Raw genomic sequence first — 230,686 nt, 5'->3', positions numbered from 1 at the left:
CGGCGCGCTTGATGCTCGGGACGAGGAGCGAGCGCGTGCCGTCCTTCTTCGGGACGTCGATCGCGATGCCCAGGCCGACGTGCGCGGGCTCGACGACGAAGGGCTTGCCGTCGCGCTCCTCGTAGAAGACGTTCTGACTCGGGAAGTCCTTCAGCGCCTGGACCATCGCCCAGCCGATCAGGTGCGTGAAGGAGATCTTGCCGCCGCGCGCCCGGCGCAGGTGGTTGTTGATCACGATCCGGTTGTCGATCATGAGCTTCGCCGGGATCGTCCGCACGCTCGTCGCGGTCGGGACGGTGAGCGAGGCGTCCATGTTCGACGCGAGGGTCTTCGCCATGCCGCGGAGCGGGGTGGCCACGTCCTCGTGGGTCTCGTCGTGGTCGTCGGCGGCGTCGTTCGCCTCGGCCGGGATCGGCTGCGGCGACGGCTGCTTCGACGTGGTCTTCGCCTGGATCGGGCCGCCGGGCTGCTGCGCCGCGGCCGCGGGCTGCGCGGCGGACCGGGGCTGCGCGGCCGTCTCGGGCTGCGGGACCGCCTGCTGCTGCGCAGGTGCCGGGGAGTTGCCGCCGGCTGCGGCGCCCTGCGACCGGTGGTAGCTCTCGAGGACGGGCCACCAGGACTTGTCCACCGACTCCTTGTCGGCGACGAACTGCTCGTACAGCTCGTCGACGAGCCATTCGTTCGCCCCGAATTCGCCCGCGGTCTCGTCCGTACCCGTCAGATGGCTCGACACAGCCGATCGCCCACTCTCCGTCGATAGATGCTCGTGTGTGTCGTGCGGGGCAACCCTGCTCCGCACTGCCCGCCAGCCTAGCCGTTCCGTCATGACCGTCCGGTGCGAGGCGGGGGCGGGTCGCGCCTCCCGGCACCCCGCGCGTGTCGGGGCTGCGCACGCCCGTCGGACCGGGGATCCCGCGCCCCTGCGGAGCCGTACAGTGGACTCCATGAGGTTCTACGAGACGCGGCCGACCCACGACCTGACCTACTCCGACGTCTTCCTCGTCCCGAGCCGTTCCGGCGTGACGAGCCGCTTCGACGTGGACCTCTCGACGAACGACGGCACCGGCGCGACCATCCCGATCGTCAGCGCGAACATGAACTCGGTGACCGGCCCCCGGCTGGCCGCCACGCTCGCCCGACGCGGCGGGCTCGGGGTGCTGCCGCAGGACATGCACCTGCAGGACCTCGACGCCGCGATCCGGTGGGTCAAGGACCAGCCGGTCGACTTCGACACCCCCTACGACCTCGGCGCCGACACGACCGTGGCCGAGGCCCTCGAGCAGCTCCTGCCGGTCGCGGGCCGCGGGGTCGTCGTGCGGGACGCGTCGGGGGAGTACCTCGGCTGCGTGCCCGCCGGTCGCCTCGCCACCGCGGGTCCGGACGCCACGCTCGGCGACCTGCTGCACGGGGCCTCCACCGCGATCGACGCCGACGACGCCGGTTCGCCCCGCCACGTGTACGACGTGCTGTCCGCCGCCGAGGTCGACTTCGCCCCGGTCGTCCGGCACGGCCGGGTCGTCGGCACGACCAGCCGGACGAGCGCGATCCGCTCCGACATCTACGCGCCCGCCGTGGACGGCGACGGTCGCCTCCGGGTCGCAGCCGCGGTCGGCATCAACGGCGACGTCGCCGCCAAGGCGAAGGCCCTCGCGGCCGCCGGCGTCGACGTGCTCGTCCTCGACACCGCGCACGGACACCAGGAGGGCATGCTCCGCGCGCTCCGGACCGTCTCCTCGCTCGGCCTCGGCCTGCCGATCGTCGCCGGCAACGTCGTCACCGCGGACGCCGTGGCCCACCTCGTCGACGCCGGCGCGAGCATCATCAAGGTCGGTGTCGGCCCCGGCGCGATGTGCACCACGCGCATGATGACCGCCGTCGGCCGACCGCAGTTCTCCGCCGTGCTCGAGACCGCCGCGGCCGCGCGCTCGCTCGGCGCGCACGTCTGGGCCGACGGCGGCGTCCGCTACCCGCGGGACGTGGCACTGGCGCTGGCCGCCGGGGCCTCGGCCGTCATGATCGGCTCGTGGTTCGCCGGCACGCTCGAGGCACCGGGCGTGCTGCGCCGCGACGCCGCGGGCAAGGCGTACAAGGAGAGCTGGGGCATGGCGTCGGCGAAGGCCGTGCGGGAGCGCTTCGAGCGGCTCGACCCGTACGAGCGCGCGCGCAAGGCACTCTTCGCCGAGGGCATCTCGTCGTCGACGATCTACCTCGACCCCGAGCGCCCGAGCGTCGAGGACCTGCTCGACATGATCACCACGGGCATCCGCAGTTCGGCGACGTACGCGGGGGCGTCGTCCCTCGCCGAGTTCTCCGAGCGGGCACTGGTCGGGATCCAGTCCGCTGCGGGCTACGAGGAGGGCAAGCCGCTGCCCGTCAGCTGGTAGCGCCGGGTCGCGCGACGCGACCCCACGGCGGACGGGAGGCACGGTGCCAGCTGGCACCGTGCCTCCCGTCCGTTCGTGGCCCGGACCGACCGACGTCGGGTCAGCGCCGTCGGGTGGCGTCCTGGACCTCGCCGACCAGCTCCTCGAGGATGTCCTCGAGGAACAGCACGCCGAGCGTCCGCCCGTCCGCGTCGAACGCGCGCGCCACGTGCCGCCCGGCGGCCCGCATGGTCGCGAGGGCGTCCTCGAGGTCCATCTCCGTGTACAGCGAGATGAGCTGCCGGATGCGCTTCGGCGGCACCGGGTCGTCGAACTCGTCCGGGCGCAGGTCGATGACGTCCTTGACGTGTACGTAGCCGGTCGGGTCGCCGTCGTCGCCGACGAGCACGTAGCGGGAGAAGCCGCGCTGCGCCACGGAGCGCTCGACGTCCGCCGGGGTGGCGTCGTCGGGCAGCGTGACGAGCTCGGACATCGGCACCGCGACGTCCTTGACCTTCTTCTCGGTGAACTCGAACGCCATCGCGAGCTTGCCGTCGTCGGTGAGCGTGCCCTCGCGGCGGGACTGCTCGACGATGGTCTGGACCTCTTCCACGGTGAAGGCGCTCACGGCCTCGTCCTTCGGCTCGACCTTGAACAGGCGCAGGACGGCGTTCGCGACCTCGTTCAGGCCGACGACGACCCAGTGCAGGGCGTGCCCGATGTACCAGAGCGTCGGGACGAGCACGAGGGCGGCGCGGTCGGGCATCGAGAACGAGATGTTCTTCGGCACCATCTCGCCGAACACCACGTGCAGGAACGAGACGAGCAGCAGCGTGAACACGAACGCGACGATGCCGATCACCTCGACGCTCCACCCGGTCAGGCCGAGCGGGACCTCGAGCAGGTGGTGGATCGCCGGTTCGGACACGTTGAGGATGAGCAGCGAGCAGACCGTGATGCCGAGCTGGGTGGTGGCGAGCATGCGGGTCGCGTGCTCCATCGCCCAGAGGGTCATCTGCGCGGCCTTCGAGCCGGCCTCGGCGCGTGGTTCGATCTGCGACCGCCGCGCGGAGATCACGGCGAACTCCGCGGCGACGAAGTAGGCGTTGCCGAGCAGCAGCACGACGAGCCAGAAGATGCCCCACCAGTCGGAACTGCTCGAGGCGGACTCGCCGGCGGCCAGGACGACCCCGCTCGACACTGCGGCGCTCATCGGGTGCCCTCCTTCGTGGCCGGGATGATGATGCCGGTGGCGGGGCGCTGCGTGGTCGCGGTGCTGCCGGTCGGCGTCGGGTCGGGGTGGATCGGGGTCCAGCGGATGCGGTCGATGCGGCGGCCGTCCAGGCGTTCGACGCGGAAGACGCCGTCCTCGATCGCGACCTCGTCACCGACGACCGGCAGGCGGCCGAGCGTCGACATGAGGAACCCGCCGACGGTCTCGTACGGACCGTCCTCGGGGACGCGCACGCCGGCGCGGTCCTCGAGCTCGTCCGGCCGGAGGAGCCCCGGGAAGGTCAGCCACCCGCGGGAGCGGACGACGTCGATCCGGGCGCGGTCGTGCTCGTCGGACACCTCGCCGACGATCTCCTCGACGAGGTCCTCGAGCGTGACGACCCCGGCGGTGCCGCCGTACTCGTCGACGACGATGACCATCTGGTAGCCGCGGCTCCGGACCTCGGCGAGCAGGGTGTCGCCGGGCATGGTCTCCGGGACGCGTTCGGCCTCGGTCATGAGCGCGCCGACGGGGACCTCGGCGCGCTTCTCGCGCGGGACCGCGACGGCCTGCTTGACGTGCACGAGCCCGACGACGTCGTCCGCGTCCTCCTCGATCACGGGGAAGCGGCTGAAGCCGGTGCGGCGCGCCAGCGCGATGACGTCCTCGGCGGACTCCGACACCCGGATCGTGGACAGGCGCGGACGCGGGGTCATCACGTCGCTCGCGCTGAGCTCGGAGAACGCGATGGTGCGCTGCAGGAGCGTCGCGGTGTCCTGTTCGAGCGAGCCCTCGGACGCGGACCGGCGGAGGAGCGAGCTGAGCTCCTCGGCGCTCCGGGCACCCGACAGCTCCTCCTGCGGCTCGATGCCCATCGACCGGAGCACGGCGTTCGCGGTGCCGTTCAGCACGGCGACCGCGGGCTTGAACACCGTCGTGAAGGCGACCTGCAGGGGCACCACGAGCTTCGCGGTCTGCAGCGGCAGGGCCAGCGCGAAGTTCTTCGGGACGAGCTCGCCGAGGATCATCGACAGCAGGGTCGCGATCACCAGGGCGACGATCGACCCGACGGTCTCGACGATCGCCTCGGGCAGGTCGAGTGCGAGGAACGGCGCCTCGAGCAGGGTCGCGATCGAGGGCTCGAGCAGGTAGCCGGTAAGCAGGGTGGTCAGCGTGATGCCGAGCTGCGCGCTCGACAGGTGTGTCGAGGTGACCTTGAGCGCGCCGATGACCGGCCCGAGGCCGGACTCGCCGCGGTCCCGACGTGCCTCGACCTCGGCGCGGTCGAGGTTCACGAGGGCGAACTCGGACGCCACGAACACACCCGTGCCGAGCGTCAGCAGGATGCCGCCGATCAGCATGACGACGTCGATCGGGCTCATTCTTCACCTCCCGCAGGGCGCGAGGGAGTGCTGCTCACCGAGTGAGCGGCGGATGAGTGAGGCGAGGAGGCGTTCGGAGGATCGTCCACAGTGAGGGTCATCGTACTGCGCCGGGGCGTCGGAAGCCGAGAGGACGTACAGGTCCAGGTGGCCTACGCCGTCACCCGGGCGCGGTGGTACTGCTGCGGTTCGTAGTCGACGTGCACGCCGAGCTCGACCGCAGCGCGGAGCGGGAAGGCCGGGTCGCGGAGGAACTCGCGCCCCACCATGACCACGTCGGCCTGTCCGGTCGCGACGACCTGCTCGGCCTGGAACGCGTCGGAGATCATGCCGACCGCGATCGTCCGGACGCCCGCGTCACGCTTCAGTGCTGCCGCGAAGGGCACCTGGTAGCCGGGGCCCACCGGGATCGGGGCACTCGCGACGTTGCCGCCGGTCGACACGTCGGCCAGGTCGGCACCGTGCTCGGCCGCCCAGCGCGCGACCTGCGTGGTCTCGTCCAGGGTCAGTCCGCCGTCGACCCAGTCGGTGGCCGAGAAGCGGACGACGACCGGGAAGCCCTCGCCGACCTCGGCGCGCACCGCGTCGAGCACCTCGAGGAGCGCACGGGCCCGGTTCTCGAGCGACCCGCCGTAGGCGTCCGTGCGGCGGTTCGACAGTGGCGAGAGGAACTGGTGGAGCAGGTAGCCGTGCGCGGCGTGCAGCTCGACGAGGTCGAAGCCCGCGTCGACGGCCCGACGGGCGGCGGCCGCGAAGGCGAGCGCGACGACCCGGATGTCCTCGGGTTCGAGCTCGCGCGGCGCGGCGTACCCGTCGAAGGCCACGGCCGAGGGCGCGACGGTGCTCCACCCGCCCTGGTCGACCGGCACCGAGCCGTGCGTGTCCTCCCACGGGCGGAACGTCGACGCCTTGCGCCCGGCGTGCGCGAGTTGGATGCCGGCCGCGGCGCCCTGCTCGTGCAGGAAGTCGACGATCGGCCGGAACGCGTCCCGCTGCTCGTCGTTCCACAGCCCGAGGTCCTGGGGGCTGATCCGACCCTCGGGGACGACGCCCGTCGCCTCGACCACGACCGCACCGGCACCGCCCTTGGCGAACCCGCCGAGGTGCACGAGGTGCCACGGGGTCGGGACGCCGTCCTGCCGCTCGACCGAGTACTGGCACATCGGGGAGACCCAGATGCGGTTGCGGACGGTCAGGTCGCGGACGGTGATCGGGTCGAACAGGGCGTGGGTCACGCGGAGGCTCCTTCTGCGGACGCCGCCAGGTCCTGCAGGAAGGCCCGCAGCCCGGCCGGCGACGTGTAGTGGTGGCCGACCGCCCCGATCGCGTCCGCGCCGGCGGCGTTCTCGGCCCTGTTGTCGACGAACACCATCTGCTCCGGCGTGATTCCCAGCCGGTCGCACGTCGTGCGGTAGACGGACGGGTCGGGCTTCAGGACGTGCTCCTCGGCGCTGACGACGACGGTCTCGAAGAGCGACCCCATCGGGGACCGGCGGTAGGGGTCGCCGAAGTCGAAGCCGGCGTTCGACAGGAGCGCGAGCCGGGTGCCGGCGTCGTGCAGCTCCTCGACGATCGCGAGGGTCTCCGGCTCGACCGCGAACCACCCGGTGAAGTCGATCGCCCAGAAGCCGTGCACCTCGGTGACGCTCCAGGACCGGCCCGTCCGGGCGCCGATCGCGCGCCAGTACTCCAGCACGGACAGGTCGCCGCGGTCCAGGTCGTGCCGGAGCTCCTGGTAGACGGGCAGCAGCTCGTCCGCGGGCACGCCGGTGGCCTGCACGAGGGCGTCCCACGCGCCGTGCGGCGTCCTGCTGATCACCTCGCCGTAGTCGAAGACCACCACGCGACCGGGCAGGAACAGGCTCATGCGCCCCACCGTAACGTGGGGACGATGAACGACTTCGTGCCCGTCACCCCGTCCGACGCCGCCGCCTGGACCACCGCGCCGACCGGCGAGTCGACGAAGTACCGCCGCGGGGTGCTCGGCGTCGCGACGGGGTCGGCGGCGTACCCGGGTGCCGCGGTGCTCGGTGTCGACGCAGCCGTGCACACAGGGGTCGGCATGGTCCGGTACGTCGGCCCCGACCGGGCGACCGACCACGTCCTGTCCCGCCGACCCGAGGCCGTCGCCGGCGTCGGACGCGTCCAGGCGTGGCTCGTCGGTTCCGGCATCTCGGCGTCCTCGCTCGACGACCTCGACGACACGACGGCCGAGGCGTTCCGGCACGCCTCGGACGACGGCGTGCCGGTCGTCGTCGACGCCGGGGCGATCCCGCTCGTCGACCTCGGGCCACTCGCGGTGCTCACGCCACACGCGGGCGAACTCGCGAAGCTGCTGCGCGTCGACCGTGAGGCGGTCGAGGCGGACCCGCGCGGTTCGGCCCTCCGTGCCGCCGAGCGGACCGGGAGCGTCGTCCTGCTGAAGGGCGCGGACACGCACGTCGTCACGCCCGACGGGTCGGTGCGCCTGGTCGCATCGTCCGCCACGCCGTGGCTCGCGGCGGCCGGCGCGGGGGACGTCCTCGGCGGCGTGCTCGGCGCCCTCGTCGCGACCCGCGCCGGCAGCGCGGCGGTCGGTCCGGAGGAGCTCGCGCACCTCGCCGCGGCCGCCGCGGTGGTCCACGGCACGGCCGCGCGCCGTGCCTCGGGGGGCGGTCCGTTCCCGATGACCGCGCTCGTCACGACCCTGTCGGGCGTCGTCCGCGACCTCGTGACCACCGGCGACGCGACCGCCTGAGCGACGGGACGCACCGGTCCGCGCAGCGGCCGTCCGTCGGACGTGTCGACCACCGGACGGGAGGCACGCCCCGCGTCCGGTGGCGCGCCTCCCGTCCGGTGTGCACCGGCACCGAGACCGGGCCGCGCCGACGTCCGTCCAGCGGACCGTGCCGACGGGCGCTGCGCGGGTTGCCGCACGTGCGTCGGGAAGCCGCAGCGATCCCGCCACCGGGTCGCGGGGACGTCGAGGTGACCGTCCGGTCGGCGTAGACACGTCGCGAGGGACGTGCGCCGGACCACCCGACCCGGCGGCCGCCCCGGAAAGCGATGCTCCACCATGTCCCGAACCCGATCGACGAAGATCCTCCGAGCGGCGATCGTCCTGACCGCCGCGGCCCTCGCGGCGCTCACCGTGTCCGCGGTGTCGAGCGCCGACGCGCGGCCGCAGCCGCACCCCGACGGCACCGCCGTCGTCAGCGGTGCCACACCGACGGCCTCGGCGACACCCGCCGCGCCGCCCACCGGTGACGGCCCACCCACGTTCGCCGAGGACTTCGACACACCGGCGGCGGCCGGCGGCGCGTTCGCGACGACGTACGCGGGGTCGTGGCAGCCGTACCCGGACGGCATGGGTGGCAAGTACTGGTCCGGACCGACCGTCAGCGCGCACGACGGGTACATGGACGTGGCGATGGACGGGAAGCGCGGTGCCGCGGGGACGTTCGGCACGCCGGACGGGGCGTGGGCGCACACCGGCGGGGTGTTCAGCGTCCGGGCGCGGGCGATCGGCGGCGACGGCAACGGTGCGGCCTTCATGCTCTGGCCGACGTCGGACCGGTGGTCCGACGGCGAGGTCGACTTCCCGGAGGGGAACTTCGCCGGACCCGTCGGCGCGTTCGTGCACTCGACGGTCCCCGGGCAGGAGCGCCAGGCGGCCGGACTGCACACCGACGCGTCCTGGCGGGACTGGCACACGTACACGACCGTGTGGGAGCCCGGCCGGACCGTGCGGTTCTACGTGGACGCGCAGCTCGTCTTCGAGGCGCACGACCACGTGCCGACGACCCCGCACCGGTACATGTTCCAGATCGGGGACTGGGGTGCGCCCGGGCACCTCGAGATCGACTGGGTGCGGACCTGGACCGACTGAGGGCGGTCAGCGGGCGGGGCTCGCGTGCACCAGGAACTCGACGGCGCCGCGCGGCTCGACCCGGACGAACCCCAGGTCGGGCGCCTGCACGCCGTAGTCCGCGAACGTCACGGGCACGCTGCCGGACACCTGCACGCCGTTGCCGTCCAGGCCGATCTGCAGCGTCGCCGTGACCGAGCGCGTCACCCCGTGCAGCGTCAGCTCGCCGGGGGCGTCGACGGTCGTGGTGGCGGAGCCGCTCGGGACGGCGTCCGCGATCGGCTCCCCGAGGGTGAAGGTCGCGGTGGGGAAGGCCGCCACGTCGAGGGCGGAGTCGCGGAAGTACGAGTCGCGTTGCGCGGAGTCCGTCGCGATGTCGGCGACACGGACCGTGACGGTCGCTGCCGTGATCGCGGTCCCGGCGACCGTCGCCTCGCCACTGACGCTGTCGGTCCGGCCGGTGACCGTGACGTCCGAGCCGTTCAGCACCTCGTGCACGCGGTAGCCGGCCTCGGAGTCGCCACCGACGGTCCAGCGACCTGCGAGGTCCGCCGGGTCCAGGGTCGACGGCGCGCGGCTGGCGGCGACCGTGGGGGTCGCCGAGGCCTTCGCGTCCTCGCGTGACGAGTACGCCCTGGTGGCCGCGACGACACCGACGGCGAGGACCGAGGCGACGACCACCACCACGACGACCCAGACGACGGGGTTGCGGGTCGGACGCCGGCGGGGTGGGACTGCGGTCACGGCGCCACCGTGGCACGTCCCGCTCAGGGGAGCCTGGACGACGCCCCGCTACGCTCGACCGGTGCAGGTACGGTTCCGATGGGTCGAGGCGGCCCTGTTCGTCGCAGCATTCGTGCTCGTGCACGCGTTCCTGTGGTGGGCGAACACGTCCCTGCCGAACCTGCCGCTCGGGGACGTCACCCGCACGTACCGCGAGTGGATCGAGGCGGGCCACCGGGACCACTACTGGGTCGGTGTCGACTCGGACTGGGTCTACCCGGTGTTCGCGATCGTGCCCATGGCCGCCGCCGCGCTCGGTGGCGCCGCGTCGATCGGTACCGGGTGGCTGCTGCTCATGACCGTGCTCGACGCCGCCGCGGTCGCCGTCCTCTGGCGGTTCCGTGCGCTCGGGGTGCGCGTCGTGTGGTGGTGGCTGCTGTTCCTGCTGGCCCTCGGTCCGATCGCCCTCGGCCGCATCGACGCCGTCGCGACGGCCCTCGCCCTGGTCGGGGTGGCCTTTGTCGCGACCCGGCCCGCCGTCGCCTCGGCGGTGTTCACCGTCGCCGCGTGGACGAAGGTCTGGCCGGCCGCGCTCGTCGGGGTCCTGCTGCTGCTGCGCCGAGGGCACCGGCGGGGCGTGCTCACGGGGGCGCTGGTCGTGACGGTGCTGATCGTCCTGGTCGACGTGCTGTACGGGGGAGCGGCGCACCTGCTGTCCTTCGTCTCGCAGCAGAGCGGCCGGGCGCTGCAGATCGAGGCCCCGCTCGCGACGCCGTTCATGTGGGCGGCGGCGGCCGGCGTCCCCGGGGCCGCGGTCTACTACGACACCGGGATCCTGACCTTCGAGGTGTCCGGGGCCGGGACGCACGCGGCCGCCGCGCTCTCCACGCCGCTGATGGCCGTCACCGTGCTCGCCGGGGTCGTCCTCGCGCTGGTCGCGGTCCGTCGCGGTGCCCGCCGTGCCGAGGTCGCCCCGCTGCTGGCGCTCGTGCTGGTCGCCGCGCTCATCGCGACGAACAAGGTCGGCTCCCCGCAGTACGTCGGGTGGTTCGCGGTCCCCGTCGTGTGGGGGCTCGTCGCCGGGCGTGCCAGTGCCCGGCGGTTCGTGCCGGTCGCGGTCGCCCTGCTCGTGACGGCCGTGCTCACCCAGGTCTTCTACCCGACGTTCTACGACCAGGTGCTCCTGGTGCGGCCCTGGGTGCTCGTGGTGCTGACGATCCGGAACCTGCTCGAGGTCGGGGTGCTCGTCTGGGGGCTCGTCCTGCTGGCTCGCTCGCCGTCCGGACAGTCCGCGCGGACCGGGGCGCTCCCGTCCGACGGTGGCGTGCCCGTCGGGGTCGAGCGGGGCAGGATGGACGCATGATCGTCGCGTTCTCCGTCGCCCCGTCCGGTGGTCCCGCAGCGTCCTCGGACGGCTCCGTGCACGACGCGGTCGCGGCCGCGGTGCGGATCGTCCGCGAGTCCGGCCTGCCGAACCGCACCTCGTCGATGTTCACCGAGCTCGAGGGGGAGTGGGACGAGGTGATGGACGTCGTCAAGCGGGCGACCGAGGCCGTCGCCGCGTACGGCACGCGGGTGTCGCTCGTGCTGAAGGCCGACATCCGGCCGGGCCGTACCGGTGAGATCGACGGCAAGCTCGAACGGCTCGAAGCAGCGCTCGGCGACTGAGACGAGGGGACTGCCGGCGGCTGGTCGGCCGCTACGGGTACATACGCCCCGTGTTCTGGTCGCGCTCTGCCTGCCGGAGCGCCTCGGCGATCTCCGGATCGGAGCCGTCGAAGGCCCGTGACCGCGAGCCGAAGTCGGTCACGTGGTGCATCCACAGCCAGAGACCGAACAGCGCGATGAGCACGACCACGGTCCCGATCCACCACCACATGACCGTCACGCTACCGCCGCGGCCGACACGCCGCCACGGTCCCCGGGATGTCGGTGGCCGGGTGTCTCATGGGTGTCGTCGAGCCGCGCCCGCGGCCGGACCGACGACCACGAGGAGCGCGTGATGACCCACGACGGCTGGTGCCCTGACTGCGACCTGCAGACGGTCGTGGTCGACGCGGACGAGCAGGGCGAGAACGGCTGGGCGACCTGCGTCGAGTGCGGCGCGGGCTGGGTGCACCGGGACGAGTTGCCCGAGTCGGCGCCGTCGGCCGCGTCTCACGTGGAGCGCCGCGCGGCCTGAGGGCTGTTCCGCAGACGACCTCCCGCTGGTCGCTCGGGCGTCTGGTCGAATCGATTCGGAACGCCGCTTCCGCTGACCCGTTGGAGCGTTCTACACTGCTGGGACGGGCTGCATCGCAGGCTCGTCCCGTTCGCCGCCGAACCCGCACCGGCCCCGACCGCCGTCGGCCGGTCCTCGGTCGGCGCCGCGCTGCGCCGGACCGGGACCCCAGACCTCGGCAGGCCCCCGCCCCACGTCACGAGAACAGGTCGCATGACGCTCACCACCCCGACGAGCCGCGCGCTCGCCCTCATCGCCCTCGCCATGGGCGGCTTCGCGATCGGTTCGACCGAGTTCGTCGCGATGGGGCTGCTGCCGAACATCGCCGAGGCGCTGCTGCCGCAGCAGTACGCCGTCTCGCCGGACGCCGGGGTCGCGCACGCCGGGTGGCTCGTCAGCGCCTACGCCCTGGGGGTCGTCGTCGGCGCCCCGACGATCGCGGCGATCTCCGCGACCTTCCCGCGCAAGGGCCTGATCCTCGTCCTGCTCGTGGGCTTCGTCGTCGCGACGGTCGCGAGTGCGGTCCTGCCGAGCTTCGGCCTGGTCCTCGTGGCACGCTTCGTCGCGGGTCTGCCGCACGGCGCGTACTTCGGCATCGCCTCCATCGTGGCCGGCGACATCATGGGACCCGGCAAGCGGGGCAAGGGCATCGCGATGGTCATGCTCGGCCTGTCCATCGCGAACGTCGTCGGTGTGCCCGCGATCACCTGGGTCGGGCAGAACGCCGGTTGGCGGATCGCGTACGGGGTCGTGTCGGTCCTGTTCGCGCTGACGTTCCTGGCGGTCGCCGCCTTCGTCCCGCGCAGCCCCCGCGACGAGCACGCGACCATCGGCCGCGAGCTGCGGGCGTTCCGCTCCCCGCAGGTGTGGATCGTGATGGGCCTCGGTGCCGTCGGGTTCGGTGGGTTCTTCGCCGTGTACTCGTACATCTCGCCGCTCGTCCAGAACGTCACGGGGCTGCCCGAGTCGGCGGTGCCGCTCGTCCTGGTGGTCGTCGGCCTCGGCATGGTCGTCGGTGGTGTCCTCGGCGGGCACCTGGCGGACCGGAGCGTCAAGCGGACCATCTACTTCGGCATGCTCGCCCTCGTCGGTGCCCTGCTCGTCACGGTCTTCACGGCGCAGTGGACGTGGGGCGTGTTCCTCGGTGCGTTCCTGCTCGGCGCGACCTCGTCGGCGATCCCCCCGGCGGTGCAGTCGCGACTCATGGACGTGGCCGGTGACGCCCGCACGATCGCGGCGGCGCTCAACCACTCCGCGTTCAACATCGGCAACTCGCTCGGTGCGGCCCTCGGCGGCGCGGTGATCGCGGCCGGCTTCGGGTTCCTCGCGCCGGCGTGGCTCGGCATCGTCCTCGCCCTGCTCGGCCTGGTCGTCACCGCGGTGAGCTACGGCGTCGAGCGGCGGACCGTCCGGCGTGCGGGGCTGCGCACGACGTCCCCGTCGACGGGTCCGATCACGGCACCGGTCCCGACCGTCTGAGTCGTTCCGTCCGTCCGGCGGGCGCGGCTGCCCGGCGGTCCTGGCCGTCCGATGAGTGAGCAGAAGCCGTCGGGTCCGTCGGTCGGACCCAACGGCTTCTGCTCACTCGACAGCGCCCAGGTGTCGACAGCGCACGGGTGTCGACAGCGCACGGGTGTCGACAGCACACGAGTGTCGACAGCGACCGGAGGACGGACGGGAGGCACGTGGCGGCGTCGCCACGTGCCTCCCGTCCGGTTGCTGGGTGCGGCAGTCCGCCGGACCGCGAGCGGTCCCTACAGCCCGACCGGGCTGCCGTCCTGCACGATGATGCCGTCGGTGATCGCCCGCTTCCGCAGCGCGACCTTCGTGCCGACGTCGAAGCCGGCGACGCGGTACTTCTCGCGGATGCGCTTGAGGTAGCTCTTCGCGGTCTCCTCCGAGATGCCGAGCTGGTACGCGACGCTCTTGACCGGCTCGCCGCCGCCGTACAGCGCCATGACGCGACGCTCCTGGGCGCTGAGCTTCGGGACGCCGCCGACGTCGCCGCTGTTGATCGCGAGGTCGAGCTCGGCGGAGACGTACTGCTCGCCGCGCTGCGCGGCACGGATCGCCTCGACGATCATGTCCGCGTCCTCGCTCTTGACGAGGTAGCCGAGGGCGCCGGCGCCGAGGGCCTCGCGGACGACGTTCGGCTCCGAGTACGTGCTCATCACGACGGTCTTGACGCCGGCGGTCTTGAGCGTGGAGATCTTCAACGAAACCGGGATGGAGTCCTTGAGGTCGAGGTCCAGCAGGACGACGTCGACGGGGAACGCCGGGTTCGTCAGGAGCTCGGGCCAGGTCGTGACCGCGGCGACGAGCGTGATGTCGTCGGCGGCGCTGCGGATCCACTCCGTGAGTGCGCCGAGGAGCATCTTGTGGTCGTCGACGAGTGCGAGTCGGATCGGTTCCTCTGGAGTCGCCATCAGGCGTCCTTTCTCGGGGGCGTGCCTGCCGATCCTAGGGGGAGCGATCGGTCGTGGCGGGCAGGTGGGCCAGGGTGTCCGGGACTCCGGCCGCTGGGTGCGTTCGTGGGGCGGGTCGCTCGGCGCGCGGTGCGGCCGGGCTACATCGACGGGTGCCGGTCGACGACGCAGTGGGCGACGACGGTGAGCACCCCGTCGCGGACCGAGTCGGTGTACGGACCGATGCGCTGCAGGGCACTCCACGCGGTGGGGCCGAGGCGACGCCGGGGGACCCCGCGGGACTCGAAGACGATCGGCACGTCCATGCGTTCGTCGGAGACCGGGTGGCCGGCGGAGCCGATCGGCCCGAGGGTCACGGAGACGACCGGGACGCCGGGCTGGCTCGTCCGGCCGTCGCCGACCATCTGCCAGAGCGCCTGCAGGAGCCCGTCGCGCTGCGCGGGGGTGAGGTGCCCCGCGAGGCCCTGCGGGTCGGCGACGCTGACCGAGCGACCGAGGTGGTCGGACTCCGTGATGGCGTGGTAGAGCCAGGTCTCGCGGCGGCCCTCGATGAGGTGCAGGCGGAGCTCGGTGGCGAGCGACGCGGCGACCGAGGCGGAGGCATCGGACAGGGGGAGCGGGTCGGACCCGTTCGCGACGGCGTCGAGGAGTTTCTCGGCGGCCAGGTCGAGCCGGGCGAGCTCGTCGGAGGCGAGCATGCCGACGGCGAACTGCGGCGCCTGCACGTTGCTCTGTACGAGCACGCGGTCGAGCTCGCGCTGCACGAGCTGGCGGAACCGGTGCACGACGAACAGGGCGATGGACGGCGGGACCACGACGATCGCGAGCATCGACACCAGGCCGGGCATGGTGTCCGGGGTGATCGGCGTCGACGTCACCGCCATCGCGACGAAGGCCGCACCGAGCACCACGATCGCGGTCCCGACCTCCTTCGCGGGGCGCAGCGAGGCGATCGGGAGCAGGGCGAACCCGGCGGCGACCGACGCGCTCGCGGTCCGGGCGAGGTCGTGCTCGGGGAAGATCCCGACGAAGTCGAGCGTCACCACGCACGCGAGCACGACGCAGATCAGCGCGAAGGCGGTGCCGGTCAGGCGTTCGCCGTAGGTCATCAGGCTCAGGCAGACGCACACGGCGGCGACGAGGTAGAGCGCCCACGCGGCGGCCGGGAGCCACGGGTTCGACAGCCCCGGAGCGTGCACGAGGAAGAGCGCGATGCCGGCGACGGCCTGGATCGCGGCGAGCACCGCGGCGCCGAGGCCGAGGTAGCCGGTGCCGAGGGACGCCCCGGGCTTCGCGGCTTGGCGGAGCGAGCGCGCGCCGGTGGAGGTGGACGGCAGCCCTCGGGCCTGTCGCCGGTCGGTCCCGCGGTAGCGCTCCCGGGCCTCGCGGCGGGTGCGGGGTGCGGCCGTCGCGGTCTCGCCGGGCAGGCCGCGGCTGATGGTGTCCTCCGGCAGGCGGCTCACCGCGGTGCCTCCAGCACGACGGTGGTCCCGGAGCCGGGCGCCGAGAAGAGCTTGGCGTCACCGCCGACCTCGCGCAGACGGTTCACGACGCTCTCCTTGAAGCCGAGTCGTTCGGCGCCGACGGCGTCGAGGTCGAAGCCCACACCGGAGTCCGTCACCATCGCGCGGACGGTCTCCTGGTCGTGGACGATCGTCACGTGCGCCTCGCCGACACCCGCGTGCCGTCGGACGTTCTCCAGGCACTCGCCGAGCGCGAGCAGGAACGCGTCGAGCACGTGCGAGGGGAGCAGGACCTGGCCGGTGCCGTGCCAGCTGACCTCGAGCCCCATCCGGCCGAAGCGCTGCTTGACGGACTCGAGGGTCTGCCCGAGCGGCGACTCCTCCTGCCGGGTGAGTGAGTAGTCGCCGGACTGCTGCGGCTGCGGGGTCGCACCGAGCCGGAGGTGGCGGAGGAGACGGGCGTCCTCGGCGGCCTGCTCGCGCATGGCCTGCTCGGAGACCCCGCGGCCGGAGTGCGCCAGGAGCGTGAGGGTCGCGAGCACGGTGTCGTGCAGGAGCCGGGCACCCTGCCGACGCTGGGCCTCGGTCTCGCTCGCCTGGCGTTCGGCGCGGTGCGCGGTCCCGATGCTCTGGATGCGTCGGGCGACCCGGGGGATGCTCCGGGCGATCCACACGGTGATCACGGCGATGAGGATCCACCCGAGGGCTGTCCCGACCGCGGCGGCGGACAGCACGCTGCCGGACGCCCACACGACCGCCACGAGCGCGGCGGCGCCGCTGCCGATCGTCAGGGCGAGACCGGGGCGGGAACCGCGCTGCGCCATGAGTGGTGCGGAGAGCGAACCGGCGGCCAGGGGGACGACGGCGGCAGCGACCACGGGGCGCTGGTCGGGCGTCGTGCCGAGGAGCAGGAGGGCGAGTGCGCCGAGCCCGGAGACGGATGCGAGGGTGCTCCACCACGGGGAGCCGTTCGCACCGAAGGCCAGGAACGCGGCGATGAGCACGGCGATGCACGCGAGCGCGCCGAGGAGGGGCATGATCGGCACGGACGTCGAGCTGACGATGCCCACGACCGACACCAGGGCGCACGTGACACCCACGACACGGGTCGTCGACCGCAGCAAGCGGTCGCGTTCCTGTGCGATGAAGTCCATCGGTGTCCTGGTGGTGACGTCAGCACCGCTCCGGTGGTTCCGGGGGCGGTGCTGGTGCGGCGGTACGGGTGTGCTGGTGACCGTCCGTCCGGGAGTCCGGACGGTCGTGCGCTCGGCGGGAGACCGGGTCCGTCGTCATCATTCCACGGGCGGCACCCGTTGTGGGGTGTCCGGCACGCCGGAGACGTCGGGATGGCGACGGGATCGTTACCCCGGGCCGCGCTGCGCGGACGCAGACGGGCGTCGCTCAGTCGAGCAGGCGGCGCAGGTGGGCCCCCACGGCCTCGTGCTCGATGAGGAACCCGTCGTGCCCGAACTCGCTCTCGATCACCGCCGCCCGGTCGCCGTCGAGGGCGTCGGGCACCCCGGCCGCGATCCGGTGCTGGTCCTCGGCCGGGAACAGCCGGTCGCTCGACACCCCGACCACGAGCGTCCGCGCCCGCACCGTGCCGAGCGCTGCGGCGACCCCGCCACGACCGGCCCCGACGTCGTGCGAGTCCATCGCGTGCGTCAGCGTCACGTACGAGGCCGCGTCGAACCGCCGGGTGAACTTGTTGCCGTGGAAGTCGAGGTAGCTCTCCACGCTGAAGCGGCCGTCGTCGCCGAGCGGTGAGACGTCGCTCTGCCAGGACCGGGCGAACCGGCCGTTCAGTTCGTCGGGCGCGCGGTAGGTCATGAGTGCCATCCGCCGAGCCAGGGCGAGCCCGCGGTGGGGCCCCTCGCCCGGGTCGGCGTCGTGGTAGTCGCCGTCCGCGAAGGCCGGGTCCATCTGGATCGCCGTGCGCTGCAGCGAGTTCGCGGCGATCTGGTCTGCGGTGGTCTGTGCGGTCGTGGCGAGCAGCGCGAGGCGCTCGACCCGCTCCGGGTGGGCGATCGCGAACTCGAGCGCGTGCATGCCGCCCATCGACCCGCCGACGACGGCCGCGAAGCGCTCGATGCCGAGCCGGTCGGCGAGCTGCGCCTGTACGGCGACCTGGTCGCGGACGGTGACGAAGGGGAAGCGACCGCCCCACTCGCGGCCGTCCGGCGCGACCGAGGACGGCCCCGTCGTGCCCTGGCACCCGCCGAGCATGTTCGGCGCGACGACGAACCACCGGTCGGTGTCGATCGCCCGACCGGGTCCGACGACGTCACCCCACCAGCCGGCCGTGCGGTGCCCGGGTCCCGGGGGACCGGCGACGTGCGAGTCCCCGGTCAGCGCGTGGAACACCAGCACGGCGTTGTCGCGGGCGGCGTTCGGCGTCCCCCAGGTCTCGTAGGCCACGCGCACGGCCGGCAGGCGGCCACCACGCACCCACTGCTCGCCGAGCGACTCGAAGCGGCGGGCACCGGGGTGGTCGCCCGGGCGCCAGGCCCCGGTGACGGGCGGCTTGCCGAGGGTGCCCAGTTCTGCGCCGGGCACGAGGGTGGACGGGACGGAGTCCTCGGGGGTCGTCTGCCAGTCCATCGTGGGTCCAGTCTGCCGGGAGGCGCGGCGCACCGCCGCCGTGTTACGTCACGCCCGGCGTGTGGCCGGGCCCGGCGGCGTGTGGCCAGGCGCGCGGGCGGCGACGACGCCGGGCCCGCGCGCCCGGCCCGCGCGCCCGGCCCGCGCGCTACGCGCGCTGGCCCTCCTGGGCGACGGCCCGCGCCGCCGCGAGCCCCGCCTCGAGGTCGGCCCGCAGGTCCTCGACGTTCTCGATGCCGACCGACAGCCGCACGAGTCCCGGGGTGACCCCGGTCGTCAGCTGCTGCTCGGGCGTGAGCTGCGAGTGCGTCGTCGAGGCCGGGTGGATCACGAGGGAGCGCACGTCCCCGATGTTCGCCAGGTGCGAGAAGAGCTGCAGGTGGTCGACGAACGCCTTCCCCGCGGGCACGCCGCCCTTCAGCTCGAAGGACAGCACCGCCCCGACGCCGCGCGGCGCGTACTTGGTCGCCGCCGCGTACCAGGGCGAGGTCGGCAGTCCCGCGTAGGACACCGACGCGACGTCCGGGTGCCGGTCGAGCCACTCGGCGATCTCCTGCGCGTTCGACACGTGCCGCTCGATGCGGAGCGACAGCGTCTCGATGCCCTGCAGCAGCGCGAACGCGGTGTCCGGGGAGTTCGACGCACCGAGGTCGCGGAGCAGCTGCACCCGGGCCTTCACGACGTACGCGAGCTCGTTGCCCACGGCCTGCGCGAACACGGCGCCGTGGTAGGACGGGTCGGGGCTGTTGAACTCCGGGAAGCGCTCCGCGTGGTCCGACCAGGCGAACCGGCCGCCGTCGACGATCACGCCGCCGATCACCGTGCCGTGGCCGCCGAGGAACTTCGTCGCCGAGTGCACCACGATGTCCGCGCCGTGCTCGAACGGACGGATCAGGTACGGCGTCGCGATGGTGTTGTCGACGATCAGGGGCACGCCGGCCTCGTGCGCGACGTCGGACACCTTCGTGATGTCGAGCACGTTGATGCGCGGGTTGCCGATGGTCTCCGCGAAGAACAGCTTCGTGTTCGGCCGGACCGCGCGGCGCCACTCCTCGGCGTCGTCCTGGTCCTCGACGAAGGTGGTCTCGATGCCGAGCTTCGCGAGCGTGTACTTGAACAGGTTGTACGTGCCGCCGTAGATCGACGACGACGACACGATGTGGTCGCCGGCACCCGCGATGTTGAGCACCGCGTACGTCTCCGCCGCCTGCCCCGAGGACACGAGCAGTGCCCCGGTGCCGCCCTCGAGCGCGGCGATCCGCTGCTCGACGACGTCGTTCGTCGGGTTCATGATCCGCGAGTAGATGTTGCCCGGCTGCGCGAGCGCGAACAGGTCGCGGGCGTGGTCCGAGTTCTCGAACACGTACGACGTCGTCTTGTAGATCGGCGTCGCACGGGCACCCGTGGTCGGGTCGGGCTGCGCGCCGGCGTGGACCTGCGTCGTCTCGAACCGCCAGGCGGCGGCGTCGTTCGTGCTCATCGGTGCTCCTGTCGGGTGCGGTGGTCGTCGGGTCGCCCTGCGCGTCGGACGGGAGGCCCGTGGCTGCGCTGCGTCGACCGTCACGGTACGCAGGTGGCCGGGCGGGCACCAGCAGGGCCGCCACCGGGCGTAACGGACGGGGCGGACCTAGGCCGTGCCTCCAGGCCGTCGGGGTGCCGGTCCCGGGGTCGCGACGTCCCTGCGGAACAACCAGTCCACCTTCGGCTCGAGGAGCCAGCGCATCGCGCGGCGCACGAAGGGCTGCGCCAGGAAGAGGCTGACCGCGCAGGCGACCGCGACCATGAGCAGCACGTACGGCCAGGCGGAGTGCTCGCCGGCCAGGACCCCGGACTCGCGGATCGGGTACAGGACGAACGTGTGGAGCAGGTAGACGGACATCGTCGCCGCGCCGAACCGGGTGATCCACACGGTCCGGCGCGGCACGAGCAGCAGGAACGACGCCGTCAGCACGCCGGCGAGCAGGACCAGACCGAGCCGGACACCGCCCGCCCACCAGGCGTCCTCACCGAGCCCGGCGTACGAGTCGTCGTAGAAGAACCAGTGGTGCAGGTCGAACTCGGCGAACTGCGGGATGAACAGCAGGCAGGCGGCCGCCCACGCCGCGAACACCACGCCGGCCGCGATGCGCACGCGCACCACGGTGCGGCGGGACGCCTCGTACCAGCGGTCGAACAGCCCCCACTGCTTCAGCTGCCAGCCGACCAGGAAGAACGGCAGCAGGCTGATCGCCCGACCGAGCGAGAACGTCGAGTCGACGTTGTCCGAGTACCCGACCCCGACGCTGAGCACCACCGCCCAGAACAGCGGCCACCGCAGGATCGCCAGGTACGGCAGCACGAGCCGGAAGATCCCGAGCGCCAGGAGGAACCAGAGCGTCCACGTGGGCTGCGTCGGGTTGAACTCCTTGCCGCCCTCGACGACCGCCTGCACCACGGTCCAGATCGTCTGCATCACGATGTACGGCACGACGATGTCGGTGAACGTCCGCCGCATCCGCTGCGCGGTCGGGGTGTCCGCCGACGAGAAGTAGCCGCTGATCACGCCGAACGCGGGCATGTGGAACGCGTAGATGAACGTGTAGAGCGCGAGGGCGTGCTCGCTGCCGGCCGTCTGGCGCTGGACGGCGTGCCCGATCACCACGAGGGTCACGGCGACGAAGCGTGCGGTGTCCCACATCGGGATGCGACGAGGGACGCGGCCGGGCTCGAGCGGGGTGGTCGGGGCGGTCGGCGCGGCGTCCTTGCTCGTGCGTGGTCCGGTGTCCCTGCTCGTGCGCGGTCCGGCGTCCCTGCTCATGCCCGGTCACGGTACCGGATCGTCGTCGGTACGGTGGTGCGGTCCGCTCCCGTCCCTTCCGTCGGAGGTCCCATGTCCCGTCTCGCCGTCGTCACCGGAGCCAGCTCGGGCATCGGTGCCGCCACCGTCCGGCTGTTCCGCTCGAGGGGCTGGGACGTCCTGGCCGTCGCCCGACGCGAGGACCGGCTCCGGGCGCTCGCCGAGGAGACCGGCACCGACTGGCTCGTCGCGGACGTCACGGACGCGGACGCGGTCGCGGCGCTCGCCGCACGGGTGGCCGAGGCCGGCGGTGCCGACGTGCTCGTGAACAACGCCGGTGGCGCCCTCGGCTCGGCGAGCGTCGAGGAGTCCGACGTCGACGACTGGCGCGTCATGTTCGAGGTGAACGTGATCGGCACGAAGCGCGTCACCGCCGCACTGCTGCCGCAGCTCCGCCGTCGGGCCGCGACCGCCGGGGTCGCCGACGTCGTCACCGTGACGAGCACGGCCGGGCACGTGGCGTACGAGAACGGTGGTGGCTACAACGCCGCGAAGTTCGCCGAGCACGCCCTGGTCGGCGCGCTCCGCCTCGAGCTGAACGGGGAGCCGCTGCGGGTGGTCGAGATCGCCCCCGGGCTGGTGAAGACCGACGAGTTCGCCCTCACGCGCTTCCGGGGCGACCGCGAGAAGGCCGACGCGGTGTACGCCGACGTGCCGGAGCCGCTCGTGGCCGAGGACGTCGCCGAGGCGATCGTGCACGCGGTCGAGCTGCCGGCGCACGTCAACCTGGACCTGGTGACCGTGCGGCCCGTCGCGCAGTCGGCGCAGCACAAGCTGGCGCGGGGGCCGCTCACCCCGCGGAGCTGACGCGGGCGGGAGCCGCGCCGGGGCCGAGCTGTGTCCGTGTCCGTGTCCGGACGCGCGCGGGTCCTGGTGACGGGTCGCGGTGGACGGGGCAGTGCCGCTACCGTGGTCGGATGCCGATCAGCAGCGAACCCGGGGCAGCCGCGCAGGCACCCTCGACCGTGACCGTCACGAGCGGGCCCGAGGTGCTCGGGTGGCTCGAGTTCGGGGACGCGGCCCGGCTGCTCGCCAAGGACGTGCTGTCCTCCGGCTTCGAGCCCGAGGTCGTCGTCGCGGTCGCCCGCGGCGGGCTGATCATCGCCGGTGCCGTCGCCTACGCGCTCGGCACCAAGGAGTGCGGCTCGATCAACGTCGAGTTCTACACCGACGTCGAGCAGCGCCTGGACGAGCCCGTCATCCTGTCGCCGGCCCTCGACGCGCCGAGCCTGGCGGGCAAGCGTGTGCTCGTGGTCGACGACGTCTCCGACTCCGGCCGCACCCTGCGCCTGGTCGTCGACATCATCCGGAACGCCGGCGCCGACGTCCGCAGCGCGTGCCTGTACTCGAAGCCCGGCACGGTGCTCGAGCCCGACCACGTCTGGCGTCGCGTCGACGGCTGGATCACGTTCCCGTGGAGCGCCCTCGCCCCGGTGACGGCCGAGTCGTGAGCATCCACCTCGTCGGCGGCGGCCCGGTCGTCGCCTCGGATGCCGTCGCGCCGTTCCTGGCCGAGGCCACCGCGCGCGCTGCTGCCGTCGGCCGGACCGTGCCGCGCATCGGGCTCCTCTCCGTCTCCCGGCAGGACGGCACATCGCCCTCGTCGGCGGCCGACATCGCCGAGGCCCTCGGGGGTGCCCGGCAGGCCGAGGTCCTGGTGACCGAGGTCGCCCCCGGCACGGTCTTCGCCACCTCGGTCCTCAGCGACGTCGACGCGCTCGTGATCGGCGGCGGTGTGACCCCGCACTACCTCGACGCGATCGCCCCGCTCGTCGACCAGATCCGGCTGCTCGTGTCCGACGGCCTGCCCTACCTCGGCTACTCGGCGGGCGCGATGGTCGCCGCCGACCGCGCACTCGTCGGCGGCTGGCGCATCGGCGGCGTCGAGGTCTGCCCGGAGGAAGCGTCCGAGGGGCTGGACGAGGTCGAGCTCCGCGAGGGACTCGGGCTCGTCGACCTGACCATCGACGTGCACGCCGTCCAGGCCGGCACGCTGGCGCGACTGATCGCCGCCGCCGAGGCGGAGTTCGTCACCGCCGGGCTCGCGATCGACGAGGACACGGCGCTCGTCGTCGGCGAGGGCGCCCTCGAGGTCCGCGGCACCGGCAGCGTCTGGCGCGTCGTCGCCGGGGACGAGTCGGTCTCCGTCGCGACCATGGGCGCCTAGGCACCGGTCGTGCAGCCGCGGCCCCTCGCCGAGCTCGTCGACCCCGGGTGGGCCGAGGCCCTCGCGCCCGTCGAGGCCGACGTGCACCGGATGGGGGACTGGCTCCGCGACGAGGTCGCCGCCGGGCGCCCCTACCTGCCCGCCGGTGACGTCGTCCTGCGTGCGTTCACGCAGCCCTTCGACGACGTGAAGGTGCTCGTCGTCGGACAGGACCCGTACCCGACGCCGGGGCACCCGATCGGGCTGTCCTTCGCGGTCGATCAGAACGTCCGGCCCGTTCCGCGGAGTCTGGCGAACGTCTACCGCGAGCTCCGCGACGACCTCGGCGTGACGCCGCCGGAGCACGGCGACCTGCGTGCGTGGTCGGAGCAGGGCGTGCTGCTGCTCAACCGCGTGCTGACGGTCGGGTCCGGCGCCGCCGGGAGCCACCGCGGCAAGGGCTGGGAGGCCGTCACCGACCAGGCCGTCCGCGCGCTCGTCGCCCGGGAGACCCCGCTCGTCGCCGTGCTCTGGGGTGCCCAGGCCGCATCCGTCCGACCGCTCCTCGGCGACACCCCGGTCGTGGCGTCGGCGCACCCGTCGCCGCTCAGCGCCTCCCGCGGGTTCTTCGGCAGCCGTCCGTTCTCGCAGGTGAACGCCCTGCTCGAGCAGCAGGGCGCGACCCCGGTCGACTGGTCCCTGCCCGCCTGACGCGCCGGCACGTCGGCCGAGTCTCGGCGTGGGCGACACGACTCGGGTCGCAGCGCCCGGGACTCGTCGCCCAGCGCAAGACTCGGCAGCGCCCGCCGTCGTGGCAGCGCCTGACGGCCCGGCCGCGCCCGCACTAGGCTCGGGACGTGCTCGAGGAGGAATACCAGCGTCGCCGCGTGCTGCCGCGCCACCTGCGCGCGCCCGTGCCCGCCGAGGCCGCGTTCACGTACACGATCCGCGCCGCCGAACCCGGGGACCTGCCCGACGTCCGCGAGATCCACACGCACTACGTCCGGAACTCCTCCGTCACGTTCGACCCGTCGGCGTTCACGTTCGCGAAGTGGAAGCAGCGGTACGACGAGGTCCGTCGCCGCGGCCTGCCGTTCCTGGTCGCCGAGAACCCGTCCGGGCAGGTGCTCGGCTACGCCCTCGTCGACCCGTGGAACCCGCGCGACCGGTCGAACCACGTCGTCGAGGACTCGATCTACCTCGGCGCCGCCGCCGGTGGGAAGGGCCTCGGCCGCGCCCTCATGGAGGCCCTGCTCGAGGAGTGCCGCTCCGCCGGCGTCCGCGAGGTCATCGCCGTCATCGCCGACCGCCAGGCCGAGGCGTCGATCCGCCTGCACGAGCGCCTGGGCTTCGAGGAGGTCGGCCGCATGGGCAAGGTCGGCTTCAAGTACGACCGCTGGCTCGGCACCGTCACGATGCGGCTGCGCCTCCGCGGCCCCCGCCTCTTCGCGCGCGGCCGGCGCTGACGCGGCCCCGGGCCGGAGGGGAGGCGCGTGGCGGGGTCCGCACGATCCTCCCGTCCGCCCTTCCCCCGGTCGCGCGCGACGGCTGGTCGTTCCGGGCGTACCCGGTGCTCCGGAGCACCAGGGACCCCCGGTTCTGCCGAGTACCAGTGCGCCGCGCGCCGGTCAGGGGGCTGGCGCCTCGGCGATGAACTCGTCCCGCGTGACGCGGAGGAGCGCCGTCGCGGCGGCGGACGCGGCGTCCGCGTCGCCTGCCGCGACCGCGCGCCCGACCGCCACGTGGCGGGCGGCGGCGTCGTGGGTCCAGCGGGTGATGGTGTCGCGCGACTCGGAGGTGCGGGTGCGGAGCAGGGCCTCGACGGTGCCGGCGAAGTGGGCGAAGACCGCGTTGCCGGACGCCGCGAGGAGGGCGCGGTGGAAGCGGACGTCGGCCTCCAGGTAGGCGCGGGAGTCGTCGCGGTCGCAGGCGGCGGCCATGTCGGTCGCGGCGGCGAGGACGGCGGCGGTGCTGTCGGTGCTCGTCGTGTTCGTGGCGGCGAGGGTGGCGGCGACGGGTTCGACGCCGAGCCGGAGCTCGAGGAGTTCCCGCTGCTGCGCGAAGTACGCGGGGGAGGCGCCGCGCCACCGGATGACGGTCGGGGCGAGGAGTTCCCAGGAGGACGTGGGCCGGACGAGCGTGCCGACCCGCTGGCGGGGTTCGACGAGCCCGAGGGACTGCAGGACGCGGAGGGCCTCGCGGACGACGGACCGCGACACGCCGTACTCCTCGGCGACGGCCTCGGGGCGGACGACCGTACCCGGACGGAGCAGCCCGTCGACGATCTGCTGCCCGAGCGTCTCGAGCACCTGGGCGTGGAGCCCGCGGGCGGTGGTCATCGTTCCTCCGTGCTGGTGGTGCTGGTGGTGCTGGTCGTGCAGGTCCTGCCGGACGTGTCGGACGTGCGGTCGTGCTGGTCGTGCGTTGCCGGTAGCGGCCCGTCCGGCTGGGTCCGTCCTGTTCATCGAAGCGGCAGACTGCCGGGCAGGGCGCGCGGCGCGCGGCGCTTCGTCGTATGATCTGATTAATCAGATTATTGGACCGGACCACCGCGTGTCCGGTCGCGCCCCGCGCGGACCGCCGGCCGACGACCCGGCCGACCGGTCACGGGCGGTGCACACACGAAGGCGACGGGGCCGCGAGGCGGCGGCCCAGGAAGGGGCACAGATGCCTCACGCACCCACGTCCGGAACGCTGCACGGACTCACCGTCCTGGCGGCCGAGGGCGGCAGCACACCGACCGTCGACCCGTCGGGGCCGGTCGGACAGCTCGTCGCGGCGGCGGTGGTCGGCATCGTCGTCATCATCGTCCTCATCACGTGGCTCAAGGTCCACCCGTTCATCGCGCTCGTGATCGGAGCGCTCGGTGTCGGGATCGGTGCCGGGCTCGCCCCGGACAAGGCCGTGACGAGCTTCGGCAACGGCTTCGGCGCGACGATGACGAGCGTCGGCATCCTCGTCGGCCTCGGGGCGATGTTCGGCCGCATGCTCGTCGACTCCGGCGCTGCCGACCGGGTCGTCGACACCCTCGTGCGACGGTCATCGAAGGCCGCGCTGCCGTGGACGATGGCCCTGATCGGGGCGCTCATCGGACTGCCGATGTTCTTCGAGGTGGGCCTCGTGCTCCTCATCCCGATCATCGTCCTCGTCGCGAAGCGCAGCGGCGTCCCGATCATGAAGATCGCGGTCCCGGCCCTCGTCGGCCTGTCGACCATGCACGCCTTCGTGCCGCCGCACCCCGGACCGCTCGTCGCCGTGTCGACGGTCGGCGCGAACCTCGGCACCACCCTGGCCTTCGGCATCGTGCTCGCGATCCCCGTCATCGTCCTCGCCGGTCCGGTCTTCGCCCGCTTCGCGGCGCGCTGGGTCGACATCCCCGCGCCCGACATGTTCTCGTCGCGTGGTGCGGCCGCGTCGACCGGCTCCGGTCCGGCGGACCCTGCGCAGGCCGGACGGGAGGCACGGCGCGGCCCCGCCACGCAGGACACCGCGTCCCTGCCGAACGGCAAGAGCGACTTCACCCGCGTGATCAGCGAGCCGCGGAGCCCGTCCTTCACGGTCGCCCTGGTCGGCATCCTGCTGCCGGTGGTGCTCATGCTCGCCCAGGCCGTCCGCGAGGCCGTCGCCCCCGACGCCGCCGGCGGCTGGGTGTCGCTGCTCGACTTCCTCGGGTCGCCGGTGATCGCGATCGGCATCGCCGCCGTCTTCGCGATGGTGTTCTTCGCCATCGGTGGCGGCATGGACCGGGCCGCGGTCGCGAAGTCCCTCGAGGACGCGCTGCCCCCGATCGCCGGTGTGCTGCTCATCGTCGGTGCCGGCGGCGGCTTCAAGCAGGTGCTCATCGACACGGGGATCGGCGGGGTGATCGCGGACGCCGTGCAGGAGTCCGGCATCTCGGTGCTGCTCGTGGCGTGGGTGGTGTCCGCCCTCGTGCGCGTCGCCACCGGGTCGGCGACGGTCGCGACCGTGACGGCCGCCGGGATCATGGCGCCGATCGCCGAGGGGCTGTCGACGCCGGAGACGTCGCTGCTCGTCCTCGCCATCGGTGCGGGGTCGGTGTTCCTGTCGCACGTGAACGACGCCGGGTTCTGGCTCGTGAAGGGCTACCTCGGCACGACCGTGGGGCAGACGTTCAAGACGTGGACCGTGCTCGAGTGCCTCATCTCGGTGCTCGGCCTGGGCGGCGTGCTCCTCGCGGGGGTGTTCCTGTGACCGCCGAGGCCGGAGTCGACGCGCGCGTCCTCGTCGTGATGGGCGTCTCCGGGTCCGGGAAGTCCACGGTCGCGGCCATGGTCGCCCGGCGACTGGGGTGGGACTTCGCCGAGGGCGACGAGATGCACCCGCAGGCGAACGTCGACAAGATGCAGGCCGGCACCCCGCTCACCGACGAGGACCGCTGGCCCTGGCTCGACGTCGTCGCCGGGTGGATCCGGACGCACCTGGACGACGGACGCCCGGGCGTGGTGACCTGCTCCGCGCTGAAGCGCTCCTACCGCGACGTGCTCCGCGCCCCCGGGGTCGTCTTCGTGCACGTCGCGGGCGACGGCGCGCTCATCGCCGACCGGATGTCCGCGCGGTCTGGGCACTTCATGCCGACGTCGCTGCTGGCGTCGCAGCTGGCCACGCTCGAGCTGCCGCAGCCGGACGAGGCGCACGTGACGATCGCCGCGGACCGGACGCCCGAGGAGGAGAGCGCCGAGGTGCTCGAGCGGCTCGGGTTGTCGCCGAACGCCTGAGGCATCGGACGACGTCCGCGGTCAGGTGAACTGGATCGCGGTGCCGACCGGCAGCTGCGCGAGGGTCTTCGTCATCTCGGCGGAGATCCGGACGCAGCCGTGCGAGCTGCCGGTCGGGTCCGGGTAGTAGTGCAGCGCGGTCAGGGCCGCGTTGCCGCCGTACTGGGGGATCCGCGACGAGTGCGCCCCGGTCAGGATGATCGGGTTGCCCTGCGTGTACGTCACGCGGGCGTCGACGTACGCGGCCTCGACGTACGTCGCCGTCGCGGTGGGGGTCGGGTCGTCGGGCGTGCCGAGCCGGGCGGCCTCGGTCGCGCTGACCGCCCCGTCCCGGCCCACGACCGAGACCGTCGACGCGGCGACGTCCACCTGGATCATCCGGTCCGCGGACGTGAGCGTGAAGTCGGCGGCGCGCGCCCAGGCGAAGGTGGCGCTCGGCGCCGTCGGGTCACCGCCGTCGCCGGGGGTGCGGTTCCGCGCCGGGGTGGAGACGAGGACCATGCCGCCGTCCTGCCCGGGGCTCCGGCCCCAGACGGCCGTGGCCGCCGGGGTGTCGATCGTCGAGACCGTGGACGCGAGCGTCGCGATCGGGGCTGCCGACGCCGACGGCTCGGCGTAGAGCGCGACGAGTGCAGCGTTCGGCACGGCGATCGTCCACTGGTTCTCGGGGTGGACGTGCGTGCCGTCGAGGAGCTGCGGGACGACCGCGTCGTGGAAGGCCAGGGGCAGGGCGGCGAGCTGCTCGGCCGACGGTGCCGCCGGGACCGCGGCGAGGGGCGTGGCGCTCGGCGTCGGCGACGGGGTCGGCGAGACCGAGCGCGGCGCTGCCGCGCGGGTGGCCGCCGGTTCGGGCGCCGACCCCGCCGCGACGACCCCGACGACGGTGCCCGCGACGGCGACCACCCCGACGGCTGCGAGTGCGATGCCCCAGGTCCTGCGCTGCATGGTGTCCTCCCCGGCACCAGTCCACCAGATCCGGGCCGGGAGGGCACGCCGCTCGGCGCGGCGCGCCCCCTCGACGGCGGGTCAGCCCTTCGACACCATCACCCAGCTGAGCTGGATGCCGTACTTCGTCGCGGGCGAGACCCGGAGGTCGACGACGCCGTCCTTGCCGACGGTCACCTCGGCCGACAGCGTCCGGAAGGTGCCGTCGATCGGCTGCGCGGTCGCGACGGTCTTCCCGTTGACCGACACCGCGGCAGCGCGACCGGGCGCGCTCTTGGTCCACGGGTCCCAGAAGCCGACGTCGACGCGCTGCTTGCCGGACTTCAGACCGGTGAGCACGTACTCCAGGTCGGTCGCGTCGGCCTGCCAGCGGACGGTGCTCGTGATCGTCCCGCCCGAGGTGCCGTTCGTCCCGCCCGTGGTGCCGAGGTAGCCCCAGTGGTCGCCGGTCGACGGGTCGGCCCCGAAGCGCTGGTCGTCGACGGAGTTGAGCAGCCGGTCGCCGCGCTGCCGCAGGAACGCGAGGTCCGCGGTGTGGTCGGCGGTGCCCTGGCCGCCGGCGTCGACGAAGTAGGACAGCTTCGCGGGGAGCACCGTCACGGTGCGGGTGAAGGTCCGGCCGTCGTCGAGCGTGCCGGTCACGGTCCGCTCACCGGCCGTGGCGAGTGCGTCCGCTGCCCACGTGACGCGGTGCGACCGGGTCGTGGACCCCTCGCGGACCTGCACGGTGCGCGGGAGTGCCTTCGTGCTCGACGAGAGCGTGGCCTGCCCGGGGACCGCCGTGGTGACGGTCCAGGGCGTGGACGGGTGCAGGTCGTCGAGCGTCCAGCTGGTCGTGTCGCACGAGAACGACATCGCGCCGCCCTCGCCGAAGGTCACCGGGAGCCAGACCGACGGCGCGGTCCGCAGGTCGGTGGCGTTGTTCCACCGGTCGCCGAGGTACACGACCCGACCGTCGCCGAGGTTGAGCAGCGACGTGCTCTGCGAGTTGCACGTGGTGTCGGCGTTCGTGCCGGTGGCCGGGTTGCCGTGCGCCGTCCAGGTCCCGAGCAGGTCCGTCGCGGTGGCGTACGCGGCCGCGTTCGGGGCCCACCCGGTCGCGCCGGAGGTCACGAGGTAGTACGTCCCGCCGACCTTGGTGAGGGCCGGGGCCTCCCGCTGCCCGCCGATCCAGGGCTGCGGTCGGCGGAAGTCGACGCCCTCGACGGCCGTGGCAGGGTCCGCCGACAGGTTCGTGTAGTCGGCGTCGAGCTTCGAGATGTAGAGGGTCAGGTTCTCCTCGCTGGCGTAGACGATGTACGCGGTGCCGTCGTCGTCCACGAAGAGGTTCATGTCACGGGCCATGCCCGGGTCGCTCGGGTGCTGGTTGGTGGGGTCGCTCGCGGGGACCCGGTCGAGCCGGTACGAGTCGACGTAGCGGAACGGTCCCGTGGGGGAGTCGGCGACGGCGACCCCGGCGGTGGCCTTGGCGTACTGGGCGTCGGAGGTGGCCGTGGGGCCGTCGGCGTGCACCCACATGACCCACTTGCCGGTCTTCGCGTTGTGGATCACCTTCGGCCGCTCGAGGATCGCACCCGGACGGGTCGCGCTCTCCGCCGTGACGCCGAGGTCGCGGTAGACGGCGTCCTGCTGCGCCTGGTCGTACCCGCCGTACAGCGCGGCGAAGTACGGGTCGGCGAAGTCGGCGCGGCTCGTCATCGTGCGGAGGGCGAGGCCCTCGTCGTGCCAGTCGTACAGGTCGCGCGACGAGTAGACGTGCACGCCCGGGGTGTCGCTGTACCCGTTCGTGCGGTCCTCGCCGTACCAGTAGTAGATCGGCTTCCCGTCGGTGTCCTGCGCGGTGACGACCTGGCCGCCGTGCCCCTGGATCGGCTGCCCCTGGTCGTCGTTCCACGGTTGTCCCGGGTGGAAGGCCGGCGCTGCTGTCGTCGCTGCCGCGGCCGGCGCTGGAGCGGCGAGGGCCGGCGCACCGCCCAGTCCGCCGACGGCCAGCGCTGCCGCGATCGCCCAGGCGAATGTGCGTCGCCCGTTCCCCTGTCGTGTTGCTCGGATCCCCATCGATCCCGCCTCCTCGGCTGTCGTCGTCGACCCCTGTGTCGACCCGGTGCTGACGGCTGTGTCAACGTCAACATCCTGGAGGGGTCGGCGCGGGCAGCGCAAGGGTGCCGTCCCGTTGCCGCACCCGGATCAGCGCTCGGTGACCCGCCCGTCCTCGACCCGCCACTGCCGGTCGAGCCGGACCGTGTCGAGCATCCGGCGGTCGTGCGTGACGAGCAGGAGGGTGCCGTCGTAGCCCTCGAGTGCCTGCTCGAGCTGCTCGATGGCCGGCAGGTCGAGGTGGTTCGTCGGCTCGTCGAGCACGAGGACGTTCACCCCGCGGGCCTGCAGCAGCGCCAGCCCGGCGCGGGTCCGCTCCCCGGGGGAGAGCTGCGCCGCCGGTCGACCGACGTGGTCGGCCTTCAGCCCGAACTTCGCGAGCAGGGTCCGGACGTCGGCCGTGGTCATCTCCGGGACGAGGGTCTCGAACGCCACGGCGAGGGGCTCGTTGCCCGTGAAGGCCGCTCGGGCCTGGTCGACCTCGCCGACCGCGACGCTCGACCCCGTCGAGGCGTTCCCCGAGGTCGGCTCGATCCGCCCGAGCAGCGCCGCGAGGAGCGTCGACTTGCCGGCGCCGTTCGGTCCGGTGATGCCGATGCGGTCCCCGCCGGAGACCTGCAGCGAGACGGGCCCGAGGGTGAACCCGCCGCGCTCGTAACGGGCGTCGGACAGCGTCGCGACGACGGCGGACGACCGCGGGGCGCTCCCGATCGTGAACGCGAGCTGCCACTCCTTGCGCGGCTCCTCGACCTCGTCCAGGCGTGCGATCCGGGACTCCATCTGCCGGACCTTCTGCGCCTGCTTCTCGCTCGACTCGCTCGCGGCCTTCCGACGGATCTTGTCGTTGTCCGGGTTCTTCTTCATCGCGTTCCGGACGCCCTGGCTCGACCACTCCCGCTGGGTGCGGGCGCGGGACACCAGGTCGGCCTTCGTCGCCGCGTACTCGTCGTACGCGTCGCGCTTGTGCTGCCGGGCGATCTCGCGCTCCTCGAGGAACGAGTCGTACCCGCCGCCGAACAGCCGGTGCGACGACTGTGCGAGGTCGAGTTCGAGCACCGCGGTGACCGAGCGAGCGAGGAACTCGCGGTCGTGGCTGACCAGGACGGCACCGCCGCGGAGGCCCCGGACGAACTGCTCGAGCCGTTCGAGGCCGTCCAGGTCGAGGTCGTTCGTCGGCTCGTCGAGGAGCACCACGTCGAAGCGGGAGAGCAGCAGTGCCGCCAGTCCGACGCGCGCTGCCTGCCCGCCGGACAACGCGGTCATCGGGGAGTCCGGGCCGACCCCGGCGTCCTCGGCGCCCACGTCGAGCCCGAGCTCGGCGAGGACGACGGGCAGGCGCTCGTCCAGGTCCGCGGCGCCCGCGGCGAGCCAGTGCTCGAGCGCCGCGCTGTAGCGGTCCGCGGCGGCGTCGTCGGCGTCCGGCGCGCCGAGGGCCTCGGCGGCGGTGTCCATCGCCGCGGTGGCCTGGGCGCACCCGGTCCGACGGGCCACGTACGCGGCGACCGTCTCACCGGGGACGCGCTCGTGCTCCTGGGGCAGCCACCCGACGAACGCGTCGGGTGGGTTCGTCGACACGGTGCCGGCGAGTGGCTCGTCGACACCCGCGAGCAGCCGCAGGAGCGTCGACTTCCCGGCGCCGTTCACCCCGACGAGCCCGATCACGTCACCAGGGGCCACCGTGAGGTCGAGGCCCTCGAAGAGCGTGCGTGCGGCGTGGCCGCCGGCGAGGTCCTTGGCGACGAGCGTGGCGGTCATCCGGACATGGTCCCACGGACGCGCGCCGCGTCCGCGACGCACCCCCCACCGGACGGGAGGCACGGGTCGGCCCCGCCCCGCGCCTCCTGGCCGTCAGGCGGTCCCGCCCGTAGCGTGGGGTGGTGCGCCACCTGATCCGCCTCGACGACTGGACCCTCGACGACGCCGCGGCCGTCTTCGCCCTCGCCGGCGGGTACGCGCGCGGTGCGGGGCCGGCCCTGCGGGGCGCGGCAGCGATGTTCTTCCCGCCGACGAGCCTGCGCACCCGGGCTTCGTTCGAACGCGGCGCGGCCCTCGCCGGGATGCAGCCCGTCGTGTTCCCGCCGGAGTCGTTGGACAAGGACGAGGCGCTCGAGGACGTCGCGGGGTACCTCGCGCAGTTCGTGGACGTGCTCGTCGTGCGGCACCCGAGGCTCGCGGTGCTCGAGGCACTCGCCGCGACGGACGCCGTCCCGGTCGTGAACGCGTTGACGGCCGAGAACCACCCGTGCGAGGTGCTCGGCGACCTCTGGGCACTCACCGGCGGGTCCGGTGTCGAAGCGCTCCGCGTCCGGTTCGTCGGTGGTGACGGGAACATCGCGCGGGCGTGGGCCGAGGCGTCCCGACTGTTCGGGTTCGACCTCGTGCAGTGCTGCCCGTCCCAGCTGGCGAGCCCGGGCACCGCGTGGACGGACGACCTCCGCGCTGCCGTCGCCGACGCGGACGTGGTCGTCACCGACGGTCCCGGAGCGCAGGCCGAGGCCCTGGCCCCGTACCGGATCACCGCCGAGGTCCTGTCGTGGGCGCCGTCGGGCGTGCGGTTCGCACCGTGCCCGCCGTTCGTCCGCGGGCGGGAGCTCGACGCGGACGCGCTGACCACCGGAGCCTTCGTCGGGTACGGGGCGAAGCGGGCCCTGCTCCCGGTGCAGCAGGCGGTCCTGGCGTACTGCACCGGCTGAGGCCCGAGCCTGCCGTCTCCCCGACCGCGTCTCGCGAGCTGTCTGGGCAAGCATTCCTGCCCATCGCGCGTGACATGGGATGCCGATCCGCGCGTGGGGTGCCGGAAGGAACGGCCTCCTACGAGCGATTCGGCCTCCGACGAGCGGATCGGCCTCCGACGCGTGGATCGGCCTCCGACGCGTGGATCGGCGGCAGCCCGCGCTACCCCTCGGGGACCGCCACGACCCGGTTCTGGTACGCCCAGACCACGGCCTGCAGGCGCGACCGGACCCCGAGCTTCGGGAGCATCCGCGCCAGGTGCGACTTGACGGTGGAGACCTCGACGACCAGAGCCGCCGCGATCTCCTCGTTCGACATCCCCTGCGCCAGGAGCAGCAGCACGTCGCGCTCGCGGGCGGTCAGGACCTCGCTGGCGCGGTCCCCGGTCACGGGCTGCAGGCTCCGCCGGGACACGAACTCCCGCAGGACCCGCCGGGTCAGGGACTGGTCGATGGTGCCGTTGCCCGCCGCGACCTGCCGGACGGCGCCGACGATCACGTCGGGCTCGGCGTCCTTGAGCAGGAACCCCGACGCGCCGGCCTCGAGCGCCCCGAACACCAGGTCGTCGAGGTCGAACGTCGTCAGCACCAACACCGGCACGGCGGGGTCCGCGTCCGGGGCGCAGAGCTCCCGGGCGACCTCGATCCCGTTCCGCACCGGCATCCGGATGTCGAGCACCGCCACGTCCGGCCGCGTCGACCGCGCGAGGGCGAGCGCCTCGCCGCCGTCGGCCGCGACCGCCACCACGTCGACGTCCGGCTCGGCGGCGAGCAGCGCGGACACGCCGGCGCGGACGAGTGGCTGGTCGTCCGCCACGAGCACCCGGATCACGACGCCGCCTCGGGCTGCTCGCGGCCCAGCTCGAGGGTCACGACCCAGCCGCCGCCGTCGGTCGGACCGGCCTGGAGGCGCGCCCCCACCAGGTCCGCCCGCTCACGCATGCCACGCAGTCCGTTCCCACCCGCTGCCGTGCTCCCGGACGACGGTGCGGTGGGCGCCGAGTTCTCGACACGGACGCGGAGGCGCTCGTCGTCGCGGTCGTCGACGGTCACCGTGACCATCGACCCGGCCGCGTTCGACAGGGCCTCCTGCACCGTGCGGTACGCGGCGAGCTGCGCGAGCGGTCCGACGCCGTCCGCCAGGGGACGAGCGCCCGGCAGCACCTCGAGCCGGACGTCCGACCGGAGCCGCGCGCGTTCGACCAGGTCGACGACGCCGGCCACGGTCTCGACCGTGCGTTCGGCGGGGGAGTCGTCGCGCAGGAGCCCGACGAGGCGGCGCAGGTCCTCGAGCACGGCGGTGCTCTGCTCCCGCACCTGCCGCACCCCCTCGTGCGCGGCGGGCGGGTCGACGTCGATCTGCCGGTCGATGACGGCCGACATGAGAGCGATCCCGGACAGGTGGTGCGCGGCGATGTCGTGCAGCTCCCGGGCCATCGCGGCACGCTCGCGGGACACCGCGGCCTCGACCCGGGCGTCCTGCTCGCGGACCGACGCCGAGGCCTCGGCGGCACGGGCGTCCGCCTCCGCCGAGCGGGCGTCGGCCTCGGCGACCCGGGCGGCGCGGACCTCGCGGCGGGAGCGGACGACGAGCGCGACGACCAGGGGGAGCCCGACCGCGCCGAGGGCCTGCAGGACGCCCTGCCCCGACGCGTCGAGCAGCGCCCGGACGACCTGCCCGCCGCGGAACGCTCCGCTGACGATCGCCCAGTGCCACCCCGTCCCGACGGCGACGAGCAGGGCGGTGCCGACGAGCGCGGGCCAGGTCCGGACCAGGGGCGCGCGGAGAGCGACGACGACCACGGCGACCAGGACCGGGAGCGCCGTCAGCCCGAACAGGTCGACGACCGCCGGGACGGCCACGGCGATCGGTACCGGGACCGCGGCGACCGCGACGAGCACCGTCCGGGGGAGCCGACGCACGGCCAGGAGCGCGCCGGACTGCACGAGCAGCCCGAGTGCCAGGAGCGACCACGGCAGGCTGCCCACCGCGGGGGCGATGACGGGCGCTGCGAGGGTGTCCGGGTCGGCGGCGTCCAGCGGGGGGAGGCCGAACAGCAGGCCGAGCGCGACGACCGCGGTGCCGAGCGCGACCAGCACCTCGGTGCGGCCGACGCGGGACTCAGCGGGTGCCATCGTCCGATCCTACGAGGACGGCGTGCGCCGACGTCGTGGCGGAGGGCGTGCCTCCCGGCCGGTCACCGTGAGCACGTGGGTAGCCGAGCCGCCCGCGGGTGGCGACCAGCAGGACGACCGCCGCGACCGTGGAGACGATCGCGAGTCCGTGCATCATCGTGCCCGCGGTCATCCCCGGGTACATGTCCGCCCACAGCGTCGAGATGGTGTTGTTCACGCCGACGTGCAGGAGCAGCGCGACCGGCAGGCTCTCGCCGGTGCGGTTGAAGACCCAGGTCATCACGACGTTGAAGGTGATCGTGAAGAGCGCGAACACGAGCGGTTCCGACCAGTGCGCGTCCGGCCACCCGCCCCAGTCGGACAGGTACAGCGGCATGTGCCAGAGCGCCCACAGCGGACCGAGCACCGCGACGGCACCGAGGGGACCGAACTGCTCCTGCAGCCGGGGCAGGGCGAAGTCGCGCCAGCCGGGCTCCTCGGACAGACCGGTGGTGAACAGCTGCACGACCAGTCCCGGCACGAGCGCGACGAGCGCCAGCGCCGTGGGGGCCTGCACCCGAACGCCGGAGAACGGCAGCCCGGTCAGGACCACCAGCAGCGGGACACCGACGAGCGCCAGCGCGTACCAGCGCCACGGGACCCGCCAGCGCCACAGCCGCCCGACCCAGCGCCGGAGACCCGTGCGCCCGTCGGCGAGGGCCGTGACGAGGAATGCGCTGCCGAGCGGACCGAGGAGCGCCCCGGGGAGGATGCCGGTGAACTGCGCCGTGCCGAGGAACTCCGGGAAGTGGACGTCCCAGACGCCGAGCCCGTGCGGGCTGAGGATGTACGGGATCCAGGCGAGCCAGCTCAAGCCGAGCGCCAGGACCGCGAAGGTCGCGATGGGGTGTCGCGCCGCGAGGTTCGTCCGGGGTGCGTGCTTCCCCGTGTTCGTGTGTTCGTCGGTCTTCGTGTGTGGAGGCATGGCTTCGACGCTAGGAATCCGCCGTCCCCGCGCCGACCGGCGGAGGGACGCACCACCGGGAGTTCCTCCGAAGGGTGCAAGCCGGAGCCGACCCGGGCGAGGGTGCGTAGCGTCGGGGCATGACCACCACCGTCCTCGTCGCGGGCGCCACCGGCGACCTCGGCACGCGCATCGTCCACGCCCTGCTCGACGACCGGTCCCCTGTCGGTGGCACGGGTGCCGACCGGGGACCCGTGCTCGTCCGGGCGCTCAGCCGGTCGGGCGGCGCGTCCGGGTCGACCGGTGCCGCGAGTGCCTTCGGGGCGCCGGACCGCGTGCGCCTCGTCTCCGCCGCCTACGACGACCACGACGCACTCGTCCGCGCCCTCGACGGGGTCGACGTCGTCGTCTCCGCGGTGAGCGGGACCCGCACGGTCATCGTCGACGCCCAGACCGCACTGCTCCGCGCCGCCGTCGACGCCGGGGTGCCGCGGTTCGTGCCGTCCGACTACTCCGCCGACTACCGCTCGATCACCCCGGGCACCAACCGCAACTTCGAGCTCCGCCGCGAGTTCGCCGCCGTGCTCGACGCCGCACCGGTCCGCGCGACCTCGGTGCTGAACGGCGCCTTCACCGACATGCTCACCGGCCAGGCACCCATGATCCTGTTCGACCGCCGCCGGGTGCTGTACTGGTCCTCCGCCGACCAGGTGCTCGACTTCACCACGAAGGACGACACCGCGCGGGTGACGGCGCTCGCCGCACTCGATCCGGACGCCCCGCGGGTCGTCGAGGTCGCCGGCGACCGGGTGACCGCCCGGAGCGTCGCGGCCACGCTCTCGCAGCTCACCGGCACGCACTTCCGCACGCAGTGGGCGGGCACCGCGAGCACGCTGTCGGCCATGGCGCGGATCGGCCGACGCGTCTCGAGTGCCCCGGACGACGAGCCGTTCCCCGCCTGGCAGGGGATGCAGTACTTCGTCAGCATGTTCGGCGGCGAGGCCACCCTCCACCACGTCCGGAACGACCGCTACGGCCCGCACCGCTGGACCACTGTCCGGGACGTGCTCGCCGCACACCTGGCCGCGGACACCGCCGCCTAGGCTCAGGGACCGTGTTCGAACTCCACCACCTCACCGCGCAGGAACTCTGGGACTGGATCCGACGGGGCGAGACCACCGCGCTCGAGGTCACCGAGCACTACCTCGACCGCATCGCACGGCTCGACCCGGAGCTCGGCGCGTTCGTCACCGTGACCGCGGACGAGGCCAGGAGCAGTGCCGCGCAGCTCGGGACCATCGCGCAGCCCGGGACCGACGTGCCGACCTCCCGACCGCTCTGGGGACTCCCGCACGGCGACAAGGACCTGTACGACCGCGCCGGCGTCGTCACCCGCAGCGGATCCGTCGCCCTGCCCGCCGCACCCGCAGCCGCCGACCACCCGCTCGTCGCAGCGCTCGCCGCGGCCGGCACCGTGAGCCTCGGCAAGACGACGACGCCCGAGTTCGGGATGTCGTCGTCCTCCGAGACCCGACTCGGCACCACCGTCAACCCCTGGGACACTTCCCGGGCTCCCGGTGGGTCGTCGAGCGGTGCCGCGGTCGCGGTCGCGGCGGGACTGCTCCCGGCGGCCGTGGGGACCGACGGCGGGGGATCGGTACGCATCCCCGCGGCGGCGACCGGGCTCGTCGGACTCAAGCCGAGCCGGGGCCGGGTGCCGTCCATGCCCGGACGGTCGGGCCTCGGCGGCCTGAGCGTCGCCGGGCCGATCACCCGGAACGTCGCGGACGCCGGCATGTTCCTCGACGCCCTCGTCCGGCCGACGGGGCTCGACGAACCGACGCCGTACGCGCTCGTCACGCCCGACGTCGGCGACGGCCCCTTCACCGCCGCGGCGGTCCGGGGCGAGGGGCGCTTCGTCGTCGGGCTGCTCGACGGCTCCCCGTGGGACGACACCGTCGACGTGGTGGTCGACCCCGCCGCCCGCGAGGCCGTGGCCACCGCCGTCCGGGTGCTCGGCGAGGTCGGGCACGGGGTCGAGGACGTCGCGATGCCCCGACTGCCCTACGCCGACGCCTTCAGGGTGGCCTGGGAGTCGAGCGCCGCCGGGCTGCCCCGGGTGCCCGGCATCGACCTGACGGCGCTGACCCCGCTCGTCGGGTGGCTCGTCGAGCGCGGCAGGCGGCTCACCGCGACGCAGGTGCTCGACGCCATGACGGCCCTCGACGCGTTCTCCGTGGCGCTGATCCGGGCGTTCGACCGGTTCGATGCCGTGCTCACCCCGACGTTGGCGCTGCCGCCACGACCCCTCGGCTGGTACGGCGACGACCCGGACGAGGACTTCCGCCGCCAGTGCGCGTACTCCCCGTGGACCTCGATGGTGAACGTCGCCGGACTGCCCGCGATCACGCTGCCCGTCGGGGTCACCGGTGCGGGCCACCCGGACGGCGAGGGTCTGCCGATGGGCGTGCAGCTGATCGGCCGACCCGGCGAAGAGCGCACGTTGCTCGCGCTCGGGGCACAGCTCGAGCGACGTCTGCGGTGGCAGCGGCGGCACCCCGCGTGCTGGTGAGGCGCGCCCGCCCGCCCGCACGGCCTACGGCAGCGTCGGCGCCGCCGCCACCAGCGCCCGCGTGACGTCGTGCTGCGGGTCGTCCAGCAGCGCGACCGGGCCGTGCTCGACGATCCGCCCCTCGGACAGCACCGCCACGGTGTCGCACAGCCGCTGCACCACGCCGATGTCGTGCGACACGAGGACGAGCGTCAACCCGAGGTCGTCCGCGAGCGAGCGGAACAGGTGGATCACGCGCGCGCGGACCACCACGTCGAGGGCGCTCATCGGCTCGTCCCCGAACAGGATCCGCGGCTCGTGCACCACCGCACGGGCGATCGCGATCCGCTGCCGCTGCCCGCCGGAGAACTCGTGCGGGTACCGGTCCACGGCGTCCGCCGGCAGGTCGACCCGCTCGAGGACCCGCCGCACCAGCTCCCGGTGGTCGCCGGGGACCCGCAGTGCCCGGAGGGGCTCGGCGATGATCGCGCCCACGCGCATCCGCGGGTCGAGCGACGCGTAGGGGTCCTGGAACACGACCCCCGTCTCGCGACGGAACCACCGCATCGCGGCAGCGGAGGCGGACGCGACCACTGGACGACCGGAGGCGGTCACGGTGCCGGCGGAAGGCGCCTCCAGGCCGGCGAGCAGCCGCACCAGGGTGGACTTGCCGGACCCGGACTCGCCGACGATCCCGAGCCGGGCGCCGGGAGCGACCGTCAGGTCGATCCCGTCGACGGCGGTGCGGACCGGGCCGGGCTCGAACGGCCCGCGGCGGGGGAGCCGGTACGTGCGGTGCAGCCCGGTCCCGGCCAGGACCGGGAGCGAGCCGGAGCCGGGCAGGGCGTCCGGCTGCGGCGAGGTGGAGGGCGTGGTCACGGGGTCCTCCTGGCGGTGGCGCGGGCGGCCTCGACGAGCGCGGTCGTGGCGGGGTGCTGCGGTGCTGCGAGCAGGGTGCGGACCTGCCCCTGCTCGACGACGCGCCCCTCGTGCAGCACGACGGCGGTGTCGGCGATGCGCGCGAGCACGGCGAGGTCGTGCGTCACGAACAGCATCCCGGTGCCGCGTGCCGAGGACAGCCGCTCGAACAGTTCGAGGATCCGGGCCTCGGTCGTGACGTCGAGCGCCGTGGTCGGCTCGTCGGCGATCAGGTAGGCGGGCGACCCGGCCATCGCCATCGCGATGCAGATCCGCTGCCGCTGCCCGCCGGACAGCTGGTGCGGGTACTGCCGCAGGAGCGACGCCGGGTCCGGCAGACCCACCGCGTCGGCCAGTGCGACGGCGGCGGTCCGCGCGGCACGACGGTCCAGGCCGCGGTGCAGCCGGAGGGGCTCCGCGACCTGCGCGCCGACCCGTCGGAGCGGGTCGAGCGCCGTGCCCGGTTCCTGGAACACCATGCCCAGGTCCGCGCCGCGGTGCTTCGCCCGCTCGCGGTCGGGCAGGCCGACGAGCTCCCGCCCGTCCAGGCGGATGCTGCCGGTCACGTGCGCACCGGTGGGCTCCAGCCCCATCAGGGCGAGCGAGGTCATCGACTTCCCGGATCCGGACGCGCCGATCACGCCGACGCGACGGCCGGGAGGCACGGTGAACGACACACGGTCCAGGACCGTCCGCCCCGCGATGCGCACCGAGAGACCCGAGACCTCGAGTCCGGCGCGCGGGTCCGGCCCGCGGTCGGGTCCGGTCGGGCCCTGCTCGTGCGCGTCGGGCCCGTGCGTGTGTGCGTCGGGCCCGCGGTCGTGTGCGTCCGTCACGCGGTCACCCCCGGGGTCGTCGGCGAGGTCGTGGTCGGGTCGGACGCCCGGTCACCCGTCGTCAGCCGCGGGTCGGTCGCGTCCCGCACCGCGTCGCCGAGCAGCGAGAGCGCGGCGACCACGAGGGCGATCGCGGCTCCCGGCCACGCGGCGCTCCACGGGTGGACGCCCACGTAGGTCTGCAGGTCGGCGAGCATGCTGCCCCACGACGCGGTGTCCGAGCCGGCGCCGTAGCCCAGGTACGACAACCCGGCCTCGGCCAGGACGGCGGTCGCCATCGCGAGCGAGAGCTGCACGGTGAACAGCGGCGCCGCGTTCGGCACGAGGTGCCGGGTGAGCACCCCGAGCGGTCCCACGCCGGACGCCCGTGCCGCGACGACGTAGTCGCTGCGCGCGATCCGGCGGATCTCGCCGCGGGCCACGCGGGCGATCGTCACGCCGAAGGACAGCCCGACGCTCACGACCACGACGCCGAGTGAACCGCCGAACACCGCGGTGAGCAGCATCGCCGTCAACAGCGTGGGGAACGCCACGAGGATGTCGAGCAGGACGGCCGTGCCCTCGCGGACCCACCGGGCGGTGAGCGAGCCGACCGCCGTGAGCACGATGCCGACGACGCTCGCGATGACCCCGGACCCCACGGCGACGAGCACCGTCGTCCGCGTGCCGGCGAGGAGGTAGCTCGCGATGTCCCGTCCGGAGGCGTCGGTGCCGAACCAGTGCGCCGCGCTCGGTCCGGACCACTGCCGGAACGGGTCGGTGCGGAAGGGGTCCTGCGGCGTCCACACGAGGGACACGGCGGCCAGGACCACGAGCAGGCCGAGGACCACGACGGCGAACACCCCGGTCGGCCGGGCGACGAGTCGGCGGATCACTCGTGCACCTCGCGTTGCCGGGGGTCGAGCACGCGGTGCAGCACGTCGACCGCGAAGCCGACGAGCAGGACGAGCCCGGTGAGCACGAGGAGCTCGGACTGCACCTTCGTGACGTCCCGCCGGCCGACGTCGGTGACGAGCATCCGGCCGACTCCGGGCAGCGAGAACAGCTGCTCGACGACGACGGCCCCGACGAGCAGCCCGGCGATCTGCACGCCGAGCACCGCGAGCACGGTGAGCGCCACGGACGGCAGCCCGTGCCGCACGAGCGCCTGCGTCCGGGTGAGCCCGATCGCGGCGGCCGTGCGGACGTGGTCGGCGTCGAGCACCCCGAGCGTGGCGGAGCGCGTGAAGCGCAGGATCACGGCGCCCTCGACCGCGCCGATCGTGAGCGCGGGGAGCACGAGCGCCGAGAACGCCCGCCCGGGCTCGCCCCAGCCGTCGAGCGGGAAGCCCTGCGGCGGGAGCCAGCGGAGCGTCACGGCGAACAGCGCGATGAGCAGCAGCCCCGCCCAGACGATCGGGATCGCGGCGACGGCCTGGGCGACGAACGCGATCACGGCACCGCCCGCGCGGCGCCGCAGCACCGCGGCGAGCACCCCGAGCGGCACGCCGAGCACGAGGGCCGCGGCGAGCGACATCCCGGCGAGGGGCAGCGTGACCGCGAGCTTCTGGGTCAGCTCGGGGGCGACCTGGCCCCCGGTGACGAGCGAGCGGCCGAGGTCGCCGTGCAGCAGCCCGCCGATCCAGTCGACGTACTGCACCACGACCGGCCGGTCCAGGCCGAGCTGCTGCCGGAGCTGCTCGACCTGCGCCGGGGACGCCTGCGTGCCGGCGACGACCTGCGCGACGTCGCCGGGGAGCACCCGGAGCACGGCGAACACGATGATGCTCGCCACGAGCAGACCGACGACGAGCAGCAGCAGTCGCCCGACGAGGAACCGGGTCACGAGCCCGATGCTCCGGGCCCGGCAGCGGCGACCCCGGTCACCGCACCGCCAGCTGCGCCAGGTCCAGGCGGGAGTTCGTGCCGTCGAACGGCACGCCCGTCACGCCCTTGCGGACCGCGGTGATCGACGTCGCCGTGTAGAGCCACTCGCCGGCGGCGTCCTCGCTGACGATCCGGGCCGCCTGTTCGAGCGCCTTCGTCTTGTCGGCCTGGACGGTCGCCGCGACGGACTGCGCGTACAGGGCCTGCACCTCGGGGTTGTCGTACCCGAAGTAGTAGTCCGGGTTCGCCCAGTTGCCGAAGTCCCGCGACTCGACGTGGTTGACCATCGACAGGTCGAAGTCGTGCTTCTCGAACACCTGCGACAGCCACGTAGCGAAGTCGACGCGCTGGACGCTCAGCGTGATGCCGACGTCCGCGAGCTGCGACTTCAGCACGTCGCCGATCGTCGCCGCGTAGATGTTCGGGTAGGTCAGGGTGAGCTTCAGGTCCTTCGCCCCGGCCTCGGCGAGCAGCTGCTTCGCGGCCGCGGGGTCGTACGCGTCGACGTCGGTCAGGTCCTGGTAGCCCGGGTCGAGCTCCGGGATCGGCCCGCCCTGCGGCACCCCGGTCCCACCGATCGCCTTGATGAGCGCCTTCGGGTCGATCGCCTGCCGGATCGCCTTGCGGACCTTGACGTCGGTGAAGGGCGCCTTGCGGTCGTTGAACGCGAGCGTGTACTTGTCGGTCGTCTTGCCGGTGTGCAGCGAGATGTCGGCGTTGCCCTCGAGCTGGCTCTTCAGCGTGCCGTCGACCGAGGTCTGCACGTCCAGGTCGCCTGCGGCCATCGCGTTCACGGCCGCGGACCCGTCGGTGATGTACCGGAACTCGACCTTGGCGACCTTCGCCTTCGTGCCCCAGTAGTCGGCGTTCCGGGCGAAGACGAGCGCATCGCCCTGCTTCCAGCTCGACACCTCGTACGGGCCGGTGCCGTTCGCGGAGTCCGACAGGTCGTTCTTCGCGGCCTGCTCGAGCACGAGTCCCGCGCGGCCGGTCAGGTTCCAGAGCAGGTCGGAGTCCGGCTTCGACAGCGTCAGGACGACCTGGTCCGACGACGGCGACGCGATCGACCGGACGTTCGCGAGCTGCGCGGAGTCGACGTAGGACGCGTTGTCCTTGACCTGCTGGAGCGACCACACGACGTCGGCCGCGGTGACCGGCTTGCCGTCCTGGAACGTCGTCCCGTCGCGGAGCGTGAACGTGTAGGTGAGTCCGTCCGCCGAGACCTCGTGCTTCGACGCGAGCACGTCGTGGATCGCGCCGCTGCCGTCCGCCGCCCGGCCGACGAGCCCCTGGTACACGTTGTCGATGAGCACCTGGTCGAGTGCGGCACCGGACTGCGTGCGGATGTCCAGGCTGGTCGGTTCGAGGACGAGCCCGATCCGGACGGTCGCGTCGGCGCCGCCCTGTTCGTTCGACGATCCCGAGCACGCGGTCAGGGCGAGGGCCGAGACGACCGCGACGGCCGTGCTGGCGAGGGCGACGCGTGCTGCACGTCGACCCAGGCGGGGGAGGAGCGGACTCATGGGTTGTGGGTTCCTTCCGGGCGCGTGGGAGCGACGGTCGTCGCGTCGCGCTCGCAAGAGGCTACCGACCAACCGGACCGTCGGGGGACGGTTTCTCCACGGGGTGCAACAATCCGTGGTCCTCAGCCCATGCCCGGATCGCCGTGGCCAGTTCGAGGGGTGCCTGGTTCTGCACCGCGTGCCGGGCCGTGACCGTCACGACCCGGGCGTCGGGCAGGCGCTCGACGAACCCGGTGTGCAGTTTCGGGGAGACGTAGCCGCGGTCCCCCCGGACGAGCAGCAGTGGGACGTCCAGCGCCTCGAGGTCCGGCCATGCGTCCGCGAAGCGGCCCACCGAGGCGGTCCGGCCGGCGGGCAGGTGCGGGAAGTGGTGCCGCCGCACGAGCCGCCCGTCCGCGCCGAGCCGGGTGGTGTGCCGCGCCTCGCGGAGCAGCACCTGCCGGTCGTCGCCGACCCGGGCCTCGACGGCGCGGTCGACCACCTCGTCGAGGGACGCGAACGGCTCCTCGTCCTCGAGCGCCCGCGCGATGCGGTCGACGGCCCGCTGCGCGAAGTCCGGCGACATGTCGACGAGCACGAGACCGGTCACCCGCTCCGGTGCGAGCGACGCCAGCCGCGCGGCGAGGATCGCCCCGAGCGAGTGCCCGACGACGATCCCCGGCGGCACGTCGAGCGCGTCGAGCGCCGCGAGCACCTGCGGGGCGGTGACCGCGGCGCCGTAGTCCGCGTCGTCGCGCCAGCTCGACCGGCCGTGTCCCGGCAGGTCGAGGGCGACCGCCGGCTCGCCGACGGCGAGCGCGGTCTGGTCGAAGCTGTGCGCGTCGATGCCGAGCCCGTGCAGGTAGGTGATCCGTGCCTCCCGGCCGTCCGCCGTGTCCCACCGGATCGCGGCGGTCTCGCGTCCGTCGTCGCCGCGGACCACCTGCCTGGAGGCGCGGAGCGGCTCCGTCACGCCGCTCGCGGCGGCGAGCGCGGCCAGGTCCGAGAATTCGTCGTCGGGTTCGTGCACGGGGACGATCCTCGCACCGTCCGGGGTACCCCGTTCCACCCTGGAACGGTTAGGTGAGGCATGCCATACTTGCGTTCGTGGCTGCCCGGTACCGCGTCTTCTCCGTCCGCGTGACGGCCGTGTCCGCGCTGACCCCCTCGTTCGTCCGGGTGACGCTGTCCGGAGACGCCCTCGCGGAGTTCTCCGCGGTGGGGCTCGACCAGCGGATCAAGATCGTGCTGCCGATCCCGGGCCACGGCTTCACCGACCTGCCCGACGGCGACGACTGGTACGGCGCCTGGCGCGCGCTGCCGGACGCCGTGCGGAACCCGCTGCGCACCTACACGGTCCGCTCGTTCCGGCCGGACGCCCGCGAGCTCGACATCGACTTCGTCGCGCACGGCGACACCGGTCCCGCGTCCCGCTGGGTCTCGGGCTGCCGCGTCGGCGACGAGCTCCGCATCGTCGGTCCGGCGGTCCCGTCCTCGCCGGCCGAGCTCCCGAGCGGTGCCGCCGAGTTCGCCCCGGGGCGCGCCGACCGCATCCTGCTCGCCGGCGACGAGACCGCGGCGCCGGCGATCTGCGCCATCCTCGAGGCCCTCGACGTCACGGCCGTCGGCCACGTCTTCATCGAGGTCCCGACCGACGCCGACCGCCTGCCGGTGTCCGCGCCCGCCGGGGTCGAGGTCCGCTGGATCGCCCGGAACGGCGCCTCGCACGGCGAGCGCATGACCCACCAGGTGCACGCCTGGGCGTCGGACGTCGTCGGCGGCCGACGCGCTGCGGCCGCGGGCGCGCCCACGGTCGAATTCGCTGAGGTCGACGCTGTTCTCGACAACGACGAGCAGGTGCTCTGGGACGTCCCCGCCGCCGCCGAGGAGCGCCCCGTCTACGCGTGGATCGCGGGGGAGGCCGGCTGTGTCAAGGAGCTCCGGCGCCACCTCGTCCGCGGCGTCGGCATCGCCCGGGAGCAGGTCGCGTTCATGGGCTACTGGCGGCACGGCAGGGCCGAGCACTGAACACCTCCGCCCTCTCGGCGCCCGTCTCCGCCGCGCTCCCGACGACGGCGCTCGGTGCCCGCGGCCTGACGCTCGCGTACGAGGACCGCGTCGTGGTGGACGCCCTCGACGTCGACGTGCCGGACGGCGAGCTCACGGTCGTCGTCGGCCCGAACGCGTGCGGCAAGTCGACGCTCCTCAAGGCGTTCGCCCGGACCCTGACGCCCCGCGCTGGCACGGTGTACCTCGACGGTGCGCCGATCACGTCCTACCGCCCGAAGGCCGTCGCGCGCCGGGTCGGCATGCTCCCGCAGACGCCGATCGCCCCCGAGGGCATCACCGTCCGCGACCTCGTCTCCCGCGGCCGGTTCCCGCACCAGGACCTGCTGCACCCGTCGTCGGGCTCCGACCGCACCGCCGTCCAGGCCGCGCTCGAGCAGACCGACACCGTGACGCTCGCCGACCGCAGCGTCGGGGAGCTCTCCGGCGGCCAGCGGCAGCGCGTCTGGATCGCGATGGTGCTCGCGCAGGAGACCGACATCGTCCTGCTCGACGAGCCGACCACGTTCCTCGACATCGCACACCAGTACGACGTGCTCGAACTGGCCTCGGCGCTGCACGCGGCCGGGCGCACGGTCGTCGCGGTGCTCCACGACCTCAACCAGGCGGCGCGGTACGCCACGCACCTCGTCGCGATGCGGGCGGGGTCGATCGTCGCGCAGGGGCGTCCGGCCGACGTCCTGACCGCCGAGCTCGTCGAGGACGTCTTCGGCCTGCCGTGCGTGGTCGTCCCGGACCCCGAGACGGGCACGCCCCTGGTCGTCCCGCGCCGCCGCGCCGCCTGACGCGCGCGCTCTGTCCTCGCCCGCGCCCGGGCACCCGCGAGAGGGCACCCGCGAGTGGGCAGGACACGCCGCTCACGTCCGCTCGGCGGTCACAATCCGTCGCCCGAGCGCGCCGAACGTGCCAGATCTGGCACGCTCGGCGTGCGTCGGCGTCAGCGGACGTAGCCGCCGTCCTCGAGGCCGGCCTCGACCTCGAAGCGGTTGCGCAGGGGATCGCGGCCCGCGAGGGCGTAGAGCAGCGGCATGGCCATGCCGTAGCGACGCCACTGCGCGACGTGCACACGCTCGTGCCGGAGCACGCGGTCGCCGTCGTTGTCGCGCGTCAGGTAGACCGATCCCACGCAGGTCCCACCGCGGCGGAAGACCCACCGGGGCAGGCCGCTGCAGACCACCAGCCCGTCGACGACCCGGATCCTGCCGGTCGACAGCGGCACGCCGATCGCGAGACCGACGGCCGTGGCGAACAGCCAGCCGGCCCGCGACACGGGGGAGTCGAGGAGCGGGTTCCGCACCGCTACTCCGGGCGGCCGTAGGTCTCGAGCAGGCGCAGCCAGATCTCGTTCATGGTCGGGTAGGCCGGGACGGCGTGCCAGAGACGGTCGACCGGGACCTCGCCGACGACGGCGACCGTCGCTGCGTGGAGCATCTCGGCGACGTCCTGACCGACGAAGGTCACGCCGACGACGACCCCGCGGTCCTCGTCGACGACCATCTTCGCGCGTCCGGTGTACCCGTCGGCCTGCAGGGCGGAACCGGCGACGGCGCCCAGGTCGTACTCGACGGCGCGGACGGTCAGGCCCTGCCTGCGCGCGGCGTCCTCGGTCAGGCCGACGCTCGCGACCTCCGGATCGGTGAAGGTCACCTGCGGCACCGAGGCGTGGTCGGCCGTCGCGACGTGCGCGCCCCACGGCTCGGTGTGCACCGGACGGCCCTGGTGGCGTGCGGCGATCGCCTCGCCCGCGGCGCGCGCCTGGTACTTGCCCTGGTGGGTCAGGAGTGCGCGGTGGTTGACGTCACCGACGGCGTAGAGCCAGTCGGTGCCCTGCACGAGCATCGTGTCGTCGACCTGCAGCCAGTCGCCGGGGGTGAGCCCGACGGTCTCGAGGCCGAGTTCGGCGGTGTGCGGCGACCGGCCGGTGGCGGCGAGCACCTCGCTCGTCACCAGGGTCGTGCCGTCGTCGAGGGTCGTCGTGACCAGGCCGTGCTCGTCCCGGTCGACACGGGTCGGGTTGACGCCCGTGCGGACGTCGATGCCGAGCTCCCGCATGGCGTCCGCGACGAGCTCGCCCGCGAAGGGCTCCATGCCGCCGAGCAGGCCGTGCCGGGCGACGAGGGTGACCTTCGCGCCGAGGGACGCCCAGGCGGTTGCGAGCTCGGAGCCGGCGACCCCGCCGCCGATCACGAGCAGGCTCTCGGGGACGTGCTGGGCGCTGGTGCCCTCGCGGGTGCCCCAGGGCTTCGCCTCGGCCAGGCCGGGGACGTCGGGGAGCTGGTGCAGCGACCCGGTCACGACGGCGACGGCGGCACGGGCGGTGTGGGTCTCGCCGGCGACCTCGACGGTCTTCTCGCCGGTGATGCGCGCGTGGCCGCGGATGAGCGCGATGTCGGCGGACTCGAGCCACGCGACCTGTCCGTCGTCCTTCCAGTCCGAGGTGAACGAGTTGCGACGGGCGAGCACCTTCGCAGCGTCGAGGTCACCCGACACGGCCTGGGCGGCGCCCTCCAGTCGCTTCGCCGCCGCGACCGCGTGCCCGCTGCGCAGGAGCGCCTTCGAGGGCATGCACGCCCAGTACGAGCACTCGCCGCCGACCAGCTCGGCCTCGACCACGGCGACCGAGAGGCCGCGCTTGTGGGCGTAGTCCGCCACGTTCTCGCCGACTGCGCCGGCGCCGATCACGATGAGGTCGTAGTCCGTCATGAGCCCGAGCGTACGCAGGCCGCCGGAGGGGCGCCCGAGTGCGATGGGTACCGGTCCGGAGGGCGCATCGGGGTGGGGCGATCGGCAGCCGACGCGCGGAACGGCCTGCTATGCGCGGGACGCCGTGGTGAGGGCGCCGACCGCGCGCAGGATCACGCCGAGGTCGTCGACGGCCCGCTCGGGGTCGACCGGGGCGAACCCCGTCAGCGCCGCACCGACGAGACGACGGCCCCGGGTCGCCGCCTGGATCTGCGCGACGAGTGCCGCTGCGTCGAGTCCGAACGGCACGGGTTCGAGCAGCCCGTCGACCTCGGACGGGTCCAGGACGTCGAGGTCGACCTGCACGAACACCGCGTCGGCTCCGGTCGCGGTGACGGCGGTGTCGAGGGCGTCCGGGGTCGCGGCGTCCACGTCGAGGTGCGTGATCCCGATCCGGTCGAGCGCGGCGAGCTCGGCGTCCTCGGTGCCGCGGATGCCCGCGACGACGACGGCCGCGGGGTCGACGACGGGCAGGTCCGGGAACAGGTCGTCCGGCCGGTCGACGAGCAGCCGGAGCACCGCGGTCTCCGCGGCGACGGGCTGGGCGCGGTTCAGTGCGCGGTACCCGCTCGACCCGGCGATCCGGACGAAGGCCGTGCCGGGACGCACGAGCACCGTTGCCCCGAGCATGCTCGAGCCGTCGCCGCCGACGACGAGCACGGGTTCGCTCGCGACCCCGACCTCCTCTGCGACGCGCTCGGCGACCGAGCGGACCGAGGTGTAGCGCGCGACGGCGGTCTCGAGTCGGTCGCCCGCGCCCGTGGGCACGTCGACGACGGTGGTGGCGGCACGGGGGAGATCGGCTGCGACGGCCTGGGCGCCGTCGCCGAGGCGCATCGCCCGCGACGACGCCGAACCCTGCCACTGCCCGACGACGAGGAACTGCATCGTCTCAGTCTGTCAGCACGGCCCGGCGCCGTCCGCACCAGCGTGTCGGGTCAGATCGTCGACGACCCGCCGTTCTTCAGTGCGGCGAGTCGCGCCTCGACCTCGGCGTCCCGACCGACGTCCTCGAGGCTCTCGAACTGCGCGTCCAGGCTCGACGACTGGAGCTCCTGCTGTCCGAGGACCTTCGCCTCCTCGCGGCGGACCTTCTCCTCGAAGCGGTTGAGGTCGCTCGTCGGGTCGGTGATGTCGATGTTGCCGATGGCGTCGTTCACCTTCGACTGTGCCTCGGCGGTCTTCTGGCGGGCGACCAGCGAGTCGCGCTTGGACTTGAGCTGCTCGAGCTTCTGCTCCATGCCGGCGAGACCGGACTTGAGCTTCTCGACCTGCTCGTTCTGGGTGGCGAGCGGGCCCTCGTTGTCCTTGACCTCTTGTTCGGCGGCGATCTGCTTGCCGATGGCGATCTTCGCGAGGTTGTCGAACTTGTCCGCCTCGGCCGTCTTGCCCTCGGCGCGGTACTTGTCCGCGGCCGACGAGGCGTTCGCGGCCTTCTGCCCCCACTCGGAGGCGGCGCGCTTGTCCTCCTCGTGGTCCTGCTCGAGCAGGCGGAGGTTGCCGATCGTCTGCGCGATCGCGGTCTTGGCGTCCGCGATGTTGTTCGTGTAGTCGCGGACGAGCTGGTCCAGCATCTTCTGCGGGTCCTCGGCGTCGTCGATGATCTGGTTCACGTTCGCGCGGATGAGCGCGGAGATCCGGCCGAAGATGGTCTGCTTTGCCATGTGCGTTGCCTTTCCTGGGAGGTCCGTCGGTGGTCTGACTGGTGATCTGGATGGGCGGTCCGGCGGTCTGCCGGGGGAGGTCTCGATGGGCGGGCGGTGGGGAGTCCCGGAGGTCAGAAGCGGCCGCCGCCGGAGAACCCGCCGCCTCCGCCGCCCCCGCCACCGCCGAAGCCGCCGCCCCCGCCGCCGAAGCCCCCGCCCCCGAAGCCGCCGCCCCCGAACGACCCGCCTCCGAAGCTGCCCCCGCGTCCGCCGAGCAGGCCGCCGAGCACGAGGCCGGTGACCAGCCCGCCGAGCTGCGCGCCGTTCCCGCCGCTGCCCTGCCCCGGCCACCCGCCCATGTCGTCGTTCGCCGCGTCCATCGCAGCCGCGGCGTACTGCTCCGCCGACCGCGCCGCCTGCACCGCACGTGCGGGGTCGGTGGTGGCGAAGTCGATCGCGTCGTCGAGCGCCCGCTCGGCCTCGGACAGCCGTGTCCGCGCGGTGGTGCCGACGGCGCCGCGTCGCACGGAGATGAAGTCACGCGCCTGGCTGATCCGCGTCCGCGCGTCCCGTAGGGCGTCGTCGAGCGCACGCCGGGCCCGCTCGCGCTGCTCCTGCTGGCCGCGGGCGGTGGCCAACGCGGCGTCGATGGCCGTGTTCGCCTTCGTCAGGCCGTCGACCGCCGCGATCGGGTCCCGCGGGTCGACCCCCTGCCGGAGCACCGCGTCGGCCTGCGTCGCCGCTGCGGCGAGGGCCGGGTCGCCCGATCGCATCGCGCGCGCCGCGGCGACGTCGCCCTCGAGGTCCGCGCGCATCGCCTGCGCGCGGGCGGCGGCCTCGGCGAAGGTCGTCTCCGCGGCGGTCGCACTGCCGGTCAGCTGCTGCACCTGCGCCAGGGCGTGCTGCGCGTCCCGCACGGCGATGACGGCCTCGCCCTTGTCACCGGCGGCGATCGCGGCCGTGGCGGCCCGGGACCGCTCGGTCGCGTAGTCGAGGACCTGCTGCGCCTGGTCGACGTTGTCCGACACCGAGGCCAGCGTCCGGCCGGCGTACGCACCGCGCACCCGGTCGAGCGCCGTCCGCGCGGCGGCGAGGTCCGCGGGAGCGGCGGCCACCGCGGAGTCGAGCGCCCGTGCCGCGTCCTCGACCCCGTCCTCGAGCGCGCGGAGGCGGTCGAAGGCCTCGGTCTGCTGGTCGATCGCCGCGTGCGCCTGTTCGCAGATCGCGATGATCTGGTTCGCCCACTCGGCGCGCTGCTGTGGGGTGTCGGGGACCTCGTCGTCGAGCTGCTGCTGGTACGCGAAGGCCTGGCGGACGGATCGCTTCGCGGCGTCGACGGCCTCGGCGAAGGGCTTCGCGGCGTCGTCGCCGAACTGCGCGGCGGCGAACCCGACCTCTTGCTCGGCGGTCTTGAGCTCGTCGTCGATGGTGACGAGGGCACCGCCCGCGGCCCGCTCGAGTCCCGCGAGCGACTCCTGCTGCGCTCGCGCGGCTGCTGCCGTCCGGCGCTTGTTCCGTGCTCGGACGACGAGCAGCAGGACGAGCAGGCCGACCACGACGACGGCGAGCGCGACCCACAGCCAGGTCAGGTCCGGCGGCGCCTGGCTGGCGACCAGACCTTCCGCGAGCGCGACCGCCGCGCCCGACCAGTTCCCGTCCCGCAGCTGGGGGACCGCGTCCTGCTGGTAGGCGTCCTCGACGTCCGTCGAGGACAGCACGCCCTCGGTCGTCTGCTGGATGTCCGCGATCCGGTCGTCGACCGCGACCGACAGCACGATGCTGTCCGAGCCGATCTGGTTCCGCTGGATGACCGCATCGCCCCAGGCGGTGTGGTCGGTCGGGTCCGTGAAGGTGGGGACGTAGACGACGTAGAGCTGCGTCCGCGTCTTGTCGTACAGGTCCTGGATCGCCCGCTCGACCTGCGTCCGCTGCCCGCTCGACAGCGCGCCGGCGTCGTCGACCACGTACGCTCCGGCGAGGTCCACCGGCTCGGTGGCGTCCGCGGCGGTCTCGGGAACGAGCACGGGGCCGACGACGAGGCCGACGGCCACCAGTGCCGCGCCGAGCCGCGAGCGGAGGCGTCGGCGCCGCCGTTGTCCCCCGACGGAGTCCGCTCCGTGTGACGCCGTCGTCGCACTCGTCCGGGCGTGGACCGCTCGCATCCGTCCTCCATCCGTCGTCGGTGTGCCCTGCGACGCACCCCGTGACCGCGCCGAGCAGGCTGCCGTCGCCCCGATGCTATCCACGCTCCTTCGCGGACGGACAGACTTCGGGAGAACCTCGCCGGACGCGCAACCTGGGGAGGGTTTGTCCCCCGGGCGGGGTATGCTGGCGGCCACTGTTCGACGACGAACGGAAGGGGAGCACGATGGAGCGCACGACGAGCACAGAGGTCGTCCCACTGGAGGACGGCTACCACCGCGTCTCGACGCCGGCGAGCGGCGTGATCGGCTTCGTCCGGGAGCAGGACGGCCGCTACGAGGTCCTGCGCGGCCGCGTCCGGCAGGCAACCCGGTCCGAGGGCGCCTACAGCACCATGAACGTCGCGCTCATCGCGCTCACGCACGCCTGATCCGCCCTCCCGTCGCGGGTAGGCTCACCGCGTGGTCGCCCGGTCCCGCAACGACGTCAGGTGCGGTGCCGTCGCCGTGACGGTGCACGTCGTCGCCGCGGACGCGGACACCGCTGGTGTCGGCCGGGAGGCACTGGTCACCGCCGGCGCGTCCGCTGCGGGTGTCGAGCCGGTCACCGTACGCACCGGCCGGTCCTGTCCGACGTGCGGCGCATCCGACCACGGGCGCCCCTGGGCGGAGGCCGCCGGTACGGCCGTCCCGGTGAGCCTCGCGCGCACGACCGGCATCGTCGCCGTGGCCGCGCTGCAGGGGACCGCGCGGTCGACGAGGACGACCCTGCCGACCGTCGGCGTCGACGTGGAGCGGGTCTCGCGCGTCGCCGCCGCCCCGCTCGACGCGTCCGGCCCGCGGGAGTCCGGCCGGCTCCGCACGGTGCAGGACCGCGCCGCCGCGTGGGCCGTCACCGAGGCGGTGCTCAAGCGCGACGGCCGCGGGCTCCGCGTCGACCCCGCCCGGGTCGAGGTCGACCTGCGCCGTGGTCGGGCACGGCTCGACGGCCGCTGGCAGCCGGTGACGGTGACCTGGCTCGACGCGGACCTCGTGCTCGCGGTCGCGGCGGGCGGCCTGCCGGTCACGGTCACCGCCCCGCGGGACGTCCCGTTCAGCGCCGGGGGAGCGTGAGGACCTCGGCACCGTCCTCGGTGATCGCAATCGTGTGCTCGGTGTGTGCCGTCCGGGACCCCGTCGCGCTCCGCAGCGTCCAGCCGTCCGGGTCGGTGGCGAGTTCGTCGGTGTCCGCCATCACCCAGGGCTCCAGTGCGAGGAGGAGCCCCGGCCGGAGCGTGTACCCGCGCCCTGGTCGACCGGTGTTCGACACGTGCGGGTCCTGGTGCATGGTCGACCCGATGCCGTGACCGCCGAACTCGGTGTTCACGGGGTACCCGGCGTCGGCGAGCACGGTCCCGATCGCGTGGGACAGGTCACCGGTCCGAGCGCCGGGGCGGGCGGCCGCGATCCCGGCGGCCAGGGCGCGCTCGGTCGCCGCGATGAGCGCCGTGTCCGCGGGGTCGGGCGTGCCCACGACGAAGCTGATGGCCGCGTCGGCGGCGATCCCGTCGAGGGACACTGCCAGGTCGAGCGTGAGCAGGTCGCCGTCCACCAGCGCTCGGTCGTGGGGCAGCCCGTGCAGGACCGCGTCGTTCACGGCGGTGCACACGTGGTGGCCGAACGGCCCGCGGCCGAACGACGGGGCGTAGTCGACGTAGCAGGAGTCGGCGCCCGCGTCCTCGATCAGCGTCCGGGCCCACGCGTCGATCTCGAGCAGGTTCGTGCCCACTCCGGTGCGCTCGCGGAGGGTCTGCAGGACGGTGCCGACGAGGGCGCCCGTGCGGCGGGCCCGGTCGACCTCGGCGGGGCTCAGGATCTCGATCACGCGTCGAGGCTACCGGTACAGTTCGGCCGGTACAACAGTACCGGTACTACCATCACGTCCATGGTCCGTCTCCCGCTCAGTCCCGAGGAGCTCGAGCGTGGGCGTCGGCTCGGGGCACTGCTGCGCCGGGCCCGTGCCGAGCGCTCGATGCTCGACGTCGCCCTGGCCGCCGGCATCTCGCCCGAGACCCTCCGGAAGATCGAGACCGGCAGGATCGCGACCCCGGCGTTCGCCACGATCGCGGCCGTCGCCGGAGAGGTCGGACTCTCGCTCGACGCGCTCTGGACGGACGTGCACGCGCCGGACCGCGCGGCCTCGTAGCGCTCCGTCGGCGCCGCTCAGACCGGACGGACGACCGGCAGCGCCGGCACCCCGGGCTCGTCGACCCACGGCCCGGTGACCCGTCGCACCGCGTGGACGGACAGTCCCGCCGCGTCCGCGAGCGCGCCGAGCACGTCCTCGGGGACCACGTTGCTGTGCCGGTACCGGTCGGTGAGCGACCGCAACCCGGTGAAGAACGCCTCGTCGCCGACGGTCCGTCGGACGGCGTGCAGGGCGAGGGCACCGCGCTTGTAGACCCGGTCGTCGAACATGTCCTGCGCGCCCGGCGACGCGACGACGAGGTCCTGCGGGCCGGCGACCAGCGCCTGTCGGTGCTGCGCCGCGAGCGCGTCCGCCGAGTCGCCGCCGCGGTGCTCGGACCACAGCCACTCCGCGTAGCAGGCGAAGCCCTCGTGCAGCCAGATGTCCTGCCAGCGGCCGACGGTGAGTGAGTTCCCGAACCACTGGTGCGCGAGCTCGTGCGCGATGAGCCGGTCGGTGCCGTGCTCGCCGTCGACGTGGTTCCGGCCGAACACCGCGAGCCCGTGCGCCTCGAGCGGGATCTCGAGCTCGTCGTCCGTCACCACGATCCCGTAGGACGAGAACGGGTACGGGCCGAACCGGTCGGCGTAGAGCGCGAGCATCTCGGGCACCTGCCCGAAGTCCGTCCGGACCGCGGACGTCAGGTCCGCCGGGTGGTGCACGGTCACCGGTGGGACGGCACCGCGGAGCCGTGTCGAGCGGTAGCGCCCGATCTGCACGGTCGCCAGGTACGTGGCCATCGGCTCGGTCACCGCGTAGGTCCAGGTCGTGCCGGCGCGCGCCTGCTCGCGGCCGAGCAGGTCCCCGTTCGCGACGACGTCGTACCCGGTCTCGGCGGTGATCTCGAAGCGGTAGGTGGCCTTGTCGTCCGGGCGGTCGTTGCACGGGAACCAGCTCGGGGCGCCGGTCGGCTGCGCGGCGACGATGACGCCGTCGGTCAGCTCCTCCCACCCGATCTGGCCCCAGGGGCTGCGGAGCGGACGCGGTGCGCCGCGGTAGCGCAGGTGCAGCGTGAACTCGGCACCCGCGGCGATCGGCTCGGCGGGGGTGACCGTCAGCTTGTGGGTCGACGCGGCGACCTTCGCCGCCCGGACGCCGTCGACGTCAGCACGGTCGACCCGCAGCCCGTGCAGGTCGAGCACGACTCGGTCCAGGGCGACGAGCGCCCGCGCGGTGATCGTCGCCGTCGCGTCGAGCCGGTTGGTCGCGACGCGGTAGCCGAGGCGCAGGTCGTGGTGCAGGGCGCTCCACCGACGGTCGCCGCTGTGCGGGGTGTACGGGTCGGCGTCGGGGTTCGGCTTCACGGTGCCGTCGAGTCTGCCACGCCCGGGTCCTCGCCGCGGTCCACCGGCGGTGCGGTCGTCCACGGAGCGATGGGGTTGCCCGACCAGTGCGTGCCGCCGGGGACCTGCTCGCCGCGCATCACGAGCGACGCCGGGCCGACGGTCGCACCGGGGCCGATGCCCGCCGCCGGCAGGACGACGCTGTGCGGACCGAGGGTCGCGCCGGCGTCCAGGCGGACCGCGTCGAGCTGCATGACCCGGTCGTGGAACAGGTGGGTCTGCACGACGGTCCCGCGCGCGACGGACGCGCCGGCGCCGATCTCGACGAGGTCGGCCTCCGGCAGCCAGTACGTCTCGATCCAGGTGCCGCGGCCGATCCGGGCACCGAGGCTCCGGAGCCACGCGGCGAGGGCCGGCGTCCCCGTGGCCTGCTCGGCGAACCACGGTCGGGCGACGGTCTCGACGAACGTGTCCTGCACCTCGTTGCGCCACACGAACGACGACCACAGCGGTCGTTCCCTGGCGTCGATCCGCCCGACGAAGACCCACTTCGCGGCCGTCGACACCGTGGCGGCGACGGCGCCCGCGACGATGAGGACCGGACCGGCGAGCAGGACCGTCCACCCGAGCCCGATCGAGGACCACAGCGCGAGCAGCGCCCCGGTGACGCCGAGGGCGATCGCGGAGGACACCATCGGCGCCACGAGTCGGAGCAGTTCCCAGAGCCCCCGCGCGACCTTCAGGCGGCGCGGCGGACGGAAGGTGCGCTCCTCGTCGAACTCGGTCGTCGCCCGGCGGAGTCGGACCGGCGGCGATCCGAGCCACGACGAGCCGCGCTTGGCCTTCTTCGGCACGGCGGACAGCACCGCGACCAGGGCCTCGCGGGGGACCGAGCGGCCGGCCCCGGTCATGCCGGAGTTGCCGAGGAACGCGCGCCGCCCGACCTTCGACCGCCCGATCCGGACGTACCCGCCGCCGAGCTCGTACGTCGCGACCATGGTGTCGTCGGCGAGGAACGCCCCCGACGCGATCTGCGTGAGCGCGGGGATGAGCAGCACGGTCGAGATCTCGGTGTCCCGCCCGACCCTCGCCCCGAGCACCCGGAGCCACAGCGGCGTGACGAGCGAGGCGTACAGGGGGAACAGCAGGGTCCGTGCGGCGTCGAGCACCCGTTCCGTGCACCACGCCTGCCACCCGGGCCGGGACCGCACCGGGTACCGGCCCTCGCGGAGGCCGATGCCGAGCAGCCGGACGGCGGCGACCACGAGCCCGGCGTACACGGCACCCGCGACGAGCGTGGCGAGCGGGACGGCCGCCAGGCCGTGCAGCACGGCGGACCCGATCGTGTCCGCCCGCCCGACCAGGGCCGCGGCGACCAGTACGCCGGCCGCGACGCCGACGACGGGCAGCCCCGCGACGACGACGGAGCCGACCCCGTACGCGACGAGCCAGCGCCTGCGGGACGGTGGTCGTGCCTCCCGACCGTGCCGAGCCGAGCCGACGCGTTCCGCCGGCGAACCCGCCCAGCGCTCCCCGTCGGGGACCCGGCCGGAGACGGCGGAGCCGGCCTCCACCTCGGCTCCCGCGCCGACGTGCGCGCCCGGCAGCAACGTGGACCGGCTGTGCACGACCGCGTCGGCGTCGACCCGGACCCGGCCGAGACGGAACACGTCGCCGTCGACCCAGTGCCCGGCGAGGTCGACCTCGGGTTCGATCGACGCCCGTTTGCCGATCGTGAGCATGCCGGTCACCGGCGGGAGCGTGTGCAGGTCGACGCCCTGACCGATCCGGGCGCCGAGCGCGCGGGCGTAGTAGCTGATCCACGGCGCGCCGGACGTCGAGGGGCCGTCGACGGCCTCGGCGATGCGCTCCGCGAGCCAGACGCGCACGTGCACCGAGCCGCCGCGGGGGTGGTCGCCCGGGCGGACGCCGAGCAGGACGAGCCGGGCGAGCACGACCGTGAGCGCCATCTTGCCCACGGGGGTGACGAACAGCGCGAGCGCGAGCACGAGGGCCCACCAGGGCAGCGACGGCAGGGCGGGGAACGCCGTCGCGTGCAGGACGCTCGACGCGAGGGCGGTCCAGGTCGTGACCCGCAGCCCGCGGAGGACCTGCACCGGCAGGCCGAGCACCGTCAGCAGCAGCCCGGTCGCCGGCGGGACCGGACGGACGGGGCGCCGGGCGGCGGCGACCGGCCCGGCGTCGTCGAGCGCCTCGGCCAGCGCGCCGATCCGCGGGTGGTCGTACACGTCGGCGACGGTCGTCGTCGGGAAACGTTCGCGGATGGCCGAGACGAGCTGCGCCGCGGTCAGCGAGCCGCCGCCGTGCGCGAAGAAGTCGTCGTCGACGCTCGTCACCGGGACGCCGAGGATCGCCGCCCACCGCTCGGCGATCCACGCGACGGTGTCCGGCAGCAGGGCGGTGTCGGTGGCGCCGGGGAGCGGCCAGGGGAGCGCAGCGCGGTCGACCTTGCCCGAGGTGCGGGTCGGCAGGGCGTCGACGACGGCGAGGAGCGGCACGAGGGCGGCGGGCAGCTCCTGCCGGAGGCGCTCGTTCGCGGCGGCGGTGTCGATCGTCGCGCCGGCGACCGGGGCGACGTACCCGACGAGCACCTGGTTCCCGGCGGGGGTGCGCTGCACGACGGCGGCACCGCCCGCGACGCCGTCCAGGCCCTGCAGCGCGGCGTCCACCTCGCCGAGCTCGATCCGGCGACCGCCGAGCTTGACCTGGTCGTCGGCGCGGCCCTGGAACACCAGGCCCTCGGGCTCGTACCGCACGAGGTCCCCGCTCCGGTACGCCCGGTCCCACCCGAGCTCCGGGAAGGGTGCGTACTTCTCGGCGTCCTTCGCCGGGTCGAGGTACCGGCCGAGTCCGACGCCCCCGATGACGAGCTCGCCGACGCCGCCGGGGGCGACGCGCTGCCCGTGCTCGTCGACGACGGCGAGGTCCCAGCCGTCCAGCGGCAGGCCGATCCGGACGGGCTGGCTGCCGTCCATCAGGGACCCGCACGCGACGACGGTGGCCTCGGTCGGGCCGTAGGTGTTCCACAGCTCGCGGTCCCGGGACGCGATGCGGGCGGCGAGCTCGGGCGGGCAGGCCTCGCCGCCGAAGATGACGAGCCGGACCTGCTCGAGGGCGTCGTCGGGCCAGAGCGCCGCGAGGGTCGGCACGGTCGAGACGATCGTGATCGTGTGCGCGATGAGCCACGGCCCGAGGTCGACCCCGGTCCGGACGAGCGACCGCGGCGCGGGGACCAGGCACGCCCCGTGGCCCCACGCGAGCCACATCTCCTCGCAGGACGCGTCGAACGCGACGCTCAGCCCGGCGAGGACCCGGTCGCCCGGACCGATCGGGGCGTCCTGCAGGAACATCCGTGACTCGGCGTCGACGAACGCGGCCGCGGAGCGGTGGGTCACGGCGACGCCCTTGGGGACACCGGTCGAGCCGGAGGTGAAGATGATCCAGGCGTCGTCGTCGACCGTCGGCGCCGCCGCACGTGCGACGGGGTCGACGACCGGCGCGGGGTCGGCGTCGGGCGCGCCGGAGGTCCGCAGGACGCCACCCGCGCCGATCACACCGACGACCCCGGCCTCGCCGAACACGAGCGCCGCCCGCTCCTCGGGGTCGTCGGCGTCGACGGGGACGTACGCGGCACCGGCGGCGAGCACGGCGAGGATCGACACGTACAGGTCCCGGCCGCCGGACGGGATGCGGATGCCGACGCGGTCGCCGCGGCGCACCCCGCGCGTGGCGAGGTCGTCGGCCTGCGCGGCGACGAGGTCGAGCAGGGTCGCGTAGTCGACGGTCCCGGCCGGGTCCTCGAGCGCGAGGGCGTCCGGGGTCGCGGCCGCGGTCGCCCGCAGGACGTCGAGCAGGGTGCGCGGGTCGGGCGCGTGCGTGCCGCGGGCGAGGGGTGCCTGGGTGTCCGTGGTGCCGGTGCTCATCGGCGCGGATCATAGTGACGCCGGGTGTCGCGCCGGCAAACCAAGACGCCGACCGTGCTCTGAGTGGAGGAGAGCGCCGGAACAAGAAGAGCCCCGGCGGTGAGGCCGGGGCTTCTGACTGTGCTGCGTTTCCTGTGCCCCCAGGAGGATTCGAACCTCCGCCCCTGCCTCCGGAGGGCAGTGCTCTATCCCCTGAGCTATGGGGGCTCGTGGGCGAGATCAACCGTAGCAGGTCTGCGCACCGCACCAGGACAGCGCGTGTCGCGTCGCACCGGACGGGAGGCACGGTGTGGGTCCGCCCCGCGCCTCCCGTCCGCTGCCGGGTCGCGTCGGAGGCGGGCCGGCGGCCGGGCGTGCCGTCGCGTCAGCCGGCCGGCGTTGCCGAGGCACTCGGCTCGAGTGCCTCGTGCACGGCGTCGACGACGGGCTGCGCGCCGCCGGGCTCGGTGAACAGGGTCGACTCGGTGGTGATCCAGTACGGATCGGGGAATGCGTCCGCACGCCCGACGCCGTCGGTCAGGGCGAAGTAGCCCTCGACGCGGTAGGTCGGCACCGAGCCGCCGCGCTCGTACAGGGCGTCCTTCAGTGTCGTGAGCGACTTCTCAGGCAGGTGGGCGACGGCGAGCGTCACCGTGGTGGCGGGGTCGTCGGTCGCGACGAAGCGGCACACGCGACCGCGCTGACGCTCGATGGTGGCCGCCGGTGTGCCCTTCGCGGGCGTCCAGGACGTGTCCTGCGTGAACGTCTTCCCGTACACCTGCAGCGCCGACGCGGGGAGCAGGTCGGTGCAGCCCTGGGTCACGCGCTGCCCGATCGGTCCGGCGCTCGCGCTGGCGCTGGGGGAGCCGCCGCCGGACCCGCCCGTGCACGCCGTGAGGGCGAGGGACGCGGTCACGCTGAGGACGGCGACGGTGATCGCCCGGGCACGGCTGCGGGTGGTCATCCGGACATGATGATGCACGCGACCAGACGCGGGCCAGGAGCCGCCTGGACGTCCCGGTAGGATCGACCCTCGTGACTCCTGCCGAACTCTCCGCCGCGTACCTGTCGATCCTGACCGGGATCGTCGAGCGACGAGGTGCGTCCGACACCGTGACCGTCGGGGAGTCGCACGTCGCGCTCGAACGGCCGAAGAACCGCGCACACGGCGACTGGGCCTCGAACGCGGCGATGCAGCTCGCGAAGCGCCTCGGCACGAACCCGCGCGAGCTCGCGACCGAGATCGCGGGCGAGCTGTCCGAGCTGGACGGTGTCGCGTCGGTCGACGTCGCCGGACCCGGCTTCATCAACATCACGCTCGAGGCGGCGGCCGCGGGGGAGATCGCCCGCACGATCGTCGACGGGGGTTCGTCCTTCGGGCACGGCGACCTGTACGACGGCGTCCGCATCGACCTCGAGTTCGTGTCCGCCAACCCGACCGGCCCGATCCACATGGGCGGCGTCCGCTGGGCCGCGGTCGGCGACAGCCTGGCGCGCGTGTTCGCCGCGCAGGGCGGCCTCGTCACCCGCGAGTACTACTTCAACGACCACGGCGCGCAGATCGACCGCTTCGCCCGGTCCCTCGTCGCGTCCGCGCTCGGGGAGCCCACGCCCGAGGACGGCTACGGCGGCGCCTACATCAGCGAGATCGCCGCCCGCGTGCTGTCGACGTACGACGGCGACGTGCGCGACCTGCCCCGCGACGAGGCGCAGGAGCTGTTCCGCCGCGAGGGCGTCGACTTCATGTTCGCCGACATCAAGCAGTCGCTGCACGACTTCGGCGTCGACTTCGACGTGTACTTCCACGAGAACTCGCTGCACGAGTCGAAGGCCGTCGAGCGCGCCATCGAGCGCCTGCAGTCGCTCGGGATGATGTACGAGGCCGAGGGGGCGCTCTGGCTCCGCACGACCGACTTCGGCGACGACCGGGACCGCGTCGTCATCAAGTCCGACGGCGACCCCGCGTACATCGCCGGTGACCTGGCGTACTACCTCGACAAGCGCGAGCGGGGGTTCGAGCGGAACCTCATCATGCTCGGCGCGGACCACCACGGCTACGTCGGTCGGATGATGGCGATGTGCGCGGCGTTCGGCGACCAGCCGGGTACGAACCTCGAGATCCTCATCGGCCAGATGGTCAACCTGCTCAAGGACGGCCAGCCGTTCCGGATGTCGAAGCGCAACGGCACGATCGTGACGATGGAGGACCTCGTCGACGCCGTCGGTGTGGACGCCGGCCGGTACGCCCTCGTGCGGTTCGCCAGCGACACCGCGATCGACATCGACCTCGACCTGCTCACCAAGCGGACGAACGACAACCCGGTCTTCTACGTGCAGTACGCCCACGCCCGCACGCAGTCGGTGGCGCGCAACGCCGCCGCCTCCGGGGTGGACCGCTCGGCGTTCGACGCCTCGCTGCTCACCCACGACACCGAGGGTGCACTCCTCGGTGCCCTCGCGGAGTACCCGCGGGTCGTCCGGCAGGCCGCGGAACTGCGCGAGCCGCACCGCATCGCGCGGTACATCGAGCAGCTCGCGGGGCTGTACCACCGCTGGTACGACGCCTGCCGCGTGACCCCGCTCGGCGACGAGGCCGTGACCGACCTGCACCGCACCCGCCTCTGGCTGAACGACGCCACCGGCCAGGTCGTCCGCAACGGCCTGGGGCTGCTCGGCGTCTCCGCTCCCGAGCGCATGTAGCGCGGCCCCGCCCGGATCGAACCACGGAACCGACGTCGAACCAGCCCTCGCGGCTGGTTCGACGTCGGTTTCCTGGTTCGACACGCGCCCGCCCCCGCCCGCCCGCCCCCGGCCAGCCGCCCGCCCGCCGCAGCCGACGCGCCGGGCCGCACCCGTGCCTCCAGGCCGGCTGCCGGGGGACCCTGGCAGGGTGGGACGCATGTCCGTCGCCCTCGCACCCGCCCGGAAGCGCCGGCGCTGGCCGATCGTCCTCGTCGTGCTCCTCGTCGTGCTGGCCGCGCTCGCGGTCGTCGCCGAGTTCGTCCTGCGCGGCGTGGTGGACCGCACGATCGCCGACCAGGTCGAGCAGGCCCTGCCCGACGGCACGACCGGCGAGGTCACTGCCCACGCCGAGGGCATCGTCCTGCCGCAGCTGATCGCCGGGACGCTCGACCGGGTGGACATCTCGTCGGACCGGATCACGGTCGACGGCGTCCCGCTCGCGGCGGACGTCACCGTGCACGACGTCCCGGTCGACGGGAAGGGCGACGTCCGGGACGTCGACGGGCACGTGACGCTCGCCGCCTCGAGCGTGAAGGACCTGGCGAAGTACAGCCCGCTGTTCGACCGGCTCCGGCTCGTCGACGGCGGGGTCGAGCTCTCCGGCTCCACCGCGGTGCTCGGCTACGACATCTCGTACGCGGCCACCGGTGACGTCGTGGCGCAGCCCGACGGCCGCGGCGTGACGATCACGCCGCAGACGGTCCGGATCACGAACTCGGCGCTTGGGCTCAAGGTGGACTCCATCCCCGGCGTGACCGACGTGCCCGTGACGGTCTGCACGGCGCAGTTCCTGCCGGAGCAGCTGCGGGTCCGCTCGCTCGACATCACCGGGTCGGACGCGACGGTGCGGGTCACGGCCGACCGGCTGCCGCTCACGGAGCAGGGACTGCAGACCGTGGGGACCTGCAGCAGCTGACGGCGCGGGCGCGCGTGTCGGCGCGCCGCGGCCCGTAACAGCGGACTGGAGGCTCGTCCCGGCTCGCTAGGATCGGGTCCCGTGAGCGAGAACCCCCTTGCCCCGCCGCGGCTGCGGGTCCCCGACGACGCCTCCGCGCTGAGCGCGCGCATCTGGCCCGCGTCCGCGACGCGGACCGACGACGGCTCGCTCGCGATCGGCGGCGTCGCCGCCGCCGACCTGGTCGCGCAGTACGGCACGCCGCTCTACGTCGTCGACGAGCGCGACGTGCAGTCCCGTGCCGTCCGCGTGCGCACCGCGTTCGACGACGCCTTCGGCCGGATCGGTACCCGGGCGCACGTCTACTACGCCGCGAAGGCGTTCCTCACGACCCAGGTCGCCGCGTGGATGGCCGAGGCCGACCTCCGCGTCGACGTCTGCACGGGCGGGGAGCTCGCGGTCGCACTGGCCGGCGGTGTCGACCCAGCACGCCTGGGCTTCCACGGCAACGACAAGTCCGACGCCGAGATCGCCCGCGCGGTCGAGGTCGGCCTCGGCACGATCGTGCTCGACAGCCACGAGGAGATCGGCCGCGTTGCCCGTGCCGCGGCGGTCGCCGGGACCGTGCAGCGCGTCCGCATCCGGATCAACAGCGGCGTCCACGCGTCGACGCACGAGTACCTGGCGACCGCGCGCGAGGACCAGAAGTTCGGCATCCCGCTGACCGAGGCCGTCCAGGCCGCCGCAGCCGTGCGCGCGGAGCCGAGCCTGGCGTTCGTCGGTCTGCACTCGCACATCGGCTCGCAGATCTTCGACGAGTCGGGCTTCCGCGAGGCCGCCCGCCGTCTGATGGACGTGCACGCCGAGCTCGTGCAGTCCGGTCCGGTGCCGGAGCTGAACCTCGGCGGCGGTTGGGGGATCGACTACACCGAGGCGGACGAGGCGTTCGCCCCGGAGGACGTCGCCGAGGCACTCGCCACCATCGTCGCCGAGGCCTGCGCCGAGCGCGACATCCCGGTGCCGGAGATCGCGGTCGAGCCCGGCCGCTACATCGTCGGCCCGGCGGGCGTCACGCTCTACCGCGTCGGCACGATCAAGCCGGTCGCGCTCGAGACCGAGGACGGCGCGACCGCCACGCGCACGTACGTGTCGGTCGACGGCGGCATGAGCGACAACGCCCGTCCCGCGCTGTACGGCGCCGACTACACCGCCCGGCTCGCCCGTACCTCGGACGCCCCGGCCGTCCTGACGCGCGTCGTCGGCAAGCACTGCGAGTCGGGCGACATCGTCGTGCACGACGAGTACCTGCCCGGCGACGTGCACCGAGGCGACCTGCTCGCCGTCGCGGCCACCGGTGCCTACTGCTGGGCGCTGTCGAGCAACTACAACCACGTCGGCCGCCCGCCGGTCGTCGCGGTGGCGGACGGCACTGCCCGTACCCTGGTCCGGGGCGAGTCGATCGACGACCTCCTCGCCCGCGACACCGGGGTCGTCCCCGCGCCCGCAGCCGGCGCGGCCGGATGACCCGAGAACGACAGGACCCGCACCAGATGATCGAATACCGCAACGTCCGCGTCGCGCTGCTCGGAGCCGGCTCGGTCGGCTCCCAGGTGGCCCGGCTGCTCCTGGAGCACGGCGACGAGCTCGCCTCCCGTGCCGGCGCCGGCCTCGAGCTCGTGGGCATCGCGGTCCGCGACACCGACGCGCCTCGGGACGTGGACCTGCCGAAGGAGCTCTTCACGACGGACGCGGCGTCGCTCATCCTCGGCGCGGACATCGTCGTCGAGCTCATCGGCGGCATCGAGCCCGCGCGCACGCTCGTCCTGCAGGCGCTGCAGTCCGGCGCCGACGTCGTCACGGGCAACAAGGCGCTCCTCGCGACGCATGGCCCGGAGCTCTTCGCCGTGGCGGAGCAGGTCGGCGCGCAGCTCTACTACGAGGCCGCGGTCGCCGGGGCGATCCCGATCATCCGTCCGCTGCACGACTCGCTCGCGGGCGACCGCATCGAGCGGATCATGGGCATCGTCAACGGCACGACGAACTTCATCCTCGACCTGATGGACCGCGAGGGCGCGACGTTCGAGGACGCCCTGGCCACGGCGACCGAGCTCGGGTACGCCGAGGCCGACCCGACCGCCGACGTCGAGGGCTACGACGCAGCGCAGAAGGCCGCCATCCTCGCGTCGCTCGCGTTCCACACCTCGGTCCCACTCGCCGCCGTGCACCGCGAGGGCATCACCTCGGTCACGATCGAGCAGGTCCGGGCCGCGCGGAAGGCCGGCTACGTCGTGAAGATCCTCGCGACGGCCGAGCGCCTCACCGACGCGCAGGGCGTCGAGGGCGTGAGCGCCCGGGTGTACCCGGCGCTCGTCCCGGAGTCGCACCCCCTGGCGAGCGTGCACGGCGCGAAGAACGCCGTGTTCGTCGAGGCCGAGGCGGCCGGCGACCTCATGTTCTACGGCGCGGGTGCCGGCGGCGTCGAGACGGCGTCCGCGGTGCTCGGCGACCTGGTGTCCGCCGCCCGTCGCCACGTCATCGGCGGCCCCGGGATCGCCGAGTCGACGCAGTCGGCGCTGCCGGTCTTCCCGATCGGCTCGGTGAGCACGCGCTACCAGATCACGCTGCACGTCGCGGACGCCCCCGGAGTGCTCTCCACCGTCGCCGGCGTCCTCGCCGACCACGGCGTCAGCGTCGAGACCGTCGAGCAGACCGCCGCCACCGACCCGGGCGACGGCACGGCCGGCACCGCGAACCTCGTGATCGGCACGCACCTCGCCCGCGAGTCCGCCCTGGCCGACACGGTCCGGGCCCTCCGCGGCGAGGACGTCGTCGTCGAGGTCACGAGCGTGCTCCGAGTCGTCGGCGCCTGACGATCACCCCACCGCCCCCGACTGCAACACACCGAACAAGGAGAGCCTGATGGCCCACCAGTGGCAGGGAGTCCTGCGCGAGTACGCCGACCGTCTCGACGTGACCGAGACGACGCCGGTCGTCACCCTCGGCGAGGGCGGGACCCCGCTCATCCCGGCTCGTCGCCTGTCGGAGCGCACCGGCGCCGAGGTCTACGTGAAGTACGAGGGCATGAACCCGACCGGCTCCTTCAAGGACCGTGGCATGACGATGGCGATCTCGAAGGCCGTCGAGCACGGTGCGAAGGCCGTCATCTGCGCCTCGACCGGCAACACGAGCGCGTCGGCCGCCGCCTACGCCACGCACGCGGGGATCACCGCTGCGGTGCTCGTGCCCGAGGGCAAGATCGCCATGGGCAAGCTCAGCCAGGCCGTCGCGCACGACGGCCAGCTGCTGCAGGTGCAGGGCAACTTCGACGACTGCCTCGACATCGCGCGCGACCTCGCTGCGAACTACCCGGTGCACCTCGTCAACTCGGTCAACAACGACCGCATCGAGGGGCAGAAGACCGCCGCGTTCGAGGTCGTCGACGTCCTCGGTGACGCGCCGGACTTCCACTTCCTGCCCGTCGGCAACGCCGGCAACTACACGGCGTACTCCCGCGGCTACCGCGAGGACGTCGCGGCCGGCCGGTCGACGAAGATGCCGCGCATGTTCGGCTTCCAGGCCGCCGGATCCGCCCCGATCGTCCGCGGCGAGGTCGTCCCGAACCCGGACACCATCGCGTCGGCGATCCGCATCGGCAACCCGGCCTCGTGGCAGTACGCGCTCGAGGCCCGGGACGAGACCGACGGCTACTTCGGTGCGATCACCGACGAGGCGATCCTCGTCGCGCACCGCATCCTGTCCGCCGAGGTCGGCGTCTTCGTCGAGCCCGCGTCCGCGATCGGCGTGGCCGGACTGCTCGAGCGTGCCGACGCCGGCATCGTGCCCAAGGGTGCGAAGGTCGTCATCACGGTGACCGGACACGGCCTCAAGGACCCGCAGTGGGCCCTCCGCACGCCGGACGGCGGCGAGGTCGCCCCGACGAGCGTCCCGGTCGACACGAAGTCGGTCGCCGACGTGCTCGGACTGGTCGGCTCCGCGTGAGCGTCGACCGCTCGTCCGGACCGGGGGAGGGCATGACCGCCCGCAACGCTGTACCGGCCGGACGGGCGGTGCGTGTGCGCGTCCCGGCGACCTCTGCGAACCTCGGCCCGGGGTTCGACTCCCTGGGGCTCGCGCTGTCGCTCTACGACGAGGTCGTCGTCCGGGTCCGTCCGGAGCCGGGCGCGACCGTCACGGTCGAGGGCGTCGGTGCCGGCGAGGTCGCGACGGACGACTCGAACCTGGTCGTCCGGGCCGTCCGCCGCGGCCTCGAGCACGCCGGAGTGGCCCAGCCCGGGCTCGAGCTGCACGCCGTCAACGCGATCGCGCACGGGCGCGGCATGGGTTCGTCCGCCGCGGCGATCGTCGCCGGGCTGATGGCCGCCCGCGGACTCCTCGAGGGGATCGTCGACCTCGACGCATCGACCCTGCTGTCGCTCGCCACCGAGATGGAGGGGCACCCCGACAACGTCGCCCCGGCCCTCTTCGGCGGTCTGACGATCGCGTGGATGACGCCAGAGGGCCCCGCGTACAAGCGGCTGCTCGTCCACCGCGGTGTCTCGCCGGTGGTCTTCGTGCCGACCTCGACGCTGTCGACGAAGCTCGCGCGGTCCCTGCAACCCGCGAGCGTGCCGCACGAGGACGCCGCGTTCAACGTGTCGCGCTCCGCCCTGCTCGTCGCCGCGCTCATCCAGAGCCCCGAGCTGCTGCTCGCCGCGACCGAGGACCGCCTGCACCAGTCGTACCGGGCGAGCGCGATGCCCGAGACGGACGCGCTCATCGGTCTCCTCCGGCAGCAGGGCCTCGCCGCGGTCGTCTCCGGCGCGGGACCGAGCCTGCTCGTCCTGGGCAGCGACCCGGCGCAGCGCCTGACGGCCGCGGACCTGGTGGCGCGACACGCGCAGTCCGACTGGCGGGCCCTCATGCTGGCCGTGGACCTGGGTGGTGCTACAGTGGTGCCGCACTCGGCGCTCGAAGCCGATCCCGCGTAGGCGCAAGGACTGCTCCTCACCAGCGCAGGGTCCGGTGCGCGGGGGCACTCTCTTTCTGATCACCGAATCCCGGTCCGTCGTCTGAACGACGGTCGACGCGCACCCATGCGCCGGGACGGTGGAAACTCTCCGCGTTCTGCGGTTCGAAAGGAAACACCGACTTGACGAACGTCAACGACTCCACTCCGGTGGAGATCCCCAGCGACCTGCGCGCCCTCCGGCTCCCGGAGCTCCAGCGGATCGCCTCCTCGCTCGGCATCACCGGGCTCTCCAAGCTCCGCAAGGGCGACCTCATCGCCTCGATCGAGGACAAGCGTCCCGCCGACGCCGCCCCCGCCGAGACCCCCGCGGTCGAGACCCCCGCGGTCGAGACCCCCGCGGTCGAGACCCCCGCGGTCGAGACCCCCGCGGTCGAGACCCCCGCGGCAGCCGAGCCGACCGAGGCCCCCGCCGCCGAGCAGCCCGCCCGTGGCCGTCGCTCGCGCCGTGCCTCGTCCGGCGGCACGGTCAGCGCCGCGCCGACCTCGGCCGCCGAGCACACCAACCACGGCCACACCGGCACCGAGGACCTGCTCGCGGGCCTCGACCAGGTGCGCGCGGAGAAGGACGCGCAGGAGGCCGCCCAGGCCGGACAGCGCCGTGGCCGTGGCCGCGGTCCCGCCGCCGAGGCGCCGACGGTCGACGCCGCCGACCAGCCGGCCGATGCCGGTCAGCAGCCGGCCGACGCCGGTCAGCAGCAGGCCGACCAGGGTCGGTCGCAGGACGACCAGGGCCAGCAGGACCAGGGTCAGGGCCAGGACGACCAGCAGGGCGAGGGCGGCTCGCGCCGCGGACGCCGCAGCCGGGGTCGGGGTCGTGGCCGCGGGCAGAACGGCGAGAACGGCGAGCAGCAGTCCGGCGAGCAGAACGGCCAGCAGAAGCAGGCCGGTCAGCAGCACGCCAAGCAGGACGAGCAGCAGGCCGACGCCGACCAGGACGACCGCCAGCAGCAGAACGGCCAGAACGGCCAGCAGAAGCAGAACGGCCGCCAGAACCAGAACGGCCAGCAGAAGCAGAACGGCCAGCAGCAGAACGGCCCGCAGCAGAACGGCCAGCAGGACGACGCCGAGGGCGGCCGCGGCCGTCGTCAGCGGGACCGCAAGCGCGGCCGTGGCGCCCAGAACGACGAGTTCGAGCCGGAGATCACCGAGGACGACGTCCTCATCCCGATCGCCGGCATCCTCGACGTCCTCGACAACTACGCCTTCGTGCGCACCACGGGCTACCTGCCCGGCCCGAGCGACGTCTACGTCTCGCTCGGCCAGGTGAAGAAGTACCACCTGCGCAAGGGCGACGCGGTCGTCGGCGCGATCAAGCAGCCGCGGGACAACGAGCAGCAGGGCCGCCAGAAGTACAACGCCCTGGTCAAGGTCGACTCGATCAACGGGCAGACCACGGACGAGGCAGCGGCTCGCAAGGACTTCTCCGACCTGACCCCGCTGTACCCGAACGAGCGCCTGCGCCTCGAGACCGAGCCGCAGAAGCTGTCCACGCGGATCATCGACCTCGTGTCGCCGATCGGCAAGGGCCAGCGCGGGCTCATCGTGTCCCCGCCCAAGGCCGGCAAGACCGTCGTGCTGCAGGCCATCGCCAACGCGATCGCGAAGAACAACCCCGAGGCGCACCTCATGGTCGTCCTGGTGGACGAGCGTCCCGAAGAGGTCACCGACATGCAGCGCTCGGTGAAGGGCGAGGTCATCGCCTCGACCTTCGACCGACCGGCCGAGGACCACACCACGGTCGCCGAGCTCGCCATCGAGCGTGCGAAGCGTCTCGTCGAGCTCGGTCACGACGTCGTCGTGCTGCTCGACTCGATCACCCGCCTGGGCCGCGCCTACAACCTGGCGACCCCGGCCTCCGGTCGCGTACTCTCCGGCGGCGTCGACTCCGCAGCGCTCTACCCGCCGAAGCGATTCTTCGGCGCCGCGCGCAACATCGAGGACGGCGGCTCGCTGACCATCCTCGCGACCGCGCTCGTCGAGACCGGCTCGAAGATGGACGAGGTGATCTTCGAGGAGTTCAAGGGCACCGGCAACATGGAGCTCCGCCTGAACCGCCACCTGGCCGACAAGCGGATCTTCCCGGCCGTCGACGTCAACGCCTCCGGGACCCGTCGCGAGGAGCAGCTGCTCTCCGCCGACGAGGTCAAGATCACGTGGCGCCTGCGTCGAGCCCTCGCCGGGCTCGACCCGCAGCAGGCGCTCGAGATCGTGCTGCGGAACCTCAAGGAGACGCAGTCCAACGTCGAGTTCCTCGTCCAGGTGCAGAAGTCGGTCCCGACGACCGGCGGGCGCCACGACGGCCACCAGGAGTAAGGCGTGTTCGAGTCGGTGGCGGGGCTGCTGGCGGAACACGAGGACCTGACGCAGCAGCTGTCGGACCCCGCGCTCCACGCCGATGCCGCCCGGGCGAAGAAGGTGAACCGGCGCTACGCCGAGCTGAGCCAGATCAAGGCCGCGTACGAGTCCTGGCAGGCGGCGGGGGACGACCTCGCCGCCGCCCAGGAGCTCGCCCGCGAGGACGAGGCGTTCGCGGACGAGGTCCCCGGGCTGCAGGAGCAGCTGGCGGAGCGCCAGGAGCGCCTCCGCCGGCTCCTCATCCCGCGCGACCCGGACGACGGGCGCGACGTGATCATGGAGATCAAGGGCGGTGAGGGCGGCGAGGAGTCGGCGCTCTTCGCCGCGGACCTGCTCCGGATGTACTCGCACTACGCCGAGGCGAAGGGCTGGAAGGTCGAGCTCCTCGAGCGCACCGAGTCCGACCTCGGCGGCTACAAGGACGTCCAGGTCGCGATCAAGTCGAACGCGACCGACCCCTCGCAGGGGGTCTGGGCACACCTGAAGTACGAGGGCGGCGTGCACCGCGTACAGCGCGTGCCGGCCACCGAGTCGCAGGGCCGCATCCACACCTCGACCACCGGCGTGCTGGTGTTCCCCGAGGTCGACGAGCCCGAAGAGGTCCAGATCAACCAGAACGACCTCAAGATCGACGTGTACCGGTCGTCCGGCCCCGGCGGGCAGTCCGTCAACACGACGGACTCCGCGGTCCGCATCACGCACCTGCCCACGGGCATCACGGTCGCGATGCAGAACGAGAAGTCGCAGCTGCAGAACCGCGAGGCCGGCATGCGCGTCCTCCGCGCCCGCATCCTCGCCCGCCAGCAGGAGGAGCTCGATGCCATCGCCTCGGACGCGCGCAAGTCGCAGATCCGCGGCATGGACCGCTCGGAGCGCATCCGCACGTACAACTTCCCGGAGAACCGGATCGCGGACCACCGCACCGGCTACAAGGCGTACGACCTGGACCGCGTGATGAACGGGGCGCTCGAGCCCGTCATCCAGTCCGCCATCTCGGCGGACGAAGAGGCCCGCCTGGCCGCCATCGGCGACCAGGACGGCCAGTAGCGGCCTGGAGGATCGGATCACCTCCGACGGTCAGCCGACGTTCACCGCGGATCGCCTCCTCGACGAGGCGACCGCGGCGCTCGTCGCGCACGGGGTCCCGTCCGCGCGTGTGGACGCCGAACTCCTGCTCGCCTGGGCGACCGACACGTCGCGAGGCGCGGTCCAGGCACGCGCGATGACCGGGGGAGCGATCGCTGCCGACCACGTCGACCGCTTCCGGCACGCGGTCGCGCGGCGCACCACCCGCGAGCCGCTCCAGCACATCACCGGCGAGGCGCACTTCCGCGCGCTGACCCTGGCCGTCGGACCCGGCGTGTTCGTGCCGCGACCGGAGACCGAGGGGGTCGTGCAGTTCGGGATCGACGCCCTGCGCGCCGCCGCGGTCCCGGAGCCCGTCGCCGTCGACCTCGGGTCGGGGAGCGGGGCGATCGCGATCGCGATGGACACCGAGGTGCCGAACGCGGTCGTGTACGCGGTGGAGCGCTCGCCCGAGGCGCTCCCGTGGACCCGGCGCAACGTCGACGCCCACGGCGGGACCGTCCGGCTCGTCGAGGGCGACCTCGCTGATGCCCTCCCGGAGCTCGACGGCACGGTGTCGGTCGTCGTCTCGAACCCGCCGTACGTGCCCGACGACATGGTGCCGGTCGACCCCGAGGTCCGCGACCACGACCCGGCGCTCGCGCTGTACGGGGGAGCGGACGGCCTCGACGCCGTCCGGGCCCTCACAGAGACGGCCTGGCGCCTGCTCGTGCCGGGTGGTCTCCTCGTGATCGAGCACGCGGAGCAGCAGGGCGCCGGTGTGCGCGAGGTCCTCGCGCGCCGGGGGTTCCGGTCCCCGGAGACGCACGTCGACCTCACCGGGCGCGACCGCACGACCACCGCGACCCGCTAGACGGACCCGAGCCGCGCCTCCAGGCTGTCGTCGGTCATCGCGACGAAGGCGCGGACCGCGTCGCGGAGGTCCGTGTGCTCCTCGACGAGCACCGCGTGGATGCCCACCGACCGTGCCGCCTCGACGTTGACCGGCATGTCGTCCGCGAAGAACGTGCGCTCGGCGGGGACACCGTGGTGCGCGAGCGCCCGCTCGAAGACCTCGGGCTCGGGCTTCCTGGCCCCGAAGTTGCTCGTCGTGTCCAGGTGCTCGCCGAAGAGCGGCGGAAGCGACGGTACCCAGCGGCCGATCCACCGCCCGGCGAGCGGTCCGTTGTTCGTGAGGAGTCCGACGCGCCCGTGCTCGGCGGCGATCCGGACCGCCTCGACCCGGTCCGGGAGCTCCGTCATGGCCGCGCCGCGGATCCGCGCCCAGTCGGCCTCGGGCACGTCGGTGCCCATCGCGTCGGCGAACGCGGCCAGGTAGTCGTCGCCGTCGGCGTAGTGGCCGGCCTCGGCGCGGGCCTCGTTCCCGCAGTCCCACCAGCGGCGGCGGAGCTCCGCGAAGTCGTGTCCGGTGAACTCGGCGAGGGCGGCCATCCGGACCCGCCAGTCGTACCGGACGAGGACCTCGTCCATGTCGAAGAGGAACAGGAGGCGGGGCGCGTCGGTCTCGTTCACGATGCCACCCATTGTGTCGCACTATCATCGTCGAGTCATGGCCTCCCGATACGACTGCACCGACCCCGACGGGCTCCTGACCGGGATGCGGCTCGCACGTGCCGCGCTCGGGCGCGGAGAGCTCGTCGTCGTCCCCACCGACACCGTCTACGGCCTGGCGGCGGACGCGTTCAGCGCGAGCGCCGTCCAGCGCCTCCTCGACGCGAAAGGCCGCACGCGGCAGTCGCCGCCGCCGGTGCTCATCCCGGGGCCGCCGACGCTCGAGGCGCTGGCCACCGAGATCCCGCAGCAGGTCCGTGACCTCGTCGACGAGTTCTGGCCCGGCGGCCTCACCGTGATCCTGCGCGCGCAGCCCTCGCTCGACTGGGACCTGGGGGAGACGCGGGGGACCGTCGCGCTCCGGATGCCCGACTCGCGGATCGCCCTCGAGCTCCTGCAGGAGGTCGGACCGCTCGCAGTCTCCTCCGCGAACTCCACGGGCGACCCCGCAGCGATGGACGTCGACCGGGCCGAGGCGATGCTCGGCGACAGCGTGTCGGTGTACCTGGACGGCGGCCCGATCGCCGTGCGGGACGGCGTCGCGGCGTCCACCGGATCGACCATCGTCGACGCGACCGGGCTGTCCACCGGGGGGAAGGTGACCATCGTGCGGCACGGCGTCATCCCCGACGACGAGATCGCCCGGGTCGTCGGAGCCGACCTGCTCACGTGAAGTACTACCTGCTCGCCGGCGCGATCGCCGCGGTCGTGAGCTTCTGCATGAGCTGGATCGTGTGGAAGCTCGGCCTGCGGTACGGCTGGTACCCGAAGGTCCGGGAGCGCGACGTGCACCGCACGCCGACCCCGCGGCTCGGCGGGATCGCGATGTACATCGGCGTCATCGTGGCGATGCTCGCCGCGTGGTTCCTGTTCCCGTCCATCGCGGGGACCGACTACTTCCGCCTGGTGTTCAGCGAACCGGGGCGCGTGCTCGCGGTGCTCGGCGGGGCGACGATCATCGTCGTGCTCGGCGTCGCCGACGACATCTGGGACCTGGACTGGATGACCAAGCTGGCCGGGCAGATCATCGCCGCGGGCATCCTCGCGTGGCAGGGCGTGGCGATCGTCTCGCTGCCGATCGGCAACACGCTCGGCGTCGGCTCGTCGTACATGAGCCTGATCTTCACGGTGCTCGCGGTCGTGCTCGTGATGAACGCCGTGAACTTCATCGACGGGCTGGACGGCCTGGTCGCCGGCGTCGCGATCATCGCCGGCGGCGTGTTCTTCCTGTACACGTTCTTCATCAACCGCGTGGTCGTCCAGACGGAGTTCTTCTTCAACCTGCCGTCGCTGCTCACGGCGGTGCTCGTCGGGGCGTGCTTCGGCTTCCTCATCCTGAACTGGCACCCCGCGAAGCTCTTCATGGGGGACGCGGGCGCGCTCCTCGTCGGCTTCCTGATGGCCACGAGCGCGGTGTCGGTGACGGGCAACATCGACCCGGCGGCGGTGCAGACGCGCCAGGCCCTGCTCCCGGCGTTCATCCCGATCCTGCTGCCGTTCGCGATCCTGATCGTGCCGATCCTCGACTTCGGCCTGGCCGTCACCAGGCGCCTGAGCGCGGGGAAGTCGCCGTTCTCGGCCGACCGGAAGCACCTGCACCACCGGCTGCTCGACATGGGGCACTCGCACTTCCACGCGGTGCTCATCTTCTACGCGTGGACCGCGACCGTCGCGTTCGGGTGCCTGCTGTTCCTGTTCGTGGACTGGTACTGGGTGCTGACCTTCGTCGCCGTCGGGTTCACCGTGTGCGCCGTCGCCACGTTCGCCCCGCTCGGCCGGAAGCGCGCCGAGTTCGCCGCGCAGGCCGCCACGCGGTCGTCCCCCGTGGTGGACGCCCGCCTCGACCCCCTCGACCGCGCCGCCAACGACCGATCGATCCCTGGAGACCCCTCGTGACCGCACCGAACGCCCTCGACCACGTCCGGCCGGTCTTCCGCCGCATCCTCCTCTGGGCGGGCCTGCTCGCCGTCGCGCTGGCGGTCGTCGGCGGCGTCGTCGGGCTCGTCGTGAGCGGTACGCCCGGCCTGGTCGGGGGACTGCTCGGCGCGGTGCTCAGCGTGGCGTTCCTCGGGCTCACGGCGCTGTCGGTGCTCGTCGCCCTGCGGGTGTCGAAGGGGCAGATGATCTCCGGTGCCTTCTTCGGCATCGTGATGGGCACCTGGATCCTGAAGTTCATCCTGTTCCTCGTGGTGCTCATCGCGCTGCGTGACCGGGCGTGGGTGGACTTCCCGGTGCTCGCGGTCGTGATCATCGTCGGCGTCGTCGGATCCCTCGTGATCGACGTCGTCGCGGTCGCCAAGGCGCGCATCCCGATCGGCGTCAGCCTGCCCGGTGACGGCTCCGCTCCTGGGAACGACACCCCCCGCTCCTGAGAGCCCGGGAAGCCTCTCGCACCTGATAGGCTTCTCGAAGTCCGCGTCCGGAGCCTCGCTCGGAGCGGACGAGCCTCCACACAGTCCACCATCGCGTGCCATGACGTGCGCGCGCCGACACAGGAGACAGCGCTGCTATCCCACGCTCTTCCCCTGTCCCTCACCGCTGCGGCCAACACCGTGGCGGCGGGGAGCAGCAAGGCCGCCGAATTCCATGGTCCGTCGATCAACGAGTTCTTCCCGGACCCGATCTTCTTCGCCGGGACCCCGATCGAGATGGACCGCATCGTCCTCATCCGCTTGTTCGCGGTGGCCGTGCTGCTCGTCTTCGCGTTCGTCGGGACGCGCGCGCTGAAGCTCGTCCCGAACCGGGGCCAGGCCTTCATCGAGTACGCGTTCGACGTCGTCCGTCGCAACACCTTCGACAACCTGGGTGAGAAGGACGGCAAGCGCTTCCTGCCGCTCCTCGCCACGGTCTTCTTCGGTGTGCTCTTCATGAACCTGACGGGTCTCATCCCGTTCATGAACATCGCCGGGACCAGCCGCATCGCGATGCCGATGATCCTCGCGATCGTCGCCTACGTCGCCTTCATCTACGCCGGTCTCCGCAAGCACCCGGGCACGTTCCTGCGCAACGCGCTCTTCCCGCCCGGGGTGCCGTGGCCGCTGTACATCATCGTGACGCCGATCGAGATCGTCTCGACGTTCGTGCTCCGTCCGGTGACGCTCACCCTGCGACTGCTCATGAACATGGTCGTCGGCCACCTCCTCCTGGTGCTGTTCTTCTCGGCGACCTGGTTCTTCTTCTTCGACGCCGACAGCCTCTTCAAGCTGTTCGGCATCGGGACCCTGGCGTTCGGCATCGCGTTCAGCTTCTTCGAGATCCTCGTCGCGCTGCTGCAGGCGTACGTCTTCATGCTGCTGACCGCTGTGTACATCCAGCTCGCGCTGGCTGACGAGCACTGACCTACTGACCCCCTACGGCACGACATCCGTCGGGCCGCACTCGAAAGGAAAACACGTGGACGCAACGACCGTTCTCGCGGCAATCAACGGCAACATCGCGACGGTTGGCTACGGCCTCGCCGCGATCGGTCCGGCCATCGGCGTGGGCATCGTCGTCGGCAAGACGATCGAGTCCGTCGCTCGCCAGCCTGAGCTCCAGGGCCGTCTGACGACCCTCATGTACATCGGTATCGCCTTCACGGAGGCCCTGGCCTTCATCGGTATCGCGACGTACTTCATCTTCACCAACTAAGGCTTCTCGATGCAGACTGCACTCATCATCGCGGCGGAGGAGACCCACAATCCGCTGATCCCGCCGGTGTACGACATCGTGTGGTCCGCGGTGGCCTTCGTCATCATCTTCATCGTGATGTGGCGCGTCGTGACGCCGCGCATCACGAAGATGCTCGATGAGCGCACCGAGGCCATCGAGGGTGGCATCAAGAAGGCGGAAGCCGCTCAGGAGCAGGCCGCGGCCGCGCTCGAGGAGTACAACAAGCAGCTCGCCGACGCGCGTGCCGAAGCCTCGCGGATCCGCGAGCAGGCCCGTGCCGACGCGACCGCGATCGGCAACGAGGTCCGCGAGCAGGCACAGGCGGATGCGGCACGCATCACCGCCAACGCCCAGGCGCAGATCGAGGCCGAGCGGCAGAGCGCGCTCCAGTCGCTGCGGAGCGAGGTGGGCACCCTCGCCCTCGACCTCGCCTCCGGTGTGATCGGCGAGTCGCTCCGCGACGACGCGAAGTCGGCCGCGGTCGTGGACCGCTTCCTCGCCGACCTCGAGGCATCGCAGGGCCAGTCGGCCGGGGAGCGCTGAGCATGCGCAGCGCCACCAGGGAAGCACTCACGTCGACGAGGGCGGTGCTCGCCGACCTCGGCGGGTCGGTCGACCTCGGCGCGGGTGTCGAGATCCTCGCCTCCGGGCGTGCGATCGCCGGTGCGCCCCAGCTGCTCGGACTGCTCTCGGACCCGACGGCGGACGTCGTCGGCAAGAAGGTCCTCATCGACCGCGTCTTCGCCGGCCAGTCCGACGCGACGCGTGCGGTCCTGACCGCCGTGGCCGGCTCGCGCTGGTCCTCGCAGCAGGACCTGCTCGCCGGCATCGAGGACGCGGGCATCCGCGCCGTCGCGGCCACCGCGTCGTCGGACACCTCGATCGAGGCCGAGCTGTTCGCGTTCGAGACCGCCGTCCGTTCGGACGCGTCGCTCGAGCTCGCACTCGGCACGAAGCTCGGCAGCCCGGCGGAGAAGGCCGCGCTCGTCGAGCGTCTGATCGGGTCGAAGGCCTCGGCGCAGACGACCGCGATCGTCGCCCACCTCGTGCAGCAGCCGCGTGGCCGCCGCATCGGTGAGCTCGTCCGCGACGCCTCGCGCATCGTGGCCGACCAGGCGGGCAAGCTCGTCGCGACGGTCATCACCGCGACCCCGCTCTCGGACGGCCAGGCGGCTCGCGTCGCCCGGGGTCTCGCCGAGCGGTACGGCAAGGACATCAGCGTCAACCACGTCGTCGACCCCGCGGTCGTCGGCGGGGTCCGCGTGCAGGTCGGTGGCGACGTCATCGACGGCACGGTGTCCACGCGCTTGTCGGAGCTCCGGCTCCAGCTCGCCGGCTGAGCGTACGGTCGAAGCCGCCCCACCCAAGTCCACAACGGGAACTGCCGAGTCAGGCAGCGTCACCCTCTCGGAGCCGAAGGGCCCCGGAAACCAACAAGGAAAATCCCATGGCAGACATCACCATCAGCCCCGATGAGATCCGTGATGCCCTGAAGGACTTCGTCTCGAACTACGAGCCGACGAAGGCCTCCACGGCCGAGGTCGGGCACGTCACCGACGCGGGCGACGGCATCGCGCACGTCGAGGGCCTCCCCGGCGTCATGGCGAACGAGCTCATCCGCTTCGAGGACGGGACCCTGGGTCTCGCGCAGAACCTCGACGAGGACGAGATCGGCGCCATCGTGCTCGGCGAGTTCGCCGGCATCGAGGAGGGCCAGGAGGTCACCCGCACGGGTGAGGTCCTGTCCGCCCCCGTCGGCGACGGCTTCCTCGGTCGCGTGGTCGACCCGCTCGGCAACCCGATCGACGGTCTCGGCGAGATCCAGGCCGAGGGCCGTCGTGCCCTTGAGCTCCAGGCCCCTGGAGTCATGTCCCGCAAGTCGGTCCACGAGCCGCTCCAGACCGGCATCAAGGCGATCGACGCCATGATCCCGGTCGGCCGCGGTCAGCGTCAGCTGATCATCGGCGACCGCCAGACCGGCAAGACGGCGATCGCGATCGACACGATCATCAACCAGAAGGCCAACTGGGAGTCCGGCGACGTCGAGAAGCAGGTCCGCTGCATCTACGTCGCGATCGGTCAGAAGGGCTCCACGATCGCCTCCGTCAAGGGTGCGCTCGAGGACGCCGGCGCGATGGAGTACACCACCATCGTCGCCGCTCCGGCCTCCGACCCGGCCGGCTTCAAGTACCTCGCCCCCTACACCGGTTCGGCCATCGGCCAGCACTGGATGTACGGCGGCAAGCACGTCCTGATCATCTTCGACGACCTGTCGAAGCAGGCCGAGGCCTACCGCGCCGTGTCCCTCCTCCTCCGTCGTCCGCCGGGCCGCGAGGCCTACCCGGGTGACGTCTTCTACCTGCACTCCCGTCTGCTGGAGCGTTGCGCGAAGCTGTCCGACGACCTCGGCGCCGGCTCGATGACGGGTCTCCCGATCATCGAGACCAAGGCGAACGACGTCTCGGCGTACATCCCGACCAACGTGATCTCGATCACCGACGGCCAGATCTTCCTGCAGTCGGACCTGTTCAACGCGAACCAGCGTCCGGCCGTCGACGTGGGCATCTCGGTTTCGCGCGTCGGTGGTGACGCCCAGGTGAAGTCGATCAAGAAGGTCTCCGGCACGCTCAAGCTCGAGCTCGCGCAGTACCGCTCGCTCGAGGCGTTCGCGATGTTCGCGTCCGACCTCGACCAGGCGTCGCGTCGTCAGCTCGACCGCGGTGCGCGTCTGACCGAGCTCCTCAAGCAGCCGCAGTACTCGCCGTACCCGGTCGAGGAGCAGGTCGTCTCGATCTGGGCCGGCACGAACGGCAAGCTCGACGAGGTGCCCGTCTCCGACGTGCTCCGCTTCGAGTCGGAGCTGCTCGAGCACCTCCGCCGCAACTCGGACGTCCTGACGACGCTCCGCGAGACCAACCAGCTCAGCGACGACACTGTCGCCGCGATGGACCGCGAGATCGACGCCTTCAAGAAGGGCTTCCAGACGAGCGACGGCAAGACGCTCGGCTCGGAGCAGTTCGACGCGGCGCAGGCCGAGGACGTCGACCAGGAGCAGATCGTCAAGGGTCGTCGCTAGATGGCGGCACAGGTCCGGGTCTACCGACAGCGAATCAAGTCGGCGAAGACCACGAAGAAGGTCACTCGCGCGATGGAGCTGATCTCGGCGTCGCGGATCCAGAAGGCACAGGCGCGCATGGCCGCGTCCGGCCCGTACTCGCGGGCCGTGACGCGTGCCGTGTCGGCCGTGGCGACGTTCTCGAACGTCGACCACGTGCTGACCACCGAGCCCGAGTCCTCGACCCGTGCGGCGGTCGTCCTGTTCACCTCCGACCGCGGCCTCAACGGCGCGTTCAGCTCCAACGTCCTCAAGCAGGGCGAGGAGCTCGCCTCCCTGCTCCGCAGCGAGGGCAAGGACGTGGTGTTCTACCTCGTCGGTCGCAAGGCCGTCGGGTACTTCACGTTCCGTGAGCGTGCGTCGGAGCGTCAGTGGATCGGCGGCACCGACCAGCCGGAGTTCTCGACGGCGAAGGAGATCGGCGACGCGGTCGTGTCGAAGTTCCTCCAGGACACGGCGGAGGGCGGTGTGGACGAGATCCACATCGTGTTCAACCGCTTCCTGAGCCTCGCCACGCAGGAGCCCCAGGTCGTGCGTCTGCTGCCGCTCGAGGTCGTCGAGGGGGTCGAGGCGCCGTCGAACGACGAGCCGCTCCCGCTCTACGAGTTCGAGCCGGACGCCGACGCGGTGCTCGACGCGCTGCTCCCGGTCTACATCGAGAGCCGCATCTTCAACGCCATGCTGCAGTCGGCCGCTTCCGAGCACGCCGCCCGCCAGAAGGCCATGAAGTCCGCGAGCGACAACGCCGACTCGCTCATCAACGAGTTCACCCGGCTCGCGAACAACGCGCGTCAGGCCGAGATCACCCAGCAGATCTCCGAGATCGTCGGCGGCGCCGACGCCCTCTCGTCGAAGAAGAAGTAGTCCGCGGACGCCCGCGGACAGACACCACCCCTCAGGAAGGCACACGCCATGACCGACACCGCCACCACCGCGGTCGAGACGTCGTCGGCGCCCGGTGTCGGACGGATCGCCCGTGTCACGGGTCCCGTCGTCGACATCGAGTTCCCGCACGACGCCATCCCCGACATCTACAACCTCCTGCACACGACCGTCACCATCGGTGACGACTCGCAGGAGATCGGCCTCGAGGTCGCGCAGCACCTCGGCGACGACCTGGTCCGCGCCATCTCGCTGAAGCCGACCGACGGTCTCGTCCGCGGTCAGGAGGTCCGTGACTCGGGCGCCCCGATCTCGGTCCCCGTCGGCGACGTCACCAAGGGCAAGGTCTTCGACGTGCTGGGCAACGTGCTCAACACCGACGAGGCGCTCGAGGTCACCGAGCGTTGGCCGATCCACCGCAAGGCCCCGGCCTTCGACCAGCTCGAGTCGAAGACCACCATGTTCGAGACCGGCATCAAGTCGATCGACCTCCTCACGCCGTACGTGCAGGGTGGCAAGATCGGCCTCTTCGGTGGTGCGGGCGTCGGCAAGACGGTCCTCATCCAGGAGATGATCCAGCGCGTCGCGCAGGACCACGGTGGTGTCTCGGTGTTCGCCGGTGTCGGTGAGCGCACCCGTGAGGGCAACGACCTCATCGGCGAGATGGAAGAGGCCGGTGTCTTCGACAAGACCGCCCTCGTGTTCGGCCAGATGGACGAGCCGCCGGGAACGCGCCTGCGCGTGGCCCTGTCGGCGCTGACGATGGCGGAGTACTTCCGCGACGTCCAGAAGCAGGACGTGCTCCTCTTCATCGACAACATCTTCCGCTTCACGCAGGCCGGTTCCGAGGTCTCCACGCTGCTCGGTCGCATGCCGTCCGCGGTGGGCTACCAGCCGAACCTCGCCGACGAGATGGGCGTGCTCCAGGAGCGCATCACCTCGACGCGTGGTCACTCGATCACCTCGCTGCAGGCGATCTACGTGCCGGCCGACGACTACACCGACCCGGCGCCGGCGACCACGTTCGCGCACCTCGACGCGACGACCGAGCTCTCGCGTGAGATCGCGTCGCAGGGCCTGTACCCGGCTATCGACCCGCTGACCTCGACGTCGCGGATCATGGACCCCCGGTACCTGGGCGCGGACCACTACGAGACCGCGACGCGTGTCAAGCAGATCCTCCAGAAGAACAAGGAACTGCAGGAGATCATCGCGATCCTCGGTGTCGACGAGCTCTCCGAAGAGGACAAGATCACGGTCGAGCGCGCTCGTCGGATCCAGCAGTTCCTCTCGCAGAACACGTACATGGCGAAGAAGTTCACGGGTGTCGAGGGCTCGACCGTCCCGCTGAAGGACACCATCGAGTCGTTCCGCGCGATCGCCGACGGCGAGTTCGACCACGTCGCGACCCAGGCCTTCTTCAACGTCGGTGGCATCAACGACGTCGAAGAGAAGTGGGCGCAGATCCAGAAGGAGAACCGCTGACATGGCGGCACTCACCGTGAGCGTCGTCTCGGCCGACCGCGAGGTCTGGTCGGGCGACGCCACCATGGTCGTGGCTCGGACGTCCGAGGGCCAGATCGGCATCCTCGCGGGGCACGAGCCGCTGCTCGCCACCCTCGCGCAGGGGCAGGTCCGCATCACCCGAGCCGACGGCTCGACGGTGACGGCGGACGCCGAGGACGGCTTCCTGTCGGTCGAGCACGACACGGTCACGATCGTGGCGCGCCAGGCCGCGCTGGCGTCCTGACCGGACTGACCGTCCTCCTCCCGCCTTCGGAGACGAAGCGGGAGGGCGGGGACCCGGACCGCACGCTCGACCTGCGTGCGCTGTCCTTCCCGGAACTGGCCGACGAACGGGCCGCGGTGATCACCGCGGCCCGTTCCGTCAGTTCCGAGGAGTCCACGGCACGGACGGCCCTGAAGCTCGGCCCGAAGTCGATCGCCGAGCGGCTCCGCAACCTCGAGCTCGACACCGCGGCGACCCTGCCGGCGATCGAGCGGTACACCGGGGTGCTCTACGACCCGCTCGCCGCCGACGCGGCCGACGACGCCACCCGACGCTGGTGGGCGGACCACGTCGTGGTGCAGTCCGCGATGTTCGGTCCGATCGGTGCCGGCGACCACATCCCCGCCTACCGGTTGTCGCACGACTCGCGCCTCGGCCCGCTCCGGCTCGCCCGGCACTGGCCGGAGGCGTCGTCCCGCGCGATCGGCAGCCGCGGCGCCGGGCTCGTGCTCGACCTGCGGTCCGAGGGGTACCGCGCGCTCGGTCCCGTGCCCGGAGCGGTCGCTCCGCGCGTGGTGAGCGTCGACGCCGGCGGACGACGGAAGGCGTTGAACCACTGGAACAAGACCGCGAAGGGTCGGCTCGTCGCGCTCCTCGGTCGGACGGGGGCGCAGGTCGCGTCGGTCGACGACCTCGCCGCGTGGGCTCGTGCGAACGGCGTGACGTTCGACCGCACGGCCGACGGCTGGGACCTCGTCGCCGAGAGCCTGGAACCCGCTTCGGTCTGATCCTCCACAGGAGCGCTCCGGCGGCTGTCCGTCCACAGACGGGCCGCGGACGTCGGCCTGGAGGCGCGTGGCGCGTCACGATCTCGTGCATGACCTCGTCGACGAACACCCACCCGTCCACCTTCGTGCGCTGGCCACGCGAGATCGCGGCCGCCGTCACCCTCCGCGCGGCCTGCGCCGCGCTCGTCGCCCCGGAGCACCCGGAGGATGTGCTCGACCCTCGCCGCGCCGTCGTCGTCACGACGGCCTGCGGGGCGCTCGCCACGCGCTTCGCGCTGGTCGCGTTCATCGCGGCGCGCGACACCCCGGCGCCGCGCTCGGTGCGGTCGTTCGACCCGTTCCGCGACCCGACCCCGCCGGCGCTCACCGGGACGGGCCCGGCTCCGGACCGCGTCCGGGTGCGGGTAGCGGGGGACCGCTGCGCCTCTGCGTGGCGCCGCTGGCGGGCGGAGCGACCCGGCGGGGTGGACGACGCGATCGGGGCTGCCGGCGCCCTGGCCCTCGCCGCGTGGTGCTCGTGGGCACTCGGGTCGCCCGCACGGGCGCTCGTGCGCGCACAACACGCGCTCGACACCTGGGCCGACGATCCCCTCGCGGCGCTCGTGGCGCGCTCGGTCCGCGCCGGCAACGGGCCGAACTGGTCGACGGACCACACGGGGCGGACCGGATCGTCTACGGTGGGATGACGATGCAGCGACAGTGGACGGACGAGGACGACCTCGACGACACGGTGATCCGACCCGGGCGGACCGGCGCGGACCCGGCGGTCGCTCCGGACGACGACACCGTCATCCGACCCCGGGCCGATGAGCCCGGATCGCACGGCTCGTTCGGTGCTCCCGACGACGACACGGTCATCCGGGTCGCCGGGCCGGGCGCGCCGGCGGGCGCGAGCCGGTCCGACGGGGCAGCGACGATCCTCCCGGCCGATCCCGCACCGGTCCGTCGACTGCCGTCGATCCGTGTGGCCGGTCGTGTCGTCCGGCTCGACCACCCGGTCGTGGTCGGCCGACGGCCGACCCTGCCCCGGGTGGTGCGCGGTCCGACTCCCGAGCTCGTGGCCGTGCCGTCGCCGAGTGGGCAGGTGTCGTCCTCGCACGTGCTCGTGCACGCCGACGGCGAGGCCGCGGTGCTCGAGGACCTCCGTTCGACCAACGGCACCGTCGTCCGTCCCGCGGGAGCCGCGCCGTTCCGGATGCCGTCGGGTGCCTCGATCGTCGTGCTGACGGGTACGCTCATCGAGATCGGTGACGGCAACGTGATCGAGGTCCTGTCGCCGCACCTCCGCGTCGGACCCGCGGACGGCATCCCACCGCTCCCGCCGACCCCGTTGCCGCCGATCCCGTCCGCGCCGACCCCGTGACGCCGCCGGTGTGCCCGACGCCGCCCGTTCCCCTGACGACCAGAGAGCGACCCTGAAACCGTGACCGAACTCGGCCGAGCAGCCACCGAGCACGCCATCGACGTCCCCGGCGCCGCCGGCACGACCCTCACGCTCTCGTGGGGCGCCGCCACCGACGTCGGGCGCCGTCGGGACCACAACGAGGACAGCTACGTCGTCGGTGCACCGTTCTTCGTCGTCGCCGACGGGATGGGCGGGCACCTCGCGGGGGACCGGGCGAGCGACGCGGTCGTCCGCCGACTCGACCAGGTCGCCGACGGTCCGTTCACGACACGGCAGCAGATCCAGCGCGCGCTCCTGCTCGCGACCGCGGACATCGAGCGGGCGGCCGGCGGCAATGCGCTCGGTGCCGGCACGACCGTGACGGGTGTCGCGCTGGTCGCGTCGCACGGACTCCCGGCCGCGCTCGTGTTCAACGTGGGCGACTCACGCACCTACCGGATCGAGGACGGCACCCTGCGTCGGGTGACCGTCGACCACTCGGTCGTCCAGGAGATGGTCGACGCGGGGCTCCTGCGCGCCGAGGACGCCGAGCAGCACCCGGACAGCAACGTCATCACGCGCGCCGTCGGGTTCGGCGAGCCGCCGGAGCCGGACTGGTGGACGCTGCCGCTGCGCGCCGGCGACCGCTACATCGTCTGCTCCGACGGGCTGACCAAGGAGCTCGGGGACGTCGGCATCGGTCGGATCGCGGCCCGCGTTCCCGCCGCGCAGGACCTCGCCGAGCGTCTCGTCGGGGACGCCGTCGTCGCGGGTGGGCGGGACAACGTCACCGTCGTCGTGCTGCAGGTCGACGCGGCGCCCGCCGATCCGGACGTCGAGGACACGCTGCCCCGCCACTGACTGCGAGCAGCGGCCACCGGCATCGATCGCTGACGCCGCACTCCGCTGCGGTGACCCCCGAAGTGGGGGCGTGGGTCCGTGCTGGGGGGCGGCAGCGGGCCCGGGGCGTCGGTGCCTCGTCCGTAGGATGTCAGGGCCGAGACGACACAGCCGGCCGTCCGGCCGGGGAGAGGGAGGACGACCATGGCGCGACGCCTGCCGTCCACCCCGCCCGTGATCGCCGGCTCCACGCCCGTGCACGTCCTGGGCAGCGGCGGCTTCGCCGACGTGTTCCTCTACGAACAGGACATGCCGCGCCGCCAGGTCGCCGTGAAGGTGCTGCTCGACGAGGTCGTCGACGACCGGGTGCGGCAGATGTTCCAGGCCGAGGCGAACCTCATGGCCCGGCTCAGCACCCACCCGTCGATCCTCACCGTGTTCCAGGCGAGCGTCGCGTCCGACGGGCGGCCGTACCTCGTGATGGAGCTGTGCTCCTCGTCCCTCAGCGAGCGCTACCGCCGCGAAGCGATCCCCGTGTCCGAGGTCCTGTCGATCGGGGTCAGGATCGGGTCGGCCCTCGAGACCGCGCACCGCGAAGGCGTGCTCCACCGCGACATCAAGCCGTCGAACATCCTCCGGACGGCCTACGGCAACCCGGTCCTGTCCGACTTCGGCATCGCGGCAAGCATCGGGAGCGCCGACCCGGACGAACCGGTCGGGATGTCGATCCCGTGGTCCGCGCCGGAGGTCCTGGCCGACGAGTCGCGCGGGTCGATCCAGTCCGAGGTCTACTCCCTCGCCGCCACCGTGTACTCGCTGCTCGCCGGCCGCAGTCCGTTCGAGGTGCGCGGCGGGAAGAACGGCGCGGCCGACCTGATGGCGCGCATCGACAAGGGCGGGGTCAAGCCGACCGGCCGCGCCGACGCGCCGCCGTCGCTCGAGCGGCTGCTCGCCACCGCGATGTCGCGGAAGCCCGCCGCGCGTCCGGCGACCGTGATGGAGTTCGTCCGCGGACTGCAGCAGGTGGAGGCCGAACTCGGCATCCCGCAGACGCCAGCAGACGTCGCGGTCGAGGCATGGGCCGCTGCGACGCCCACGCTCGACGCCGACCACACGGTCGTCCGGGAGCTCCGGCCCGCGGGCCGGTCCTCGGTCCGCCGTCGGACCCGTCGGGCGCTCCAGGGCGGGGCAGCGACCGGGGCTGAGAGCATCGGCACCCTGCACCGCACCTGCTCAGCCACCCGCGCCCGGCGACGTGACCGATCGACGCTCGTCTGGGCCACCGCACTGTCCGCCGTGGTCGTGGCGGCCCTCGCCGTGGTCGCGGTGCTCGTCGTCACCCGACTGGGCACGGGGTCGATCCCGGTGGTGCAGGACGTGCGGGCCGAGGCCGGCGCGGACGCGGTGTCGTTCAGCTGGGCCGACCCCGGACTCCGCGCCGGCGACACCTACGTCATCACCTCCGGCGGGGCCTCGAGCCAGCAGACCGGCACGACCTTCGTGGTGTCCGGGACCTCCGGTACCGAGGAGTGCATCACCGTCGCGGTCAACCGCGACGGCAAGACCGGTGCGGCCAGTGCGCAGCAGTGCGGGACCGTCGGGGGCGCCGGGTGATCCGCGCCTTCCTCGCGAAGCACCGGTCCGCCGTGGTCGGCGTCGGTGCCTCGGTCGTCGTCGCCGCCGTGGTCGCGACCGCCGCGGTGGTCTCGACGGGCTACCACACGCAGCGCGTGGACCTCGGGGACGGCACGGTCTGGGTCCCGTCGGCCGAGTACGGCGCGGTCGGCCGGGCGAACACCGGCGTGCTCGAGCTCAACACCGCGGTCGAGACGGCCAGCGACGACCTGTCCGTCCTGCAGCGCGGTCGCCAGGTGTACAGCGTCGACGGCACGAAGGGCACGGTCGCGAAGGTCGACGTGGCCTCGGCGACGGTCGGCGACCCGGTCACGCTGCCGGCGGGAGCGCCGCAGGTGTTCTTCGCCGGGGACACCGCCGTCGTGGGGAACGGCGACACCGGCGAGCTCTGGGCCACACCCGCGTCGGAGCTCGGCGACTTCGACGCTGCCGCCAAGGCCGACCTCACGCTCGGCGCGGACGCGGTGTTCGACGCGTCCGACTCGCACGTCGCGGTGTACTCGCCGCGCACCGGTCGGGCGTCCCTCGTCGACGTCGGGACCGGTCTGACCGTGGACCGTCGGTGGGACGTCCGGTTCGACCGCGACCACGACTTCCAGGTGGCGTCCTTCGGCGACCACGTCGCCGTGCTCGACCGCACCAGCGGCGCGCTGTCGGTGGACGGCGACACCGTCGACCTGGGGGACCGCGTCGGCAGCGCACCGGCGCTGCAGCACTCCGTCGACGACGCTGCCGACGTCGTCGTCGCGGGGACGGCGGGCATGGTCCGCGTCGGCGCCTCCGGCCAGGTCGAGCAGACCGCGCTCCAGGTCTCCGGCCGCGCCGCACGGCCGACGGTCGTCGGGTCGTGCACGTACGCCGCGTGGACCGGCGGACAGGCGCTCGACACGTGCGACGGCCGCGCGCTCCAGCGGCTCAGCGACACCGACGGCGCGAGCGACCTGCAGATCGTGCACAACGGCGACACCGTCGTCGCGAACGACCCGCGCAGCGGGCGTTCGTGGGCGATCGACCGCAGCGGTCAGCTGATCGACAACTGGGCCGACCTCGTCAAGCGGGACGACGAGCAGCGGCAGGAGCAGGTGTCGTCCGACGACCCGGAGGTCGACAAGGACCAGAAGCCGCCGGTGGCGGTCGACGACGACCTGGGCGCGCGTCCGGGACGCACCACGAGCCTCCCGGTCCTGCTCAACGACTACGACCCGAACGGCGACCCGCTCGTGATCAGCGAGGTCGGCACGATCGACGCGGGCGTCGGGACGGTGCGCATCGTCGGCGACGGGCAACGGCTGCAGATCACGCTCGCCGCGGGTGCCAGCGGCACCGTCTCGTTCCCCTACACGATCACCGACGGCAACGGCGGGACGGCGTCCGCGACGGTCCGCGTCAGCATCCGGCCGGAGTCCGAGAACGAACCGCCGCGACAGGTGCGCGACACCACGGCGGACGTCGTCCGCGGCGGCCACGTCGTCACGAACGTGCTCGCCGACTGGGTCGACCCCGACGGCGACCCGGTGTACCTGAAGTCGGCGTCCGCCGAGGGCGACCAGGTGTCCACCACGCCGGACGGGCTGCTCGACTTCCGCAACCAGAGCGGCCGGACCGGCGACCGGACCGTGCAGATCGTCGTGAGCGACGGCCGCGCCGACGGCCGCGGCGCGGTGACGGTGCACGTCGCGGACCCCGGTCAGGTGCCGCTCTTCGCCGACCCGTTCGCGGTCACCGGGTACGCGGGCAAGTCCTTCGAGGTGCAGCCGCTCCGGCACGTCCGCGGCGGGAACGGCACGGTCACGCTGACCAGCGTGTCGTCGTCGGCCGGCCTGACGGTCACGCCGGCCTACGACGCCGGGACGTTCCGGGTCGTCGGGGCGTCGGCCGGGGACCACCAGCTCGAGTACACGGTCACGGACGGCACGAAGACGACGAGCGGCGTCGTGCGCGTGACGGTCGCGGCGCCGCCGGACGCCTCGACCGCGCCGATCACCACCCCGAAGACGGTGTTCGTGAACACGTTGTCGACGAAGGACACCGACGTCACCGCGACCGACATCGACCCGGCCGGCGGCGTGCTCATGGTGACGGCGCTCGACGCCCCGGACCGGTCCAGCGGCGTCCAGGCGAGCGTCCTCGACCAGCACACCGTCCGGGTCACGCTGACGGCCCCGCTCGACGGACCGGTCACCTTCGGCTACACCGAGTCGAACGGCCTCGCCACCGCGACCGGCACCGTCACCGTGGTCGAGATCCCGAAGCCCGACCGCATCCAGCCGCCCGTGGCCCAGGCGGACACGGCGACCGTGCGCGTCGGGGACGTCGCCGAGATCGACGTCCTCGCCAACGACACGCAGCCAGAGGGCGAGCCGCTCACGCTGCAGCCCGAACTCGTGCAGAACGTGCCCGGCAACGGTGGCCTGCTGTTCGTGTCGGGGGACCGGTTGCGGTACCTCGCTCCCGAGACCCCGGGCAACTACACCGCGGTGTACCGCGTCGCCGGGCCTGACGGCCAGTACGCCGACGCCACCGTGTCGATCTCGGTCCGCGAGCGCGACGCGGCGACGAACAACCCGCCCGTGCCCCGGACGGTGACCGCCCGCGTCGTCGCCGGGCAGTCCGTGCGGGTGTCGATCCCGTTGAACGGCATCGACCCGGACGGTGACTCCGTGCAGCTCGTCGGTGTCGCGGACAACCCGGAGAAGGGGTCCGTCAGCGACGTGTCCTCCGACGCGCTGACCTACGAGGCCGGCGACTACTCGGCGGGCACCGACGAGTTCACCTACACGGTCGTCGACGCCCTCGGCGCCCGTGCGACCGGGACCGTCCGGGTCGGCATCTCGCCGCGGGCGGAGCAGGCCTCGAACCCGGTGGCGCAGGCCGACCACGTCACGATCCGCCCCGGCGGCAGCGTCACGGTCCGGGTGCTGCAGAACGACTCCGACCCCGAGGGCGGCGCGCTCCGGGTCACCGCGGCCGAGCCCACGGCGAGCGGGGTCGCCGCGAAGGTGCTCCGCGGGACCGAGGTGCGCGTCACCCCGCCGCGCTCCGCCGACCGCGGTGACTTCGCGGTGCTGTACACCGTCGCGAACGACACCGGCGGCTCGAGCACGGCGTTCCTCACCGTGACCGTCGACCCGGACGCCCAGCCGCTCCGGCCCGAGGTCGAGGACACCACGCTCGACCTGCAGGACATCCTGCACCGGCAGAGCGTGACCGTGGACGTGCTCCGGAACGTCTTCTTCGCCGAGGGATCGACCTCCCGCCTGCGGGTGGGCGTGGTCGACGGGTACGGCGACACCGCGCAGACCACCCCAGACCGGCGGATCACCGTCCGCCTGACCGACGCGTCACAGGTGATCCCGTTCTCGGTCACGCGCTCGGACCACCCCGACGTGGTGTCCTACGGCTTCATCCACGTCCCCGGGTTCGACGACGCCCTGCCCCAGGTCGACCGGAGCGCCGGCGTGGTCACCGTGAAGAGCGAGGCGACCGTCCGGATCCCGCTCGAGAAGTACGTCGTGACGGCGAACGGCCGGACCGCGCGGCTCACCGACCGCGCGACGGTCAAGGCCACGCACGCGAACGGCGACGACCTGGTCGTGGACCGCTCGACGCTCCAGTTCACGTCGTCGAAGCTCTACTACGGCAACGCCTCGATCTCCTTCGAGGTCACCGACGGCTCGAGCGCGAACGGGGGCAAGGGACGCGTCGCGACGCTCGTCCTGCCGATCAAGGTGACCCCGCGGGCGAACCAACCCCCGGCGTTCACGGGTTCGACGGTCGACATGCAACCGGGTGACACCCGGACGATCGACCTCACGAAGCTCACCGACTACCCGTACCCCGCCGACCTCCCCGAGCTGCGCTACAGCGTGGTGAGCCGACCGGGGTCCGGGACGACCGCGACGATCGACGGGCAGCAGCTCCGCATCTCGGTCGCCGACACGGCGCCGAAGGACACGACGGCGTCGATCGGCATCGGCGTCGCGGACGCGGCGAACGCCGGACGCGCCGGCAGCGTGACGGTCGACGTCGTCGGCTCCACCCGGCCGCTCGTGCAACCGGGGGCCGACCGGGCAGTGACGAAGCGCGGTGCGACGACGACAATCGACGTCCTGTCGAACGACCAACCGACGAACCCGTTCCCGGACGAGGCGCTCCGCGTCGTCGCGATCCGTGGTCTCGGCGGCGGTCTGCCCGCCGGAGTCTCGGTGACGCCGAGCAGCGACCGCTCGCGACTCCAGGTGTCCGTCGCGGACAGTGCGCAGCCGGTCGACGCGCACCTGCAGTACCAGGTCGCCGACGCGACGAACGACCCCGACCGGTACGTCTGGGGCGACGTGACGATCTCGGTCCAGGACGTCCCGGACGCACCCGGCGCCCCGAGCCGCACCGGGTCGAACCAGGGCGGACAGGTCACCCTCGCGTGGTCCACCCCGCAGGCGAACAACTCGCCGATCACCGGGTACCGCGTGCAGGGCACCAACGGGGTCGCGAAGGACTGCGGCACGTCGACCGTCTGCACCGTGACCGGTCTCGACCCGTCCGCTTCGTACCGCTTCACCGTCGTCGCGACGAACGCGATCGGGGACTCCGTCGCGTCGGCGTCCTCGGCGCCGATCAGTGCGGACTTCGTGCCGGCCGCGCCGAAGGGCCTCGCGGTGACGGCGAGCCAGGGCACGCCGAACCAGCTCGACGTGCGGTGGGATGCGGTGCCCGCACCGAACGGCGGCACCCCGGTGTCGAACTACGTCGTGACGATCTCGGGCCCCGGCCTCACGACGACCCGCAGCACGGGGACGTCGACGTCGACCTCGTTCTCGGGCGCGCAGAGCGGGCAGTCGTACGACGTGCAGGTCTCGGCGAGGAACGCCGCGGACCGTGACGGTTCGGTCGTGGAGTGGAACCAGGCGCGGGCGTCCGGGACCGCGGTGGGCGTCCCCACCGCCGTGTCGGTCGGGACCCCCAACGCCGACGCTTCGTCCGGTCGGACCGTGGTGAGCGTCGACTACTCGAAGGCCGACGGGCAGGGTGCTCCGATCCAGGGGTACGCACTCGTCCGCGCGAACGGTCAGGTCGGCTGCGGCCCGGTGACCGGCGGGACGCAGGTCGACAGTACCGGCCCGGGCGGCGGCACCCTCCGGGACGGCAGCGTGCCCGACGGTGCGACCGCGAGCTGGGTCGTGGTGGCGACCAACAGCTACGGGTTCTGCAGCGTCAGCAGCCCGACCCAGGCGGTGACCAGCTACAGCACGCCCGGCGCGGCGAACGATCCCGCGGTCTCCGTGACGAAGACCGCGGACGGTGTCTACCAGGTGGTGGTCGACCCGCGCGGCGTCCAGTCCGGGACCGCGGACCACTACCGCGTGCGGTACAACGGCGGCGACTGGCAGGACGCTCCGTCCGGCCCGACAGCGGCGCTCGGCTACGGCACGGCCGTGCAGGTCGCCGTGCAGGGGTGCCGGGGGCCGGGCAACTCCTACTGCGGCCCGGCATCAGGCGCGTCCGACCCCGTGACACCGGTCCTCACGAGACCGACCGTCGCCCAGCCGGTCGAAGGCAGCGCACTCTCGGTGCAGGCGCCGTCGAACGGTGCGCTGGTGCCGGCGTACACGGTGGCCTTCAACGGTCGGACCACCGACGCCGACGGGAACGCCTACACGATCTCCTCGGTCGTCCCGAAGGCGCCGCTGTCACCGGTCATCACCACGACGGTCCGCATCACGGTCTCCGTCGGCGGGCAGAGCGACACCTACGACTACACAGCCGACGCGGCGACCGATCCCTCCACACCCACGGCCGGGTGACCCCGGGCCGAGCCCCGCTCCCCGTACGCTGCTGACACCGCATCCCCGAGAACGAGGACCCTCCCGCATGAGCATGACCCCCGAGCAGGCCACCTGGTTCGCCGACGTCGCCGGCCGCATCGTGACCAACGTCGAGCAGGTGCTCCTCGGGAAGACGTTCGTGATCCGTCTGGCCGTCACCGCGATGCTCAGCGAGGGACACCTGCTGCTCGAGGACGTCCCGGGCACGGGCAAGACCAGCCTCGCCCGCGCGATGGCGCAGAGCGTGCAAGGGTCGACGAACCGCATCCAGTTCACGCCGGACCTGCTCCCGGGTGACATCACCGGCATCAGCGTCTACGACCAGCGGTCCCAGGAGTTCGACTTCCACCGCGGCCCGGTGTTCGCGAACATCGTGCTCGCCGACGAGATCAACCGTGCCAGCCCGAAGACCCAGTCCGCCCTGCTCGAGGCGATGGAGGAGTCCGCAGTCACGGTCGACGGCGTGAACCACCGCCTCGCCGCACCCTTCATGGTCATCGCGACGCAGAACCCCGTCGAGCAGGCCGGCACCTACCGCCTGCCCGAGGCGCAGCTCGACCGCTTCCTCATGAAGACCTCGATCGGGTACCCGGACCACGCCGCGACGGTCCGGATCCTCGAGACCTCGTCCGCGCCGTCGGCCTCGGTGCCGCTCGCCGCCGTCGTGCCGGCCGCGACGATCACCGAGATGGCCGCCATCGCCCGGACGGTGCACGTCGACCCGACGATCGCAGACTACGTGGCGCGGTTGGTCGACGCCACGCGCTCCGCGAACGAGGTCCGCCTCGGTGTGAGCGTGCGCGGTGCCATGGGCCTCGTCCGTGCGTCGCGCGTCCTCGCCGCGCTCAACGGCCGCCACTACGTCACCCCCGACGACGTCAAGGCACTCGCCGTCCCGGTACTCGCGCACCGGCTGGTCCTCGACGCCGAAGCCGAGTTCGACGGGGTCAGCACGACGAGCGTCGTCGCGCAGCTCCTCGTCGAGACGCCGCCGCCGAGCGACCGGGCGGTCTCGTGAACGATCGTCGGTCCGTCGCGACGCGCTCACGGCGCGCCGCGACCCGGTCGCGTCGGGGCGCCACCGTCACGGAGCGCACCGGGACGGTCGCCGGGCTGACGAACGTCCGGACCCGCCTGGTCGGCGACCGGGAGGGGGTCGCCGCCGACGCGGTCGTCGGGCTCGCGAAGGGCTGGTCCACGGCTTGGAGGCTCGTCCGCCGCGGGTGGGCAGAGGTCGCCTCGGTGGTCACCGGCCTGGGATGGGCGGTCGCCGCCGTCACGCTGGTCGCGTTCGTCGTCGGGTACCGGTCCGGGCTGCGCGAGGTGGTCGTGGTCGGGTGGGCGGGGACCGTCCTGGTCCTCGTCGCGGCCGTCGCCCTCGTCGGTCGCTCGCGCCTGCTCATCCGGATGCGCCTGCCACAGCACCGCGTCGCCGTGGGGGACGAGGCCGGTGTCGTGGTCACGGCCGAGAACCCGGCGCGCCTGCCGTCGGTGCCCGCCACGGTCGAGGTCCCGGTCGGTCCGGGGCTGGTAGACGTCGCGATCCCGGGCATCGCGCCGCGGGGCACGTTCGAGCAGCGCGTCCCGGTCCCGACGGTCCGACGCGGTGTGCTCGACGTCGGACCCGTCACGGGCGTGCGTGCCGACCCCGTCGGGCTGGTCCGGCGCGAGGTCGTGTGGACCGCCCGCGAGCAGGTCATCGTCCACCCGCGCACGATCGCGATCCCCTCGACGAGCACCGGTCTGGTCCGGGACCTCGAGGGACAGGCGACCACCGACCTCTCGCCGGCGGACATCGCCTTCCACGCGATCCGCGAGTACATGCCCGGTGACGACCCCCGGACCATCCACTGGAAGTCGACGGCGAAGTCGGGCGCCCTGATGGTCCGGCAGTTCGAGGACACGCGCCGGTCCCACCTCGTCGTCGCCCTCGGTGTCGGACGCGGGGAGTTCGCGGACGACGACGAGTTCGAGCTCGCCGTGAGCGCCGCTGCGTCGCTCGGCACCCGGGCCGTCCGGGACGGCAGGGAGGTCTCCGTCGTCGTCTCCGCGCGGACCCCGGAGTACGCCAAGCGCGCCGTCTACGCCGTCCAGCCACTGCCCACGGTGACGCCCACCCGACTGCTCGACGCCTTCGCGACGGTCGGGCTCGCCGACTCGTGCCTGCCCGTGGCCGAGGTGTCGCGCATCGTGGGGGTCGAGACCACCGGGATCTCCGTCGCGTTCCTCGTGGTCGGCTCCACGGTCGGCCTGCCCGCCCTCCGACTCGCGGCGACGCGCTTCCCGGTCGGTGTCGAGGTGGTCGCCGTGATCTGCGAGCCGGAGGCCCAGCCACGGTTCCTCCGCGTCGCCGGTCTGACCGTCGTGACGATCGGCTACCTCGACGACCTCCGGACCGCGCTGCACCGGCAGGCGGCGGCCGCGTGAGCGCCGTGACCAGAACCCGGGCCGACGCACGGCGTGCAGCCCGGCGTCGGGACGCGCGTCGCGAACCGCTGCGCCTGGTCGGCGGCACGCTCGTGGTCTGGCTCCTGCTCGCGGTCGGCAGCGTGTCGTGGTGGCCGGTCTACCGCGACGGGTCCATGGTCGCCGCTGCCGTCACCGCGGTGGTCGCCGGCTCGGCGGTCGCCCTCGCGGGCGCGGCGCTCCGCCTGCCGGCCCTCGTCGTCGGCGTCGCCACCGCCGCGGCCTTCGCCGTGACGGGCGTCCCCGCCGCCGTGCCGTCCGAGGCGGCAGGTCTGCTGCCGACCGGACCCGGTCTGGTGGACCTCGCGGCCGGTGTCGCACTCGACTGGAAGCGCCTGGTGACCATCAGCCTGCCGGTCGGGTCCTACGAGTCGCTGCTCGTCCCCTTCTTCGTCACGCTCCTCGTCGCGACGGTGACGGCCGTGAGCGTGGCGACCCGTGCCTCCCGTCCGGAACTCGCGAGCATCCCGGCTCTCGTCCTCTTCGCCGCCGGCGTCGTCGTCGGTCCGACGCGACTCGACGTGTCCGTGGCGAGTGCGGTCCTGCTCGGCGGGATCGCACTCCTCTGGGCGCTGACGGTGCGGTACGTCCGTCGCGCCGCGGCCGTGTCGCGCACCGTCGGGGCGCGGGTGCCGGTCTGGCGTTCGGTGCTCCGACCCGCGCTCGTCGGGACCGGCACGATCGTCGCGGCCGGGGTCGTGGCGACCGGACTCGGACTCGTCGTGCCACCGGCCGCGGACCGGACGGTCGCCCGCAGCGACGTCGTGAAGCCCTTCGACCCACGGGACCACGTGAGTCCGCTGAGCGGGTTCCGCGCGTACGAGGAGTCCGGCGCCGCCGATGCACCACAGCTGACGGTGACGGGTCTGCCCGCGGGCGGGTTCGTCCGGATCGCGACCCTCGACACGTACGACGGGGTCGTGTACCGCGTCGGCGGCGACGACGGGGCGTCGGCGTCCGGCACCTTCGAGCGCGTGCCGACGAGTGTCGACGTGCGGGGCGTGTCCGGCTCCGACGTCCGCGTCGACGTGCGGGTCGACGGGTACCGCGGCGTGTGGCTGCCGACCGTCGGCGATCTCCGTTCGGTGACGTTCCAGGGCAGCGACGCGGGCTCCGAACGCGGTGCGTTCTTCTACAACCGCACCACCAGCACGGGAGCGGTGGTGAGCGGGGTGGGTGACCGCACCCGCTACCAGCTCGACGCCGTCGTCCCGGACCAGCCGACGGACGCCCAGCTCGCCGACGCCCGACCGGGCACCGCCTCCGTCCCGACGCCGTCCGGCGTGCCGGACGCGGTCCGCGAGCGGGTCGAGGCGACGACCGCCGACGCGGGCTCCGACGGCGCGAAGCTCCTGGCTGCGGTGCTGGACCTCAAGCGGACGGGCTACGTGAGCCACGGCGTCGGCGACGACCGCGCCAGCCGCTCGGGTCACGGGGCGGACCGCATCCAGGAACTCCTGACGTCCCCGCTCATGATCGGCGACCAGGAGCAGTACGCCGTCACGGCCGCCCTGATGGCGCGCGAGCTCGGTTTCCCGGCACGGGTGGTGATGGGCTTCACCGCCGGGGGAGACGCCGGTGGGGACGCCGCGGAGACGGCGGGCGGCTCCGGCGGGACCACCACGTTCCGCGGTTCCGACGTCACCGCCCGGATCGAGGTCGACACCGCGCAGTACGGGTGGGTGATGCTCGACCCGAACCCGGTCGTGCGCGAGATCCCCGAGGAGCAGGACCAGACGCCGCAGCCGGTCACGCGTCCGGAGACCGTCGTCCCGCCGCCGCCGGTCGAGCAGCAGGACCAGGACCGGCAGGCGCCGCCGCAGAGCGACCGGAGCACCCCGCCGGTGCAGCCGCTCTGGTTGCAGGTGTTGCTCGCTGCCCTGCCGTGGGTGCTCGGCGTCCTCGCGCTGGCGGCCCTCGTGCTCCTGCCGTTCGCCGTCGTCGTCCTGCTCAAGCGCCTGCGACGGCGTCGGCGGCGCCGAGCCCCGACCCCGCGCGGGCGGATCGTCGGCGCCTGGGACGAGTACCGCGACGCCCTCGTCGACCGAGGGCACGACGTCACCCGCGCAGCCACGCGCAAGGAGGCCGTCGTCGGTGCACCGGGCGAGGGCGGAACGGGCCTCGCTGCGCTGGCGGACCGCGCGGTCTTCGGGCCGGACGACCCGGACGACCGCATCGCGAGCCGGATGTGGTCGGCGACCGAGGAAGCGGTCCGGAGCCTCCGCACCGGGCGGAACCGACGGCAACGGTGGCGTGCGGCGGTGTCCGTCCGGTCCCTGCGGACGGGCAGCAGCCCCCGAACGGGGTCCCGACGTGTCCTGTCGGCCAGCCGGTGGCACCGCGGTCGTCCGGGCACGCGTGACTACGATGGGCCGGAGGCCGGCGAGCGTCGTGGACGGCCGAGTGAGGACCAACAACCGTGATCAGATGCGAACACTGCGGGTCGATGCTCCCCGAGGGGGCGATCTTCTGCGGTGAGTGCGGGCGATCGGTGAACGTCGCGGCGAACCGTCGTCCCGCGCCGGCAGCCCGGAACGACCAGACGACACCGCCGCCGCTGCAGCAGCCGGATCCGCAGGGCCGTCGCCCCGACCCGGCCACCGAGGCGTGGTTGCCCGAGGCGACCCTGGACCCCGCGACCCGGGCCTGGCTGACCGGCTCGGACCCGAACCCGCCCGCCGCCCCCGCCGCGCCGCACGGCGTCGAGCCGCGTGGCGCCGATCCGCGCGGGGCCGATCCGCGTGGTGCACGGACGCACGCGCACGGTGCGGTCTCCGGCGTGCACGTCCCCGCGACGGGCGCTCCGACCACGCAGCCGGAGCCGCCCCTCGACCCGGAGCAGTACCCGTCGACCTCGGTGCCGGACGGTGCCGACGCCGAGTGGACGCGCCCCGCGGCTCCCCGTGAGCGAGCGGCCGAGCAGACCGACCCGGTCGACGTGCCCGAGCCGCCCGCCGCCCCGGTCTGGCAGCCGCCGACGCAGTCGACCCCCGTCGCGCCCTCTCGTCCGTCGTGGTGGGTCGGCCGCCCGCCGGCCGCTGAGGAGACCTCGACCGACGTCACCGACGTCACCGACGCCGAGCGGACCGACACCGCCGCCGCCCAGGACGTGTCGCGACCCCAGGAGAACGACACCGCCGTCGTCGAGCCCCTCGTCGACCGGCGCCCCTCGCGCCCGACACCGCTCGTGACCCCCGGGAGCGGACCCGCTACCTGTCACGTCTGCGGACACACGCTCGAGCCCGACGACATCTTCTGCGCCGAATGCGGAGCCGTGCGTCCCGCGGTGACCGCAGCGTTCACCGGGCCCGTCGTCCCGCTGCCGATCGCCCGCCCGGACTGGGCTGCCGACGACCAGGCGCTCGTCGCAGCCGACGCGGTGGACGACGGCGACCAGGACGGTCGCGACGACGACGCGATCGCCGCTGACGCTGATGCGAGCGACGCAGGCGCCGCGGACGAGCACGGTGTGGACGGGGACGACGCGACCGAGCACGGCACGGACACGAACGCGCACGCGGACGAGCACGCCGCCGACGTGATTGCGCCCAGCGCGGACGAGCACGACACCGGTGCAGGCACGTTCGGCGGAGCGCCCGGGGCCGTCGGTGCCGCGCCGCTCCCACCGGTACCCGGTTCGCCGACGGTACCGTCCGCCCCCGTGGCCGAGTGGACCGCGCCGCCCGTCACGGACGTCGCCTCCCCGGCCTCGAGCGCCCCCATCGCCGCACCGCTCCCGCCTGTTCCGGGGACGACCGGACCGGTCTTGCCGCCCACCGGCTCGGCGACGGCTCCGTCGAGCGCGGATGACCTGGACGAGGACGTCGAAGCGACCCGGATCGTCACGAAGGACACCGGCCGGGATCCCTTCGTCCTGCACTGCAGCACCGGGGAACGCGTCGAGGTGCACGGCACCGGGCTGCTCGGACGCCTGCCGCGGCCGCAGCCGGGGGAGCGGTTCGACGACCTCGTGACCGTCCACGACCCGGGAAAGTCCGTGTCGAAGACGCACCTCGAGCTCGGCCGGGACGGCGACGACCTCTGGGTCTCCGACCGGTTCTCCGGCAACGGCACGGTCATCCGGCACATCGACGGCTCCATCCGCCGCTGCGAGCCGGGGCGACGCTACCGCGTGGAGCGCGGGGCCCGGGTGGACATCGGTGAGCAGTTCTTCCTGGTGCAGTGACGGTGCGCTGTTCCTCCTCCACAACGGAGGAACAGCGCATCGCCCTCCACAGGACGGGTAGCTCCCGCCTTCGGCAGGTCCGCGCTCTGCTGGACTGATCGGCGTGTCCCTCCTCGTCGCTCGAACCGCCCTCGTCGGCACCGCCGTGCTGCTCGGGCTCGCCGCGGTGCTCCTCGCGCTCGACGGTCCCGCGCGGGCCGTCCTGTTCGGGGCGGCATGCTGCTGCGCCCTGCTCGACCGTGCATCGAGCCGGTCGCTACCGACGACGTCGGACGAACCGGAACCGGAGTCGACCCGGACACGCCCCCTGCCGGGAACCAGCGACGACCCTCCCGCCCGCCAGGCGCAGTCCCGCCGGTCCGACCTGCTCCTCGGGCACGACGACGACGGCGAGCCGATCGGTCACGAACTCGGCACACCTGGGCGTCCGACGCACCTCGTGGTGGTCGGCACCGGCGCCCTCGCACTCGCGGTGTTCGTCGAACTCGCGGACCTGCTCCGTGCGACCGCGACCACGACCGCGACCGGGACCGCGACGGCAGGCTTCGGGGGTGCCGTCCGGACGGCTCTCGCCGATGACCTCGTCGACGCTCGGCCGCCGGTCGCCGCGCTCGACGGCGCGCCGGCAGGCGTGTCCCTCCCCGCGGGGACGGCGGTGGCCGTCCTGTCCGATGCGGACGAGCGCATCCGGACGACGATCGTGCTCGTCCCGAGCGAGCGGATGCAGCCTCGGGCGTGGGACACCGTCGTCGAGGTCACCCGCTACGGATGCTCGGTGCGACGGGCGCAGGACCACCGTTCACGCGCGCTCGACCCCGCGTTGCCGTCGCTGTGACGGCGTCGAGCTCAGCGCAGGCCGGCGCCGACCCGCAACGCGCCGACGGGCACTCCGCCGCCGAGCACCTGCTCGCCCGTCGCACGCAGGACGTCCGCGACGCCCTCGGCGTCGACGAGCCCGTTCCGCTGCAGGAGCGTCAGCGCCGCGAGGGTCCCGGCGCGCTGGGAACCGTCGAGCGTCTTCACGGCGACGGCCGCGCCACCGGGCAGACCCATGACCATGACGCCCTCGGCTCCGAACTTCGCGAGGACCTGCAGGCGCTCGATCGTGACGGTGTTGGCCCGCCCGACGCCGTCGATCGCCCAGGGGTGGTCCAGGACCGCGTCGACGAGCGCGGCGGAGTCGGCGTCCGCTCGTGCGACGACCCCCGCGAAGCCGCGGGCGAGACCGGTCAGGGTCAGGGGGAACACCGGGGCGCCGCACCCGTCCGTGCCGACCAGGTCGACCGTCTCCCGGGTGAACTCCTCGACGGTGTCACGGACGCGCTGCTGCAGCGGGTGGGCCGTGTCCAGGTAGGTGGCCTCGTCCCAGCCGTTCACCCGGCAGGCGGCGAGCATGCCCGCGTGCTTCCCCGAGCAGTTCATCGCCAGGCGCCGGGGCTCTGCCATCGTGCGGGCCGTCGCCCGGTCGAACGGCATGTCCGGCGGGCAGCCCAGGTCGGCCTCGGTGTGGTCGAAGGACTCGAGCATGTGCAGGGCGAGCGCCTGGTGCGGGGCCGTGCCGGCGTGGCTCGCCGTGGTGAGCACGAGTTCCTCGTCGCTGAAGGACGCCCCGGCTCGGCGGATCGCGAGCGCCTGGAACGGCTTCATCGTCGACCGGGGGTAGATGCTCGCCGTCACGTCGCCGACCGCGTCGAGCACCCGACCGTCGGCACCGACGACGACACCGGCACCCACGTGCCGGCTCTCGTCGAAGCCGTTGCGGTCGAGCACCGCGAGCTCGACGGAACCGTCGGCGGTGAGAGGATGGCGATCAGTGCGGACATCGGTGCTCACCGTCATGCCGCCAGCGTACCGACACCGACGAAGGGCCACCGTGAGCGACCACTCCTACGAGGTCTCCGTCATTTGGACCGGCAACCGCGGCACCGGGACGAGCGGCTACCGCGACTACGGCCGCGACCACGACGTCACCGCCGCGGGAAAGCCGTCCATCCCGGGATCGGCCGACCCGACGTTCCGTGGCGACGCGGACCGGTGGAACCCCGAGGAGATGCTGCTCGGCGCCCTCGCGCAGTGCCACATGATGAGCTACCTGTACGTCGCCGTGCAGCAGGGCTTCACCGTCCTCGACTACACCGACACCGCGACGGCGTCGCTCGACGTCCATCGTGACGGCACCGGCGAGGTCACCGCCGTCCACCTGCACCCGGTGGTCACGATCGCCGAACCGGACCGCGTCGCCGACGCCGACGCGGCGCACGCCCGCGCGAACGAACTCTGCTTCATCGCCCGCTCCGTGGCGTTCCCCGTCCACCACGCGCCGGTCACCAAGGTCCGTACGGCACACTAGGTCCCCGTGAAGCGTCTTCGCCTGCTCCCGATCGCCCTGGTCCCTGCCGTCGTGCTGGGACTCGCCGCCTGCTCCGGTTCGGGGTCGGGTGACGCGTCGGCCTCGCCGAGCGCGTCCTCGAGCGCGTCGGCCACGCCGATCTCCGCCTGCCCGAAGCCGGGTTCGGCGTCGAAGAGCATCGAGGTCAGCGGTGCGTTCGGCGGCAAGGAGGCCCCGACGGTCACGTTCGACAAGGGCATCAGCGCGAAGACGCCGCAGGCCTCCACGGTCGTGCAGGGCGACGGCGCCGCGCTCAAGGACGGCGAGTTCGCGCAGGTCTCCTACGCCGTGTACCAGGCGAAGGACGCCTCGAAGCTCGGCGCGGTCGGCTTCGACCAGGGCAACCCGCAGGTCCTGTCGGTGGGCGGCACCGGCTTCGGCGCCCTGCTCGCCTGCACCAAGGTCGGCGACCGGGTCGCGGCGGTCGGTGCGTCCTCGGCGCTCGGCTTCACCACGAGCGGCGACATCGTCGTCGTCGCGGACGTGCTCGCGAAGACCCCGACGAAGGCGACCGGCACCCCGCAGGAGCAGAACCCCGCACTGCCCACGGTCAAGGACAAGGCGGACGGCGAGCCGGAGATCACGATCCCCGCCGGCGAGACCGCCCCCGCGAAGACCGAGGTCGAGGTCCTCAAGCAGGGCGACGGTGACACCGTGGCCGACGGGGACAGCGTCCTGGTGCAGTACAAGGGCGTGACGCTCGACGGCGGCAAGGAGTTCGACTCCTCGTGGTCGAAGGGTGCCCCCACCACCTTCACGGTTTCCGAGGGCTCGCTCATCAAGGGCTTCGTCACCGGCCTCGTCGGGCAGAAGATCGGCTCGCAGGTCCTCATCGTGACGACGGCCGAGGACGCCTACGGCTCGAACCCGCCCGAGGGCTCGAACATCCCGAAGGACGCCTCGCTCGTCTTCGTCGTCGACCTCCTGGCCAAGGGCTGACCATGACGCCGACCGGCCCGGCCGACGCGACCAGCCCGACCGGCCCGACCGACGCGACCAGCCCGACCGGCCCGACCGGCCCGACCGGACGGCGCCGCATCGTCGTCCTCGGCAGCACCGGCTCGATCGGCACGCAGGCCCTCGACGTCGTCGCCCGCAACCCCGACCGCTTCGAGGTCGTCGGCCTCACCGCCGGGACCAACCGCGAGCTCGTCGCCGAGCAGGCCGCCCGCTTCGGCGTCACGGAGACCGCCTTCGGTGCGGCCGACGCCGAACGCCTGGTCCGCGGTGTCGAGGCGGACGTCGTCCTCAACGGCATCACCGGCTCGGTCGGCCTCGGCCCGACCCTGGCGGCACTGGACACCGGCGCGACCCTCGCCCTCGCGAACAAGGAGAGCCTGATCGTCGGCGGCCCGCTCGTGCAGGCCGCCGCCGCGCCCGGGCAGATCGTGCCCGTCGACAGCGAGCACTCCGCCATCGCGCAGGCGCTCCGCTCCGGCACCGGCGCCGAGGTCCGGCGGCTCGTCCTCACGGCGAGCGGCGGCCCGTTCCGCGGACGCTCCCGCGCCGAGCTCGTCGACGTCACCCCGGCGCAGGCGCTCGCACACCCGACGTGGGACATGGGGCTCGTCGTCACGACGAACTCCGCGACGCTCGTCAACAAGGGCCTCGAGGTCATCGAGGCACACCTGCTGTTCGGCGTGCCGTACGACCGCATCGACGTGACGGTGCACGCGCAGTCGATCGTGCACTCGATGGTCGAGTTCGTCGACGGCTCGACGATCGCCCAGGCATCGCCGCCGGACATGCGCCTGCCGATCGCGCTCGGCCTGGCCTGGCCGGACCGCGTCCCCGGCGTGGGCGTCCCGCTCGACTGGACGTCCGCGAGCACCTGGACCTTCGAACCGCTCGACACGCAGGCCTTCGGTGCCGTCGACCTCGCGAAGCACGTCGGGGTCCTCGGCGGCACGTTCCCCGCGGTCTTCAACGCCGCGAACGAGCAGGCCGTCGCCGCCTTCCACGCCGGCGCGATCGGCTTCCTCGACATCGTCGACACGGTCCGGCGCGTCGTCGACGCGCACACGGCGGGGGAGCCGTCCCTGGACGGCGTACTGGCGGCCGAGCGCTGGGCCCGCGACGCGGCGGACCGCGCGCTGACGCGCTGACCCGACCCGTGCCTCCCGTCCGTCCCGTGGTGACCACCTGACGGACGGGAGGCCCGCCCCACCTCTCAGGATGCGCTCGGCTCCGTCATGGGCGGGGTCCCGTACCCTCTCCTGGTGACCGTCGAATCCGTGCTCCTGTTCGTCCTCGGCGTGGTCGTCTTCATCGTCGGCCTGCTGGTCTCGATCGGCCTCCACGAGCTCGGCCACCTGTCCTTCGCGAAGCTCTTCGGCGTCAAGGTCACGCAGTACTCGCTCGGGTTCGGCAAGGCGATGTGGTCCTTCCGCCGCGGCGAGACCGAGTACGGGATCCGCCCGATCCTGCTCGGCGGCTACATCTCGATGGTCGGCATGCTGAAGCCCCGGGCATCGGGCAAGCCGAACGCGATCACGAACACCGGCATGTACGGCGCGTTCGTGCAGGACGCGCGTGAGGCCAGCGCCGCGCAGATCGCGGACTCCGGCGGCGACGACTCCCGCGCGTTCTACCGGCTGACCCCGTGGAAGCGCATCATCGTCATGGTCGCCGGCCCGGCGATGAACCTCGTCATCGGCATCGTCCTGTTCGGCGTGCTGCTGTGCGGCTTCGGTGCCCCGACGACGACCTTCACGTCGAGCGTCGACTGCGTCCTGCCGTCGAGCAGCGCCACGGCGTGCGCCCCGGGGGACGCCGAGTCACCCGCGAAGCAGGCCGGCATCCGGGACGGCGACGTCGTCCTGGCGGTGGACGGCCAGCAGGACCCGACGATCGCCGAGGTCTCGAAGGTCTTCCAGCGCTCCGCCGGCAAGACCGTGACGGTCGTGGTCGAGCGCGACGGTGCGCGGAAGACGCTCGAGGTCACGCCGCAGCTCGCCACCCGCGACGTCGTCACGGCCGAGGGCACGGCGGCGAAGAACGCGGACGGCACCACGAAGACGCAGCAGGTCGGTGTCGTGGGGGTCAGCATCGGGCAGTCCCTCGTGCGACAGTCCCCGGCGGCCGTCCTCCCCGCGACGGGCGCGCAGATCGCCGCGTCGGCGCACCTGATCATCGACCTGCCGCAGCGGCTCGTCGCGGTCTGGAACGCGGCGTTCGGCTCGCAGGCGCGGTCCCAGGACAGCCCGGTCTCGGTCGTCGGCGTCGGCCGGGCCATCGGTGAGGTCTCGTCGATGAGCGGGGTCCCCGTGGTCGACAAGGTCTACACGATCCTCGGGCTCCTGGCGTCGCTCAACATCGGCCTGTTCGTGCTCAACATGGTGCCGCTCCTGCCGCTCGATGGCGGTCACATCGCCGGGGCGCTGTGGGAGGCCGTGAAGCGCCGCGCGTACCTGCTCGTCGGCAAGCCGGACCCGGGCGCGATCGACCTGGCCAAGACGATGCCGCTCACGATGGTCGTCGTCGTGCTCCTGGCCGGGATGAGCGCGCTCCTCGTCTACGCCGACATCGTGCGACCGGTGAACCTGTTCGGCTAGCACTACGCTCGGGCGCATGAGCACAGCCCCCGAGGTCCGCGCCGTCGAGCGCCAGGGCATCGACGTCATCGCCGAGTCCGACCGGAAGGGGCGGCCGCGCGGGCTGTTCTGGCCGTGGTTCGCCGCGAACGTCTCGGTCCTCGGCCTGAGCTACGGCTCGTTCGTCCTCGGGTTCGGCATCTCGCTGGCCCAGGCGACGATCGTGTCCGTCGTCGGCGTCGCGTTCTCGTTCCTGCTCTGCGGGATCGTCGCGATCGCCGGCAAGCGTGGCTCGGCGCCGACGATGGTCCTCAGCCGCGCGGCGTTCGGCGTGCGGGGGAACCGGCTGCCGTCGTTCCTGAGCTGGGTGCTCACCGTCGGGTGGGAGACCGCGCTGGCGTCCCTCGCGGTCCTGGCGACGTCGACCGTGTTCCGGGAACTCGGCTGGGACGACGGCGTCGTGACGAAGCTCGTCGCCCTGGTCGTGGTCGCCGCGCTCGTGGTCGGGGCGGGGATCGCCGGTTTCGACGTCATCATGCGCCTGCAGACCGTGATCACCGTCGTCACCGCCGTGCTCACGGTGGTCTACGTCGTGCTCGCGGTGCCGTCGATCGACCTCGGCACGCTCGGCGCCCTGCCGTCCGGGAGCGCCCAGAACGTCCTCGGCGCACTCGTCCTCGTGATGACCGGCTTCGGGCTCGGCTGGGTCAACGCCGCTGCGGACTACTCGCGCTACCTGCCGCGGACCGCATCGACCGGGGGCGTGGTCTGGTGGACGACGTTCGGCGGTGCGCTCGCCCCCGCCGTCCTGGTCGTGGTGGGCGTCCTGCTCGCGGGTTCGTCGAAGGACCTGAACAGCGCGATCGGCGCCGACCCGATCGGTGCGCTCACGACGATCCTGCCGGTGTGGTTCCTCGTCCCGTTCGCCCTCGTCGCGATCCTCGGGCTCGTCGGCGGTGCCGTGCTCGACATCTACTCGTCCGGGCTCGCGCTCCTCAGCGCCGGCGTCCGGATCCCGCGGCCCGTCGCGGCCGGGGTCGACGGCGTGTTCATGGTCGCCGGGGCCGTGTACGTGGTCTTCTTCGCGAAGGACTTCATCTCGCCGTTCCAGGCGTTCCTCGTGACCCTCGGCGTGCCGATCGCCGCCTGGGCGGGGGTGTTCGTCGCCGACGTGCTGCTGCGTCGCCGGGCCTACGCGGACGCCGAGCTCGACGACGTGCGGGGCCGCTACGGCGACGTGCGCTGGGCCGCGATCGGGCTCGTCGTCCTCGGGACCGTCCTCGGCTGGGGGCTCGTCACGAACACGTACGGCGTCCCGGCGTGGCTGAACTGGCAGGGCTACCTGCTCGAGCCGTTCGGCCTCGGTGGCCGGCAGGGCGCGTGGGCGTACGCCAACCTCGGCGTCCTCGTCGCGCTCGTGGTCGGCTTCGTCGGCACGCTCCTCACCGCGCGCGGGTCCGTGCGCCGCCAGGAGCAGGTGTGAGCGTCGTCGTCCCGCCCGACGCGTGGCTCGTCGCGATCGACCTGCAGCGCATCTTCACCGGTGACAGCCCGTGGGCGGCGCCGCGGTACGACGCGGCCGCCGCCGGGACCGGACGGCTGCTGCCCCGGTTCGCCGGTCGCACGGTCTTCACGCGCTTCGTCGCGCCCGAGCGGCCCGAGGGTGCCTGGGTGCCGTACTACCGGGACTGGCCGTTCGCGCTCGTCCCGGACGGCGACCCGCTGTACGGCCTGACCGAGCCGTTCGCATCCGCCGCGGTCGACCGACGCGACCCCGTCGTCACGGAACCGACCTTCGGCAAGTGGGGGACGAGCCTCCGCGCCGTCGTCGGCGACCACCCGCACCTCGTGCTCACCGGCGTGTCCACCGACTGCTGCGTGCTGAGCACCGCGCTGGCCGCGGCCGACGCCGGCGCGACCGTCACGGTCGTCGCCGACGCGTGCGTCGGCGCCACCGACGCGGACCACGAGCGCGCCCTCGACGCGATGCGGCTGTACGCACCGCTCGTCACGGTCGTGGACCGCGGGACGGACCTGGTGACCAGCGCCGAGTGACGGCACCGCGAGCGCGTAGAGTGCACCTCGTGCCAGCAGTGAACCTCGGTCTGCCGAAAGTCCCCGAAACCCTGAGCCCGCGTCGGAAGTCGCGGCAGATCCGGGTGGGCAAGGTCCTCGTGGGCGGCGACGCACCCGTCTCGGTGCAGTCGATGACCACCACGCCGACGACGAACATCAACGCGACGCTGCAGCAGATCGCCGAGCTCACCGCCTCCGGGTGCGACATCGTGCGCGTCGCGGTCCCGAGCCAAGACGACGCGGACGCGCTGCCGATCATCGCGAAGAAGTCGCAGATCCCGGTCATCGCCGACATCCACTTCCAGCCGAAGTACGTCTTCCAGGCCATCGACGCCGGGTGCGCCGCGGTCCGCGTGAACCCGGGCAACATCCGCAAGTTCGACGACCAGGTCGGCGCGATCGCCCGGGCCGCCAAGGACGCGGGCGTCTCGCTGCGCATCGGTGTGAACGCCGGGTCGCTCGAGCCGAGCCTGCTGCAGAAGTACGGCAAGGCCACGCCCGAGGCACTGGTCGAGTCCGCCGTGTGGGAAGCGTCCCTGTTCGAGGAGCACGACTTCCACGACTTCAAGATCTCGGTCAAGCACAACGACCCGATCGTCATGGTGAAGGCCTACCGGCAGCTCGCCGCCGCGGGGGACTGGCCGCTGCACCTCGGGGTGACCGAGGCCGGACCGGAGTTCCAGGGCACGATCAAGAGCGCCACGGCGTTCGGCATCCTGCTCGCCGAGGGCATCGGCGACACCATCCGCGTCTCGCTCTCCGCGCCGCCCGCGCAAGAGGTGAAGGTCGGCCTGCAGATCCTGCAGTCGCTCAACCTGCGCGAACGCAAGCTCGAGATCGTCTCGTGTCCGAGCTGCGGCCGGGCGCAGGTCGACGTCTACCAGCTCGCCAACGACGTCACGAAGGGGCTCGAGGGCATGACCGTCCCGCTCCGCGTCGCCGTCATGGGCTGCGTCGTGAACGGTCCCGGCGAAGCGCGCGAGGCCGACCTCGGCGTCGCGTCCGGCAACGGAAAGGGACAGATCTTCGTGAAGGGACAGGTCATCAAGACCGTCCCGGAGCGCGAGATCGTGCAGACCCTCATCGAGGAGGCCAACCGGCTCGCCGACGAGATGGGTCCGGACGCCACGACGGGTTCGCCCCAGGTCGTCACGACCCCCTAGTCGCGGGGAGGGCCGCGTGCGCCGCTAGGCTTGCCCCGTGGTCACACGGCTCTCCCATCTCTTCCTCCGCACGCTCCGCGACGACCCCTCCGACGCCGAGGTGACGAGCGCGAAGCTGCTCGTCCGCGCCGGGTACATCCGTCGCCAGGCCCCGGGCATCTTCGCCTGGCTGCCGCTCGGCCTGCGCGTCCGCAGCCGCATCGAGGACATCGTCCGCGACGAGATGGTCGCGGCCGGGGCGCAGGAGGTCCTGCTGCCGGCCCTCGCCCCGCGGGAGCCGTACGAGGCGACGAACCGGTGGACCGAGTACGGCGACGGCATCTTCCGGCTCAAGGACCGCAAGGACGCCGACTACCTCCTCGCGCCGACCCACGAGGAGCTCTTCGCGCTCCTCGTGAAGGACCTGTACTCGTCGTACAAGGACCTCCCCGTCACGCTCTTCCAGATCCAGGACAAGTACCGCGACGAGGCACGTCCCCGCGCCGGGCTCCTCCGTGGCCGCGAGTTCACGATGAAGGACGCCTACTCGTTCGACATCGACGACGCCGGGCTCGACCGGAGCTACCAGACCATGCGCGACGCGTACGAGCGGATCTTCGCGCGGCTGGGCCTCGAGTACGCGATCGTCAAGGCCGACGCCGGTGCCATGGGCGGGTCGAAGTCCGAGGAGTTCCTGCACCCGATCGCGGTCGGCGAGGACACCTTCGTACGCAGTGCCGGCGGCTACGCGGCGAACGTCGAGGCCTACGTCACCCCCGCGGCCGACAGCCTGCCGATCGAGGGGCAGCCGGAGCCCGTGCGCCTGCCCGCGGCGGACACGCCGACGATCGACACGCTCGTCGCGCACGCCAACGACGCCGCCCCCCGCGCGGACCGTCCGTGGACGGCTGCAGACACCCTGAAGAACGTCGTGCTCGCCCTGACGCACCTCGACGGCACCCGCGAGGTCGTCGTCGTCGGTCTGCCCGGTGACCGCGAGGTCGACCTCAAGCGCGCCGAGGTGGCCTTCGCGCCCGCCGAGGTCGAGGCGGCCGGTGACGACGACTTCAAGCGCCACCCCGGCGTGTTCGTGAAGGGCTACATCGGGCCGCAGGTCCTGGGCGCCGACAGCCCCTCGGGCATCCGGTACCTCGTCGACCCCCGCGTCGCCGAGGGGACCGCGTGGCTCACCGGTGCGAACGAGCGCGGCGTGCACGTCTCCGGTCTCGTGGCGGGTCGCGACTTCACCGCGGACGGCACCGCCGACGTCGCGGACGTCCGTGCCGGCGACCCCGCACCGGACGGCTCGGGCCCCCTCGAGACCGCCCGCGGCATGGAGATCGGGCACGTCTTCCAGCTCGGTCGCAAGTACGCCGAGGCCCTCGGACTCAAGGTCCAGGACGAGAACGGCAAGCTCGCGACCGTCACGATGGGTTCGTACGGCATCGGCGTCACGCGCATCATGGCGATCCTCGCCGAGGCGCACAACGACGAGAAGGGCCTGGCCTGGCCGAAGGAGATCGCACCGTTCGACGTGCACGTGGTCGCCACCGGCAAGGACGAGGTCGCCTACGACGTCGCCTCGTCGCTCATCGCGGCCCTCGAGGGCGAGCGGTACGACGTCGTCTACGACGACCGCCCGAAGGTCTCGCCCGGCGTGAAGCTCCGCGACGCCGAGCTCCTCGGCGTGCCCGTGGTCGTCGTCGCCGGCCGCGGCGCCGCCGACGGCGTCGTCGAACTGTGGGACCGCCGCTCCGGCGAGCGGCGCGACGTACCGGTCGCGGAGCTGCTCGAGGCGGTCCGCGCGATCTGATCGCGACCCCTGACGGACGGGAGGCGCGTGGCGGGTCCGCCACGCGCCTCCCGTCCTGTTCTGGGGTACGCTGGTCGCCGACTTCCGCGCAGATCCACCCCGCGGAGGCGACTCAGCTGAATACGGAGGCACCTCGGTGAAGATCGACCTCGCAGTCCTGCGACTCATGGAGCGCGAGCGGGAGATCCCGTTCGACGAACTCGTCCAGATCATCGAATCCGCCATCCTGACGGCGTACCAGAAGCACCGCGCAGAGAACGACGAACCCGTCGACGCCCAGGCGCGTGTCGAGCTCGACCGCAAGTCCGGCGAGGTCTCGGTGTACGTGCCGGAGCGCGACGAGGAGGGCACCGTCGTCGGCGAGGCCGTCGACCAGCCGAGCGACTTCGGCCGCATCGCCGCCTTCGCCGCGAAGCAGGTCATCAACCAGCGCCTCCGCGACATCGGCGACGACAAGATCCTCGGGCAGTTCCGTGGCAAGGAGGGCGACATCGTCGCGGGCGTGATCCAGCAGGGTCCGAACCCGAAGATGGTGCACGTCGACCTCGGCACGGTCGAGGCGATCCTCCCGCCCGAGGAGCAGGTCCCGGGCGAGGAGTACAAGCACGGCAACCGCATCCGCGTCTACGTCACGAGCGTCGGCCGCGGGGCGAAGGGTCCGCAGATCACGGTCTCGCGCACGCACCCCGGGCTCGTCCGCAAGCTCTTCGCGCTCGAGGTCCCGGAGATCGCCTCCGGCGTCGTCGAGATCACCTCGATCGCCCGCGAGGCCGGGCACCGCACGAAGCTCGCCGTGAAGGCGAACGAGTCCGGCGTGAACGCGAAGGGCGCCTGCATCGGTGAGCTCGGCGCCCGCGTGCGTGCCGTGACGACCGAGCTCGGCGCGGAGAAGATCGACATCGTCGACTACTCGTCCGACCTGGCGTCGTTCGTCGCGAGCGCCCTCTCGCCGGCGAAGGTGACGAGCGCGTTCGTGCTCGACGCCTCGACGAAGGCCGTCCGCGCGCTCGTGCCGGACTACCAGCTGTCGCTCGCGATCGGCAAGGAGGGGCAGAACGCCCGCCTCGCCGCGAAGCTCACCGGCGCGCGGATCGACATCCAGCCGGACTCCATCCTGGACGGCGACGAGTAGGCGCGTTTTCGCTGGTGGCGTGGCCCGGTCGGGCGCGCCGGATCGCGGTCGTCGGAGGTGAGGAGTAAGGTGGTTCCCGTCAGAACGTGCATCGGCAGTCGTCGCCGTGCTCCCCGGTCCTCCCTCCTCCGTGTCGTCGCCTCGAGCGACGGTCGCGTCGTGGCGGACCCGAAGGCAGTCATGCCGGGCAGGGGAGCGTGGCTCACCCCGACCGTCGAAGCCTACGAACTGGCCGTCAAGCGCCGGGCCTTCCGCCGGGCGCTCCGGCTGGATCGCGAACCCGACACGTCCGCAGTGCTCGACCACCTGCACGGCCTCGCAGCCGAGCAGTCGGGCGGACACCAGGACACGACAGAACAGGCTGAACGGCTTATGGACAACTGATGAGCGGCTCGAAATGAGACCCGTCATCCAGTGAGTCCCGCCCCCTTCGCGGGGTGGGACCCGTGAAGGAGAACAGTGGCAAAACCACGCGTACACGAGATCGCATCCGAACTCGGTGTCGACAGCAAGACCGCAATGGAGAAGCTCAAGGAGCTCGGCGAGTTCGTCAAGGGCCCGAGCTCCAGTGTGGAACCCCCCGTCGCGCGCAAGCTCCGTGCTGCGCTGCAGGCGTCCGGCGCCTCGTCGTCGGCTCCGGCAGCGTCGGCCACGCCGAGCGCGCCCGCCAAGACCGCAGCGCCGAAGTCGAGCGCGCCGAAGCCCGGCGGCCCCCGCCCGGGTCCGGCCCGTCCGGCACCGGCCCCGCAGCCCGAGCCCCAGGCGCAGGCCCCGGCCAGCGACGCCCCGGTGCCCGCTGCACCGAAGTCGGTCGCCCAGCGCCAGGCCGAGGCCGAGGCCGCACGCAAGGCCGCAGCCGACGAGAAGGCCGCGAGCCAGGCGTCCGGTGGCACGACCGCGCCGAAGGGTGACGCCGTCAAGCCCGGCGGTTCCCCGAAGCCGGGCGCAGCAGCCGGCCCGAAGCCGGGTGGCCCGAAGCCGGGCGCACGTCCCGGCAACAACCCCTACGCATCGAGCCAGGGCATGGGCTCGCGCCCGCCGCGTCCGGGCAACAACCCGTACTCCTCGAACCAGGGCATGGGACAGCGTCCCGCCGGCGGCGCCGGTGGCGGCAACGGCATCCCGCGTCCGGCACCGCCGCGTCCGGGCGCCCCGCGTCCCGGTGCGCCGCGTCCGGGTGGCCCCGGTCAGGCGAACCGTCCCAACGGCTTCGGGCAGCGCCCGGGCCAGGGTGGCGGCCGTGGTGGCCCCGGCGGTCGTCCGGGTGCCCCGGGTGCCGGCGGCGGCTTCCCGCGTCCGGCGTTCTCCGGCCCGCGTCCCGCCGGTGGCGGTGGCCGTGGTCGTGGCCCCGGTGGTGGGACCGCCGGTGCGTTCGGTCGCGGTGGTGGCAAGAGCCGTGCCCGCAAGTCGAAGCGGACGAAGCGCGCCGAGTACGAGATGCGGCAGGCGCCGTCGCTCGGCGGCGTGCAGGTCCCTCGTGGCGACGGCAACACGGTCGTCCGTCTGCGCCGTGGTGCGAGCATCTCGGACTTCGCGGACAAGATCGACGCGATGCCCGGCAACCTCGTGACGGTGCTGTTCCACCTCGGTGAGATGGCGACCGCCACGGAGTCCCTGGACGAGGCCACGTTCGAGGTCCTCGGCGAGGAGCTCGGCTACAAGATCCAGATCGTCTCGCCCGAGGACGAGGACCGTGAGCTCCTCGAGGGCTTCGACATCGACCTCGATGCCGAGCTCGAGGACGAGGACGACGACGTGCTGCAGCAGCGGCCGCCGGTCGTCACCGTCATGGGCCACGTCGACCACGGCAAGACCCGCCTCCTCGACGCGATCCGCAACTCGAAGGTCGTCGAGGGCGAGGCCGGTGGCATCACCCAGCACATCGGTGCGTACCAGATCACGACCGAGCACGAGGGCGTCGACCGCCCGATCACCTTCATCGACACCCCGGGTCACGAGGCGTTCACCGCCATGCGTGCCCGTGGTGCCCAGGTGACGGACATCGCGATCCTCGTGGTCGCGGCGGACGACGGCATCATGCCCCAGACGATCGAGGCGCTGAACCACGCGCAGTCGGCCGGTGTGCCGATCGTGGTCGCGGTGAACAAGATCGACAAGGAGGGCGCGAACCCGGCGAAGGTCCGGCAGCAGCTCACCGAGTACAACCTGGTGGCCGAGGAGTACGGCGGCGACGTCATGTTCGTCGACGTGTCGGCGCGCAACAACGTCGGCATCCAGGACCTCCTCGACGCCGTGCTGCTCACCGCCGACGCGGGTCTCGACCTGCGTGCGAACCCCGACAAGGACGCACGCGGTGTCGCGATCGAAGCCCGACTCGACAAGGGTCGCGGTGCGGTCGCCACGGTGCTCATCCAGTCCGGCACGCTCCACGTCGGTGACGCCATCGTGGCGGGTACGGCCTACGGCCGCGTCCGTGCGATGACCGACGAGGACGGCAACGCGGTCACTGCCGCGACGCCGAGCCGCCCGGTCCAGGTGCAGGGTCTGTCGTCGGTGCCGCGCGCCGGTGACACGTTCCTCGTCACCGAAGAAGACCGCACGGCCCGTCAGATCGCCGAGAAGCGTGAAGCCGCCGAGCGCAACGCCCAGCTGGCCAAGGCCCGCAAGCGCATCTCGCTCGAGGACTTCACCCGCGCACTCGAAGAGGGCAAGGTCGACTCGCTCAACCTCATCATCAAGGGTGACGTCTCCGGTGCCGTCGAGGCACTCGAGCAGTCGCTCCTGGACATCGAGGTCGACGACAGCGTCCAGCTCCGGATCCTGCACCGCGGCGTCGGTGCGATCACGGAGTCGGACATCGACCTGGCCACGATCGACAACGCGATCGTCGTCGGCTTCAACGTCCGCCCGGACGTCAAGGCCCGCGAGCGTGCGGCGCGCGAAGGCATCGACGTGCGCTTCTACTCGGTCATCTACAACGCACTCGAGGACATCGAGCAGTCCCTCAAGGGCATGCTCAAGCCCGAGTACGAAGAGGTCCAGTCGGGTGTCGCCGAGATCCGCGAGGTGTTCCGCTCCTCGAAGTTCGGCAACATCGCCGGTGTCATCGTCCGCTCCGGCACGATCACGCGCAACGCCAAGGCGCGCGTCATCCGTGACGGTGTGGTGCTCGCCGACGGCCTGGCCATCGAGTCGCTGCGCCGCTTCAAGGACGACGTCACCGAGGTCCGCACGGACTTCGAGGCCGGTATCGGTCTGGGCAAGTACAACGACATCCAGGTCGGTGACGAGATCGAGACCACCGAGCTCGTCGAGAAGCCGCGCGACTGACGCCTGGCTAGTCTGGACCCCGCTCCTCCCTCGGGAGGGGCGGGGTCCACCCGTTCCACCAGAAGAATCCCTGCCCCAGGAGGCACCCAATGGCCGATCCGCAGCGCGCACGCAAGATGGCGGACCGCATCAAGGAAGTCGTCGCTCGTCGACTCGACAAGGGTCTGCGCGACCCGCGTCTCGGCTTCGTCACGATCACCGACGTCCGCGTCACCGGGGACCTGCAGCACGCCTCGGTCTTCTACACCGTCTACGGCTCCGACGAGGAGCGTGCCGACTCCGCCGCGGCGCTCAAGGCCGCGACCGGCATGCTCCGGAGCGAGGTCGGAAAGAACATCACGGCACGGCTCACCCCCTCGCTCGAGTTCATCGCCGACGCCCTGCCGGAGACCTCGGCGCACATGGAGGACCTGCTCGCCCAGGCGCAGATGCGCGACGCGCAGGTGAAGGCGGCCTCGGCCGGAGCGCAGTACGCCGGCGACGCCGACCCGTACAAGCACGACGACGAGGACGAGGACGACGACCGCGCCTGACCCTCACGCACTCGGGAGCGTGTACCCGCCCGCATCGTCCCCGACGGCCAGCCCGTCGCGGAGGAGCGAGGCGAGGGCACGCTCCCGCTGTGCGTCGTCCGGCCAGACCAGGTCGATCTCGGAACGGAGCACGGGGACGTCGCTCGACCGCAGCTCGGCCATGATCAGGCCGCGCACCTGCCGGTCGCTCCCGGCGAAGCGCGCCTGCTTCGGTGCTCGCGGTCCGTCGTGCTCCGGGTACCCCGCGGCGCGCCAAGCGCACCGGTCGGCGATCGGGCAGGCGTCGCACGCGGGGGAGCGGGCGACGCAGACCAGCGCCCCGAGCTCCATCGCGGCCGCGTTCGTCGCCGCCGCCAGGTCGCGTTCCTCGGGCAGCACGGACGCCATCAGCGGCAGGTCCTGCTTCGCCTTCGCCGGTCCCGGCTCGCCCTGCCCGAGCAGCGCGCGGGCGAGGACCCGCCGGACGTTCACGTCGACGACCGGGTGGCGGTCGCCGTACGCGAACACCGCGACGGCACGCGCGGTGTAGTCACCGATCCCCGGCAGCGCGAGCAGGGCGTCGACGTCCCGCGGCACGACGTTGTCGTGCTGTTCCGCGATGGCGGTCGCCGCCGCGTGCAGCGCGAGCGCGCGACGCGGGTAGCCGAGCCGGTCCCAGGCACGCACCGCGTCCGCCGGGGGCGACGCCGCGAGGTCCGCAGGCGTCGGCCACCGGGTGAGCCACGCCTCCAGTCGGGGGACGACGCGCGCGACCTGCGTCTGCTGCAGCATGACCTCGCTGACCAGCGTGCCCCACGCCGGGAAGCCGGGGCGGCGCCACGGCAGGTCACGCGCCTCGGCGCGGAACCAGGCGACCAGCGGGGTCGCGAGGTCGGGTCGGGTCGCGTCCGACGGTTCGTCCACAGGAGGACGGGAGGCTCCGCTCGCGTTCACCACGACAGCCTACGGTGGGTGCATGGCACGCTGGGCACCGCAGGAGACCGACACGTACGCCGCGATCGCAGGCGAGGTGATCGCGCAGGTGGGGACGAACCGCGCCGTGATCGGGGTCGACGGGCAGGACGGCACCGACCTCGAGCGCGTCGCCGCCGGCCTGGTCGCCGGCTTCGAGCAGCACGGTGTCCCCGCGATGGCGGCCGCCGCTCCCTCGGACGACGTCGACCGGCTCCGGGCGGACCTCGTGACGCCGTTCCGCACGACGGGCGCCGGCGCCGGTGTCCTGGTCGTGCACGGGCACGGCCTGCTGGCGCCGGGGGTGCGTGGGCTGTGGCGCTGGTCGCTGTGGGTCGAGCGCGAGGACGGGCGGCTCGAGCGCCGCGCGGACGTCAAGCTCGCCGCCTCCGCGATCCTGGACGCGACCGACCCCGAGCACCCGCGGCGCAACTGGAACGACGCCTGCTGAGCGCCGGCCGCGCAGCGCCGCTGGTACCCTCGTCCGGTGCTCGCTTCCGCGCCTGACGGCATCCTCCTCGTCGACAAGCCGCAGGGCATCTCGAGCCACCGCGTCGTCTCGATCGCCCGCCGCCGCCTCGGCCTGAAGAAGATCGGGCACGCCGGGACGCTCGACCCGATGGCGACCGGCCTGCTCATCCTGGGCGCCGGCCCCTCCACGCGTCTGCTGACGCACCTGGTCGGCCTCGGCAAGACCTACACGGCGACCATCCGGCTCGGCGTGTCGACGGACTCGGACGACGCCGACGGCACCCCGACCGCCGCACCGGGCGTCCTCGGCGCCGACGTCGGCGAGGCCGCGGTCGACCGCGCCGTGGCGGGGCAGCGTGGCACGATCGACCAGGTGCCCTCCACCGTGAGCGCGATCAAGGTCGACGGGCGTCGCGCCTACGACCTCGCGCGGAAGGGCGAGGAGGTCGTCCTGCGCTCCCGCACCGTCACGGTGTCCCGCTTCGACGTGACCGCGCGCACCGAGCACACGGTCCGCGTGGACGGCGCCGACGTCGCCGTGGTCGACCTCGACGTCGTCGTCGACTGCTCGTCGGGAACGTACGTCCGCGCCCTCGCCCGGGACGTCGGGGCCGCGCTCGGCACCGGCGGCCACCTCACCGCGCTCCGTCGGACGGCAGTGGGTCCGTTCGACGTCGCCGACGCGGTCGACCTCGAGGACGACGACGTGGACGTCCTCGGCGCGCTCGCCCGGCCGGCGGACGTCGCGCGGCGGCTCTTCCCGAGCGTGTCGCTCGAACCGCAGGCGGCGAAGGACCTGACGGACGGCAAACGGGTCGCCGCCGACCACCCGGACGACGACGGCCCCGTTGCGGCGGTCGCGACGGCGGACGACCGGCTCGTCGGACTCGTGTCGGTCCGGCGCGGGCGACTCCGCGTCATCACGAACTTCCCCGCGCCGGCGTCCGCCGCTGCGGACGCCGACCGGAGCGGAGCCGACGCGTGATCGAGTGGTTCATGTGGGTGCAGCTCGTGCTCGCGGTCGTCGTGGGGATCTTCACGGTCGTCGTCGGGTTCGTCGGGTGGAAGCCGAACGACTACACGGTCGGAGCGCTCGCCCTCATCGAGGTGCTGCTGCTCGCCCAGGGGGTCGTGTCGCTCGTGCTGCCGGCCGTCGGGTCGCCGCCGCAGGGCAACGGCCTCGAGTTCGGCGTGTACGCGGTGTCGGTGCTGCTCGTCCCGCCGGCGGCCATCGTCTGGGCGCTCATCGACCGCACCCGCTGGAGCACGGTCGTCCTCGGCGCCGGTGCGTTCACCGTCGCGGTGATGGTCTACCGGATGTACCAGATCTGGTTCGCGCTGAACTGACCAGCGCCGACCGGGTGCTCGGGGCGGACAGCGGCCCGGGCTGGCATCGGGTGTCCCAGGGCGTCGGTAGACTCGGTGCCGTGGCGACCAGATCCTCCCTCGCGACCGGTGTCGGCCGTGTCCTCATCGCCGTCTACGGCATCCTCGCCCTCGCCGCGACGGGACGCAGCGTCGTGCAGATCATCGAGAAGTTCTCGCACGCGCCGTTCGCCTACACGCTCAGCGCGGTGGCGGCGGTCGTGTACATCGTCGCGATGATCGCCCTCATCGCCCCCGGCCGGGTGTGGTACCGGGTCGCCTGCGTGACGATCGGCTTCGAGATGGCCGGCGTGCTGATCGTCGGCACGCTGTCCCTGGTCGACCGACAGCTCTTCCCGGACGACACCGTCTGGTCGTACTACGGCCTCGGCTACGTCTTCGCGCCGCTCGTGCTGCCGATCGCCGGGCTCTGGTGGCTCCGCAAGCACCACCGCACGGCTGCCGCCGAGCCCGCCCGCAGCACCGTCGCGGCCGGCGAGTAGGGGCCCGCGTGCAGTTCTACGACGACCCTGCCGACGTCGCCTCGGGCTTCGGACCGAGCGCGGTGACGATCGGCAAGTTCGACGGCGTGCACGTCGGCCACCGCGCCGTGATCGCGCACCTCGAGCGTGCCGCACGCGAACAGGGGCTCGTGTCGACCGTCGTCACCTTCGACCGGCACCCGCTCAGCGTCATCGACCCGAGCCGGGTCCCGCCGGCCCTCACGAGCACTGCGCAGTGCCGTGAGCTCCTGGAGTCCGTCGGGGTCGACGCGACCCTGCTGCTCCGCTTCGACGAGCACCTTCAGACGCAGGCGCCGGAGTCGTTCGTGTCCGACGTGCTCGTCGACACGCTGCACGCCCGGCTCGTCTTCGTCGGCAGCGACTTCCGCTTCGGTGCCCGCGGTGCCGGCGACGTCGCCCTGCTGCGGGCGCTGGGGGAGCGGCACGGCTTCACGGTCGAGCTCATCGACGACGTGGACCTGCGGGACGACGTCCGCGAGTCGGACGAGCGCCGCGTGTCCTCCACGTGGATCCGCGAGCTCCTGGGTGAGGGCCGGGTGGCCGAGGCCGCGCGACTGCTCGGGCGAGAGCACGCCGTCCGCAGCACCGTCGTGCACGGCAACCAGCGCGGCCGTGCGATGGGCTACCCGACCGCGAACCTCGACCCGGCGTGCGAGGGCTTCGTGCCCGCCGACGGGGTGTACGCCGCTCGGGTCCTGCACCGCGGCACGGTCTACCCCGCGGCTGTCTCGGTCGGGAACAACCCGACCTTCGAGGGCGTGCCCGCGAAGCAGATCGAGGCGCACCTGCTCGACGTCGACATCGACCTGTACGGCGAGACGATCTCGGTCCTGTTCGTGTCCTACGTCCGGGGCATGGTGGCGTTCTCCTCGATGGACGAGCTCGCTGCCCAGATGCGGCAGGACGACCTCGACATCCGACTGTTGCTCGGCATGCCCGCTCCCGTCTGACCCGGACCGAGCGTCGCCCGATCGACGGTCACCCGATCGACGATCACCTGATCGACGGTCCTCCGGACGACGAAGGCCCCCGCACACGCGGGGGCCTTCGTCGTGGACCGGGTGGTCAACCGCTCGGAGCTTCGACCACTCGGATGGTCAACCGCTCAGATCTTCAACCACCGAGCGCGTCGAGCCAGATCTTGCGGGCGTCGAGGGCTTCCTGCGCGTCCTTGATCTTCCGGGCGTTCCCGGAGGCCTGCGCCTCGGCGAGCTCGGCCTCGAGCTTGCCGATCGCGTCCTCGAGCTGGCTCGCGAGCCCGGTCTGACGGGCCTTGCGCTCCGGGTCCGACGCCTTCCAGTGCTGGTCCTCGAGGCTCCGCACGTGGTCCTCGACCGCGCGCAGTCGGTCCTCGATGCGGCGGACGTCCCCGCGGGGGACCTTGCCGATCTCGTCCCAGCGGCGCTGGATGTCGGTGAGCGTGCGGCGCGCGGCGACGCGGTCGTGCTGCTGCAGGAGCGGCTCGGCCTCGGTCAGGAGCTCCTGCTTCGCGACGAGGTTGGCGGAGTACTCCTCGTTCTCCACCGCAGCCTCGGCGTGGCGCTGCTCGAACAGCACGTCACCGGCGGCCTTGAACCGCGCCCACAGCGCGTCGTCGTGGCGCTTGCCCGCCCGGCCGGCGCGCTTCCACTCGTCCAGGAGTTCGCGGTAGGCGGGGATCCCGTCCGAGCCGCGCGAGGCGAGTGCCTCGGCCTGCTGCACGAGCTCCTGCTTGCGGCCCCGTGCGTCGCGGTGCTGCGCGTCGAGCTCGGAGTAGAAAGCGCGGCGGTGCTGGTCGACCGTCGAGCGGGCGGCACGGAACCGCTTCCAGAGCTCGTTCGCCTCGTTCTTGGGCAGACGGGGACCGTCGTGCTGGTGCTGCTGCCACCGGGCGAACACGTCGTCCAGCTGTGCGGTGATCTGCTTCCACTGCGCACGCGCCGGATCGACGGCCGCGAGCTGCTCGGCTTCCTCGACCAGGGCGGTCCGGTGCGCGAGGGCGTCCGTCAGGGCCTGCTGCGCCTGCGCCTGCTGCTCCTTGGTCAGCGAACCGACCTGCTCGGAGAGCTTCGCGACGCGGTCCTCGAGGGACTTCAGGTCTCCGACGACCCGGGCCTCGGCCACCTGGGCGCGGAGGTGCTCCACCGTGCGGGCGACGTCGTTCGCCGAGGCACCGCGCTGGGTGCGCTGCTCCGCGATCTTCACCTGCCCCTCGAGGTCGGCGTACTTCCGCGCGAAGTACGCGAGCGCCTCGTCCGGGGTGGCGTCGGGGTACTCGCCGACCGCCTTCTCGGTGTCCTCGTACCGGACGTACACCGTCCCGTTCTCGTCGACCCGGCCCCAGGTCGTTGCTTCGTCAGGTCCCACAGGTCTCGCCTCGATCGTGGTCGTGCATCACCGACGTCACCGTCGGCACGGTCAGGTCGTCAGCCTATTGCACGGGAGGCCTCCGCGACCCGCGTCCGTGCGACCTGTGGACTACTGCTGTTCGGCGATGGTGGCGCCGGTGATCGTCGTCGCGACCTTCGGCTCGCCCGTGCCGTCGCTCCCGGGGGAGGCGATGCCCTTCGAGGTGATCTGGGACTGGAGCCGGTCGAGGCCGCTCGTCACCTTGCCCACCACGGTGTAGCCGCCCGTCGAGCCGTCGAGGGTCGTGTCGCCGTAGACGATGAAGAACTGCGTGGTCTGCGACGTCGGCGAGGACCCACGGGCGATCGCGATCGTGCCGGCGGGGTACTCCCCGTCGCTCGGCACGTTCTCGAGCGGCCCGTACTGGAACCCGGCGTCACCCGTCCCGTCGCCGTTCGCGGAGCCGCACTGCAGGAACTCGAAGTCGGCGCTGTCGGCGAGCCGGTGGCACGTCGTGCCCTCGTAGAACTGCTTCCGGATGAGGTCGATCTCGACGCTCGCGGCCTGCGGGGCGGCCTTGCCGTCGAGCTCGATGCCGAGCTCGACGTCCTTGTTCAGGGTCAGCGTGCCGGTCCAGGTCTTCCCGCCGGCGATGGACTTGCTCGGCACGTCTCCGGTGTCGCCCGCGGCACTGGCGGACGGGGTCGCCGTGGCGGTGGCCGACGTGCTCGCGCTGGCGCCGGCCTTCCCGGAGCCCTGCGTGCCCGCGTGGACGAGCTGGGACCCGGTCGCGAGCGCGGCGACCAGGACGAGCACCACCGCACCGACCGTGTTGTCCCGCACCCGGCGCCGGCGCTGCCGGTCGTGCAGCCCCTGACGGGCCTGGTACAGACGGAGCCGCTCGCGCGCCTCGCGGTTGTCGCGCGACTGGTTCTTCGGTGCCACGGTGCTGATCGGACCTCTCGTCGAGTGTGCCGCCGAGCGTAGCGGACGGCGCGGTGCGCTCGGCCTGGAGGCACGCCCACGTCGGTGGGTCGGCCTACGATCGATGCATGGCAGCGGATCGATCGGGCATGCGTGCGCCCACCACCGGCGGTCGCGCCGGCCTGGCACAGGGCTCGGTGCCGCTCGCCGTCCGGATGCGCCCCACCAGCCTCGACGAGGTGGCCGGGCAGCAGCACCTGCTCGGTCGCGGCAGCCCGCTCGTGCAGCTCGCGACGGGCACGCGCGAGAACCCGGGTGGGGTCTCGGTGATCCTCTGGGGGCCGCCCGGTACCGGCAAGACCACCCTCGCGCAGGCGATCGCGCGGCAGTCCGGTCGCGAGTTCGTCGAGCTCTCCGCGGTCACCGCCGGGGTCAAGGACGTGCGCGAGGTCATGGAGAAGGCCCTGACCCACCGCGACCTGTACGGCTCGACCACCGTGCTGTTCCTCGACGAGATCCACCGCTTCAGCAAGGCGCAGCAGGACGCCCTGCTGCCCGGCGTCGAGAACGGCTGGGTGATCCTCATCGCGGCGACGACCGAGAACCCGTCGTTCTCCGTCATCTCGCCGCTGCTGTCCCGGTCGCTGCTCCTGACGCTCAAGCCCCTCACGGACGCCGACCTCGGCATGCTCGTCGACCGCGCGGTCGAGGACCCACGGGGGCTCGGCGGGTCGGTCGTGCTCGGTGACGACGCCCGTGCGGCCATCGTGCGGCTGTCCTCCGGCGATGCCCGACGCGCTCTGACCGCGCTCGAGGCCGCGGCGTCCTCGGCCGTCGCGGCCGCTGCCGACCCCGAGGACGACGACGACGCGCCGCTCGACGGCGTCGACACCGTCCCGGTCGTCGACGCGGACACCGTGGCGGCCGCGGTGGACCGGGCGCTGCTCCGCTACGACCGCCAGGGCGACGAGCACTACGACGTCATCAGCGCCTTCATCAAGTCGGTGCGGGGGAGCGACGTCGACGCCGCGCTCCACTACCTGGCCCGCATGATCGAGGCGGGCGAGGACCCGCGGTTCATCGCGCGGCGCATCATCATCTCCGCGTCCGAGGACATCGGCATGGCGGACCCGCAGGCACTGCCCATCGCGGTCGCCGCGGCGCAGGCCGTCCAGCTCATCGGCATGCCCGAGGGCCGGATCCCCCTGGCCGAGGCGGTCGTGTACCTGGCCACCGCTCCGAAGTCGAACGCGTCCTACAACGGCGTGAACGCGGCGATCGCCGACGTCAAGGCCGGGCGGATGGGCGTCGTGCCGATGCACCTCCGTGACGCGCACTACCCCGGGGCGAAGCGGCTCGGCCACGGCAAGGGCTACGTCTACTCGCACGACGCCGAGCACGGGGTGGCCCGACAGCAGTACCTGCCCGACGTCCTCGACGGCACCGAGTACTACACGCCGACCGGCAACGGGTACGAGCGCGAGGTCGGTCCGCGCCTCGAGCGGCTCCGGAAGATCACCCGCGGCGAGTAGTGCTGGCACCGCGGGTCCAGATGCTGCTAGCATTGCCGGGCCTACGTCCTGGTCCTCGCGTGCGGCTGCGCCGAGGACAGAGTCCCGCTCCGGCGGTACGGGGACAGAGGTTCGGACTGTAGCCGTCCGATCCCACAGGCTCATCCCTCTGGATCCCGTCGTCGGGACCGAACACGCCCGCGTGCTTGCAGTGCCCCCGGTACGCAGTGCCCGCGGACGGGTGGTGTCCGACGAGTCATTCAGTTCAGACAGAGAAAAGGACCCTGTGTCTACCAAGTCACGCACCCGCAGCAAGACCCGCCTCTCGCGCGCGCTCGGCATCCCGCTGACGCCGAAGGCGGCCCGCTACCTCGAGAAGCGCCCCTACGGCCCCGGTGAGCACGGCCGCACCCGCCGTCGTGCGGACAGCGACTACGCCGTCCGTCTCCGTGAGAAGCAGCGTCTGCGCGCCCAGTACGGCATCCGCGAGAAGCAGCTCCGCATCGTCTTCGAAGAGGCCCGCAAGACGAAGGGCCTGACCGGTGAGAACCTGGTCGAGCTCCTCGAGCAGCGCCTCGACGCCCTCGTGCTCCGTGCCGGCTTCGCCCGCACCACCGCGCAGGCCCGTCAGCTGATCGTGCACCGTCACATCATGGTCGACGGCAAGCTCGTCGACCGTCCGTCCTTCCGCGTGAAGGAGGGCCAGATGATCCACGTCAAGCAGCGCTCCGAGTCCCTCGAGCCCCTCCAGGTCGCCGCCGCCGGTGGTCACCTCGAGGTCCTGCCGAAGGTCCCGGGCTACCTCGAGGTCGAGATCGAGAAGCTCCAGGCCCGCCTGGTCCGTCGCCCGAAGCGCGCCGAGGTCCCCGTGACCTGTGAAGTGCAGCTCGTCGTCGAGTACTACGCAGCTCGCTGATCCACCGATCACACCCGAACGGCGGGTCGTCCTCTCAGGAGGACGGCCCGCCGTTCGGCGTACCGGGGGTTCCCCGCCACTAGACTCGTCGGGCACGCGCCGCCTGCGTGCGCGAGAGGGAGGGGCACCGTGAAGCAGCTGTTCTTCGTCGCCGTCGGCGTCGTCATCGGGTTCGCCGCAGCGCACCGGATCGCGAACACCCCGGGTGGCGCGCGCTTCTTCGCCGACGTGAACGCCCGGACCAAGGCCTTCACGGACGCCGTGGCCGACGGCTACCGGTCGCGGGACGCCGAGCTGCGCCCGTCCACCGACGTCGTCGACTGACCGCCCGAGCCGCGTCCCCGCGCACACCCTCCCACCGACTCCTCGACCCAGGAAGCACCATGCAGACCGCAGAGATCCGCCGCCGTTGGCTCCAGTACTTCGGCGACCGTGGGCACACCGTCGTCCCGTCCGCGTCGCTCGTCTCCGACGACCCGTCGCTCCTGTTCACGGTCGCCGGCATGGTGCCGTTCATCCCGTACCTGACGGGGCTCGTCCCGGCGCCGTACCCGCGCGCCACGAGCGTGCAGAAGTGCATCCGCACGAACGACATCGAAGAGGTCGGCAAGACCCCGCGGCACGGCACGTTCTTCCAGATGAACGGCAACTTCTCGTTCGGCGACTACTTCAAGGAGCAGGCGATCCAGTACGCCTGGGAGTTCCTGACGTCGTCGGAGTCCGACGGGGGCCTCGGCTTCGACCCGGAGGACCTGTGGGTCACCGTGTACGAGGACGACGACGAGGCGATCGCCTTCTGGAAGCAGCACTCGTCGCTGCCCGACGAGCGCATCCAGCGCCTGGGCAAGGACACCAACTACTGGTCGACCGGGCAGCCCGGTCCTGCTGGGCCCTGCTCGGAGATCTTCTTCGACCGCGGCCCGGCGTACGGCATCGACGGCGGTCCTGCGACGGACGACGACCGCTACGTCGAGATCTGGAACCTCGTGTTCATGCAGTACCAGATCCAGAACGTGCGGTCGAAGGTCGACTTCGACATCACGGGCGACCTGCCGAACCAGAACATCGACACCGGCATGGGCCTGGAGCGCGTCGCGTTCATCAAGCAGGGCGTCGACAACATGTACGAGATCGACCAGGTGCGCCCGGTCCTCGACAAGGCGGCCGAGATCTCCGGCCGCCGCTACGGCGCCGTGCACGAGGACGACGTCCGCATGCGCGTCATCGCCGACCACGTCCGCTCGTCGCTCATGCTCGTCGCGGACGGCGTGACGCCGTCGAACGAGGGACGCGGCTACATCCTCCGCCGACTCCTGCGCCGCACGGTCCGCGCGATGCGCCTGCTCGGCGTCGAGGGCGCCACCTTCCCCGAGCTCTTCCCGGCGTCGCGCGACGCGATGCGGGACGCCTACCCCGAGGTCGCGGAGCAGTACGACCGCATCGCGCGCACCGTCTACGCGGAAGAGGAGACCTTCCTCCGCACGCTCGCGCAGGGGACGACGATCCTCGACGTGGCCGTCGAGCGTGCGAAGCAGGACGGCGCCCCGTCGATCGGCGGCGACACGGCGTTCCTGCTGCACGACACGTTCGGCTTCCCGATCGACCTGACGATGGAGATGGCCGAGGAGGCGGGCGTCGTCGTCGACCGCACCGCGTTCGACACGCTCATGTCCGAGCAGCGTGCCCGCGCCAAGGCGGACGCGAAGAGCAAGAAGACGGCCCTTGCCGACCTCAGCGTCTACAGCGCCTTCCGCGCCGCGGGCGAGACCGTGTTCCTCGGCTACGACGCGCTCGAGGCGGAGTCCGCGATCCTCGGCATCATCGTCGACGGTGTCAGCGTGGACCGTGCGGTCGCGGGCGACATCGCCGAGGTCATCCTCGGTGAGACCTCGCTCTACGCCGAGAGCGGTGGCCAGGACGCGGACCAGGGCTCGATCGTCGGCAACGGCTTCGACCTCGAGGTCCTCGACGTGCAGCGTCCGGTCGCCGGGCTCTGGAGCCACAAGGTCCAGGTCCGGTCCGGCGAGGTCGGGGTCGGGGACGCCGCCACCACCGTCGTCGACGCCGAGTACCGCCGCGGTGCGACCCAGGCGCACTCCGCGACCCACCTGGTGAACGCCGCGCTCCGCGACGTGCTCGGCCCGGAGGCGTTGCAGGCCGGTTCGTACAACAAGTCCGGCTACATGCGCCTCGACTTCTCCTGGTCGCAGCCGGTCTCGACGTCGACCCGCTCCGAGATCGAGGAGGTCGTGAACGCCGCGATCCGCTCCGACCTCGAGGTCTCCACCCGCGTGCTGCCGCTCGACGAGGCGAAGGCCCTCGGCGCCCAGGCGCTCTTCGGCGAGAAGTACGGCGCCGAGGTCCGCATGGTCGACATCGGCGGCCCGTGGTCCCGTGAGCTCTGCGGTGGCACGCACGTCGCCTCGAGCGCCCAGGTCGGCCTCGTCAACCTGGTGGGGGAGTCGAGCGTCGGCTCGACGAACCGCCGCGTCGAGGCACTCGTGGGGCTCGAGGGCTTCCGGGACCTGGCGGTCGAGCGCACGATCGTCTCGCAGCTGTCCAGCGCGCTCAAGGCGCCCCGGCACGACCTGCCGGGACGCGTGCAGAGCCTGATGGAGGACCTCCGCGCCGCCCAGAAGCGCATCGCCGAGTTCGAGTCGGCGAACCTGCAGCAGCGGGTGCCCAGCATCGCGAAGCAGGCCACGACGGTCGGCGCGACGACCGTCGTCGCCGAGACGATCGACGGCGTCCAGTCCGCCGACGACCTCCGTTCGCTCGCCACCGGCGTGCGCGCACAGCTCGGCGACGGTGCGTCCGTGGTCGTGCTCGGTGCCGTCGTGAGCGGCAAGCCCGTCGTGATCGTCGTGACGAACGACGCCGCGCGTGCAGCGGGAGTCCAGGCCGGCCCCCTCGCGAAGGAGGCCGCAGGCGTGCTCGGCGGCGGTGGTGGCGGCAAGCCGGACCTGGCGCAGGGCGGCGGGACCGACCCGGCTGCGCTGCCGGCGGCCCTGCGTGCGGTGACCGCGCGCCTGGCGGGCTGACGGTGACGATGCGGTCCGGGCGACGACTCGGCATCGACGTCGGTCGCGCCCGGATCGGCGTCGCCGTGTGCGACCGGGACGGGCTGCTCGCCACCCCGGTCGAGACGGTGCGACGCGACGACAGCAGGGACCTCGGGCGCATCCTGGCGATCGCCGACGAGTACGACGTGCTCGAGGTCGTCGTCGGACTGCCGCTGTCGATGTCCGGCGGTGACACGCCCTCGACCGCCGACGCCCGCGCGTTCGCCGAGCGGATCGCACGGCACCGTCCGGTCCGGCTCGTCGACGAGCGTCTGTCGACCGTGACGGCCCAGCGCGGCCTGCACCAGGCGGGCAAGAACACGAAGAAGTCCCGGGCCGTGATCGACCAAGCGGCCGCTGTTATCATTCTGCAACACGCGCTCGACCACGAGCGTGCGTCCAGCGCCGCCCCCGGCGCCACGCTCCCCTGACCGGTCGGCCGACGACGAGGACGCCGCCACCGACCGTCGTACCCGGACCGACACCACCAGGCGGAGCCCCCGACCCGAGGAACCGAGGATCCGTTGGCAGACGACCTGGACTGGAACGCGATCATCGCGCCCGGTGACGACGCCGACGGGCGCAAGCAGCCCGCGGTACGACCCGACGACATCGAGCGTCCGACGAGCGCCGACCATCCGCTGTCCCGCCGCGAAGCCCGCGCCGCCGAGGCGGCCCGCGGTCGACGGGACGGCGACGACGCCGACAGCACGCGACCGACGTCGCCCGCCGACCCTCCCGTCGCGCAGCACCACGACGAGCTCCACCCCGAGGTGCGGGCGCTCCTGACCGGCGAGGTGCCGGCGGACGCAGCCCGGAACGCCGGGCTCGTCGGTGGTGCCGCAGCCGCCGTTGGCGGTGCGGCACCCGGCGGCGGGGCCGCGGGAGGCGGCGGACGTGACGGCCGTGGCGGTGGAGGGCGATCCTCCAGGCCGCCGCGCGAGCCGCGACCGAAGCGACGACGCGGACCGCTGATCGCGGGGATCGTGATCGTGGCGGTCGTGCTCGCCGCCGGCGGCGGGGCGTACGCGTTCGCGGCACCGAAGATCCAACAGGTGATCGGCGCGATCAGCGGCGCCCAGGAGTCGGACGACTACTCCGGGTCCGGGACGAGCAAGGTCACCATCACGATCAAGCAGGGCGACATCGGCGAGGACGTCGCGAAGACGCTGCAGCGCAGCGGTGTCGTGAAGAGCTCGCAGGTGTTCTACAAGCTGCTGCTGACGTCGCCGAACGTGCAGTTCCAGCCGGGCTCCTACGCGCTCAAGAAGGAGATGAGCGCGAAGTCGGCCCTCGCGGCACTGCAGGACGAGAAGAACCGCGTGCAGGCCTCCATCGTCATCCCCGAGGGCACGGCCCTGCAGGACATCGAGGCCGGGATGGTCTCGAAGGCCGGCCTCACCAAGGAAGAGGTCTCGTCCGCGGCCGCCGACGTGCAGGCCTACGGGCTGCCGGCCGGCACCACGACGCTCGAGGGCTGGCTGTTCCCGGCCACGTACCCGATCAACCCGGGCTGGAGCGCGAAGCAGTACTTCCAGTCGATGGTCGACACGATGAAGCAGCACCTCGCCGCGGCGGGGGTCGCCGAGGCCGACCAGGAGCGGGTGATCATCTTCGCTTCGCTCGTGCAGAAGGAGGCCGGCGTCGCGGCCGACTTCCCGAAGGTCGCGCGCGTGTTCCAGAACCGTCTCGACCAGGGGATGGCGCTGCAGTCCGACGCGACCGTCGCCTACGGGACGGGGAACACCCACACCGTCACGACGACCGACAAGGAGCGGGCGGACGCGAGCAACCCGTACAACACCTACCAGCACAAGGGCCTGCCGCCGGCACCGATCTCGAACCCGGGTGACGTCGCGATCAAGGCCGTGACCCAGCCCGCGAGCGGGAACTGGCTGTACTTCGTCACGGTGAACCTGGAGACCGGTGAGACCGTGTTCTCGGACACCTACGCCCAGCACCAGGTCGCAGTGGCGCAGTTCCAGGCGTGGCTCCGGGCGCACCCGTCCTACCAGTGAGTCGATCGGGCCGGTGCGCCGGTCCGGCGGCCGCGTCGCACGGTGGTGCGCTGTGGGAGGATGGTCGACATGCTTCGTTGGTTGACCGCTGGTGAGTCCCACGGACCCGAACTGATCGCGATGCTCGAGGGCCTGCCCGCGGGTGTGCCGGTGTCGTTCGAGTCCATCCGCACCGACCTCGCACGGCGGAAGCTCGGGTACGGCCGGGGCTCCCGCATGAAGTTCGAGCAGGACGAGCTGCACGTCTCCGGCGGTGTCCGCCACGGGTTCTCGATCGGCAGCCCGATCGCCATCCGCATCGGCAACACCGAGTGGCCGAAGTGGGTCGAGGTGATGAGCCCCGAGCCCGTCGAGCAGACCGAGATGTCCCGCGGCCGCAGCGCCCCGCTGACCCGCCCGCGTCCGGGTCACGCCGACCTGGTCGGGATGCAGAAGTACGGCTTCGACGAGTCGCGTCCGATCCTCGAGCGCGCGTCCGCCCGCGAGACCGCGGCCCGCGTCGCGCTCGGCGCCGTCGCGAAGTCCTTCCTTGCCGAGCTCGGCATCCGGTCCGTCGCGCACACCTTGCAGGTCGGTACCGTCCGCGTGCCGGACGGCACGGACCTGCCGCAGCCCGACGACGTCGACCGCCTCGACGAGGATCAGCTGCGGTGCTTCGACGCCGAGACGTCCGCACGCATGGTCACCGAGGTCGAGGCCGCGAAGAAGGACGGCGACACCCTGGGCGGCGTCGTCGAGGTCCTGTTCTACGGCGTCCCCCCGGGACTCGGCTCCCACGTGCAGTGGGACCGTCGACTCGATGCCCGTCTCGCCGCCGCGATCATGGGCATCCAGGCGATCAAGGGCGTCGAGGTCGGTGACGGCTTCGCGACCGCCGGGCGACGGGGTTCGGCGGCGCACGACGAGCTGTACCGCGAGGACGGCGAGATCATCCGCACGAGCGACCGCGCCGGCGGCACCGAGGGCGGCATGTCGACCGGCACCGTGCTGCGCGTCCGCGCCGGGATGAAGCCGATCGCGACGATCCCGCACGCGCTGCACACCATCGACGTCGCCACAGGCGAGGACGCCTCCGCGCACCACCAGCGCAGCGACGTCTGCGCGGTGCCCGCCGCCGGCGTCGTCGCCGAGGCCATGGTCGCGCTCGTGCTCGCCGACGCCGTGCTCGAGAAGTTCGGCGGGGACAGCCTCGCCGAGACGAAGCGGAACCTCGACGGCTACCTGGCCGCGATCCCGGAGACGCTCCGCTCCCGGCGGACCGACGCCGCCGAGCCCTCGACCGCCTGGTGAGCACGCCCGACCGGGCGCCGCACGGGCCGGTCGTCGTGATCGGCCCGATGGGCGCCGGCAAGTCGAGCGTCGGCAAGCGCGTCGCGAAGGCGCTCGGCGTGCCGTTCACCGACACCGACCGGGTCATCGCGCGCGAGCACGGCCCGATCCCGGGCATCTTCGCGGAGCGCGGGGAGCCGGCGTTCCGGGAGCTCGAGGCCCGGGCCGTCCGGGACGCGATCGCCACCGGCGGGGTCGTCTCGGTCGGCGGGGGAGCCGTCACGCACGCGGACACCCGGGACGCCATGGCCGGGGCACGGGTCGTGCTCCTGACCGTCTCACCCGAGGCCGTGGCCGAACGCATCGCCGGCAGCGACCGCCCGCTGCTCGCCCAGGGCGGCATCGACGCCTGGCAGACGATCCTGGACGCCCGGGCCGCCACCTACGCCGAACTGGCGCACGCCACTTTCGACACCTCGCGGCGGCCGATGTCGCACGTCGTGCAGGACGTCGTCGCGTGGGTGACCGCGCAGGACACCACCACCGGAGGGACACCGTGACCGAGTCGAACCTGCCCGAGGGCACCACCGAGATCCGGGTCGGCGGTGACGGCGGGTACGTCGTCGCGGTCGGGAACGGCCTGCTCGGGTCGGTCCCCGCGCTGCTCGGTCCGCGCGTCGCCAAGGTGCTGATCGTGCACGCCCCGACGCTCGGCGCCCGGGCGAACGAGCTCCGCGAGATGCTCGCGGACGCCGGACTCGAGGCGCTCATCGCCGAGGTGCCGGACGCCGAAGGGGCCAAGCGCGTCGAGGTGGCGGCCTTCTGCTGGCAGGTCATGGGCCAGGCGGACTTCACCCGCACGGACGCCGTGATCGGGCTCGGCGGCGGTGCGGTCACGGACCTCGCCGGCTTCGTCGCGGCGACGTGGCTCCGCGGCGTCCCCTTCCTGGCGATCCCGACGAGCGTGCTCGGCATGGTCGACGCGAGCGTCGGGGGCAAGACCGGCATCAACACGAACGAGGGCAAGAACCTGGTCGGGGTGTTCTCCGCGCCGCGCGCCGTGGTCGTTGACCTCGACCTGGCACGGACGCTGCCCCGGAACGAGATCCTGACCGGGTTCGCCGAGATCGTGAAGGCGGGGTTCATCGCCGTGCCGGAGATCCTCGACGTCATCGAGGCCGACGTCGCACGCGTCACGAACCCGACGACGCCTGAGTTCCGCCGCGTCGTCGAGCTCGCGATCGCGCTCAAGGCCGAGGTCGTCTCGGACGACTTCACCGAGCAGGGCCGTCGCGAGGTCCTCAACTACGGGCACACGCTCGGCCACGCCATCGAGCACGCCGAGCGCTACCAGTGGCGACACGGCGCGGCGGTCTCGGTCGGGATGGTGTTCGCGGCCGAGCTCGCGCGGCTGACCGGGCACCTCGACGACGCCACGGTGGACCGGCACCGCTCGATCCTGGAGTCGCTCGAGCTCCCGACGTCCTACGGGCTCGGCCGGTGGGAGGGGCTGCTCGCGACGATGCGCCGCGACAAGAAGGCCCGGGCCGGCATGCTGCGGTTCATCATCCTGGACGGGGTCGGCAAGCCGGTCACGCTCGAGGGGCCCGAGGACCACCTGCTCTTCACCGCGTACCAGGAGGTCGGGGTCTAGCTCGCGGAACTCGTCGAGCGTGGCCCCGTTCTCCCACGCCCAGTACTCGTCGTCGTCACGGTCTGGATCGAGTGCGTCCGGCAGTGGTCGGAAGATCCTCATGAGTCGGCCTCCTGTCCAGCGGTCGGTCCTGGCGGTCGTGTGGCGTCAGCGGCGGCCCGTTCCAGACGGAGCGCGCGGTACGCCAGTCGGCGATCAGACTTCGGGCACAACGATACGGTCGCGAGGTTCCGGAACACAGCGATCGAGATGTCGTACGCACGGTCGTGCGGCTGCTGACGGAGCGCCCAGGTGAAGCGTTCCCAGGCGTGGTGGCGGATCACGGTCCGTCGCGCCTGGAACGCGCCGAACCAGCTGACGACGGCGCCGACGGTGGACGCCAGGGCGGCGATGCTCGCCGCGACGAGTGCGGTCTCCATGCCACCCAACGTCGCGCGCCGGGCGCACGCCGACGTCGGAGGCGAGCCGACCTGTGGAGGGCGCGCCGTGCCTCCAGGCTGTGGAGGAGCGCGGCAGGTGCGCAGGGCGGGGGAGCAGACTGGTCCGGTGCCCACCCCGCCCCGTCTGAGCGACCTCGGTCAGCAGGACGTCGACGCCGGCAGCCTGCGGTCCCGTGGCCGCCGCTTCGCCGAGCTGCTCGCGATCGCCCGTCGTCACCGTCTGCTGCCCTTCCGCCGGCTCGACTTCTCGCACGCCCCCGAGACCGCCGACCTGCGTCGTGACCAGGCGGAACACCTCCGTCGCGCCCTCGAGGAGGCCGGCGGCGGCTTCGTGAAGATGGGCCAGCTGCTCTCGACGCGGGACGACCTGCTGCCGGAGGAGTGGACCGAGGGGCTCGCGCACCTGCAGCGGAGCGTGACCCCGGCGGACGCCGGCGCGGTCGCCGCCCTGCTCGAGGAGGAGCTCGGTGCCCCGGTCGACCAGGTGTTCGCGAGCTTCGACCCGGAGCCGGTCGCCGCCGCCTCGATCGCGCAGGTGCACCGTGCGACGCTGCAGGACGGCACGGTCGTGGCGGTGAAGGTCCAGCGCCCCGGCATCGACGCGGCGGTGCGTCGCGACGTCGACATCGCGCTCCGCGTGGTGCGGTTCCTGGCCCGGACGAGCACCGAGGCGCGGCAGGTCGGGGTCGCCGACGTCGCGCAGCAGTACGCCGACGACCTGGTCCGGCAGGTGGACTTCTCGTCGGAGATGCGGAACCTCGCAGCACTCCGCGCCGCGCAGGCACGGAGCGCCCGGCCCGACGCGGTGGCGTTCCCGGAGCCCTACCGGGACCTGTCGAGCCGACGTGTGATGGTCATGGAGTTCCTCGAGGGCGAGACCCTCAGCGCGCTGCGTGCCGCCCGGTCGACGCGGGACCTCGACGAGCCGATGCGCGCCGTCCTCGACGCGTTCCTGCGGCAGGTCGTGTTCGACGGGATCTACCACGCCGACCTGCACCCGGGGAACGTCGTGCTGCTGCCGGACGGCCGCCCGGCGCTCATCGACTTCGGGTCGGTCGGGCGGCTCGACCCCGGACTCCGCGAGACCGTGCAGGACCTGCTCGCCGGGTACATCCAGGACGACACCGCCCGGATCGCCGACGGTGTGCTGCGGATGGCGCCGGTCCGGAACGACGAGGACGAGGCCGACTTCCGCCGGGACATCGCGGCGTTCGTCGCGGACGAACTCGGGCCCGGTGCGCGGATCGGCGTCGAGACGGTGGACGACGCCGTCGCCGTGTTCGGTCGGTACCGGCTCAAGCCGCCGCCGGACTTCGTCGCGGCAGCACGTGCGCTGGCGATCTTCGAGGGCACGCTCCGGACGCTCGCGCCGTCGTTCGACCTGCTCGAGGAGTCGCGGGACCTGGCCAGGGGGCAGATCCGGGACCAGCTGCGCCCCCGTGCGGTGCGGGACCTGGCGATCCGCGAGCTCTTCGGTGTGGTGTCGACCGTGCGGCGTCTGCCGCGGCGGGTGGACCGGATCGGCGAGGCACTCGAGAACGGCAAGCTCGCCGTGAACATCCGGCTGTTCTCGGACCGGCGGGACCGCGAGGTCGTGTCCGGACTGATCCGCCGGGTGCTCCTGGTGTTGCTCGGCGCCGGTGCGGGGGTGCTGTCGATCGTGTACCTGGCGATGCCGGCCCGGCCGACGGCGGTCCTGTCGACCGGCGCCGCCGGCGGGCTGATGGGTGGCGCGGCCGTCGTGCTCCTCGTGTGGGCCGCAGTCGACGCGTGGCGGGCGCGCCGACGACGCTGACCCGCGCCCGCCGGCGCGCGCCCGCCCGCGCCCGCCGGCGCGCGCCCGCCGCCCTGCGCCCGCCGTCGCGCCTGGCCGTCCCGCGCCCGTCCGCTACACTCGTCGGGGCGTCGGCACGGGCCTCCCGGCCGCCGTCGGGACCGGACGCACGTCCGGGAGACCTTCACAACACCATCGAACGGAAGACCCATGGCGAGTACCACTGACATCAAGAACGGCGCCGTTCTCATCATCGACGGGCAGCTCTGGTCGGTCGTCGAGTTCCAGCACGTCAAGCCGGGCAAGGGCGGCGCGTTCGTCCGCACGAAGCTGAAGAACGTCGTCTCGGGCAAGGTCGTCGACCGCACGTTCAACGCCGGCGCGAAGATCGACACCGCGACCGTCGACCGCCGTGACTACCAGTACCTGTACCAGGACGGCGAGTCCTACGTGTTCATGGACACCGACACCTACGACCAGATCCCGGTCTCCGAGGCCGTGGTCGGCGACGCGAAGAACTTCCTCCTCGAGTCCGCGATGGTCACCATCGCGATGAACGAGGGCAACCCGCTCTACATCGAGCTCCCGACGTCGATCGTCACCGAGGTGGAGACCGAGCCGGGCCTGCAGGGCGACCGTTCCTCCGGCGGCACGAAGGACGCGACGATCATCGCGACCGGCCACCGCATCCAGGTGCCGCTGTACCTGGAGAACGGCACCACCGTGAAGATCGACACGCGCGACGGCAGCTTCCTCGGCCGCGTCAACTCCTAGGCGTCCGCCCGATGAGTGCTCGTTCGAAGGCCCGCAAGCGCGCCCTCGACATGCTGTACGTGGCCGAGGTGCGTGAGCTCCCGATCGCCGACGTCCTGGCGACCGAGACCGTCCGGCACCTCGACCAGCCCGAGCGCGCCTCGAGCTGGGACTACGCACGGCAGATCGTCACGGGCGTCGACGACGACCGGTCGGCCATCGACAAGGTGATCGTGGAGCACGCGCAGGGGTGGTCCATCGCCCGCATGCCCGTGCTCGACCGCTGCATCCTGCGGATGGGCGTCTGGGAGCTCCGGTACAACCCGGAGGTCCCGGACGCGGTGGCGATCGCCGAGGCGGTCGAGCTCGCGCAGTCGCTGTCGACGGACGACTCGGCGAGCTTCGTGAACGGCGTGCTCGGCGCCGTGGCGGGCGGCCGTGCACCGTCGGCGAAGGCGGCCACCGCTCCCTCCGCCGGCGCTGCCGACGACGACGCCGCACCGTCCGGCCGGACGGTCGCAGGGGACCAGGAGTCCCGGTAGGGTTGACCACGTCAGCGTCCTTTAAGTCCGTCCGGTGAGGCGGGGAAGGAGGTCGGCGTGGGCACCAGAACGGTCCTGCAACAGCCCGACATCACGCGTGCCCTGACACGCATCGCGCACGAGATCCTCGAGGCCAACCACGGTGCCTCGGACCTCGTGCTCCTGGGTATCCCGACGCGGGGTGCCGTCCTGGCCGAGCGGCTCGCGTCGCTGCTCGCGGACATCGAGCCCGAGTGGGCCGCCGAGCGCGACCAGCGCCTCGGCACGCTCGACGTGACGATGCACCGGGACGATCTGGGGCACGGCATCGGTCGTGCACCGCACCGCACCACGATCCCGACGAGCGGCATCGACGGCAAGGTCGTCGTGCTCGTCGACGACGTGCTGTACTCCGGCCGCACCGTGCGGGCCGCCCTCGACGCCCTGCAGGGCATCGGGCGGCCCCGTGCGGTGCGGCTCGCCGTGCTCGTCGACCGCGGGCACCGGCAGCTCCCCATCCGGGCGGACCACGTCGGCAAGAACCTGCCGACGGCGTCCGACGAACGGGTCACGCTGCGCCTCACCGAGACCGACGGCACCGACGAAGTCGTGATCGAGCAGCCGGGGGACGACGCCTGATGCGCCACCTGCTCTCCACCGCCGACCTGTCGCGCGACGAGGCCGTCCGGATCCTCGACGTCGCCGAGGAGATGGCCGAGGTCAACACGCGCGAGGTCCGGAAGCTCCCGGCCCTCCGTGGCAAGACCGTCGTCAACCTGTTCTTCGAGGACTCCACCCGCACCCGCATCTCCTTCGAGGCGGCGGCGAAGCGGCTCTCGGCCGACGTCATCAACTTCGCCGCGAAGGGCTCGAGCGTCTCGAAGGGCGAGTCGCTCAAGGACACCGTGCAGACCCTCGGCGCGATGGGCATCGACGGCATCGTGATGCGGCACCCCGCGTCCGGCGCTCCGCGGGTCCTCGCCGAGGCCGACTGGATCGACGTCCCCGTCGTGAACGCCGGCGACGGGACGCACGAGCACCCGACCCAGGCGCTCCTCGACGCCTTCACGATGCGCCGTCGGCTGCACGGTGACGCCAGCCGGGGCGCGGCCCTGGACGGTGTCCGCGTGACGATCGTCGGCGACGTCCTGCACAGCCGCGTCGCCCGGTCGAACGCCTGGCTCCTCCGCACGCTCGGCGCCCAGGTCACGTTCGCCGCTCCGCCGACGCTCCTGCCGGCGGTCGACCGCCCGTTCGGCGCAGCAGTGCACCACGACCTCGACGCGGCCCTCGCCGAGGACCCGGACGTCGTGATGCTCCTCCGCATCCAGCAGGAGCGCATGAACGACGCGTTCTTCCCGAACCCCCGCGAGTACACGCGGCACTTCGGCCTGACGGCGGCCCGCGCGGCGGCCCTGTCCGAGCGCACGCTGATCATGCACCCGGGGCCGATGAACCGCGGACTCGAGATCGCCGGCGTCGCCGCCGACGACCCCCGCTCGACCGTCGTCGAGCAGGTCGCGAACGGCGTGTCGGTCCGGATGGCCGTCCTCTACCTCGCCCTGACGGGCGAGCACGAACCGAAGGAGTCCGTCGCATGACCGCTCACCTCATCCGTGGCGCGCAGCTGGTCGACGGCACGCGTGCCGACATCCGCCTGGAGGCGCGGCGCATCACCGCGGTCGGGTCCGGTCTCGACGCGGCCGGGGCCACGGTCGTCGACGCTGACGGGCTGATCGCGCTGCCCGGCCTCGTGGACCTCCACACGCACCTCCGCGAGCCCGGTTTCGAGGAGTCCGAGACGGTGCTCACCGGGTCGCGAGCGGCGGCCGCCGGCGGCTTCACCGCGGTGAACGCGATGGCGAACTCCTCGCCGGTCGCCGACACGGCGGGGGTCGTCGAGCAGGTGCAGGCGCTCGGCGACGACGCCGGGTACGTCACGGTCCGCCCGATCGGTGCGGTGTCGCAGGGGCTGCAGGGAACCCACCTGTCCGAGATCGGGGCCATGGCGACGAGCAGGGCGAAGGTCCGGGTGTTCTCGGACGACGGGTCCTGCGTCGCCGACCCGCTGCTCATGCGCCGGGCGCTCGAGTACATCAAGGGCTTCGGCGGCGTCCTCGCGCAGCACGCGCAGGAGCCGCGGCTCACCATCGGCGCGCAGATGAACGAGGGCCGGCTGTCGTCGGAGCTCGGGCTCGCCGGCTGGCCCGCGGTGGCGGAGGAGGCGATCATCGCCCGCGACGTGCTGCTCGCCGACCACGTCGGAGCGCGCCTGCACGTGTGCCACGTCTCGACCGCGGGCAGCGTCGAGGTCATCCGCTGGGCCAAGTCCCGCGGCATCGACGTCACCGCCGAGGTCACGCCGCACCACCTCGTGCTCACCGAGGACCTCATCGCCGGGGTCGACGGCGCGCCCGGGTACGACGCCAAGTACAAGGTGAACCCGCCGCTCCGCTCGCGCGAGGACGTGGACGCGCTCCGCGCCGCACTCGCCGACGGCACCATCGACATCGTCGCCACCGACCACGCGCCGCACACCGCCGAGGCGAAGTGCTGCGAGTGGCCGGCCGCCGCGAACGGCATGGTCGGACTCGAGTCGGCGCTCAGCGTCGTGCACGCGGCCGTGGTCGAGTCCGGACAGCTCGACTGGGCGGACGTCGCGCGCGTCCTGTCCGAGGCGCCGGCGCGCATCGGGCAGGTCGAGGGCCACGGACAGCGCATCGTCGAGGGCGCTCCAGCCGAGCTCGCCCTCTACGACCCGGCGGCCGTCCGCGAGTTCTCCGTGGCGGATCTTGCCGGCCAGTCGCAGAACTCCCCGTACCTCGGGATGCGCCTGCCCGGACGGGTCGTCGCGACCTTCCACCACGGCGCCCCGACGGTGCTCGACGGCCGGCTCGTCGACGCCGAGACCGTCGCGGCGCACGCGCGCAGCGTGCGGGCGGAGGCGACGGCATGAGTGGTGACGCGCTGCGCTGGCTCGTCGGCGGGATCGTCCTGGCCCTCGTCGCCCTGCTGTTCGTCGCCATGGCGCGCACCTGGCGGACGCGGGCCAGGCGCCAGACGGCAGCCGTGCCTCCCGTCCCGGTCCCGACCGACGTCGGACCGGCAGCCGGGTCCTGGGACGGGTTCACCGTCGCGACGACCCGCGCCGACGAGCCACTCGAACGCATCACCGCCGGCGGTCTCGGGTTCCGGGGCCGCGGCGGGGTGACCGTCCACGACACCGGGGTGGTCCTGCACCACGCCGGCGCCGTGGACCGCTGGATCGCGGTGGACGCCGTGCGCGGCGCCGACCGCGCCACGTGGGCCATCGACCGTGTGGTCGAGCCCGGGGGACTGGTCCGTCTGCGATGGACGGCGACCGGCGCCGCAGGTGCGACGGACCTCGACACCTACTTCCGGTTCCCGGAGGGCGGCGCAGCAGCACTCGCCGCCCTGCAGGGACTGACGACGACGCACGAACACCCGCACCCCGCGGGCGAAGGGACGAACTGATGACACGCGAACGGGCCGTGCTGGTCCTCGAGGACGGCACCCGGTACGACGGATGGGCGTACGGCGCCCGAGGCCGATCCCTCGGCGAGGTGGTCTTCGCCACGGGCATGACCGGCTACCAGGAGACGCTGACCGACCCGTCCTACGCCGGACAGATCGTGGTGCAGACGGCACCGCACATCGGCAACACCGGCGTGAACGACGAGGACCCCGAGTCCCGTCGCATCTGGGTGGCGGGCTACGTCGTCCGCGACCCCAGCCGCGTCGTGTCGAACCACCGCGCGAACGCCACGCTCGACGATCACCTGGAGCGCGACGGCATCGTCGGCATCTCCGGGATCGACACCCGCGCGCTGACGCGTCGGATCCGCGATGCGGGCGCCATGAAGGGCGGCGTCTTCAGCGGTGCGGACGCGGACCTGTCCGCCGACGAGCAGCTGGCCGCCGTCCGCGACCAGGCCGCGATGCAGGGTGCGAGCTTCTCGTCGATCGTCTCCACGCCGGAGACCTACGTGGTCCCGGCCGTCGGGGAGCAGATCGGCCGGCTCGCCGTGCTCGACCTGGGCGTGAAGGCGTCGACTACCCGCTACCTCGCCGAGCGCGGGTTCGAGGTGCACGTCGTGCCGCAGGACATCACCGCGGCCGAGCTGTCGGCGCTGGATCCCGATGCCCTCTTCTACTCGAACGGCCCCGGCGACCCCGCCGCGAGCGACGCGCAGGTCGAACTCCTGCAGCAGTCGCTGCGGACCGGCCGCCCGTTCTTCGGCATCTGCTTCGGCAACCAGCTCCTCGGCCGCGCGCTGGGCTTCGGTACCTACAAGCTGCCGTTCGGCCACCGCGGGATCAACCAGCCGGTGCTCGACACCGCCACGGGCAAGGTCGAGATCACGAGCCAGAACCACGGCTTCGCGGTCGACGCGCCCCTGGACCAGGTCGTCGAGTCGCCCGCCGGGTTCGGTCGGGTCGAGGTCTCGCACTACTCCCTGAACGACCAGGTGGTCGAGGGGCTCCGCGCCCTCGACGTGCCCGCCTTCAGCGTGCAGTACCACCCGGAGGCGGCGGCCGGCCCGCACGACTCCATGTACCTGTTCGACCGGTTCGCCGACCTGGTCCGCGCGCGCCGTGCGGGGGAGCCGCTCGACGCGGCCACCGCCACCGCCACGACCCCCGCAGCCGACGTCACGAAGGAAGCCAACTGATGCCGAAGCGCGCAGACATCAACTCCGTCCTCGTCATCGGCTCCGGCCCGATCGTCATCGGGCAGGCCGCCGAGTTCGACTACTCCGGCACCCAGGCGTGCCGCGTCCTCCGCGCCGAGGGCGTCCGCGTCATCCTCGTCAACCCGAACCCGGCGACGATCATGACCGACCCGGACTTCGCCGACGCGACCTACATCGAGCCGATCACGAGCGCGTCGCTCGAGGAGATCATCAAGATCGAGCAGCCCGACGCGGTCCTGCCGACCCTCGGCGGTCAGACGGCGCTCAACGCGGCGATCAAGCTCGACGCCGAGGGCATCCTCGAGAAGTACGGCGTCGAGCTCATCGGCGCCAAGGTCGACGCGATCCAGCGCGGCGAGGACCGCCAGCTCTTCAAGGAGCTCGTCCTCGAGTCCGGCGCCGACGTGGCCCGCAGCCACATCGCGCACACCCTCGAGGAAGCCAAGGCGTTCGCGGCCGACCTCGGATACCCGCTCGTCGTCCGGCCGTCCTTCACGATGGGCGGCCTCGGTTCGGGCTTCGCCTACAACGAGGAGGAGCTCGTCCGCTTCGTCGGCGACGGCCTGCAGTCCAGCCCGACCACCGAGGTGCTCCTCGAGGAGTCGATCCTCGGCTGGAAGGAGTACGAGCTCGAGCTCATGCGGGACAACTTCGACAACACGGTCGTGATCTGCTCGATCGAGAACGTCGACCCGGTGGGCGTCCACACGGGCGACTCGATCACGGTCGCCCCCGCGCTGACGCTGACCGACCGCGAGTACCAGAACATGCGGAACATCGGCATCGACATCATCCGTCGCGTCGGTGTCGACACCGGCGGCTGCAACATCCAGTTCGCCGTCGACCCGTCGAACGGCCGGCTCATCGTCATCGAGATGAACCCGCGCGTCTCCCGCTCGTCGGCGCTCGCGTCGAAGGCCACGGGCTTCCCGATCGCCAAGATCGCCGCGAAGCTCGCGATCGGCTACCGGCTGGACGAGATCGAGAACGACATCACGCGCGTCACGCCGGCGAGCTTCGAGCCGACGCTCGACTACGTCGTCGTGAAGACCCCGCGGTTCGCGTTCGAGAAGTTCCCGGCGGCCGACGCCACGCTCACCACCACGATGAAGAGCGTCGGCGAGGCGATGGCCATCGGCCGGAACTACGCCACCGCGCTGCAGAAGTCCCTGCGCAGCCTCGAGAAGCGCGGCTCGAGCTTCCACTGGGACACGCCGGCGGCCGAGCTCGACAAGGACGCGCTGCTGTCGAAGGCCCAGGTGCCGACCGACGGCCGCATCGTCACGGTGCAGCAGGCGCTCGTCGCTGGCGCCACCGCGGACGAGGTCTTCGAGGCCACGAAGATCGACCCGTGGTTCATCGACCAGATCGTCCTCATCAACGAGGTCGCGGCCGAGGTCGCAGCAGCCGAGACGCTCGACGCGGACACCCTGCGGTGGGCCAAGGAGCACGGCTTCAGCGACGCCCAGATCGCGGGCCTGCGGGGAATCTCCGAGCAGGAGGCCCGCACCGCACGGCACGCCCTGGGCATCCGCCCCGTCTTCAAGACGGTCGACACCTGCGCCGGCGAGTTCCCGGCCCTCACGCCGTACCACTACTCGTCGTACGACACCGAGACCGAGGTCGCCCCGAGCGACCGCAAGAAGGTCGTCATCCTCGGCTCCGGCCCGAACCGCATCGGCCAGGGCGTCGAGTTCGACTACTCGTGCGTCCACGCCTCCTTCGCGCTCAGCGAGGCCGGGTTCGAGACGATCATGATCAACTGCAACCCGGAAACGGTGTCGACCGACTACGACACCTCGGACCGGCTCTACTTCGAGCCGCTCACCACAGAGGACGTCCTCGAGGTCATCGAGGCCGAGGCCGCGTCCGGCGAGCTCGTCGGCGTCGTCGTGCAGCTCGGCGGCCAGACCGCCCTGGGCCTGGCGAAGCCGCTCGAGGCGGCCGGGATCCCGATCCTCGGCACGAGCCCCGCAGCGATCGACTCTGCCGAGGAGCGCGGGCAGTTCTCCGCGATCCTGGAGCAGGCCGGCCTGCTCGCACCGCGCAACGGCACCGCGCACGACCTGGCGAGCGCGACCGCGGTCGCCGAGGAGATCGGCTACCCGGTCCTCGTCCGCCCGTCGTTCGTGCTCGGCGGCCGCGGCATGGAGATCGTCTACGACCCGGCCGCCCTGGCGGACTACTTCGACCGGATGGCCGACCAGGCGATCATCGGACCGGAGCTCCCGCTGCTCGTCGACCGGTTCCTGGACGACGCGGTGGAGATCGACGTCGACGCGCTGTTCGACGGGGAGCGCCTGTACATCGGCGGCATCATGGAGCACATCGAGGAGGCCGGCATCCACTCCGGCGACTCGGCGTGCACCCTGCCCCCGGTCGGGCTCGGCAAGGCGGAGATCCGCGGCGTGGTCGAGGCCACCGAGCGGATCGCACGCGGCATCGGCGTGCAGGGCCTGCTCAACGTCCAGTTCGCCATCGGCGCCGGCGTGCTCTACGTGCTCGAGGCGAACCCGCGCGCGAGCCGCACGGTCCCGTTCGTCTCGAAGGCGCTCGGCATCCCGCTCGCGAAGGCCGCGAGCCGCATCATGACCGGCACCTCGATCGACGCGCTCGTCGCCGAGGGCCTGCTGCCCGAGCGTGACGGCTCGTCCGTGCCCGCGCAGGCACCGGTCGCCGTCAAGGAGGCCGTGCTGCCCTTCCGCCGCTTCCGCACCCACGACGGCCAGGTCGTCGACTCGGTGCTCAGCCCGGAGATGCGCTCCACGGGCGAGGTCATGGGCATCGACCGCGACTTCCCCCGCGCCTTCCTCAAGTCGCAGGACGCCGCGTACGGCGGCCTGCCGACGAGCGGCACGGTGTTCGTGAGCGTCGCGGACACCGACAAGCGCCAGGTGGTCCTGCCGGTGCACCGCCTGCAGCAGCTCGGCTTCACGATCACCGCGACCGAGGGCACCGCCGAGGTGCTCCGCCGCAACGGCATCGAGGTCACGCTGGTCGGCAAGTACAGCGAGGGCGGTGAGAGCGTCGTCGACCTGCTCGCCCGCGACGAGGTCGACATCGTCATCAACACGCCGTCCGGTGCCGCCGGTCGTGCGGACGGGTACGAGATCCGTGCGGCGACGGTCGCGGCGGACAAGCCGCTCTTCACGACCATCGCGCAGCTGGGTGCAGCGGTCGCGGCGATCGAGACGATCGGCACGCCGCACAGCGTCCGCAGTCTGCAGGACTACGCGCTCGAGCGCGCGACCTGGTGACGGCCGGACCCGTGGCAGCTGACACCCGGACAGGGCCCACGCCGCCGGTTCCGGACCGACGCGCCAGCGGCGGGCCGGCCGTGCCGGTGGGGAGAGGCACAGCCCCCTTCGGCGTGCGGCTCGCCGCCGCCATCGCGTCGCGTTCCGCACTGTGCGTCGGCATCGACCCCCACGCCGCCACCCTGGCGGCGTGGGGGCTCGGCCGCGACGAGCAGGGGCTGACGGCGTTCGGCGCCGCCCTGGTCGACGCGGCCGCCGGCCGCGCAGCGATCGTCAAGCCGCAGGTCGCCTTCTTCGAGGCGGCGGGGGTCGCCGGCTACCGCGCGCTCGACGCGACCGTCCGTCGGGCAGGTGATGCGGGCCTCCTGGTCGTCGCCGACGTCAAGCGGGGCGACATCGGCTCGACCGGAGACGACTACGCGCTGGCCTGGCTGGACCGCGACGGGCCGTTCCGGGCCGACGCGATGACGGTCTCGCCGTACCTCGGCTACGGGTCGCTCGTCGGCACCGTCGACGTGGCGCGCCGGAACGGTGCGGGGGTCTTCGTGCTCGCCGCGACGAGCAACCCCGAGGCACGGCTCCTGCAGACCGCGGTCGTCGCCGAGGGCCCGCGTGCCGGCCGGACGGTCGCGGCCGGTATCGTGCTCGATGTGGCAGACGACAACCGGACCGGCGGCGACCAGCCGCTCGGGGACGTCGGGCTCGTGCTCGGCGCCACCCTCGACCTCGACGACTTCGGCATCGACGCGGCGGCCATCGGCTCCGCGCCGGTGCTCGCCCCGGGCTTCGGTGCGCAGGGCGCCCGGATCGAGGACCTCCGGTCGCTGTACGGCTCGCGTGCCGAGCAGGTGCTCGTGAGCGAGTCCCGCGGGCTGCTCTCCGCCGGCCCCGACGGGGTCGCCGGGCTCGTGCAGGAGCGGGCGGACCGCATCCGTGCGGCGCTGGAGGTGGCCGCGTGACGGACGGCACGGACGGCGCACCCGTCGACCGCAGCGGTCTCCCCGCGCACCGGAACCCGCCGGAGGTCGACCGGGTCGCCGCCGCCCGCGCCGCCGTGGCCGCGCGACGCGCCCGGGCAGCGGTCAAGGCGCAGGTCGCGTCGGGGGAGCGCAGCCCCCTCGAGGTAGCCCGTGCGGCCTGGTCCGACGCCGACCTGCCCGCCGAGAAGTCGCTGCGCGTCCGCGACCTCCTGACGAGCATCTCGGGCATCGGTCCCGCCCGGGCCGAGGCCGTCATGAGCGAGCTGCGGATCGCGCCGTCGAAGCGCCTCGGTGGACTCGGCTCGCGGCAGCGTTCGGCCCTGGCCGACTGGCTCGCCGCGCGCGGCCGGAAGCGTGGCACGTCGAAGCTCGTCGTGCTCGCCGGACCCACGGCCGTGGGCAAGGGCACGGTGAGCGCGTACATCCGTGAGCAGTACCCGGACGTGAACCTCAGCGTCTCCGCGACCACCCGGAAGCCCCGCCCGGGCGAGGTCGACGGCGTGCACTACTACTTCGTCGACGACGCCGAGTTCGACCGCATGATCCGCGACCGCGAGCTCCTGGAGTGGGCGGTCGTGCACAACTCCTACCGCTACGGGACCCCGCGGCCGCCCATCGACCGCGCGCTCGACGCCGGCGACAAGGTGATGCTCGAGATCGACCTGCAGGGCGCGCGGCAGGTGCGCGACGCCATGCCCGAGGCGGTCCTGGTGTTCCTGCTCCCGCCGACCTGGGAGGAACTCGTCCGCCGCCTGATCGGCCGCGGCACCGAGTCCGCCGAGGAACAGGCCCGCCGGCTCGAGACCGCCAAGGTCGAGCTCGCCGCCCAGGACGAGTTCGACGTGCGGATCGTGAACTCCGATGTCGGCACCGCGGCACGAGAAGTCGTAGACTTGTTCACTGCGCCCTAGCCGGGAGCGCCCGTGCCCTCCGGGGCACACACCATCTTCTGCCGACTGGAGACACCATGGCCAACCCCCAGGGCATCATCGACCCGCCCATCGACGACCTGCTGTCCAAGGTGGAGTCGAAGTACGCGCTCGTCATCTTCGCGTCGAAGCGCGCTCGTCAGATCAACGACTACTACGCCGACCTGCACGAGGGGTCGCTCTTCGACAACGTCGGGCCGCTCGTCGACTCGACCATCGACGACAAGCCGCTGTCCGTCGCTCTCCACGAGATCAACGAGGACAAGCTGACCGTCACCAAGCAGCAGCCCACCGACTGACCGCGGTGACGAGCACCAACCTGCGCCTCTTCACGTCCGAGTCGGTGACGGAGGGGCACCCCGACAAGATCTGCGACCAGATCTCGGACACGATCCTCGACGCGCTGCTCACGGTCGACCCGCACGCGCGCGTCGCCGTCGAGACGATGGTGACGACGGGGCTGGTGCACGTCGCCGGCGAGGTCACGACCTCGGGCTACGTCGAGATCCCCAAGCTCGTCCGCGACGTCATCACGGGCATCGGGTACAACTCGTCCGAGGTCTCGTTCGACGGTCGCACCTGCGGTGTCGAGGTCTCGATCGGTGCGCAGTCGCCGGACATCGCGCAGGGCGTCGACGAGTCCCTGGACAGCCGCTCCGGCGCAGGCGTCGACCCGCTCGACCGGCAGGGTGCCGGCGACCAGGGCATCATGTTCGGCTTCGCGACGAACGAGACGCCCGAGTACATGCCCGTCGCGATCTGGCTCGCGCACCGCCTGGCGGAGCGTCTGGCCGAGGTCCGCAAGACCGGTGTGCTCGCCTTCCTCCGCCCCGACGGCAAGACGCAGGTCACGGTCGGGTACGACGGCGTCGTCCCGAAGACCGTCGAGACCGTCGTGCTCTCGACGCAGCACTCGCCGGCGGTGACGCTCGCCGAGCTCACGGCGCAGATCACCGAGCACGTGATCCGTCCGGTGCTCGACCTGGTGGACCTGGACTCGTCGCACGTCGACGTGATCGTGAACCCGACCGGTCGGTTCGAGATCGGTGGTCCCCAGGGCGACGCCGGGCTGACCGGCCGCAAGGTGATCGTCGACACGTACGGCGGTGCGTCCCGGCACGGTGGTGGCGCGTTCAGCGGCAAGGACCCGTCGAAGGTCGACCGCTCGGCCGCGTACGCGCTGCGCTGGGTCGCGAAGAACGCCGTCGCGGCGGGGCTCGCGGACCGGCTCGAGGTGCAGGTGGCGTACGCCATCGGCCGCGCGAAGCCCGTCGGGCTGTACGTCGAGTCGTTCGGCACAGGGCACGTCGACGACGCCACGATCGAGGCCGCGATCACGCAGGTGTTCGACCTGCGTCCGGCCGCGATCATCCGCGACCTCGACCTGCTCAAGCCCCGGTACGCACAGACCGCGGCGTACGGCCACTTCGGCCGCGAGCTGCCCGGCTTCACCTGGGAGCAGCTCGACCGCGTCGAGGAACTCCGCGCCGCCGCAGGACTCGTCGCCGCCACCGTCTAGGGCACCGCGTGCCCGTCGTCGCGCGTGTCGTCCTCGACTCGCCGCTCCCGCAGTTGGACCGTCTGTTCGACTACCGGGTGCCGGCCGAGCTCGAGGACGACTGCGTGCCGGGCGTCCGTGTCAAGGTGCCGCTGCGCACCGGGGCGCGGATGTCCGACGCCTGGGTGGTCGAGGTCGTCGCGGCGGACGCCGCCGACGCCGACACGACGTTCGCGGGGGAGCTGAGCCCGGTCGATCAGGTCGTCTCGCCGGTGCCGGTCCTGGCACCGGAGATCTGGTCGCTCGCCCGGGCCGTCGCCGACCGGGCCGCGGGTGTCGCCTCCGACGTGCTCCGACTTGCCGTCCCGCCCCGGCAGGTGCGCGCCGAGAAGGCTTGGCTCGCGCGGGATCCCGAGTGGTCGCCGCCGTCGGTCACGGCCGGCCCCGTCGCCGGGTACGCCGAGGGCGTCCTGGAGGCGCTGGTCACCGACCACGGACGCGCTGCGGTGGCCGCCCTGCCGCACCCCGTCGCGCTGCACCCGGACCCGGCTCCCGCTGCTCCCGAGCCGGGACCGGATCCGGTCTGGGTCCCCGGATGGGCCGCCACGATCGCCCAGGCCGCGGCGCACGCCGTCGCCGCCGAGCAGTCCGCCGTCGTCGCGGTCCCCGACTTCCGCGACGTCACCGACCTCGAGCGGGCACTCCTCGCCGTGCTGCCGGTCGAGCGCGTCGTGCGCTTCGACGCCAAGCAGACGAACGGCGCGCGGGCGAAGGCACTGCTGCAGGCCCGGTCGCACGCCGTCGTGGCGATCGGCAACCGCACCGCGATGTACGCGCCGGCGACCGACCTCGGTCTGATCGTCGTGTGGGACGACGGGGACGCCTCGTTCGTCGAGCCCCGGGCACCGTACGTGCACACCCGTGACGTCGCGCTCGTCCGGGCGGCCCAGTCCGGCGCCGGGCTGCTGTTCGTCTCGCACGCGCGGAGCACCGACGTGCAACGGCTCGTCGAACTGCGCTGGCTCGACGAGGTCGCTCCGTACCGGCAGCCAACCCCGAAGGTCATCCCGACGGTGCAGCAGGGCGGTGCCGAGGGGTTCGCGGCCCAGGCACGCATCCCGAGCACCGCCTGGCGTGCGGCGCGCGAGGCGAGTCAGCACGGGCCGGTGCTCGTGCAGGTCGCGAGTCCCGGGTTCGGCACCGGCCTGGTCTGCGCCGAGTGCGGGGAACGGGCGCACTGCCGGGTGTGCGGGGGACCGCTCGGCCAACCCCACCGCGGCGCGACCCCGCAGTGCCGGTTCTGCGGCGCCCTCGCCGTGGGCTTCCGGTGCCCGACGTGCGGCAACGGCACCGTGAAGCCCGTCGGGCAGGGCGCTCAGCGCACCGCCGACGAGCTCGGCCGGGCGTTCCCGGGCACCCGCATCGTCGTCGCCGACGGTTCCCGACCGCTCGACGAGGTCCCCGCCCGCCCCTCGGTCGTCGTCGCCACCCGCGGCGCGGAGCCGAACGTGCCGGGCGGCTACGCCTGCGTGCTCCTCCTCGACGGGGAGCGCATGCTCGCCCGCGAGGGCCTCCGCGTGCAGGAGGACGTGCTGCGGTTCTGGACGGGCGCCGCGGCGAAGGGCGCCCCCGGGTCCGAGGTCTACCTGGTGGGCATCGGCGGCCGGCTCGCGACCGCGATGGCCACCTGGCGGCTCGACGTCCCCGCGCACGACGAACTCGTCGACCGTCGCGCGCTGCACTTCCCACCGGCGGTGCGGGTCGCGACCCTGACCGGCACGGACGACGCCGTGACGGCCGCGGTCGAGGCCCTCGGGGACACCCTGGTCGGCGACGTGCTCGGTCCGGTGCCGGTCGAGGACGACCCGGTCCCCGGCACCGTCCGGGCCATCGTGCGGTTCCCGTACGCGCACGGCGCCGAGGTCGCGGCGACGCTCAAGGCCGAGGTCATCCGGCGCTCCTCCACCCGGCGGGTGCTCCCCGGCGGCAACCGCCGTCGTGCGGCACCCACGCTCCGCGTCCGGCTCGACGACGCCGAGCCCTTCGCCGAGGTCTGACCGCCCCCGCGCGTCGAGGCCACCTGTGCCAGGCTGAGGGACGGTGGCCACGAGCCACCGCCGAACACACCACACGCACAACGAGGTGACGAGGTGACGCCGATGCGCGCGCTCTGGAAGCCGGACGCCGGTCCGGGACTGATCATGACCGAACGACCGGTGCCGGTCCCCGCCACGGACGAGGTGCTCGTCCGGGTGCTCCGCACCGGGATCTGCGGGACCGACCTGCACATCGAGCGGTGGGACGACTGGGCCGCGTCGGCCGTCTCCGCACCGCTCGTCCCCGGGCACGAGTTCTCCGGCGAGGTGGTCGAGGTCGGGTCCGCCGTCCGCGACGTCGCCGTGGGGGACCGGGTCTCCGGTGAGGGCCACATCGTGTGCGGCACCTGCCGGAACTGCCGGGCCGGCCGCCGCCAGATGTGCATCCGCACGAAGGGCGTCGGCGTGCAGCGGGACGGCGCCTTCGCGGAGTACCTGACGCTTCCCGCCGCGAACGTCTGGGTGCACCACACCGACGTCGACCCCGAGGTCGCCGCGCTCTTCGACCCGCTCGGGAACGCGGTGCACACGGCGCTCGCGTTCCCCCTCGTCGGCGAGGACGTGCTCGTCACCGGCTGCGGTCCGATCGGGCTCATGGCGATCGCCGTCGCACGGCACGCCGGCGCCCGGTTCGTCGTCGCCACCGACGTCAGTGCGAACCGGCTCGCCCTCGCCAGGACGATGGGCGCGGACCTCGCCGTCGACGTGTCGGACGCCGGCGCCGGACGTGGGGCGGCGACCGCCGGGTCGCAGGACGCGGTCGGGGCCCTCCGCGACGCCCAGCAGCGGCTCGGCATGCGCGAGGGCTTCGACGTCGGCTTCGAGATGTCCGGCGCGCCCACGGCCCTGCCGGCGATGGTCGAGACGATGAACCACGGCGGCCGGATCGCGATGCTCGGACTTCCGTCCGGGCCGATCGCGGTCGACTGGGGGAAGGTCGTCACGCACATGCTCACCGTGAAGGGGATCTACGGCCGCGAGATGTTCGAGACGTGGCAGACCATGAGCAGCATGCTGCAGACGAGCGCGGCGCTCCGCGGTCGGATCGGCTCGCTCGTGTCCGGGCGCTTCCCGGCACGGGACTGGCAGCAGGCGTTCGCCGCGGCGGCGAGCGCGGACGGCGGCAAGGTCGTCATCGACTGGACGGAGGCGTGATGTACGGCGCGATCAAGGACCACCTGCAGGCAGAGCTCGCGGGCATCGAGGCGGCGGGGCTGACGAAGCGGGAGCGCGGCATCGCCGGCCCCCAGCGCGCGGCGATCGAGGCCGGCGGAACGGAGCTGCTGAACTTCTGCGCGAACAACTACCTCGGGCTCGCGGACGCCCCGGAGCTCGTGGACGCCGCGAAGGACGCCCTCGACCGCTGGGGGTACGGGATGGCCAGCGTGCGGTTCATCTGCGGCACGCAGGACCTGCACCTCGAGCTCGAGGAACGGGTCTCCGGCTTCCTCGGCACCGAGGCGACGATCCTGTACTCGTCGTGCTTCGACGCGAACGGCGGGCTGTTCGAGGTCCTGCTCGGTCCGGAGGACGCCGTGATCTCCGACGAGCTGAACCACGCGTCGGTCATCGACGGCATCCGGCTCAGCAAGGCGCGCCGGTTCCGGTACCGGAACCGGGACACCGCCGACCTGGAGGCGCAGCTCGCCGCCGCCGCGGACGCCCGGTTCCGCCTCGTGGTCACGGACGGCGTGTTCTCGATGGACGGGTCGATCGCACCGCTGGCCGAGATCTGCGATCTCGCGGAGCGGTACGACGCCCTCGTGGTCGTGGACGACTCGCACGCCGTCGGGTTCGTCGGCGCGCACGGACGGGGCACGCCCGAGCTGTGCGGGGTCGCGGACCGGGTGGACGTCCTGACCGGGACGTTCGGCAAGGCACTCGGCGGGGCCTCGGGCGGGTACGTCTCCGGCCGCCGGGAGATCGTCGACCTGCTGCGCCAGCGTTCCCGGCCGTACCTGTTCTCGAACTCGCTCGCCCCGGTGATCGCCGCGGGCACGGTGGCGGCGCTCGACCTGATCGAGCGATCGGACGACGCCCGCGCCCGGCTGGCCGCGAATGCCGCGCGCTTCCGGTCGTCGATGACCGACGCCGGGTTCGAGCTGCTGCCCGGGGAGCACCCGATCGTCCCGGTGATGTTCCACGACGCGGCGCGCACGGCCCGGATCGCCGACGAGATGCAGGCCCGCGGGGTCTACGTCACGGCGTTCAGCTACCCGGTGGTCCCGGAGGGGCGGGCACGCATCCGGGTGCAGCTCTCCGCCGCGCACACCCCCGAGCAGGTCGACCGTTGCGTCGAGGCCTTCGTGGCCGCACGCGCAGCCGTCCCCGCCTGACGATCCCCTCGCAACACGCAACGTCGGCGGTTCCTCGCAGCGGAGTACCGCTGCGAGCAACCGCCGACGTTGCGTTTCGCGGGCCGGCCCCGGGGCCAGGCCCAGGAGGCAGGCCCCGGAGGTCAGGCGCCGACGGGCGTCCGGCGACCGCGCGGGAACACGACGCCGAGGGCGACCATGCCGATCGCGAGCACGAGGTGCAGCCAGTTGTCGGCCCAGTTGAGCGGCACGAAGTTCGCGCCGGACATCGTGCCGGCGGTGAACAGCCCGTACACCCAGAGCACGAAGTAGACGACCCCGCCGATCACGAGGTACATGCGGGAGCCGGTCGCCCGGTTCGCCGCGAGCAGGCCGACGACGCCGAACAGCAGGTGCACGATGTTGTGCAGCACCGAGACCTGGAAGATCCCGAGCAGCATCGCCATCGAGCCGTGTCCGGCACCGCCGAGGTCGCCGGAGGTCAGCCCGGGCACGAACCCGGCGATCCCGACGAGCAGGAAGACGATGCCGACGACCAGCGCGACCTTCTGGATCGACGAGCCGGCGTAGCGGTTGGTGGAGGTGGTCACGTCACTCATGACCCGGACGCTACTCAGCGGGCTCGCAGCGTGTTCGGGGATCCGCGATGCCCGCGCGCGTCGGACACCTCGGCCCGTGGGACGATGGAACCCATGCGCCTCGTCGTCGCCGGCAGCCCCGCTGCGGCCGTCCCCTCCCTCCGTCGCCTCGCGGCGTCCGACCACGAGATCGCCGCCGTGCTCACCCGGCCGCCGACACCGCAGGGCCGGAAGCGCGTCCTCACGCCGACCCCGGTCGCGCAGGTCGCGGCGGAACTCGGCCTGCCGGTGATCGAGGCGACGCGGGTGGACGACGACGTCACTGCGCGCCTGGTCGGCCTGCGGGCCGACCTCGGGGTCATCGTCGCCTACGGTGCACTGCTCCGCCGCCCGGCCCTCGACGCGCCCCGGCTCGGCTGGGTGAACCTGCACTTCTCCGACCTGCCGGCGTACCGCGGTGCCGCCCCGGTCCAGCGCGCGGTGATGGCCGGCGACACCCGCACCGCCGCGACGGTCTTCCAGCTCGTCGAGGCGCTCGACGCCGGGCCCGTGTACGCGAGCGACCCGTTCGACATCGACCCCGAGGCGACCGCGGGCGAGGTCCTCGCCGCGATGGCCGACCGCGGTGCCGAGACCGTCCTGCGCGTCGTCGACGCCCTCGCAGCGGGCACCGCCGTCGCCCGCGAGCAGGTCGGCGAGCCGACCCTCGCCCCGAAGACGACGATCGCGGACGGGCGGATCGACTTCACCGCGCCTGCTGCCGTCGTGCACGCCCGCCTCCGCGGCGTGACGCCCGAACCCGGCGCGTTCGCCCACCTCGGCGAGACCCGCGTGAAGCTGCTGCGCAGCACTCGGGCAGCGGGGGCGAGCTCCGCCGTCCCGCGGCTCGCGCCCGGCGCGCTCGGGCTGGTCGACGGTCGCCTGCTCGTCGGCACCGCGGACGAGCCCCTCGCACTGCTCCAGGTGCAGCCGGCCGGCAAGCAGGCGATGGACGGTGCCGCCTGGGCACGCGGCCTCGGCGCGCTGGACGGGAAGGTCCTGTCGTGAGCCCCGCGCAGCAGCGCCGCGGCCCGCGCACGGTCAGCGCCCGTCGGGTGGCGTTCGACGTGCTCCGCGCTGTGCAGGTCGACGACGCCTACGCGAACCTGCTCCTGCCGACCCGGATCCGCCGTGCCGGCCTGTCCGCCCGCGACGCCGCGTTCGCCACCGAGCTGACCTACGGGTCGATCCGGATGCTCGGCCGGTACGACGCGATCATCGGCGTCGCCTCCGGCCGTCGTGTCGACAACGTCGAGTCCGACGTGCTCGACGTGATGCGGCTCGGGGTGCACCAGCTGCTCGGGATGCGCACCCCGACGCACGCCGCCGTCTCCGCGACGGTGGAGCTCACCCGCGAGATCGGTGCCCGCCGTGCCACGGGCTTCGTCAACGCCGTGCTCCGCAAGGTCGCGGCCCGCGCCGACGACGAGTGGGACGCGCTCATCACCGAGGGCCGGGGTGGCGACGCCCTGCTCGCGACGCGCTGGTCGCACCCGGCCTGGGTGGTCGCAGCGCTCCGGGACGCCCTCGCCGCCGAACGCTCCCGGGACGAGCTCGCCGCGCTCCTGGCCGCCGACAACGTCGCACCGCGCGTGCAGCTCGTGGCGCTGCCGGGCCTCGCGACGGCCGAGGACGTGCAGGCGGCCGAGGACGTGCAGGCGGCCGAGGCCGTGCCGGACCCGGCCACGTCGGCGACCGAGGACGACCAGGCGACGCAGGACGAGCCTCCCGTCAGTCCGCAGCGGGACGAGACGGACGCGCGACCGGTGTCCCCGGTGGGCATCCGCGGGACGACCGGCGACCCTGCGCGCGTGCCGGGCGTCACGGCCGGTCGGCTCCGTGTGCAGGACGAGGGCTCGCAGCTCGCCGCCCTCGCGCTCAGCCGGTCCTCCGCCGTCCGGGCGGGGGAGCGGTGGCTCGACATGTGCGCCGGGCCGGGCGGCAAGGCCGCGCTCCTCGCCGCCGAGGCAGCGCAGGGCGGTGCGACCCTGGTCGCGAACGAACTCGTGCCGGCGCGTGCCGGACTGGTGCGGAAGGCCCTCGCGACCGTCGCCGGCGACGACGTCGTGACCGTCGTCGAGGGTGACGGGCGTCGCTTCGGCAAGCCGGGCGACGAGCGGTTCGACCGCATCCTGCTCGACGCGCCGTGCACCGGACTCGGCGCCCTCCGTCGTCGGCCCGAGGCACGGTGGCGGAAGCAACCGGAGGACGTCCCCGAGCTCGCGGCGCTCCAGGCCGAGCTGCTCGACGCGGCCGTCCGGGCCCTGGCCCCCGGCGGAACGCTCGCGTACGTCACGTGCTCGCCGCACCTCGCCGAGACGCGCGGGCAGGTCGACGCGCTCATGGCAAGGCACGGCGGCGTGCTCGAACAGCTCGACACCGCCGGGGTCGTGCGCGCCGTCGCCTCCAGGGACCCGCAGGTCGCGGACGGCCGCACCGTGCAGCTCTGGCCGCACCGGATCGGCACCGACGCCATGTTCGTCGCGCTGTTCCGCCGCACCGCCTGACGACGGGCGGCGGCGGGGCAGCGCGGCGACGTGCCGGCGGCCAGCAAGCAGCGGCCGCGCGGGCGTCGGTAGGGTTGTGCGGTGACCATCCGCATCGCGCCGAGCATCCTGTCCGCCGACTTCGCGAACCTCGAGCGGGAGCTGCACCGCATCGAGAGCGCCGACCTCGTGCACGTCGACGTGATGGACAACCACTTCGTGCCGAACCTGACGCTCGGCCTGCCGATCGTGCAGCGCCTGCAGGAGGTCTCGCCGGTCCCGCTGGACGTCCACCTGATGATCACCGACGCCGACACGCAGGCGCCGAAGTACGCCGAGACGGGCGCTTCGAGCGTCACGTTCCACTTCGAGGCCGCCGCGGACCCGGTCGCCACCGCGGCCGCGATCCGCTCGAACGGTGCCCGTGCCGCGGTGGCGATCAAGCCCGGGACGCCCGTCACGCAGGTCCTGCGCCACCTCGACGCCTACGACATGGTGCTGCTCATGACCGTCGAGCCGGGCTTCGGCGGCCAGTCGTTCATGCCGTCCGTGATGCCGAAGCTCGCGGACGCCCGCGCCGCCGTCGACGCGTCCGGGCTCGACGTCTGGCTCGAGGTGGACGGCGGCATCGCCGTCGACACCGTCCCCGAGGCGGTCCGGAGCGGCGCGGACACGCTCGTCGCCGGATCGGCGGTCTACGGCGGCGAGCCGGCGCAGCGCATCGCGGACCTGCGCGAGGCAGCAGCGGCGGCACGCGCGTGACGCGGACCGACCACGTCGACGACGTGACCGGCGAGCCGGCGGCGATCCGTGCCTCCCGTCCGGACGGTGCGTCGGCGGGACCCGCGCAGGACGGTAGCCTGGTCCCCGTGAAGACGTTCGACGACCTGTTCGCGGAGCTGACCGAGAAGGCGCGCACGCGCCCCGAGGGCTCCGGCACCGTCGCCGAACTGGACGCCGGCGTGCACCAGATCGGCAAGAAGATCGTGGAAGAGGCCGCCGAGGTCTGGATGGCGGCCGAGTACGAGGGTGACGAGCGCACCTCGGAGGAGATCTCGCAGCTGGTCTACCACCTGCAGGTCCTCATGGTCGCGAAGGGGCTCACCCCGGCGGACGTCTGGCGACATCTGTAGGCAGGCGCGTCGCGCACCGAGCGCCACCGCCCCCGCAGCCGTCCCGACCTCCAGCAGAAAGCAGACCACCTGATGCTCCGCATCGCCGTGCCCAACAAGGGCTCCCTGTCCGAGACCGCGTCCGAGATGCTCAAGGAGGCCGGGTACGCCGGTCGCCGCGACCCGAAGGCGCTGCACCTGCTCGACGAGCGCAACGGCGTCGAGTTCTTCTTCCTCCGGCCCCGGGACATCGCCACGTACGTCGGTTCCGGCGCACTCGACGTCGGCGTCACCGGCCGCGACCTGCTCCTCGACTCCGGGTCGGCGGCGCACGAGGTCGACGCGCTCGGGTTCGCCGACTCGACCTTCCGCTTCGCGGGCACGCCCGGCCGGTTCACCGAGCTGCAGGACCTCGAGGGCGTCCGGGTGGCGACGAGCTACCCGGGCCTGGTCGGCGAGTTCCTCGCCCAGCACGGCGTCACGGCGACCCTGGTGAAGCTCGACGGCGCGGTGGAGAGCGCGGTGCGTCTCGGCGTGGCCGACGCGGTCGCCGACGTCGTCTCGACGGGCAGCACGCTCCGCGCGGCCGGCCTCGAGATCTTCGGCCCGGTCATCCTCGAGTCGACCGCGCTGCTCATCTCGACCGACGAGACCATCCCGGGCATCGACGTCCTCCGCCGCCGGCTGCAGGGCGTGCTCGTCGCCCGCGGCTACGTGATGCTCGACTACGACATCCCGACGGGCCTGCTCGAGCAGGCGACCGCGGTGGCGTCCGGCATCGAGTCGCCCACGGTGTCGCCGCTGCACGACCGTGACTGGTCCGCCGTCCGCGTGATGATCCCGCGCGAGGACGCGAACCTCATCATGGACGCGCTCTACGACCTCGGCGCCCGGGCGATCCTGGTCAGCCCGATCCACGCCGCACGCCTGTGAACGCCGCGGCCGAAGGCACGGAGCCGACCGGCAGCCCGGAGCCGACCGCCGCGACCGGCGGTGTCGCGGTCCGGGTCATCCCGTGCCTCGACGTCTCCGGCGGCCGAGTCGTCAAGGGCGTCAACTTCCTCGACCTGCAGGACGCCGGCGACCCCGTCGAGCTGGCCGCCCGCTACTACGAGCAGGGCGCGGACGAGCTCACGTTCCTGGACGTCGGCGCCACGGTCGAGAACCGCGCGACGATGTACGAGACGGTCACCCGCACCGCCGAGCAGGTCTTCATCCCGCTCACCGTCGGCGGCGGGGTCCGGAGCGTCGACGACGTCTCCCGCCTGCAGCAGTGCGGCGCGGACAAGATCGGCGTGAACAGCGCCGCGATCGCCCGCCCGGCCCTGGTCGGCGAGATCGCGGACCGCTTCGGCGCACAGGCGGTCGTGCTGTCGCTCGACGTCAAGCGGAGCGACCGGATGCCGTCCGGGTTCGTCGTCACGACGCACGGCGGGCGGACCGAGTCCGACCTCGACGCGATCGCCTGGGCGCGCGAGGGCGTCGAGCGTGGCGCGGGCGAGCTCCTCGTGAACTCGATCGACGCCGACGGAACGAAGAACGGCTTCGACCTCGAACTCGTCGCCGCCGTCCGCGGGGTCTCCGCGGTCCCCGTCATCGCCTCGGGCGGCGCCGGTCACCTCGACCACTTCGCCCCGGCGGTCGACGCCGGGGCCGACGCGGTCCTCGCGGCGAGCGTCTTCCACCGGGGTGAGATGACGATCGGCGACGTCAAGTCGGCGCTGCGCGCCGCGGGTCACCTCGTCCGCTGAGGCCCCGGTCCCGCGGTCTGCCGCCCCACGGCCGGACGGGAGGCGCGTGGCGGGCCCGCCACGATCCTCCCGTCCGTCCGTCCGTCCCCTCGACCGACCGGCGCGGTCCCACCACCGACCGGCCCGGACCACGCCGTAGGCTAGGAGCCTCATGACCGACAGCACCGACACCAGCACGGAAGCGGTCCTCGACCGCGCGCGGTTCGGTGCGGACGGGTTGCTCCCCGCCGTCGTGCAGGAGGAGTCCACGAAGGACGTCCTCATGCTCGGCTGGATGGACCGCGAAGCCCTGCGCCGCACCCTGACCGAGGGGCGGGTGACCTTCTGGTCCCGCTCGCGCCGCGAGTACTGGCGGAAGGGCGACACCTCCGGGCACGCCCAGTACGTGCGCGCCGCGGCCCTGGACTGCGACGACGACACGCTGCTCGTGACCGTGCACCAGGTCGGCGCCGCGTGCCACACCGGCGCGCACCGGTGCTTCGACGTGGACCCCCTCGACCCCGTGACCGCGACCGCACCGGAGGCCACGCGATGAGCACCTCGACCAGCACCACGCGCTCGGACTTCGACGCCCTGCTCGACGGCCACCGGGTCGTGCCCGTCGTCCGCGCGCTGTACGCCGACAGCGAGACCCCGGTCGGGGTCTACCGCAAGCTCGCGGACGGCCGCCCCGGCTCCTTCCTGCTCGAGTCGGCGGGGCAGGGCGGCCTCTGGTCGCGCTGGTCGTTCGTCGGCGTGCGGAGCTTCGGCGTGCTCACGCAGGAGGGCGACCGTGCCGCGTGGATCGACACCGGCATCCCGGCGTCGCGCGCCGTCGGGTCGCTCGACGGCGCCCCGCTCGAGGTGCTCGCGCGGCTGCACGAGCGCTGGGCGACCCCGCGCGTCCCCGGGACGCCGCCGCTCGTCGGCGGGACCGTCGGGTTCATCGGGTGGGAGGCCGTCCGGCAGCTCGAGCACCTGCCGAACGTGCCGGACGCCGACTTCGACGTGCCCGGTCAGGCGCTCGCCTTCGTGTCCGAGCTGGCCGCGCTCGACCACCGCACCGGCCTCGTGCTGCTCGTCGCCAGCGTGCTGAACGACGGCACCGACGACGCCGACACGATGTGGCAGGACGCGCAGTCCCGGCTCGACCGGATGCAGGCCGACCTGGTCACGCCGAGCGTCGCCACCGTGGCCGAGGCGTTCGAGATCGCCGAGCCGACGCCGCGGCACCGCTCGACGCCGGACGAGTACATGGCCTCGGTGGTGCGGTCGAAGGACTTCATCCGCGACGGCGACGTGTTCCAGGTGGTGATCTCGCAGCGGTTCGACCACGACGTGACGGCCGACCCGCTCGACGTCTACCGGGTGCTCCGGACGCTCAACCCGAGCCCGTACATGTACTTCCTGTCCCTCGCGGACACGGCCGACGAGCGGTTCTGGATCGTGGGTGCCTCGCCCGAGGCCCTCGTGAAGGTCCAGGACGGTCGGGCGATCACCCACCCGATCGCCGGGTCGCGGCCCCGCGGGGCGACCCCGGTCGAGGACGTCCGGCTCGGCGACGAACTGCTCGCCGACCCGAAGGAGCGCGCCGAGCACCTGATGCTCGTCGACCTCGCCCGGAACGACCTGCAGAAGGTGTGCGAGCCGGGGTCCGTCGCGGTCACGGAGTTCATGACCGTCGAGCGCTTCAGCCACATCATGCACCTGGTGTCGAGCGTCGAGGGGGCTGTGCGTCCCGGAGCGTCCGCGATCGACGTCTTCCGTGCGACCTTCCCGGCCGGCACGCTCTCCGGGGCACCGAAGCCGCGCGCCCTCGAGATCATCGACGAGCTCGAACCGGCGAAGCGCGGCGCCTACGCGGGCGTCGTCGGGTACTTCGACTTCGCCGGTGACGCCGACCTGGCCATCGCGATCCGCACGGCGCTCATCAAGGACGGGGTCGCCCGGGTGCAGGCCGGCGCCGGGCTCGTGGCGGACTCCGACCCGCACACCGAGCACGTCGAGGCGGTCAACAAGGCCGCGGCCCCGCTGCGCGCCGTCGCGACCGCCAACCGCATGCGCGAGGTCCGGTCGTGAAGCCCTCCCGACCGATCACCGTCGTCGCCGGGCTCGCCGTCGCGGGCATCGTGATGCTCTCGTGGACGCAGACCTGGTTCACGGTGCACCTGCACGCCGGGACGGCCGTCGTGTCCCGGGTCGTCGCCGACGGGGCCGCCGCGGTCCCGCAGTACACCGCGCTCGCCATCGCGAGCCTGGCGCTCTTCCTCGCGCTGACGATCGCGGGGCGGGTGCTCCGCGTCGTGCTCGGCGTGGTCGAGGTCCTGCTCGGCGCGGGTGTCGTCGCGGTCGGCGTGAGCGCGTTGGCCGACCCGGTCGCCGCGGCGAAGGGTGCCGTGGGCGAGGTCGCCGGCGTGAGCGACATCGACGCGGTCCGCCGGGCGGTGTCGAGCGTCGACGTGACGCCGTGGCCGCTCGTCGGGATCGCCGGGGGCGTCCTCGCCGTGCTCCTCGGCGTTGCCGTCCTGGTCCTGCAGCGGTCGTGGCCCGGGCCGAGCCGGAAGTACGGCGCGGCGACCGCGGGTGCGGCGGCCGACGCCCGTGCGGCGGCCCCGACCGTGCGCGACGCCGTCACCGACTGGGACGACCTCAGCGCGGGCGACGACCCGACCGTCCTGGACGAGGCGTCCACGACCGACACGGTAGGATCGGAGCGGCGCCGATCGGATGACGGCGCCGGAGCAGAACGAGGAGCACCGTGAGCAACACTGAGCCCGCAGAACTCGGCGAAGGCCACTCGCCCGCCGCCTGGACCGCCGTCGTGATCATGCTGATCGGGTTCGCGGCCGGGACGCTGTTCTTCTGGTTCGACCTGGCGTGGGGCGTCTGGGCCTCCGCCGCGGTCGTGGTCGTCGGGCTCATCGTCGGTGCCGTCATGAAGCGCGCCGGCTACGGCGTCGACGGCCCGAAGTTCGTCCCCAAGCACCACGCGGAGTAGTCGTGCCGAACGTGCTCGAGACCCTCGTCGCGGGTGCCCTCGAGGACGCCGCCGCCCGTCGCCTCGACCGTCCGTACGCGGACGTCGAACGCGACCTCGACCGGGTGGCATCGCCCCTCGACGCGCTCGACTTCCTCGCCCCGGGTGACCGCGTCAAGATCCTCGCCGAGGTCAAGCGCGCGAGCCCGTCCCGCGGCTCGATGGCCACCATCGAGGACCCGGCCGCCCTGGCCGCCGACTACGAGCGCGGTGGCGCCTCGACGATCAGCGTCCTGACCGAGGGACGGAAGTTCCTCGGCAGCCTCGCCGACCTCGAGGCCGTCAAGGCGCGCGTCGGCGTCCCGGTGCTGCGCAAGGACTTCATCGCGGACCCGTACCAGGTGGTCGAGGCCCGCGCCGCCGGCGCCGATCTCGTGCTGCTCATCGTCGCCGCCCTCGACCAGGCCCGGCTCGTCGAGCTGCACGACCTGGCCGAGCAGCTCGGCATGCGCGTCCTGGTCGAGGCGCACTCCGCGGACGAGGTCTCGCGTGGCCTCGACGCCGGTGCGCGCATCCTCGGCGTGAACGCCCGCGACCTGACCGACTTCTCGCTGGACCGCGACCTGTTCGGGTCGCTCGCCGACCGGATCCCCGACGGGGTCGTCCGCGTCGCCGAGTCCGCCGTCGCCGGTCCTGCCGACGTCGCGCACTACCGCGCCGCAGGTGCCGACGTCGTCCTGGTGGGGGAGGCGCTCGTCACGGGCGCGGACCCAGCCGCCACCCTCTCGTCGTTCATCGACGCCGCGGACGGCCTCGGCCGCCCGCGGGTCTGACCGACACCGTCCCCATCGGCAGCCGTCCACCCGACGGCGCACGCCGACCCCATCCGGGAGACCCATCGTGACCTCACTGCGTGACCTGCACGGACCGTACTTCGGCGACTTCGGCGGACGCTTCGTCCCCGAGTCGCTGGTCCTCGCCCTCGACGAGCTCGAGACGGCCTTCCGCGAGGCCTGGGCGGACCCGGCCTTCCGCGAGGAGCTCGACACGCTCCAGCGCGAGTACACCGGGCGTCCGTCGATCATCACCGAGGCGCCCCGGTTCGCGAAGCACGCCGGCGGTGCCCGGATCCTGCTCAAGCGCGAGGACCTCAACCACACCGGCTCGCACAAGATCAACAACGTGCTCGGTCAGGCCCTCGTCGCGAAGCGCCTCGGCAAGACGCGCCTCATCGCCGAGACCGGCGCCGGCCAGCACGGCGTCGCGACGGCCACCGCTGCGGCGCTCTTCGGCATGGACTGCGTCGTCTACATGGGCGCGGTGGACACCGAGCGTCAGGCGCTGAACGTCGCCCGGATGCGACTGCTCGGCGCCGAGGTGATCCCGGTCGAGACCGGATCGCGCACGCTCAAGGACGCGATCAACGACGCCCTGCGGGACTGGGTCGCCAACGTCGAGTCGACGCACTACCTGCTCGGCACGGTCGCGGGCCCGCACCCGTTCCCGGAGATGGTCCGCGAGTTCCACAAGGTGATCGGCGAAGAGGCCCGTCAGCAGGTCCTCGACCGTGTCGGTCGCCTGCCGGACGCCGTCGCCGCGTGTGTGGGCGGCGGGTCGAACGCGATGGGCATCTTCGAGGCGTTCCTCGACGACGAGTCCGTCGAGCTCCACGGCTACGAGGCCGGCGGCGAGGGCATCGAGACGGGGCGGCACGCCGCGAGCATCTCGCTCGGCCGCACCGGCGTGCTGCAGGGCACGATGTCCTACCTGATGCAGGACGAGGACGGCCAGACCATCGAGAGCCACAGCATCTCGGCCGGTCTCGACTACCCGAGCGTCGGGCCCGAGCACGCCTACCTCGCGTCGATCGGTCGCGCCACGTACGAGCCGATCACCGACACCGAGGCGATGGAGGCCTTCCGGCTCCTCAGCCGCACCGAGGGCATCCTGCCGGCGATCGAGTCGTCGCACGCCCTGGCCGGTGCGATCAAGCTCGGCAAGCAGCTGGGTCCGGACGGCGTCATCCTGATCAACCTGTCCGGACGTGGCGACAAGGACGTGGCGTCCGCCAGCCGCTACTTCGGGATCCTCGACGAGAACGCGGTGCAGCTGTGACGAACCCTGAGACCACCCGATCGGTCGCCGCGACGATCGACGCCGCCAACACCGAGCGCGCTGGCGCCGTCGTCGGGTACCTGCCCGCCGGGTTCCCGGACCTGCAGACGAGCGTCGACGCGGCGGTCGCCCTCGCCGAGAACGGCGTCGACGTCATCGAGCTCGGCCTGCCGTACTCCGACCCCGTGATGGACGGCCCCGTCATCCAGCGCGCGGCTGAGGAGAGCCTGGCGAACGGCTTCCGCGTCGCGCAGGTGTTCGACGCCGTCGCGCAGATCACGAGCCGCGCGGACGTGCCGGTGCTCGTCATGACGTACTGGAACCCGGTGCTGCGCTACGGCGTCGACCGGTTCGCTGACGACCTCGTGGCCTCCGGAGCGTCCGGTCTCATCACGCCCGACCTCATCCCCGACGAGGGACGCGCCTGGATCGACGCCTCCGAGCGCACCGGGCTCGACCGTGTGTTCCTCGCGGCGCCGTCCTCCACCGACACCCGGATGCAGCAGGCGGTGCAGGCGAGCCGCGGCTTCGTGTACGCGGTCTCCACGATGGGCGTCACCGGTGCCCGCGTCGGCGTCGACACGGCGGCGCGGACGGTCGTGTCGCGGCTCCGCGACGCGGGCGTCGCCCGGACCTGTGTCGGTCTCGGCATCTCGACGGCCGACCAGGTCACCGAGGTGCTCGAGTACGCCGACGGTGCGATCGTCGGTTCGGCGTTCGTGCGTGCGCTCGCGGACCTCGGCGTCCAGGGCGTCGCGGACCGTGCGGCCGACCTGACGTCGGGTGCCGTGCGCCGCTGAGCGCGCAGGCGCGCAGCGCCGCGGCTCCGCCGCCCCGGACGGGAGGCACGGTGCGGGTGACCGACGTCGGTCACCCGCACCGTGCCTCCCGTCCGTCACAGTTCCCACAGGACGGGCCGCAGCGTTCCTGACGGGCGCGGTTCCCGCGCTACAGTGATCGGGGCCGACCCGGCGTCGGTCCCGCGGACGCAGAGCACCGAAAGGCGACAGCACCTCCATGCCCCTCCTGAGCATCCCGAGCCCGAGCACGGCCTGGCAGTACTTCGACCTGACGGCCTGGCTCCGTGACGTGTTCGGGTTCTCGCTGCCCCTCGACTTCCGCATCCACGCCTACGCGATCTGCATCCTGCTCGGGATCGTCGCCGCCGTGGTGCTCGCGAACCGCCGACTCAACGCCCGCGGCGTCGAGCGCTGGATCATCATCGACATCGCGATCTGGGCGGTGCCGTTCGGCATCATCGGCGGGCGCCTGTTCCACGTGTTCACCCACGTCAGCGACTACTTCGGCCCGGGCCGCGACCCGCTGTCCTTCCTCTACATCTGGGAGGGCGGTCTGGCCATCTTCGGCGCGATCATCCTCGGCTCGGTCGGGGCGTGGATCGGCTGCCGCCAGGTGGGCCTGCGCTTCACGACCCTGATCGACGCGATCGCGCCCGGCGTGCTGCTCGCCCAGGCGTTCGGGCGGCTCGGCAACTACTTCAACCACGAGCTCTTCGGCATGCCGACGAACCTGCCGTGGGGCCTGCAGATCGAGTCGTCGAACCCGGCGTTCCCGAAGGGCCTGCCCGAGGGCACGCTGTTCCACCCGACGTTCCTCTACGAGATCATCTGGAACGTCTGCGGCGTCGTCGTGATCCTGCTGCTCGACAAGCGCTTCCGCCTGCAGTGGGGCAAGGTCATGGCGCTCTACCTGATCTGGTACGGCACCGGCCGTTCCGTGCTCGAGTCCATCCGCGTCGACACGAGCGAGACGTTCTTCGGAATCCGGACGAACGTGTGGGCGTCCTTCGCCGCGATCCTGATCGGCATCATCGTCTTCATCGTCCAGACGCGGCGACACACCGGCAAGGAACCGAGCCCGTACGCCCCGGGACGCCAGCCGCGTCGGACCTCCGATGTAGACTCGGACGACACCTGGTCGGAACACGACGACGACGCTCCGGCGGCCGTCACGGGCTCCGATCCGGTGCCGGCAGGCGGGTCCGCGAAGTAACGCGGCGCCCACCAGCCGACACGAGCAACAGCACCACCCAACCCGCCGCACGGTCGACACCCGCCGATCACGCGGACCCGCTGCACCGGCCGGCGTCGTCACCATCGACGCCGCGACCACGCACGTCGTGAGCGCACACCCTCGACGACGTGCACGGGCACCAGTCCCGCCCGCTCGGGCGGAACGCACCACCGGGCCACCGACGTCCCTGTTCCACTTCCTCGTGAGGACGGTTCCCCATGGCGCTCCAGCCACACCCGACCCCCGCCCAGGCCGCGCAGCGTGCATTCGGCCAGCGTGCACTCGGTCAGCGTGCGACCGACGCACTCCTGCCCGCGCACCGGCGGTTCTCCGCCGTACCGGACGCGACCGGCGCGTACGACCCGGCGAACGAGAAGGACGCCTGCGGTCTCGCGATGGTGGCGACCCTGCGCGGGACGGCCGGCCACGACATCGTCGACGCCGCACTCGGTGCACTGCGCAACCTCGAGCACCGCGGTGCCGTGGGATCGGACGCGGGCACCGGCGACGGCGCGGGCATCCTGTGCCAGGTGCCGGACGCGTTCCTGCGCGACGAGGTCGACTTCGAGCTGCCGGCAGCGGGGGAGTACGCGGTCGGGACGGCCTACCTGCCGACCGACGACGACGAGCGGCACGCGGTGCAGGGTGCCGTCGAGCGGATCGCGCGCGAAGAGGGGCTCCGGGTGCTCGGCTGGCGTCCGGTGCCGGTCCGCCCCGAGGTCCTCGGCACGCTCGCCCGCGCGGCGATGCCGGCGTTCGAGCAGCTCTTCGTGGCGTCCACCCGGCACGACGTGCACGGTGCCGCGTGGAGCGGGATCGCCCTCGACCGTCAGGCCTTCCGCCTCCGCAAGCGCGCGGAGCACGGGCTCGAGGTCTACTTCATGTCGCTGTCGAGCCGGACCATGGTCTACAAGGGCATGGTCACGACGCTCCAACTCGAGCCGTTCTACCCGGACCTCAGCGACGAGCGGTTCGCCTCGAAGCTCGCGATCGTGCACTCGCGCTACTCCACGAACACCTTCCCGTCGTGGCCGCTCGCGCAGCCCTTCCGCACGCTCGCCCACAACGGCGAGATCAACACCGTCCGCGGCAACCGCAACTGGATGCGCGCCCGCCAGTCCCAGCTCGAGAGCGAGCTGCTCGGCGACCTCGCACCGCTGCTGCCGATCGTCAGCCCCGGCGCGAGCGACTCGGCGTCCTTCGACGAGACCCTCGAGCTGCTCGCCCTGACCGGGCGGAGCCTGCCGCACGCGGTCTCGATGATGGTGCCGGAGGCCTGGGAGAACCAGGTCGGCATGGACCCCGACCTGCGGGCGTTCTACGAGTACCACTCGATGCTCATGGAGCCGTGGGACGGCCCCGCCGCGATCACGTTCACCGACGGTGCGATCGTCGGCGCCACGCTCGACCGCAACGGCCTGCGTCCCGGCCGGTTCCTCGTCACCGACGACGGCCTGATCGTGATGGGGTCGGAGACCGGCGTGCTCGACGTGCCGCCGGGCAAGGTCGTCCGCAAGGGCCGCCTGCGCCCCGGTCGGATGTTCGTCGTGGACACCGAGGCCGGTCGGATCATCGAGGACGACGAGGTCAAGCGCGACCTCGCGGCGTCCGGACCCTGGGCCCAATGGCTCGACGAGGGCCGGATCAACCTGTCCGACCTGCCCGACCGCGAGCACATCGTGCACACGCCCGCGTCGGTCACCCGCCGCCAGCGCGCCTTCGGCTACACCGAGGAAGAAGTCCGCATCCTGCTGCGGCCGATGGCGCAGACCGGCGCCGAGCCGCTCGGTGCGATGGGCTCGGACACGCCGATCGCGGTGCTGTCCGAGCGCCCCCGTCTGCTGTTCGACTACTTCACGCAGCAGTTCGCGCAGGTGACGAACCCGCCGCTCGACTCGATCCGCGAGCAGGTCATCACCTCGATGGGCATGGGCCTCGGCCCGGAGCGCAACCTGCTCGACGCCGGCCCCGAGCACGCGAAGCAGATCACGCTCGACTTCCCGGTCATCGACAACGACGAGCTCGCGAAGATCCAGCACTTCGAGACGGCGTCCGGTCGGCACCTCACCGTGACGATCAAGGGCCTGTACCGCGTCGACGCCGGCAAGAAGGCGATGCAGAAGCGCATCGCCGCGGTGTGCGACGAGGTCGACGCGGCGATCGAGTCCGGCAAGCAGTTCATCGTGCTGTCCGACCGCGACGGCAACGCGGAGCAGGCCCCCGTGCCGAGCCTCCTGCTGCTCGCCGCCGTGCACCACCACCTGATCCGGACCGAGCAGCGCATGAAGGTCGGGCTGATCGTCGAGGCCGGCGACGTGCGCGAGGTCCACCACGTCGCGACCCTGATCGGCTACGGCGCGTCCGCGATCAACCCGTACCTGGCGATGGAGACGTGCGAGAACCTCGTGCGCTCCGGGATGATCACCGGGCTCACCCCTGAGCAAGCCGTCAAGAACGTCATCAAGGCGCTCGGCAAGGGCGTCCTGAAGATCATGTCGAAGATGGGCATCTCGACGGTCTCCAGCTACGCGGGCGCCCAGGCGTTCGAGGCGGTCGGGCTCAGCCAGGAGTTCGTCGACAAGTACTTCACCGGCACCTCGTCGATCCTCGGCGGTGTCGGGATCGAGGTCATCGCGAAGGAGAACGCCGAGCGCCACGCCCAGGCGTACCCGCAGGACGGCGCGGTGCTCTCGCACGAGCGCCTGCAGACCGGCGGCGAGTACCAGTGGCGCCGCGAGGGACCGCCGCACCTGTTCAACCCGGACACGGTGTTCCGCCTGCAGCACGCGACGCGCGCCCGCCGGTACGACATCTTCCGCGAGTACTCCCGGGCGGTCGACGACCAGTCCGAGGACCTCATGACGCTCCGCGGGCTCTTCCGGTTCCGCCACGGCGTCCGGCAGCCGATCCCGCTGGACGAGGTCGAGCCGATCGAGTCGATCGTCAAGCGGTTCAACACCGGTGCGATGTCCTACGGCTCGATCTCGCAAGAGGCGCACGAGACCCTCGCGATCGCGATGAACCGCCTCGGTGCCCGCTCGAACACGGGCGAGGGCGGCGAGGACGTCGAGCGCCTGCTCGACCCGGAGCGTCGCAGTGCGATCAAGCAGGTCGCCTCCGGCCGCTTCGGCGTCACGAGCATGTACCTGACGCACGCCACCGACATCCAGCTGAAGATGGCGCAGGGTGCGAAGCCGGGTGAGGGCGGCCAGCTCCCGCCGACGAAGGTGTACCCCTGGGTCGCGCGGACCCGGCACGCCACCGCGGGCGTCGGGCTCATCTCGCCGCCGCCGCACCACGACATCTACTCGATCGAGGACCTCAAGCAGCTGATCTTCGACGTGAAGCGGGCGAACCCGTCGGCGCGCGTCCACGTCAAGCTCGTGAGCCAGTCCGGCATCGGCGCGGTCGCCGCCGGTGTCACGAAGGCGCTGGCCGACGTCGTGCTCGTCTCGGGGCACGACGGCGGCACGGGTGCCTCCCCGCTCAACTCGTTGAAGCACGCCGGCACCCCGTGGGAGATCGGCCTGGCCGAGACGCAGCAGACGCTCATGCTGAACGGCATGCGCGACCGCGTCGTGGTGCAGGTCGACGGGCAGATGAAGACCGGGCGCGACGTGGTCGTGGCCGCGCTGCTCGGGGCAGAGGAGTACGGCTTCGCGACCGCACCGCTCGTGGTCGAGGGCTGCATCCTCATGCGGGTCTGCCACCTCGACACGTGCCCGGTGGGCGTCGCGACGCAGAACCCGGAGCTCCGGAAGCGCTTCTCGGGCAAGCCCGAGTTCGTCGTGAACTTCTTCGAGTTCATCGCTCAAGAAGTCCGCGAGCTCCTCGCCGAGCTCGGCTTCCGCAGCCTGGACGAGGCGATCGGCCAGGTCGACGCGCTCGACACCGACCGTGCCGTCGAGCACTGGAAGGCGTCCGGTCTCGACCTCGCGCCGGTGCTGCACGGCCCGGAGTTCGCTCGCGACGAGCCCCGTCGCCACCTGCGCGACCAGGACCACGAGCTCGACGAGCACTTCGACGTCCGGCTGATCCACGAGACCGCCGACGTGCTCGAGCACGGCGGGTCGATCGCGCTGGACCTGCCGATCCGCAACACGGAGCGCGCCGTCGGCACGATGCTCGGGCACGAGGTCACGCTCCGCCACGGCGAGCACGGCCTGCCCGCCGGGTCGATCGACATCACGCTCCGCGGGTCCGCCGGGCAGTCGCTCGGTGCGTTCCTGCCCGCCGGCATCACGCTCCGGCTCGTGGGCGACAGCAACGACTACGTCGGCAAGGGGCTGTCGGGCGGCTCGATCGTCGTGCGCCCGGACTCGGAGTCCGCGTTCGAGGCGTCCGAGAACGTCATCGCGGGCAACGTCATCGGGTACGGCGCGACCCAGGGCAGCATGTTCATCCGCGGCGTCGTGGGCGAGCGCTTCCTGGTCCGGAACTCCGGGGCGACCGCGGTCGTCGAGGGTGTGGGCGACCACGCGCTCGAGTACATGACCGGCGGTCTGGCGCTCATCCTCGGCGAGACCGGCCGGAACCTCGGCGCAGGCATGTCCGGTGGCACGGCGTACGTCCTGGGGCTCCGTCGCGAGCACGTGAACACCGACGCCCTGGCGACCGGCGAGCTCCGACTCGAGGAGCTCGACAGCGCCGACGTCGAGATCGTCACGGACCTGCTCCGGCAGCACCACGACGAGACCGGGTCGACCGTGGCGGGCGACCTGCTCGAGTCCGGCGACCTCAGCGCCTTCGTGAAGGTGCTGCCGCGGGACTACGCCGCCGTGCTCGAGACCCGCCAGCAGGCCGTCGACGAGGGGCTCGACCCCGACGGCGACATCGTTTGGAACCGCATCTTGGAGGTGACCGGTGGCTGACCCGAAGGGCTTCCTCAAGGTCCAGGAGCGCGAGCTCCCCGCACGACGACCCGTCCCCGTCCGCCTCATGGACTGGAAAGAGGTCTACGAGCAGCAGGAGTCCGGCGCGCTCAAGCGCCAGGCCGGCCGCTGCATGGACTGCGGCGTCCCGTTCTGCCACCAGGGTTGCCCGCTCGGGAACCTCATCCCCGAGTGGAACGACCTGACGTGGCGCGGCGAGGGCCGCCAGGCGATCGAGCGCCTGCACGCGACCAACAACTTCCCGGAGTTCACGGGTCGGCTCTGCCCGGCACCGTGCGAGGCGTCCTGCGTGCTCGGCATCAACCAGCCGCCGGTCACGATCAAGCAGGTCGAGGTCTCGATCATCGACGAGGCGTTCCAGAACGGCTGGGTCACACCGCACCCGCCGGAGCGCCTGACCGGCAAGACCGTGGCGGTCGTCGGGTCCGGCCCCGCCGGCCTCGCCGCCGCGCAGCAGCTCACGCGCGCCGGCCACACCGTCGCCGTCTACGAGCGCGACGACCGCATCGGCGGCCTGCTCCGCTACGGCATCCCGGACTTCAAGATGGAGAAGCGCCAGATCGACGCGCGCCTCGCCCAGATGCAGGCCGAGGGCACCCGCTTCCGCGCAGGCGTCGAGATCGGCGTCGACATCACCTGGGACGACCTGAAGTCCCGGTACGACGCGGTCGTCGTCGCGACCGGCGCGACCGTCCCGCGCGACCTGCCGATCCCCGGCCGCGACCTGGCCGGCGTGCAGTACGCGATGGACTACCTCGTCCAGCAGAACAAGACGAACGCGGGCACCACGGTCGACAACCAGGTGACCGCCGAGGGCAAGCACGTCGTCGTGATCGGCGGCGGCGACACCGGCGCGGACTGCATCGGCACGGCGCACCGGCAGGGCGCGCTGAGCGTGACGAACCTGGCCATCGGCAAGCAGCCGCCGCTCGAGCGTCCGTCCGACCAGCCGTGGCCGATGTTCCCGACCGTGTTCGAGGTCTCCAGCGCCCACGAGGAGGGCGGCGAGCGGCACTACCTGGCGTCGACCGTCGAGTTCCTCGGGAACGCCGCGGGCGAGGTCCGGGCGCTCCGGGTCGCCGAGACCGAGTACGTCGACGGCCGCCGCGTCCCGAAGAGCGGCACCGAGCGCGAGATCCCCGCCGACCTCGTCCTCATCGCGATGGGCTTCACCGGCCCGGAGACCGAGACGCTCGAGCCGCAGCTCGGGCTGCCGACCACGCCGTCCGGTGCGGTCGCACGCCAGGCCGACTACTCCACCAACGAGCCGGGCGTGTTCGTCGCCGGGGACGCCGGCCGCGGACAGTCGCTCATCGTCTGGGCGATCGCCGAGGGCCGCGCCGCCGCCGCGAAGGTCGACGAGTACCTCGAGGGCTCGACGATCCTGCCGGCACCGGTGAAGGCCACCGACCGTGCCATCTCGGTCTGACCGGGCGGGCGACGTGAACGACACGGGAACGCACGACCGCCAGTGAGCAGCAGGCCACCGGCACTCGATAGGGTGCTGGTGGCCTGCTGTCGTTCCGCGCGGCCCCACAGCGCGGAAACCCCAGCACCATCCACCACACGAAGGAATCCATTGAGACGCGCAAAGATCGTTTCGACGCTCGGACCCGCCACGTCGGAGTACGAGACCGTCAAGGAGATCATCGAAGCGGGCGTCGACGTCGCCCGCCTCAACCTCAGCCACGGTGACTACAGCGTCCACGAGGCCAACTACGAGAACGTCCGTCGCGCCGCCGAGGAGCTCGGCAAGCCGGTCGCGATCCTCGTCGACCTGCAGGGCCCGAAGATCCGCCTCGCCCGGTTCGCGGACGGCCCCCACGAGCTCGCCGTCGGTGACGTCTTCACCATCACGACCGAGGACGTGCCCGGCTCGAAGGAGATCTGCGGCACGACGTTCAAGGGCCTGCCCCAGGACGTGAAGCCCGGTGACCCGCTGCTCATCGACGACGGCCGGGTGCGGCTCCGCGTGCTCGACACCGACGGCGTGCGCGTGCGCACCGAGGTCGTCGTCGCCGGCACCGTCTCGAACAACAAGGGCATCAACCTGCCCGGCGTCGCGGTCAACGTGCCCGCGCTGAGCGAGAAGGACGAGGCCGACCTCCGCTGGGCGATCCGCCAGGGTGCCGACCTCATCGCGCTGTCGTTCGTGCGCAACGCCGCCGACGTCGACCGCGCGCACGAGATCATGGACGAGGAGGGCAAGCGCCTCCCCGTCATCGCGAAGATCGAGAAGCCGCAGGCCGTCGACGCCCTCGAGGAGATCATCGACGCGTTCGACAGCATCATGGTCGCCCGCGGTGACCTCGGCGTCGAGCTCCCGCTCGAGGCCGTGCCGATCGTGCAGAAGCGCGCCGTCGAGCTGAGCCGCCGCATGGCGAAGCCGGTCATCGTCGCGACGCAGATGCTCGAGTCGATGATCTCGTCGCCGATCCCCACCCGTGCCGAGACCTCCGACGTCGCGAACGCCGTCCTCGACGGTGCGGACGCGGTCATGCTCTCGGGCGAGACCAGCGTCGGCGAGTACCCGGTGCAGACCGTCCGCACGATGGCCCGCATCGTCGAGTCCACCGAGGACCACGGCCTCGAGCGCATCGCCCCGCTCGGCACCAAGCCGCGCACGCTCGGTGGTGCGATCACCCTCGCCGCGGTCGAGATCGCCGAGTTCACCGAGGCGTCGTACCTCTGCGTCTTCACCGAGTCCGGCGACTCGGCCCGCCGCATGTCGCGTCTGCGCCACGGTCTGCCGATCATCGCGTTCACCCCGAACGAGGCCACGCGTCGCCGCATGGCCCTCACGTGGGGCGTCCGTTCGTTCCTGGTCGACCGGAAGACCCACACCGACGAGCTCTTCTCGCAGGTGGACGACGTCCTCCTCGAGAACGGCCTGGCCGCCCCCGGCGACCGCGTCATCGTGACGGCTGGTTCGCCTCCCGGCATCGAGGGCTCGACGAACGACCTCCGCGTGCACCGCGTCGGTGACGCGCACGCCGAGGCCGCCCCGGCCTACGTGCGCGACTGACACCCGGTCACCACGCCACAGGGCGCGGACGGGAGGCACGGTGTGGGTTCCGCACACCGCCTCCGGTCCGCGCCCTGTCGCGTCCCACGCCCGCCCTCGTCCGGAACGGAGCCGCACCCGACGACGCGGCCGCGCCCGCTCTGCGCACCCACCTGTCCACGCGCGGGCGTGAGCGGGCAGGATCGGTGGGGTGAGCCTCCAGGACGAGAACCGTTCCGCCCCCACCGCGACGGACGTGCGCCGCTGGCGCCGCTACCTGGCCGACGAGCGGGCGGAGGCCGCCGTCTACCGGAACCTCGCCGCGCGACGGACGGGTGAGGAGCGCGAGATCCTCGCGGCCCTCGCCGAGGCGGAGGGCCGGCACGAGCAGCACTGGATCGACCTGCTCGGCGACCGGGTGGGGCGGCCGCTGCGGGGGAGTTGGCGGACCCGGGTGCTCGCCGCGCTGGCGAAGCGGTTCGGCTCGGTCTTCGTGCTCGCGCTCATGCAACGTGCCGAGGACCGCTCGCCGTACGCCGACGACGACGACGCCACGGCGCGGATGGCCGCCGACGAGCGGATCCACGGCGAGGTGGTCCGCGGGCTGGCGAACCGGGGGCGGATGCGCCTGTCCGGGACGTTCCGGGCGGCGGTGTTCGGCGCGAACGACGGTCTCGTGTCGAACCTGGCGCTCATCATCGGCATCAGTGCGTCCGGCGCTGACCGCCACTTCGTCCTGCTGAGCGGCGTCGCGGGTCTGCTCGCCGGTGCGCTGTCGATGGGCGCGGGGGAGTACGTCTCCGTGCGGTCGCAGCGGGAGCTGCTCGACGCCTCGGCGCCGCACCCCGAGGCCGGGCAGGCCGTCGCCGACCTCGACGTCGACGCGAACGAGCTGGCGCTGGTCTACCGGGCACGCGGGATGACCGAGACCGAGGCGCAGGCGCACGCGGACGAGGTCCTCGGCGGGCGGACGGTGCCGTCGGCGACCGGCCCGGACGAACACGAGGCGGTCGGCAACGGCATGAGCGCGGCGGTGTCGAGCTTCCTGTTCTTCGCGTCGGGTGCGGTGATCCCGGTGCTGCCGTACCTGTTCGGGCTCGAGGGGTGGGCGGCTGTGCTGCTCGCGGCGCTGCTCGTCGGGATCGCGCTGCTCGGGACGGGCGCGGTCGTCGGGGTGCTCAGCGGAGCTTCACCGCTGCGCCGGGCCCTGCGGCAGCTCGCGATCGGGTTCGGTGCGGCCGCGGTGACGTACGGGCTCGGCCTGCTGTTCGGGACGGGGAGCGCGTAGGACGCGCGGAGGCGTCCGGTCGGGTTCGGGGCGTGGCGGTCAGCGGCGCAGCGCGGTCAGCGTCGCATCGCCGCGCGGGGCGGCAGGAGCAGGAGCGCGGCGGCACCGACCACGACGAGGGCGATCCCGGAGAAGACCGTGAAGACGGTGAGGGCGAGTCCGGGGGCGACGAGGACCACGACGCCGCCGAGGATCGACAGCACGCCGCTCACGACCGTCGGGACCCGCGAGGAGCCGGGGTGACCGACCACGGCCCCGACGAGGGCAGCGATGCCCTCGACCAGGAACGCGATCCCGGCGAGCACCGCGTAGACGAGCAGCGGGATCGCCGGGTCGACGAGCGTCAGGAGGCCGGCGAGCCCGACGAGGACCCCGACGACGCCCGAGGTCCAGCGCCACGCGGGTGGGGTGCCGTGCCCCCGGACGGCGGCGAACACCCGCAGCGCCCCGGCCACCACGAGGTACACGCCGAACACGAGGGCGACGAGCACGAGCGAGGGGCGGGGCCAGACGATCGCGACGATCCCGAGGACGACGGCCACCACGGCCGTCACGACGACGAACACTCGGAACGTGCGGACGGCACGGGAATCCACTGGACCTCCTGATCGATCGGGTGGCCTCCGACGGTACCCGGGCGACCGGACGGGCGTCCGCAACCCGCTGCAACCCCCGCCGCCGTAGCGTCCCGCCCGAGGCGCGCAGACCGTGCGCCGTCGACACCGTCGTCGAGAGGGCACCACCATGACCATCGCAGCATCGCCGACCACCTACGCCGCACCGGGCGAGGACGGAGCGCTCGTCGCCTTCCGCTCCCGGTACGACCACTACATCGGCGGCGAGTACGTCCCGCCGACGGGTGGGCAGTACTTCGAGAACCCCACCCCGGTCACCGGGAAGACCTTCACCGAGGTCGCGCGAGGCGACTCCACGGACGTCGACAAGGCCGTCGCCGCCGCGTGGAAGGCCTTCCCCGCCTGGGGGAGGACGAGCGTCACCGACCGCGCGAACATCCTGAACCGCATCGCCGACCGGATGGAGCAGAACCTCGAGATGCTCGCCGTCGCCGAGACGTGGGAGAACGGCAAGCCGATCCGCGAGACGCTCGGCGCGGACATCCCGCTCGCGATCGACCACTTCCGCTACTTCGCCGGCGCGATCCGCGCGCAGGAGGGCTCGACGGGGGAGATCGACCACGACACCGTCGCGTACCACTTCCACGAGCCGCTCGGGGTGGTCGCGCAGATCATCCCGTGGAACTTCCCGATCCTGATGGCGGTGTGGAAGCTCGCCCCGGCTCTCGCCGCCGGCAACTGCGTCGTGCTGAAGCCCGCTGAGCAGACACCCGCGTCGATCCACGTGCTCCTCGGTCTGATCGAGGACCTGCTGCCCGCCGGGGTCGTCAACGTCGTGAACGGCTTCGGGTTCGAGGTCGGGGCTCCACTCGCGCAGCACCCGGACGTCCGCAAGGTCGCCTTCACGGGCGAGACCACGACCGGGCGCCTGATCATGCAGTACGCGTCGCAGAACCTCATCCCGGTCACGCTCGAGCTCGGCGGCAAGAGCCCGAACGTGTTCTTCGCCGACGTCGCCCAGGAGCGGGACGCGTTCTACGACAAGGCGCTCGAGGGCTTCGCCTTCTTCAACCTCAACCAGGGCGAGGTCTGCACGTGTCCGTCGCGGGCGCTCGTCGCGGCGGAGATCTACGACGGCTTCGTCGCCGACGGGCTCGACCGCGTCCGAGCGGTCAAGCAGGGCCACCCGCTGGACATGTCGACGATGGTCGGCGCCCAGGCATCGAACGACCAGCTCGAGAAGATCCTGAGCTACATCGACATCGGCAAGCAGGAGGGCGCGAAGCTCCTCACCGGCGGCGAGCGCGCGGACCTCGGTGGCGAACTGAGCGGCGGGTACTACGTCACCCCGACGGTGTTCGAGGGCGACAACGCGATGCGGATCTTCCAGGAGGAGATCTTCGGACCGGTCCTCTCCCTCACGCGCTTCAACGGGTACGACGACGCGATCCGGATCGCCAACGACACCCTGTACGGACTCGGCGCGGGTGTCTGGAGCCGCGAGGCGACGACGCTCTACCGGGCGGGCCGCGACATCCAGGCCGGACGTGTCTGGTCGAACACCTACCACCAGTACCCGGCCGGCGCGGCGTTCGGCGGCTACAAGCAGTCCGGTGTCGGCCGGGAGAACCACAAGATGATGCTCGACCACTACCAGCAGACGAAGAACCTGCTCGTGTCGTACGCCGAGGGACCGATGGGGTTCTTCTGATGACGCATCGTCACGCCGAGGGAGCAGCGCCGGAAGGGGGGTCCTCCTGATGACGAACCCCGGGACCACCGCCCGCGTCGACGTCACGCCGGAGGCGGCCGAGCTCCTCCGCGCGCTCACGGCCCGGCACGGACCGCTGATGTTCCACCAGTCCGGCGGCTGCTGCGACGGCTCGAGCCCGATGTGCTACCCCGTCGGGATGTTCCGCACCGGTCCCGGCGACGTCCTGCTCGGCACCATCGACGTCCCCGAGCTCGACCCCGTCGAGGTCACAGCGCCCATCGAGGTGTACATGTCCCGAGCGCAGTTCGAGTACTGGAAGTACACCCACCTCACGATCGACGTCGTCGAAGGGCGGGGCAGCGGCTTCTCGGTCGAGGTCCCCGAGGGCAAGCGGTTCCTCACCCGCTCACGGATGCTGACCGACGCCGAGCTCGAGGACCTGGGCCTGGTCCCGGCGGTGCGGCCGACGTAGGCTGACCGCACCGACCGCGACGGCGCGGCGGAGACCTGCGAGGGGAGGCACCGTGCCCGCTCGCGCAGGGCTCCGCCCGCTCGTCGCCGAGTCCTGGCGTCGCTCGGCCCGGGTGGACCCGGACGGCCTGCCGACGCTCGCGCTCGACGACGCCCAGCTCGACGCCATCCGTGGCCAGGGACCGATCGGCACCGCGCTCCCCGTGGTCCGTCGGCTCCTGCTCGACGACGTCCGCGCCGCCGGGTGCGTCGTCGCGCTGACCGACGCCGCCGGCTGCATCGTCTGGGTGGACGGCGCACGTGCGGCCCGGCGCGCGGCCGAGGACATGGGCTTCACGGCCGGCGCCGACTGGGCCGAGGAGCACGCCGGCACGAGCGCCCCGGGGATGGCGCTCCGCCTCGGCCGCGGCGTGCAGATCCGGTCCGAGGAGCACTACGCCACCGCCGTGAAGGCGTTCTCCTGCACGGCCGTCCCGCTGCACGCGGCGGACGGCTCGGTCGTCGGCGCCCTCGACATCACGGGCGACGACCGTGCGGTCGAGCGCCACACGCTGCCGCTCCTCACGGCGACGGCCGCCGCGGCCGAGGCGGAGATCGCCCTCACCGCCCTCCGGCACGCCACCCGGGCGACCTCGACGACCGTCCCGCGCGCAGACCGAGCCGACCGAGCCGACCGAGCAGACCGAGGCCGCCGCGGTGCCGACTCGGCCGAACTGACGCTGCTCGGGTCCGACACCGCGACCCTCCGGACCGGCGACCGTGCCGTCCGGCTGTCCGAGCGGCACTCCGAGGTGCTCGCCGTCCTGGCGTCCACGCCCGGCGGTCTCGCCGCAGCCGACCTCGCGGTCGCGGTGTACGGCGACCGCCGTGCGGTCCCCACGCTCCGGGCGGAGGTCGTGCGCCTCCGCCGCGTCCTCGCGGACCACGCGCCCGGCGCGCACCTGTCGTCGCGGCCGTACCGCCTGACCGGGATCCGCACCGACGTCGAGACGGTGCTGTCCGCGCTCGACCGCGGGGCGCGCCTCCAGGCCGTCGACGGGTACGCCGGACCGGTCCTGCCGGGGTCGGCGTCGCCGGGCGTCGACGACCTGCGGGACGCGGTCCGGTCCCGGTTCCGCGAGTCGGTGCTGACCGACGGCGGCGTCGAGGCGTTGCAGGCGTGGTCGCGGACCGCGGACGGCGCCGCGGATCCGCAGGTGCTCCGCGCCCTGCTCGGGGTGCTGCCGCGGCGGTCCCCGCGGCGGGCCGGTCTCGTCGCGGCGATCGAGGCGCTCGACCGCCGCTGACGGGGTCGGGACACCGGCCGGGAGGCGCGCCCCGCGTCGACCACGCGGCCGACGGGGTGCGCCTCCCGCAGCGGGTGCGGTCCGGTCAGGACCCGGACGTCGGTGCGGGCGTCGCCTGGTCGCCCTGCTCCGGTGCGCCGGGAGGGGTCGGTGCGTCGGTCGGGGCGTTCTTCGGTGCCTTCGCGTCCTTGCCTGGCGCGGGCGGGGTGGGCGCGTCCTTCGGTGCCTTCGCGTCCTTGCCCGGCGCGGGCGGGGTCGGGGCGTCCTTGCCCGGCGCGGGCAGGGCGACGCAACCCGGGGCCGCCGGAGCGTCCTTGCCGTCCTTGCCGGCGGCGTCCTTCCCGGGCGCCGGCGCTCCCTCGGGCCCGTCCTTCGGCGCGGCCTTCGGCGCGGCCTTCGGCGCTCCGGACGGGGCGCCGCTCGGCGCACCGCTGGGCGCGCCGGTGGGGGCGGTGACGGTCGGGCCGCTGCCGGCACCGTCGGCCATCGCCGCGGTCACGCCCACGCCACCGAGGACGAGCACCGCGGCCGCGGCGGTCCCGATGCCGATCGCGCGGAGCCGGCGGTGTCGGCGCGGGGCCCGCTCGGTCGTGGTCTCGTCGTGCAGTTCGTCGTTCATGGTGTCTCCGGTTCTCCGTGGCGGACCGGGGTGGTCCGCCGACGAGGACGACGGTCGAGCTCGAATCTGAAGCAGGACTGAAGCACAGGGGTTCTCCAGCTGGCTCCATGCTCCGTGCTCACCGACGGACCGTACGGTGTCCGCCGTGAACGCACCCGCACGCATCCTCGTGGTCGAGGACGACGACGCCCTCCGCACCGCCGTCGTCTCGACCCTGCGCGCCGAGGGACACCTCGTCGCCGCGGCCCCCGACGGCCGGACGATCCTCGACGACCTCGACCGAGCCGTCCCGGACCTCGTCCTGCTCGACTGGATGCTGCCCGGGCCGAGCGGCATCCTCCTCGCCGCCCGCATCCGGGCCCGTTCAGACGCCGCCGTCGTGATGATGACCGCGCGCGACGAGCTCGACGACCGACTCCGCGGGTTCGCCGAGGGTGCCGACGACTACGTGGTGAAGCCCTTCGCGATGGCCGAGCTCGTGGCCCGGGTGACGGCCGTGCTCCGCCGCCGTGGTCGAGTGCCGACGGTGATCGAGGTCGGCGACCTGGTGATCGACCCCGAGGGTGCCACGGTCCGACGGGACGGGGTGCTGCTCGACCTCACCGCGACCGAGTTCCGGTTGCTCTGCTTCCTGGCCGAGAGCCGCGGGCGGACGGTGTCGAAGGGCCAGATCACGACCCAGGTCTGGGGCTACGACGCGGTCGCGGCGAACCTGGTCGAGGTGCACCTCAGCGCGCTCCGCCGGAAGATGGAGGCGCACGGCCCGCGCCTGGTGCACACGGTCCGCGGACTCGGGTACCGGCTCGCGGTGGACCGGGGCGCCGCGTGACCGGGTCGCTGCCCACGTCCCCGCTGCGGACCACGTCGCTGCGGCTCCGCACGGTCGTCGCGATCATCGCCCTGCTGGCCGTGCTGCTCACCGGACTCGTCCTCGCGGTCGAGGCCGTCCTCGGCGCCCGGCTCCGGGCCCAGGTCGAGGACCGCCTGCGTGACCGGGCCTCGGCGGCGGCGGCCCTCGTCGGGGTGCTCGACGCCGACGACCTGGCCGACCGGCTCTCCGCGCAGGGGCTCTCCGTCCGCATCGTGCAGCCGGACGGCGCCGCGGTCGAGGCGGGACCGACGCCCGAGCAGCTCCGCTCCGGCCCGCCCGATCCGGCCGGGCTGCCCGGCCCCGCCGGCAAGCGGGCCGCAGGGTCGGAAGGCACTACCCCGGGCTCGGCCACCAGCACCGGCACGAGCACGACGTCGGGCGCCCGGATCACCGCGTCCTCGGTGTCCGACGACGACGGCGTGCTGACCCTCCGGTCGACGCTGGACGACGGCACCCGGATCACGCTGACCGCCGGCACCCGCGACGTCCAGGAGACCCTCACGCAGCTCGGCTGGGTGATGGGCGGCGCCTCGGCAGCGTTCCTCGGCGTCGCGGTGGTCGGCGTCGTGCTCGTCGTGCGTCGATCGCTCCGACCACTCGACGAGATGACCGACACCGCGCGGTCGATCGCCGGTGGCGACCGCGGGCGGCGACTCCGGCCGTCCCGGACCGACACCGAGATCGGCCGGGTCGCGGTCGCCTTCGACGAGATGCTCGACGCCGTCGAAGGTGCGGAGGCACAGGCCCTCGCCGCAGAGGAGCGGGTCCGCGCGTTCCTGTCCGACGCCGCGCACGAACTCCGGACCCCGGTCGCGGGGGTGCGCGCGGCGGCCGACACCCTCGTGCGGAGCGGGGACGACGACGCCGCCACCCGCGAGGTCCTCGCCGTGCACGTCGTCCGCCAGGCCGACCGGGCAGCGCGGCTCGTCGACGACATGCTCACGATGGCCCGGCTGGACCGGGGCATCGCGCTCGAACGCCGGAGCACCGACCTGGTGCCGTGGATCCGCGCCGAGGTGGAGCGGCTCCGGCTCCGGCTGCCCGCCGTCACCCTGGACCTCCGCGCGCCGGACGACCCGGTGCTCGCCGAGGTCGACCCGGACCGGCTCGCGCAGGTGCTCGGCAACCTGGTCGACAACGCCGCCCGCGCCACCGGGGGAGCCGGCACGGTCACGGTCGCCCTCGCCCGTGACGGCACCGACGCTGTCCTCCGCGTCGAGGACGACGGACCGGGCATCCCCGAGCCCGACCGCGAGCGCGTGTTCGACCGGCTCGTCCGGCTCGAGGCCGCACGCGACGTCCGCTCCGGCGGCGCCGGACTCGGGCTGCCGATCGCCCGCGGGATCGCCGTCGCGCACGGCGGGACACTCGCGCACGCGTCCGGGACGGGAGCGCTCGGCGGCGCGGTGTTCGAGCTGCGCCTTCCGGCGGTCGCCGTCGGGCCGACGACGGACCGGGCGGAGGGGCACGTGCTGCTAGCCTGAAGTCCTCGCGAGTGTGGTGGAACGGTAGACACGGGGCACTCAAAATGCTCTGCCTCACGGCGTGCGGGTTCGAGTCCCGCCACTCGTACAAGGACGGCTCACGGCGTGCGGGGCTGCGCTGACCCGGGGGTCCCGCCACTCGTACAAGGACTGCTCACGGCGTGCGGGGCTGCGCTGACCCGGGGGTCCCGCCACTCGTACGAGAAGCCCGGCCTGACGGACCGGTCCTGCTCCGTCTAGTAGGCTCTCCGACGTGAGTGACACAGAAGCAACCCCAGCAGCACCGCGTCGCGTCGTCGTCGCCGAGGACGAGTCGCTCATCCGTCTCGACATCGTCGAGATCCTCCGCGACAACGGGTTCGACGTGGTCGGCGAGGCCGGCGACGGCGAGACCGCCGTCCAGCTCGCGACCGACCTCCGCCCGGACCTCGTCGTCATGGACGTCAAGATGCCCCAGCTCGACGGCATCTCCGCGGCCGAGAAGCTCTCCAAGAACCACATCGCTCCGGTGGTCCTCCTCACGGCGTTCAGCCAGAAGGACCTCGTCGAGCGTGCGACCGAGGCCGGTGCCCTCGCCTACGTCGTGAAGCCCTTCACCCCGAACGACCTGCTGCCCGCGATCGAGATCGCCCTCTCACGCCACCAGCAGATCATCACGCTCGAGGCCGAGGTCGCCGACCTGGTCGAGCGCTTCGAGACCCGCAAGCTCGTCGACCGCGCCAAGGGGCTGCTGAACGAGAAGATGGGCCTCACCGAGCCCGAGGCGTTCCGCTGGATCCAGAAGGCCTCGATGGACCGCCGCCTCACCATGCACGACGTCGCCAAGGCGATCATCGAGCAGCTCAGCGCCAAGAAGTAACGAGCACCCGCTCGCTCACGCAGGAGCGCCGCCGGACATCGTCCGGCGGCGCTCCTGCGTTCCCGGGCGGACGCCCGGCTCACAGTCGATGGAGCAGTCCCGGTCGAGTCGAGGCGCAGGACCCGACGAGGAGTGCTCCATCGACGCAACCCGACGCGCAGCACAGCGCAGCACTGCACCGGACCGGAGGCGCGTCCCGGCCCCGCCGCCGGGCCGACCACCTGGCAAGGTGGGGGCATGGACGACGTGGTGATCCGTGCCTCCCGGCTGGAGGACATGGCGGCGGTGGCCGACCTGCGGTGGCGGTGGAGCGTCGACGAGACCGGGCAGGCGCCGACGGCGACGCCCGGCGAGTACCGCGAGGCGACCGCGGCGTTCGCGCGCGAGCACGCGGCGTCGCACCGGTGCGTCGTGGCGGAACGGGGTGGGGTCGTGCTCGGGATGGCGTGGCTGGCGCTGAACGCCAGGCCGCCGGTACCGCACCGGCCCCGGGGGCGGGTCGCCGCGGAGTTGCAGAGCGTCTACGTCCACCCGGACCTGCGCGGTGGGGGCGTCGCCGGAGCCCTCGTCGCCGCGCTGCTCGACCTCGCCGACGAGGCCGGAGCCGAGCGGGTCGTGGTCCACTCGAGCGCGATGGGGGAGTCGCTCTACCGGAGGCTCGGGTTCGGTGACGCGCGGCTGCTGCTGCAGCGCCCGCCCGAGGACTGACCCGCCGGCGCCGGACGGGACTAGCGCCGCTCGCGGATCATGTTCGTGATGCGCACGGTCGAGCACCGACGGCCCTCGTCGTCGGTCAGGACGATCTCGTGCGTGGTGAGCGTGCCACCGAGGTGGATCGCCGTGCAGGTGCCGGTGACGCGGCCGCTCGTGGCGCTCCGCGAGTGCGACGCGCTCAGCTCGATCCCCACGGCGTAGCGGCCGGGGCCGGCGTGCACGTTCGCGGCCATCGACCCGAGGCTCTCGGCGAGGACGACGTACGCGCCCCCGTGCAGGAGCCCGACGGGCTGGCGGTTGCCCTCGACCGGGATGGAACCGACGGCGCGCTCGGCGGTCAGCTCGGTGATGACCATGCCCATCTTCTCGGCGAGTTCGCCCATGCCCCGGTCGGCCAGTCGGGGGTCCACCCCGGTGTCGGCGAGGGCTCCGGTGGTGGTCGCTTCGTCGGTCACGCGCGCAGGACTCCCGTGTCGGATGGCGTCGGTAGGCTGTCCGGGTGTCGGACTCCGCAAAGCCTACCCTCATGGTCATCGACGGCCACTCGCTCGCCTTCCGGGCCTTCTACGCGCTCCCGGTCGACAGCTTCGTGAACCGCGAGGGGCAGCACACGAACGCCATCCACGGCTTCATCTCGATGCTGCTCATGCTCCTCCAGCGCGAGAAGCCCACGCACCTCGCCGTCGCGTTCGACATCTCCCGCTTCTCGTTCCGCACGCGCGAGTACGAGGACTACAAGGGCACCCGCTCCGAGACCCCGGCCGAGTTCAAGGGCCAGATCCCGCTCCTGCAGCAGGCGCTCGAGGCGATGGGCATCACGACGGTCACGAAGGAGGACTACGAGGCCGACGACATCCTCGCCACGCTCGCCCGCCAGGGCTCGGAGCAGGGGTACCAGGTGTACGTCGTGTCCGGTGACCGCGACTCGATCCAGCTCGTGAACGACGACGTCACGCTGCTCTACCCGTCCGTCCGCGGGGTCTCCGAGCTCACCCGCTACGACCGCGACAAGGTGTACGAGCGCTACGGCATCGAGCCGCACCAGTACCCGGACATCGCGGCACTCGTCGGCGAGACCAGCGACAACCTGATCGGCATCGACAAGGTCGGCGAGAAGACCGCCGTCAAGTGGATCACCGCGTACGGCTCGCTCGACGGGGTGCTCGAGCACGCCGACGAGATCAAGGGCGTCGTCGGCAACAACCTGCGCGAGCAGAAGGACCGGGCGATCCGGAACCGGAAGCTGAACCGGCTCGTGAACGACGTCGAGCTGCCGGTCGGCCCCGGCGACGTGGCGCTCCGTCCGCTCGACGAGCAGGCCGTCCGCGACCTCTTCGCGAAGCTGCAGTTCCGCACGCTGCTCGACCGGGTGTTCAAGGTCGCCGGCACGGGCGAGCCGTCCGACGCAGCGGAGTCGACGGGCTCCGTCGACAGCGGTGCGCCGACCCCGCCGCCCGTCAAGACCGTCATCGACGAGGAGCTCGGGTACTGGCTCGACCGCAAGGCCGCGAACGACGCCGAGAACGGGTTCGGCGTCGCGGTCGAGGTCATCGACGGCCGACTGAGCGCCATCGGCATCGCGACGCACGACGACGCCGTGCTCGTCCCCGGCGGCAGCGGTACGAAGGACTACGAGCAGCTCGCGGCCTGGTTCGCGTCGGACGCGCCCAAGCACTTCCACGACGCCAAGGCCGCGATCAAGGCCCTCGCGACGGTCGGGTTCACGGTGCGGGGGATCGCGGGCGACGCGCGCCTCACCGGGTGGCTCGCCCAGCCGGGGAAGCAGGGCCAGCCGCTGTCCGACCTCGTGTACCAGGAGCTCGGCGAGGAACTGCCGACCGCCGACCCGAACCAGCTCGTCCCCGAGACCGACCCGGTGAACGTCGGTGTGCACGCCTGGTACGTCCTCCGTGTCGACACCGCCCTGCGCGCGCGCGTCGACGAGTCCTCGCTCCGCGTGCTCGACACCATCGAGCTGCCGCTCGTGCCGGTGCTCGCCGGCATGGAGACCACCGGCGTCGCGATCGACCGCCCCGTCCTCACCGGGCTGTCGCACGACCTGGGTGAGCGCGCCGCGGAGCTCGCGCAGCAGGCGTTCGCCGAGATCGGGCACGAGGTCAACCTCGGCTCGCCGAAGCAGCTGCAGGAGGTGCTCTTCACCGAGCTCGCGATGCCGAAGACGCGGAAGACCAAGACCGGCTTCTCGACCGACGCCGCGAGCCTCGCCGACCTGCAGGAGCAGCACCCGCACCCGTTCCTCGGACTGCTGCTGCAGCACCGTGACGCGACGAAGCTCCGGCAGATCGTGGACACGCTCGACGCCGCGGTCGTCGACGGCCGCATCCACACGAGCTACGAGCAGACCGGCAGCAGCACCGGCCGGATCTCGTCGACCGACCCGAACCTGCAGAACATCCCCGTCAAGACCGCGGTCGGACGCCGGGTCCGCTCGGCCTTCGCCGTCGCCGAGCCGTACACGACCCTGGTCACGGCCGACTACTCGCAGATCGAGATGCGCATCATGGCGCACCTGTCCGGCGACCCCGGGCTCATCCAGGCCTTCAACGAGGGCGAGGACCTGCACCGCTTCGTCGGCGCGCGGGTCTTCGGGGTCGAGCCGGCGGACGTCAGCGCCGAGATGCGCACGAAGGTCAAGGCGATGTCGTACGGCCTCGCCTACGGCCTGAGCCCGTTCGGCCTGTCGAAGCAGCTCCGCATCGACCAGTCCGAGGCGCGCACGCTCATGAACGAGTACTTCGCCCGCTTCGGCGCCGTGCGCGACTACCTGCGCGGGGTCGTGGAGCAGGCGCGCGAGGACGGCTACACCGAGACGATCTTCGGCCGCCGCCGACCCTTCCCCGACCTGAAGAGCCCGAACCGGGTCCTCCGCGAGAACGCCGAGCGCGCCGCGCTGAACGCACCGATCCAGGGGTCCGCGGCGGACATCATGAAGATCGCGATGCTCGGTGTCGACGCCGACCTGCGGGACGGCGGGCTCGAGTCGCACCTGCTGCTCCAGGTGCACGACGAGCTCATCCTCGAGGTCGCCCCCGGCGAGCAGGAGCGCGTCGAGGAGATCCTGCGCACCCGGATGGGCGGCGCGGCCGAGCTCAGCGTCCCCCTGGACGTCTCCGTCGGCGTCGGCCCGAACTGGGAGGCCGCGGCGCACTGACGCGGGTCGGGCGCGGCCCGTCGGGCCCGCCCTGCTCCGTCTGGCGCGCCCACGAGCGGACGGGAGGCACGGTGCCAGCTGGCACCGTGCCTCCCGTCCGTCCGTGTGCCGCGGCGTCGTGTGGTGAGCGTTCCTGCCCATCGCACGTGACCTGGGATGCCGAACCGCGCGAAGCAGGCCGGGAGGAACTGCACCCTGTGCGCGGATCACCACCCCACGCGCGGAACGGCACCCCACGCGCGGAACGGCGTACCACGCGCGGATCGGCATCCCACGAGCGGATCGGCGCCCGGCGCGCGCCCGCGCCCTGGGTAGTGTCGGGGCATGACCGAAGACCGTCCCGTCCGTCAGCCCTCCGCCGTCGACCGGGTCGCCGAGGACTGGGTGACCACCCTCGTCGACCTCGACCCCACCGTCGCCACGTACATCGGCGTCCCCGGACGCACCGGGGCCTACGGCGACACCTCGCCCGCCGGCGCGGACGCCCTCGCGGACGCCGCCCGCGCCGCACGCCGTGCCCTCGACGCCGCCGACGCGACCGACGACGTCGACCGGGTGACGAAGACCGACCTGGGTGCCGAGCTCGACCTCGTCGTCGAGTCCCACGAGCGGAAGCTCCACCTACGCGACCTGAACGTCATCGCGAGCCCCGCGCAGGAGCTCCGGGACGTGCTCGACCTCATGCCGACCGCGACCACCGACGACTGGCAGGACGTCGCCGGGCGCCTGCACGCGCTGCCCGACGCCCTCGAGGGCTACCGCGAGACGCTGCTCCAGGGCACCCGCGAGCAGGTGACGCCCGCACGCCGCCAGGTCGCCCTCATCGCCGAGCAGGCAGCGCGCAACGGCGCCGAGGACGGCTTCTTCCGGCAGCTCGTCGACGGGGCCGCGCTCGAGGGCGGGGAGCCCCTGCCCGAGGCGCTCCGCACCCAGCTCAGCCGCGGTGCCGAGGTCGCGGCCGCCGCCTACCGGTCGCTCGGCGGGTTCCTCGAGCACGAGCTCCTGCCGCTCGCCACCCCGGTGGACGCGGTCGGACGCGAGGACTACGCGCTGCACTCCCGTCGGTTCCTCGGCGCGGTCGTGGACCTCGACGAGACGTACGAGTGGGGGATCGAGGAGCTCGCCCGCATGCGCGACGAGCAGGAGCGCATCGCCGACCGCATCGAGTCCGGCGCCTCGGTCGCGCGGGCCATCGAGGTGCTCGACGCCGACCCGGCCCGGATCCTGCACGGCACGGACGCCCTGCAGCGCTGGATGCAGGAGACGAGCGACGCGTCGATCGCCGCGATGGACGGGAAGTACTTCGACATCGCCGACCCGATCAAGCGCCTGGAGTGCCGGATCGCCCCCACGCAGGAGGGCGGCATCTACTACACCGGCCCCTCCGACGACTTCTCGCGGGCCGGCCGCATGTGGTGGTCCGTCCCGCAGGGCGTCACCGAGTTCGGGACCTGGCGCGAGAAGACCACGGTCTACCACGAGGGCGTCCCCGGCCACCACCTGCAGATCAGCCAGGCGGTCTACAACCGCGGCGAGCTGAACACCTGGCGCCGGCAGCTCGCCGGCCCGTCCGGGCACGTCGAGGGCTGGGCGCTGTACGCCGAGCGCCTGATGGAGCAGCTCGGCTTCCTCGACGACGACGGCGACCGCCTCGGCATGCTCGACGGCCAGCGGATGCGCGCGGCCCGTGTCGTGCTCGACATCGGCGTGCACCTGCAGAAGACGAACCCCGACGGCGGCGGTTGGACCTGGGAGTACGCGCTCGACTTCATGGGGCAGAACGTCAACATGGCGCCCGAGTTCGTGCAGTTCGAGGTCGCGCGCTACTTCGGCTGGCCCGGACAGGCCCCGTCGTACAAGGTGGGCCAGCGTGTCTGGGAGTCGATCCGCGACGAGCTCGCGGCGCGCGAGGGTGCCGCGTTCGACCTGAAGGCCTTCCACCACCGCGCGCTCGCGCTCGGTGGTGTCGGCCTGGACACGCTGCGGACCGCGCTGCTCGGCTGACGCCGGTGGCGGACGGACTGGAGGATCGTGGCGGCGCCGCCACGATCCTCCAGTCCGCCCCTCGGCCGGTCCGAGCGACGACACGCCCGGTTGTGGGGCCCCGCGACCAGTGGTTAGACTTGGGCGGCGCAATCCGCGCCAACCAATCACTGCCATGACGGCTCGTACCGACGATCGGTGCGGACCAGGGGGTCGCTCCCTCGCCGTCACGGCCCGACTCATGTCCGTTCGGAGCAATCTCTACATGACAACCACCACGACCAAGGCTCCCAAGCAGGTCGCCATCAACGACATCGGCTCGGCTGATGACTTCCTGGCCGAGGTCGAGAAGACCCTCAAGTTCTTCAACGACGGCGATCTGATCTCCGGAACCGTCGTGAAGATCGACCGCGACGAGGTCCTCCTCGACGTCGGCTACAAGACCGAGGGTGTCATCCCCTCGCGCGAACTCTCGATCAAGCACGACGTCGACCCCAACGAGGTCGTCGAGGTCGGCGACGAGGTCGAGGCCCTGGTCCTCCAGAAGGAGGACAAGGAAGGTCGCCTGATCCTGTCGAAGAAGCGTGCGCAGTACGAGCGTGCGTGGGGCGACGTCGAGAAGATCAAGGAGTCCGACGGCGTCGTGACCGGCACGGTCATCGAGGTCGTCAAGGGCGGCCTGATCGTCGACATCGGTCTCCGCGGCTTCCTCCCCGCCTCGCTCATCGAGCTGCGTCGCGTCCGCGACCTGACCCCGTACCTGGGCCAGGAGCTCGAGGCGAAGATCCTCGAGCTCGACAAGAACCGCAACAACGTCGTGCTCTCGCGCCGCGCCCTGCTCGAGCAGACGCAGTCCGAGTCGCGCACCACGTTCCTCAACAACCTCCACAAGGGCCAGGTCCGCAAGGGCATCGTGTCGTCGATCGTCAACTTCGGTGCGTTCGTCGACCTGGGCGGCGTCGACGGTCTCGTCCACGTCTCCGAGCTCTCCTGGAAGCACATCGAGCACGCCAGCGAGGTCGTCGAGGTCGGTCAGGAAGTCACCGTCGAGATCCTCGAGGTGGACCTGGACCGCGAGCGCGTGTCGCTCTCGCTCAAGGCCACGCAGGAGGACCCGTGGCAGGTCTTCGCCCGCACCCACGCGATCGGTCAGATCGCGCCGGGCAAGGTCACGAAGCTCGTGCCGTTCGGTGCCTTCGTCCGCGTCGCGGACGGCATCGAGGGCCTCGTCCACATCTCGGAGCTCTCGAACAAGCACGTCGAGCTCGCCGAGCAGGTCGTCTCCGTCGGTGACGAGGTCTTCGTCAAGATCATCGACATCGACCTCGACCGTCGCCGCATCTCGCTCAGCCTCAAGCAGGCGAACGAGGGCGTGGACCCGGAGGGCACCGAGTTCGACCCGGCGCTCTACGGCATGCCGACCGAGTACGACGACCAGGGCAACTACAAGTACCCGGACGGCTTCGACCCGGAGACGAACGAGTGGCTCGAGGGCTACGACGCCCAGCGCACCGAGTGGGAGGGCCAGTACGCGGCCGCCCAGTCGCGCTGGGAGGCCCACAAGGCGCAGGTCGCGAAGACCATCGCCGACGAGGCGCAGGGCAACTTCGACCTGCCGGCCAGCGCGTCGACCTCGTCGTCCTTCACGAGCGAGTCGAACGGTCAGGGCACCCTGGCCGACGACGCCTCGCTCGCGGCGCTCCGCGAGAAGCTCAGCTCGAGCAACTGATCGAGCGGGTCACACCGTCCCGGAAGCCCGGCACCCCCACAGGGGTGCCGGGCTTCCGGCGTTCCGGGGCCGCGCGTCGCTAGCCTGGTCGGGTGCGCATCATCGGTCTCACGGGCGGCATCGCCGCGGGCAAGTCCACCGTCTCTCGTCGATGGGCAGAGCACGGCGCCGTCGTGGTCGATGCGGACCGCCTGGCGCGGGACGCGGTGGCTCCGGAGAGCCCCGGGCTGGCGCAGGTCGCCGAACGGTTCGGCCCCGGCGTGATCGCCGCGGACGGGTCGCTCGACCGCCCGGCACTCGGGGCCGTGGTGTTCGCCGACCCGGTGGCACGGCGGGACCTCGAGGCGATCACCCACCCGGAGGTCTGGCGCCTCGCGCAGCAGGCGTTCGACGCGGCCGAGGCGGCCGACCCCGACGCGGTGGTGGTGTACGACGTGCCGCTCCTCGCCGAGGCGCGGGGGAGACGCCCGCTGCGCTTCGATGCCGTGGTCGTGGTGGACGCGCCCGCCGCGCAGCGCATCGAGCGGCTCGTGGCACACCGGGGGATGGCCAGGGACGAAGCCGAGCGACGGGTGGCGTCGCAAGCCAGCGATGCGGAGCGCCTGGCCCTGGCCGACCACGTCGTCGACGCCACGGGGACGCTCGAGGCGACGATCCGGTCCGCCGACGCGGTGTGGGAGCAGCTCACCCACTGACCGCTCGCGTCCGAGCCGATCTCGCTCCGTTCCGCCCGTGGCGAGCAGCGCGGTCGGTGTCAGCGGTCCCGACTACCGTGGAGGCCATGGCAGTGTCGATCGAGCCCACCCGGGCGATCCGTCCGTTCGAGGTCATCAGCGAGTACTCGCCGAGCGGTGACCAGCCCGCCGCGATCGCGGAGCTCGCCGGACGCATCAACGCCGGCGAGACCGACGTCGTGCTGCTCGGCGCGACGGGTACCGGCAAGTCGGCGACGACCGCCTGGCTCATCGAGCAGGTGCAGCGGCCGACGCTCGTGCTCGCACACAACAAGACCCTCGCCGCCCAGCTCGCGAACGAGTTCCGCGGGCTGCTGCCGAACAACGCCGTCGAGTACTTCGTCTCGTACTACGACTACTACCAGCCCGAGGCCTACGTCCCGCAGACGGACACCTTCATCGAGAAGGACTCCTCCGTCAACGCCGAGGTCGAGCGGCTCCGGCACTCCACCACGAACTCGCTCCTCAGCCGCCGTGACGTCGTGGTCGTCTCCACCGTCTCGTGCATCTACGGCCTCGGCACGCCGGAGCAGTACATGAACGCCTCGGTCGCGCTGCACGTGGGACAGACCATCTCGCGCGACCAGCTCGTCCGGAAGTTCGTCGGGATGCAGTACCAGCGGAACGACGTGGACTTCGCGCGTGGCACGTTCCGCGTGCGCGGGGACACGATCGAGATCATCCCGATGTACGAAGAGCACGCGATCCGCATCGAGATGTTCGGGGACGAGATCGAGGCGCTGTCCTCCCTGCACCCGCTCACCGGCAGCGTGATCGACGACCTGCCCGCCGTGTCGATCTTCCCGGCGTCCCACTACGTCGCGGACACCGACGTCATGCACCGCGCGATCGAGCGGATCAAGGACGAGCTGGCCGAGCGGCTCGCCGAGCTCGAGGGACAGGGCAAGCTGCTCGAGGCCCAGCGGCTGCGGATGCGCACGACGTTCGACATCGAGATGATGGAGCAGATCGGCTTCTGCTCGGGCATCGAGAACTACTCGCGGCACATGGACGGTCGTGACGCCGGCGAAGCCCCCCACTGCCTGCTCGACTACTTCCCGGACGACTTCCTCATCGTCATCGACGAGTCGCACGTGACCGTGCCGCAGATCGGCGCGATGTACGAGGGCGATGCCTCGCGCAAGCGGACGCTCGTCGAGCACGGCTTCCGCCTGCCGAGCGCGCTGGACAACCGTCCGCTGACGTTCGAGGAGTTCCTCGACCGCGTCGGGCAGAAGGTCTACCTGTCGGCCACCCCGGGCAAGTACGAGCTCGGCGTCACCGACAGCGTCGTCGAGCAGATCATCCGCCCGACCGGCCTCGTCGACCCCGAGATCGTCGTGAAGCCGAGCGACGGGCAGATCGACGACCTGCTCGAGGAGATCAAGCAGCGCGTCGAGAAGGACGAGCGGGTGCTCGTCACGACGCTCACCAAGCGCATGGCCGAGGAACTCACCGACTTCCTCGGGAACGCCGGCGTCCGGGTGCGGTACCTGCACTCCGACGTCGACACCCTCAAGCGCGTCGAGCTGCTCACCGAGCTGCGCCAAGGCGTGTACGACGTCCTGGTCGGCATCAACCTGCTGCGCGAGGGCCTCGACCTGCCCGAGGTCTCGCTCGTCGCCATCCTGGACGCCGACAAGGAAGGTTTCCTCCGCTCCTCGACCTCGCTCATCCAGACCATCGGCCGCGCGGCGCGCAACGTGTCGGGCCAGGTGCTCATGTACGCCGACAAGGTGACCGACTCCATGCAGCAGGCCATCGAGGAGACCGACCGTCGCCGCGAGAAGCAGGTGGCGTACAACCTCGAGCACGGCATCGACCCGCAGCCGCTCCGCAAGAAGATCGCCGACATCACCGAGATCCTGGCGCGCGAGAACGACGACACCAAGGCGCTGCTCGAGGGGCGCCCGGCGGCCGACGGCCGGAAGTCGCCGACGCCGAACCTCAAGCGCGAGGGCATCGCGGGCGAGGGTGCAACCCAGCTCGAGGCGACGATCGCCGACCTCAACGACCAGATGCTGCAGGCCGCCGCCGAGCTGAAGTTCGAGCTCGCCGCGCGGCTCCGCGACGAGGTCCAGGACCTCAAGAAGGCGCTCCGGCAGATGGAGTCCGCCGGCCATGTCCGCTGAGGCCATGTCCGCTGAGGCCGTGTCCGCTGAGGTCGTGTCCCCTGACGCCGTGCCCGACCGGGCCCCGGGCCAGCGCACGGTCGTCGTCACGGGCGCGAGCGCCGGGCTCGGGTACCACGCAGCCGAGCAGCTCGCGGCGAAGGGGCACCGGGTCGTCCTGGCGGTGCGGAACCCGGAGCGCGGCGCTGCTGCCGAGCGGAGCATCCGACGGCACGTCGACGCCGCCGACCTCGCGATCCTGCACCTCGACCTCGCCGACCTGACGAGCGTCCGTGCGGCGGCCGAGCGGCTCGCTGACCTCGGGCCGGTGCACGCGCTGCTGAACAACGCGGGGGTCGTCGGGTCGGCCGAGCGGCAGGAGACCGCGCAGGGGTTCGAGCTGCAGGTCGGCACGAACCACCTCGGGCACTTCGCCTGGACCGCCCTGACCCTGCCGCTGCTCGACCAGCACGCCGGTCGTGTCGTGCACCTCGGGTCGATCGCGCACCGTTTCGCGACCCTCGACCCCCGGGACCCGCTCGCGACCGGCCGGTACGAGGGACACCGGCAGTACGCCCGGAGCAAGCTCGCGGTGATGCTGTTCGGTTTCGAGCTGGCCGAGCGGCTCGCCGACGCCGGGTCCTCCGTGGCGAGCGTGGTGGCCCACCCCGGGCTCGCGCTCGACGCCGCCGCCCCGCCACGGCCCGACGTTGCGCCGACCCGTTCGGAGCCGGCCTGGATGCGGGCGGGTTCCGGCTGGGTCGCCCAGGGCAAGGACGCCGGGGCGTGGCCGCTCGTGCACGCCGCCGTCGGTGACGGGGTCCGCTCGGGGGAGTACTGGGGCCCCGGCGGCCCGCTGCAGTTCGCCGGCGCACCGGCCGTCGTGCCCGCTCGGATCCGGGCGCACGACCGCACCGCCGCCGCACGGCTGTGGACCGCGAGCGAACGGGCCACGGGTGTCGCGTTCGCTCTCGACGCACTCGTCTGACCCGATCCGGACCGCCACGCCCGGACGGATGTCGGTGCGGCTTCGTAGAATCGTCTGCGATGACCATCACCTCTGACCGCGGTACCACGACCTCGGGCCGGAACGCCTTCGGCGAGCCCGCAGACCTCCACCTCCCCGGCGGCACGGCACCGCACAGCACCTCGACGCTCAGCGTCCGGGGTGCCCGCGTGCACAACCTCCGCGACGTCGACCTCGAGATCCCGCGGGACTCCCTCGTCGTCTTCACCGGGCTCTCCGGGTCGGGCAAGTCCTCGCTCGCGTTCGACACGATCTTCGCCGAGGGGCAGCGCCGCTACGTCGAGTCGCTCTCCGCGTACGCGCGGCAGTTCCTCGGGCAGGTGGACCGACCCGACGTCGACTTCATCGAGGGGCTGTCGCCCGCGGTGTCGATCGACCAGAAGTCGACGAACCGCAACCCCCGGTCGACGGTCGGCACCATCACCGAGGTCTACGACTACATGCGTCTGCTCTGGGCGCGCATCGGCGTCCCGCACTGCCCCGTCTGCGGCGAGGTGATCAGCAAGCAGAGCGTGCAGCAGATCGCCGACCAGCTCATGGAGTTCGAGTCGGGGACCCGCTTCCAGGTGCTCGCGCCGGTCATCTCGAAGAAGAAGGGCGAGTTCGTCGACCTCTTCCAGGAGCTCGCGGCCTCCGGCTACGCCCGTGCGATCGTCGACGGCGAGCGGATCCAGCTGAGCGATCCGCCGAAGCTCAAGAAGCAGGTCAAGCACGACATCTCGGTGATCATCGACCGGCTCGTGGCGAGCGACGACATCCTCGGTCGGCTCACCGACTCGCTCGAGACCGCCCTGCGGCTGACGAGCGGCACGGTGGCGATCGACCTCGTCGACCACGAGGGCCCCGGCGCGGTCCGGACCTACTCCGAGAACCTCTCCTGCCCGAACAACCACCCGCTCGCGCTGACCGAGATCGAGCCCCGCACGTTCTCGTTCAACGCCCCGTTCGGCGCCTGCCCGGAGTGCTCGGGCCTCGGCACGCGGATGTCGGTCGACCCGGACCTCGTCCTCGGTGACCCCGAGGCGTCCCTCCGCGACGGCGTGCTGCTGCCGTGGACCGGGACGAGCGGGCTGTACTCGTACTTCGAGAAGCTCCTCGCCGGTCTCGGCAAGGACCTCGGGTTCTCGCTCGACACCCCGTGGAGCCAGCTCGACCCGTCGGTGCAGGCGGCGATCCTGACCGGCAAGGACTTCCAGGTCTCGGTGTCGTGGAAGAACCGCTTCGGGCGCGAGATGCGGTACACGAGTGGGTTCGAGGGTGTCATGCCCTACATCGAGCGCAAGTTCGCCGAGGCCGAGTCGGACTCGCAGCGGCAGCGCTTCCAGGGCTACCTGCGCGAGGTCCCGTGCCCCGTGTGCGACGGCACGCGACTCAAGCCCGAGGTCCTGGCGGTCACGGTCGACGGCCGGAGCATCGCGGACGTCACCGACATGTCGCTCGACGACGCCTATGCGTTCATGGAGACCCTGACGCTCACCGAGCGCGAGGCCCACATCGCCGCCGCGGTCCTGCGCGAGATCCGGGCGCGCCTCGAGTTCCTGCTCGAGGTCGGCCTGAACTACCTGACGCTGGCCCGCGGTGCCGGCGGGCTGTCCGGTGGCGAAGCGCAGCGCATCCGTCTCGCGACGCAGATCGGCTCGGGGCTGACGGGCGTGCTCTACGTGCTCGACGAGCCGAGCATCGGGCTGCACCAACGCGACAACCGGCGGCTGATCGACACCCTCGTCAAGCTCAAGGACCTCGGCAACACGCTCATCGTGGTCGAGCACGACGAGGACACCATCCGCACCGCCGACTGGGTGGTCGACATCGGACCGGGTGCGGGCGTGAACGGCGGCGTCGTCGTGCACTCCGGGTCCTACGAGGGCATCATCGAGAACCGTGACTCGATCACGGGCGACTACCTCGCCGGCCGTCGTGCCATCGAGGTCCCGGCCGAGCGCCGGAAGGTCAACCCGAAGCGCGTGATCAGCGTGCAGGGGGCGCGGGCGAACAACCTCAAGCAGGTGGACGTCGACTTCCCGCTCGGCGTGTTCACCGCGGTCACCGGCGTCAGCGGCTCGGGCAAGTCGACGCTCGTCAACGACATCCTGTACAAGGTGCTCGCCAACCAGCTCAACGGCGCCCGGCACATCGCCGGCAAGCACACCCGCGTCAAGGGGCTCGACCAGCTGGACAAGGTCGTGCACGTCGACCAGGCGCCCATCGGTCGCACTCCGCGGTCGAACCCGGCGACGTACACCGGTGTGTTCGACCGGATCCGGCAGCTCTTCGCCGAGACGCCCGAGGCGAAGGCCCGCGGGTACCAGCCCGGGCGCTTCAGCTTCAACGTCAAGGGCGGCCGCTGCGAGAACTGCTCCGGCGACGGCACGATCAAGATCGAGATGAACTTCCTCCCCGACGTCTACGTCGCGTGCGAGGTCTGCGGTGGTGCCCGGTACAACCGCGAGACGCTGCAGGTGCACTACAAGGGCAAGGACATCTCCGAGGTCCTCGACATGCCCATCAGCGAGGCGGCCGAGTTCTTCGAGCCGATCTCGGCGATCCACCGGTACATGGCGACCCTCGTCGACGTCGGCCTGGGTTACGTCCGGCTCGGCCAGAGCGCCACGACCCTCTCCGGGGGCGAGGCGCAGCGCGTCAAGCTCGCGACAGAGCTGCAGCGCCGTTCGAACGGCCGCACGGTCTACGTGCTCGACGAGCCGACCACGGGTCTCCACTTCGAGGACGTCCGGAAGCTGCTGCTCGTGCTGCAGAGCCTGGTCGACAAGGGCAACACCGTCATCACGATCGAGCACAACCTCGACGTCATCAAGTCGGCCGACTGGCTCGTCGACATGGGTCCGGAGGGCGGCGCCGGTGGTGGCACGGTCCTGGCGGTCGGCACGCCCGAGCACGTCGCGGACGTCCCCGAGAGCCACACCGGGGTGTTCCTCCGCGAGATCTTCGACGCGCAGGACGCCCGGGTCGGCAAGCAGCAGGCGGTCGGCGCCCGCACGGCGAAGCAGAAGGCGGGTGCGCGCTAGGTGGCGAACACCGTCTCCTGGCGGCCGAAGGCGTCGGAGATCCCGACCGATCCGGGCGTCTACCGGTGGCGCGACGAAGCCGGTCGGGTGCTCTACGTCGGCAAGGCGAAGAACCTCCGCGCGCGGCTGAGCAACTACTTCGCCCCGCTGCCGACCCTGCACGAGCGGACGCGCCGGATGGTGCTCACCGCCCGCAGCGTCGAGTGGACGACGGTCGGCTCCGAGATCGAGGCACTGCAGCTCGAGTACACGTGGATCAAGGAGTTCGATCCGCCGTTCAACGTCAAGTTCCGGGACGACAAGTCGTACCCGTACATGGCGATCACCCTGGGCGAGGAGTCGCCGCGGGTGATGGTGACGCGGAACCGGAAGATCAAGGGCGCGAAGTACTTCGGGCCCTACCCGAAGATCTGGGCGGTCCACGACACCATCGACCTGATGATCAAGGTGTTCCCGATCCGCACCTGCTCCGACTCGTCGTACAAGCGGGCGATGCAGACCGGCAAGCCGTGCTTCCCCGGGCAGATCGGGAAGTGCGGCGGCCCGTGCTCGCAGAAGGTGACGATCGCCGAGCACCGCGCGATCGTCGAGCAGTTCGTCCGCTTCATGGCGAGCTACGACCGCCGGGTGATCACCGAGCTGAAGCAGCGGATGGCGGCCTCGGCGGACGCCATGCAGTACGAGCAGGCCGCGCGCTACCGCGACCAGGTCGGAGCGCTCGAGGCCGTCCTCGAGAAGTCGGCCGTGGTGCTCCGCGACTCGGTGGACCTCGACCTGTTCGGCGTCGCCGAGGACGAGCTCGCCGCCGCCGTGCAGCTGTTCTCGGTCCGCGGCGGTCGCATCCGCGGTGTCCGGGGCTGGGTCGTCGACAAGGAACTCGACATCAGCACCGGCGACCTCGTCGAGCAGATCGTCCAGGGTCAGTACGCGACGAGCGAGGAACCCCCGCGCGAGGTCGTCGTACCGGAGCTGCCGGAGGACGCCGAGGCCCTCGAGCAGTGGCTCAGCGAGCGTCGGGGTGGCCGCGGCACCAAGCTCAGCACCGCCCAGCGCGGCGACCGGGCCGGGCTCGCCCGGACGGCCGCTCAGAACGCGGCGCAGGCGCTCATGCTCTACAAGACGAAGCGGAGCGCGGACTACACCACCCGGTCGGCCGCGCTGGCGGACATCCAGGAGGCCCTCGGCATGACCGAGGCGCCGCTCCGGATGGAGTGCTACGACATCTCGCACCTGCAGGGCACGAACGTCGTGGCGTCGATGGTCGTCTTCGAGGACGGGCTGCCCCGCAAGGACCAGTACCGCCGGTACACGATCGCCGAGACGACCGACGACACGGACAGCATGTACCAGGTGCTCTCCCGTCGACTCGCGCGTCTCGACGAGGACGCCTCGGTGCCCGACGTCCCGGACGCGACGAGTGACGACGTCGTCGAGGGCACGAAGCCGACGAAGCGCTTCGCCTACCGTCCGCAGCTGCTGATCGTCGACGGCGGGCAGCCGCAGGTGCAGGCGGCCAAGCGGGCGATGGACGAGGCCGGCGTGCACGACATCGCCCTGGTCGGCATCGCGAAGCGCCTCGAGGAACTCTGGCTGCCGGACGACGACTTCCCGGTGATCATGCCGCGCAACTCCGAGGCCCTGTTCCTCATCCAGCGCATCCGTGACGAGGCCCACCGATTCGCGATCACGCACCAGCGGACCCGCCGGAAGCGCGACGTCCGGTCCCAGCTGTCCGAGGTGCCGGGGCTCGGCCCCACGCGGGTGAACGCGTTGCTGAAGCACTTCGGGTCGGTGTCGCGGCTGCGCGAGGCGACGGCGGAGCAGATCGCCGAGGTGAACGGGGTCGGTCCGGCGACCGCGGCCGCGGTCGTCACGAAGCTGGCGCAGACCCCGGCCAGTGCACTGACCGCCAGCGCCGCCAGCCCGGCCAGCCCGTCCGACCCGGCTGGCCCGGGCAGCGCTGTCGAACCCAGCAGTCCGACGAGCACCCCGACCGGTCCGGTCCAGGTGCCGACGGTCTCCGAGGACGGCCCCCTGCGCCCGGTCTGACCACGGGCGCAGCAGGCCGGGTCCCGACCCGGAGAGCCGACCAGCTGCAACCGACCGGACGCGGCTGATCCGATCACCGACCAGGACCGCCGACCCGGACAGCCGTCCCGGACAGCCGCCCCAGCGGGCCGGGCGATAGCCTGGACCCGCAGCCGACACACCCCGGGCGCGCCGCCCGGACCGCGACGACGGAGCCCCCGACCATGAGCGACAGCAACGCCGAGCACGAGCACGAGCACGAGCACGACAGCAGCGACCGTCACGAGCACGACAGCCCCGAGCAGGGGCACGAGCCCCCCGCCACCCCCGCCCGGACGACCCAGCAGCACGACATCCTGATCGTGACGGGCATGTCCGGCGCCGGACGCTCGACCGTCGGCAAGGCCCTCGAGGACCTCGGCTGGTACGTCGTCGACAACCTCCCGACCCAGATGCTCGGCCCGCTCACCGAGCTCGCCGACCGGGCGGGGGAGAAGATCCCGAAGATCGCGACCGTCGTCGACGTCCGCGGCGGACGGTTCTTCACCGACCCCGAGCAGGCCGTCGCCCAGGTCCGCGCGAGCGCCTCGGCCCGCGTGCGGGTGCTCTTCCTCGAGGCCACCGACGCCGTGCTCGTCCGCCGCTTCGAGCAGGTCCGCCGGCCGCACCCGCTGCAGGAGGACGGCACGCTCCTCGACGGCATCGGCCGCGAGCGGACCCGGCTGTCGGGCCTGCGCGACGCCGCCGACGTGATCATCGACACCTCGGACCTGAACATCCACCAACTCGCGAACACCGTCACCGAGCGCTTCGCGGAGGACCACTTCGTCGGCGTGCAGGTGACGCTGATGAGCTTCGGCTTCAAGTACGGCCTGCCCGCCGACGCCGACATGGTGGCCGACGTCCGCTTCATCCCGAACCCGTACTGGGTGCCCGAGCTGCGCCCGCACACCGGCCTCGACGCTCCGGTCTCGGACTACGTGCTCGCACAGCCGGGAGCCCGCTCGTTCGTCGAGCGGTACGCGGCCGTGCTCGAGCCCGTCCTGGCGGGATACCAGCGCGAGAACAAAAGACACGCTACGATCGCCATCGGCTGTACCGGCGGCAAGCACCGTTCGGTCGCCGTCGTCGCCGAGTTGGCGAACCTCCTCCGCAGCATGCCCGACGTCGCCGTGCGTGTGCAGAACCGAGACCTCGGCCGGGAGTGACCGCCCCTCCGGCCGTCGCTCACGAGCGTGTCGTGCTCAGGAGCCCTCCGGTGCTCACCAGTGCGCGGGCCTGCGGACCCCACCAGAAGAAACGTTAGGAATGATGCTGTGCCGTTGACTGCCGAGGTCAAGGACGAACTGGCCAGGGTCGTCGTGAACCGCAACACGGTCCGCGCCGCCGAACTCGCCACGATCCTCCGGTTCGCGGGTGGCCTGCACGTCATCTCCGGCCGGATCGCCGTCGAGGTCGAGCTCGACACCCGGATCATCGTCCACCGCGTCCGCAAGGACCTCGCGGAGCTCTACGGCGTCCGCTCCGAGGCGAGCGTCGGCTCGTCCGCCTCGTCGCGTCGGGGCACCCGCTACCTGGTCCGCGTGCTCGAGGCGGGGGAGACCCTCGCGCGCCAGACCGGTCTGATGGACGCCCGTCGCCGTCCGGTCCGCGGCCTGCCGAACCGGCTGACAACCGGCAACCGCGAGGACCTCGCCGCCATCTGGCGCGGTGCGTTCCTCGCCTCCGGCACGCTCACCGACCCGGGCCGCGCGGCCGCGCTCGAGGTCACCTGTCCCGGCAACGAGGCCGCGATGGCCCTCGTCGGAGCCGCGTCGCGCCTCGGCATCGCCGCGAAGGGCCGCGAGGTCCGCGGCGTGCACCGTGTCGTCATCCGCGACGGCGAGGCCATCGGGCAGATGCTGACGGTCATGGGTGCCGCACGCACGAACGCCGACTGGGAGGAGATGCGCCAGCGCCGCGAGGTCCGTGCGACGGCGAACCGCCTGGTCAACTTCGACGACGCGAACCTCCGCCGCTCCGCGCAGGCCGCGGTCGCCGCGTGCGCCCGCGTCGAGCGCGCGCTCGAGATCCTCGGCGACGAGGTCCCCGACCACCTCAAGTACGCCGGCTCGCTCCGCCTCGAGCACCGCGACGCGTCGCTCGACGAGCTCGGTCAGCACGCAGAGCCGCCGATGACGAAGGACGCGATCGCCGGCCGCATCCGCCGCCTCCTCGCGATGGCGGACAAGCGCGCCTCCGACCTGGGCATCCCGGGCACCGAGGCGAGCGTCCCCGAGGAGCTCGAGGGCGCCTGATCGCGGGTCTGTCGACCCACCGGACGGGAGGCACGGTGCCAGCTGGCACCGTGCCTCCCGTCCGTCGTCGGGGCGCGTCCGCGGACGGCCGCGCGACCGTCCGGACGGACCGTCATCCGGCGCGGGTCCGCAGTGTCCGACTGCTAGGGTCGTTACGGCGACGTTACGGGGCGTATCGTCCACCACACGTGGGCCCGAAGGGCCCATGACTCCGAAAGCAGCGCCCCCGGGGCGCTCCACACCCACCAGGAGATCCATTGACCGTCAAGATCGGCATCAACGGCTTCGGCCGCATCGGCCGTAACTTCTTCCGGGCCGCCCTCGCGAAGGGCTCCGACCTCGAGATCGTGGCGGTGAACGACCTCACCGACAACGCGGCGCTCGCGAACCTGCTGAAGTTCGACTCCGTCACCGGTCGCCTCGGCGTCTCCGTCGAGCTCGACGGCGACAGCATCGTCGTCGACGGCAAGCCGATCAAGGTCCTCGCGGAGCGCGACCCCGCCAACCTCCCCTGGGGCGAGCTGGGTGTCGACGTCGTCATCGAGTCGACCGGGTTCTTCACCAAGGCCGCCGACGCGCAGAAGCACATCGACGCGGGCGCCAAGAAGGTCATCATCTCCGCCCCGGCCACGGGTGACGACGTCACCATCGTGCTCGGCGTGAACGAGGACCAGTACGACCCGGCGAACCACCACATCATCTCGAACGCGTCCTGCACCACGAACAGCCTCGCGCCGCTCGCCAAGGTGTTCCACGACAAGTTCGGCATCGAGCGTGGCCTGATGACGACGGTGCACGCCTACACCGCCGACCAGAACCTGCAGGACGGCCCGCACAAGGACCCGCGTCGTGCCCGTGCCGCCGCCCTGAACATCGTCCCGACCTCCACGGGTGCGGCCAAGGCCATCGGCCTGGTCATGCCGGAGCTCGCCGGCAAGCTCGACGGCTACGCGCTCCGCGTGCCGGTGCCCACCGGTTCGATCACCGACCTGACCCTCGAGACCAAGTCCGAGGTCACCGTCGACGAGATCAACGCCGCCTACAAGGAGGCCGCCGAGGGCCCGCTCAAGGGCATCCTGCTCTACAGCGAGGACCCGCTGGTTTCGACCGACATCACCACGGACCCGCACTCCTCGATCTACGACTCCGGCCTGACCAAGGTCATCGGCGGCCTCGTGAAGATCACCTCGTGGTACGACAACGAGTGGGGCTACTCGAACCGCCTCGTCGACCTCACCGAGTACGTGGGCGAGCGACTCTCGGCATGAGCCTCCGCACCCTCGAGGACCTCGGCGACCTCGCCGGCAAGCGCGTCGTCGTCCGCTGCGACCTGAACGTCCCGCTCAAGGACGGCAAGATCACGGACGACGGCCGCGTGCGGGCGTCGCTGGGAACGCTGAACACCCTGGTGAACGCCGGAGCGCGGGTCATCGTGATCTCGCACCTCGGTCGTCCCGACGGGTCGCCGGCGCCGGAGTACTCGCTCGCTCCCGTGGGGCAGCGGCTCTCCGAGCTGCTCGGGAAAGAGGTCACGTTCGTCGGCGAGACCGTCGGCGACGACGCGACCGCGGCCGCCGAGGCCCTCGGGGACGGCGACGTCCTGCTGCTCGAGAACCTCCGGTTCAACCCGGAGGAGACCTCGAAGGACGCCTCCGATCGCCAGCAGTTCGCCGAGCGGATCGCCGCCCTGGGCGACGCCTTCGTGTCGGACGGCTTCGGTGTCGTCCACCGCAAGCAGGCCTCGGTATACGAGCTCGCCGCGGCGCTGCCCAGCGCCGCCGGCTCGCTCATCGAGTCCGAGCTGACGGTGCTCGAGCGCCTGACGAAGGACCCCGAGCGGCCGTACACGGTCGTCCTCGGCGGGTCGAAGGTCAGCGACAAGCTCGGGGTCATCGACCACCTGCTCCCGCAGGTCGACACGCTCTGCATCGGCGGCGGCATGCTCTTCACGTTCCTCGCGGCCCAGGGCCACGGGGTCGCGAAGTCGCTGCTCGAGCAGGACCAGCTCGACACGGTGCGCTCGTACCTGGCGAAGGCCGACGAGCTCGGCGTGACGATCGACCTGCCGACCGACGTCGTCGTGGCCTCCGGCTTCGCGGCGGACGCCGAGCACGAGACGGTCGCGGCCGACGCGATCGAGTCGACTACGTTCGGCGCGGACGGCATCGGGCTCGACATCGGTCCGGAGACGGCCGCCCGGTTCGCGAAGGCGGTGTCCGGGTCGAAGACGGTGTTCTGGAACGGTCCGATGGGCGTCTTCGAGTTCCCGGCCTTCGAGGCCGGCACGAAGACCGTCGCGCAGGCGCTCACCGAGGTCGACGGCCTCGGGGTCGTCGGCGGCGGTGACTCGGCAGCAGCCGTGCGGTCGCTCGGTTTCGCCGACGACCGGTTCGGCCACATCTCGACCGGTGGCGGTGCGAGCCTCGAGTTCCTCGAGGGCAAGTCGCTGCCCGGTCTCGAAGCACTGGGGTGGTCCCGATGAGCCGTACGCCCTTCATCGCCGGCAACTGGAAGATGAACTTGGACCACCTCCAAGCCATCGCCACGGTGCAGAAGCTCGCCTGGACGCTGAAGGACGCGCGCCACGACCACGACGACGTCGAGGTCGCGGTGTTCCCGCCCTTCACCGACCTGCGCAGCGTGCAGACGCTGATCTCGGCCGACAAGCTCGAGATCCGCTTCGGTGCCCAGGACCTGTCCCAGTACGACTCCGGTGCCTACACCGGTGACGTCTCGGGGGCGTTCCTCAAGGCCCTCGACGCGCAGTACGTCATCGTCGGGCACTCCGAGCGTCGCACGATGCACGGGGAGACCGACGAGGTCGTCGCCGCCAAGACCGCCGCCGCCGTCAAGCACGGCATCGTCCCGGTCGTCTGCGTCGGCGAGACCGGCGAGGAGCGCGAGCAGCGCGGCGCGGGCGTCGTCCCGGTCGAGCAGCTGAACGTGGTCCTCGGTGCGGTGCAGCCGTCCGAGATCGTCGTGGCGTACGAGCCGGTCTGGGCCATCGGCTCCGGCCAGGCCGCCACGCCCGAGCAGGCGCAGGACGACTGCGCCGCGCTCCGTCGGGCCATCGCTGCGGCGTGGGGCGACGAGGCCGCTGCGGCCACGCGCGTGCTCTACGGCGGTTCGGTGAAGTCGGGCAACATCGCGGGCTTCCTCCGCGAGCCCGACATCGACGGTGCGCTCGTCGGCGGCGCGTCGCTCGACGTGCAGGAGTTCGCGGCGATCGCGCGCTTCCGTCAGCACGTCGGGCTCTAGTCCCACTTCGCTCCCAGGCCGGTCACGTCCGCGTGGCCGGCCTGGTCAGCGTCCGGCACCGGGCCAGACCGGTGCCTGTCGGCTCCGGTGCCGGGCCACACCGGTGCCGGTGGCCCCGGTCACTCCGGCAGCCCGGTACACTTGCATGGCTGACTGACACGAAAGGTACGTCGTGGCGATTCTCTCCGTCGTGCTGCAGGTCCTGCTCGCGATCACGAGCCTCCTGCTCACGCTCCTCATCCTGCTGCACAAGGGCCGCGGTGGCGGCCTCTCCGACATGTTCGGCGGCGGCGTGACGAGCAACCTCGGGGCGTCCGGCGTCGCCGAGCGCAACCTCAACCGCATCACGGTGATCCTCGGTCTGATCTGGATCGTGTCGATCATCGTGCTCGGTCTCATCAACAAGTTCACAGCGGGGAGCTGAACATGGCAAGCGGAGGCAGTGCAATCCGGGGCTCGCGCGTCGGAGCCGGGCCCATGGGGGAGCAGGACCGCGGGGTCCAGGCCGAGCGGGTGGCCGTCTCGTACTGGGACGCCCTCGGGAACGAGGTCGTCCGGTACTTCTCGGCGACCCTTCCCGACGAGGAGATCCCCGAGACGGTCGACTCGCCGTCCACCGGGCTCCCGGCCGGTCGCGACAAGGACAACCCTCCGGTCGTCGCGAAGACCGAGCCGTACAAGACCCACCTGGCGTACGTCAAGGAACGTCGCACCGAAGAAGAGGCAGCGCAGCTCCTCGAGGACGCGCTGCAGCAGCTCCGGCAGCGTCGCGGCACCGCGAAGTAGCCCCACGGTCGTCCGAAGGCCCCCGTACCGATCCGGTACGGGGGCCTTCGTCGTTCCCGTCGCTGTTCGTGCCGCAGGACTCGCGTGGGGCCCTCGTCGTTCGCGAATGTGCACGACATGCCGCCGGTCGCTCGTCGACCGGGCAGGAGTCGTCGCCGCGCGGTGCCGAGCGTGACAGAAGAGGCCCGCTCGCGGGGGCGCGAGCGGGCCTCTTCCGGGGGTGCGCCTAGTACGTCGACGCGATGAGGTTCTCGGGCACGTCGCGCGCGGCGTCCTGGTCGACGAAGAACACCGTGCGCTTCCGACCCTGCACGCCGCCGACGGGGACCTCGTCCACCGCGGCGCCGGCGAGGGCGAGCCCCAGGACCGAGGCCTTCTCGGCGCCGGACAGGATGACCCACACACGCTGCGAGGCGTTGATCACCGGGAAGGACAGCGTCAGACGCTGCGGCGGCGGCTTGGGGGAGTCGTCCACGGTCAGCACGGCACGGTCGGTGACGGCGAGCTGCGGGAACTCCGGGAAGAGCGAGGCGGTGTGGCCGTCGGGGCCGACGCCGAGCAGCGTGATGTCGAACCGGGGTGCGACGGCGCCCTCGGGTGCGGCGTCCTGCAGCTCGCGCTCGTACCGGGCGGCTGCCTCGTCGATGGAGAGCCCGGCGTCCGAGGCACCCATCGGGTGGACGTTCCCGGCGGGGATCCCGACGTGGTCGAGGAAGTCGGTCTGGGTGCCGGTGACGTTGCGGTCGGCGTCGCCCTCGGGGACCCAGCGCTCGTCGACCCACCAGACGTGCACCTTCGACCAGTCGACGCTCTCGCGCGCCGGCGACTGGCTGATCGCGGCGAGGACCAGGGAGGACACGGAGCCACCGCTGATCGCGATGTCCGCGCGCTCCTGCTCGTCGAGCACGTCGATGATCTTCGTGAGGAAGCGAGCGGCGACGGATGCGCCGAGGGCCTGCTTGTCCGGGTGCACCAGCACCCGTCGTTCGTTGGTCACGTGACTCCCGTGTTCGTGGCGGCCCGGCGCGCGAGCAGGACCGGGTCGGCCGGACCGCCACCGGGGTGACGGTCCGGCCTGGGTGGCGCTAGCCCGCGATCGACTCGCGGAGTTGCGGCACCCCGTGCTTGACGACGTCCCCGAAGAGGACGTCCGGGTCGAGTCTACGGAGTTCCTCGGCCAGGCAGTCGCGCAGGTTGCGGCGCGGCAGCGACAGGTCGTGCGTCGGCTGTCCGGGCATCGACAGGGTCGCGACGTCCACCAGGGAGCGCTCGAGGTCGATGGTGCCGGACTCGCGCTCGAGCTTCACGCCGTGGATGCCGCTCGAGCCGGTCGCGCGGGGCGACGTGACGACTCGGACGGGCACCTCGAGGCGCAGCTGCAGCCAGGCGGCGAGCATGATCGTCGACGGGCTGTCGCTCGCGCCGGAGACCTCGACACCGGTGATGGGCTCGTACGGCGGCTGGTCGAGCGCTGCGGCGAGCTGGTTCCGCCAGAGCGTCAGCCGGGTCCACGCGAAGTCGGTGTCACCGGGGACGTAGGACTCGCCGAGCGCGGCGATCGCCTCGTTCGGGTCCTTCTGGGCGGCGGCGTCGGTGATGCGGCGCTGCGCGATCCGACCGAGTGCGGACTCGGACGGCTTCGACGGTGCGGCGTCGGGCCACCAGGCGACGACGGGGGCGTCCGGCAGGAGCAACCCGGTGACCAGGCTCTCCTCGTCGGTCGCGGTCTCGCCGTACGCGCGGAGGACGATGACCTCGCTGGCGCCCGCGTCGCTCCCGACGCGGATCTGCGCGTCGAGGCGGCCGGGGGACTTCGTGTCCCCGGCGTTCTTCGACACGATGATGACGCGCATCGGGTGCTCGCGCGACGCCTCGTTCGCGGCCGAGATCGCCTCTTCCTCGTGCCCGAGGGCGGTCGAGACGATGAGGGTCAGCACGCGGCCGAGGGCGACGGCGCCGCCTTCCTCGCGGATGTGCACCAGGGTCTTCTGGATCTTCGAGACCGTGGTGTCGGGCAGGTCGATCTTCATGGACGCCTCCAGGTCCGGCCGTCGCGGGCGAGCAGGTCGTCGGCCGAGGCCGGACCCCACGTGCCGGGACGGTACTGCTCGGGCTGGCCCTGCGTGGCCCAGAACTCCTCGATCGGGTCGAGGATCTTCCAGGAGAGCTCGACCTCCTGGTGCCGGGGGAACAGGGGCGGGTCGCCGAGGAGCACGTCGAGGATGAGTCGCTCGTACGCCTCGGGGGACGCCTCGGTGAACGCGTGGCCGTAGCCGAAGTCCATCGTCACGTCGCGCACCTGCGTGCCGACGCCGGGGACCTTCGAACCGAAGCGGAGCGTGACGCCCTCGTCAGGCTGCACGCGGATGACGAGCGCGTTCTGGCCGAGGGGGGACTGCGGGATGCCGAAGACGTCCTCGGGGACCCGCTTGAACACGATCGCGATCTCGGTGACGCGACGGCCGAGGCGCTTGCCCGCGCGCAGGTAGAACGGGACGCCCTGCCAGCGACGGGTCGCGATGTCGAGCTTGATCGCCGCGAAGGTCTCGGTCGTGGACTCGGGGTTCATACCCGCTTCCTCGAGGAACCCGAGCACCTTCTCGCCGCCCTGCCAGCCGCCGGCGTACTGCCCGCGGGCCGTCGCGGTGGCGAGGTCCTCCGGCAGGCGCACCGCGGAGAGCACCTTCTCCTTCTCGGCGCGGAGGTGACCGGCCTTGAACGAGACGGGCTCCTCCATCGCCGTGAGGGCGAGGAGCTGCAGCAGGTGGTTCTGGATGACGTCGCGCGCCGCGCCGATGCCGTCGTAGTACGCGGCACGACCGGCGACGCCGATGTCCTCGGCCATCGTGATCTGCACGTGGTCGACGTAGTTCGAGTTCCAGATGGGTTCGTACATCTGGTTCGCGAACCGGAGCGTCAGCAGGTTCTGGACGGTCTCCTTGCCGAGGTAGTGGTCGATGCGGAACACGTCGTCTGGCGCGAACACGCTCTCGACGATCGCGTTGAGCTCGCGTGCGGTGCGGAGGTCCGAACCGAACGGCTTCTCGACGACGACCCGGCTCCAGGAGCCCTCGCGCTGCTCGGTCAGCCCGGACAGCTTCAGCTGCTCGGTGACGACCGGGAACATCTTCGGCGGGATGGACAGGTAGAACGCGTGGTTCCCGAGGGTGCCGCGCTCCTCGTCGAGCGTGTCGACGGTGCGCTTGAGCTCCCGGAACGCCTCGGGGTCGTCGAACGACCCCTGGACGAAGCGGATGCCCTGCTCGAGCTGGCGCCACACGTCCTCGTCGAACGGGGTGCGGGAGTGTTCCTTGACCGCGTCGTGGACGAGCTGGGAGAAGTCTTGGTCCTCCCAGTCGCGGCGGGCGAACCCGACCAGCGCGAACCCGGGCGGCAGGAGCCCCCGGTTCGCCAGGTCGTAGACCGCGGGCATCAGCTTCTTGCGGGACAGGTCGCCCGTCACGCCGAAGATGATGAGGGTGCTGGGACCCGCGATCCGGTTCAGACGACGATCGGTCGGCAACCGGAGCGGGTTGTGCTCCGGGGTGACAGCCACCGGTGACATGAGTCGGTGAACTCCTTGTGAGTCGAACGGAGACGGCGGAGCGCAACGCTGCGGGGGCAGCGGCGACTCCGCCGTCGTGGTGGTCAGGCCCGGCCGGGAGGCGCGTGGCGGCTCCGGCGGGCAGGTCCTGACCGGTGGGTGCCCGCGTCCGGTGACGGTGGTCCCGTCACCGGACGCGGGCTCCGGTGGTGCCTACTTGCTGTTCTCGAGCGCGGTCTTCACCGTGTCGACGAGCTCGCCCCAGGAGACGTTGAACTTGTCGACGCCCTCCTTCTCGAGCAGCGCCACGACGTCGTCGTAGTCGACGCCAGCGGCGGCGATCTGGTCCATGACCTGCTGCGCGGCGTCGTACGAGCCGGCGATCGCGTCGCCGTGGATCTCGCCGTGGTCGAACGTGGCGTCGAGCGTCTTGCCCGGCATGGTGTTGACCGTGTTCGGCGCGGCGAGTTCGGTCACGTACAGGGTGTCGGGCAGCGACGGGTCCTTGACACCGGTCGAGGCCCAGAGCGGACGCTGCGTGTTCGCACCGGCCTCGAGCAGGCCCAGGGCACGCTCGGTGGCGAAGGCCTCGGTCCAGACCTGGTAGGCGAGCTGCGCGTTGGCGATGCCGGCCTTCGACTTGAGGGCCTTCGCCTCGTCGGTGCCGACGGCGTCCAGGCGCTTGTCGATCTCGGAGTCGACGCGCGACACGAAGAACGAGGCGACCGAGTGGATCTTGGAGAGGTCGTGGCCGGCGGCCTTGGCCTTCTCGAGGCCACCGAGGTAGGCGTCGATGACGGCGCGGTAGCGCTCGAGCGAGAAGATCAGGGTGACGTTCACCGAGATGCCGGCACCGATGACCTCGGTGATGGCCTCGAGGCCCTCGATGGTCGCGGGGATCTTGATGAGGACGTTCTCGCGGCCGACCTTCTCGAACAGGAACTTCGCCTGCTCGATGGTCTTCGCGGTCTCGTGCGCGAGGCCCGGCTCGACCTCGATCGAGACGCGGCCGTCGAAGCCCTTGGTCTCGTCGTAGATCGGCTTGAAGACGTCGGACGCGTTCGCGACGTCCTGGGTGGTGATCTCGAAGATCGCGTCGGTCACGTCGGTGCCCGCGGCGGCGAGCTCCTTGACCTGCGCGTCGTAGCGCTCGCCCTTGGCGAGGGCCGACGCGAAGATCGTCGGGTTCGTCGTGACGCCGACGACGTTCTTCTGCTCGATCAGCTCGGAGAGCTTGCCGGTCTCGAGGAGCTCCCGCGAGAGGTCGTCGAGCCAGATGCTGACGCCGACCTCGGAGAGGGCGGCGGTGGGGGTGTTCTCAGCCATGGTGTTCCACTTCTTCTTTCGTCGGCCCGGAGGCCGTGGACTGTGGGCCGGGAGGCGCGGGGCGGGACCCGCCACGAGCCTCCCGGCAGCAGGGCCGGATCCGGCGTACCGGACCCGGCCCTGGAGGGTCAGGAAGCTGCGATCGATTCCTTGGCGGCGGCCACGACGTGCTCCGTCGTGAAGCCGAACTCCGCGAAGAGCCGCTGGTAGTCGGCCGACGCACCGAAGTGCTCGATCGAGACGCTGCGGCCCTTGTCGCCGACGATGTCCCGCCAGCTCATCGCGATGCCGGCCTCGACCGAGACGCGCGCGGTGACGGCCTTCGGCAGGACCTGCTCGCGGTAGTTCTCCGACTGCTCGAAGAACCACTCGAGGGACGGCGCGCTCACGACGCGGGCGTTGATGCCCTCGCCCTTGAGCTGCTCGCGCGCGTCGAGGGCGATCTGGACCTCGGAGCCGGTCGCGATGAGGATCACGTCCGGGGTGCCGTTCGGCGCCTCGGCCAGGACGTACGCACCCTTGCCGACGTTCTTCGCCGAGGCGAAGGTGTCGCCGGAGGCCTCGCCCTCACCGCGCTCGAACACGGGGAGGTTCTGACGGCTCAGCGCGATGCCGGCCGGGCGGTCCTTGTGCTTGAGCATCTCGAGCCAGGCGTAGGAGACCTCGTTCGCGTCGGCCGGGCGGACGACGTCGAGACCAGGGATCGCACGGAGGGCGGTGAGCTGCTCGATCGGCTGGTGCGTCGGGCCGTCCTCGCCGAGGGCGATGGAGTCGTGCGTCCAGACGTAGATCGCCGGTGCGCCCATGAGCGCGGCGAGACGGACCGCCGGACGCATGTAGTCGCTGAAGATCAGGAAGGTGCCGCCGAAGGGGCGGGTGTTCCCGTGCAGGACGATGCCGGACAGGATCGAGCCCATCGCGTGCTCGCGGATGCCGAAGTGCAGCACGCGGCCGTACGGGTCGGTGCTCCAGGTCTTCGTGCTCGCCTCGGCCGGACCGAAGGACTTCGCGCCCTCGATCGTGGTGAGGTTCGACTCGGCGAGGTCCGCCGAACCGCCCCAGAACTCGGGCATGAGCGGCGCGATGGCGTTGATGACCTTGCCGGAGGCGGCGCGGGTCGAGACGTCCTTCTCGGTGGAGAAGACCGGCAGGGCCTCCTCGAGGCCCTCGGGGAGCTCGCCGGCGTTGATGCGGTCGAGCATCGCCTTCTTCTCCGGGTTGGCCGCGGCCCACGCGTCGAAGGTCTTGGTCCACTCGGCGTGCTCGGCCTGGCCCTTGGCGACGGCGCCGCGGGTGTACTCGAGGACCTCGGGGTCGACGTGGAAGGTCTGCTCGGGGTCGAAGCCGAGGACCTCCTTGAGGCCCTTCAGCTCCTCGCCACCCAGGGCGGAGCCGTGGATCTTGCCGGAGTTCTGCTTGGTCGGCGACGGCCAACCGATGATCGTCTTGAGGACGATGAGCGACGGCTTGGTCGTCTCGGCCTTGGCGGCCTCGACGGCGCGGTAGAGCTCCTCGACGTCCTCGGAGTACTCGCCGGTCTTCTTCCAGTCGACGTGCTGGACGTGCCAGCCGAGCGACTCGTAGCGGGCGGCGACGTCCTCGGAGAACGCGATGTCGGTGTCGTCCTCGATCGAGATCTGGTTCGAGTCGTAGAAGACGACCAGGCGACCGAGCTGCTGGCGGCCGGCGAGGCTCGCGGCCTCGTTCGTGACGCCCTCCTGCATGTCACCGTCACCGGCGATCACGTAGGTGAAGTGGTCGAACGGCGACTCGCCGTCGGCGGTCTCCGGGTCGAACAGGCCGCGCTCGAAGCGCTGCGCGTAGCCGAAGCCCACGGCCGAGGCGAGACCCTGGCCGAGCGGGCCGGTGGTGATCTCGACGCCGTCGGTGTGGCCGTACTCCGGGTGACCCGGGGTCTTGGAGCCCCACTTGCGCAGGTGCTGCAGGTCCTCGAGCTCGAGGCCGTAGCCGTGCAGGTAGAACTGCACGTACTGCAGGATCGAGGCGTGGCCCGCCGACAGGATGAAGCGGTCGCGGCCGATCCAGGTGGAGTCGCTGGGGTCGCGACGCATCACCTTCTGGAAGAGCAGGTGGGCGACGGGCGCGAGGCTCATCGCGGTGCCGGGGTGACCGTTGCCGGCGGCCTCGACCGAGTCGGCGGCGAGGACGCGCGCCGTGTCGACGGCCTTCTTGTCGATGGCGTCCCAGGTGAATTCAGCCACTTGGATGTTGACCCTTCGTTGTTGCGACATGTGCGAGGGCTCGTGCCATCGCACGGACATGATCGCCGTCCCGGGGCCGGGTGTCGTGCTGCCGTCCGAACGGCGGCCGACCGGCTCGGTACGGCCGACGTCTTCGGGGCACGCACTACGGGAGGCCCCTCCAGCATAGTGACCACGCACTCAGAAGGTGTCCAGGTGACACGGCCACCGTGTCGGTGCGCTGCAGTGGCTCTGGAGGTCCGGCGGGGCGGGGCATCATCGCGGCGCCGTGATGGCCTAAACTAAGCAGGACCCGTGTGCATTCCGGGTCGACGCACGCCCCGACGACGACGGAGCCGTCCACCGAGTGTGCGAGCTGACGCGAACAGACTGAGGTTCCCTTGCCGACTGCCACCGTGACCCGGCCCGACACCGATCGACCCCGCTCGACGCTGTCCCGCAAGGTCCGTGCGTACGTCTCGCTGACCAAGCCGCGCGTCATGGAGCTCCTGCTCGTCACGACCGCGCCGACGATGTTCCTGGCCGAGCGTGGCGTCCCCGACCTGTGGCTCGTGTTCTGGACGATGCTCGGCGGGGCGATGTCCGCCGGGTCCGCGTCGGCCTTCAACTGCTACATCGACCGCGACATCGACCGGCTGATGAAGCGCACGAGCTCCCGTCCGCTCGTCACCGGCGAGCTGTCGGACCGCGAAGCGCTCGTGTTCTCGTGGGTGCTCGCCGTGCTGTCGACGGCGGTCCTCGGCTTCCTCGTGAACTGGCTCGCGGCCGCCCTCAGCGTCGTCGCGATCCTCATCTACGTCTGCGTCTACACGCTGTGGCTCAAGCGCCGCACGCCGCAGAACATCGTCTGGGGCGGGTCCGCCGGTTGCATGCCGGTGCTCATCGGCTGGGCCGGGGTGACCGGCTCGCTGACGTGGACGCCGATCATCCTCTTCATGGTGATCTTCCTCTGGACGCCGCCGCACTACTGGCCGCTGTCGATGAAGTACCGCGACGACTACGACGCGGCCGCCGTGCCGATGCTCGCTGTGGTCCGGGGCCGCACGGTCGTCGGCTTGCAGGTCGTGCTGTACGCGTGGGCGACGCTCGTCTGCTCGCTGCTGCTGATCCCGGTCGCCGGCATGGGGCCGCTCTACACGGTCGTCGCGCTGGCCGGGGGCATCTGGTTCGTCGTCGAGTCGCACCGCCTGTACTCGCGAGCGATCCAGCACGTCGAGCACGTGCAGCCGATGCGCGTCTTCCACAGCTCGATCACCTACCTGACGCTGCTGTTCATCGCGGTGGGCATCGACCCGCTGCTGCCGCAGGTCTTCACCTTCTCGCTGTAGCGCCGGGCGGCCGGGACGGGCGCGGGTGTCGCGTTCCGCGAGACGCCCTCCTGTGCACGAGACGCCCTCTTCTGCACGAGACGCCGCCGGTTCCGGCGGCGTCTCGTGCGTTCGGGGGCGTCTCGCGTCGGCGGCGCGCGGCGACGGACTGGAGGCACGGGGCGGGCCGACGCCGTGCCTCCAGGTCGGTGGGTGGGCGCGCCGGACCGGCGGTACGCGCAGGAAGTGCGGCGCGACGGTCGTTCGTCGCTGGCAAGCGTCACCGCTGCCGTCGTCCGACCGCGGACGTGGAGACTTCGTCGGTCGGCGCGGAGGCGGCCCCGGTCATCCGGCAGCCGCGACGCAGCCGCGACGCGCCCGGGACGACGGAACCCCGCGGACCGAGGGCCCGCGGGGTTCCGGTGGTGGGTCGGCTCAGGCGCTCAGGGGCTCCCGCGCGGCCTGGCGTCCGGCGGTGCCCCGCGTCGACAGGACCACGACGGTCACCGCTCCGACCAGGAGTCCGGCGAGGACCATGTGCGTCCCGACGAGGCCGACCGGCAGCCCCGTTCGTGCCTGGGTGAGGCCGACCGCGATCTGGACGAACTCGACCACGAGGAGCAGGAGCGCCCAGGTGCTCGGCAGGCGCAGGCGGACCGCGCCGACGACGAGCACGAGCGTCAGGGCGAACAGGGCGTAGGCCGGGATCGCGTGCAGGTGCTCCATGAGGGCGGGGTCGAACCCGGTGCGGTGCAGTCGGCCGCCGTCCACGGCCTCGTCCGCGCCGGCGTGCGGGCCGGAACCGGTGGTCAGGATCCCGACGAGCACGGTCACGGCGACCGCCGCGACGGTGCCGCTGACGACACCGCGGTACCAGCCCGGGACGAGTCGGTCGGCGGTACGCGGGCCCTTCACTGCGCGGTAGACCATCGTCGCGGTGATCGCCACGAGGGTCGCGGAGACGACGAAGTGCAGGCCGACGACGAAGGGGTTGAGGTTCGTCAGGACGCTGAGGCCGCCGATCACGGCCTGGACCGGGATGGCCACACCCTGTGCGAACGCGAGCCAGAACAGCTCCGGACGGGTGCGCCGCATCCGGACGACCGCCAGGAACGCGGCGATGGCGACGACGACGAGCACGAACGTGAGGAGCCGGTTCCCGAACTCGATGACGCCGTGGATGCCCATCTCGGGCGTCGACACGAGCGACTCGGCGGTGCACTTCGGCCACGTGGGGCAACCGAGGCCGGAGGCGGTCAGGCGCACGAGCCCGCCGGTGCCGATGAGCACCACCTCGACGACGAAGGAGGCCCAGGCCAGCCAGATCACGCGGCGGTCGACCGCCCGGGGGAGGGACCACCACCGCCCGGTGCCGCCGTCCGGTGCGACGCTCTGCTCGACGGTGGGTCCGACGCGAGTCACGAGGGTGGTGCCTTCCTGTTGTTCGGTGCGGCGAACCTGTAGGATTCGAGGGTTCAGCAGCAGTCAAGTCTAGGCAGGCGCCGGCTCCGAATGGGCCGTGATCGCGGATCGGTCGGACGACTGCGTGGAACCATTGTCGTTGCGAGGCAGCAACAGCGTGGCCGACCTGCACGTGACGAGCGTGTCGGAGGTCTGCGGTGGAATGGCGTCCGGACGCCACGGGTTCACCCGGAGACGCTGCCGTGCGAGAAGGAAACGAGGAGACCATGTCCGACGTGCTCATCGACCGTCCCGAGCTCGAAGGGCTCGGCCAATACGAGTTCGGCTGGTCCGACTCCGACACCGCCGGTGCGTCCGCGCGCCGCGGCCTCTCCGAGGAGGTCGTCACCGACATCTCCAGCCGCAAGGGCGAGCCCGAGTGGATGCAGAAGCTGCGCCTCAAGGCCCTGACGCTCTTCGACCGCAAGCCGATGCCCTCGTGGGGTGCCGACCTGTCGGACATCGACTTCGACAACATCAAGTACTTCGTCAAGTCCACGGAGAAGCAGGCCCAGACCTGGGAAGAGCTGCCCGAGGACATCCGCAACACGTACGAGCGCCTGGGCATCCCCGAGGCCGAGCGCCAGCGCCTGGTCGCCGGCGTCGCCGCGCAGTACGAGTCCGAGGTCGTCTACCACCAGATCCGCGAGGACCTGGAGCAGCAGGGCGTCATCTTCATGGACACCGACACGGCGCTCCGCGAGCACCCGGAGTTCTTCGAGGAGTACTTCGGCTCCGTGATCCCGGCCGGCGACAACAAGTTCGCCGCGCTCAACACGGCGGTGTGGTCCGGCGGCTCGTTCGTCTACGTCCCGAAGGGCGTGCACGTCGAGATCCCGCTGCAGGCCTACTTCCGGATCAACACCGAGAACATGGGGCAGTTCGAGCGGACGCTGATCATCGCGGACGAGGACTCCTACGTCCACTACATCGAGGGCTGCACCGCGCCGATCTACAAGTCGGACTCGCTGCACTCCGCCGTGGTCGAGATCATCGTCAAGAAGAACGCCCGCGTCCGGTACACGACCATCCAGAACTGGTCGAGCAACGTCTACAACCTCGTCACCAAGCGTGCGATCGCGCACGAGGGCGCCACGATGGAGTGGATCGACGGCAACATCGGCTCCAAGGTCACGATGAAGTACCCGTCGATCTACCTCGCGGGCGAGCACGCCAAGGGCGAGACCCTGTCGGTGGCCTTCGCGGGTCCCGGGCAGCACCAGGACGCCGGCGCGAAGATGATCCACATGGCGCCGTACACGACGTCGTCGATCGTCTCGAAGTCGATCGCCCGTGGCGGCGGTCGAGCGGGCTACCGCGGCGAGGTCCGGGTGGACCCGGCAGCCCACCACGCGGCGAACACCGTGCGCTGTGACGCGCTCCTCGTCGACACCGTCAGCCGGAGCGACACCTACCCGGCCATCGACATCCGCGTCGACGACGTGCAGCTCGGGCACGAGGCCACGGTCTCCCGCGTCAGCGAGGAGCAGCTCTTCTACCTGATGTCCCGCGGCATGCCCGAGGACGAGGCGATGGCGATGATCGTCCGCGGCTTCATCGAGCCGATCGCCCGCGAGCTCCCGATGGAGTACGCGCTCGAACTCAACAAGCTCATCGAGATGAGCATGGAAGGATCCGTCGGCTAGTGAGCAGCTCCACGCCCACCCCCCGCATCGACCAGCCGGTCGCCCTCGCACCCGGCTCGGAGCAGCACGGTGCGAAGGCCCACTCGGACGGCGGCTGGGACGCCCCGGACGCCGCCAAGAAGGTCCCCGTCCAGACCCGTTCGGAGCGTCCGCAGTCGGGTGACCTCGACGCGTTCGCCCCGGTCACCGGCCGCGAGGTCAACTGGAAGTTCGCGCCGATCGCCAAGCTCCAGCCGCTGCTCGACGGCGGACTCGACGGCTCCGCGTACCCGTTCCTCGCCCGTCAGACCGAGGGCGCCGACGTCGAGTGGGGTCGCAGCGACGACCCGGCCGTCGGGACCGCGGGTCTGCCCGAGGACCGTGCCGCGGCCGCCGCGTGGACCGCGCGCGACGCCGTGCTCAAGGTCACCGTCAAGGCGACCGAGGCGCACGAGTCGATCTCGATCACCCGGTCGGACTTCGGCACCCAGGCCCGTGCGGCGCACACGGTGATCACGGCCGAGCAACACGCGCAGGGCATCGTCGTCATCGACAACCGTGGGTCGGCGCTGCTCAGCGAGAACGTCGAGATCGTCGTCCGTGACGGTGCGCGCCTGACCGTCGTCAGCCTGCAGGACTGGGACGACGATGCGGTGCACGTGTCGACGCAGTTCGCCGAGGTCGGGCGGGACGCCTTCCTCAAGCACGTCGTGGTCTCGCTCGGCGGCGACGTCGTCCGGGTCAACCCGTCCACGCACCTCGGCGCGCAGGGCGCGGACACCGAGATGTACGGCGTGTACTTCGCCGACGCCGGGCAGTACATCGAGCAGCAGGTGTACGTGAACCACGACGCGCCGAACACGCGCGGCCGGGTCAACTACAAGGGCGCGCTGCAGGGCGAGGGTGCGCACACGGTCTGGATCGGCGACGTGCTCATCGGCCGCGCCGGCGACGGCACCGACTCGTACGAGCAGAACCGCAACCTCGTGCTCACCGACGGCACGCGCGCGGACAGCATCCCGAACCTCGAGATCGAGACCGGCAACATCGAGGGTGCCGGCCACGCCAGCGCCACCGGTCGGTTCGACGACGAGCAGCTGTTCTACCTGCAGGCCCGCGGCATCCCCGAGGAAGAGGCCCGTCGCCTCGTCGTCCTCGGCTTCCTGGTGGAGGTCCTCCAGAAGATCGGCGCGCCCGAGCTCGAGGAGCGCCTGATCGCCGCGGTGGAGCAGGAGCTCGCCGAGGGCCGCACCGCGGTGGCAGCGCCCGCCGACGAGCAGGCAGACGCCTGATGGCCGAGAAGGTCTGCGCCGAGTCGGAGATCGCCGTCGACAGCCCGATGCGGGTCGTCGTCGACGGAACGGCCGTCGCGATCGTGAAGGACTCCGCAGGCACCGTGCACGCGATCGGTGACACCTGCACGCACGGGGACATCTCCCTGGCCGAGGGCTTCGTCGAGGGCGACACGCTCGAGTGCTGGGCGCACGGCTCCCGGTTCTCGCTCGCGACGGGCAAGCCGCAGAACTTCCCGGCCTACGAGCCCGTCCCGGTCTTCCGGGTCGAGGTCCGGGACGGCGACGTGTACGTCGACGTCCACGACCCCGTGCCCGTCGACTGAGCCGCGGCTCCTCCCACTCTTCCCGCGCGGCTGACGCCGCACCCCAGCTGCAACCGAAGGAACACACGCAATGTCCACTCTGGAAATCCGCGACCTGCAGGTCTCGATCGACACCGACCAGGGCACCAAGGAGATCCTGAAGGGTGTCGACCTCACCATCAACGAGGGCGAGATCCACGCGATCATGGGGCCGAACGGCTCCGGCAAGTCGACCCTGGCGTACACGATCGCCGGGCACCCGCGCTACGACGTCACGGGCGGCTCGATCACCCTCGACGGCGAGGACGTCCTGTCGATGAGCGTCGACGAGCGCGCCCGCGCCGGCATGTTCCTCGCGATGCAGTACCCGGTCGAGATCCCGGGCGTCACGGTGTCGAACTTCCTCCGCACCGCCAAGACCGCGATCGACGGCGAGGCCCCGGCCCTGCGCGGCTGGGTCAAGGACCTGCGCCAGTCGATGGCCGACCTCAAGATGGACAGCTCGTTCGCCGAGCGCAACGTCAATGAGGGCTTCTCCGGCGGCGAGAAGAAGCGCCACGAGATCATGCAGCTCGAGCTCCTCAAGCCGAAGTTCGCCGTGCTCGACGAGACCGACTCCGGCCTCGACGTCGACGCGCTGAAGATCGTGTCGGAGGGCGTCAACCGCGCGAAGGCCGCGACCGGCCTCGGCGTGCTGCTCATCACGCACTACACGCGCATCCTCCGCTACATCAAGCCGGACTTCGTGCACGTCTTCGTCGCGGGCAAGGTCGCGGAGCAGGGCGGCCCCGAGCTCGCCGAGCGCCTCGAGAACGAGGGCTACGACCGCTACGTCCAGGCAGCTGCGGCGGGCAACTGATGATCACCGCACTCTCCCCGGAGAAGTTCGACGAGGTCGTCGAGGGCCTCAAGGAGGTCCAGGACCCGGAGCTCGGCGTGAACATCGTCGACCTCGGCCTGATCTACGACCTCGCCATGGACGACGAGGCGAACGCGCTCGTGATCAGCATGACGCTGACGAGCGCGGGCTGCCCGCTGACCGACGTCATCGAGGGTGACACGGCCAACGCGCTCGACGGCATCGTCGACGCGTTCCGCATCAACTGGGTGTGGATGCCGCCGTGGGGCCCGGAGCGGATCACCGACGACGGGCGCGAGATGATGCGCGCGCTCGGCTTCTCGATCTAGTCGCGACCACCTGCAGGACGGGCGCGCCCCGCTCAACGGCGACGCGAAGCGTTGCGCGGGGTGCGCCGACCGAGCCTGCGAGGGAGGCACGGTGCCAGCTGGCACCGTGCCTCCCTCCGTCGTCCGGGCGCCGCGCGCGTGTGGGCCCGTCCCGTCGAATGGGCCACATCTGGCCCGTTCGGCGCCCCCGGCCGACCGGATGTGCCCGTCCGGCGATGCGCTCGCGGCCTGTCGTGCCCGCTCGCCGAGGCGGTCACTCCGACGAGAGAGCGTGCTGACGCGCGTGAGCGTCTTCCGACCCGTCTACGCAGCAGGGCCCCGCACCGTCCGGTGCGGGGCCCTGCTGCGTGTGGAGGAGCCGGAGGTCAGCCGCGGCCGACCAGCTTCCACGCCAGGGGCAGCACGCCCGCGGCGATCAGGGCCTTGGCGACACCGCCGACGATGAACGGGTACAGGCCGGCGGCCAGCACCGACTGCAGGTCGTTCGGCGCGCCGAGCTGGCCGAGGACGACCGCGAGCCACGGCAGACCGGTGACGAAGGGGATCGCGCTCGCGAGGAGCATCGCGACGGTGGCGCGGCCGACCTTGCGGTCCCAGTCGCGACGCGCGAGCCAGCCGATCACGCCGGCAGCGGGGATGAAGCCGATCACGTAGCCGAAGCTCGGCGAGGCCAGCGCGGCGAGCCCGCCCGTGGCCTCGGCGAAGAACGGCGCACCGGCGAGCCCGGCGACGGCGTAGGCGAGCAGCGAGAGCATGCCGCGACGGGCGCCGAGGGTCGCGCCGACCAGGACGACCGCGAGCGTCTGCCCGGTGATCGGCACCGGCCACATCGGGACCTGGACCTGCGCCATCGCGGCGGTGAACAGGGCACCGCCGGCCACGAGGGCGACGTTCGTGGCGAGGCCGTGCGTGCGGAGGCTGTCGGCGAGGACTGCGCGGCGAGCGAACCCGGTGGCGTTCGTCATGGATTCTCCTAGAATGGACTGCTGGTCCCGTTCGGGACCATCGGTCCCGTCAGCGTAGCGGTGCACCTCCCGCACACACCGTTGTGCACATCCACCAACTGATTGGACGTCCTCTGTGCTTGCCGTGCACGAACTCGAGATCCGCGTCGGGGCCCGCCTCCTCATGCAGGACGTGTCCTTCCGCGTCGAGAAGGGCGACAAGATCGGTCTCGTCGGCCGGAACGGCGCGGGCAAGACCACGATGACCAAGGCCCTCGCGGGGGAGACGCAGCCCACCGGCGGCAAGATCGACCGCTCCGGCGAGATCGGCTACCTGCCGCAGGACCCCCGTTCCGGCAACCCCGAGGACACCGCCCGGAAGCGCATCCTCGACGCCCGCGGCCTCGGCGAGCTCGTGGAGGGCATCCGCCAGGCGACGCTCGACATGGCGAGCGAGGACCCGGACGTCGCCGACAAGGCCATGCGTCGCTACAGCCGGCTCGACGACCAGTTCAACGCCCTCGGCGGGTACGCGGCCGAGGCCGAGGCGGCGTCGATCGCGTCGAACCTCAAGCTGCCGGACCGCATCCTCGACCAGCCGCTCAAGACGCTCTCCGGTGGTCAGCGCCGCCGCATCGAGCTCGCCCGCATCCTGTTCTCGGACGCGGACACGATGATCCTCGACGAGCCGACGAACCACCTCGACGCGGACTCGATCGTCTGGCTCCGCGAGCACCTGAAGACCTACCCGGGCGGCGTCATCGTGATCTCGCACGACGTCGAGCTCGTCGACGAGGTCGTCAACCGCGTCTTCTACCTCGACGCCAACCGGCAGTGCATCGACGTCTACAACATGGGGTGGAAGCTCTACCAGCGGCAGCGCGCCGCCGACGAGGAGCGACGCCGCAAGGAGCGTGCGAACGCCGAGAAGAAGGCCGCGACGCTCAAGGACCAGGCCGCCCGGTTCGGTGCGAAGGCCACGAAGGCCGCGGCGGCGCACCAGATGGTCGCCCGTGCCGAGAAGCTCCTGGCCGGGCTCGAGGACGAGCGCGCCGTCGACCGCGTGGCGAAGCTCCGTTTCCCGACGCCCGCCGCCTGCGGAAGGACGCCGCTCATGGCCGAGGGGCTCTCGAAGTCGTACGGCTCGCTCGAGATCTTCGCCGGCCTCGACCTGGCGATCGACCGCGGCTCGCGGGTCGTCATCCTCGGCTTCAACGGCGCGGGCAAGACGACGCTGCTGCGCATCCTGGCCGGCGCGGACCAGCCGGACACGGGGGAGATCCTGCCCGGTCACGGCCTGCGCATCGGGTACTACGCCCAGGAGCACGAGAACATCGACGTGAACCGCACGGTGATCGAGAACATGGTGTCGGCGTCGCCGAACCTGACCGAGACCGAGGCCCGACGCGTGCTCGGCTCGTTCCTGTTCACCGGCGACGACGGCTACAAGAAGGCCGGGGTCCTGTCCGGTGGCGAGAAGACCCGCCTGTCGCTCGCGATGATCGTCGTGTCCGGCGCGAACGTGCTGCTGCTCGACGAGCCCACGAACAATCTCGACCCGGCGTCCCGCGAGGAGATCCTCGGTGCGCTGGCCGGGTACGAGGGTGCCGTCGTCCTGGTGTCGCACGACGCCGGTGCGGTCGAGGCGCTGAACCCCGAGCGGGTCCTGCTGCTGCCGGACGGCACCGAGGACCACTGGAACAAGGACTACGCGGAGCTCATCGAGCTGGCGTAGGACCGTCGGGCGTCAGCGGCCGACGCCGAGCAGCTGGTCCTCGACCTCGTCGTCGGACTTCGGCTTGGCGTCCTTCCGCCGCTGCCGCTCGAGCGCGCGCTCACGCTCGTCGGGGTCGTCCTGGTTGAGGTTCCGGTACTCCTGCACCATCACGTACGCCAGGAAGCCGAAGCCACCGGCGGCGAACAGGAACCACTGGATGAAGTAGCTGAGGTGCAGCCCGGTGTCGGCGGACGGCCGGTCCCAGCCGAGCGGGGCCGCCTGGGTCGGCGCGGGGGACTCGGACGCGAGCTGCCCGTACGCACCGGTCCAGATCGGCACGTCCACCTTGTCGGCGACGTCGGGCAGCGTGACCGACTGCACCTGGTCGGTGTGGGACGGGTCCGACCGGCCGGGGATGCGCGGTTCGCTCTGCTGCAGCCGTGCGGTCACGGTGACCTCGCCGCTCGGGGGAGCGGGGACGTGATCCGGGGCGTCCTGCCGGTTGCCGGTCGGCACCCACCCCCGGTCGACCACGAAGGCGCGGCCGTCGGCGGTGACGAGCGGCGTCAGAACCTCGAACCCGGGCTGCCCGTTGTGCACGCGGTTGCGGACGAGGAGCTGCTCGTCGACGTCGTACCGGCCCGTGACCTGCACCCGGAGCCAGGTGTCGCCGTCGTCCCAGCTGCCCGCGCGCGGGAGTGCTTCGGTCAGGGGGACGGGGGTGTGGTCGTAGTTCGCGGCGATCTGCTCGTTCTGCCGGACCGCCTCGTTCCGCCGGTCCCACTGCCACATGCCGAACAGGGTGCAGACGATCGCGAACGCGACGGCGATCGCGAAGTAGCCGAGCCACCGACGGCTGCGGACGAACCGCCAGCCGACGGTCGGCCCGTCGACAGCGGTGCTGTCGGCAGCCACGCCGTCGGGAAGAGTGTTGCCGGACGAGCCTGCACGGCTGCGCTCCGCTTGACGCTGCAGCTTGGCAGCGTGCTTCCGGCCGTACCGGCTGCTCGGGTCGAACTGGTCGGTCATCGTCCGGTGCCGGTGGAGCGCACCCCGACGTCGTTCTTCGGCGCGTCCTCACGCGTCCGGACGTCCTCGAGCCGCTCGACCTCTTCCTGCATGCCCGTCACCCGCACCGGGAAGGACCGCGAACGGAGGTAGTCGGCGAGGAAGTCGCAGTGCTCGTCGCACGCGGCCCAGATCTTCACCCGGTCGGTGGCGTGGATGCGCGGGTTCCGCCAGTTGATGCGCCACTCGGCGGTCTCACTGCAGCCGGCCCGCGAGCACACCGGCGTCGAGCCCGGCTCGGTGAACAGGTCGAAGGTCGCCCCCATCAGCGCCGGGCCTTCGGCCGCGCGGTCCAGACGCGGGAACGGTCGCCGTTCCGCTGCCATTCTTCCTGCGCGTGCTGCGCCTGTTCGCGCAGGCGCTCCTGCTCGGCGCGGTAGGCCTCGGCCCGGGCGTCCTCCTGCTGCTCGCGGAGGCGGGGGTCGACGGCGTCGTAGAGCTCGATGGCGCCGGCGGGCGTCACGATGTCGCTCTCGGCCTGGCTGCCGGCGTTCGCCAGGATCACGGCGACCCAGGGGATGACGGCCGCGGCGACGATCGGGATGACCGCGAGCCACGTGTGCCACGCGGACCAGATGAGGACCGCGCCGACGAAGCACACCACGCGGAACGCCATCTGCCAGACGTACTTGGACAGGCGGTGCGCCCGGTCCAGCTCCGGGGAGTCCGGGAGCGTCGTGATGCTCTGCATCGCGGTGGTACGCGACTTCGTGCGCTGCGACTTCATACGGTGTTCTTCCTCTTCCCGGAGACCAGCCTAAGCCCGCACCACCGACAGTGGGCCAGCCGCGCGGGGGACAACTGCGGGTACCGGCTCCGGTACGCTCGTCCGGGCGTGTCCGGCGGGTCCGACCGACCGGACGCCCGGTACCACCACACGAACGGAGCGACCATGAGCACCCCCCGAACCGTCCTGATCACCGGCGGCAACCGCGGCATCGGCCACGCGCTGGCGGAGCGCTTCGTCGCCGAGGGCCACCGCGTCGCCGTGACCTCCCGGAGCGGCACGGGCGGACCCGAGGGCGCGCTCACCGTCGCCGCGGACATCACCGACTCCGCCTCGGTCGACACCGCGTTCACGCAGGTCGAGGCCGAGCTCGGCCCGGTCGAGGTCCTCGTCGCGAACGCCGGGATCACGAACGACCAGCTCCTGCTCCGCATGTCCGAGGAGGACTTCACGAGCGTCGTCGACACCAACCTGACGGGCACCTTCCGCGTCGTCAAGCGCGCCACGAAGGGGATGATGAAGGCGAAGTTCGGCCGCATCGTCCTCATGTCGAGCGTCGTCGGTGCGTACGGCCAGGTCGGCCAGGTCAACTACGCCTCGTCGAAGGCGGCGCTCGTCGGCATGGCGCGGTCGATCACCCGCGAGCTCGGGTCCCGCGGCATCACCGCGAACGTCGTCGCGCCCGGGTTCATCCAGACCGACATGACGGCCGCGCTCCCGGAGGAGCTGCAGGCCGAGTTCAAGAAGCAGATCCCGGCGGCGCGCTACGGCACCGTCGAGGACGTCGCGGCGGCCACGCTGTTCCTCGCCGGCGACGGCGCCGGGTACGTCTCCGGAGCGGTCATCCCGGTCGACGGCGGTCTCGGGATGGGCCACTAGGCCGTCCCGCGGGCCGGGTCAGCCCCGCAGGCCCAGCGTCGCGAGCACGGCGGACAGGTCGCGGTCCACGACCGCCACGTCCGCCTGCGCGCGCACGAGCGGCTTCGCGTCGAACGCCACGCCCAGCGCCGCGACGCCGAGCATGACGAGGTCGTTCGCACCGTCGCCGACCGCCACGGTCCGCGAGAGGGGCACGTCGTCCTCCGCGGCCCACGCCCGCAGGGTCTCGGCCTTCGCCGCCGCGTCCACGACGTCGCCGGACACCCGGCCGGTCAGGACCCCGTCGACGACCTCGAGCCGGTTGGCCCGGCAGTGGTCCAGCCCGAGCCGTGCGGCGAACGGGTCGAGGACCTCGTGGAACCCGCCGGACACGACGCCCACGGTCCCGCCGGCGGCGTGCACGCCGCGGACGAGCTCGTCGGCGCCCCGCGTCACGCGGACCGCCTGCTGCGCGCGCGTGCAGACGTCGGCCGGGAGGCCCGCCAGGGTCGCGACCCGCTCCCGGAGGCTCGCGGCGAAGTCGATCTCCCCGCGCATGGCGCGCTCCGTCACCGCCTGCACCTGTGGCCGGGTCCCGGCGTGGTCGGCGAGGAGCTCGATGACCTCGTCCTCGAGGAGGGTGGAATCGGCATCGAGGACGACGAGGAAGCGGGGCACGGACCAACGGTACCGACTGCCGGAGTCGCGGCCGACGTCCGTGACGTCAGCCGCGCCTCCAGGCCGGTGGTGCCACGTCGACGACGTGACCCGCTACGCCTCGACGCGGACGCCCTTGCCGACGACCGTGATCCCGGATTCCGTCACCGTGAAGCCGCGGGCCTCGTCGGTCTCGCGGTCCACGCCGACCTGCGCGCCGGGCGCGATGACGACGTCCTTGTCCAGGATCGCGTGGTTGACGATCGCGCCGGCGCCGATGGACGCACGCTCGAAGACGATCGAGTCGAGGACCTTCGCACCGGAGTCGATCCCGCACCAGGGACCGATGACGCTGCGCTCGACCTGCGCGCCCGAGAGCAGGCAACCGAGCGAGACGATCGAGTCGACCGTGGAGCCGGTGTTGCCGTTGCCGTCGCGGACGAACTTCGCCGGGGGCAGGTTCGTCTGCTGGTTGAAGATCGGCCAGTCCTGGTTGTACAGGTTGAAGACCGGGACGGGCGCGATCAGGTCCATGTGCGCGTCGAAGAACGAGTCGATCGTCCCCACGTCGCGCCAGTAGTACCGGTCGCGTTCGTTCGAACCGGGCACGTCGTTGCGCTGCAGGTCGTAGACACCGGCGTCGCCGCGTGACACGAAGTCCGGGACGATGTCGCCGCCCATGTCGTGCTTGCTCGTCTCGATCTGCCCGTCGCGGAGCACCGCGTCGACGAGGGCGTCGGCGTTGAAGACGTAGTTGCCCATCGACGCCAGGATCTCGCCGGGGGAGTCGGCCAGCCCGACGGCGTCCTTCGGCTTCTCGAGGAACGCGTCGATCTTGGTCGGGTCGTCCTCGTCGACCTGGATCACGCCGAACTGGTCGGCGAGGCCGATCGGCTGGCGGATCGCCGCGACCGTGGCACTGCGGCCGGAATTGATGTGGGCCTCGATCATCTGCGAGAAGTCCATGCGGTAGACGTGGTCGGCACCGACCACGACGACGATGTCCGGGCGCTCGTCGCGGAGCAGGTTGAGCGACTGCAGGATCGCGTCGGCGGACCCGGCGAACCAGCGCTTGCCGAGTCGCTGCTGCGCGGGCACCGAGGCGACGTACGAGCCGAGCAGCCCCTCCATGCGCCAGGTCTCCGCGACGTGGCGGTCGAGGCTGTGCGACTTGTACTGCGTCAGGACGACGATCTTCTGCAACCCGGAGTTGACCAGGTTGGAGAGCGCGAAGTCGATGAGTCGGAAGTTCCCGCCGAACGGGACTGCGGGCTTCGCGCGGTCGGCGGTGAGCGGCATGAGCCGCTTGCCCTCGCCACCGGCGAGGACGATGCCGAATACCTTCTTTGGTGCCATGTGGTTCACAGTAGGCGTCCGGACAGCGAACCCGTTACGTTGAACCAGTGCGAGTCGATCTGCTGACCAGGGAGTATCCGCCGGAGGTCTACGGCGGAGCGGGTGTCCACGTTGCCGAACTCACCGCAGCGCTGCGGTCGGGGACGGACACGGACGTCCGCGTGCGGGCCTTCGGGGCCTTCCGCGACGAGACCGATGTCTGGGCGTACCGCACGCCCGCCGGCCTGGAGCAGGCGAACGGCGCGCTGCAGGCCCTCGGCACGGACGTCGCGATCGCGGCCGACGTCGCCGGTGCGGACCTCGTGCACTCGCACACCTGGTACGCGAACGCCGCCGGACGGATCGCGCAGCTCACCCACGGCATCCCGCACGTGGTCACCGCCCACAGCCTCGAGCCGCTCCGCCCGTGGAAGGCCGAGCAGCTCGGCGGCGGCTACCGGCTCTCGAGCTGGATGGAGCGCGAGGCGTTCGAGAACGCCGACGGCGTGATCGCCGTGTCGAAGGCCATGCGGGCCGACATCCTGCGCTCGTACCCGTCGATCGACCCGGCGAAGGTGCGGGTGGTCTACAACGGCATCGACATCGAGGAGTGGAAGCCGACGGTCGACGAGGACGCCGTCCGCGCGCTCGGCATCGACCCGTCGAAGCGCTCCGTGGTGTTCGTCGGCCGGATCACGCGGCAGAAGGGCCTGCCGTACCTGCTCCGCGCGGTGGCCTCGCTCCCCGAGGACGTCCAGATCGTGCTGTGCGCCGGCGCCCCGGACACTCCCGAGATCATGGCCGAGGTCACCGGGCTCGTCGAGTCGCTCCGCGAGACGCGGCAGGGCGTGGTCTGGATCGACCGGATGCTCTCCCACCGCGAGGTCGTGAACGTGCTGTCGTCCGGCACCGTGTTCGTCTGCCCCTCGATCTACGAGCCGCTCGGCATCGTGAACCTCGAGGCGATGGCGTGCGGCATCCCGGTCGTAGGCACGAAGACCGGCGGCATCCCCGAGGTCGTCGCGGACGGTCTGACCGGGCGCATCGTGCCCATCGACCAGGCGCAGGACGGCACGGGCACCCCGAACGACCCCGACCGCTTCGTCGCCGACCTCGCCGCGACCCTGGACGAGGTGCTCGCCGACGAGGGCCTGGCGAAGCTCATGGGCCGCGCCGGACGCCTCCGCGTGGAGTCCGAGTTCACGTGGGACGCGATCGCCCACCGGACACGGCAGGTCTACGACGAGGTGCTCGCGCAGAACCCGTAGGCTGGAGCACATGCCCTCGGTCGTGCGCTTGTCAGACGTCTCCGTGGTCCGCAACGGGGCCACCATCCTCGACGGGATCTCGTGGGAGGTGCAGGACGACGAACGCTGGGTGGTGCTCGGCGCGAACGGTGCCGGCAAGACCACGCTGCTGCAGGTCGCGGGCGCGCAGACGTTCCCCACGTCGGGGTCCGTCGAGGTGCTCGGGACCGACCTGGGCGGCGCCGACCTCTTCGAACTCCGTCCGCGCATCGGCTTCGCGTCCACCGCGCTCGCCCGGCGCATCCCGGTGACCGAGCAGGTCGTCGACGTCGTGCTCACCGCGGCGTACTCGGTCACGGGACGCTGGAACGAGGAGTACGAGGAGCTCGACGTCCGCCGCGCCCAGCGCGTGCTCGAGGAGTGGGGCCTCGGCGCCTTCACCGAGCGCACCTTCGGCGAGCTGAGCGACGGCGAGCAGAAGCGCGTGCAGATCGCCCGTGCAGTCATGACCGACCCCGAGGTCCTGTTCCTGGACGAGCCGGCCGCGTCGCTCGACCTCGGTGCCCGCGAGAGCCTGGTCCGGACGCTCGGCGGCTACGCGCAGAGCAGTGACTCGCCCGCCATCGTCGTCGTCACGCACCACGTCGAGGAGATCCCCGCGGGCTTCACCCACGCCCTGGTGCTCGCGGACGGCCACGTCCAGGCCTCCGGCGCGATCGACGAGGTGCTCACCGACGCCACCCTGACCGAGGCGTTCGGCGTCGCGCTCACCGTGACCGAGGACGCCGGCCGCTGGACGGCACGCGCGGCCTGACCTGCTCCTGTTCCGGCCCGTCTTCTGGTATCGTGGACGGCTGGCGCACGCCGCAGACTTCCCGTGCGGTGCTCACTCGAGTGCCCGCACATTCCCACCATCTCCAACCGAGGAATCTCCATGAAGACCGACATCCACCCCGAGTACAACGCCATCGTCTTCCGCGACCTGGCCTCCGGTGAGACGTTCCTGACGCGTTCGACCGCGACCAGCGACAAGACCATCGAGCTCGACGGTGCGACCTACCCGGTCATCGACGTCGAGATCTCGTCCGCGTCGCACCCGTTCTACACGGGCAAGCAGCGCATCCTCGACTCGGCCGGTCGCGTCGAGAAGTTCAACCAGCGCTTCAAGGGCTTCAGCAAGTAGGTCCCGAACGCCTGACGGGCGGTCCTCCTCCGGGAGGGCCGCCCGTTCTGCGTGTGCGGGCGGGCGCTTGCGGGCGCGCGACGGGAGGGCGCGCGACGGGAGGGCTGGGCACGTTTCGGGCCCAGCGACACGTCACGGGGTCGCGAGCGCGTGAGCTGTCGCTCAGCGCGTGAGGACGGACGGGAGGCGCGGGGCGGGGTGGCGCCGTGCCTCCAGGCCGGTGGGTGGCCGCGTGGCGGACGCGGGCCGGCAGGCGGTGCGGCCCGGCCGGCGCGCGTCCCGACTGCTCGGCCCGGTCGGCGCGGTCAGGCGCGTGCGACCGCCGCCGCGGCCAGCGCCACGATCTCCTCGCCGGCGCGCACGCCCGCGGCGTGCGTCACGGTGCAGTGCGGCGCGGTCCACCCGACGGCGTGGAGCTCGCCGTGCGCCGGGCGGAGCGCGACGTCCGCCCACGCGAGCATGTCCCGGTCGAGCAGCGAGTCGCCCGCGGCGACGGTGGTCGTGGCGCCGACACGCGCGGCGACCTCGGCGAGGGCACGTTCCTTCCGGATCGCCCGGGGCACCGCGTACAGCTTGCGGCCCTGGAGCGACACGACCCACCCGAGCAGGTCGAGCGCGGCGACGAGGTCCTGCAGCGCGGCGTCGGGCAGCGCCGCGCGGTCGACGACGGCGTAGACGAACAGCTCCTCGGCGCGGTGGTTCCGGAGCAGGGCGCCGGTGGGCAGGAGGCCCAGGAAGCGCTCCTCGGCCTCGGGGAGCGGCGCCGACGAGGACGCGATGTCCGACCGGAGGGACTCCGCCCAGTCGGCGTCCGGCGTGCCGCCGTGCAGGAT

The 230,686-nt window shown here is 72.3% G+C and carries 204 protein-coding genes and 2 tRNA genes (2 of these 206 only partly in view); 147 read left to right on the top strand and 59 right to left on the bottom strand.

Annotated features, from left to right (window positions below; genetic code table 11):
* A protein-coding gene (locus LQK89_RS09805; RefSeq protein WP_231048991.1) for a multifunctional oxoglutarate decarboxylase/oxoglutarate dehydrogenase thiamine pyrophosphate-binding subunit/dihydrolipoyllysine-residue succinyltransferase subunit crosses the window boundary here: on the bottom strand, positions 1–733 show its 5' end (the start). Its footprint begins 3,020 nt before the window's first position; the window shows 733 of its 3,753 coding nt (coding positions 1–733); the start codon lies at positions 731–733; its stop codon lies beyond the left edge, outside the window.
* A gap of 211 nt (positions 734–944) precedes the next feature.
* On the opposite strand from LQK89_RS09805, the gene LQK89_RS09800 reads away from it, so the two are divergent.
* Positions 945–2,384, top strand: coding sequence for a GuaB1 family IMP dehydrogenase-related protein (locus tag LQK89_RS09800; protein ID WP_175325968.1), 1,440 nt, complete (start codon positions 945–947; stop codon positions 2,382–2,384).
* Between the two features lie 100 nt (positions 2,385–2,484).
* On the opposite strand, the gene LQK89_RS09795 is transcribed toward LQK89_RS09800, so the two are convergent.
* The 4 genes from LQK89_RS09795 to LQK89_RS09780 form a co-directional block, all read right to left on the bottom strand.
* Entirely contained in the window at positions 2,485–3,576 is a 1,092-nt protein-coding gene (locus LQK89_RS09795) for a hemolysin family protein (RefSeq protein WP_231048990.1), read from the bottom strand.
* Complete coding sequence (locus tag LQK89_RS09790) at positions 3,573–4,958, bottom strand: hemolysin family protein (protein ID WP_058740682.1); 1,386 nt, start codon at positions 4,956–4,958, stop codon at positions 3,573–3,575. Before LQK89_RS09790 ends, LQK89_RS09795 begins: the two co-directional genes overlap by 4 nt.
* 152 nt (positions 4,959–5,110) lie before the next feature.
* Positions 5,111–6,193, bottom strand: coding sequence for an NADH:flavin oxidoreductase/NADH oxidase (locus LQK89_RS09785; protein ID WP_174778118.1), 1,083 nt, complete (start codon positions 6,191–6,193; stop codon positions 5,111–5,113).
* Complete coding sequence (locus LQK89_RS09780; protein WP_231048989.1) at positions 6,190–6,825, bottom strand: HAD family hydrolase; 636 nt, start codon at positions 6,823–6,825, stop codon at positions 6,190–6,192. Before LQK89_RS09780 ends, LQK89_RS09785 begins: the two co-directional genes overlap by 4 nt.
* Before the next feature lie 24 nt (positions 6,826–6,849).
* On the opposite strand from LQK89_RS09780, the gene LQK89_RS09775 reads away from it, so the two are divergent.
* Complete coding sequence (locus LQK89_RS09775; RefSeq protein ID WP_231048988.1) at positions 6,850–7,695, top strand: ADP-dependent NAD(P)H-hydrate dehydratase; 846 nt, start codon at positions 6,850–6,852, stop codon at positions 7,693–7,695.
* A 318-nt stretch (positions 7,696–8,013) separates the two neighbouring features.
* Complete coding sequence (locus LQK89_RS09770) at positions 8,014–8,826, top strand: glycoside hydrolase family 16 protein (protein WP_231048987.1); 813 nt, start codon at positions 8,014–8,016, stop codon at positions 8,824–8,826.
* 6 nt (positions 8,827–8,832) lie between these two features.
* Here LQK89_RS09770 and LQK89_RS09765 read toward each other — a convergent pair whose 3' ends face one another.
* A complete protein-coding gene (locus tag LQK89_RS09765) occupies positions 8,833–9,549 on the bottom strand; it encodes a YceI family protein (protein WP_231048986.1) in 717 nt (238 codons plus the stop codon).
* 61 nt (positions 9,550–9,610) lie between these two features.
* Between LQK89_RS09765 and LQK89_RS09760 the strand changes: the two genes are divergently transcribed.
* Both LQK89_RS09760 and LQK89_RS09755 read left to right on the top strand, forming a co-directional pair.
* Positions 9,611–10,891: a glycosyltransferase 87 family protein gene (locus tag LQK89_RS09760; protein ID WP_231048985.1), complete on the top strand. Its 1,281-nt coding sequence runs from the start codon at positions 9,611–9,613 to the stop codon at positions 10,889–10,891.
* Complete coding sequence (locus LQK89_RS09755; RefSeq protein WP_058740675.1) at positions 10,888–11,196, top strand: thiamine-binding protein; 309 nt, start codon at positions 10,888–10,890, stop codon at positions 11,194–11,196. The genes LQK89_RS09760 and LQK89_RS09755 overlap by 4 nt, the downstream gene beginning before the upstream one ends.
* Before the next feature lie 31 nt (positions 11,197–11,227).
* On the opposite strand, the gene LQK89_RS09750 is transcribed toward LQK89_RS09755, so the two are convergent.
* Positions 11,228–11,407: a hypothetical protein gene (locus tag LQK89_RS09750; protein WP_231048984.1), complete on the bottom strand. Its 180-nt coding sequence runs from the start codon at positions 11,405–11,407 to the stop codon at positions 11,228–11,230.
* A 123-nt stretch (positions 11,408–11,530) separates the two neighbouring features.
* On the opposite strand from LQK89_RS09750, the gene LQK89_RS09745 reads away from it, so the two are divergent.
* Positions 11,531–11,710, top strand: coding sequence for a hypothetical protein (locus LQK89_RS09745; protein ID WP_231048983.1), 180 nt, complete (start codon positions 11,531–11,533; stop codon positions 11,708–11,710).
* A gap of 252 nt (positions 11,711–11,962) precedes the next feature.
* Positions 11,963–13,228 (top strand): MFS transporter, encoded by a 1,266-nt coding sequence (locus LQK89_RS09740; RefSeq protein ID WP_174778125.1) that lies wholly within the window; start codon positions 11,963–11,965, stop codon positions 13,226–13,228.
* 275 nt (positions 13,229–13,503) lie between these two features.
* Here LQK89_RS09740 and LQK89_RS09735 read toward each other — a convergent pair whose 3' ends face one another.
* The 6 genes from LQK89_RS09735 to LQK89_RS09710 form a co-directional block, all read right to left on the bottom strand.
* The gene (locus LQK89_RS09735; RefSeq protein ID WP_058740671.1) at positions 13,504–14,175 is read right to left on the bottom strand and encodes a response regulator transcription factor; all 672 of its coding nucleotides are present in this window, start codon (positions 14,173–14,175) and stop codon (positions 13,504–13,506) included.
* Between the two features lie 140 nt (positions 14,176–14,315).
* Positions 14,316–15,638, bottom strand: a complete 1,323-nt coding sequence (locus LQK89_RS09730; RefSeq protein ID WP_231048982.1) for a hypothetical protein — start codon at positions 15,636–15,638, stop codon at positions 14,316–14,318.
* Positions 15,635–16,792 (bottom strand): sensor histidine kinase, encoded by a 1,158-nt coding sequence (locus tag LQK89_RS09725; protein ID WP_231048981.1) that lies wholly within the window; start codon positions 16,790–16,792, stop codon positions 15,635–15,637. The genes LQK89_RS09730 and LQK89_RS09725 overlap by 4 nt, the downstream gene beginning before the upstream one ends.
* Positions 16,793–17,039: 247 nt before the next feature.
* Positions 17,040–18,239 (bottom strand): homoserine O-acetyltransferase MetX, encoded by a 1,200-nt coding sequence (gene metX / locus LQK89_RS09720; protein ID WP_231048980.1) that lies wholly within the window; start codon positions 18,237–18,239, stop codon positions 17,040–17,042.
* Positions 18,240–18,387: 148 nt separating this feature from the next.
* Positions 18,388–19,719, bottom strand: coding sequence for a bifunctional o-acetylhomoserine/o-acetylserine sulfhydrylase (locus tag LQK89_RS09715; protein WP_231048979.1), 1,332 nt, complete (start codon positions 19,717–19,719; stop codon positions 18,388–18,390).
* Between the two features lie 147 nt (positions 19,720–19,866).
* A complete protein-coding gene (locus LQK89_RS09710) occupies positions 19,867–21,036 on the bottom strand; it encodes an acyltransferase family protein (protein WP_231048978.1) in 1,170 nt (389 codons plus the stop codon).
* Between the two features lie 72 nt (positions 21,037–21,108).
* Between LQK89_RS09710 and LQK89_RS09705 the strand changes: the two genes are divergently transcribed.
* From LQK89_RS09705 to LQK89_RS09685, 5 genes are all read left to right on the top strand, one after another.
* Positions 21,109–21,882, top strand: a complete 774-nt coding sequence (locus LQK89_RS09705) for an SDR family oxidoreductase (protein WP_058740666.1) — start codon at positions 21,109–21,111, stop codon at positions 21,880–21,882.
* A gap of 110 nt (positions 21,883–21,992) precedes the next feature.
* The gene (locus tag LQK89_RS09700) at positions 21,993–22,526 is read left to right on the top strand and encodes a phosphoribosyltransferase (protein ID WP_217507756.1); all 534 of its coding nucleotides are present in this window, start codon (positions 21,993–21,995) and stop codon (positions 22,524–22,526) included.
* Positions 22,523–23,242: a Type 1 glutamine amidotransferase-like domain-containing protein gene (locus LQK89_RS09695; protein WP_231048977.1), complete on the top strand. Its 720-nt coding sequence runs from the start codon at positions 22,523–22,525 to the stop codon at positions 23,240–23,242. The genes LQK89_RS09700 and LQK89_RS09695 overlap by 4 nt, the downstream gene beginning before the upstream one ends.
* A gap of 9 nt (positions 23,243–23,251) precedes the next feature.
* Positions 23,252–23,932 carry a uracil-DNA glycosylase gene (locus LQK89_RS09690; protein ID WP_231048976.1) on the top strand — a complete coding sequence of 227 codons (681 nt, stop codon included), beginning with the start codon at positions 23,252–23,254 and terminating at the stop codon, positions 23,930–23,932.
* Between the two features lie 146 nt (positions 23,933–24,078).
* Positions 24,079–24,687: a GNAT family N-acetyltransferase gene (locus tag LQK89_RS09685; RefSeq protein ID WP_058740663.1), complete on the top strand. Its 609-nt coding sequence runs from the start codon at positions 24,079–24,081 to the stop codon at positions 24,685–24,687.
* A gap of 162 nt (positions 24,688–24,849) precedes the next feature.
* Here the strand turns inward: LQK89_RS09685 and LQK89_RS09680 are convergent, their stop codons facing one another.
* The gene (locus tag LQK89_RS09680) at positions 24,850–25,560 is read right to left on the bottom strand and encodes a FadR/GntR family transcriptional regulator (protein ID WP_231048975.1); all 711 of its coding nucleotides are present in this window, start codon (positions 25,558–25,560) and stop codon (positions 24,850–24,852) included.
* A gap of 328 nt (positions 25,561–25,888) precedes the next feature.
* On the opposite strand from LQK89_RS09680, the gene LQK89_RS09675 reads away from it, so the two are divergent.
* Both LQK89_RS09675 and LQK89_RS09670 read left to right on the top strand, forming a co-directional pair.
* Entirely contained in the window at positions 25,889–27,433 is a 1,545-nt protein-coding gene (locus LQK89_RS09675; RefSeq protein ID WP_231048974.1) for a GntP family permease, read from the top strand.
* Between the two features lie 38 nt (positions 27,434–27,471).
* Positions 27,472–27,957, top strand: coding sequence for a gluconokinase (locus LQK89_RS09670; RefSeq protein WP_231050779.1), 486 nt, complete (start codon positions 27,472–27,474; stop codon positions 27,955–27,957).
* A gap of 21 nt (positions 27,958–27,978) precedes the next feature.
* On the opposite strand, the gene LQK89_RS09665 is transcribed toward LQK89_RS09670, so the two are convergent.
* From LQK89_RS09665 to LQK89_RS09655, 3 genes are all read right to left on the bottom strand, one after another.
* Positions 27,979–28,902, bottom strand: a complete 924-nt coding sequence (locus LQK89_RS09665) for a L,D-transpeptidase (RefSeq protein WP_058740660.1) — start codon at positions 28,900–28,902, stop codon at positions 27,979–27,981.
* Between the two features lie 81 nt (positions 28,903–28,983).
* Positions 28,984–30,960 carry a glycoside hydrolase family 43 protein gene (locus LQK89_RS09660; protein WP_231048973.1) on the bottom strand — a complete coding sequence of 659 codons (1,977 nt, stop codon included), beginning with the start codon at positions 30,958–30,960 and terminating at the stop codon, positions 28,984–28,986.
* A gap of 129 nt (positions 30,961–31,089) precedes the next feature.
* Entirely contained in the window at positions 31,090–32,754 is a 1,665-nt protein-coding gene (locus LQK89_RS09655; protein ID WP_174778137.1) for an ABC-F family ATP-binding cassette domain-containing protein, read from the bottom strand.
* A 122-nt stretch (positions 32,755–32,876) separates the two neighbouring features.
* Between LQK89_RS09655 and LQK89_RS09650 the strand changes: the two genes are divergently transcribed.
* Positions 32,877–33,692, top strand: a complete 816-nt coding sequence (locus LQK89_RS09650; RefSeq protein ID WP_231048972.1) for an ornithine carbamoyltransferase — start codon at positions 32,877–32,879, stop codon at positions 33,690–33,692.
* Between the two features lie 202 nt (positions 33,693–33,894).
* Here the strand turns inward: LQK89_RS09650 and LQK89_RS09645 are convergent, their stop codons facing one another.
* Genes LQK89_RS09645 through LQK89_RS09635 form a run of 3 tightly spaced genes read right to left on the bottom strand, consistent with a single transcriptional unit; the run spans position 33,895 to position 36,831 of the window.
* Positions 33,895–34,563: a response regulator gene (locus LQK89_RS09645; protein ID WP_058740656.1), complete on the bottom strand. Its 669-nt coding sequence runs from the start codon at positions 34,561–34,563 to the stop codon at positions 33,895–33,897.
* On the bottom strand, positions 34,560–35,867 hold the full coding sequence (locus LQK89_RS09640; RefSeq protein WP_231048971.1) for a sensor histidine kinase: 1,308 nt from the start codon (positions 35,865–35,867) through the stop codon (positions 34,560–34,562). The genes LQK89_RS09645 and LQK89_RS09640 overlap by 4 nt, the downstream gene beginning before the upstream one ends.
* Complete coding sequence (locus tag LQK89_RS09635) at positions 35,854–36,831, bottom strand: CPBP family intramembrane glutamic endopeptidase (protein WP_231048970.1); 978 nt, start codon at positions 36,829–36,831, stop codon at positions 35,854–35,856. The genes LQK89_RS09640 and LQK89_RS09635 overlap by 14 nt, the downstream gene beginning before the upstream one ends.
* A 119-nt stretch (positions 36,832–36,950) precedes the next feature.
* Here LQK89_RS09635 and LQK89_RS09630 point away from each other — a divergent pair, with 119 nt between their 5' ends.
* Both LQK89_RS09630 and LQK89_RS09625 read left to right on the top strand, forming a co-directional pair.
* Positions 36,951–37,913 (top strand): NmrA family NAD(P)-binding protein, encoded by a 963-nt coding sequence (locus LQK89_RS09630; RefSeq protein ID WP_231048969.1) that lies wholly within the window; start codon positions 36,951–36,953, stop codon positions 37,911–37,913.
* Positions 37,914–37,924: 11 nt separating this feature from the next.
* Positions 37,925–39,382 (top strand): amidase, encoded by a 1,458-nt coding sequence (locus tag LQK89_RS09625; protein WP_231048968.1) that lies wholly within the window; start codon positions 37,925–37,927, stop codon positions 39,380–39,382.
* 24 nt (positions 39,383–39,406) lie between these two features.
* Here the strand turns inward: LQK89_RS09625 and LQK89_RS09620 are convergent, their stop codons facing one another.
* The 6 genes from LQK89_RS09620 to LQK89_RS09595 form a co-directional block, all read right to left on the bottom strand.
* Entirely contained in the window at positions 39,407–40,240 is an 834-nt protein-coding gene (locus tag LQK89_RS09620; RefSeq protein ID WP_442874046.1) for an ABC transporter ATP-binding protein, read from the bottom strand.
* A complete protein-coding gene (locus tag LQK89_RS09615) occupies positions 40,237–41,115 on the bottom strand; it encodes an ABC transporter ATP-binding protein (protein WP_331000540.1) in 879 nt (292 codons plus the stop codon). The genes LQK89_RS09620 and LQK89_RS09615 overlap by 4 nt, the downstream gene beginning before the upstream one ends.
* Positions 41,112–41,990 carry an ABC transporter permease gene (locus tag LQK89_RS09610; protein ID WP_058740652.1) on the bottom strand — a complete coding sequence of 293 codons (879 nt, stop codon included), beginning with the start codon at positions 41,988–41,990 and terminating at the stop codon, positions 41,112–41,114. The genes LQK89_RS09615 and LQK89_RS09610 overlap by 4 nt, the downstream gene beginning before the upstream one ends.
* Positions 41,987–42,940: an ABC transporter permease gene (locus LQK89_RS09605; protein WP_058740651.1), complete on the bottom strand. Its 954-nt coding sequence runs from the start codon at positions 42,938–42,940 to the stop codon at positions 41,987–41,989. Before LQK89_RS09605 ends, LQK89_RS09610 begins: the two co-directional genes overlap by 4 nt.
* Before the next feature lie 37 nt (positions 42,941–42,977).
* Positions 42,978–44,504 (bottom strand): ABC transporter substrate-binding protein, encoded by a 1,527-nt coding sequence (locus LQK89_RS09600; RefSeq protein ID WP_231048967.1) that lies wholly within the window; start codon positions 44,502–44,504, stop codon positions 42,978–42,980.
* Positions 44,505–44,565: 61 nt separating this feature from the next.
* Positions 44,566–45,513, bottom strand: coding sequence for an alpha/beta fold hydrolase (locus LQK89_RS09595; RefSeq protein ID WP_058740649.1), 948 nt, complete (start codon positions 45,511–45,513; stop codon positions 44,566–44,568).
* A 77-nt stretch (positions 45,514–45,590) separates the two neighbouring features.
* On the opposite strand from LQK89_RS09595, the gene LQK89_RS09590 reads away from it, so the two are divergent.
* Together LQK89_RS09590 and LQK89_RS09585 are read left to right on the top strand one after the other, a co-directional pair.
* Positions 45,591–46,511, top strand: coding sequence for a siderophore-interacting protein (locus LQK89_RS09590; protein WP_231048966.1), 921 nt, complete (start codon positions 45,591–45,593; stop codon positions 46,509–46,511).
* Positions 46,508–47,335 (top strand): ABC transporter ATP-binding protein, encoded by an 828-nt coding sequence (locus tag LQK89_RS09585; protein ID WP_231050776.1) that lies wholly within the window; start codon positions 46,508–46,510, stop codon positions 47,333–47,335. Before LQK89_RS09590 ends, LQK89_RS09585 begins: the two co-directional genes overlap by 4 nt.
* A 152-nt stretch (positions 47,336–47,487) precedes the next feature.
* Here the strand turns inward: LQK89_RS09585 and LQK89_RS09580 are convergent, their stop codons facing one another.
* The 5 genes from LQK89_RS09580 to LQK89_RS09560 all read right to left on the bottom strand — a co-directional run bounded on the left by LQK89_RS09580 (position 47,488) and on the right by LQK89_RS09560 (position 52,989).
* Positions 47,488–47,847: a Fe-S oxidoreductase gene (locus LQK89_RS09580; protein WP_231048965.1), complete on the bottom strand. Its 360-nt coding sequence runs from the start codon at positions 47,845–47,847 to the stop codon at positions 47,488–47,490.
* A gap of 2 nt (positions 47,848–47,849) precedes the next feature.
* Complete coding sequence (locus tag LQK89_RS09575; RefSeq protein WP_231048964.1) at positions 47,850–49,253, bottom strand: dihydrolipoyl dehydrogenase family protein; 1,404 nt, start codon at positions 49,251–49,253, stop codon at positions 47,850–47,852.
* A gap of 108 nt (positions 49,254–49,361) precedes the next feature.
* On the bottom strand, positions 49,362–50,180 hold the full coding sequence (locus tag LQK89_RS09570) for an arginase family protein (protein WP_231048963.1): 819 nt from the start codon (positions 50,178–50,180) through the stop codon (positions 49,362–49,364).
* Between the two features lie 50 nt (positions 50,181–50,230).
* A complete protein-coding gene (locus LQK89_RS09565; protein ID WP_231048962.1) occupies positions 50,231–50,956 on the bottom strand; it encodes a PspA/IM30 family protein in 726 nt (241 codons plus the stop codon).
* Positions 50,957–51,069: 113 nt separating this feature from the next.
* Positions 51,070–52,989 carry a TPM domain-containing protein gene (locus LQK89_RS09560; protein WP_231048961.1) on the bottom strand — a complete coding sequence of 640 codons (1,920 nt, stop codon included), beginning with the start codon at positions 52,987–52,989 and terminating at the stop codon, positions 51,070–51,072.
* Positions 52,990–53,306: 317 nt separating this feature from the next.
* Between LQK89_RS09560 and LQK89_RS09555 the strand changes: the two genes are divergently transcribed.
* Both LQK89_RS09555 and LQK89_RS09550 read left to right on the top strand, forming a co-directional pair.
* Positions 53,307–53,510 carry a hypothetical protein gene (locus LQK89_RS09555; RefSeq protein ID WP_058729997.1) on the top strand — a complete coding sequence of 68 codons (204 nt, stop codon included), beginning with the start codon at positions 53,307–53,309 and terminating at the stop codon, positions 53,508–53,510.
* A 31-nt stretch (positions 53,511–53,541) separates the two neighbouring features.
* A complete protein-coding gene (locus LQK89_RS09550) occupies positions 53,542–54,192 on the top strand; it encodes a 4'-phosphopantetheinyl transferase superfamily protein (RefSeq protein ID WP_231048960.1) in 651 nt (216 codons plus the stop codon).
* Here LQK89_RS09550 and map read toward each other — a convergent pair.
* Positions 54,173–54,943, bottom strand: coding sequence for a type I methionyl aminopeptidase (map, locus tag LQK89_RS09545; protein ID WP_231048959.1), 771 nt, complete (start codon positions 54,941–54,943; stop codon positions 54,173–54,175). The genes LQK89_RS09550 and map overlap by 20 nt on opposite strands.
* A gap of 60 nt (positions 54,944–55,003) precedes the next feature.
* Between map and LQK89_RS09540 the strand changes: the two genes are divergently transcribed.
* Entirely contained in the window at positions 55,004–55,264 is a 261-nt protein-coding gene (locus LQK89_RS09540; protein ID WP_058742863.1) for a helix-turn-helix domain-containing protein, read from the top strand.
* 17 nt (positions 55,265–55,281) lie between these two features.
* On the opposite strand, the gene LQK89_RS09535 is transcribed toward LQK89_RS09540, so the two are convergent.
* The 4 genes from LQK89_RS09535 to LQK89_RS09520 form a co-directional block, all read right to left on the bottom strand.
* On the bottom strand, positions 55,282–56,610 hold the full coding sequence (locus tag LQK89_RS09535) for a M1 family metallopeptidase (protein ID WP_231048958.1): 1,329 nt from the start codon (positions 56,608–56,610) through the stop codon (positions 55,282–55,284).
* Entirely contained in the window at positions 56,607–60,533 is a 3,927-nt protein-coding gene (locus tag LQK89_RS09530) for a Pls/PosA family non-ribosomal peptide synthetase (RefSeq protein WP_231048957.1), read from the bottom strand. The genes LQK89_RS09535 and LQK89_RS09530 overlap by 4 nt, the downstream gene beginning before the upstream one ends.
* 135 nt (positions 60,534–60,668) lie before the next feature.
* Positions 60,669–60,740, bottom strand: a tRNA-Arg gene (locus LQK89_RS09525).
* Positions 60,741–60,897: 157 nt separating this feature from the next.
* The gene (locus LQK89_RS09520) at positions 60,898–61,476 is read right to left on the bottom strand and encodes a hypothetical protein (RefSeq protein ID WP_231048956.1); all 579 of its coding nucleotides are present in this window, start codon (positions 61,474–61,476) and stop codon (positions 60,898–60,900) included.
* Between the two features lie 71 nt (positions 61,477–61,547).
* Here LQK89_RS09520 and argS point away from each other — a divergent pair, with 71 nt between their 5' ends.
* The 9 genes from argS to prmC all read left to right on the top strand — a co-directional run bounded on the left by argS (position 61,548) and on the right by prmC (position 73,472).
* Positions 61,548–63,212, top strand: a complete 1,665-nt coding sequence (gene argS / locus LQK89_RS09515) for an arginine--tRNA ligase (protein WP_175326355.1) — start codon at positions 61,548–61,550, stop codon at positions 63,210–63,212.
* A 199-nt stretch (positions 63,213–63,411) separates the two neighbouring features.
* Complete coding sequence (locus LQK89_RS09510; protein ID WP_231048955.1) at positions 63,412–64,170, top strand: LmeA family phospholipid-binding protein; 759 nt, start codon at positions 63,412–63,414, stop codon at positions 64,168–64,170.
* 81 nt (positions 64,171–64,251) lie between these two features.
* Positions 64,252–65,673 carry a diaminopimelate decarboxylase gene (gene lysA, locus LQK89_RS09505; RefSeq protein ID WP_231048954.1) on the top strand — a complete coding sequence of 474 codons (1,422 nt, stop codon included), beginning with the start codon at positions 64,252–64,254 and terminating at the stop codon, positions 65,671–65,673.
* A gap of 26 nt (positions 65,674–65,699) precedes the next feature.
* Complete coding sequence (locus LQK89_RS09500; RefSeq protein ID WP_174778152.1) at positions 65,700–67,019, top strand: homoserine dehydrogenase; 1,320 nt, start codon at positions 65,700–65,702, stop codon at positions 67,017–67,019.
* A 49-nt stretch (positions 67,020–67,068) separates the two neighbouring features.
* A complete protein-coding gene (thrC, locus tag LQK89_RS09495; protein WP_231048953.1) occupies positions 67,069–68,148 on the top strand; it encodes a threonine synthase in 1,080 nt (359 codons plus the stop codon).
* Positions 68,149–68,180: 32 nt separating this feature from the next.
* A complete protein-coding gene (gene thrB / locus LQK89_RS09490) occupies positions 68,181–69,137 on the top strand; it encodes a homoserine kinase (protein ID WP_141863332.1) in 957 nt (318 codons plus the stop codon).
* Between the two features lie 161 nt (positions 69,138–69,298).
* Positions 69,299–71,491 carry a transcription termination factor Rho gene (gene rho / locus LQK89_RS09485; protein ID WP_231048952.1) on the top strand — a complete coding sequence of 731 codons (2,193 nt, stop codon included), beginning with the start codon at positions 69,299–69,301 and terminating at the stop codon, positions 71,489–71,491.
* Between the two features lie 3 nt (positions 71,492–71,494).
* A complete protein-coding gene (gene prfA / locus LQK89_RS09480; protein ID WP_058740390.1) occupies positions 71,495–72,580 on the top strand; it encodes a peptide chain release factor 1 in 1,086 nt (361 codons plus the stop codon).
* A 16-nt stretch (positions 72,581–72,596) separates the two neighbouring features.
* On the top strand, positions 72,597–73,472 hold the full coding sequence (gene prmC, locus LQK89_RS09475) for a peptide chain release factor N(5)-glutamine methyltransferase (RefSeq protein WP_231050775.1): 876 nt from the start codon (positions 72,597–72,599) through the stop codon (positions 73,470–73,472).
* Here prmC and LQK89_RS09470 read toward each other — a convergent pair.
* The gene (locus LQK89_RS09470; RefSeq protein WP_231048951.1) at positions 73,469–74,131 is read right to left on the bottom strand and encodes an HAD family hydrolase; all 663 of its coding nucleotides are present in this window, start codon (positions 74,129–74,131) and stop codon (positions 73,469–73,471) included. The genes prmC and LQK89_RS09470 overlap by 4 nt on opposite strands.
* 37 nt (positions 74,132–74,168) lie before the next feature.
* On the opposite strand from LQK89_RS09470, the gene LQK89_RS09465 reads away from it, so the two are divergent.
* The 22 genes from LQK89_RS09465 (at position 74,169) to LQK89_RS09360 (ending at position 101,503) form a co-directional block, all read left to right on the top strand.
* Positions 74,169–74,843: an L-threonylcarbamoyladenylate synthase gene (locus LQK89_RS09465; RefSeq protein ID WP_175326351.1), complete on the top strand. Its 675-nt coding sequence runs from the start codon at positions 74,169–74,171 to the stop codon at positions 74,841–74,843.
* On the top strand, positions 74,840–76,066 hold the full coding sequence (locus LQK89_RS09460; RefSeq protein WP_114850006.1) for an MraY family glycosyltransferase: 1,227 nt from the start codon (positions 74,840–74,842) through the stop codon (positions 76,064–76,066). The genes LQK89_RS09465 and LQK89_RS09460 overlap by 4 nt, the downstream gene beginning before the upstream one ends.
* Positions 76,063–76,542 (top strand): hypothetical protein, encoded by a 480-nt coding sequence (locus LQK89_RS09455; RefSeq protein ID WP_231048950.1) that lies wholly within the window; start codon positions 76,063–76,065, stop codon positions 76,540–76,542. Before LQK89_RS09460 ends, LQK89_RS09455 begins: the two co-directional genes overlap by 4 nt.
* Positions 76,543–76,722: 180 nt before the next feature.
* Positions 76,723–77,508, top strand: coding sequence for a F0F1 ATP synthase subunit A (atpB, locus tag LQK89_RS09450; RefSeq protein WP_114850005.1), 786 nt, complete (start codon positions 76,723–76,725; stop codon positions 77,506–77,508).
* Positions 77,509–77,563: 55 nt separating this feature from the next.
* Positions 77,564–77,800 carry an ATP synthase F0 subunit C gene (gene atpE, locus LQK89_RS09445; RefSeq protein ID WP_096899086.1) on the top strand — a complete coding sequence of 79 codons (237 nt, stop codon included), beginning with the start codon at positions 77,564–77,566 and terminating at the stop codon, positions 77,798–77,800.
* Between the two features lie 9 nt (positions 77,801–77,809).
* Positions 77,810–78,364 (top strand): F0F1 ATP synthase subunit B, encoded by a 555-nt coding sequence (locus LQK89_RS09440; RefSeq protein ID WP_058740385.1) that lies wholly within the window; start codon positions 77,810–77,812, stop codon positions 78,362–78,364.
* A 2-nt stretch (positions 78,365–78,366) separates the two neighbouring features.
* Positions 78,367–79,161 (top strand): F0F1 ATP synthase subunit delta, encoded by a 795-nt coding sequence (locus LQK89_RS09435; protein WP_231048949.1) that lies wholly within the window; start codon positions 78,367–78,369, stop codon positions 79,159–79,161.
* Positions 79,162–79,268: 107 nt separating this feature from the next.
* Complete coding sequence (gene atpA / locus LQK89_RS09430) at positions 79,269–80,897, top strand: F0F1 ATP synthase subunit alpha (protein WP_058740383.1); 1,629 nt, start codon at positions 79,269–79,271, stop codon at positions 80,895–80,897.
* Positions 80,898–81,800 carry a F0F1 ATP synthase subunit gamma gene (locus LQK89_RS09425; protein ID WP_058740382.1) on the top strand — a complete coding sequence of 301 codons (903 nt, stop codon included), beginning with the start codon at positions 80,898–80,900 and terminating at the stop codon, positions 81,798–81,800.
* 48 nt (positions 81,801–81,848) lie between these two features.
* Positions 81,849–83,303 carry a F0F1 ATP synthase subunit beta gene (gene atpD / locus LQK89_RS09420; RefSeq protein ID WP_114850004.1) on the top strand — a complete coding sequence of 485 codons (1,455 nt, stop codon included), beginning with the start codon at positions 81,849–81,851 and terminating at the stop codon, positions 83,301–83,303.
* Position 83,304: 1 nt separating this feature from the next.
* The gene (locus LQK89_RS09415) at positions 83,305–83,568 is read left to right on the top strand and encodes a F0F1 ATP synthase subunit epsilon (RefSeq protein ID WP_175326349.1); all 264 of its coding nucleotides are present in this window, start codon (positions 83,305–83,307) and stop codon (positions 83,566–83,568) included.
* Positions 83,565–84,335 (top strand): YaaA family protein, encoded by a 771-nt coding sequence (locus LQK89_RS09410; protein ID WP_331000587.1) that lies wholly within the window; start codon positions 83,565–83,567, stop codon positions 84,333–84,335. The genes LQK89_RS09415 and LQK89_RS09410 overlap by 4 nt, the downstream gene beginning before the upstream one ends.
* Positions 84,336–84,424: 89 nt before the next feature.
* Positions 84,425–85,021, top strand: a complete 597-nt coding sequence (locus tag LQK89_RS09405) for a hypothetical protein (protein ID WP_231048948.1) — start codon at positions 84,425–84,427, stop codon at positions 85,019–85,021.
* Positions 85,018–85,698: an FHA domain-containing protein gene (locus tag LQK89_RS09400; RefSeq protein WP_231048947.1), complete on the top strand. Its 681-nt coding sequence runs from the start codon at positions 85,018–85,020 to the stop codon at positions 85,696–85,698. The genes LQK89_RS09405 and LQK89_RS09400 overlap by 4 nt, the downstream gene beginning before the upstream one ends.
* 60 nt (positions 85,699–85,758) lie before the next feature.
* Positions 85,759–86,580, top strand: coding sequence for a PP2C family protein-serine/threonine phosphatase (locus LQK89_RS09395; RefSeq protein ID WP_174778162.1), 822 nt, complete (start codon positions 85,759–85,761; stop codon positions 86,578–86,580).
* A gap of 183 nt (positions 86,581–86,763) precedes the next feature.
* Entirely contained in the window at positions 86,764–88,173 is a 1,410-nt protein-coding gene (locus LQK89_RS09390; protein ID WP_231048946.1) for a serine/threonine-protein kinase, read from the top strand.
* Positions 88,170–93,995 (top strand): Ig-like domain-containing protein, encoded by a 5,826-nt coding sequence (locus tag LQK89_RS09385; RefSeq protein WP_231048945.1) that lies wholly within the window; start codon positions 88,170–88,172, stop codon positions 93,993–93,995. Before LQK89_RS09390 ends, LQK89_RS09385 begins: the two co-directional genes overlap by 4 nt.
* Before the next feature lie 67 nt (positions 93,996–94,062).
* Positions 94,063–95,034 (top strand): AAA family ATPase, encoded by a 972-nt coding sequence (locus LQK89_RS09380; protein WP_231048944.1) that lies wholly within the window; start codon positions 94,063–94,065, stop codon positions 95,032–95,034.
* Positions 95,031–96,443, top strand: coding sequence for a DUF58 domain-containing protein (locus tag LQK89_RS09375; protein ID WP_231048943.1), 1,413 nt, complete (start codon positions 95,031–95,033; stop codon positions 96,441–96,443). The genes LQK89_RS09380 and LQK89_RS09375 overlap by 4 nt, the downstream gene beginning before the upstream one ends.
* Positions 96,440–98,905 (top strand): transglutaminaseTgpA domain-containing protein, encoded by a 2,466-nt coding sequence (locus LQK89_RS09370; RefSeq protein ID WP_231048942.1) that lies wholly within the window; start codon positions 96,440–96,442, stop codon positions 98,903–98,905. Before LQK89_RS09375 ends, LQK89_RS09370 begins: the two co-directional genes overlap by 4 nt.
* 23 nt (positions 98,906–98,928) lie before the next feature.
* The gene (locus LQK89_RS09365; protein ID WP_231048941.1) at positions 98,929–100,668 is read left to right on the top strand and encodes an FHA domain-containing protein; all 1,740 of its coding nucleotides are present in this window, start codon (positions 98,929–98,931) and stop codon (positions 100,666–100,668) included.
* Positions 100,669–100,771: 103 nt separating this feature from the next.
* A complete protein-coding gene (locus tag LQK89_RS09360; RefSeq protein WP_231048940.1) occupies positions 100,772–101,503 on the top strand; it encodes a hypothetical protein in 732 nt (243 codons plus the stop codon).
* An 11-nt stretch (positions 101,504–101,514) separates the two neighbouring features.
* On the opposite strand, the gene LQK89_RS09355 is transcribed toward LQK89_RS09360, so the two are convergent.
* Positions 101,515–102,507, bottom strand: a complete 993-nt coding sequence (locus LQK89_RS09355) for an asparaginase (protein WP_231048939.1) — start codon at positions 102,505–102,507, stop codon at positions 101,515–101,517.
* Between the two features lie 34 nt (positions 102,508–102,541).
* Between LQK89_RS09355 and LQK89_RS09350 the strand changes: the two genes are divergently transcribed.
* From LQK89_RS09350 to rbfA, 12 genes are all read left to right on the top strand, one after another.
* Positions 102,542–103,018, top strand: coding sequence for an OsmC family protein (locus LQK89_RS09350; RefSeq protein ID WP_231048938.1), 477 nt, complete (start codon positions 102,542–102,544; stop codon positions 103,016–103,018).
* A 6-nt stretch (positions 103,019–103,024) separates the two neighbouring features.
* Entirely contained in the window at positions 103,025–103,996 is a 972-nt protein-coding gene (locus LQK89_RS09345; protein ID WP_058742887.1) for an FKBP-type peptidyl-prolyl cis-trans isomerase, read from the top strand.
* 2 nt (positions 103,997–103,998) lie between these two features.
* Positions 103,999–105,162, top strand: coding sequence for a 1-deoxy-D-xylulose-5-phosphate reductoisomerase (locus LQK89_RS09340; protein ID WP_231048937.1), 1,164 nt, complete (start codon positions 103,999–104,001; stop codon positions 105,160–105,162).
* Between the two features lie 114 nt (positions 105,163–105,276).
* A complete protein-coding gene (locus tag LQK89_RS09335; protein WP_175326338.1) occupies positions 105,277–106,611 on the top strand; it encodes a M50 family metallopeptidase in 1,335 nt (444 codons plus the stop codon).
* Between the two features lie 16 nt (positions 106,612–106,627).
* Positions 106,628–108,073, top strand: coding sequence for a purine-cytosine permease family protein (locus tag LQK89_RS09330; RefSeq protein WP_231048936.1), 1,446 nt, complete (start codon positions 106,628–106,630; stop codon positions 108,071–108,073).
* Entirely contained in the window at positions 108,070–108,645 is a 576-nt protein-coding gene (locus tag LQK89_RS09325; protein WP_231048935.1) for a cysteine hydrolase family protein, read from the top strand. Before LQK89_RS09330 ends, LQK89_RS09325 begins: the two co-directional genes overlap by 4 nt.
* Before the next feature lie 50 nt (positions 108,646–108,695).
* Positions 108,696–109,829, top strand: a complete 1,134-nt coding sequence (gene ispG / locus LQK89_RS09320; protein ID WP_058742895.1) for a flavodoxin-dependent (E)-4-hydroxy-3-methylbut-2-enyl-diphosphate synthase — start codon at positions 108,696–108,698, stop codon at positions 109,827–109,829.
* A gap of 37 nt (positions 109,830–109,866) precedes the next feature.
* Positions 109,867–111,621, top strand: coding sequence for a proline--tRNA ligase (locus tag LQK89_RS09315; protein ID WP_231048934.1), 1,755 nt, complete (start codon positions 109,867–109,869; stop codon positions 111,619–111,621).
* Between the two features lie 136 nt (positions 111,622–111,757).
* On the top strand, positions 111,758–112,753 hold the full coding sequence (gene nusA, locus LQK89_RS09310; RefSeq protein ID WP_058742891.1) for a transcription termination factor NusA: 996 nt from the start codon (positions 111,758–111,760) through the stop codon (positions 112,751–112,753).
* Between the two features lie 57 nt (positions 112,754–112,810).
* Entirely contained in the window at positions 112,811–113,137 is a 327-nt protein-coding gene (locus tag LQK89_RS09305) for a YlxR family protein (RefSeq protein WP_331000537.1), read from the top strand.
* Positions 113,138–113,212: 75 nt separating this feature from the next.
* Positions 113,213–116,044, top strand: coding sequence for a translation initiation factor IF-2 (gene infB, locus LQK89_RS09300; RefSeq protein WP_231048933.1), 2,832 nt, complete (start codon positions 113,213–113,215; stop codon positions 116,042–116,044).
* Between the two features lie 89 nt (positions 116,045–116,133).
* Positions 116,134–116,577: a 30S ribosome-binding factor RbfA gene (gene rbfA, locus LQK89_RS09295; protein WP_058742112.1), complete on the top strand. Its 444-nt coding sequence runs from the start codon at positions 116,134–116,136 to the stop codon at positions 116,575–116,577.
* A gap of 3 nt (positions 116,578–116,580) precedes the next feature.
* On the opposite strand, the gene LQK89_RS09290 is transcribed toward rbfA, so the two are convergent.
* On the bottom strand, positions 116,581–117,480 hold the full coding sequence (locus LQK89_RS09290) for an A/G-specific adenine glycosylase (protein ID WP_144801031.1): 900 nt from the start codon (positions 117,478–117,480) through the stop codon (positions 116,581–116,583).
* 52 nt (positions 117,481–117,532) lie between these two features.
* On the opposite strand from LQK89_RS09290, the gene LQK89_RS09285 reads away from it, so the two are divergent.
* The 5 genes from LQK89_RS09285 to LQK89_RS09265 all read left to right on the top strand — a co-directional run bounded on the left by LQK89_RS09285 (position 117,533) and on the right by LQK89_RS09265 (position 120,838).
* Positions 117,533–117,979, top strand: coding sequence for a hypothetical protein (locus tag LQK89_RS09285; protein WP_174778177.1), 447 nt, complete (start codon positions 117,533–117,535; stop codon positions 117,977–117,979).
* Between the two features lie 36 nt (positions 117,980–118,015).
* Positions 118,016–118,984, top strand: a complete 969-nt coding sequence (gene truB, locus LQK89_RS09280; RefSeq protein ID WP_174778178.1) for a tRNA pseudouridine(55) synthase TruB — start codon at positions 118,016–118,018, stop codon at positions 118,982–118,984.
* Complete coding sequence (locus LQK89_RS09275; RefSeq protein ID WP_058742116.1) at positions 118,981–119,346, top strand: hypothetical protein; 366 nt, start codon at positions 118,981–118,983, stop codon at positions 119,344–119,346. Before truB ends, LQK89_RS09275 begins: the two co-directional genes overlap by 4 nt.
* Before the next feature lie 80 nt (positions 119,347–119,426).
* A complete protein-coding gene (locus LQK89_RS09270; RefSeq protein WP_058742117.1) occupies positions 119,427–119,867 on the top strand; it encodes a hypothetical protein in 441 nt (146 codons plus the stop codon).
* Between the two features lie 8 nt (positions 119,868–119,875).
* Positions 119,876–120,838 carry a bifunctional riboflavin kinase/FAD synthetase gene (locus tag LQK89_RS09265; protein WP_231048932.1) on the top strand — a complete coding sequence of 321 codons (963 nt, stop codon included), beginning with the start codon at positions 119,876–119,878 and terminating at the stop codon, positions 120,836–120,838.
* Positions 120,839–121,001: 163 nt separating this feature from the next.
* Here the strand turns inward: LQK89_RS09265 and LQK89_RS09260 are convergent, their stop codons facing one another.
* Together LQK89_RS09260 and LQK89_RS09255 are read right to left on the bottom strand one after the other, a co-directional pair.
* A complete protein-coding gene (locus LQK89_RS09260; RefSeq protein ID WP_175326333.1) occupies positions 121,002–122,234 on the bottom strand; it encodes a DUF349 domain-containing protein in 1,233 nt (410 codons plus the stop codon).
* A 111-nt stretch (positions 122,235–122,345) separates the two neighbouring features.
* Positions 122,346–123,161, bottom strand: coding sequence for a peptidylprolyl isomerase (locus LQK89_RS09255; RefSeq protein ID WP_231048931.1), 816 nt, complete (start codon positions 123,159–123,161; stop codon positions 122,346–122,348).
* A gap of 128 nt (positions 123,162–123,289) precedes the next feature.
* On the opposite strand from LQK89_RS09255, the gene LQK89_RS09250 reads away from it, so the two are divergent.
* The 9 genes from LQK89_RS09250 to aroB all read left to right on the top strand — a co-directional run bounded on the left by LQK89_RS09250 (position 123,290) and on the right by aroB (position 133,570).
* A complete protein-coding gene (locus LQK89_RS09250; protein ID WP_231050773.1) occupies positions 123,290–124,672 on the top strand; it encodes a replication-associated recombination protein A in 1,383 nt (460 codons plus the stop codon).
* A gap of 265 nt (positions 124,673–124,937) precedes the next feature.
* A complete protein-coding gene (gene rpsD / locus LQK89_RS09245; protein WP_058742120.1) occupies positions 124,938–125,567 on the top strand; it encodes a 30S ribosomal protein S4 in 630 nt (209 codons plus the stop codon).
* 129 nt (positions 125,568–125,696) lie between these two features.
* Positions 125,697–125,891 (top strand): hypothetical protein, encoded by a 195-nt coding sequence (locus LQK89_RS09240; RefSeq protein WP_114849980.1) that lies wholly within the window; start codon positions 125,697–125,699, stop codon positions 125,889–125,891.
* A gap of 59 nt (positions 125,892–125,950) precedes the next feature.
* Positions 125,951–128,608 carry an alanine--tRNA ligase gene (gene alaS / locus LQK89_RS09235; protein ID WP_231048930.1) on the top strand — a complete coding sequence of 886 codons (2,658 nt, stop codon included), beginning with the start codon at positions 125,951–125,953 and terminating at the stop codon, positions 128,606–128,608.
* A gap of 8 nt (positions 128,609–128,616) precedes the next feature.
* Positions 128,617–129,060: a Holliday junction resolvase RuvX gene (gene ruvX / locus LQK89_RS09230; RefSeq protein WP_058742143.1), complete on the top strand. Its 444-nt coding sequence runs from the start codon at positions 128,617–128,619 to the stop codon at positions 129,058–129,060.
* Between the two features lie 93 nt (positions 129,061–129,153).
* On the top strand, positions 129,154–130,647 hold the full coding sequence (mltG, locus tag LQK89_RS09225) for an endolytic transglycosylase MltG (protein WP_231048929.1): 1,494 nt from the start codon (positions 129,154–129,156) through the stop codon (positions 130,645–130,647).
* A gap of 69 nt (positions 130,648–130,716) precedes the next feature.
* The gene (gene aroC, locus LQK89_RS09220; protein WP_058742145.1) at positions 130,717–131,937 is read left to right on the top strand and encodes a chorismate synthase; all 1,221 of its coding nucleotides are present in this window, start codon (positions 130,717–130,719) and stop codon (positions 131,935–131,937) included.
* Entirely contained in the window at positions 131,934–132,476 is a 543-nt protein-coding gene (locus tag LQK89_RS09215; RefSeq protein WP_338084835.1) for a shikimate kinase, read from the top strand. Before aroC ends, LQK89_RS09215 begins: the two co-directional genes overlap by 4 nt.
* Positions 132,473–133,570: a 3-dehydroquinate synthase gene (gene aroB / locus LQK89_RS09210; RefSeq protein ID WP_442874045.1), complete on the top strand. Its 1,098-nt coding sequence runs from the start codon at positions 132,473–132,475 to the stop codon at positions 133,568–133,570. The genes LQK89_RS09215 and aroB overlap by 4 nt, the downstream gene beginning before the upstream one ends.
* 98 nt (positions 133,571–133,668) lie before the next feature.
* Here aroB and LQK89_RS09205 read toward each other — a convergent pair whose 3' ends face one another.
* Positions 133,669–133,989 (bottom strand): hypothetical protein, encoded by a 321-nt coding sequence (locus tag LQK89_RS09205; RefSeq protein ID WP_231048928.1) that lies wholly within the window; start codon positions 133,987–133,989, stop codon positions 133,669–133,671.
* A 127-nt stretch (positions 133,990–134,116) separates the two neighbouring features.
* Between LQK89_RS09205 and LQK89_RS09200 the strand changes: the two genes are divergently transcribed.
* The 16 genes from LQK89_RS09200 (at position 134,117) to LQK89_RS09125 (ending at position 152,869) form a co-directional block, all read left to right on the top strand.
* Complete coding sequence (locus LQK89_RS09200) at positions 134,117–135,805, top strand: ABC1 kinase family protein (protein ID WP_231048927.1); 1,689 nt, start codon at positions 134,117–134,119, stop codon at positions 135,803–135,805.
* Between the two features lie 189 nt (positions 135,806–135,994).
* Complete coding sequence (gene efp / locus LQK89_RS09195; protein ID WP_058742126.1) at positions 135,995–136,558, top strand: elongation factor P; 564 nt, start codon at positions 135,995–135,997, stop codon at positions 136,556–136,558.
* A gap of 11 nt (positions 136,559–136,569) precedes the next feature.
* Positions 136,570–137,079 (top strand): transcription antitermination factor NusB, encoded by a 510-nt coding sequence (gene nusB / locus LQK89_RS09190; RefSeq protein WP_083519979.1) that lies wholly within the window; start codon positions 136,570–136,572, stop codon positions 137,077–137,079.
* Positions 137,080–137,136: 57 nt separating this feature from the next.
* Entirely contained in the window at positions 137,137–137,697 is a 561-nt protein-coding gene (pyrR, locus tag LQK89_RS09185; protein WP_058742127.1) for a bifunctional pyr operon transcriptional regulator/uracil phosphoribosyltransferase PyrR, read from the top strand.
* Positions 137,697–138,659 (top strand): aspartate carbamoyltransferase catalytic subunit, encoded by a 963-nt coding sequence (locus tag LQK89_RS09180; protein WP_231048926.1) that lies wholly within the window; start codon positions 137,697–137,699, stop codon positions 138,657–138,659. Before pyrR ends, LQK89_RS09180 begins: the two co-directional genes overlap by 1 nt.
* Positions 138,656–140,014, top strand: coding sequence for a dihydroorotase (locus tag LQK89_RS09175; protein WP_174778187.1), 1,359 nt, complete (start codon positions 138,656–138,658; stop codon positions 140,012–140,014). The genes LQK89_RS09180 and LQK89_RS09175 overlap by 4 nt, the downstream gene beginning before the upstream one ends.
* Entirely contained in the window at positions 140,011–140,553 is a 543-nt protein-coding gene (locus LQK89_RS09170; protein WP_058742130.1) for a PH-like domain-containing protein, read from the top strand. The genes LQK89_RS09175 and LQK89_RS09170 overlap by 4 nt, the downstream gene beginning before the upstream one ends.
* Positions 140,553–141,752 carry a glutamine-hydrolyzing carbamoyl-phosphate synthase small subunit gene (carA, locus tag LQK89_RS09165; protein ID WP_231048925.1) on the top strand — a complete coding sequence of 400 codons (1,200 nt, stop codon included), beginning with the start codon at positions 140,553–140,555 and terminating at the stop codon, positions 141,750–141,752. Before LQK89_RS09170 ends, carA begins: the two co-directional genes overlap by 1 nt.
* Entirely contained in the window at positions 141,752–145,030 is a 3,279-nt protein-coding gene (carB, locus tag LQK89_RS09160) for a carbamoyl-phosphate synthase large subunit (RefSeq protein ID WP_231048924.1), read from the top strand. The genes carA and carB overlap by 1 nt, the downstream gene beginning before the upstream one ends.
* Before the next feature lie 113 nt (positions 145,031–145,143).
* Positions 145,144–145,989: an orotidine-5'-phosphate decarboxylase gene (gene pyrF / locus LQK89_RS09155; protein WP_231048923.1), complete on the top strand. Its 846-nt coding sequence runs from the start codon at positions 145,144–145,146 to the stop codon at positions 145,987–145,989.
* Complete coding sequence (gene gmk / locus LQK89_RS09150; RefSeq protein ID WP_058742133.1) at positions 145,986–146,921, top strand: guanylate kinase; 936 nt, start codon at positions 145,986–145,988, stop codon at positions 146,919–146,921. Before pyrF ends, gmk begins: the two co-directional genes overlap by 4 nt.
* A gap of 56 nt (positions 146,922–146,977) precedes the next feature.
* Positions 146,978–147,238 (top strand): DNA-directed RNA polymerase subunit omega, encoded by a 261-nt coding sequence (gene rpoZ, locus LQK89_RS09145; RefSeq protein ID WP_058742134.1) that lies wholly within the window; start codon positions 146,978–146,980, stop codon positions 147,236–147,238.
* A gap of 5 nt (positions 147,239–147,243) precedes the next feature.
* Positions 147,244–148,458 carry a methionine adenosyltransferase gene (gene metK, locus LQK89_RS09140; RefSeq protein WP_231048922.1) on the top strand — a complete coding sequence of 405 codons (1,215 nt, stop codon included), beginning with the start codon at positions 147,244–147,246 and terminating at the stop codon, positions 148,456–148,458.
* Between the two features lie 8 nt (positions 148,459–148,466).
* Entirely contained in the window at positions 148,467–150,494 is a 2,028-nt protein-coding gene (locus LQK89_RS09135; protein WP_231048921.1) for a primosomal protein N', read from the top strand.
* Positions 150,495–150,596: 102 nt separating this feature from the next.
* A complete protein-coding gene (gene tdh / locus LQK89_RS09130) occupies positions 150,597–151,688 on the top strand; it encodes an L-threonine 3-dehydrogenase (protein WP_231048920.1) in 1,092 nt (363 codons plus the stop codon).
* Positions 151,688–152,869, top strand: a complete 1,182-nt coding sequence (locus LQK89_RS09125) for a glycine C-acetyltransferase (protein ID WP_175326708.1) — start codon at positions 151,688–151,690, stop codon at positions 152,867–152,869. The genes tdh and LQK89_RS09125 overlap by 1 nt, the downstream gene beginning before the upstream one ends.
* A 122-nt stretch (positions 152,870–152,991) precedes the next feature.
* On the opposite strand, the gene LQK89_RS09120 is transcribed toward LQK89_RS09125, so the two are convergent.
* A complete protein-coding gene (locus LQK89_RS09120) occupies positions 152,992–153,447 on the bottom strand; it encodes a DUF4383 domain-containing protein (protein ID WP_174778193.1) in 456 nt (151 codons plus the stop codon).
* A gap of 93 nt (positions 153,448–153,540) precedes the next feature.
* Here LQK89_RS09120 and LQK89_RS09115 point away from each other — a divergent pair, with 93 nt between their 5' ends.
* The 18 genes from LQK89_RS09115 to LQK89_RS09030 all read left to right on the top strand — a co-directional run bounded on the left by LQK89_RS09115 (position 153,541) and on the right by LQK89_RS09030 (position 175,103).
* Complete coding sequence (locus tag LQK89_RS09115; protein ID WP_231048919.1) at positions 153,541–154,473, top strand: methionyl-tRNA formyltransferase; 933 nt, start codon at positions 153,541–153,543, stop codon at positions 154,471–154,473.
* Positions 154,470–155,972, top strand: coding sequence for an RsmB/NOP family class I SAM-dependent RNA methyltransferase (locus LQK89_RS09110; RefSeq protein WP_231048918.1), 1,503 nt, complete (start codon positions 154,470–154,472; stop codon positions 155,970–155,972). The genes LQK89_RS09115 and LQK89_RS09110 overlap by 4 nt, the downstream gene beginning before the upstream one ends.
* An 81-nt stretch (positions 155,973–156,053) precedes the next feature.
* Complete coding sequence (rpe, locus tag LQK89_RS09105) at positions 156,054–156,713, top strand: ribulose-phosphate 3-epimerase (protein ID WP_058742139.1); 660 nt, start codon at positions 156,054–156,056, stop codon at positions 156,711–156,713.
* A 107-nt stretch (positions 156,714–156,820) separates the two neighbouring features.
* A complete protein-coding gene (locus LQK89_RS09100; RefSeq protein ID WP_058742152.1) occupies positions 156,821–157,084 on the top strand; it encodes a phosphoribosyl-ATP diphosphatase in 264 nt (87 codons plus the stop codon).
* A gap of 72 nt (positions 157,085–157,156) precedes the next feature.
* Positions 157,157–157,996, top strand: a complete 840-nt coding sequence (hisG, locus tag LQK89_RS09095; protein ID WP_231048917.1) for an ATP phosphoribosyltransferase — start codon at positions 157,157–157,159, stop codon at positions 157,994–157,996.
* Positions 157,993–158,814, top strand: a complete 822-nt coding sequence (gene hisF, locus LQK89_RS09090) for an imidazole glycerol phosphate synthase subunit HisF (RefSeq protein WP_269145893.1) — start codon at positions 157,993–157,995, stop codon at positions 158,812–158,814. Before hisG ends, hisF begins: the two co-directional genes overlap by 4 nt.
* Positions 158,815–158,965: 151 nt before the next feature.
* Entirely contained in the window at positions 158,966–159,349 is a 384-nt protein-coding gene (gene hisI, locus LQK89_RS09085; RefSeq protein ID WP_058741458.1) for a phosphoribosyl-AMP cyclohydrolase, read from the top strand.
* Positions 159,346–160,872, top strand: coding sequence for an anthranilate synthase component I (locus tag LQK89_RS09080; protein WP_231048916.1), 1,527 nt, complete (start codon positions 159,346–159,348; stop codon positions 160,870–160,872). The genes hisI and LQK89_RS09080 overlap by 4 nt, the downstream gene beginning before the upstream one ends.
* Positions 160,869–161,555 (top strand): Trp biosynthesis-associated membrane protein, encoded by a 687-nt coding sequence (locus LQK89_RS09075; RefSeq protein WP_231048915.1) that lies wholly within the window; start codon positions 160,869–160,871, stop codon positions 161,553–161,555. Before LQK89_RS09080 ends, LQK89_RS09075 begins: the two co-directional genes overlap by 4 nt.
* On the top strand, positions 161,552–161,791 hold the full coding sequence (locus LQK89_RS09070) for a DUF6704 family protein (RefSeq protein ID WP_058741461.1): 240 nt from the start codon (positions 161,552–161,554) through the stop codon (positions 161,789–161,791). Before LQK89_RS09075 ends, LQK89_RS09070 begins: the two co-directional genes overlap by 4 nt.
* 11 nt (positions 161,792–161,802) lie before the next feature.
* A complete protein-coding gene (gene trpC, locus LQK89_RS09065) occupies positions 161,803–162,603 on the top strand; it encodes an indole-3-glycerol phosphate synthase TrpC (protein WP_231050770.1) in 801 nt (266 codons plus the stop codon).
* Positions 162,604–162,670: 67 nt separating this feature from the next.
* The gene (trpB, locus tag LQK89_RS09060) at positions 162,671–163,885 is read left to right on the top strand and encodes a tryptophan synthase subunit beta (protein WP_175326713.1); all 1,215 of its coding nucleotides are present in this window, start codon (positions 162,671–162,673) and stop codon (positions 163,883–163,885) included.
* On the top strand, positions 163,882–164,685 hold the full coding sequence (trpA, locus tag LQK89_RS09055) for a tryptophan synthase subunit alpha (RefSeq protein ID WP_114849960.1): 804 nt from the start codon (positions 163,882–163,884) through the stop codon (positions 164,683–164,685). Before trpB ends, trpA begins: the two co-directional genes overlap by 4 nt.
* A 217-nt stretch (positions 164,686–164,902) precedes the next feature.
* Positions 164,903–165,898 carry a prolipoprotein diacylglyceryl transferase gene (lgt, locus tag LQK89_RS09050; protein ID WP_083520051.1) on the top strand — a complete coding sequence of 332 codons (996 nt, stop codon included), beginning with the start codon at positions 164,903–164,905 and terminating at the stop codon, positions 165,896–165,898.
* A gap of 239 nt (positions 165,899–166,137) precedes the next feature.
* A complete protein-coding gene (gene gltB / locus LQK89_RS09045; RefSeq protein ID WP_269145892.1) occupies positions 166,138–170,790 on the top strand; it encodes a glutamate synthase large subunit in 4,653 nt (1,550 codons plus the stop codon).
* On the top strand, positions 170,783–172,240 hold the full coding sequence (locus LQK89_RS09040) for a glutamate synthase subunit beta (RefSeq protein ID WP_141861799.1): 1,458 nt from the start codon (positions 170,783–170,785) through the stop codon (positions 172,238–172,240). The genes gltB and LQK89_RS09040 overlap by 8 nt, the downstream gene beginning before the upstream one ends.
* Positions 172,241–172,390: 150 nt before the next feature.
* On the top strand, positions 172,391–173,836 hold the full coding sequence (gene pyk / locus LQK89_RS09035; RefSeq protein WP_058742554.1) for a pyruvate kinase: 1,446 nt from the start codon (positions 172,391–172,393) through the stop codon (positions 173,834–173,836).
* A 181-nt stretch (positions 173,837–174,017) separates the two neighbouring features.
* A complete protein-coding gene (locus LQK89_RS09030) occupies positions 174,018–175,103 on the top strand; it encodes a VIT1/CCC1 transporter family protein (protein ID WP_376983463.1) in 1,086 nt (361 codons plus the stop codon).
* Positions 175,104–175,159: 56 nt separating this feature from the next.
* On the opposite strand, the gene LQK89_RS09025 is transcribed toward LQK89_RS09030, so the two are convergent.
* The gene (locus tag LQK89_RS09025; RefSeq protein WP_231048914.1) at positions 175,160–175,699 is read right to left on the bottom strand and encodes an HdeD family acid-resistance protein; all 540 of its coding nucleotides are present in this window, start codon (positions 175,697–175,699) and stop codon (positions 175,160–175,162) included.
* Between the two features lie 148 nt (positions 175,700–175,847).
* On the opposite strand from LQK89_RS09025, the gene exaC reads away from it, so the two are divergent.
* The 3 genes from exaC to LQK89_RS09010 are packed head-to-tail and all read left to right on the top strand — an operon-like array spanning position 175,848 to position 179,149.
* Positions 175,848–177,389 carry an acetaldehyde dehydrogenase ExaC gene (gene exaC, locus LQK89_RS09020; protein WP_231048913.1) on the top strand — a complete coding sequence of 514 codons (1,542 nt, stop codon included), beginning with the start codon at positions 175,848–175,850 and terminating at the stop codon, positions 177,387–177,389.
* 49 nt (positions 177,390–177,438) lie between these two features.
* Entirely contained in the window at positions 177,439–177,864 is a 426-nt protein-coding gene (locus LQK89_RS09015) for a DUF779 domain-containing protein (protein WP_231048912.1), read from the top strand.
* Positions 177,865–177,916: 52 nt separating this feature from the next.
* Positions 177,917–179,149, top strand: a complete 1,233-nt coding sequence (locus LQK89_RS09010; protein WP_231048911.1) for a GAF domain-containing protein — start codon at positions 177,917–177,919, stop codon at positions 179,147–179,149.
* Positions 179,150–179,234: 85 nt separating this feature from the next.
* Here the strand turns inward: LQK89_RS09010 and LQK89_RS09005 are convergent, their stop codons facing one another.
* Positions 179,235–179,768, bottom strand: a complete 534-nt coding sequence (locus tag LQK89_RS09005) for a hypothetical protein (RefSeq protein ID WP_231048910.1) — start codon at positions 179,766–179,768, stop codon at positions 179,235–179,237.
* Between the two features lie 145 nt (positions 179,769–179,913).
* Between LQK89_RS09005 and LQK89_RS09000 the strand changes: the two genes are divergently transcribed.
* The 5 genes from LQK89_RS09000 to LQK89_RS08980 all read left to right on the top strand — a co-directional run bounded on the left by LQK89_RS09000 (position 179,914) and on the right by LQK89_RS08980 (position 183,690).
* Positions 179,914–180,597: a response regulator transcription factor gene (locus LQK89_RS09000; RefSeq protein ID WP_175325191.1), complete on the top strand. Its 684-nt coding sequence runs from the start codon at positions 179,914–179,916 to the stop codon at positions 180,595–180,597.
* A complete protein-coding gene (locus LQK89_RS08995; protein WP_231048909.1) occupies positions 180,594–182,123 on the top strand; it encodes a sensor histidine kinase in 1,530 nt (509 codons plus the stop codon). The genes LQK89_RS09000 and LQK89_RS08995 overlap by 4 nt, the downstream gene beginning before the upstream one ends.
* Positions 182,124–182,130: 7 nt before the next feature.
* Positions 182,131–182,211: transfer RNA gene (locus tag LQK89_RS08990), tRNA-Leu, on the top strand.
* 165 nt (positions 182,212–182,376) lie between these two features.
* Positions 182,377–182,982 (top strand): ANTAR domain-containing response regulator, encoded by a 606-nt coding sequence (locus tag LQK89_RS08985; RefSeq protein WP_022903868.1) that lies wholly within the window; start codon positions 182,377–182,379, stop codon positions 182,980–182,982.
* 237 nt (positions 182,983–183,219) lie between these two features.
* On the top strand, positions 183,220–183,690 hold the full coding sequence (locus tag LQK89_RS08980; RefSeq protein WP_231048908.1) for a GNAT family N-acetyltransferase: 471 nt from the start codon (positions 183,220–183,222) through the stop codon (positions 183,688–183,690).
* Between the two features lie 20 nt (positions 183,691–183,710).
* Here the strand turns inward: LQK89_RS08980 and LQK89_RS08975 are convergent, their stop codons facing one another.
* Positions 183,711–184,079 (bottom strand): PaaI family thioesterase, encoded by a 369-nt coding sequence (locus tag LQK89_RS08975; RefSeq protein ID WP_058743365.1) that lies wholly within the window; start codon positions 184,077–184,079, stop codon positions 183,711–183,713.
* 143 nt (positions 184,080–184,222) lie between these two features.
* Between LQK89_RS08975 and polA the strand changes: the two genes are divergently transcribed.
* The 15 genes from polA (at position 184,223) to LQK89_RS08900 (ending at position 205,847) form a co-directional block, all read left to right on the top strand.
* Complete coding sequence (polA, locus tag LQK89_RS08970) at positions 184,223–186,868, top strand: DNA polymerase I (protein ID WP_231048907.1); 2,646 nt, start codon at positions 184,223–184,225, stop codon at positions 186,866–186,868.
* A 324-nt stretch (positions 186,869–187,192) separates the two neighbouring features.
* Entirely contained in the window at positions 187,193–188,872 is a 1,680-nt protein-coding gene (locus LQK89_RS08965) for a DUF885 domain-containing protein (protein WP_231048906.1), read from the top strand.
* Between the two features lie 244 nt (positions 188,873–189,116).
* Entirely contained in the window at positions 189,117–190,580 is a 1,464-nt protein-coding gene (gene rpsA / locus LQK89_RS08960) for a 30S ribosomal protein S1 (protein ID WP_058742916.1), read from the top strand.
* Positions 190,581–190,672: 92 nt separating this feature from the next.
* The gene (coaE, locus tag LQK89_RS08955) at positions 190,673–191,275 is read left to right on the top strand and encodes a dephospho-CoA kinase (protein ID WP_231048905.1); all 603 of its coding nucleotides are present in this window, start codon (positions 190,673–190,675) and stop codon (positions 191,273–191,275) included.
* An 86-nt stretch (positions 191,276–191,361) separates the two neighbouring features.
* Positions 191,362–193,446, top strand: coding sequence for an excinuclease ABC subunit UvrB (gene uvrB, locus LQK89_RS08950; RefSeq protein WP_174777149.1), 2,085 nt, complete (start codon positions 191,362–191,364; stop codon positions 193,444–193,446).
* Between the two features lie 4 nt (positions 193,447–193,450).
* Positions 193,451–194,413 (top strand): SDR family NAD(P)-dependent oxidoreductase, encoded by a 963-nt coding sequence (locus tag LQK89_RS08945; RefSeq protein WP_231048904.1) that lies wholly within the window; start codon positions 193,451–193,453, stop codon positions 194,411–194,413.
* Positions 194,414–194,472: 59 nt separating this feature from the next.
* A complete protein-coding gene (uvrA, locus tag LQK89_RS08940) occupies positions 194,473–197,478 on the top strand; it encodes an excinuclease ABC subunit UvrA (RefSeq protein WP_229666684.1) in 3,006 nt (1,001 codons plus the stop codon).
* Entirely contained in the window at positions 197,479–199,527 is a 2,049-nt protein-coding gene (gene uvrC / locus LQK89_RS08935) for an excinuclease ABC subunit UvrC (RefSeq protein WP_231048903.1), read from the top strand.
* Positions 199,528–199,730: 203 nt separating this feature from the next.
* Positions 199,731–200,714, top strand: coding sequence for an RNase adapter RapZ (gene rapZ / locus LQK89_RS08930; RefSeq protein WP_269145891.1), 984 nt, complete (start codon positions 199,731–199,733; stop codon positions 200,712–200,714).
* Positions 200,715–200,822: 108 nt separating this feature from the next.
* A complete protein-coding gene (gene whiA, locus LQK89_RS08925; protein ID WP_058742912.1) occupies positions 200,823–201,803 on the top strand; it encodes a DNA-binding protein WhiA in 981 nt (326 codons plus the stop codon).
* 257 nt (positions 201,804–202,060) lie between these two features.
* Positions 202,061–203,071: a type I glyceraldehyde-3-phosphate dehydrogenase gene (gene gap / locus LQK89_RS08920; RefSeq protein WP_058742911.1), complete on the top strand. Its 1,011-nt coding sequence runs from the start codon at positions 202,061–202,063 to the stop codon at positions 203,069–203,071.
* Complete coding sequence (locus LQK89_RS08915; RefSeq protein ID WP_231048902.1) at positions 203,068–204,285, top strand: phosphoglycerate kinase; 1,218 nt, start codon at positions 203,068–203,070, stop codon at positions 204,283–204,285. Before gap ends, LQK89_RS08915 begins: the two co-directional genes overlap by 4 nt.
* Positions 204,282–205,061, top strand: a complete 780-nt coding sequence (gene tpiA / locus LQK89_RS08910; protein ID WP_058742917.1) for a triose-phosphate isomerase — start codon at positions 204,282–204,284, stop codon at positions 205,059–205,061. Before LQK89_RS08915 ends, tpiA begins: the two co-directional genes overlap by 4 nt.
* 172 nt (positions 205,062–205,233) lie before the next feature.
* Positions 205,234–205,485 carry a preprotein translocase subunit SecG gene (gene secG, locus LQK89_RS08905; RefSeq protein ID WP_058742909.1) on the top strand — a complete coding sequence of 84 codons (252 nt, stop codon included), beginning with the start codon at positions 205,234–205,236 and terminating at the stop codon, positions 205,483–205,485.
* Between the two features lie 2 nt (positions 205,486–205,487).
* Positions 205,488–205,847: an RNA polymerase-binding protein RbpA gene (locus LQK89_RS08900; RefSeq protein WP_231048901.1), complete on the top strand. Its 360-nt coding sequence runs from the start codon at positions 205,488–205,490 to the stop codon at positions 205,845–205,847.
* Between the two features lie 226 nt (positions 205,848–206,073).
* Here LQK89_RS08900 and pgl read toward each other — a convergent pair whose 3' ends face one another.
* The 5 genes from pgl to tkt form a co-directional block, all read right to left on the bottom strand.
* Positions 206,074–206,844, bottom strand: a complete 771-nt coding sequence (pgl, locus tag LQK89_RS08895; protein WP_231048900.1) for a 6-phosphogluconolactonase — start codon at positions 206,842–206,844, stop codon at positions 206,074–206,076.
* 88 nt (positions 206,845–206,932) lie between these two features.
* Positions 206,933–207,877 (bottom strand): glucose-6-phosphate dehydrogenase assembly protein OpcA, encoded by a 945-nt coding sequence (locus LQK89_RS08890; RefSeq protein ID WP_058742906.1) that lies wholly within the window; start codon positions 207,875–207,877, stop codon positions 206,933–206,935.
* Positions 207,874–209,412, bottom strand: coding sequence for a glucose-6-phosphate dehydrogenase (gene zwf, locus LQK89_RS08885; protein ID WP_065959048.1), 1,539 nt, complete (start codon positions 209,410–209,412; stop codon positions 207,874–207,876). The genes LQK89_RS08890 and zwf overlap by 4 nt, the downstream gene beginning before the upstream one ends.
* A 192-nt stretch (positions 209,413–209,604) precedes the next feature.
* The gene (gene tal, locus LQK89_RS08880; protein ID WP_231048899.1) at positions 209,605–210,717 is read right to left on the bottom strand and encodes a transaldolase; all 1,113 of its coding nucleotides are present in this window, start codon (positions 210,715–210,717) and stop codon (positions 209,605–209,607) included.
* 128 nt (positions 210,718–210,845) lie between these two features.
* Positions 210,846–212,939, bottom strand: a complete 2,094-nt coding sequence (tkt, locus tag LQK89_RS08875) for a transketolase (protein WP_058742903.1) — start codon at positions 212,937–212,939, stop codon at positions 210,846–210,848.
* A gap of 395 nt (positions 212,940–213,334) precedes the next feature.
* Between tkt and LQK89_RS08870 the strand changes: the two genes are divergently transcribed.
* On the top strand, positions 213,335–214,267 hold the full coding sequence (locus LQK89_RS08870; protein ID WP_058742902.1) for a heme o synthase: 933 nt from the start codon (positions 213,335–213,337) through the stop codon (positions 214,265–214,267).
* A 414-nt stretch (positions 214,268–214,681) separates the two neighbouring features.
* Here LQK89_RS08870 and LQK89_RS08865 read toward each other — a convergent pair whose 3' ends face one another.
* Positions 214,682–215,668: a COX15/CtaA family protein gene (locus tag LQK89_RS08865; RefSeq protein ID WP_175325177.1), complete on the bottom strand. Its 987-nt coding sequence runs from the start codon at positions 215,666–215,668 to the stop codon at positions 214,682–214,684.
* A gap of 266 nt (positions 215,669–215,934) precedes the next feature.
* Here LQK89_RS08865 and sufB point away from each other — a divergent pair, with 266 nt between their 5' ends.
* From sufB to LQK89_RS08840, 5 genes are all read left to right on the top strand, one after another.
* The gene (gene sufB, locus LQK89_RS08860) at positions 215,935–217,353 is read left to right on the top strand and encodes a Fe-S cluster assembly protein SufB (protein ID WP_175325176.1); all 1,419 of its coding nucleotides are present in this window, start codon (positions 215,935–215,937) and stop codon (positions 217,351–217,353) included.
* The gene (gene sufD, locus LQK89_RS08855) at positions 217,353–218,624 is read left to right on the top strand and encodes a Fe-S cluster assembly protein SufD (RefSeq protein ID WP_231048898.1); all 1,272 of its coding nucleotides are present in this window, start codon (positions 217,353–217,355) and stop codon (positions 218,622–218,624) included. The genes sufB and sufD overlap by 1 nt, the downstream gene beginning before the upstream one ends.
* The gene (locus tag LQK89_RS08850) at positions 218,624–218,950 is read left to right on the top strand and encodes a non-heme iron oxygenase ferredoxin subunit (protein ID WP_213143203.1); all 327 of its coding nucleotides are present in this window, start codon (positions 218,624–218,626) and stop codon (positions 218,948–218,950) included. Before sufD ends, LQK89_RS08850 begins: the two co-directional genes overlap by 1 nt.
* Positions 218,951–219,020: 70 nt before the next feature.
* Positions 219,021–219,788, top strand: coding sequence for a Fe-S cluster assembly ATPase SufC (gene sufC, locus LQK89_RS08845; RefSeq protein WP_174777159.1), 768 nt, complete (start codon positions 219,021–219,023; stop codon positions 219,786–219,788).
* Positions 219,788–220,117 (top strand): metal-sulfur cluster assembly factor, encoded by a 330-nt coding sequence (locus LQK89_RS08840; RefSeq protein WP_022902786.1) that lies wholly within the window; start codon positions 219,788–219,790, stop codon positions 220,115–220,117. Before sufC ends, LQK89_RS08840 begins: the two co-directional genes overlap by 1 nt.
* A 365-nt stretch (positions 220,118–220,482) precedes the next feature.
* Here LQK89_RS08840 and LQK89_RS08835 read toward each other — a convergent pair whose 3' ends face one another.
* Positions 220,483–221,082 (bottom strand): biotin transporter BioY, encoded by a 600-nt coding sequence (locus LQK89_RS08835; protein WP_231048897.1) that lies wholly within the window; start codon positions 221,080–221,082, stop codon positions 220,483–220,485.
* 115 nt (positions 221,083–221,197) lie between these two features.
* On the opposite strand from LQK89_RS08835, the gene LQK89_RS08830 reads away from it, so the two are divergent.
* The gene (locus LQK89_RS08830) at positions 221,198–222,796 is read left to right on the top strand and encodes an ABC-F family ATP-binding cassette domain-containing protein (protein WP_174777161.1); all 1,599 of its coding nucleotides are present in this window, start codon (positions 221,198–221,200) and stop codon (positions 222,794–222,796) included.
* Positions 222,797–222,808: 12 nt separating this feature from the next.
* Here the strand turns inward: LQK89_RS08830 and LQK89_RS08825 are convergent, their stop codons facing one another.
* Genes LQK89_RS08825 through LQK89_RS08815 form a run of 3 tightly spaced genes read right to left on the bottom strand, consistent with a single transcriptional unit; the run spans position 222,809 to position 224,573 of the window.
* The gene (locus LQK89_RS08825) at positions 222,809–223,807 is read right to left on the bottom strand and encodes an SURF1 family cytochrome oxidase biogenesis protein (RefSeq protein WP_231048896.1); all 999 of its coding nucleotides are present in this window, start codon (positions 223,805–223,807) and stop codon (positions 222,809–222,811) included.
* Positions 223,804–224,112, bottom strand: coding sequence for a hypothetical protein (locus LQK89_RS08820; protein WP_373286835.1), 309 nt, complete (start codon positions 224,110–224,112; stop codon positions 223,804–223,806). Before LQK89_RS08820 ends, LQK89_RS08825 begins: the two co-directional genes overlap by 4 nt.
* Positions 224,112–224,573 (bottom strand): DUF3099 domain-containing protein, encoded by a 462-nt coding sequence (locus LQK89_RS08815; RefSeq protein WP_174777163.1) that lies wholly within the window; start codon positions 224,571–224,573, stop codon positions 224,112–224,114. The genes LQK89_RS08820 and LQK89_RS08815 overlap by 1 nt, the downstream gene beginning before the upstream one ends.
* Positions 224,574–224,738: 165 nt before the next feature.
* On the opposite strand from LQK89_RS08815, the gene fabG reads away from it, so the two are divergent.
* Positions 224,739–225,452: a 3-oxoacyl-ACP reductase FabG gene (gene fabG / locus LQK89_RS08810; RefSeq protein WP_231048895.1), complete on the top strand. Its 714-nt coding sequence runs from the start codon at positions 224,739–224,741 to the stop codon at positions 225,450–225,452.
* 18 nt (positions 225,453–225,470) lie between these two features.
* Here fabG and serB read toward each other — a convergent pair whose 3' ends face one another.
* Positions 225,471–226,109, bottom strand: a complete 639-nt coding sequence (gene serB / locus LQK89_RS08805; RefSeq protein WP_175325170.1) for a phosphoserine phosphatase SerB — start codon at positions 226,107–226,109, stop codon at positions 225,471–225,473.
* A gap of 93 nt (positions 226,110–226,202) precedes the next feature.
* A complete protein-coding gene (locus tag LQK89_RS08800; RefSeq protein WP_058743384.1) occupies positions 226,203–227,444 on the bottom strand; it encodes a glucose-1-phosphate adenylyltransferase in 1,242 nt (413 codons plus the stop codon).
* Between the two features lie 47 nt (positions 227,445–227,491).
* Between LQK89_RS08800 and glgA the strand changes: the two genes are divergently transcribed.
* From glgA to LQK89_RS08785, 3 genes are all read left to right on the top strand, one after another.
* On the top strand, positions 227,492–228,691 hold the full coding sequence (gene glgA, locus LQK89_RS08795) for a glycogen synthase (RefSeq protein ID WP_114849919.1): 1,200 nt from the start codon (positions 227,492–227,494) through the stop codon (positions 228,689–228,691).
* A gap of 10 nt (positions 228,692–228,701) precedes the next feature.
* Entirely contained in the window at positions 228,702–229,484 is a 783-nt protein-coding gene (locus LQK89_RS08790) for an ABC transporter ATP-binding protein (protein ID WP_231048894.1), read from the top strand.
* A 120-nt stretch (positions 229,485–229,604) separates the two neighbouring features.
* On the top strand, positions 229,605–229,853 hold the full coding sequence (locus LQK89_RS08785) for a type B 50S ribosomal protein L31 (protein WP_058743381.1): 249 nt from the start codon (positions 229,605–229,607) through the stop codon (positions 229,851–229,853).
* A gap of 305 nt (positions 229,854–230,158) precedes the next feature.
* Here LQK89_RS08785 and LQK89_RS08780 read toward each other — a convergent pair whose 3' ends face one another.
* Positions 230,159–230,686 carry the 3' portion of an HAD family hydrolase gene (locus LQK89_RS08780; protein WP_231048893.1) on the bottom strand. 282 nt of this gene lie beyond the right edge of the window, so 528 of the gene's 810 nt are visible here — the last part of the coding sequence; the start codon falls outside the window, past its right edge; it ends in the stop codon at positions 230,159–230,161.

The organism is Curtobacterium sp. C1 (genome assembly GCF_021049325.1).
GTDB classification, from domain to species: Bacteria; Actinomycetota; Actinomycetes; order Actinomycetales; family Microbacteriaceae; genus Curtobacterium; species Curtobacterium citreum.
The sequence above is the reverse complement of the archived record's forward strand: the minus strand, read 5'-3'. Positions and strand labels throughout refer to the sequence as shown.

Coding starts and splice junctions, on each gene's coding strand:
- LQK89_RS09800 (WP_175325968.1), top strand. CDS start 945: ATGAGGTTCTACGAGACGCGGCCGACCCACGACCTGACCTACTCCGAC.
- LQK89_RS09795 (WP_231048990.1), bottom strand. CDS start 3,576: ATGAGCGCCGCAGTGTCGAGCGGGGTCGTCCTGGCCGCCGGCGAGTCC.
- LQK89_RS09790 (WP_058740682.1), bottom strand. CDS start 4,958: ATGAGCCCGATCGACGTCGTCATGCTGATCGGCGGCATCCTGCTGACG.
- LQK89_RS09780 (WP_231048989.1), bottom strand. CDS start 6,825: ATGAGCCTGTTCCTGCCCGGTCGCGTGGTGGTCTTCGACTACGGCGAG.
- LQK89_RS09775 (WP_231048988.1), top strand. CDS start 6,850: ATGAACGACTTCGTGCCCGTCACCCCGTCCGACGCCGCCGCCTGGACC.
- LQK89_RS09770 (WP_231048987.1), top strand. CDS start 8,014: ATGTCCCGAACCCGATCGACGAAGATCCTCCGAGCGGCGATCGTCCTG.
- LQK89_RS09755 (WP_058740675.1), top strand. CDS start 10,888: ATGATCGTCGCGTTCTCCGTCGCCCCGTCCGGTGGTCCCGCAGCGTCC.
- LQK89_RS09750 (WP_231048984.1), bottom strand. CDS start 11,407: ATGTGGTGGTGGATCGGGACCGTGGTCGTGCTCATCGCGCTGTTCGGT.
- LQK89_RS09745 (WP_231048983.1), top strand. CDS start 11,531: ATGACCCACGACGGCTGGTGCCCTGACTGCGACCTGCAGACGGTCGTG.
- LQK89_RS09740 (WP_174778125.1), top strand. CDS start 11,963: ATGACGCTCACCACCCCGACGAGCCGCGCGCTCGCCCTCATCGCCCTC.
- LQK89_RS09735 (WP_058740671.1), bottom strand. CDS start 14,175: ATGGCGACTCCAGAGGAACCGATCCGACTCGCACTCGTCGACGACCAC.
- LQK89_RS09725 (WP_231048981.1), bottom strand. CDS start 16,792: ATGGACTTCATCGCACAGGAACGCGACCGCTTGCTGCGGTCGACGACC.
- metX (WP_231048980.1), bottom strand. CDS start 18,239: ATGGACTGGCAGACGACCCCCGAGGACTCCGTCCCGTCCACCCTCGTG.
- LQK89_RS09715 (WP_231048979.1), bottom strand. CDS start 19,719: ATGAGCACGAACGACGCCGCCGCCTGGCGGTTCGAGACGACGCAGGTC.
- LQK89_RS09710 (WP_231048978.1), bottom strand. CDS start 21,036: ATGAGCAGGGACGCCGGACCGCGCACGAGCAGGGACACCGGACCACGC.
- LQK89_RS09705 (WP_058740666.1), top strand. CDS start 21,109: ATGTCCCGTCTCGCCGTCGTCACCGGAGCCAGCTCGGGCATCGGTGCC.
- LQK89_RS09700 (WP_217507756.1), top strand. CDS start 21,993: ATGCCGATCAGCAGCGAACCCGGGGCAGCCGCGCAGGCACCCTCGACC.
- LQK89_RS09680 (WP_231048975.1), bottom strand. CDS start 25,560: ATGACCACCGCCCGCGGGCTCCACGCCCAGGTGCTCGAGACGCTCGGG.
- LQK89_RS09675 (WP_231048974.1), top strand. CDS start 25,889: ATGCCTCACGCACCCACGTCCGGAACGCTGCACGGACTCACCGTCCTG.
- LQK89_RS09670 (WP_231050779.1), top strand. CDS start 27,472: ATGGGCGTCTCCGGGTCCGGGAAGTCCACGGTCGCGGCCATGGTCGCC.
- LQK89_RS09665 (WP_058740660.1), bottom strand. CDS start 28,902: ATGCAGCGCAGGACCTGGGGCATCGCACTCGCAGCCGTCGGGGTGGTC.
- LQK89_RS09660 (WP_231048973.1), bottom strand. CDS start 30,960: ATGGGGATCCGAGCAACACGACAGGGGAACGGGCGACGCACATTCGCC.
- LQK89_RS09655 (WP_174778137.1), bottom strand. CDS start 32,754: ATGACCGCCACGCTCGTCGCCAAGGACCTCGCCGGCGGCCACGCCGCA.
- LQK89_RS09640 (WP_231048971.1), bottom strand. CDS start 35,867: ATGGCACCCGCTGAGTCCCGCGTCGGCCGCACCGAGGTGCTGGTCGCG.
- LQK89_RS09635 (WP_231048970.1), bottom strand. CDS start 36,831: ATGCCTCCACACACGAAGACCGACGAACACACGAACACGGGGAAGCAC.
- LQK89_RS09630 (WP_231048969.1), top strand. CDS start 36,951: ATGACCACCACCGTCCTCGTCGCGGGCGCCACCGGCGACCTCGGCACG.
- LQK89_RS09600 (WP_231048967.1), bottom strand. CDS start 44,504: ATGAGTCCGCTCCTCCCCCGCCTGGGTCGACGTGCAGCACGCGTCGCC.
- LQK89_RS09575 (WP_231048964.1), bottom strand. CDS start 49,253: ATGACGGACTACGACCTCATCGTGATCGGCGCCGGCGCAGTCGGCGAG.
- LQK89_RS09570 (WP_231048963.1), bottom strand. CDS start 50,180: ATGCAGTTCCTCGTCGTCGGGCAGTGGCAGGGTTCGGCGTCGTCGCGG.
- LQK89_RS09565 (WP_231048962.1), bottom strand. CDS start 50,956: ATGGCAAAGCAGACCATCTTCGGCCGGATCTCCGCGCTCATCCGCGCG.
- LQK89_RS09555 (WP_058729997.1), top strand. CDS start 53,307: ATGGAGCGCACGACGAGCACAGAGGTCGTCCCACTGGAGGACGGCTAC.
- LQK89_RS09540 (WP_058742863.1), top strand. CDS start 55,004: ATGGTCCGTCTCCCGCTCAGTCCCGAGGAGCTCGAGCGTGGGCGTCGG.
- LQK89_RS09530 (WP_231048957.1), bottom strand. CDS start 60,533: ATGAGCACCGGCACCACGGACACCCAGGCACCCCTCGCCCGCGGCACG.
- LQK89_RS09520 (WP_231048956.1), bottom strand. CDS start 61,476: ATGACCACCCGCAGCCGTGCCCGGGCGATCACCGTCGCCGTCCTCAGC.
- LQK89_RS09510 (WP_231048955.1), top strand. CDS start 63,412: ATGTCCGTCGCCCTCGCACCCGCCCGGAAGCGCCGGCGCTGGCCGATC.
- LQK89_RS09500 (WP_174778152.1), top strand. CDS start 65,700: ATGATCGAATACCGCAACGTCCGCGTCGCGCTGCTCGGAGCCGGCTCG.
- thrC (WP_231048953.1), top strand. CDS start 67,069: ATGGCCCACCAGTGGCAGGGAGTCCTGCGCGAGTACGCCGACCGTCTC.
- thrB (WP_141863332.1), top strand. CDS start 68,181: ATGACCGCCCGCAACGCTGTACCGGCCGGACGGGCGGTGCGTGTGCGC.
- LQK89_RS09465 (WP_175326351.1), top strand. CDS start 74,169: ATGGCCTCCCGATACGACTGCACCGACCCCGACGGGCTCCTGACCGGG.
- LQK89_RS09440 (WP_058740385.1), top strand. CDS start 77,810: ATGCAGACTGCACTCATCATCGCGGCGGAGGAGACCCACAATCCGCTG.
- LQK89_RS09435 (WP_231048949.1), top strand. CDS start 78,367: ATGCGCAGCGCCACCAGGGAAGCACTCACGTCGACGAGGGCGGTGCTC.
- atpA (WP_058740383.1), top strand. CDS start 79,269: ATGGCAGACATCACCATCAGCCCCGATGAGATCCGTGATGCCCTGAAG.
- LQK89_RS09425 (WP_058740382.1), top strand. CDS start 80,898: ATGGCGGCACAGGTCCGGGTCTACCGACAGCGAATCAAGTCGGCGAAG.
- atpD (WP_114850004.1), top strand. CDS start 81,849: ATGACCGACACCGCCACCACCGCGGTCGAGACGTCGTCGGCGCCCGGT.
- LQK89_RS09415 (WP_175326349.1), top strand. CDS start 83,305: ATGGCGGCACTCACCGTGAGCGTCGTCTCGGCCGACCGCGAGGTCTGG.
- LQK89_RS09405 (WP_231048948.1), top strand. CDS start 84,425: ATGACCTCGTCGACGAACACCCACCCGTCCACCTTCGTGCGCTGGCCA.
- LQK89_RS09400 (WP_231048947.1), top strand. CDS start 85,018: ATGACGATGCAGCGACAGTGGACGGACGAGGACGACCTCGACGACACG.
- LQK89_RS09390 (WP_231048946.1), top strand. CDS start 86,764: ATGGCGCGACGCCTGCCGTCCACCCCGCCCGTGATCGCCGGCTCCACG.
- LQK89_RS09380 (WP_231048944.1), top strand. CDS start 94,063: ATGAGCATGACCCCCGAGCAGGCCACCTGGTTCGCCGACGTCGCCGGC.
- LQK89_RS09365 (WP_231048941.1), top strand. CDS start 98,929: ATGCTCCCCGAGGGGGCGATCTTCTGCGGTGAGTGCGGGCGATCGGTG.
- LQK89_RS09355 (WP_231048939.1), bottom strand. CDS start 102,507: ATGACGGTGAGCACCGATGTCCGCACTGATCGCCATCCTCTCACCGCC.
- LQK89_RS09340 (WP_231048937.1), top strand. CDS start 103,999: ATGACGCCGACCGGCCCGGCCGACGCGACCAGCCCGACCGGCCCGACC.
- LQK89_RS09330 (WP_231048936.1), top strand. CDS start 106,628: ATGAGCACAGCCCCCGAGGTCCGCGCCGTCGAGCGCCAGGGCATCGAC.
- rbfA (WP_058742112.1), top strand. CDS start 116,134: ATGGCCGATCCGCAGCGCGCACGCAAGATGGCGGACCGCATCAAGGAA.
- LQK89_RS09285 (WP_174778177.1), top strand. CDS start 117,533: ATGGCACGCTGGGCACCGCAGGAGACCGACACGTACGCCGCGATCGCA.
- LQK89_RS09250 (WP_231050773.1), top strand. CDS start 123,290: ATGCGTGCGCCCACCACCGGCGGTCGCGCCGGCCTGGCACAGGGCTCG.
- alaS (WP_231048930.1), top strand. CDS start 125,951: ATGCAGACCGCAGAGATCCGCCGCCGTTGGCTCCAGTACTTCGGCGAC.
- ruvX (WP_058742143.1), top strand. CDS start 128,617: ATGCGGTCCGGGCGACGACTCGGCATCGACGTCGGTCGCGCCCGGATC.
- aroC (WP_058742145.1), top strand. CDS start 130,717: ATGCTTCGTTGGTTGACCGCTGGTGAGTCCCACGGACCCGAACTGATC.
- LQK89_RS09205 (WP_231048928.1), bottom strand. CDS start 133,989: ATGGAGACCGCACTCGTCGCGGCGAGCATCGCCGCCCTGGCGTCCACC.
- efp (WP_058742126.1), top strand. CDS start 135,995: ATGGCGAGTACCACTGACATCAAGAACGGCGCCGTTCTCATCATCGAC.
- nusB (WP_083519979.1), top strand. CDS start 136,570: ATGAGTGCTCGTTCGAAGGCCCGCAAGCGCGCCCTCGACATGCTGTAC.
- LQK89_RS09180 (WP_231048926.1), top strand. CDS start 137,697: ATGCGCCACCTGCTCTCCACCGCCGACCTGTCGCGCGACGAGGCCGTC.
- LQK89_RS09175 (WP_174778187.1), top strand. CDS start 138,656: ATGACCGCTCACCTCATCCGTGGCGCGCAGCTGGTCGACGGCACGCGT.
- LQK89_RS09170 (WP_058742130.1), top strand. CDS start 140,011: ATGAGTGGTGACGCGCTGCGCTGGCTCGTCGGCGGGATCGTCCTGGCC.
- carA (WP_231048925.1), top strand. CDS start 140,553: ATGACACGCGAACGGGCCGTGCTGGTCCTCGAGGACGGCACCCGGTAC.
- carB (WP_231048924.1), top strand. CDS start 141,752: ATGCCGAAGCGCGCAGACATCAACTCCGTCCTCGTCATCGGCTCCGGC.
- rpoZ (WP_058742134.1), top strand. CDS start 146,978: ATGGCCAACCCCCAGGGCATCATCGACCCGCCCATCGACGACCTGCTG.
- tdh (WP_231048920.1), top strand. CDS start 150,597: ATGCGCGCGCTCTGGAAGCCGGACGCCGGTCCGGGACTGATCATGACC.
- LQK89_RS09125 (WP_175326708.1), top strand. CDS start 151,688: ATGTACGGCGCGATCAAGGACCACCTGCAGGCAGAGCTCGCGGGCATC.
- LQK89_RS09120 (WP_174778193.1), bottom strand. CDS start 153,447: ATGAGTGACGTGACCACCTCCACCAACCGCTACGCCGGCTCGTCGATC.
- LQK89_RS09115 (WP_231048919.1), top strand. CDS start 153,541: ATGCGCCTCGTCGTCGCCGGCAGCCCCGCTGCGGCCGTCCCCTCCCTC.
- hisG (WP_231048917.1), top strand. CDS start 157,157: ATGCTCCGCATCGCCGTGCCCAACAAGGGCTCCCTGTCCGAGACCGCG.
- hisI (WP_058741458.1), top strand. CDS start 158,966: ATGACCGACAGCACCGACACCAGCACGGAAGCGGTCCTCGACCGCGCG.
- LQK89_RS09080 (WP_231048916.1), top strand. CDS start 159,346: ATGAGCACCTCGACCAGCACCACGCGCTCGGACTTCGACGCCCTGCTC.
- lgt (WP_083520051.1), top strand. CDS start 164,903: ATGCCCCTCCTGAGCATCCCGAGCCCGAGCACGGCCTGGCAGTACTTC.
- gltB (WP_269145892.1), top strand. CDS start 166,138: ATGGCGCTCCAGCCACACCCGACCCCCGCCCAGGCCGCGCAGCGTGCA.
- exaC (WP_231048913.1), top strand. CDS start 175,848: ATGACCATCGCAGCATCGCCGACCACCTACGCCGCACCGGGCGAGGAC.
- LQK89_RS09015 (WP_231048912.1), top strand. CDS start 177,439: ATGACGAACCCCGGGACCACCGCCCGCGTCGACGTCACGCCGGAGGCG.
- LQK89_RS09005 (WP_231048910.1), bottom strand. CDS start 179,768: ATGAACGACGAACTGCACGACGAGACCACGACCGAGCGGGCCCCGCGC.
- LQK89_RS08980 (WP_231048908.1), top strand. CDS start 183,220: ATGGACGACGTGGTGATCCGTGCCTCCCGGCTGGAGGACATGGCGGCG.
- LQK89_RS08975 (WP_058743365.1), bottom strand. CDS start 184,079: ATGGGCGAACTCGCCGAGAAGATGGGCATGGTCATCACCGAGCTGACC.
- polA (WP_231048907.1), top strand. CDS start 184,223: ATGGTCATCGACGGCCACTCGCTCGCCTTCCGGGCCTTCTACGCGCTC.
- LQK89_RS08965 (WP_231048906.1), top strand. CDS start 187,193: ATGACCGAAGACCGTCCCGTCCGTCAGCCCTCCGCCGTCGACCGGGTC.
- rpsA (WP_058742916.1), top strand. CDS start 189,117: ATGACAACCACCACGACCAAGGCTCCCAAGCAGGTCGCCATCAACGAC.
- uvrB (WP_174777149.1), top strand. CDS start 191,362: ATGGCAGTGTCGATCGAGCCCACCCGGGCGATCCGTCCGTTCGAGGTC.
- LQK89_RS08945 (WP_231048904.1), top strand. CDS start 193,451: ATGTCCGCTGAGGCCGTGTCCGCTGAGGTCGTGTCCCCTGACGCCGTG.
- uvrA (WP_229666684.1), top strand. CDS start 194,473: ATGACCATCACCTCTGACCGCGGTACCACGACCTCGGGCCGGAACGCC.
- rapZ (WP_269145891.1), top strand. CDS start 199,731: ATGAGCGACAGCAACGCCGAGCACGAGCACGAGCACGAGCACGACAGC.
- LQK89_RS08915 (WP_231048902.1), top strand. CDS start 203,068: ATGAGCCTCCGCACCCTCGAGGACCTCGGCGACCTCGCCGGCAAGCGC.
- tpiA (WP_058742917.1), top strand. CDS start 204,282: ATGAGCCGTACGCCCTTCATCGCCGGCAACTGGAAGATGAACTTGGAC.
- LQK89_RS08900 (WP_231048901.1), top strand. CDS start 205,488: ATGGCAAGCGGAGGCAGTGCAATCCGGGGCTCGCGCGTCGGAGCCGGG.
- LQK89_RS08890 (WP_058742906.1), bottom strand. CDS start 207,877: ATGAAGATCGACCTGCCCGACACCACGGTCTCGAAGATCCAGAAGACC.
- zwf (WP_065959048.1), bottom strand. CDS start 209,412: ATGTCACCGGTGGCTGTCACCCCGGAGCACAACCCGCTCCGGTTGCCG.
- tal (WP_231048899.1), bottom strand. CDS start 210,717: ATGGCTGAGAACACCCCCACCGCCGCCCTCTCCGAGGTCGGCGTCAGC.
- sufB (WP_175325176.1), top strand. CDS start 215,935: ATGTCCGACGTGCTCATCGACCGTCCCGAGCTCGAAGGGCTCGGCCAA.
- LQK89_RS08850 (WP_213143203.1), top strand. CDS start 218,624: ATGGCCGAGAAGGTCTGCGCCGAGTCGGAGATCGCCGTCGACAGCCCG.
- sufC (WP_174777159.1), top strand. CDS start 219,021: ATGTCCACTCTGGAAATCCGCGACCTGCAGGTCTCGATCGACACCGAC.
- LQK89_RS08840 (WP_022902786.1), top strand. CDS start 219,788: ATGATCACCGCACTCTCCCCGGAGAAGTTCGACGAGGTCGTCGAGGGC.
- LQK89_RS08835 (WP_231048897.1), bottom strand. CDS start 221,082: ATGACGAACGCCACCGGGTTCGCTCGCCGCGCAGTCCTCGCCGACAGC.
- LQK89_RS08825 (WP_231048896.1), bottom strand. CDS start 223,807: ATGACCGACCAGTTCGACCCGAGCAGCCGGTACGGCCGGAAGCACGCT.
- LQK89_RS08820 (WP_373286835.1), bottom strand. CDS start 224,112: ATGGGGGCGACCTTCGACCTGTTCACCGAGCCGGGCTCGACGCCGGTG.
- LQK89_RS08815 (WP_174777163.1), bottom strand. CDS start 224,573: ATGAAGTCGCAGCGCACGAAGTCGCGTACCACCGCGATGCAGAGCATC.
- fabG (WP_231048895.1), top strand. CDS start 224,739: ATGAGCACCCCCCGAACCGTCCTGATCACCGGCGGCAACCGCGGCATC.
- LQK89_RS08800 (WP_058743384.1), bottom strand. CDS start 227,444: ATGGCACCAAAGAAGGTATTCGGCATCGTCCTCGCCGGTGGCGAGGGC.
- LQK89_RS08790 (WP_231048894.1), top strand. CDS start 228,702: ATGCCCTCGGTCGTGCGCTTGTCAGACGTCTCCGTGGTCCGCAACGGG.
- LQK89_RS08785 (WP_058743381.1), top strand. CDS start 229,605: ATGAAGACCGACATCCACCCCGAGTACAACGCCATCGTCTTCCGCGAC.